The sequence below is a fragment of the Rhizobium sp. BK212 genome (genome assembly GCF_014197475.1).
GTDB classification, from domain to species: Bacteria; Pseudomonadota; Alphaproteobacteria; order Rhizobiales; family Rhizobiaceae; genus Rhizobium; species Rhizobium anhuiense.
The window spans coordinates 336,819-562,145 of sequence record NZ_JACIFS010000004.1 but is presented as its reverse complement, the minus strand read 5'-3'; the positions used below and the strand labels follow the sequence as shown (position 1 = coordinate 562,145).

The 225,327-nt window shown below is 61.2% G+C and carries 223 protein-coding genes, 4 tRNA genes, 2 pseudogenes and 1 riboswitch (2 of these 230 running past the window's edge); of the genes and pseudogenes, 112 read left to right on the top strand and 117 right to left on the bottom strand.

The window, feature by feature from the left end; all coding sequences use genetic code 11:
* The 4 genes from hisD to FHT79_RS17435 form a co-directional block, all read right to left on the bottom strand.
* Nucleotides 1–1,234: the 5' portion of a histidinol dehydrogenase gene (gene hisD, locus FHT79_RS17450; RefSeq protein WP_097544976.1), read on the bottom strand. The gene continues 65 nt to the left of window position 1, outside the view; the window shows 1,234 of its 1,299 coding nt (coding positions 1–1,234); its start codon is at nt 1,232–1,234; the stop codon falls past the left edge of the window.
* A gap of 118 nt (nt 1,235–1,352) precedes the next feature.
* The gene (locus tag FHT79_RS17445) at nt 1,353–1,784 is read right to left on the bottom strand and encodes a DUF2948 family protein (RefSeq protein ID WP_097544975.1); all 432 of its coding nucleotides are present in this window, start codon (nt 1,782–1,784) and stop codon (nt 1,353–1,355) included.
* Between the two features lie 95 nt (nt 1,785–1,879).
* Entirely contained in the window at nt 1,880–3,172 is a 1,293-nt protein-coding gene (gene murA, locus FHT79_RS17440; RefSeq protein ID WP_028757476.1) for a UDP-N-acetylglucosamine 1-carboxyvinyltransferase, read from the bottom strand.
* 107 nt (nt 3,173–3,279) lie between these two features.
* Nucleotides 3,280–3,474 (bottom strand): hypothetical protein, encoded by a 195-nt coding sequence (locus tag FHT79_RS17435; protein WP_183903787.1) that lies wholly within the window; start codon nt 3,472–3,474, stop codon nt 3,280–3,282.
* A 153-nt stretch (nt 3,475–3,627) separates the two neighbouring features.
* Between FHT79_RS17435 and FHT79_RS17430 the strand changes: the two genes are divergently transcribed.
* Nucleotides 3,628–3,702 (top strand) — tRNA-Thr (locus tag FHT79_RS17430).
* A 315-nt stretch (nt 3,703–4,017) separates the two neighbouring features.
* The gene (locus FHT79_RS17425; RefSeq protein WP_003545294.1) at nt 4,018–4,260 is read left to right on the top strand and encodes a DUF982 domain-containing protein; all 243 of its coding nucleotides are present in this window, start codon (nt 4,018–4,020) and stop codon (nt 4,258–4,260) included.
* Between the two features lie 293 nt (nt 4,261–4,553).
* Here the strand turns inward: FHT79_RS17425 and FHT79_RS17420 are convergent, their stop codons facing one another.
* Complete coding sequence (locus FHT79_RS17420; RefSeq protein WP_132573589.1) at nt 4,554–4,814, bottom strand: hypothetical protein; 261 nt, start codon at nt 4,812–4,814, stop codon at nt 4,554–4,556.
* 94 nt (nt 4,815–4,908) lie between these two features.
* Nucleotides 4,909–5,169 carry a BON domain-containing protein gene (locus FHT79_RS17415; RefSeq protein WP_183903786.1) on the bottom strand — a complete coding sequence of 87 codons (261 nt, stop codon included), beginning with the start codon at nt 5,167–5,169 and terminating at the stop codon, nt 4,909–4,911.
* Between the two features lie 149 nt (nt 5,170–5,318).
* On the opposite strand from FHT79_RS17415, the gene FHT79_RS17410 reads away from it, so the two are divergent.
* Together FHT79_RS17410 and FHT79_RS17405 are read left to right on the top strand one after the other, a co-directional pair.
* A complete protein-coding gene (locus FHT79_RS17410) occupies nt 5,319–5,570 on the top strand; it encodes a hypothetical protein (protein WP_183903792.1) in 252 nt (83 codons plus the stop codon).
* A 105-nt stretch (nt 5,571–5,675) separates the two neighbouring features.
* Nucleotides 5,676–7,736 (top strand): ATP-dependent helicase, encoded by a 2,061-nt coding sequence (locus FHT79_RS17405; RefSeq protein ID WP_183903785.1) that lies wholly within the window; start codon nt 5,676–5,678, stop codon nt 7,734–7,736.
* A gap of 12 nt (nt 7,737–7,748) precedes the next feature.
* Here the strand turns inward: FHT79_RS17405 and FHT79_RS17400 are convergent, their stop codons facing one another.
* The 5 genes from FHT79_RS17400 to mscL all read right to left on the bottom strand — a co-directional run bounded on the left by FHT79_RS17400 (nt 7,749) and on the right by mscL (nt 14,036).
* Nucleotides 7,749–8,801, bottom strand: a complete 1,053-nt coding sequence (locus FHT79_RS17400) for an enoyl-CoA hydratase/isomerase family protein (protein WP_183903784.1) — start codon at nt 8,799–8,801, stop codon at nt 7,749–7,751.
* Nucleotides 8,802–8,886: 85 nt separating this feature from the next.
* Nucleotides 8,887–10,848, bottom strand: a complete 1,962-nt coding sequence (locus tag FHT79_RS17395) for an EAL domain-containing protein (RefSeq protein ID WP_183903783.1) — start codon at nt 10,846–10,848, stop codon at nt 8,887–8,889.
* A gap of 207 nt (nt 10,849–11,055) precedes the next feature.
* On the bottom strand, nt 11,056–12,090 hold the full coding sequence (gene galE, locus FHT79_RS17390; protein WP_183903782.1) for a UDP-glucose 4-epimerase GalE: 1,035 nt from the start codon (nt 12,088–12,090) through the stop codon (nt 11,056–11,058).
* 221 nt (nt 12,091–12,311) lie between these two features.
* Nucleotides 12,312–13,478 carry a pyridoxal phosphate-dependent aminotransferase gene (locus FHT79_RS17385; RefSeq protein ID WP_183903781.1) on the bottom strand — a complete coding sequence of 389 codons (1,167 nt, stop codon included), beginning with the start codon at nt 13,476–13,478 and terminating at the stop codon, nt 12,312–12,314.
* Between the two features lie 120 nt (nt 13,479–13,598).
* On the bottom strand, nt 13,599–14,036 hold the full coding sequence (mscL, locus tag FHT79_RS17380) for a large conductance mechanosensitive channel protein MscL (protein ID WP_028756817.1): 438 nt from the start codon (nt 14,034–14,036) through the stop codon (nt 13,599–13,601).
* A 320-nt stretch (nt 14,037–14,356) separates the two neighbouring features.
* Between mscL and FHT79_RS17375 the strand changes: the two genes are divergently transcribed.
* Complete coding sequence (locus tag FHT79_RS17375) at nt 14,357–17,875, top strand: hybrid sensor histidine kinase/response regulator (RefSeq protein WP_183903780.1); 3,519 nt, start codon at nt 14,357–14,359, stop codon at nt 17,873–17,875.
* Between the two features lie 8 nt (nt 17,876–17,883).
* Here the strand turns inward: FHT79_RS17375 and FHT79_RS17370 are convergent, their stop codons facing one another.
* On the bottom strand, nt 17,884–18,441 hold the full coding sequence (locus FHT79_RS17370) for a TetR/AcrR family transcriptional regulator (RefSeq protein ID WP_097594915.1): 558 nt from the start codon (nt 18,439–18,441) through the stop codon (nt 17,884–17,886).
* Nucleotides 18,442–18,573: 132 nt separating this feature from the next.
* Here FHT79_RS17370 and FHT79_RS17365 point away from each other — a divergent pair, with 132 nt between their 5' ends.
* Complete coding sequence (locus FHT79_RS17365) at nt 18,574–19,776, top strand: MFS transporter (protein ID WP_183903779.1); 1,203 nt, start codon at nt 18,574–18,576, stop codon at nt 19,774–19,776.
* Nucleotides 19,777–19,785: 9 nt separating this feature from the next.
* Here the strand turns inward: FHT79_RS17365 and FHT79_RS17360 are convergent, their stop codons facing one another.
* Complete coding sequence (locus FHT79_RS17360) at nt 19,786–20,229, bottom strand: nuclear transport factor 2 family protein (protein WP_047617002.1); 444 nt, start codon at nt 20,227–20,229, stop codon at nt 19,786–19,788.
* Between the two features lie 118 nt (nt 20,230–20,347).
* Nucleotides 20,348–20,752: a GFA family protein gene (locus FHT79_RS17355; RefSeq protein ID WP_183903778.1), complete on the bottom strand. Its 405-nt coding sequence runs from the start codon at nt 20,750–20,752 to the stop codon at nt 20,348–20,350.
* A gap of 58 nt (nt 20,753–20,810) precedes the next feature.
* Between FHT79_RS17355 and FHT79_RS17350 the strand changes: the two genes are divergently transcribed.
* The gene (locus FHT79_RS17350) at nt 20,811–21,311 is read left to right on the top strand and encodes a MarR family winged helix-turn-helix transcriptional regulator (protein WP_132573611.1); all 501 of its coding nucleotides are present in this window, start codon (nt 20,811–20,813) and stop codon (nt 21,309–21,311) included.
* Between the two features lie 249 nt (nt 21,312–21,560).
* On the opposite strand, the gene FHT79_RS17345 is transcribed toward FHT79_RS17350, so the two are convergent.
* From FHT79_RS17345 to FHT79_RS17330, 4 genes are all read right to left on the bottom strand, one after another.
* Complete coding sequence (locus tag FHT79_RS17345; protein ID WP_003545273.1) at nt 21,561–21,770, bottom strand: cold-shock protein; 210 nt, start codon at nt 21,768–21,770, stop codon at nt 21,561–21,563.
* Nucleotides 21,771–22,042: 272 nt separating this feature from the next.
* Complete coding sequence (locus FHT79_RS17340) at nt 22,043–24,259, bottom strand: 3-hydroxyacyl-CoA dehydrogenase NAD-binding domain-containing protein (protein ID WP_183903777.1); 2,217 nt, start codon at nt 24,257–24,259, stop codon at nt 22,043–22,045.
* A 66-nt stretch (nt 24,260–24,325) separates the two neighbouring features.
* Nucleotides 24,326–25,534 carry an acetyl-CoA C-acetyltransferase gene (locus FHT79_RS17335; protein WP_183903776.1) on the bottom strand — a complete coding sequence of 403 codons (1,209 nt, stop codon included), beginning with the start codon at nt 25,532–25,534 and terminating at the stop codon, nt 24,326–24,328.
* 212 nt (nt 25,535–25,746) lie between these two features.
* Nucleotides 25,747–27,543, bottom strand: coding sequence for an acyl-CoA dehydrogenase C-terminal domain-containing protein (locus tag FHT79_RS17330; protein WP_097594918.1), 1,797 nt, complete (start codon nt 27,541–27,543; stop codon nt 25,747–25,749).
* Between the two features lie 252 nt (nt 27,544–27,795).
* On the opposite strand from FHT79_RS17330, the gene FHT79_RS17325 reads away from it, so the two are divergent.
* From FHT79_RS17325 to FHT79_RS17290, 8 genes are all read left to right on the top strand, one after another.
* The gene (locus FHT79_RS17325; RefSeq protein ID WP_183903775.1) at nt 27,796–28,479 is read left to right on the top strand and encodes a DNA-3-methyladenine glycosylase I; all 684 of its coding nucleotides are present in this window, start codon (nt 27,796–27,798) and stop codon (nt 28,477–28,479) included.
* A 73-nt stretch (nt 28,480–28,552) separates the two neighbouring features.
* Nucleotides 28,553–29,254 carry an SDR family NAD(P)-dependent oxidoreductase gene (locus FHT79_RS17320; RefSeq protein WP_183903774.1) on the top strand — a complete coding sequence of 234 codons (702 nt, stop codon included), beginning with the start codon at nt 28,553–28,555 and terminating at the stop codon, nt 29,252–29,254.
* 94 nt (nt 29,255–29,348) lie between these two features.
* Entirely contained in the window at nt 29,349–29,714 is a 366-nt protein-coding gene (locus tag FHT79_RS17315; protein ID WP_063473923.1) for a VOC family protein, read from the top strand.
* Nucleotides 29,715–30,044: 330 nt separating this feature from the next.
* A complete protein-coding gene (locus tag FHT79_RS17310; protein WP_183903773.1) occupies nt 30,045–33,818 on the top strand; it encodes a peptidoglycan-binding protein in 3,774 nt (1,257 codons plus the stop codon).
* Between the two features lie 297 nt (nt 33,819–34,115).
* Nucleotides 34,116–35,039, top strand: coding sequence for a sulfite exporter TauE/SafE family protein (locus tag FHT79_RS17305; RefSeq protein WP_025570683.1), 924 nt, complete (start codon nt 34,116–34,118; stop codon nt 35,037–35,039).
* Nucleotides 35,039–35,839 (top strand): TIGR02186 family protein, encoded by an 801-nt coding sequence (locus FHT79_RS17300; protein ID WP_047617015.1) that lies wholly within the window; start codon nt 35,039–35,041, stop codon nt 35,837–35,839. Before FHT79_RS17305 ends, FHT79_RS17300 begins: the two co-directional genes overlap by 1 nt.
* Before the next feature lie 193 nt (nt 35,840–36,032).
* Nucleotides 36,033–36,590, top strand: a complete 558-nt coding sequence (locus tag FHT79_RS17295) for a dihydrofolate reductase family protein (protein ID WP_183903772.1) — start codon at nt 36,033–36,035, stop codon at nt 36,588–36,590.
* 145 nt (nt 36,591–36,735) lie between these two features.
* Entirely contained in the window at nt 36,736–37,317 is a 582-nt protein-coding gene (locus FHT79_RS17290) for a transglycosylase SLT domain-containing protein (RefSeq protein WP_025570306.1), read from the top strand.
* Between the two features lie 44 nt (nt 37,318–37,361).
* On the opposite strand, the gene pdeM is transcribed toward FHT79_RS17290, so the two are convergent.
* From pdeM to FHT79_RS17275, 3 genes are read right to left on the bottom strand one after another with little or no spacing between them, the layout of a single operon-like run.
* Nucleotides 37,362–38,087, bottom strand: a complete 726-nt coding sequence (gene pdeM, locus FHT79_RS17285) for a ligase-associated DNA damage response endonuclease PdeM (protein ID WP_029875848.1) — start codon at nt 38,085–38,087, stop codon at nt 37,362–37,364.
* Between the two features lie 43 nt (nt 38,088–38,130).
* Nucleotides 38,131–40,641 (bottom strand): ligase-associated DNA damage response DEXH box helicase, encoded by a 2,511-nt coding sequence (locus FHT79_RS17280; protein ID WP_097631417.1) that lies wholly within the window; start codon nt 40,639–40,641, stop codon nt 38,131–38,133.
* A 47-nt stretch (nt 40,642–40,688) separates the two neighbouring features.
* Nucleotides 40,689–41,321, bottom strand: coding sequence for a YitT family protein (locus FHT79_RS17275; protein ID WP_025570301.1), 633 nt, complete (start codon nt 41,319–41,321; stop codon nt 40,689–40,691).
* A gap of 133 nt (nt 41,322–41,454) precedes the next feature.
* On the opposite strand from FHT79_RS17275, the gene FHT79_RS17270 reads away from it, so the two are divergent.
* Both FHT79_RS17270 and FHT79_RS17265 read left to right on the top strand, forming a co-directional pair.
* Nucleotides 41,455–41,955, top strand: coding sequence for an Rrf2 family transcriptional regulator (locus FHT79_RS17270; protein WP_028756098.1), 501 nt, complete (start codon nt 41,455–41,457; stop codon nt 41,953–41,955).
* A 23-nt stretch (nt 41,956–41,978) separates the two neighbouring features.
* The gene (locus FHT79_RS17265) at nt 41,979–42,440 is read left to right on the top strand and encodes a carboxymuconolactone decarboxylase family protein (protein WP_127430972.1); all 462 of its coding nucleotides are present in this window, start codon (nt 41,979–41,981) and stop codon (nt 42,438–42,440) included.
* Between the two features lie 67 nt (nt 42,441–42,507).
* On the opposite strand, the gene FHT79_RS17260 is transcribed toward FHT79_RS17265, so the two are convergent.
* The 3 genes from FHT79_RS17260 to FHT79_RS17250 all read right to left on the bottom strand — a co-directional run bounded on the left by FHT79_RS17260 (nt 42,508) and on the right by FHT79_RS17250 (nt 44,552).
* Nucleotides 42,508–42,675: a hypothetical protein gene (locus FHT79_RS17260; RefSeq protein ID WP_155295742.1), complete on the bottom strand. Its 168-nt coding sequence runs from the start codon at nt 42,673–42,675 to the stop codon at nt 42,508–42,510.
* Between the two features lie 97 nt (nt 42,676–42,772).
* Nucleotides 42,773–43,408 carry a YitT family protein gene (locus FHT79_RS17255; protein WP_047617264.1) on the bottom strand — a complete coding sequence of 212 codons (636 nt, stop codon included), beginning with the start codon at nt 43,406–43,408 and terminating at the stop codon, nt 42,773–42,775.
* 211 nt (nt 43,409–43,619) lie between these two features.
* Nucleotides 43,620–44,552 (bottom strand): methyltransferase domain-containing protein, encoded by a 933-nt coding sequence (locus tag FHT79_RS17250; protein ID WP_183903771.1) that lies wholly within the window; start codon nt 44,550–44,552, stop codon nt 43,620–43,622.
* A gap of 140 nt (nt 44,553–44,692) precedes the next feature.
* On the opposite strand from FHT79_RS17250, the gene FHT79_RS17245 reads away from it, so the two are divergent.
* From FHT79_RS17245 to FHT79_RS17235, 3 genes are all read left to right on the top strand, one after another.
* On the top strand, nt 44,693–44,959 hold the full coding sequence (locus FHT79_RS17245) for a DUF6460 domain-containing protein (protein ID WP_028756102.1): 267 nt from the start codon (nt 44,693–44,695) through the stop codon (nt 44,957–44,959).
* A gap of 1 nt (nt 44,960) precedes the next feature.
* Nucleotides 44,961–45,458: a CAP domain-containing protein gene (locus FHT79_RS17240; protein ID WP_047617023.1), complete on the top strand. Its 498-nt coding sequence runs from the start codon at nt 44,961–44,963 to the stop codon at nt 45,456–45,458.
* Nucleotides 45,459–45,545: 87 nt separating this feature from the next.
* Complete coding sequence (locus tag FHT79_RS17235) at nt 45,546–46,892, top strand: MATE family efflux transporter (RefSeq protein ID WP_028756104.1); 1,347 nt, start codon at nt 45,546–45,548, stop codon at nt 46,890–46,892.
* Here FHT79_RS17235 and FHT79_RS17230 read toward each other — a convergent pair.
* A complete protein-coding gene (locus tag FHT79_RS17230) occupies nt 46,868–47,956 on the bottom strand; it encodes a quinone-dependent dihydroorotate dehydrogenase (RefSeq protein WP_097594925.1) in 1,089 nt (362 codons plus the stop codon). The two genes, FHT79_RS17235 and FHT79_RS17230, sit on opposite strands and share 25 nt — an antisense overlap.
* Entirely contained in the window at nt 47,953–48,306 is a 354-nt protein-coding gene (locus FHT79_RS17225) for a DUF952 domain-containing protein (RefSeq protein WP_183903770.1), read from the bottom strand. Before FHT79_RS17225 ends, FHT79_RS17230 begins: the two co-directional genes overlap by 4 nt.
* Nucleotides 48,307–48,483: 177 nt before the next feature.
* Here FHT79_RS17225 and FHT79_RS17220 point away from each other — a divergent pair, with 177 nt between their 5' ends.
* From FHT79_RS17220 to FHT79_RS17200, 5 genes are all read left to right on the top strand, one after another.
* Nucleotides 48,484–48,882, top strand: coding sequence for a hypothetical protein (locus FHT79_RS17220; RefSeq protein WP_025570286.1), 399 nt, complete (start codon nt 48,484–48,486; stop codon nt 48,880–48,882).
* Nucleotides 48,883–48,974: 92 nt separating this feature from the next.
* Nucleotides 48,975–49,622 (top strand): response regulator transcription factor, encoded by a 648-nt coding sequence (locus FHT79_RS17215; RefSeq protein ID WP_097544954.1) that lies wholly within the window; start codon nt 48,975–48,977, stop codon nt 49,620–49,622.
* 123 nt (nt 49,623–49,745) lie between these two features.
* On the top strand, nt 49,746–50,420 hold the full coding sequence (locus tag FHT79_RS17210) for a helix-turn-helix transcriptional regulator (RefSeq protein ID WP_183903769.1): 675 nt from the start codon (nt 49,746–49,748) through the stop codon (nt 50,418–50,420).
* 11 nt (nt 50,421–50,431) lie between these two features.
* On the top strand, nt 50,432–51,139 hold the full coding sequence (locus tag FHT79_RS17205; RefSeq protein ID WP_183903768.1) for a thermonuclease family protein: 708 nt from the start codon (nt 50,432–50,434) through the stop codon (nt 51,137–51,139).
* A 100-nt stretch (nt 51,140–51,239) separates the two neighbouring features.
* Nucleotides 51,240–51,653 carry a tellurite resistance TerB family protein gene (locus FHT79_RS17200; RefSeq protein ID WP_025570278.1) on the top strand — a complete coding sequence of 138 codons (414 nt, stop codon included), beginning with the start codon at nt 51,240–51,242 and terminating at the stop codon, nt 51,651–51,653.
* A 24-nt stretch (nt 51,654–51,677) separates the two neighbouring features.
* Here FHT79_RS17200 and FHT79_RS17195 read toward each other — a convergent pair whose 3' ends face one another.
* The gene (locus FHT79_RS17195; protein WP_025570276.1) at nt 51,678–52,553 is read right to left on the bottom strand and encodes a transporter substrate-binding domain-containing protein; all 876 of its coding nucleotides are present in this window, start codon (nt 52,551–52,553) and stop codon (nt 51,678–51,680) included.
* Between the two features lie 437 nt (nt 52,554–52,990).
* Between FHT79_RS17195 and FHT79_RS17190 the strand changes: the two genes are divergently transcribed.
* Complete coding sequence (locus FHT79_RS17190) at nt 52,991–54,988, top strand: methyl-accepting chemotaxis protein (protein ID WP_025570274.1); 1,998 nt, start codon at nt 52,991–52,993, stop codon at nt 54,986–54,988.
* 60 nt (nt 54,989–55,048) lie between these two features.
* On the opposite strand, the gene FHT79_RS17185 is transcribed toward FHT79_RS17190, so the two are convergent.
* The gene (locus FHT79_RS17185) at nt 55,049–55,429 is read right to left on the bottom strand and encodes a VOC family protein (RefSeq protein WP_025570273.1); all 381 of its coding nucleotides are present in this window, start codon (nt 55,427–55,429) and stop codon (nt 55,049–55,051) included.
* Nucleotides 55,430–55,848: 419 nt separating this feature from the next.
* On the opposite strand from FHT79_RS17185, the gene FHT79_RS17180 reads away from it, so the two are divergent.
* Nucleotides 55,849–56,127: a hypothetical protein gene (locus tag FHT79_RS17180; protein ID WP_003556229.1), complete on the top strand. Its 279-nt coding sequence runs from the start codon at nt 55,849–55,851 to the stop codon at nt 56,125–56,127.
* 136 nt (nt 56,128–56,263) lie between these two features.
* Here the strand turns inward: FHT79_RS17180 and FHT79_RS17175 are convergent, their stop codons facing one another.
* Entirely contained in the window at nt 56,264–57,412 is a 1,149-nt protein-coding gene (locus tag FHT79_RS17175) for an AraC family transcriptional regulator (RefSeq protein ID WP_183903791.1), read from the bottom strand.
* A gap of 353 nt (nt 57,413–57,765) precedes the next feature.
* Here FHT79_RS17175 and FHT79_RS17170 point away from each other — a divergent pair, with 353 nt between their 5' ends.
* The 8 genes from FHT79_RS17170 to FHT79_RS17135 all read left to right on the top strand — a co-directional run bounded on the left by FHT79_RS17170 (nt 57,766) and on the right by FHT79_RS17135 (nt 65,484).
* Nucleotides 57,766–58,812 carry a UDP-glucuronic acid decarboxylase family protein gene (locus FHT79_RS17170; protein ID WP_183903767.1) on the top strand — a complete coding sequence of 349 codons (1,047 nt, stop codon included), beginning with the start codon at nt 57,766–57,768 and terminating at the stop codon, nt 58,810–58,812.
* Nucleotides 58,812–59,798 carry a UDP-glucose 4-epimerase GalE gene (gene galE, locus FHT79_RS17165; protein WP_047617040.1) on the top strand — a complete coding sequence of 329 codons (987 nt, stop codon included), beginning with the start codon at nt 58,812–58,814 and terminating at the stop codon, nt 59,796–59,798. The genes FHT79_RS17170 and galE (FHT79_RS17165) overlap by 1 nt, the downstream gene beginning before the upstream one ends.
* Nucleotides 59,795–61,702 (top strand): glycosyltransferase family 2 protein, encoded by a 1,908-nt coding sequence (locus FHT79_RS17160; RefSeq protein ID WP_183844907.1) that lies wholly within the window; start codon nt 59,795–59,797, stop codon nt 61,700–61,702. The genes galE (FHT79_RS17165) and FHT79_RS17160 overlap by 4 nt, the downstream gene beginning before the upstream one ends.
* A 19-nt stretch (nt 61,703–61,721) precedes the next feature.
* Nucleotides 61,722–62,660, top strand: a complete 939-nt coding sequence (locus FHT79_RS17155) for a glycosyl hydrolase (RefSeq protein WP_183844917.1) — start codon at nt 61,722–61,724, stop codon at nt 62,658–62,660.
* A gap of 17 nt (nt 62,661–62,677) precedes the next feature.
* Complete coding sequence (locus FHT79_RS17150) at nt 62,678–63,187, top strand: DUF995 domain-containing protein (RefSeq protein ID WP_183903766.1); 510 nt, start codon at nt 62,678–62,680, stop codon at nt 63,185–63,187.
* A 404-nt stretch (nt 63,188–63,591) separates the two neighbouring features.
* A complete protein-coding gene (locus FHT79_RS17145; RefSeq protein WP_183903765.1) occupies nt 63,592–64,287 on the top strand; it encodes a hypothetical protein in 696 nt (231 codons plus the stop codon).
* Between the two features lie 97 nt (nt 64,288–64,384).
* Nucleotides 64,385–64,606, top strand: coding sequence for an AlpA family phage regulatory protein (locus FHT79_RS17140; protein ID WP_183903764.1), 222 nt, complete (start codon nt 64,385–64,387; stop codon nt 64,604–64,606).
* 41 nt (nt 64,607–64,647) lie between these two features.
* On the top strand, nt 64,648–65,484 hold the full coding sequence (locus FHT79_RS17135) for a hypothetical protein (RefSeq protein ID WP_183903763.1): 837 nt from the start codon (nt 64,648–64,650) through the stop codon (nt 65,482–65,484).
* A 29-nt stretch (nt 65,485–65,513) separates the two neighbouring features.
* On the opposite strand, the gene FHT79_RS17130 is transcribed toward FHT79_RS17135, so the two are convergent.
* Entirely contained in the window at nt 65,514–66,080 is a 567-nt protein-coding gene (locus tag FHT79_RS17130; protein WP_183903762.1) for a hypothetical protein, read from the bottom strand.
* Nucleotides 66,081–66,634: 554 nt separating this feature from the next.
* On the opposite strand from FHT79_RS17130, the gene FHT79_RS17125 reads away from it, so the two are divergent.
* Together FHT79_RS17125 and FHT79_RS17120 are read left to right on the top strand one after the other, a co-directional pair.
* Nucleotides 66,635–67,213 (top strand): hypothetical protein, encoded by a 579-nt coding sequence (locus FHT79_RS17125; protein WP_183903761.1) that lies wholly within the window; start codon nt 66,635–66,637, stop codon nt 67,211–67,213.
* A gap of 24 nt (nt 67,214–67,237) precedes the next feature.
* Entirely contained in the window at nt 67,238–67,594 is a 357-nt protein-coding gene (locus FHT79_RS17120) for a DUF3768 domain-containing protein (RefSeq protein ID WP_245488186.1), read from the top strand.
* A 17-nt stretch (nt 67,595–67,611) separates the two neighbouring features.
* Here the strand turns inward: FHT79_RS17120 and FHT79_RS17115 are convergent, their stop codons facing one another.
* Complete coding sequence (locus FHT79_RS17115) at nt 67,612–67,875, bottom strand: helix-turn-helix transcriptional regulator (protein WP_130705460.1); 264 nt, start codon at nt 67,873–67,875, stop codon at nt 67,612–67,614.
* A gap of 95 nt (nt 67,876–67,970) precedes the next feature.
* On the opposite strand from FHT79_RS17115, the gene FHT79_RS17110 reads away from it, so the two are divergent.
* On the top strand, nt 67,971–68,321 hold the full coding sequence (locus FHT79_RS17110) for a hypothetical protein (protein ID WP_130705335.1): 351 nt from the start codon (nt 67,971–67,973) through the stop codon (nt 68,319–68,321).
* Entirely contained in the window at nt 68,308–69,390 is a 1,083-nt protein-coding gene (locus FHT79_RS17105; protein WP_130705334.1) for a hypothetical protein, read from the top strand. The genes FHT79_RS17110 and FHT79_RS17105 overlap by 14 nt, the downstream gene beginning before the upstream one ends.
* 36 nt (nt 69,391–69,426) lie before the next feature.
* Here the strand turns inward: FHT79_RS17105 and FHT79_RS17100 are convergent, their stop codons facing one another.
* Entirely contained in the window at nt 69,427–69,780 is a 354-nt protein-coding gene (locus FHT79_RS17100; protein WP_183903760.1) for a hypothetical protein, read from the bottom strand.
* A gap of 213 nt (nt 69,781–69,993) precedes the next feature.
* On the opposite strand from FHT79_RS17100, the gene FHT79_RS17095 reads away from it, so the two are divergent.
* Entirely contained in the window at nt 69,994–70,182 is a 189-nt protein-coding gene (locus FHT79_RS17095) for a hypothetical protein (protein ID WP_130705332.1), read from the top strand.
* 266 nt (nt 70,183–70,448) lie between these two features.
* Here the strand turns inward: FHT79_RS17095 and FHT79_RS17090 are convergent, their stop codons facing one another.
* The 6 genes from FHT79_RS17090 to FHT79_RS17065 form a co-directional block, all read right to left on the bottom strand.
* The gene (locus FHT79_RS17090; RefSeq protein ID WP_130705331.1) at nt 70,449–70,823 is read right to left on the bottom strand and encodes a thermonuclease family protein; all 375 of its coding nucleotides are present in this window, start codon (nt 70,821–70,823) and stop codon (nt 70,449–70,451) included.
* Complete coding sequence (locus tag FHT79_RS17085) at nt 70,820–71,002, bottom strand: hypothetical protein (protein ID WP_245488203.1); 183 nt, start codon at nt 71,000–71,002, stop codon at nt 70,820–70,822. The genes FHT79_RS17090 and FHT79_RS17085 overlap by 4 nt, the downstream gene beginning before the upstream one ends.
* 52 nt (nt 71,003–71,054) lie before the next feature.
* Nucleotides 71,055–72,083, bottom strand: a complete 1,029-nt coding sequence (locus FHT79_RS17080) for an SOS response-associated peptidase family protein (RefSeq protein ID WP_246714020.1) — start codon at nt 72,081–72,083, stop codon at nt 71,055–71,057.
* A gap of 58 nt (nt 72,084–72,141) precedes the next feature.
* Nucleotides 72,142–72,456: a hypothetical protein gene (locus FHT79_RS17075; RefSeq protein WP_130738383.1), complete on the bottom strand. Its 315-nt coding sequence runs from the start codon at nt 72,454–72,456 to the stop codon at nt 72,142–72,144.
* A gap of 50 nt (nt 72,457–72,506) precedes the next feature.
* Nucleotides 72,507–72,962, bottom strand: a complete 456-nt coding sequence (locus FHT79_RS17070; protein ID WP_183903758.1) for a hypothetical protein — start codon at nt 72,960–72,962, stop codon at nt 72,507–72,509.
* A 453-nt stretch (nt 72,963–73,415) separates the two neighbouring features.
* Complete coding sequence (locus FHT79_RS17065) at nt 73,416–73,574, bottom strand: hypothetical protein (protein WP_183903757.1); 159 nt, start codon at nt 73,572–73,574, stop codon at nt 73,416–73,418.
* A gap of 352 nt (nt 73,575–73,926) precedes the next feature.
* On the opposite strand from FHT79_RS17065, the gene FHT79_RS17060 reads away from it, so the two are divergent.
* Both FHT79_RS17060 and FHT79_RS17055 read left to right on the top strand, forming a co-directional pair.
* Nucleotides 73,927–74,283 (top strand): YidB family protein, encoded by a 357-nt coding sequence (locus FHT79_RS17060; RefSeq protein WP_183903756.1) that lies wholly within the window; start codon nt 73,927–73,929, stop codon nt 74,281–74,283.
* Nucleotides 74,284–74,338: 55 nt separating this feature from the next.
* Nucleotides 74,339–74,794, top strand: a complete 456-nt coding sequence (locus tag FHT79_RS17055; protein WP_183903755.1) for a hypothetical protein — start codon at nt 74,339–74,341, stop codon at nt 74,792–74,794.
* Between the two features lie 459 nt (nt 74,795–75,253).
* Here the strand turns inward: FHT79_RS17055 and FHT79_RS17050 are convergent, their stop codons facing one another.
* On the bottom strand, nt 75,254–76,087 hold the full coding sequence (locus tag FHT79_RS17050) for a hypothetical protein (protein ID WP_183903754.1): 834 nt from the start codon (nt 76,085–76,087) through the stop codon (nt 75,254–75,256).
* A 74-nt stretch (nt 76,088–76,161) separates the two neighbouring features.
* The gene (locus FHT79_RS17045; protein ID WP_183903753.1) at nt 76,162–76,905 is read right to left on the bottom strand and encodes a hypothetical protein; all 744 of its coding nucleotides are present in this window, start codon (nt 76,903–76,905) and stop codon (nt 76,162–76,164) included.
* Between the two features lie 421 nt (nt 76,906–77,326).
* Here FHT79_RS17045 and FHT79_RS17040 point away from each other — a divergent pair, with 421 nt between their 5' ends.
* On the top strand, nt 77,327–77,869 hold the full coding sequence (locus FHT79_RS17040) for a recombinase family protein (RefSeq protein ID WP_183903752.1): 543 nt from the start codon (nt 77,327–77,329) through the stop codon (nt 77,867–77,869).
* Between the two features lie 159 nt (nt 77,870–78,028).
* Nucleotides 78,029–79,786 carry an ABC transporter ATP-binding protein gene (locus FHT79_RS17035; RefSeq protein WP_183903751.1) on the top strand — a complete coding sequence of 586 codons (1,758 nt, stop codon included), beginning with the start codon at nt 78,029–78,031 and terminating at the stop codon, nt 79,784–79,786.
* A gap of 39 nt (nt 79,787–79,825) precedes the next feature.
* Here the strand turns inward: FHT79_RS17035 and FHT79_RS17030 are convergent, their stop codons facing one another.
* The 10 genes from FHT79_RS17030 to FHT79_RS16985 all read right to left on the bottom strand — a co-directional run bounded on the left by FHT79_RS17030 (nt 79,826) and on the right by FHT79_RS16985 (nt 90,617).
* Nucleotides 79,826–81,079 (bottom strand): hypothetical protein, encoded by a 1,254-nt coding sequence (locus FHT79_RS17030; RefSeq protein ID WP_183903750.1) that lies wholly within the window; start codon nt 81,077–81,079, stop codon nt 79,826–79,828.
* The gene (locus tag FHT79_RS17025; RefSeq protein WP_183903749.1) at nt 81,066–82,211 is read right to left on the bottom strand and encodes an AAA family ATPase; all 1,146 of its coding nucleotides are present in this window, start codon (nt 82,209–82,211) and stop codon (nt 81,066–81,068) included. Before FHT79_RS17025 ends, FHT79_RS17030 begins: the two co-directional genes overlap by 14 nt.
* A complete protein-coding gene (locus FHT79_RS17020; RefSeq protein WP_183903748.1) occupies nt 82,212–83,357 on the bottom strand; it encodes a hypothetical protein in 1,146 nt (381 codons plus the stop codon). It abuts the gene before it with no gap.
* Nucleotides 83,358–83,415: 58 nt separating this feature from the next.
* Entirely contained in the window at nt 83,416–84,753 is a 1,338-nt protein-coding gene (locus FHT79_RS17015) for a DNA methyltransferase (protein ID WP_183903747.1), read from the bottom strand.
* On the bottom strand, nt 84,750–86,120 hold the full coding sequence (locus FHT79_RS17010) for an SAM-dependent methyltransferase (RefSeq protein ID WP_183903746.1): 1,371 nt from the start codon (nt 86,118–86,120) through the stop codon (nt 84,750–84,752). Before FHT79_RS17010 ends, FHT79_RS17015 begins: the two co-directional genes overlap by 4 nt.
* Before the next feature lie 470 nt (nt 86,121–86,590).
* Entirely contained in the window at nt 86,591–87,349 is a 759-nt protein-coding gene (locus FHT79_RS17005; protein WP_183903745.1) for an HNH endonuclease, read from the bottom strand.
* A gap of 56 nt (nt 87,350–87,405) precedes the next feature.
* Nucleotides 87,406–87,873 (bottom strand): hypothetical protein, encoded by a 468-nt coding sequence (locus tag FHT79_RS17000; RefSeq protein WP_183903744.1) that lies wholly within the window; start codon nt 87,871–87,873, stop codon nt 87,406–87,408.
* 120 nt (nt 87,874–87,993) lie between these two features.
* Complete coding sequence (locus tag FHT79_RS16995; RefSeq protein WP_183903743.1) at nt 87,994–89,202, bottom strand: integrase arm-type DNA-binding domain-containing protein; 1,209 nt, start codon at nt 89,200–89,202, stop codon at nt 87,994–87,996.
* Between the two features lie 187 nt (nt 89,203–89,389).
* Nucleotides 89,390–89,463: transfer RNA gene (locus FHT79_RS16990), tRNA-Gly, on the bottom strand.
* Nucleotides 89,464–89,522: 59 nt separating this feature from the next.
* Nucleotides 89,523–90,617 carry a 2'-deoxycytidine 5'-triphosphate deaminase gene (locus tag FHT79_RS16985; RefSeq protein ID WP_028756225.1) on the bottom strand — a complete coding sequence of 365 codons (1,095 nt, stop codon included), beginning with the start codon at nt 90,615–90,617 and terminating at the stop codon, nt 89,523–89,525.
* A gap of 73 nt (nt 90,618–90,690) precedes the next feature.
* A riboswitch (SAM riboswitch) is annotated at nt 90,691–90,769 on the top strand.
* A gap of 42 nt (nt 90,770–90,811) precedes the next feature.
* Between FHT79_RS16985 and FHT79_RS16980 the strand changes: the two genes are divergently transcribed.
* Nucleotides 90,812–91,996: an O-succinylhomoserine sulfhydrylase gene (locus FHT79_RS16980; protein WP_183903742.1), complete on the top strand. Its 1,185-nt coding sequence runs from the start codon at nt 90,812–90,814 to the stop codon at nt 91,994–91,996.
* Nucleotides 91,997–92,261: 265 nt separating this feature from the next.
* A complete protein-coding gene (gene apaG, locus FHT79_RS16975) occupies nt 92,262–92,654 on the top strand; it encodes a Co2+/Mg2+ efflux protein ApaG (RefSeq protein WP_028756223.1) in 393 nt (130 codons plus the stop codon).
* 155 nt (nt 92,655–92,809) lie between these two features.
* Here apaG and FHT79_RS16970 read toward each other — a convergent pair whose 3' ends face one another.
* The 3 genes from FHT79_RS16970 to FHT79_RS16960 form a co-directional block, all read right to left on the bottom strand.
* On the bottom strand, nt 92,810–93,802 hold the full coding sequence (locus tag FHT79_RS16970) for an Hsp33 family molecular chaperone (protein ID WP_183903741.1): 993 nt from the start codon (nt 93,800–93,802) through the stop codon (nt 92,810–92,812).
* Nucleotides 93,803–93,890: 88 nt separating this feature from the next.
* Complete coding sequence (gene argF, locus FHT79_RS16965; RefSeq protein ID WP_183903740.1) at nt 93,891–94,805, bottom strand: ornithine carbamoyltransferase; 915 nt, start codon at nt 94,803–94,805, stop codon at nt 93,891–93,893.
* A 40-nt stretch (nt 94,806–94,845) separates the two neighbouring features.
* Nucleotides 94,846–96,045 carry an aspartate aminotransferase family protein gene (locus FHT79_RS16960; protein ID WP_183903739.1) on the bottom strand — a complete coding sequence of 400 codons (1,200 nt, stop codon included), beginning with the start codon at nt 96,043–96,045 and terminating at the stop codon, nt 94,846–94,848.
* Between the two features lie 423 nt (nt 96,046–96,468).
* Here FHT79_RS16960 and FHT79_RS16955 point away from each other — a divergent pair, with 423 nt between their 5' ends.
* Entirely contained in the window at nt 96,469–97,002 is a 534-nt protein-coding gene (locus tag FHT79_RS16955) for a GcrA family cell cycle regulator (protein ID WP_028756986.1), read from the top strand.
* A gap of 259 nt (nt 97,003–97,261) precedes the next feature.
* Here FHT79_RS16955 and phoB read toward each other — a convergent pair whose 3' ends face one another.
* The 7 genes from phoB to phoR all read right to left on the bottom strand — a co-directional run bounded on the left by phoB (nt 97,262) and on the right by phoR (nt 105,261).
* Nucleotides 97,262–97,945, bottom strand: coding sequence for a phosphate regulon transcriptional regulator PhoB (gene phoB / locus FHT79_RS16950; protein WP_003545181.1), 684 nt, complete (start codon nt 97,943–97,945; stop codon nt 97,262–97,264).
* Nucleotides 97,946–98,092: 147 nt separating this feature from the next.
* On the bottom strand, nt 98,093–98,806 hold the full coding sequence (gene phoU, locus FHT79_RS16945; RefSeq protein ID WP_028756987.1) for a phosphate signaling complex protein PhoU: 714 nt from the start codon (nt 98,804–98,806) through the stop codon (nt 98,093–98,095).
* Nucleotides 98,807–98,850: 44 nt separating this feature from the next.
* The gene (gene pstB / locus FHT79_RS16940) at nt 98,851–99,666 is read right to left on the bottom strand and encodes a phosphate ABC transporter ATP-binding protein PstB (RefSeq protein ID WP_003556197.1); all 816 of its coding nucleotides are present in this window, start codon (nt 99,664–99,666) and stop codon (nt 98,851–98,853) included.
* 15 nt (nt 99,667–99,681) lie between these two features.
* Nucleotides 99,682–101,001, bottom strand: coding sequence for a phosphate ABC transporter permease PstA (gene pstA / locus FHT79_RS16935; RefSeq protein WP_183903738.1), 1,320 nt, complete (start codon nt 100,999–101,001; stop codon nt 99,682–99,684).
* Nucleotides 100,998–102,479 carry a phosphate ABC transporter permease subunit PstC gene (pstC, locus tag FHT79_RS16930; protein ID WP_183903737.1) on the bottom strand — a complete coding sequence of 494 codons (1,482 nt, stop codon included), beginning with the start codon at nt 102,477–102,479 and terminating at the stop codon, nt 100,998–101,000. Before pstC ends, pstA begins: the two co-directional genes overlap by 4 nt.
* A gap of 162 nt (nt 102,480–102,641) precedes the next feature.
* Nucleotides 102,642–103,676: a substrate-binding domain-containing protein gene (locus FHT79_RS16925; protein WP_047617056.1), complete on the bottom strand. Its 1,035-nt coding sequence runs from the start codon at nt 103,674–103,676 to the stop codon at nt 102,642–102,644.
* Between the two features lie 361 nt (nt 103,677–104,037).
* The gene (gene phoR / locus FHT79_RS16920; RefSeq protein ID WP_028756991.1) at nt 104,038–105,261 is read right to left on the bottom strand and encodes a phosphate regulon sensor histidine kinase PhoR; all 1,224 of its coding nucleotides are present in this window, start codon (nt 105,259–105,261) and stop codon (nt 104,038–104,040) included.
* Between the two features lie 242 nt (nt 105,262–105,503).
* Between phoR and ppk2 the strand changes: the two genes are divergently transcribed.
* Nucleotides 105,504–106,385 carry a polyphosphate kinase 2 gene (gene ppk2, locus FHT79_RS16915; protein ID WP_028756992.1) on the top strand — a complete coding sequence of 294 codons (882 nt, stop codon included), beginning with the start codon at nt 105,504–105,506 and terminating at the stop codon, nt 106,383–106,385.
* An 18-nt stretch (nt 106,386–106,403) separates the two neighbouring features.
* Here ppk2 and FHT79_RS16910 read toward each other — a convergent pair whose 3' ends face one another.
* Nucleotides 106,404–107,591 (bottom strand): regulator, encoded by a 1,188-nt coding sequence (locus FHT79_RS16910; protein ID WP_168332434.1) that lies wholly within the window; start codon nt 107,589–107,591, stop codon nt 106,404–106,406.
* A 287-nt stretch (nt 107,592–107,878) separates the two neighbouring features.
* On the opposite strand from FHT79_RS16910, the gene FHT79_RS16905 reads away from it, so the two are divergent.
* The 4 genes from FHT79_RS16905 (at nt 107,879) to FHT79_RS16890 (ending at nt 111,567) form a co-directional block, all read left to right on the top strand.
* On the top strand, nt 107,879–108,838 hold the full coding sequence (locus FHT79_RS16905; protein ID WP_028757465.1) for a nitronate monooxygenase family protein: 960 nt from the start codon (nt 107,879–107,881) through the stop codon (nt 108,836–108,838).
* Between the two features lie 122 nt (nt 108,839–108,960).
* Nucleotides 108,961–109,036: transfer RNA gene (locus FHT79_RS16900), tRNA-Thr, on the top strand.
* Between the two features lie 180 nt (nt 109,037–109,216).
* Nucleotides 109,217–109,690: a hypothetical protein gene (locus tag FHT79_RS16895; protein WP_183903736.1), complete on the top strand. Its 474-nt coding sequence runs from the start codon at nt 109,217–109,219 to the stop codon at nt 109,688–109,690.
* Between the two features lie 386 nt (nt 109,691–110,076).
* Nucleotides 110,077–111,567, top strand: coding sequence for an MDR family MFS transporter (locus tag FHT79_RS16890; protein WP_183903735.1), 1,491 nt, complete (start codon nt 110,077–110,079; stop codon nt 111,565–111,567).
* Nucleotides 111,568–111,718: 151 nt separating this feature from the next.
* On the opposite strand, the gene FHT79_RS16885 is transcribed toward FHT79_RS16890, so the two are convergent.
* A complete protein-coding gene (locus FHT79_RS16885) occupies nt 111,719–112,096 on the bottom strand; it encodes a nuclear transport factor 2 family protein (protein ID WP_097543251.1) in 378 nt (125 codons plus the stop codon).
* Nucleotides 112,097–112,223: 127 nt separating this feature from the next.
* Between FHT79_RS16885 and FHT79_RS16880 the strand changes: the two genes are divergently transcribed.
* Entirely contained in the window at nt 112,224–112,685 is a 462-nt protein-coding gene (locus FHT79_RS16880) for a MarR family transcriptional regulator (protein WP_097543250.1), read from the top strand.
* 22 nt (nt 112,686–112,707) lie between these two features.
* Here FHT79_RS16880 and FHT79_RS16875 read toward each other — a convergent pair whose 3' ends face one another.
* Both FHT79_RS16875 and FHT79_RS16870 read right to left on the bottom strand, forming a co-directional pair.
* Nucleotides 112,708–114,705 (bottom strand): ABC transporter ATP-binding protein/permease, encoded by a 1,998-nt coding sequence (locus FHT79_RS16875; RefSeq protein ID WP_097594938.1) that lies wholly within the window; start codon nt 114,703–114,705, stop codon nt 112,708–112,710.
* A gap of 226 nt (nt 114,706–114,931) precedes the next feature.
* Nucleotides 114,932–115,831, bottom strand: coding sequence for a GntR family transcriptional regulator (locus FHT79_RS16870; protein ID WP_047617273.1), 900 nt, complete (start codon nt 115,829–115,831; stop codon nt 114,932–114,934).
* A 340-nt stretch (nt 115,832–116,171) separates the two neighbouring features.
* Here FHT79_RS16870 and FHT79_RS16865 point away from each other — a divergent pair, with 340 nt between their 5' ends.
* The 7 genes from FHT79_RS16865 to FHT79_RS16835 all read left to right on the top strand — a co-directional run bounded on the left by FHT79_RS16865 (nt 116,172) and on the right by FHT79_RS16835 (nt 124,185).
* Nucleotides 116,172–117,674 (top strand): altronate dehydratase family protein, encoded by a 1,503-nt coding sequence (locus tag FHT79_RS16865; protein WP_132573635.1) that lies wholly within the window; start codon nt 116,172–116,174, stop codon nt 117,672–117,674.
* A 94-nt stretch (nt 117,675–117,768) separates the two neighbouring features.
* The gene (locus tag FHT79_RS16860) at nt 117,769–118,788 is read left to right on the top strand and encodes an aldo/keto reductase (RefSeq protein ID WP_048338245.1); all 1,020 of its coding nucleotides are present in this window, start codon (nt 117,769–117,771) and stop codon (nt 118,786–118,788) included.
* A gap of 9 nt (nt 118,789–118,797) precedes the next feature.
* Entirely contained in the window at nt 118,798–119,244 is a 447-nt protein-coding gene (locus tag FHT79_RS16855) for an RbsD/FucU domain-containing protein (protein WP_048338244.1), read from the top strand.
* Between the two features lie 208 nt (nt 119,245–119,452).
* Nucleotides 119,453–120,442: an ABC transporter substrate-binding protein gene (locus FHT79_RS16850; RefSeq protein ID WP_048338243.1), complete on the top strand. Its 990-nt coding sequence runs from the start codon at nt 119,453–119,455 to the stop codon at nt 120,440–120,442.
* Between the two features lie 104 nt (nt 120,443–120,546).
* A complete protein-coding gene (locus FHT79_RS16845; protein ID WP_048338242.1) occupies nt 120,547–122,100 on the top strand; it encodes a sugar ABC transporter ATP-binding protein in 1,554 nt (517 codons plus the stop codon).
* Between the two features lie 27 nt (nt 122,101–122,127).
* Entirely contained in the window at nt 122,128–123,102 is a 975-nt protein-coding gene (locus FHT79_RS16840) for an ABC transporter permease (protein WP_028757718.1), read from the top strand.
* Nucleotides 123,103–123,165: 63 nt separating this feature from the next.
* Entirely contained in the window at nt 123,166–124,185 is a 1,020-nt protein-coding gene (locus FHT79_RS16835) for a zinc-binding alcohol dehydrogenase family protein (protein ID WP_183903734.1), read from the top strand.
* Between the two features lie 159 nt (nt 124,186–124,344).
* On the opposite strand, the pseudogene FHT79_RS32510 reads toward FHT79_RS16835, so the two are convergent.
* Nucleotides 124,345–124,422: pseudogene (locus FHT79_RS32510) on the bottom strand (copper homeostasis protein CutC); the annotation flags it as partial.
* A gap of 132 nt (nt 124,423–124,554) precedes the next feature.
* Here FHT79_RS32510 and FHT79_RS16830 point away from each other — a divergent pair.
* Entirely contained in the window at nt 124,555–124,932 is a 378-nt protein-coding gene (locus tag FHT79_RS16830; RefSeq protein ID WP_183903790.1) for a hypothetical protein, read from the top strand.
* 71 nt (nt 124,933–125,003) lie between these two features.
* On the opposite strand, the gene FHT79_RS16825 is transcribed toward FHT79_RS16830, so the two are convergent.
* Both FHT79_RS16825 and FHT79_RS16820 read right to left on the bottom strand, forming a co-directional pair.
* Nucleotides 125,004–125,729 (bottom strand): copper homeostasis protein CutC, encoded by a 726-nt coding sequence (locus FHT79_RS16825; protein ID WP_127430995.1) that lies wholly within the window; start codon nt 125,727–125,729, stop codon nt 125,004–125,006.
* Nucleotides 125,726–126,970, bottom strand: a complete 1,245-nt coding sequence (locus FHT79_RS16820; protein WP_047617085.1) for a LysR family transcriptional regulator — start codon at nt 126,968–126,970, stop codon at nt 125,726–125,728. The genes FHT79_RS16825 and FHT79_RS16820 overlap by 4 nt, the downstream gene beginning before the upstream one ends.
* Nucleotides 126,971–127,389: 419 nt before the next feature.
* On the opposite strand from FHT79_RS16820, the gene FHT79_RS16815 reads away from it, so the two are divergent.
* The 6 genes from FHT79_RS16815 (at nt 127,390) to FHT79_RS16790 (ending at nt 134,245) form a co-directional block, all read left to right on the top strand.
* Nucleotides 127,390–128,298, top strand: a complete 909-nt coding sequence (locus FHT79_RS16815; RefSeq protein ID WP_028756619.1) for an ABC transporter substrate-binding protein — start codon at nt 127,390–127,392, stop codon at nt 128,296–128,298.
* An 86-nt stretch (nt 128,299–128,384) separates the two neighbouring features.
* Nucleotides 128,385–129,551 carry an ABC transporter permease gene (locus FHT79_RS16810; RefSeq protein WP_183903733.1) on the top strand — a complete coding sequence of 389 codons (1,167 nt, stop codon included), beginning with the start codon at nt 128,385–128,387 and terminating at the stop codon, nt 129,549–129,551.
* Nucleotides 129,548–130,492, top strand: coding sequence for an ABC transporter ATP-binding protein (locus tag FHT79_RS16805; protein ID WP_183903732.1), 945 nt, complete (start codon nt 129,548–129,550; stop codon nt 130,490–130,492). The genes FHT79_RS16810 and FHT79_RS16805 overlap by 4 nt, the downstream gene beginning before the upstream one ends.
* The gene (locus FHT79_RS16800; RefSeq protein ID WP_183903731.1) at nt 130,489–131,238 is read left to right on the top strand and encodes an ABC transporter permease; all 750 of its coding nucleotides are present in this window, start codon (nt 130,489–130,491) and stop codon (nt 131,236–131,238) included. Before FHT79_RS16805 ends, FHT79_RS16800 begins: the two co-directional genes overlap by 4 nt.
* Before the next feature lie 79 nt (nt 131,239–131,317).
* On the top strand, nt 131,318–131,713 hold the full coding sequence (locus FHT79_RS16795) for a VOC family protein (RefSeq protein WP_063474759.1): 396 nt from the start codon (nt 131,318–131,320) through the stop codon (nt 131,711–131,713).
* Nucleotides 131,714–131,788: 75 nt separating this feature from the next.
* The gene (locus FHT79_RS16790; RefSeq protein ID WP_183903730.1) at nt 131,789–134,245 is read left to right on the top strand and encodes a glycoside hydrolase family 2 protein; all 2,457 of its coding nucleotides are present in this window, start codon (nt 131,789–131,791) and stop codon (nt 134,243–134,245) included.
* 200 nt (nt 134,246–134,445) lie between these two features.
* Here FHT79_RS16790 and FHT79_RS16785 read toward each other — a convergent pair whose 3' ends face one another.
* Nucleotides 134,446–134,838 carry a PRC-barrel domain-containing protein gene (locus FHT79_RS16785; protein ID WP_028756625.1) on the bottom strand — a complete coding sequence of 131 codons (393 nt, stop codon included), beginning with the start codon at nt 134,836–134,838 and terminating at the stop codon, nt 134,446–134,448.
* 256 nt (nt 134,839–135,094) lie between these two features.
* Between FHT79_RS16785 and FHT79_RS16780 the strand changes: the two genes are divergently transcribed.
* The 3 genes from FHT79_RS16780 (at nt 135,095) to otsA (ending at nt 140,526) form a co-directional block, all read left to right on the top strand.
* A complete protein-coding gene (locus tag FHT79_RS16780; RefSeq protein ID WP_097594945.1) occupies nt 135,095–136,795 on the top strand; it encodes a long-chain fatty acid--CoA ligase in 1,701 nt (566 codons plus the stop codon).
* A gap of 187 nt (nt 136,796–136,982) precedes the next feature.
* Nucleotides 136,983–138,608 (top strand): glucose-6-phosphate isomerase, encoded by a 1,626-nt coding sequence (gene pgi, locus FHT79_RS16775; protein WP_127431002.1) that lies wholly within the window; start codon nt 136,983–136,985, stop codon nt 138,606–138,608.
* A gap of 517 nt (nt 138,609–139,125) precedes the next feature.
* The gene (gene otsA, locus FHT79_RS16770; RefSeq protein ID WP_047617093.1) at nt 139,126–140,526 is read left to right on the top strand and encodes an alpha,alpha-trehalose-phosphate synthase (UDP-forming); all 1,401 of its coding nucleotides are present in this window, start codon (nt 139,126–139,128) and stop codon (nt 140,524–140,526) included.
* A 56-nt stretch (nt 140,527–140,582) separates the two neighbouring features.
* On the opposite strand, the gene FHT79_RS16765 is transcribed toward otsA, so the two are convergent.
* From FHT79_RS16765 to FHT79_RS16755, 3 genes are all read right to left on the bottom strand, one after another.
* Entirely contained in the window at nt 140,583–141,509 is a 927-nt protein-coding gene (locus FHT79_RS16765) for a carbohydrate kinase (protein WP_183903729.1), read from the bottom strand.
* A gap of 62 nt (nt 141,510–141,571) precedes the next feature.
* Nucleotides 141,572–142,261: an orotate phosphoribosyltransferase gene (locus FHT79_RS16760; RefSeq protein WP_183903728.1), complete on the bottom strand. Its 690-nt coding sequence runs from the start codon at nt 142,259–142,261 to the stop codon at nt 141,572–141,574.
* Between the two features lie 75 nt (nt 142,262–142,336).
* On the bottom strand, nt 142,337–142,990 hold the full coding sequence (locus FHT79_RS16755) for a TetR/AcrR family transcriptional regulator (RefSeq protein ID WP_183903727.1): 654 nt from the start codon (nt 142,988–142,990) through the stop codon (nt 142,337–142,339).
* Nucleotides 142,991–143,090: 100 nt separating this feature from the next.
* On the opposite strand from FHT79_RS16755, the gene FHT79_RS16750 reads away from it, so the two are divergent.
* Complete coding sequence (locus tag FHT79_RS16750; RefSeq protein ID WP_183903726.1) at nt 143,091–143,915, top strand: NmrA family NAD(P)-binding protein; 825 nt, start codon at nt 143,091–143,093, stop codon at nt 143,913–143,915.
* A 2-nt stretch (nt 143,916–143,917) separates the two neighbouring features.
* Entirely contained in the window at nt 143,918–144,400 is a 483-nt protein-coding gene (locus tag FHT79_RS16745; RefSeq protein ID WP_028756633.1) for an anthrone oxygenase family protein, read from the top strand.
* 235 nt (nt 144,401–144,635) lie between these two features.
* On the opposite strand, the gene FHT79_RS16740 is transcribed toward FHT79_RS16745, so the two are convergent.
* The 7 genes from FHT79_RS16740 to FHT79_RS16710 form a co-directional block, all read right to left on the bottom strand.
* Entirely contained in the window at nt 144,636–145,169 is a 534-nt protein-coding gene (locus tag FHT79_RS16740; protein WP_048338239.1) for a glyoxalase superfamily protein, read from the bottom strand.
* Nucleotides 145,170–145,373: 204 nt separating this feature from the next.
* Nucleotides 145,374–146,543, bottom strand: a complete 1,170-nt coding sequence (locus FHT79_RS16735) for a GGDEF domain-containing protein (protein ID WP_183903724.1) — start codon at nt 146,541–146,543, stop codon at nt 145,374–145,376.
* Between the two features lie 186 nt (nt 146,544–146,729).
* Complete coding sequence (gene pyrC, locus FHT79_RS16730) at nt 146,730–147,767, bottom strand: dihydroorotase (protein ID WP_183903723.1); 1,038 nt, start codon at nt 147,765–147,767, stop codon at nt 146,730–146,732.
* A gap of 211 nt (nt 147,768–147,978) precedes the next feature.
* Nucleotides 147,979–148,611: a nucleoside triphosphate hydrolase gene (locus tag FHT79_RS16725; RefSeq protein WP_028756638.1), complete on the bottom strand. Its 633-nt coding sequence runs from the start codon at nt 148,609–148,611 to the stop codon at nt 147,979–147,981.
* A complete protein-coding gene (locus FHT79_RS16720) occupies nt 148,608–149,390 on the bottom strand; it encodes an ATP-binding cassette domain-containing protein (RefSeq protein ID WP_028756639.1) in 783 nt (260 codons plus the stop codon). Before FHT79_RS16720 ends, FHT79_RS16725 begins: the two co-directional genes overlap by 4 nt.
* A gap of 2 nt (nt 149,391–149,392) precedes the next feature.
* Nucleotides 149,393–150,457: an ABC transporter permease gene (locus tag FHT79_RS16715; RefSeq protein ID WP_028756640.1), complete on the bottom strand. Its 1,065-nt coding sequence runs from the start codon at nt 150,455–150,457 to the stop codon at nt 149,393–149,395.
* Nucleotides 150,458–150,612: 155 nt separating this feature from the next.
* Nucleotides 150,613–151,632 carry a sugar ABC transporter substrate-binding protein gene (locus FHT79_RS16710; protein ID WP_028756641.1) on the bottom strand — a complete coding sequence of 340 codons (1,020 nt, stop codon included), beginning with the start codon at nt 151,630–151,632 and terminating at the stop codon, nt 150,613–150,615.
* 228 nt (nt 151,633–151,860) lie between these two features.
* Here FHT79_RS16710 and FHT79_RS16705 point away from each other — a divergent pair, with 228 nt between their 5' ends.
* From FHT79_RS16705 to FHT79_RS16695, 3 genes are all read left to right on the top strand, one after another.
* Nucleotides 151,861–153,108 (top strand): ROK family transcriptional regulator, encoded by a 1,248-nt coding sequence (locus FHT79_RS16705; RefSeq protein ID WP_028756642.1) that lies wholly within the window; start codon nt 151,861–151,863, stop codon nt 153,106–153,108.
* Entirely contained in the window at nt 153,092–153,568 is a 477-nt protein-coding gene (locus FHT79_RS16700) for an RbsD/FucU domain-containing protein (protein ID WP_132573645.1), read from the top strand. Before FHT79_RS16705 ends, FHT79_RS16700 begins: the two co-directional genes overlap by 17 nt.
* A 588-nt stretch (nt 153,569–154,156) precedes the next feature.
* Nucleotides 154,157–155,704 (top strand): EAL domain-containing protein, encoded by a 1,548-nt coding sequence (locus FHT79_RS16695; RefSeq protein ID WP_183903722.1) that lies wholly within the window; start codon nt 154,157–154,159, stop codon nt 155,702–155,704.
* A 14-nt stretch (nt 155,705–155,718) separates the two neighbouring features.
* Here FHT79_RS16695 and FHT79_RS16690 read toward each other — a convergent pair whose 3' ends face one another.
* On the bottom strand, nt 155,719–156,135 hold the full coding sequence (locus tag FHT79_RS16690) for a GFA family protein (RefSeq protein ID WP_183903721.1): 417 nt from the start codon (nt 156,133–156,135) through the stop codon (nt 155,719–155,721).
* Nucleotides 156,136–156,425: 290 nt separating this feature from the next.
* Nucleotides 156,426–157,166 carry an SDR family oxidoreductase gene (locus FHT79_RS16685; protein ID WP_028756132.1) on the bottom strand — a complete coding sequence of 247 codons (741 nt, stop codon included), beginning with the start codon at nt 157,164–157,166 and terminating at the stop codon, nt 156,426–156,428.
* Between the two features lie 81 nt (nt 157,167–157,247).
* On the opposite strand from FHT79_RS16685, the gene FHT79_RS16680 reads away from it, so the two are divergent.
* From FHT79_RS16680 to FHT79_RS16665, 4 genes are all read left to right on the top strand, one after another.
* Nucleotides 157,248–157,916 (top strand): TetR/AcrR family transcriptional regulator, encoded by a 669-nt coding sequence (locus FHT79_RS16680; RefSeq protein ID WP_028756131.1) that lies wholly within the window; start codon nt 157,248–157,250, stop codon nt 157,914–157,916.
* A gap of 389 nt (nt 157,917–158,305) precedes the next feature.
* Nucleotides 158,306–158,887, top strand: a complete 582-nt coding sequence (locus FHT79_RS16675) for a TetR/AcrR family transcriptional regulator (RefSeq protein ID WP_048338232.1) — start codon at nt 158,306–158,308, stop codon at nt 158,885–158,887.
* Complete coding sequence (locus tag FHT79_RS16670) at nt 158,884–159,246, top strand: nuclear transport factor 2 family protein (RefSeq protein ID WP_183903720.1); 363 nt, start codon at nt 158,884–158,886, stop codon at nt 159,244–159,246. The genes FHT79_RS16675 and FHT79_RS16670 overlap by 4 nt, the downstream gene beginning before the upstream one ends.
* Nucleotides 159,239–159,616, top strand: a complete 378-nt coding sequence (locus FHT79_RS16665) for a TfoX/Sxy family protein (RefSeq protein WP_183903719.1) — start codon at nt 159,239–159,241, stop codon at nt 159,614–159,616. The genes FHT79_RS16670 and FHT79_RS16665 overlap by 8 nt, the downstream gene beginning before the upstream one ends.
* Before the next feature lie 42 nt (nt 159,617–159,658).
* On the opposite strand, the gene FHT79_RS16660 is transcribed toward FHT79_RS16665, so the two are convergent.
* The 3 genes from FHT79_RS16660 to FHT79_RS16650 form a co-directional block, all read right to left on the bottom strand.
* Entirely contained in the window at nt 159,659–160,696 is a 1,038-nt protein-coding gene (locus FHT79_RS16660; RefSeq protein WP_183903718.1) for a 4-hydroxyproline epimerase, read from the bottom strand.
* Nucleotides 160,697–160,756: 60 nt separating this feature from the next.
* A complete protein-coding gene (locus FHT79_RS16655; RefSeq protein WP_183903717.1) occupies nt 160,757–162,007 on the bottom strand; it encodes an FAD-dependent oxidoreductase in 1,251 nt (416 codons plus the stop codon).
* A gap of 79 nt (nt 162,008–162,086) precedes the next feature.
* Nucleotides 162,087–163,364, bottom strand: coding sequence for an alpha/beta hydrolase (locus FHT79_RS16650; protein WP_028755436.1), 1,278 nt, complete (start codon nt 163,362–163,364; stop codon nt 162,087–162,089).
* A gap of 210 nt (nt 163,365–163,574) precedes the next feature.
* Here FHT79_RS16650 and FHT79_RS16645 point away from each other — a divergent pair, with 210 nt between their 5' ends.
* Nucleotides 163,575–163,958: a hypothetical protein gene (locus tag FHT79_RS16645; RefSeq protein ID WP_028755437.1), complete on the top strand. Its 384-nt coding sequence runs from the start codon at nt 163,575–163,577 to the stop codon at nt 163,956–163,958.
* A 503-nt stretch (nt 163,959–164,461) separates the two neighbouring features.
* Here the strand turns inward: FHT79_RS16645 and FHT79_RS16640 are convergent.
* From FHT79_RS16640 to FHT79_RS16620, 5 genes are all read right to left on the bottom strand, one after another.
* The gene (locus FHT79_RS16640) at nt 164,462–165,343 is read right to left on the bottom strand and encodes an aldo/keto reductase (protein WP_183903716.1); all 882 of its coding nucleotides are present in this window, start codon (nt 165,341–165,343) and stop codon (nt 164,462–164,464) included.
* Nucleotides 165,344–165,615: 272 nt separating this feature from the next.
* Entirely contained in the window at nt 165,616–166,251 is a 636-nt protein-coding gene (locus FHT79_RS16635) for a TetR family transcriptional regulator (protein ID WP_132573659.1), read from the bottom strand.
* Between the two features lie 19 nt (nt 166,252–166,270).
* Nucleotides 166,271–166,942, bottom strand: coding sequence for a methyltransferase domain-containing protein (locus FHT79_RS16630; protein WP_127431017.1), 672 nt, complete (start codon nt 166,940–166,942; stop codon nt 166,271–166,273).
* A 452-nt stretch (nt 166,943–167,394) separates the two neighbouring features.
* A complete protein-coding gene (locus FHT79_RS16625; protein ID WP_132573661.1) occupies nt 167,395–167,766 on the bottom strand; it encodes a cell surface protein in 372 nt (123 codons plus the stop codon).
* Nucleotides 167,767–167,957: 191 nt separating this feature from the next.
* Nucleotides 167,958–168,278, bottom strand: a complete 321-nt coding sequence (locus FHT79_RS16620; RefSeq protein ID WP_183903715.1) for a hypothetical protein — start codon at nt 168,276–168,278, stop codon at nt 167,958–167,960.
* 228 nt (nt 168,279–168,506) lie between these two features.
* On the opposite strand from FHT79_RS16620, the gene FHT79_RS16615 reads away from it, so the two are divergent.
* Nucleotides 168,507–169,208, top strand: coding sequence for a class I SAM-dependent methyltransferase (locus FHT79_RS16615; protein ID WP_183903714.1), 702 nt, complete (start codon nt 168,507–168,509; stop codon nt 169,206–169,208).
* An 86-nt stretch (nt 169,209–169,294) separates the two neighbouring features.
* Here FHT79_RS16615 and FHT79_RS16610 read toward each other — a convergent pair whose 3' ends face one another.
* Nucleotides 169,295–169,882, bottom strand: coding sequence for a hypothetical protein (locus tag FHT79_RS16610; protein WP_048338228.1), 588 nt, complete (start codon nt 169,880–169,882; stop codon nt 169,295–169,297).
* 280 nt (nt 169,883–170,162) lie between these two features.
* Between FHT79_RS16610 and FHT79_RS16605 the strand changes: the two genes are divergently transcribed.
* The gene (locus tag FHT79_RS16605) at nt 170,163–170,588 is read left to right on the top strand and encodes a hypothetical protein (protein WP_132573669.1); all 426 of its coding nucleotides are present in this window, start codon (nt 170,163–170,165) and stop codon (nt 170,586–170,588) included.
* Nucleotides 170,589–170,820: 232 nt separating this feature from the next.
* Nucleotides 170,821–172,305, top strand: a complete 1,485-nt coding sequence (locus FHT79_RS16600; protein WP_183903713.1) for a hypothetical protein — start codon at nt 170,821–170,823, stop codon at nt 172,303–172,305.
* 124 nt (nt 172,306–172,429) lie between these two features.
* Here the strand turns inward: FHT79_RS16600 and FHT79_RS16595 are convergent, their stop codons facing one another.
* Entirely contained in the window at nt 172,430–172,726 is a 297-nt protein-coding gene (locus FHT79_RS16595) for a hypothetical protein (protein ID WP_132573673.1), read from the bottom strand.
* Nucleotides 172,727–172,737: 11 nt separating this feature from the next.
* The gene (locus tag FHT79_RS16590; protein WP_047617130.1) at nt 172,738–172,920 is read right to left on the bottom strand and encodes a hypothetical protein; all 183 of its coding nucleotides are present in this window, start codon (nt 172,918–172,920) and stop codon (nt 172,738–172,740) included.
* 201 nt (nt 172,921–173,121) lie between these two features.
* Here FHT79_RS16590 and FHT79_RS16585 point away from each other — a divergent pair, with 201 nt between their 5' ends.
* Together FHT79_RS16585 and FHT79_RS32170 are read left to right on the top strand one after the other, a co-directional pair.
* Nucleotides 173,122–173,643, top strand: a complete 522-nt coding sequence (locus tag FHT79_RS16585) for a hypothetical protein (RefSeq protein WP_047617132.1) — start codon at nt 173,122–173,124, stop codon at nt 173,641–173,643.
* A gap of 112 nt (nt 173,644–173,755) precedes the next feature.
* Nucleotides 173,756–173,881 (top strand): annotated as a pseudogene (locus tag FHT79_RS32170) (DUF982 domain-containing protein); the annotation flags it as partial.
* Between the two features lie 93 nt (nt 173,882–173,974).
* Here the strand turns inward: FHT79_RS32170 and FHT79_RS16580 are convergent.
* The 3 genes from FHT79_RS16580 to FHT79_RS16570 form a co-directional block, all read right to left on the bottom strand.
* Nucleotides 173,975–174,051: transfer RNA gene (locus tag FHT79_RS16580), tRNA-Arg, on the bottom strand.
* Between the two features lie 122 nt (nt 174,052–174,173).
* On the bottom strand, nt 174,174–175,694 hold the full coding sequence (locus FHT79_RS16575; protein WP_183903712.1) for a HAMP domain-containing sensor histidine kinase: 1,521 nt from the start codon (nt 175,692–175,694) through the stop codon (nt 174,174–174,176).
* Between the two features lie 365 nt (nt 175,695–176,059).
* Nucleotides 176,060–178,057 (bottom strand): methyl-accepting chemotaxis protein, encoded by a 1,998-nt coding sequence (locus FHT79_RS16570; protein ID WP_028755456.1) that lies wholly within the window; start codon nt 178,055–178,057, stop codon nt 176,060–176,062.
* Nucleotides 178,058–178,474: 417 nt separating this feature from the next.
* Here FHT79_RS16570 and rpmH point away from each other — a divergent pair, with 417 nt between their 5' ends.
* From rpmH to FHT79_RS16530, 8 genes are all read left to right on the top strand, one after another.
* A complete protein-coding gene (rpmH, locus tag FHT79_RS16565; protein ID WP_008524438.1) occupies nt 178,475–178,609 on the top strand; it encodes a 50S ribosomal protein L34 in 135 nt (44 codons plus the stop codon).
* Between the two features lie 21 nt (nt 178,610–178,630).
* Nucleotides 178,631–179,032, top strand: a complete 402-nt coding sequence (rnpA, locus tag FHT79_RS16560) for a ribonuclease P protein component (protein WP_183903711.1) — start codon at nt 178,631–178,633, stop codon at nt 179,030–179,032.
* Entirely contained in the window at nt 179,032–180,825 is a 1,794-nt protein-coding gene (gene yidC, locus FHT79_RS16555) for a membrane protein insertase YidC (protein WP_132573679.1), read from the top strand. Before rnpA ends, yidC begins: the two co-directional genes overlap by 1 nt.
* Nucleotides 180,826–180,979: 154 nt before the next feature.
* The gene (yihA, locus tag FHT79_RS16550; protein WP_028755459.1) at nt 180,980–181,633 is read left to right on the top strand and encodes a ribosome biogenesis GTP-binding protein YihA/YsxC; all 654 of its coding nucleotides are present in this window, start codon (nt 180,980–180,982) and stop codon (nt 181,631–181,633) included.
* A gap of 267 nt (nt 181,634–181,900) precedes the next feature.
* Complete coding sequence (locus tag FHT79_RS16545) at nt 181,901–182,110, top strand: cold-shock protein (RefSeq protein ID WP_003545000.1); 210 nt, start codon at nt 181,901–181,903, stop codon at nt 182,108–182,110.
* A 133-nt stretch (nt 182,111–182,243) separates the two neighbouring features.
* The gene (locus FHT79_RS16540) at nt 182,244–182,468 is read left to right on the top strand and encodes a hypothetical protein (protein ID WP_003556111.1); all 225 of its coding nucleotides are present in this window, start codon (nt 182,244–182,246) and stop codon (nt 182,466–182,468) included.
* Between the two features lie 115 nt (nt 182,469–182,583).
* Entirely contained in the window at nt 182,584–182,859 is a 276-nt protein-coding gene (locus FHT79_RS16535) for a hypothetical protein (protein ID WP_132573681.1), read from the top strand.
* Nucleotides 182,860–182,980: 121 nt separating this feature from the next.
* The gene (locus FHT79_RS16530; protein WP_132573683.1) at nt 182,981–184,057 is read left to right on the top strand and encodes a sensor histidine kinase; all 1,077 of its coding nucleotides are present in this window, start codon (nt 182,981–182,983) and stop codon (nt 184,055–184,057) included.
* 63 nt (nt 184,058–184,120) lie between these two features.
* Here FHT79_RS16530 and FHT79_RS16525 read toward each other — a convergent pair whose 3' ends face one another.
* The 3 genes from FHT79_RS16525 to FHT79_RS16515 form a co-directional block, all read right to left on the bottom strand.
* Nucleotides 184,121–184,675 (bottom strand): fasciclin domain-containing protein, encoded by a 555-nt coding sequence (locus FHT79_RS16525; RefSeq protein ID WP_028755461.1) that lies wholly within the window; start codon nt 184,673–184,675, stop codon nt 184,121–184,123.
* Between the two features lie 127 nt (nt 184,676–184,802).
* Nucleotides 184,803–185,522 (bottom strand): anti-sigma factor, encoded by a 720-nt coding sequence (locus FHT79_RS16520; protein ID WP_028755462.1) that lies wholly within the window; start codon nt 185,520–185,522, stop codon nt 184,803–184,805.
* The gene (locus tag FHT79_RS16515) at nt 185,519–186,058 is read right to left on the bottom strand and encodes a sigma-70 family RNA polymerase sigma factor (protein WP_132573685.1); all 540 of its coding nucleotides are present in this window, start codon (nt 186,056–186,058) and stop codon (nt 185,519–185,521) included. Before FHT79_RS16515 ends, FHT79_RS16520 begins: the two co-directional genes overlap by 4 nt.
* 143 nt (nt 186,059–186,201) lie before the next feature.
* On the opposite strand from FHT79_RS16515, the gene argB reads away from it, so the two are divergent.
* Nucleotides 186,202–187,089, top strand: coding sequence for an acetylglutamate kinase (gene argB / locus FHT79_RS16510; RefSeq protein ID WP_025554810.1), 888 nt, complete (start codon nt 186,202–186,204; stop codon nt 187,087–187,089).
* A 71-nt stretch (nt 187,090–187,160) separates the two neighbouring features.
* Here argB and FHT79_RS16505 read toward each other — a convergent pair whose 3' ends face one another.
* Both FHT79_RS16505 and FHT79_RS16500 read right to left on the bottom strand, forming a co-directional pair.
* Nucleotides 187,161–187,931 (bottom strand): isocitrate lyase/phosphoenolpyruvate mutase family protein, encoded by a 771-nt coding sequence (locus tag FHT79_RS16505; protein WP_047617144.1) that lies wholly within the window; start codon nt 187,929–187,931, stop codon nt 187,161–187,163.
* A 21-nt stretch (nt 187,932–187,952) separates the two neighbouring features.
* Nucleotides 187,953–189,002 carry a trifunctional transcriptional activator/DNA repair protein Ada/methylated-DNA--[protein]-cysteine S-methyltransferase gene (locus tag FHT79_RS16500; protein WP_183903710.1) on the bottom strand — a complete coding sequence of 350 codons (1,050 nt, stop codon included), beginning with the start codon at nt 189,000–189,002 and terminating at the stop codon, nt 187,953–187,955.
* A 102-nt stretch (nt 189,003–189,104) separates the two neighbouring features.
* Between FHT79_RS16500 and FHT79_RS16495 the strand changes: the two genes are divergently transcribed.
* Both FHT79_RS16495 and FHT79_RS16490 read left to right on the top strand, forming a co-directional pair.
* Nucleotides 189,105–189,812, top strand: a complete 708-nt coding sequence (locus tag FHT79_RS16495; protein ID WP_028755463.1) for a pyrimidine 5'-nucleotidase — start codon at nt 189,105–189,107, stop codon at nt 189,810–189,812.
* Between the two features lie 169 nt (nt 189,813–189,981).
* Entirely contained in the window at nt 189,982–190,620 is a 639-nt protein-coding gene (locus FHT79_RS16490) for an EF-hand domain-containing protein (RefSeq protein ID WP_025554967.1), read from the top strand.
* 78 nt (nt 190,621–190,698) lie between these two features.
* Here FHT79_RS16490 and FHT79_RS16485 read toward each other — a convergent pair whose 3' ends face one another.
* Entirely contained in the window at nt 190,699–191,565 is an 867-nt protein-coding gene (locus FHT79_RS16485; RefSeq protein WP_025603433.1) for an LOG family protein, read from the bottom strand.
* 194 nt (nt 191,566–191,759) lie between these two features.
* On the opposite strand from FHT79_RS16485, the gene dapD reads away from it, so the two are divergent.
* From dapD to FHT79_RS16470, 3 genes are all read left to right on the top strand, one after another.
* Nucleotides 191,760–192,620, top strand: coding sequence for a 2,3,4,5-tetrahydropyridine-2,6-dicarboxylate N-succinyltransferase (gene dapD / locus FHT79_RS16480; protein WP_048338222.1), 861 nt, complete (start codon nt 191,760–191,762; stop codon nt 192,618–192,620).
* A gap of 101 nt (nt 192,621–192,721) precedes the next feature.
* A complete protein-coding gene (dapE, locus tag FHT79_RS16475) occupies nt 192,722–193,915 on the top strand; it encodes a succinyl-diaminopimelate desuccinylase (RefSeq protein ID WP_183903709.1) in 1,194 nt (397 codons plus the stop codon).
* Complete coding sequence (locus tag FHT79_RS16470) at nt 193,902–194,498, top strand: hypothetical protein (RefSeq protein ID WP_047617155.1); 597 nt, start codon at nt 193,902–193,904, stop codon at nt 194,496–194,498. The genes dapE and FHT79_RS16470 overlap by 14 nt, the downstream gene beginning before the upstream one ends.
* A 6-nt stretch (nt 194,499–194,504) precedes the next feature.
* Here the strand turns inward: FHT79_RS16470 and truA are convergent, their stop codons facing one another.
* The 6 genes from truA to FHT79_RS16440 all read right to left on the bottom strand — a co-directional run bounded on the left by truA (nt 194,505) and on the right by FHT79_RS16440 (nt 199,145).
* Nucleotides 194,505–195,311 carry a tRNA pseudouridine(38-40) synthase TruA gene (gene truA / locus FHT79_RS16465; protein WP_183903708.1) on the bottom strand — a complete coding sequence of 269 codons (807 nt, stop codon included), beginning with the start codon at nt 195,309–195,311 and terminating at the stop codon, nt 194,505–194,507.
* On the bottom strand, nt 195,311–196,246 hold the full coding sequence (gene fmt / locus FHT79_RS16460) for a methionyl-tRNA formyltransferase (RefSeq protein WP_183903707.1): 936 nt from the start codon (nt 196,244–196,246) through the stop codon (nt 195,311–195,313). Before fmt ends, truA begins: the two co-directional genes overlap by 1 nt.
* 20 nt (nt 196,247–196,266) lie before the next feature.
* Nucleotides 196,267–196,689: a type II toxin-antitoxin system VapC family toxin gene (locus tag FHT79_RS16455; RefSeq protein WP_183903706.1), complete on the bottom strand. Its 423-nt coding sequence runs from the start codon at nt 196,687–196,689 to the stop codon at nt 196,267–196,269.
* Nucleotides 196,686–196,970 (bottom strand): plasmid stabilization protein, encoded by a 285-nt coding sequence (locus FHT79_RS16450; RefSeq protein WP_183903705.1) that lies wholly within the window; start codon nt 196,968–196,970, stop codon nt 196,686–196,688. Before FHT79_RS16450 ends, FHT79_RS16455 begins: the two co-directional genes overlap by 4 nt.
* Nucleotides 196,971–197,035: 65 nt before the next feature.
* Nucleotides 197,036–197,551 carry a peptide deformylase gene (gene def / locus FHT79_RS16445; RefSeq protein ID WP_025554647.1) on the bottom strand — a complete coding sequence of 172 codons (516 nt, stop codon included), beginning with the start codon at nt 197,549–197,551 and terminating at the stop codon, nt 197,036–197,038.
* A gap of 97 nt (nt 197,552–197,648) precedes the next feature.
* Nucleotides 197,649–199,145: a globin-coupled sensor protein gene (locus tag FHT79_RS16440; protein WP_183903704.1), complete on the bottom strand. Its 1,497-nt coding sequence runs from the start codon at nt 199,143–199,145 to the stop codon at nt 197,649–197,651.
* Nucleotides 199,146–199,350: 205 nt separating this feature from the next.
* Between FHT79_RS16440 and FHT79_RS16435 the strand changes: the two genes are divergently transcribed.
* The 3 genes from FHT79_RS16435 to FHT79_RS16425 all read left to right on the top strand — a co-directional run bounded on the left by FHT79_RS16435 (nt 199,351) and on the right by FHT79_RS16425 (nt 204,171).
* Nucleotides 199,351–200,577, top strand: a complete 1,227-nt coding sequence (locus FHT79_RS16435) for a DNA recombination protein RmuC (RefSeq protein ID WP_183903703.1) — start codon at nt 199,351–199,353, stop codon at nt 200,575–200,577.
* A gap of 115 nt (nt 200,578–200,692) precedes the next feature.
* Complete coding sequence (locus FHT79_RS16430) at nt 200,693–201,592, top strand: ribokinase (RefSeq protein WP_025554389.1); 900 nt, start codon at nt 200,693–200,695, stop codon at nt 201,590–201,592.
* Between the two features lie 242 nt (nt 201,593–201,834).
* Nucleotides 201,835–204,171, top strand: coding sequence for a methyl-accepting chemotaxis protein (locus FHT79_RS16425; RefSeq protein ID WP_183903702.1), 2,337 nt, complete (start codon nt 201,835–201,837; stop codon nt 204,169–204,171).
* Between the two features lie 78 nt (nt 204,172–204,249).
* Here the strand turns inward: FHT79_RS16425 and ptsN are convergent, their stop codons facing one another.
* The 7 genes from ptsN to lptC form a co-directional block, all read right to left on the bottom strand.
* A complete protein-coding gene (gene ptsN / locus FHT79_RS16420; protein WP_003570770.1) occupies nt 204,250–204,714 on the bottom strand; it encodes a PTS IIA-like nitrogen regulatory protein PtsN in 465 nt (154 codons plus the stop codon).
* Between the two features lie 73 nt (nt 204,715–204,787).
* Entirely contained in the window at nt 204,788–205,363 is a 576-nt protein-coding gene (raiA, locus tag FHT79_RS16415) for a ribosome-associated translation inhibitor RaiA (protein ID WP_025554397.1), read from the bottom strand.
* Nucleotides 205,364–205,654: 291 nt separating this feature from the next.
* On the bottom strand, nt 205,655–206,578 hold the full coding sequence (locus FHT79_RS16410; RefSeq protein WP_127431037.1) for an EamA family transporter: 924 nt from the start codon (nt 206,576–206,578) through the stop codon (nt 205,655–205,657).
* Between the two features lie 78 nt (nt 206,579–206,656).
* Entirely contained in the window at nt 206,657–208,216 is a 1,560-nt protein-coding gene (gene rpoN, locus FHT79_RS16405; protein WP_047617170.1) for an RNA polymerase factor sigma-54, read from the bottom strand.
* A gap of 315 nt (nt 208,217–208,531) precedes the next feature.
* Entirely contained in the window at nt 208,532–209,332 is an 801-nt protein-coding gene (lptB, locus tag FHT79_RS16400; RefSeq protein WP_011650211.1) for an LPS export ABC transporter ATP-binding protein, read from the bottom strand.
* A gap of 16 nt (nt 209,333–209,348) precedes the next feature.
* On the bottom strand, nt 209,349–209,984 hold the full coding sequence (locus FHT79_RS16395; protein WP_047617172.1) for an LptA/OstA family protein: 636 nt from the start codon (nt 209,982–209,984) through the stop codon (nt 209,349–209,351).
* A gap of 14 nt (nt 209,985–209,998) precedes the next feature.
* Nucleotides 209,999–210,664: an LPS export ABC transporter periplasmic protein LptC gene (gene lptC, locus FHT79_RS16390; protein WP_025554407.1), complete on the bottom strand. Its 666-nt coding sequence runs from the start codon at nt 210,662–210,664 to the stop codon at nt 209,999–210,001.
* Nucleotides 210,665–210,888: 224 nt separating this feature from the next.
* On the opposite strand from lptC, the gene sppA reads away from it, so the two are divergent.
* The 3 genes from sppA to FHT79_RS16375 all read left to right on the top strand — a co-directional run bounded on the left by sppA (nt 210,889) and on the right by FHT79_RS16375 (nt 212,620).
* Nucleotides 210,889–211,839: a signal peptide peptidase SppA gene (sppA, locus tag FHT79_RS16385; protein ID WP_183903701.1), complete on the top strand. Its 951-nt coding sequence runs from the start codon at nt 210,889–210,891 to the stop codon at nt 211,837–211,839.
* 29 nt (nt 211,840–211,868) lie between these two features.
* Nucleotides 211,869–212,168, top strand: coding sequence for an integration host factor subunit beta (locus tag FHT79_RS16380; RefSeq protein WP_003544934.1), 300 nt, complete (start codon nt 211,869–211,871; stop codon nt 212,166–212,168).
* Nucleotides 212,169–212,287: 119 nt separating this feature from the next.
* A complete protein-coding gene (locus FHT79_RS16375; protein WP_048338216.1) occupies nt 212,288–212,620 on the top strand; it encodes a LapA family protein in 333 nt (110 codons plus the stop codon).
* A 33-nt stretch (nt 212,621–212,653) separates the two neighbouring features.
* On the opposite strand, the gene FHT79_RS16370 is transcribed toward FHT79_RS16375, so the two are convergent.
* The gene (locus FHT79_RS16370) at nt 212,654–213,088 is read right to left on the bottom strand and encodes a GNAT family N-acetyltransferase (RefSeq protein ID WP_183903700.1); all 435 of its coding nucleotides are present in this window, start codon (nt 213,086–213,088) and stop codon (nt 212,654–212,656) included.
* A gap of 37 nt (nt 213,089–213,125) precedes the next feature.
* Nucleotides 213,126–213,581, bottom strand: a complete 456-nt coding sequence (locus tag FHT79_RS16365; protein WP_048338214.1) for a carbon monoxide dehydrogenase subunit G — start codon at nt 213,579–213,581, stop codon at nt 213,126–213,128.
* Between the two features lie 106 nt (nt 213,582–213,687).
* Between FHT79_RS16365 and FHT79_RS16360 the strand changes: the two genes are divergently transcribed.
* From FHT79_RS16360 to FHT79_RS16335, 6 genes are all read left to right on the top strand, one after another.
* The gene (locus FHT79_RS16360) at nt 213,688–214,290 is read left to right on the top strand and encodes an NUDIX hydrolase (protein ID WP_183903699.1); all 603 of its coding nucleotides are present in this window, start codon (nt 213,688–213,690) and stop codon (nt 214,288–214,290) included.
* Nucleotides 214,291–214,411: 121 nt separating this feature from the next.
* On the top strand, nt 214,412–215,509 hold the full coding sequence (locus tag FHT79_RS16355) for a class I SAM-dependent methyltransferase (RefSeq protein ID WP_047617178.1): 1,098 nt from the start codon (nt 214,412–214,414) through the stop codon (nt 215,507–215,509).
* Nucleotides 215,506–216,366, top strand: coding sequence for an RNA methyltransferase (locus FHT79_RS16350; protein WP_028755471.1), 861 nt, complete (start codon nt 215,506–215,508; stop codon nt 216,364–216,366). Before FHT79_RS16355 ends, FHT79_RS16350 begins: the two co-directional genes overlap by 4 nt.
* Nucleotides 216,363–216,866, top strand: coding sequence for a signal peptidase II (gene lspA, locus FHT79_RS16345; RefSeq protein ID WP_047617180.1), 504 nt, complete (start codon nt 216,363–216,365; stop codon nt 216,864–216,866). Before FHT79_RS16350 ends, lspA begins: the two co-directional genes overlap by 4 nt.
* A 55-nt stretch (nt 216,867–216,921) precedes the next feature.
* Entirely contained in the window at nt 216,922–219,201 is a 2,280-nt protein-coding gene (locus FHT79_RS16340; RefSeq protein WP_132573709.1) for an ATP-binding protein, read from the top strand.
* Between the two features lie 109 nt (nt 219,202–219,310).
* Nucleotides 219,311–220,189 carry a GNAT family N-acetyltransferase gene (locus FHT79_RS16335; RefSeq protein WP_132573711.1) on the top strand — a complete coding sequence of 293 codons (879 nt, stop codon included), beginning with the start codon at nt 219,311–219,313 and terminating at the stop codon, nt 220,187–220,189.
* Between the two features lie 29 nt (nt 220,190–220,218).
* Here FHT79_RS16335 and FHT79_RS16330 read toward each other — a convergent pair whose 3' ends face one another.
* Both FHT79_RS16330 and FHT79_RS16325 read right to left on the bottom strand, forming a co-directional pair.
* Nucleotides 220,219–221,208, bottom strand: a complete 990-nt coding sequence (locus FHT79_RS16330) for a helix-turn-helix transcriptional regulator (RefSeq protein ID WP_048338211.1) — start codon at nt 221,206–221,208, stop codon at nt 220,219–220,221.
* A gap of 231 nt (nt 221,209–221,439) precedes the next feature.
* Nucleotides 221,440–223,725 (bottom strand): NADP-dependent malic enzyme, encoded by a 2,286-nt coding sequence (locus FHT79_RS16325; protein ID WP_028755476.1) that lies wholly within the window; start codon nt 223,723–223,725, stop codon nt 221,440–221,442.
* Between the two features lie 113 nt (nt 223,726–223,838).
* Here FHT79_RS16325 and mutS point away from each other — a divergent pair, with 113 nt between their 5' ends.
* Nucleotides 223,839–225,327, top strand: the 5' portion of a protein-coding gene (mutS, locus tag FHT79_RS16320) for a DNA mismatch repair protein MutS (protein ID WP_183903698.1). It continues 1,238 nt past the right edge of the window; 1,489 of the gene's 2,727 nt are visible here — the first part of the coding sequence; its start codon is at nt 223,839–223,841; the stop codon falls past the right edge of the window.

Sequence of the window (225,327 nt, the reverse complement as noted above, 5' to 3'; positions counted from 1 at the left end):
CAAGCGCGATCGCCGCCGGGCCGAGGCTGCGCAGCTGCTGCGGGCCGAGGCGCAGGATCGAGGTGCGCTTGACGAAATCGAGCACCGAAAGACCGGAAGAGAAGCGCGCCGAACGCGCCGTCGGCAGCACATGGTTCGAACCGCCGACATAATCGCCGATCACTTCCGGCGTATGGGCGCCGATGAAGATCGCGCCGGCATTGCGGATGCCATCGAGCAGCCGGTCCGGATCGGCGACGGCGAGCTCCAGATGCTCGGCGGCGATACGGTTGGCCAGCGGAATGGAATCCTTCAGATCGGCGACCAGGATGACCGCGCCGAAATCGCGCCAGCTCGCCGCCGCCGTCTCGGCGCGGTTCAGCGTCTTCAGCTGGCGTTCGACCGCCTGTTCCACCGCCTTGCCGAACGCGGCATCGTCGGTGATCAGGATCGCCTGGGCGCTGACGTCGTGTTCGGCCTGCGCCAGGAGGTCAGCAGCGATCCAATCCGGATTGTTGTCCTTGTCGGCAATGACCAGCACCTCGGAGGGGCCGGCGATCATATCGATGCCGACGGTGCCGAAGACATGGCGCTTGGCGGCAGCGACATAGGCATTGCCGGGGCCGGTGATCTTGGCGACCGGGGCGATCGTCTCGGTGCCATAGGCAAGAGCCGCGATCGCCTGGGCGCCGCCGACACGATAAATCTCGGTGACGCCGACGAGCTTGGCGGCGGCAAGCACAGCCGGATTGACGGCGCCGCCGGTGGCGGGAACGGCGATGACGATGCGATCGACGCCGGCGACCTTGGCCGGCACGGCGTTCATCAGCACCGAGCTCGGATAACTCGCCGTGCCGCCCGGAACATAGAGCCCGACCGCTTCGATCGCCGTCCAGCGCGAGCCGAGGCCGACGCCCATGTCGTCCTCGTAGATATCGTCCTTCGGCAGCTGCCGGCGATGATGGGATTCGATGCGCAGTGCCGCAAGCTTCAGCGCGCCCAGCACTTCCGAAGGCACCGCCTCGACGGCGGCGTCGATCTCCTCTGGTGTGACGCGCATCGGCACGGTGGCGAAATCGATGCCGTCGAATTTCAGCGAATATTCGGCGAGCGCCACGTCGCCGCGGGCCCTGACATCATCGATGATGGCGCGAACGACGGTGTTCACATCCTCGGAGATTTCACGCTTGGTCGTCAGAAAGGCGGCAAAATGCTGCTCGAAACCTTCCGATGCCTGATCCAGCCAGATTGCCAAGGCCGATATTCCCTCTCAACTCGAAACTGCGATATTCAAACTTCAGGCGTCAAGCACTGAAGCTCTTTTTATGCATGCCGTTATCCCGGAACCACTGCACACTTCCGGGCGACATGCACTAGCGGTGACGCGGCTTGGAAGAGGCCTCCCAGGCGCCGCCGATATCGGCCATCTGGACCTCGATGCATTCGACATCGAGCGCGATCGAGGCCGTGCCGGACAGCGACAGCTCGACCGTACCATCCGGCCCCTCGCCCTTCGGTTCGAAGCGCAGCGCCAGCAGTGAGAGCACCTCGTCGCGTTTGCCACGATCGATGCCGAGCGACCGGACGGCCAGCACGCGCTTGAAGACCAGGGCGGCACGGCGGCGCTCGAAACCGCGGCGCTTGCGCTCGGCACCTTCCCAGACGAAACGATTGACGGCAAGCGCGAACTGCGCGTCGCGCGGCGACCAGTCGATGTCTCCGACCTTGAAGACACTGTCCTGCATATGCGCGGAAACGACCGCAAGGTCTTCGTCATCGAGCGCAACAAGCTTCAGGTCGGTCATTCAGCCTCATCCCCAGCTGGCACCGCCGGAATGGCGATGCGTCAAAAGGGAAATAAGATGCGGCGACGGATTACGCAACCGGGATAAGGGCGCGTTTACTCGCTGATGCGCTCGACGATGGCGCCGCAGCGGGTCAGCTTCTCCTCGAGCCGCTCGAAACCGCGGTCGAGGTGGTAGACGCGCGACACCGTGGTTTCGCCCTCGGCGGCAAGGCCGGCGATGACGAGCGAAACCGAGGCACGCAGGTCGGTCGCCATGACGGGCGCGCCGCGCAGGCGCTGGACACCTTCGATCTTCGCCGTCTGGCCGGAGAGCGAAATCCTGGCGCCGAGGCGGGCAAGCTCCTGCACATGCATGAAGCGGTTTTCGAAGATGGTCTCGGTGACATGCGAGACGCCGGAAGAACGCGTCATCAGCGCCATGAACTGCGCCTGCAGATCGGTGGGGAAGCCGGGGAAGGGATCGGTGACGATATCGACCGGCTTGATGCCGGCGCCGTTGCGCTTGATGCGCATGCCGTTGTTGGTCGACGAGATCTCCGCGCCGGCCCGGCGCAGCGTTTCCACCGCGGTCTCGAGCAGCGCCACATCGGTATTTTCGAGCACGACGTCGCCGCCGGTCATGGCGACGGCCATGGCATAGGTGCCGGTCTCGATGCGGTCCGGCAGGACGCGGTGACGGGCGCCGGAGAGCGAGGTGACGCCTTCGATGGTGATCGTCGCAGTCCCCGCGCCCGTGATCTTGGCGCCCATGGCGTTCAGGCAGTTGGCGAGATCGGCCACTTCGGGCTCGCGGGCGGCATTGCCGATAACCGTCGTGCCGCGGGCAAGCGTTGCCGCCATCATCATCACATGGGTGGCGCCGACGGAGACCTTCGGGAAGGTGTAGCGCGCGCCGATCAGGCCGCCGGCCGGCGCCTTGGCGTTGATATAACCGGCATCGATGTCCATCGTCGCGCCGAGCGCCGTCAGACCCTCGATGAAGAGATCGACGGGGCGGGTGCCGATGGCGCAGCCGCCCGGCAGCGACACGCGGCAATGGCCTTCGCGCGCGAGCAGCGGGCCGATGACCCAGAAGGAGGCGCGCATCTTCGAGACCAGCTCATAAGAGGCTGTCGTATCGACGATGGTGCGGCAGGTGAAATGGATCGTGCGGGCGTAGGAATCTTCCTGGCGCTCGCGGCGGCCGTTGACGGCGACATCGACACCATGATTGCCGAGGATGCGCATCAAGAGTTCGACATCGGCCAGATGCGGCACGTTTTCGAGCGTCAGCGTATCGCTGGTCAGAAGCGAGGCGATCATCAGCGGCAGTGCGGCATTCTTGGCGCCGGAAATCGGAATGATGCCATTCAGCTCATTACCGCCGACGATTCTGATACGATCCATGTGCGCTTACGGGCAGCGCCCGCCTTTCCTGAAAGTTCTGCCTTGGAATAAGGAGTGGAGTGTTTAGGGGATTTCTGACGACGCTTCAATTCGTCCGGGACGGAACATTACGATTCGTCCATTTTTGCGGCGGGCAGTCCATCTGTTTCGTCGGCCTGGCCCGAACGGCGGGCCCGCACCTGCTGTTTGCGTCGCCCCAGATTTTCCCTGAGCTTTTCAGCGGCGCGCTCGCGACGCAGTTTCGCCTGTGCCTCGATTGCCTCTTTGCGGCTCTGCTGGCCGGTTTCGGTCTTGTCGTTCATGCCAAAAGGATTAGCCGAATTCGCGCCAATCCAAAAGGCCCTTGCACGGCAATCCACGCGAAGTTGGAATTTGCTGCTTGCGCTTGCCGTCAAGCTGTGGCAATAGCCGCCCCGTTCCCGCGATTGAGCCCCGGCTCGCGCGGATCTGGTCCTGCTGCCGTAGCTCAGTGGTAGAGCACACCCTTGGTAAGGGTGAGGTCGGTGGTTCAATCCCACTCGGCAGCACCAGTTTTCTTTCAGTATTAGGAATCATTTTGCTCACTCGGTGAGGCCAGCCCCTCGTCCGGCTGCCGCCACCTTCTCCCCGTAAACGGGGCGAAGGGACCCGGCCGCACGCTCTCCGTTTCACCAACCTCTCGCAGGGCAGCCATCTGACGAGAGCCGGGAAGGCCATGCAGGCTGACATTTCGTCTCATCAGCAATAATCGATTCACCATTGTTGACCGCAAAAATCGCGCTAGAATGCCTATCATGGCGGAGTTTCCCCGGAGGAACTGGGAGATGCTGCACGTCGTTTCTGTCGACAATCGTGGAGGAGTATCGATGGCAACTGAAAGATGGAACAGCCCGGTCAAGGTCGGTTTCGAAGGTGCCGATGCGCGAACGGTCAATGGTCCGTTCGATGCGTTGAAGTGCCTGGCGGATCTCTGGCCGAGTATGCGCGGGCTTCGTTACATCAAGGCCCGCAGCACTTGCCGGGCAGCGCTCGACGGGCGCAAGAGCGTGGAAGAGGCAAGAGCCGAGTTTCTGGCGGCAGCCGAAGAGGCGAAGCTGAAGCTGCATTGAACCGGCGCAAAATCCTTTTTGAAAATCGATTTCGATTTTCGGGGTTATGCGCTGCACTTCGCTCAGGATTTCCGGCCGTTCCCGGCGTTTCGGTAAACGGAACGTGCCGGAACGGAACAATGTTTTAATTTTGCTTAACCCTGCATCGAACTCGCGCCGGGTTTTGGTGCAACAGGCGTTGCGCCTGGTACAGGTGTCTTCATAGAAGATACCCAGCCATCATGATGATGGTTAGAGGCTCGTACCCTCTGCGGAGACGCAGGCGAGCCTCGTCCGAGCAAGTCCTCATGTTTTCAGCAGTCCGCGCCGCCCTCGTCCTCGACCTCGACATAACCGACGCCGATGATCGTGCCATCCGCCGCGCGGATGAAGGAAGGGAGATAGTGTGGCTCTGCCGGCTGGCAGGCGACGGCGCCGGTATATTCGTTGAGGGCGATCTGGTCCTTCGGCAAAGCGGAATAATTTGTGCCGGTTTCCAGCGAGGCATGGGCGGAGCCGGCAAGGACACCGCCTGTTATCACGGTCATTGCGGAGATGCGAAGAAGCGACTGCATGAGGTTCTCCAGCGTTTAGGTCCGGCCTTTCAACCCGCGGGAGGGCATTTTGGTTCCCTTCATGCGTCGCAAGACATGAGGGCGCGCGGGCCGGCTAGCGTCGCAGCAGGCGACCGCGCACATGGCCTCGGCCGACGATGCTCTCGGCGATCTCGACGGCCCGCTCGACATCACCGCGCCGGCGCACGAAACCTTCCAGGACGACATAGGCGCCCGATATAGTGACGATGATGTCCGCCGCTTCGATATCGCCGGCCGCATGAAGGGCGCTTTCCACCGAAGCGCGCGTCGCCGCATCGCTGTGGCCCTGCCGGCCGGACTCCTCATGGCCGGTGAATGCTGGAAATCCGAGCACCGTGACCGTCTCCTGATGTTGGTAGATATCAGTTAACGCCGCGGCGAGGCATTTCGTTGCGGCCGGGTGGCCAGCCCTTGGCGAAAGACGTGGCGATTTCCATATCTGGCCGCAGTCGAAGGAGGGATGAAGACGATGAAAGCGCTTCTATCAGCCTTGTTGATCGCGCCTTGCTTGCCGGCTGCTCCTCGGCCGATAGCCCGGCGCTGGAGCCCATTCCCGGCAGCATTACCTATGGCGGCCAGCCACGAACGAAGCTCACGAAATCGCCGGTCGGCAGCGCCGTCCATCACCAATTCTACAACGAGACGGGCCAGCGGGTGGAGGAAACCTATATTCTCCAGCCGGACCGCAGCCTGAAACTGGTGCGGCGTGTCGTCGGCCCGGATTTCCCCGACTGAGGCTGCCGTCACGCCACAACGCTTGACAGCGGGGGCAATCGCGAACATTCAAGGAACATCTAATCTTTCCCCAGTGATTCTGCGGGAGCCCGACCGGACGGCTGGATGTACCTCGAAAAGCTCAATCCGCAGCAGCGCATGGCCGTCGAGCACGGCACGCTCACCGACGGCAGCCATATTGCCGGGCCGCTGCTGGTCATTGCCGGCGCCGGCTCCGGCAAGACGAATACGCTGGCGCATCGGGTCGCCCATCTGATCGTCAAGGGCGCCGATCCCCGCCGCATCCTGCTGATGACCTTCTCGCGCCGGGCAGCCGCCGAGATGGCGCGGCGCGTCGAGCGCATCTGCCGCGATGTGCTTGGTGCCAATGCCGGCGTCATGGCCGACGCGCTTTCCTGGTCGGGTACCTTCCACGGCATCGGCGCGCGGCTGTTGCGCGATTACGCCCAGCAGATCGGCCTCGATCCGGATTTCACCATCCACGACCGCGAAGACAGTGCCGACCTGATGAACCTGATCCGGCACGACCTCGGCTTCTCCAAGACGGAAAGCCGCTTTCCCACGAAGGGCACCTGTCTTGCCATCTATTCCCGGGCGGTGAATTCGGAAACCGCGCTCGATCTCGTGCTGCGCGACGCCTTTCCCTGGTGCGCGGCGTGGGAGAAACAGCTGCGCGAACTTTTCGCCTGTTATGTCGAGTCCAAGCAGAGCCAGAACGTGCTCGACTACGACGACCTGCTGCTCTACTGGGCGCAGATGGTCGGCGAGACTGTCATTGCCGAGGATATCGGCAGCCGCTTCGACCATGTGCTGGTCGATGAATATCAGGACACCAACCGGCTGCAGGCCTCGATCCTCATGGCGCTGAAACCCGGTGGCCAGGGGCTGACCGTCGTCGGCGACGATGCGCAGTCGATCTATTCCTTCCGTGCCGCGACGGTGCGCAATATCCTCGATTTTCCAGCCGCCTTCAGCCCGGCCGCCGATATCGTCACGCTCGACCGCAACTACCGCTCGACGCAGCCGATCCTTGCGGCCGCCAACGCTGTCATCGATCTTGCCTCGGAGCGCTTTACCAAGAATCTCTGGACCGAGCGGCAATCGTCCGAGCGGCCGCGCCTGGTGACGGTGCGCGACGAGGCCGAGCAGGCGCGTTATGTCGCCGACATGGTGCTCGACAACCGCGAAGAAGGTCTCAAGCTCAAGCAGCAGGCCGTGCTGTTCCGCGCCTCGCATCACAGCGGGCCGCTTGAGGTCGAGTTGACCCGGCGCAACATTCCCTTCGTCAAGTTCGGAGGGCTGAAATTTCTCGACAGCGCGCATGTCAAGGACATGCTAGCTGCGCTGCGCTTCGCCCAGAACCCGCGCGACCGGGTGGCGGGCTTCCGGCTGATGCAGATCCTGCCGGGCGTCGGGCCGTCGACGGCGCAGAAGGCGCTCGACCTGATGGCCGAGGATGCCAGCCCGTTATCCGCGCTTGCCGCCATGCCGGCGCCGCCGCGCTCCGGCGAGGACTGGACTGATTTCGTTTCGATGCTGCAGGAGCTGAAGACCGGCAAGGCCGGCTGGCCGGCGGAAATCGGCTTGGCGCGGCAATGGTACGTGCCGCATCTGGAACGGCTGCATGAGGACGCCGCGACGCGCCAGGCCGATCTGCTGCAGCTCGAGCAGATCGCCAGCGGTTATGCCTCGCGCGAGCGTTTTCTCACCGAACTCACCCTCGATCCGCCGGATGCGACCAGCGACCAGGCGGGCGTGCCGCTCCTCGATGACGACTACCTCATCCTGTCGACCATCCACTCCGCCAAGGGCCAGGAATGGACGCGGGTCTTCATGCTGAACGTCGTCGACGGCTGCATTCCGAGCGATCTCGCCGTCGGCGCCACCGCCGAAATCGAGGAGGAGCGCCGGCTGCTCTATGTGGCGATGACGCGGGCGAGAGACGGCCTCGATCTGGTCGTGCCGCAACGCTTCTTCACCTATGGGCAGAATTCGCAGGGCGACCGGCATGTCTATGCCTCACGCAGCCGCTTCATTCCCGCGACACTGCTGCAGTTCTTCGAGGCCTGCAGCTGGCCGCAGGTGAAATCGCAGACCGCCGCTCAAGCGCAGGCGCGGCAGGTGCGCATCGATGTCGGCGCCCGCATGCGCGGCATGTGGCGATAGGCCCAGGACAGATCAGAGCGAAAGCGGCGGCTCGGCCGATTTCAGGAAATGCTCGATTGTTGCGGCCTGCACGGCCTCGACTGACGCGGGCGACCATTTCGGATTGCGGTCCTTGTCGATGACGGCGGCGCGGATGCCTTCGAAGAAGTCCGGATTATCCAGCATCTGCAGGCAGGCGCCGAGTTCGCGGCCGAGGCATTCGGCGAGCGAGGCGCTGCCACGACCGGCCCTGAGCAGCCGCAAAGCGAGCTTCAGGCTGGTCGGTGACCGCGTCAGCAGCACCCGACGCGTCTCGGCGGCGAAGTCGCCTTCCTCTCCGGCAAGTGCGGCCAGGATCTCCTCGACGCTGTTGAAACGGAAGGCGCGATCGATCGTCGCCGCGTTCTGCCTGAGCCGGCTTTCTCCCGGAGACTCGGAAAGCGCCTGCAAGACGGCATCGACATCGCCGGACGAACTGCCGCGCGGCAGGGTCGACAGAGCATCGATCACCGCGCCGAGCCGCGACGAGGCGATCTGCAGGTCGGCGAGGCGGGCATGGATCGCATCGGCGGCACCGATATCGAGGCCGGTCAGACCGAGCCATGTTCCGGCTTCGCCGGGGCTACGCGGCAGCAGCCAGGTGGCGCCGACATCGGGGACATAGCCGATGCCGGTTTCGGGCATGGCAAGCCGCGTGCGCTCGGTAACGATGCGGTGGCGGCCGTGCGACGACAGGCCGACGCCGCCGCCCATGGTGATGCCGTCCATCAGCGCGACATAGGGTTTGGGGTAGGAGGCGATCAGATGGTTGAGGCGGAATTCCTCGCGCCAGAAGCTTGCCGCCAGGCCATCGCCGGCGCGGGCGCTCTCATGCAGGGCGCGGATATCGCCGCCGGCGCAGAAGCCGCGTTCGCCCTCGCCCATGGCCACGACGCTTGCCACCTCGGAATCCCCGGCAAAAGCGTGCAACGCCTCGGTGATCGCGCGGATCATCGGCAGCGTCAGGCTGTTCAGCGCCCGCGGCCGGTTGAGCCGGATCACGCCTGCGGTGCCCCGCCGTTCAATGATGACTTCGCCGTCCTGCATGGTTCACCTCCTCAGTTACGACCATGAATAGACGACGATCCAGCTTCGCTCCAGTCGCTTTGCGACCGGTCGCGGATTTGATTGTTCAGGCAGACAGCGAATTGCGGGCGGAGGCCGCGGCATCGCACCTTGCGGCGTAGTCGATGGCAAGTTCCAGCGGCAGCGGCCGCGAGAAATGATAGCCCTGCGCCAGGCGAACGCCCATCGCCTTCAATCCTTCGGCGATCTCTTCGCTTTCGACGCCTTCGGCGACGGAGGCAATGCCGAGGTTCTGGCAGAGATTGGCGACCGAGCGGGTGATGTTCATGCAACGAGCGTCGCGATCGAAATTCATCACGAAGGCCTTGTCGATCTTCAGCTTGTCGAAGCCGAGACGGTGGATATGGCTGAGGCTCGAATAGCCGGTGCCGAAATCGTCGAGCGCGATCGAGATGCCGGCGGCGCGCAGCATTGATATCACCTGATCGGCGGTGTCGAAATCGGAGAGCAGTGCGGTCTCGGTGATCTCGAATTCGATACGCTTCGGATCGATGCCGGAGCGGGTGATCATGGCAAGCAGCGCCATCGAGGTCTCGTGGTCGCAGATATCGCGCGCCGAGAGATTGAAGGACAACCTGAGATGCCTGGGAATGATCGCCAGCGCTTCGAGCGCCTTGGCGAAGAGGATGCGGGTCATGCGGCCGATGACCGCTGTGCGCTCGGCAGCGGGAATGAAGGCTTCCGGACTGATGCGGCCGAAGCGGGCACTGTCCCAGCGGGCGAGCGCCTCGTAGCCGACGACGCGGCCGCTCCTCAATTCGACGATCGGCTGATAGTCCAGTTTCAATTCCTTGGCGAAGTCGTTCGCCTGCAGTTCGAGTTCGATCAGGTGGCGCTGCGTCAGGATCTTCTCGTGGTCGGGCGAGAAGAATTCGACGCCGCTGCTGCGCTTGCTCTTGACCTGGTAAAGAGCGAAGTCCGCTTTCTCGTAGAGATCCTCGGCCGTGTACTCGCCGATATCGGGATAGACGATGCCGCAGGAACCGAAGACGCGAACCGAGCCGTCGGGGATTTCGTAAGGTTCGCGGACGGCGGCGCAGAGCGCCTGGCCGAGATCGGCGATCGCCTGGCGCGTCATCGAACAGGGGAAGATGATGCCGAACTCATCGCCGCCGAGACGGGAGACGATGCCCTCTTCGCCGACCAGCGCGACGAAGCGGCGGGCCGTCTCCTTGAGCACGAGATCGCCCGCAGCATGGCCGAAGACGTCATTGACGGGCTTGAAGCCGTCGAGATCGAGAATGCCGAGGACGGGCGGCGCGAACGGGTCCTTCTGCAGCCGTTTCTCCAGCGAGAGAAAGAAGCTGCGGCGGTTGGCAAGGCCGGTCAGCTGGTCATGCAGCGCGTTGCGGCTGTTGACGAGGTTAAGTTCCTCGGCCTCCGCCTGCTTCTGCTTCAGCTCCTCGGTCAATTGCACGAGGCCGACGAAATTCTGGAAATAGCTGTTGATCACCCTGAGGAAGGGCAGGATCAGGAACAGGCCGCTGACGGCGGTGGCGACGAAAACGGGATTACCCGAGAACATGAAGGTCGCAATCATGGCCGAGAAGGTGATCACAGTGGTCAGTGCCGCCGCCATCGGCAGGTGCATCAGGCAAAAGATGCAGGAGATGCCGGTGACGACGAGGAAATAGGCGATCTGGCCCTGCTGGGAGGCGTCGCCATATTGATAAAGCGCGATCGCCCAACCGCCGAAGGCGAAAGTCAGGACGCCGGCCCCGACCATTGTCACCTTCATCAGCTTATAGGCCCGTTCGGCGGTGACGTTTTCCTTGCCCCGGATCTCCCACCAGCAGAGACGGAAGACGCAGAGGACACTCAGGGCGACGGGAATATAGAGCGAAAGCCAGAGGGGTGCGGATTTGAGGTGGGTGATCGCCACCGCAAGGGCGTTGATGATCAGGAGCACATAGAGAATGGGGATCTGTGACGACAGGGCCCGGAACTGCGCCGTCAGAAGCGTCGGATTGTCCTTTTGCAGCTGCAATGCGGCCAGAAATTTCTTCATCTTCTCTTTTCCGTTGGCCCGAGCCAGCCAGAGAAAGCCTGATTTTTCCTTATTCACGTAACGGCATGCGACCCCGCAGGCGGGGGATATAAACAGGCTATTGCATCACTCCTTCAATCGAGATCGATTGAAGGAGTGATGCAGCAGTTCAAAGTGCTACAGCCTCCTGCGCGTCTGATAAAGACGCGCGGCGCTGTCATGCGCCGCTCAGAACGACGCGGCGGCGAGTGCCCGGTGGATACTCTGCAGATCGTCGACACCCTTGTTCGACAGGAACAGTTCCCAATCGAGCGAGCTCTGGACGATGGTTTCCAGCGAATCGTATCTGGGCTTCCAATCGAGCACCTGCCTTGCGAGCGACGCGTCTGCGACGACGCTGGCGGAATCCCCGGCGCGCCGCGGCGCCATGTGGATCTTGAAGGAATGCCCGTGCAGGCGGGTGACCATGTTCAGCACGTCGAGTACGGAATAGCCGCTGCCATAACCGCAATTGGCGACGAGCGAGCCCTTGTCCTTGCGTAGATGCTGCAGCGCTTTCAGATGGGCATCCGTCAGATCGCTGACATGGATGTAGTCGCGTACGCCGGTGCCGTCATGCGTGGGATAGTCGATGCCGTAGACATGGACGCTGTCGCGCTTGCCGAGCGCTGCCTCGCAGGCGACCTTGATGAGATGCGTGGCGCCTGAGGTCGACTGGCCGGTGCGGTGTTGCGGATCGGCGCCGGCGACGTTGAAATAGCGAAGCGCGACATAGTTGAAATCATAGGCGGCGGCGGCATCGCGCAGCATGAATTCGGTCATCAGCTTCGACTGGCCGTAAGGATTTTCCGGATTGAGGGAGGCAGTCTCCTTCACCGGCAGGTCCGACTTTTGCTGACCGTAGACGGCCGCCGTCGAGGAGAAGACAAAATTGCGGATACCGGCCTTGACCGAAGCGCTCAGCAGCGCCCGGGTCTTGCCGGAATTGTTGTCGTAATAGGAAAGCGGATCGGCGACGGAGACCGGGACGACGGCGGAGCCGGCGAAATGGATGATCGCCTCGATGTCGTTTTCGATGAAGATCTTCTTCAATATGTCGGGATCGGCAATGTCGCCGAGATAGAAACGCGCCGCCGGCGCCACAGCCCAGCGAAAGCCCGTCGAGAGGCGGTCGAGCACGACCACATCCTCACCCGCATCGAGCAGCGCCCAAACCATGTGACTGCCGATATATCCGGCCCCGCCCGTCACCAAAACCGCCATGTCCCGCATCCCTGCTTTCGTTTTTATAAGCAGGGGCATCAGGCGCCGGTTTTTCTTTCCAATTTTCTTATCGAATGGCCGTTCGAGGCCCTTTGAACCGGTATGTTTGGAGTCGTGGTTAGAGGCCGATTTCGGGCATTGCTAGAGTTTTATCGATCCAGCGATTCCGGCACAAAATCAACTTGGCCGGCCACCAGATGGGGTCTCGTGGCCAGTGTTGGTCAGAGCTTGAGGATATAGTCGCAGAGACGCTCGGCGGCGACCGCCACCTGGGCGGGGTCACGCAGGAAACAGGCGCGCAGAAAGAGTTCGCCGCCGGGGCCGAAAGCGGTGCCGGGGGCGAGGCCGACGCCCGTCTTGTCGACGATATCGAGCGCAGCCCTGCGGCTGTCAGTGACGCCGTCGATCTTCAGGAAGGCGTAAAGCGCACCATCCGGCTTCAGCGTCTCGACGCGGTTGGTGGCAACAAGCGCATCGCAGAGAATGTCGCGGGAACGGGCCGCCTTGGCGATATTGGCGAGCACGAAATCGTCGCCCTCATTCAGGGCTGCGACCGCGCCCTTCTGCATGAACTGCGCGACGCCCGATGTCGAATACTGGATCAGGTTTTCGAGCACCTGGCCCATCTCTGGGGGTGCGACGATCCAGCCGACGCGCCAGCCGGTCATCGACCAGTTCTTCGAGAAGGAATTGACGAAGATGACCTTGTCATCAGGCGCCATCACGTCGAGGAAAGAGGGCGCACGACCGCCTGGATAATAATAGAGCGCATAGATCTCATCCGCCATGATCCAGAGGTCGTGCTTGCGGGCCAGCGCCAGGAGATCACCAAGGTCCTTCCTGGTTGCCGTCCAGCCTGTCGGGTTCGACGGCGTGTTGATGAACAGGCCCCTGGTCTTCGGCGTGATCGCGGCTTCGATGCGGTCAAGATCGACCGCCCATTTGCCGCCTTCGAACTGCAGTTGAACGCCGACCGAGCGTGCGCCCGCGATCTCGAGGGCGGCGGCGATATTCGGCCAGGCGGGGGTGAGGTAAATCATTTCGTCGCCCGGCGAGGTCAGAGCCTGCACGCTGATCTGGATCGCCTGCATGCCGGAGCCGGCGACATAGAAATGCTCGACCGGAAGCCGGATTCCGAAATGTCTGCTGTAATAATCCGAAAGCGCCTGGCGAAGCTCCGGAATGCCGCGCTGCCAGGTGTAGAAGGTCTCGCCTGCCGCCAGCGCGTCGATCGCCGCCTTGCTGATGAAATCCGGCGTCGGCAGGTCACCTTCCCCCACCCAGAGCGGCAGCAGGCCCTCACGGCCACGGGCATAATTGACGACTTCGACGATCCCGCTTTCGGGCGCCGCCACGGCGCGCGGGCTAAGGCTGCTCAAGATCGACATGCATATCTCCGGTTTTCGCCTTCATAGAGGATTTGCGTCGGCAAATCCCATGATATCCAGTGATGGCATATCGATTTTGGTGATGAATGAGCCCGGCCGGAACGGACGGGCTCCAGCCGATCAAGCCGTCGGGCGCTTGGCCAACAGATCGCGGATTTCGGTCAGCAGCTGCACGTCTGCGGGCGGCGGGGGCAACTCTTCCGGTGCGGCCTTTTCCTGGCGCTCGACCTGGGCACGCAGGATGTTCACGCCCTTGACCATCAGGAAGATGATCCAGGCGAGAATGAGGAAATTGATGAGGACGGTGAGGAAACTGCCATAGGCAAACACCGCTCCCTGCGCACGGGCGGCCGCAAGCGACGGCGCGTTGACGGCCGACGACAGCGGCAGGAAATAATTCGAAAAATCGAAGCCGCCGAAAATGGCGCCGACGATCGGCATGATAAGGTCGTCGACCAGCGATTTGACGATGCCGCCGAAGGCGCCGCCGATGATGACGCCGACGGCAAGATCCATGACATTGCCGCGGGCGATAAAGGCCTTGAACTCATTGAGCATCGGATCCGTCTCCCTTCGATGCATTTCAAAGATATGCAACTGTCTATTACAGCGTCACGCCTCTCTTCAGCCTCGTGAAGGAGGCTGCAACGCTTTGAATTGACGCACAATTTATTCTTAATCAATTTCGATTTGAGGAATTATGCAGTAGCTGCACCTTCATTGCAATTCATCAATCGGCAATCGCAATTATTCGCCGATACCCTTCGCGGCCTATGACTTAAGGCCTAGACGGCCGGGAATTTTCAAAGCGTCTGAAATAACTTAAGCTGACCAATGTTGCGGGAGGTCCCGGCGGGTTTTCCGCCGGCGGAGGGTCAATGCTTCCAGGCTGGGTCATATTCGCGTCTGCCTTCGGCTATCTGCTCCTGCTTTTTGCCGTGGCAAGCTATGGCGACCGCAAGAACCGCAGCCCGGGCATGCTCGGCCCGGGCACGCTGGAAGGCGGATGGCCGGTGGTCTATGCGCTGAGCCTTGCGATCTACTGCACCTCCTGGACCTATTTCGGCAGCGTCGGGCTTGCGGCGCAGCGGGGGCTGGAATTTGCCGGCATCTATATCGGCCCGATCCTGGTCTTCACGCTCGGCATGCCGCTGCTTCGCCGCATCATCGAGCTCGCCAAGGCGGAAAAGCTCACCTCCGTGGCCGACTTCGTCGCCGCGCGCTACGGCAAGAACCCGACGGTCGCCACGATCGTCGCGCTGATCTCGCTGATCGGCGCCATTCCCTATATCGCGCTGCAGCTGAAAGCGATTTCGAGCACCGTCAGCGCCATGGTCAATCCGTCCGATTACGGCATCGGCAGCGGCAATCTCTACTTCCTCGACCTGCCGCTCCTCGCGACGCTGGTGCTTGCCTGCTTCGCCATCATGTTCGGCACGCGGCATACGGATGCGACCGAACACCAGGACGGCTTGATCCTCGCCGTCTCGATGGAATCCGTCGTCAAGCTCGTCGCCTTCCTGACGGCCGGCGTCTGCGTCATCTGGTTTCTCTTCGACGGCCCGACCGATCTCTGGCAGAAGACCGTCGACAACGAACTGGTCATGTCGGCGCTCAGCTACCATACGCCGATCAGCCGCTGGATCACCCTGATCCTGTTGTCGGCCTTCGCGATCATCCTGCTGCCGCGGCAATTCCACGTGACGGTTGTCGAAAACCGGACGCCGAAACAGCTGAAACTCGCCGGCTTCCTGTTTCCTACCTATCTCATCGTCATCAATCTCTTCGTGCTGCCGGTGGCGATCGGCGGGCTCTTGACCTTCGGCGGCGCCGGCAATGCCGATTTCTACATGCTGTCGCTGCCGCTTGCCGGTCAGATGCCCGTCATTTCGCTGATCATCTTCATCGGCGGCTTTTCGGCCGCAACGGCGATGGTCATCGTCGATTCCGTGGCGCTGTCGATCATGGTGTCGAACGACATCATCATGCCGATCTTCCTCCGGCGCAAACTCGCCGGCCGCGCCAGCCTGCGCGACAATTTCGCCAAGACGCTGCTCAACATCCGCCGCAGCGCCATCTTCGCCGTGCTGTTATTCGGCTATGCCTATTACCGTTCGACCGACAGCACCGCCGGCCTTGCCTCGATCGGCCTGCTTTCCTTTGCCGCGATCGCGCAAATCGCCCCAGCGCTGTTCGGCGGGCTGATCTGGCGGCGGGCGAATGCGCGCGGCGCGATCCTGGGGCTTTCCTCCGGCTTCATCATCTGGGTGTACCTGTTGTTCCTGCCCTCGCTCGGCGGGCCTGATTATTCCTATGTGGCAAGCGCCGTGCTCGGCTTCATCTTTCCCGGGACCACCTTGTTCACCGCAGCCGATGCCGATCCGCTGGTCAATGCGACTGTCATGAGCCTGCTCGTCAACACCGCCTTCTTCATCGTCGGTTCGCTCACCCGCAATGCCAGGCCGCTGGAGCGCATTCAGGCCGGAATCTTCGTCAAGCGGCATTCGCGCTCGCAATTTGCCACGCGCGGCTGGAAGACCCGTATCAGCGTCGGCGACCTCAAAGCGGCGATTTCGCGCTATCTCGGCGAAGAGCGCATGCAGCGCTCGTTCACCACCTATGAACAAAGCTCCGGCCGCAAGCTGGAGGACGAACAGCCGGCCGATATGGCGCTCATCCATTTCAGCGAACAGCTGCTCGGCAGCGCCATCGGCTCGTCCTCGGCCCGGCTGGTGCTGTCCTTGATCCTGCAGAAGATCGAAGATGCCTCTTCCGATACCGCCTGGTTGCTCGACCAGGCGAGCGAGGCGCTGCAATATAACCAGGACATGCTGCAGACGGCGCTGTCGCAGATGGACCAGGGCATTGCGGTCTTCGACAGTTCCAACCGGCTGACGATCTGGAACCGGCGCTTCCGGCAATTGCTGGATCTGCCGGAAAGCGCCGGGCAGGTCGGCTTTCCCCTGTCCGAGATCGTCACCACGCTCAGCCAGCGCGGCGATATCGCGCCCGGCGATCTCAGCCAGACGGTGCGGCATTTCCTGACGCTCGACAAACCCTTTTCGCTGGTGCTTGACGGCGGCGAGCGGATCATCGAGGTGCGCTCCAACGCCATGCCGGACAAGGGCATCGTCGCCACCTTTACCGACATCACCCAGCGCGTCACTGCCGACCAGGCGCTGAAACAGGCGAACGAGACGCTGGAGCAGCGCGTCGCCGAACGCACGGCCGAGCTGACCCGCGTCAACCGCGAACTCGGCGAGGCACGCGCCGCCGCCGACGAGGCGAATATCGGCAAGACACGCTTTTTCGCGGCCGCCGGCCACGACATCCTGCAGCCACTGAATGCCGCCCGGCTTTATTCCTCGGCGCTGGTCGAGCGCATGGCGCAATCCGACAACAGCCCGATCGTGCGCAACATCGATTCGGCGCTGGAATCGGTCGAGACCATTCTCGGCGCGGTGCTCGATATTTCAAGGCTCGATACCGGCGCCATGCGGCCGCGGCTCGCCGCCGTCGCTCTCTCCGACCTGCTCAAGCGTATCGAGACCGATTTTGCGCCGATCGCGCGGGAAAAACAGCTGAAACTGGTGGTCATGCCGACGTCGCTGCGCGTCCGCTCCGACCCCAACCTCTTGCGCCGGCTGGTGCAGAACCTCGTCTCCAACGCCATCAAATACACGATCACCGGCAAGGTGCTGGTCGGCGCGCGGCGGCGCGGCAACCAGGTGATCATCCAAGTGATCGATTCCGGCATCGGCATTCCGCCATCGAAATTCCGCACGGTGTTCAAGGAATTCGCGCGGCTGGACGAAGGCGCCAAAACCGCCTCAGGCCTGGGGCTCGGCCTATCGATCGTCGACCGCATCGCCCGGGTGCTCAACCATCCGGTCGAACTGCAGTCGACCCATGGCAAGGGCACGGAATTCCGCATCGCCATGCCGCTCGACGTCTCGCGCCCGGCCGCGGCCGTAGCGGCAGTCACGCCCGCCGACCGTCCGGGGCAGCCGCTGAGCGGACTGAAGATCCTCTGCATCGACAACGAGCCGAAGATCCTCGAAGGCATGCGGCTGTTGATCAGCGGCTGGGGCTGCGAGGTGGAGGCGCTGGATTGCCTCGCCGACGTGATATCAAGCGACGGCCAGGGAGGACCGCCTGACATCGTCATCGCCGATTATCATCTCGGCGACGGCACCGGCATAGCCGCCATCCTGCATCTGCGCCGGCAGTTCGGCGCCGATATCCCTGCCCTGATGATCACCGCCGACCGGACGCCGGAGGTGCGCAGCGAGGCCGAGCGATTCGGCATCGCCGTTCAGCACAAACCCGTGCGGCCAGCGGCGCTGCGCGCCTATATCACCCAGATATCAGGCCTCAAGCGCGCCGCCGCTGAGTAAGAGACCGCTTACAGCGCCGCGCCCATGACACGGGCGACGAGATCGCGCACGCGTGCTGCATCCGGCACATCGCCGAACAGGATGCGGTACATGATCGGCGCCACCACCTGGTCCATGACCCGGTCGACATCCGGAAAGGCGTCGCCGCGAGCCTTCGCCCTCTCGGCGATGAGACCGATCTGCTGGCGGGTAAATTCAGCGCATTTACAGGCATTTGCGCCGGCCTGCGCCGCCAGCACGTCGCGGATCATCTCGCGGCCCGGCCCGGAGGACATTTCCTCGGCATATTGCTCGGCCCAGGCCTGAAGATCGGCTCTGCCGCTGCCGGCATCGACCGGCTGCATATCCGGCCGCAGCCGATCGACGGCGACATCGGCGAGAAGTTCCTGCAGGTCGCCCCAGCGGCGATAGATGGTCGACGGCGTCACCCCCGCCTTGCCGGCAATCAGCGGGATCGTCACATCGGCACGGCTCATCTCAGCCATCAACTCACGCACCGCCTTGTGCACCGACGCCTGGACCCTGGCGCTTCGGCCGCCCGGTCGGAGATTCTCTTTCACTGTCATGCGCGCAACTCTCCCCCTTTTACGCCGATGGTTCAAAATCTTTGACAGATCTATTAATGCAAATAATTTGCTTTTACAAAAAGCCGGCTCTACATAGGCTAAAGCAATGGTTTAGCTTTAAGGGGCTTATATATGGTCGCCGCCGCCAAATCCACAGAGAATTCGCCGCGCCCCTCGATCGGCTTTCATGCGCTGACGCTCGCCACCTTCTTCGGCGCCTCCGCGGCGCCGACGCCGCTCTACCGGATCTACCAGGAAAACTTCTCCGTCTCGCCGGTGCTGATCACGGTGATCTTCGCGGTCTACGCCTTCGCGCTGCTGGCGGCACTGCTGACTGCCGGTTCGATCTCGGATCATCTCGGCCGCAAGCCGGTGATCTTTTTCGCCCTGGTGCTCGAAATCATCGCCATGGTCCTCTTCGTCGTTGCCAGCGGCCCCGGCTGGCTGATTGCGGCGCGGATCGTCCAGGGGCTGGCGACCGGGATCGCCGGCGCTTCGCTCGGAGCGGCGCTCGTCGATGTCGACCGGGCCAAGGGCCAGATCGTCAACTCGATTGCGCCACTTTCCGGCATGGCGGTGGGCGCGGTCGGCACCAGCGCCCTGATCCAATACGGCCCCTTCCCGATGCATCTGGTCTATGCACTGCTGCTTGTCGCCTTCACGCTGCAGGCGGCCGCCATCTGGCTGACGCGCGAGAGCGGGGCCAAGCGACCCGGCGCGCTCGGCTCGCTGATCCCGCGGGTCACCGTTCCGCCGCAGGTGAAGCGGCCGCTCTCGCTGGTGACGCCAATCAACATCGCCAACTGGACGCTTGCCGGCTTCTATCTCTCCCTGGTGCCGTCGCTGGTCGCCACCACCACCGGCAGCCGGGCGCCGCTGACGGGCGGGGCCGTCGTCACCGCATTGATGGTGAGCGGGGCGGTCGCCGTCTATCTCAGGCGCGGCAAGACGGCCTCGGCCAATCTCGGTTTCGGCGTGTCGGCCAAGACGCTCGGCATCCTGACCGTCGTTGCCGGCGTGCATCTCGCCAATGTGCCGCTGCTGCTCGTCGGCACGATTTTTACCGGCGCCGGTTTCGGCACCAATTTCCTCGGCTCGATCGGCACGATCATGCCCCTCGCCAAACCGGACGAGCGGGCCGGGCTGCTGTCGGCCTTCTACGTCCAGAGCTACCTCGCCTTCAGCCTGCCGGCGATCCTTGCCGGGTTCCTGGCGAAATCGGCCGGTTACGCACTGACGACTGACATTTATGCGACGGCAATCCTGCTGCTGATGGGCGCCGGATTGTTGAGCATTCGCGCCGACCGGCGCAGGGGGGCGGAGAGCGCCGCCTGAGGACGCAGTTCAGGGCTTGAGATCGAGCAGCGCCCGGCCGCTGCCATCCATGGCGAAGGGCACCGAGGCGTGCTGGTGGGCGACCAGCCAGCGGCCATCCCGTTTGACGAGGCCCAGCGTCTGGCGAAACCAGAGATCGACCTCGGCGCCATCGGTCTTGGTTCCCGTCATGCGCATGAGGCCGCTCCAGAAAGCGACATCTTCGCCGGCCGTCAGCCTGGCATCGCGCACCTCGCCGCCGATCGGGCCTTCCCAGGTATCGAACCAGGCCTGCAGACCCGCCTCGTCCTGGCCGTAATAGGCAAGCGGCGGCGCCAGCGAAAACTCGACGGAATCCTCCGCCTCGTAAGAAAGCGCGTCCTTGGCATTCTTTTCGCCCAGCGCCTTGGCGCGCATCATCAGCATGGCGATGATCGCCTCTTCCTCGATCCTGGCACTCGCTTCGTCTTTCACGATCGTTCTCCTTCTCCGTTATGGACAGAGGACGAAGGGGAGGACGACGATCCGACAGGGATGGTTCTCGGTTTGCGTAACTCCGGCAAAACTGCTGCGCAGTCTTGCTGGAATTGCTTCAGAGATAACGCGTCACTTCAGGTTCGTTCCACCAGGCATCGTGCCTGCCGTCGTAATAACGGACCGGCAGTGCTGCCAGTTCCCCAGGGGAGATATCGTCGAGGCAGGCGATGTTGATCGAGACATAGGCGCCGCCGATCGCTTCGACATAACCGTCGCCAAAGGCTGACACACCGCAGGTGCGGCAGAAGCGGTGATGACCGCTCATGGTGTTGAACTGGTAATCGGTCGTTTCCACCGGATCGCACATCAGCCGGAAATCCTCCGGCTTGACGTTGGCGCCCCAATAGCGGCGCTTGGTGCAGATCGAGCAATTGCAGCGGCCGGTGCCTTCCTCAAGGTCGATGTCCACCTCGTAGTGCACTTTGCCGCAATGGCAGCTTCCTCTGTAGGTTTTCTTCATGGCGCTCTCCTCCCTCGGCGTTGCCTTTGCCATTCCAATATGACAATATGTTGTCACTATGGATGAGATACAAAATAGACAACATGTTGTCAAACAAAATCGACCGGAGCGAACGATGGAAGGGAACGCCTTTTCCGCTTTCGCGATCACCGCCCTTCGCCTCGCCGGCCATCTGACGGCGGCCGGCGACCAGCTGGCAAAGCCGGCGGGACAAACCAGCGCACGTTGGCAGGTGCTGGCCGCAGCACGGCGCGGCGACATGTCGGTGGCGCAGATCGCCCGCGCCCTCGGCCTCGCCCGCCAGGGCGTGCAACGGCTTGCCGATGTGCTGGAGGGCGAAGGGCTGATCGCCTATGCCGACAATCCGCAGCACCAGCGCGCCAAACTGGTGCGGCTGACGGCGGAAGGGGCCGCACGGCTCGGCGTCATCGAGATCGCGCAGGCCGGATGGGCGGACGGGCTGGGTGCCGCGTTTACGACAGCCGAACTCGATGCGGCGCGGGCGGTGATGGCGCGGGTGATGGAGATGCTGGAGGGTGGTGAGACGGGTGGAGGTTGAGTGGTTTAGCTGCCTTGCGAGGCTTGTTGTCGCTGGCGGCGAATTCAATTGGTGGTGCGAAAGATTCTTTGAGGTCGTGCCGTGGCCGCAGAGGGAGTGTCGCGGACGCATTTCTTAGGAAAGAGCACAGCATCTGCCAGCCAGAAACAAAAAAAGGCCGGGCTAACCCGACCTTCCCTGCTATCTCAACGAACCGTGCCAGTACATCCGTGGTCACGATCCGGAGATGATATTCAAAGCCTTAAAGGCTCAGGCCGCCTGGAGGCGGTCTGCCGACATCTTGCCGGACTTGTTGTCGCGGACGAGCTCGTAAGACAGCTTCTGGCCATCCTTGAGATCGCGCATGCCAGCACGTTCAACGGCGGAGATGTGGACGAAAACGTCGGCTGCGCCGTCATCCGGCTGAATGAAGCCGAAGCCCTTGGTTGCGTTGAACCACTTTACGGTACCAGTGCTCATGACGATATCCTTTTCGAATCGTTCATAGAAGAATGCAGCCCGGACAGATGCCCAAGCGGCGATGAAAACCGATTTTGGAGGAAGTTCGCCAGGAACGACGCTAGCGCCGTTTCAAAGTTCATCTAGCAAGATCGATGCGTGAACGTTTAATCGGGAATTGTGTCCGTGGCAAGGCCGCAACAAGGAAAAGTCGAGTTCAGCGGGTCAAGCGTTCTTTAACGTTGTGCCGCGGCAGGCCAGAGCGGGCGCCGCGGCACGAGGGCAAAGGCGGCCTAAGCCGCCTGCCCCACCTTCGCATAGGGATCGAACCGCCCGTAGAAGGTCTCGCCCTTGGCGGCCATGTCCTTCAACAGCGGCGTCGGTTGGAAGTGATTTCCGTAAGCACCAGCTAACTTTTCAGCCAGTTCCACGAAGGTCTTCGCGCCCATGCCGTCGATATAGCTCAGCGCCCCGCCGGTATAGGGCGCGAAGCCGAAGCCGAGGATCGAACCGACATCCGCCTCGCGCGGATCGGTGACGATGCCTTCCTCGACGGTGCGGGCGGCTTCCAGCGCGATGGTGACGAGGAAGCGCTGCATCAGGACGTTGACGTCAACCTCATCCGCCGGCTTCTGCGGGTAGAGCGTCTTGAGATCAGGCCAGAGCGACTTCTTCGCCGGCTTCGGCGGATAATCATAGAAGCCCTTGGAATTCTTGCGGCCGAAGCGGCCCTCCTTCTCCACCATGCGGGAGATGAGGTCCATATGCCTGGGGTCGATGGCCCTTTCACCGAGATCGGCGACCGTCGCCTTGAGGATCTTCAGCGAGAGGTCGATGGCGACCTCGTCGTTCAGCGCCAAGGGACCGACCGGCATGCCGGCCATCTTGGCGGCGTTTTCGATCATCACAGGCGGCACGCCCTCGATCAGCATGTCGTAGCTTTCCGACATGTAGCGCAGCACGCAGCGATTGACGAAGAAGCCGCGGGTGTCGTTGACGACGATCGGCGTCTTCTTGATGGCGGCGACATAATCCAAAGCAACGGCCAGCGCCTTGTCGCCGGTTTCGCTTCCGAGGATGACCTCCGTCAGCATCATCTTTTCGACAGGCGAGAAGAAGTGGATGCCGATGAAATCGGTAGGCCGTTTCGAATTCTTCGCAAGACCCGAGATCGGCAGGGTCGAGGTATTGGAGGCGAAAATCGCGCCCTCCGGCAGCACGGCTTCCACGGCCTCGATGACGGCTTTCTTGACTTCGCGATCCTCGAACACCGCCTCGATGACGAGATCTGCATTGGCGAGGTCGGCATAATCGGCCGACGGCGTGATGCGGGAGAGCAGTGCGGCTGCCTCGTCTTGCGTAAGACGTCCCTTACCGACAGAATCCTTGACCAGGCCTTCGGAGACGGTCTTGCCCTTGGTCGCCGCTTCGATGTCGCGGTCGATCAGCGTCACGGGAATGCCGGCGGCGGCAGTGACGTAAGCGATCGAGGCGCCCATGAAGCCGGCGCCGACGACGCCGACATGTTTCAGCTCGGTCTTCGGGATGCCTGTCGGGCGGCGGGCGCCCTTGCCGAGCTCCTGCATGGAGATGAACAGCGAACGGATCATCGAGAAGGCTTCGCGGGTCTGCAGCACCTCGGTGAAATAACGCTGCTCGATCTTCAGGCCCGTGTCGAACGGCACCTGCAGGCCTTCATAGACGCATTTCAGGATGGCAAGCGCTGCCGGATAATTGCCCGATGTTTCCCGGCGCAGGATCGCCGGCGCCGCCGGCCAGAGCTGGGCGGAGGCTGGCGTCCAGATGCCGCCGCCGGGCGCCTTGAAGCCCTTCTCGTCCCAGGGGGCAACCGGCTTCAGGCCATCCTTGATCATCTGCTTGGCGGCCGGGATGAGCTGATCCGGCTCGACCACCTGATGCACGAGGTTCATCGCCTTGGCGCGGGAGCCGGTCAGCGACTGGCCCGTCGTCATCATCTGCAGCGCATCCTGGGCGTTCGCCAGCCGCGGCACACGCTGGGTGCCGCCGGCGCCGGGGAAGATGCCGACCTTCACTTCGGGCAGCGCGATCTTGACGCTCTTGGCATTGGAGGCGACGCGGCCGTGGCAGGCGAGCGACAATTCAAAGGCGCCGCCCATGCAGGTGCCGTTGATGGCGGACACCCAGGGCTTGCCCGATGTTTCGAGCTTGCGGAACAGGCCGCTCATGCGGCCGACGAGGCCGAAGAGGTTCTGCACCGCCGTTTGCGGGCTCTTTGCCTTCTCCTCCTGATAGGAACTGAACATCGACTTGATCATCGAGAGGTCAGCACCGCCGGAGAAGGAGGATTTGCCCGAGGTGAAGACGACACCCTTGACGGCGGCATCGGCGGTCGTGGCGTCGATGATGGCGTCGAGTTCGGCCATCACCTCGGCGGTGAACACGTTCATCGATTTGCCGGGCATGTCCCAGGTGACGAGAGCGATGCCGTCGGCGTCGGTTTCGAGCGTGAAATTGGTGTAGGTGCTCATCTTGGGAATTCCTCTCCCTGAATTCTTTTGCCGTGGAGCCCTCCCCTTGTGGAGAGGGCTATCCCATCAAACGCGTTCGATGACCGTTGCCGTGCCCATGCCGGCGCCGATGCAGAGCGTCACCAGCGCGGTGTTGAGGTCGCGGCGCTCGAGCTCGTCCAGCACGGTGCCGAGGATCATTGCGCCGGTGGCGCCGAGCGGATGGCCCATGGCGATGGCGCCGCCATTGACGTTGATCCTGTCGTGGTCGATGTCGAAGGCCTGCATGTAGCGCAGCACCACGGCGGCGAAGGCCTCGTTCAGTTCGAAAAGGTCGATGTCGGCAAGGCTCATGCCTGTCCGCTTCAGCAGCTTCTCGGTGACGTCGACGGGTCCGGTCAGCATCAGCGCCGGATCGGAGCCGATATTGGCGAAAGCCTTGATGCGGGCGCGCGGCTTGATCCCCATGCTTTCACCGCCGGCCTTGGAGCCGAGCAGCACGACGCCGGCGCCATCGACGATGCCGGAGGAATTGCCGGCATGATGGACATAATTGATGCGCTCGATCTCCGGATGGGCCTGGATGCCGACCGCCTCGAAGCCGCCCATCTCGCCGGGCATCTGGAAGGACGGATTGAGGGAGGCGAGCGCCTGCATGTCGGTGCCGGGGCGCATATGCTCGTCCTTATCAAGGATCGTCAGTCCGTTCTGGTCCTTGACCGGAACGACCGACTTGTCGAACCAGCCCTTTTCCCAGGCATGGGCGGCGCGCTTCTGGCTCTCGACCGCATAGGCGTCGACATCGGTCCTGTTGAAACCGTATTTGGTGGCGATGAGATCGGCCGAGACGCCCTGCGGCATGAAATAGGCCGGGAAATTCACCGAAGGGTCCATGAACCAGGCGCCACCGGACATGCCGAGGCCGACGCGCGACATGCTTTCGACGCCGCCGGCGATAACGATGTCATCGGCCCCTTGCGCGATCTTGCCGGCACCGAAATTGACGGCATCGAGGCCGGAAGCGCAGAAGCGGGAGATCTGCATGCCGGGCGCCTTGGTGGAATAACCGGCTTCGAAGGCGGCGGCCTTGGGGATGACGGCGCCGGCATCCATGACCGGATCGACGCAGCCCATGATGATGTCGTCGACCGTCGATGTATCCAGCCCGTTGCGGTCGCGGATTGCTTCCAGCGTCTTTGCCGCGAGGCGGACGGATGGCACCTCATGCAGGGCGCCGTCCTTCTTGCCGCGGCCGCGCGGCGTACGCACGTGGTCGTAAATGAAAACCTCGGTCATATCTCATCTCCCTGACGGCGCGGCGGCGCCGGTGAATTCGTGTCTTTTCTCTTCTCCCCGGCGGAAGAAGGTAGCCTCGAAGAGGTCGGATGTGAGGGCCAGAGCGACAAACTCGAGCTTGCTTGCGCGCGGCTGCTCGCTCCTTTGTCGCTCACCCCCTCATCTGCCCTACCGGGCATCTTCTCCCCGCTGGGGAGAAGAGGGAATTCGTCTTAAAACGCTTCGGCGGCCAGTTCCATCATCGTGTCGGCGCCGGCTTCGATGCGGGCCTTGCGAAGGGCGGTTTCCGGCATCAGGCGTTCCATGAAGAAACGGGCGGTGACCAGCTTGTTCTTCAGGAAATCCTCGCGGGCGGCATCGCCCGATGCAAGGCCATCCTCGGCGGCTTTCGCCATCTTCGCCCACATATAGCCGAGAACGACCAGGCCGAAGAGGTGCATGTAGTCGGTCGAACCGGCGCCGGCATTGTCGGGCTTGGCCATGGCGTTCTGCATGAACCACATGGTCGCGCCCTGGACGTCGTTCAAGCCCTTCTTCAGATGCTTGGTGAAGAAGGAGAGCTTTTCGTTGCCGCGGTTCTCCTCGCAGAAATCGCCGATCTCCTTGAAGAGGGCCATGGCGGCGCGGCCGCCGTTCAAGGCGAGCTTGCGGCCGACGAGATCGAGCGCCTGGATGCCGTTGGCGCCCTCATAGATCATGGCGATGCGGGCATCGCGCACATACTGGCTCATGCCGTGTTCTTCGATATAGCCGTGGCCGCCGAAGACCTGCTGGGCCATGACGGCATGATCGAAGCCCTTGTCGGTCATCACGCCCTTGAGGATCGGGGTGACGAGGCCGAGAATATCGTCGGCCGTCTGGCGCTCCTTCTCATCGGTGGCGCGGTGGGCGATATCGGACTTCAGCGCCGTCCAGAGCAGGAAGGCGCGGCCGGCCTCGTTGAAGGCGCGGATGGTCATCAGCGTCCGGCGAATATCCGGATGGACGATGATCGGGTCGGCCTTCTTATCCGGCGCCTTGGGGCCGGACAGCGAGCGGCCCTGGATGCGGTCGCGGGCGTAGCTGGCGGCATTCTGATAGGCGATCTCGGAAATGGCGATGCCCTGCAGGCCGACCATCAGGCGGGCCTCGTTCATCATCACGAACATGGCGTTGAGGCCGCGGTTTTCGGCGCCGATCAGGAAGCCGGTCGCCTCGTCGTAATTCATCACGCAGGTGGCGTTGGCGTGAATGCCCATCTTGTGCTCGATCGCGCCGCAGGAGACGGCGTTGCGGGCGCCCGGCGCGCCGTCCTTGCCGACGAGGAATTTCGGAACGATGAAGAGCGAGATGCCCTTGGTACCCTCCGGCGCACCCTCGATGCGGGCCAGCACCAGATGGACGATATTGTCGGTCAGGTCGTGCTCGCCGGCAGAGATGAAGATTTTCTGGCCGGATATTTTGTAGCTGCCGTCAGCCTGCGGCACCGCCTTGGTGCGCAGCATGCCGAGATCGGTGCCGCAATGCGGCTCGGTGAGGTTCATGGTGCCGGACCAGGAGCCGTCCACCATCTTCGGCAGATAGGTGGCCTTCTGCTCGTCGCTGCCGTGGACGAGGATCGCGGCGATCGCGCCCTGCGTCAGGCCGGGATACATCATCAACGACATGTTGGCGGCGGAGGTATATTCGCCGACGGCGGTATGCAGCGTATAGGGAAGTCCCTGCCCGCCGAATTCCTCCGGCACCGCAAGGCCGATCCAGCCGCCCTCGCGATAGGCTTTATAGGCTTCCTTGAAACCCTTCGGCGTCGAGACGCTGGCATCGTCGTGGCGCGTGCAGCCTTCCTGATCGCCGGAATAATTCAGCGGGAAGAGCGCTTCCTCGGCAACCCTTCCGGCCTCGCCGAGGATCGCCTCGATCATATCGGGGGTCGCGTCGGCAAAACCCGGCAGATTGTTGTAGCGTTCGAGGCCCAGCACGTCGTTCAGGACGAAGAGCGTATCGTTCACCGGGGCCTTGTAGACTGGCATCTCTCGAATTCCTCCCATTCGGCTGACCGGATCGCCCCGGCCTCGGGCACTGTCTTACAAAATATTGACGTTTGCGTAAACGTCAAATTTTGCACCTTGGCCGTCTTTTCATGAAAAAATTCGAGAGCGCCAATCCGCGGGCCATGACGTGCGCGGAGGAGACGCCATCTCATCTTCCTTGTCCATCTGGGAATGGCGTATAAGCGGAGGCGTCGTTCAAGCCGCAATCCGGCAATGTTTCGGGAGGGCCGCATGATCAGTTTCGAGGCGATAAGGCAGCGTGCGGAGGAACGAAAGGGCGGAGCGGCCGCGTTGCAGGCCCTGCTGCAGAATCACCGGCCGGATCACGAGCGGCTGCGCGCCATACCCGACGATCGCATCCTGGCGGATATGACCCGGCGGGTCTTCTACAGCGGTTTCGTCCAGAAGGTGATCGATGCGAAGTGGCCGGGTTTCGAGGCGGCATTTTCCGGTTTCGATCCGGCGACGCTGAATATCGCACCCGACGATTATTGGCATGCCCTGACCTCGGATGAGCGGATCATCCGCAACGGCGCCAAGATCATGTCGGTTCGCGCCAATGCCGCCTTCGTCAGGGAGTTGGCGAAGGAATATGGCAGCGCCGGCGTCTTCTTCGCCGACTGGCCACGGGATGACCAGATCGGCCTTCTCGACCTCTTGAGTAAACGCGGCAGCCGGCTCGGCGGCATGACCGGACAATATTTCCTGCGCGGCATCGGCCGCGACAGCTTCATTACCACGATCGACGTGCTCGCTTGCCTCCGATCCGCCGGGGTTCCGCTCTCCTCCTCCGGCACGACGAAGAAGGACCAGCAACTGATCCAGCAGACCTTCAACGACTGGGCCGGGGAAACCGGTCTTTCCCTCATCCATCTCTCACGCATCAGCGCCTATTCGATCGATTCGGCGCACTGAAACTCCGGTCGAGCGGTGGCGCCGGCCGTTCGAACTTCCTACGTGATTGCGACGATCCATCGAGGACAACATCATGACCGATCTTCCCTATGAGAATGCCCTCATCGTCGGCGCGGGCTCCGGCATCAGCGCCTCGCTCGCCCGGCAATTGTCGGCGCAGGGCGTCAAGGTCGGGCTCGCCGCCCGCAATGTCGAAAAGCTGCAAGGGCTCATCGAGGAGACCGGCGCCAGCGCCTTTAGCGCCGACGTCTCGCAGCCGGCGAGCGTCGCAGCCCTGTTCGACGAGGCCGCCGCCGCCATCGGCGGGCCCGACGTGGTGATTTTCAATGCCAGCGCCCGCCTGCGCGGGCCGCTCGCCGAACTCGATCCCGCCGAAGTCGAGAAGGCGATCACGACCACCGCTTTCGGCGGTTTCCTGGTGGTGCAGCAGGCAGCACAGCGAATGATCCCGCGCGGCCGCGGCGCCATCCTCATCACCGGCGCCTCGGCAAGCGTGAAGGGCTTTGCGCAATCGGCGCCCTTCGCGATGGGCAAGTTCGCGCTGCGCGGCCTTGCCCAGAGTGCTGCCCGCGAACTGGGGCCGATGGGCATCCATGTCGCGCATTTCGTCATCGACGGCGCAGTGCGCTCGCAGATCCGGCCGGATCGGGCGGAGAAGCCCGACGGCACGTTGCTGCCGGAGGCGATCGCCCAGACCTATATCGACGTGCTTCGCCAGCACCGCAGCGCGTGGTCGCTGGAGGTGGAAGTCCGGCCGTGGACCGAGAGCTTCTGAGCTAGATCAGCGGTGCCGCCGCCGGAGAAGGCAACTTTCGCGGCGGCATCAAACGGACTATGTTTCGTCCTCTGAGCTGGCTGGGAGGAGACCGATGCCGCGCCTGGACCACGTCACCATCGAAACCCGCGATGCGCCTGTCATGATCAGTTTTCTCGAAACCTTGCTCGGTGTCAGGGAAGGCTATCGGCCGCCCTTCGCCTCGCCCGGCCATTGGCTCTATCTGGACGAACGCCCGGTCATCCATCTCAGCCTGACATCGCGCAGCACCGATTTTCCGCCCGGCATCTTCAACCATGTCGCCTTCAGCCTTTACGAATTCGGGCCGGCGCTGGAACGCATCAAGGCGAGCGGCTATCGCTACGAATATTACGATATTCCCGACACCGATCTCGGTCAGGTCTTCGTCTACGGCCCCGAGGGCGTGAAGATCGAGCTGCAATATCCGCGTCCGGCCTGATCGTGGCGGCGCCATCCGATCTGACGAATTGAACGGCAATTGCCGTCAAAAACGGCGTTTGGGCCGCAAACGTTAAAAAATTCTCAGCGACATTAACGGCTTGTTTACCACGTTTCGTGAAAGGTGCGGATTGAGCAGTAGCGATCCGCATTCCTTGCCCCAGTCTCGCGTTCCTTAAGGATGCCGCTACATCGTTCAGCTTGAGGAAAGTCTAATTGACTAACTTCTTATGAATGGTGCGCTCCGGTTCGCGCAAAGGCGCGGGCAGCAGACGGAAAAGCCAAAGATCGAGCTCTGACGAGGGGTCGAGCAGTCGAAGCGAGCAAGAAGATGAACGGATCGCGATCAAATCCTTCCCGACAGTCCGACAGGACCTCGCTCGATGCGCTGAACCGCACGATCGAAGGGCTGGAGGCGCGCATCGAGGGGCTGATGGGCAGCACCGGGCGCGAACAGCGGCCGCGCACGGCAACGCCCGAGCGCGATCCCTATGCCGGCTCCTATGCTCCGCGGCCCGCAAAGGCCCCGCCCGAGCCGCGGCCAGATCCGCTCGCCGAAATCCGCCAGCGCCAGCGCGCCCTCGAAGCCGGCCGCGAGCGGCCCTACACACGCGAGCAGGCCCCGCTCTCACGTGAACCCGCCCCACGCGCCGCCCCAGTGCCGGCGCCCGCCTTCCGCGCCGGTGACGACACGATGACGGAGATCGCCCAGGCGCTCGTCAATCTGCGGCAGGACCTGAAGCGCGACATTTCCGAGGGTGTCACCCGCGAGATGAATACGCTGCGCGCCGAGCTGCGCGAGATCAAGGAAAATGCCGGGGACAGCCGTTTCGCCGACGACATGCGCGCCGATATGGGCCGCCTTGCCCAGAGCATCACCCAGCTGACCGGCCGCTCGAGCGGCCCGGAGGCCGCCGGCCTGCGCGAGGATTTCGAGGAGCTGCGCTCGCTGATGGACGGGCTGGCGCGCGAGGATTCGCTGCGCCATATGGAAAACCGCTGGGACGGCGTCGAGAGCCGGCTTGCGGCACTCGATACCGAGGGGCTGCAGGAAGAGCTGGTTTCGCTGGCCTACCGGCTCGACGACATCAAGCGCCACATCGGCGGCATGGGCGAAAGCCCGGCCGTGCGGGCGCTGGAAGACAAGCTCATCTCCATCGCCACGGCGATGGAGCATTTCGGCAACATGATCCAGCCGCACGACCGGGTCATGTCCGAACAGTTCGCTGCCATGGACATGCGGCTCGACGAGATCAGCCGGGCGATCGCGGCCAGCGGACGCGCGGCTGCCGCGAACGATCCGGCGCTGATGCAGCGGCTGGAAAGCCGGCTTTCGGCGCTCGCCGATCAGATCGACCTGATGAGCCATGATGCGGCCAGCCGTGCAACGCCGGCCGACGAGCTGGCGATGCGGCTGGAGGCGCTGACCGGACGCGTCGAGGAGTTGGCGAATGCGGAAGCGACGTCGCGGCTCGACGAACGGCTGGAACATCTTTCCTATCTGCTGGAGCGCACGCAGAAGGCTGCGCCCCAGCCCGACCTCACCGGCACGCTGTCGGACATTTCCCGCAAGATCGACGCGCTTGAGAACGGCGCCGTCAACGATGTGCTGGCGCAGCGGCTCGACTATCTCGCCCGGCGTATCGACGAGATGGCGCATCAGCAGCAAGTGCCGGTGCCGGCCGCTGCGGTCGACGACGGCGCCTTCCGGCGCCTCGAAGGACGACTGAGCGACATCGCCGCCCGGCTGGAAGAGAGCACATCCGCAGCGCCGACCGATCCGCGGGCGCTGAAGAACCTCGAAGACCAGATCGCCCATCTTTCAGCGCTGATGAGCGAGCCGCGCGAAAGCGCTGCGATGCCCGCCGAATTCGACCGTCGCATGGGCGCGATCGAAGACTATATGGCGACGAGCGACGAATATATCATCGAAGCCGCACGCCAGGCGGCCGAAGCCGTCGTCGAAGCCTATTCGCGCCATGGCGGCCCGCAGGGCGCCGTGGCACCCGCCGACATGTCGGCGCTGACGGCACTTGCCGAAGATCTGCGCCACCTCGAAGATCTCAGCCGCGACAGCGAGGAGCGCACGCACAAGACTTTCAAGGCTTTGCACGAGACGCTGGTCCATATCGCCGACCGCCTCGACGGCATGGAAGAGCGCGGGCGGCCGCTCGCCCAGATGCCGGTGGCCGAGGTCGATTTCGATGTCGATCCCTACGCGCTGATGGTGGCCGAAGCGGAGATGAACAGGGCGGCGGAGACAGCCGCAACGCTGAAGGCCTCTCCGGTGATCCGTACGGCCGAGGTCGCAGCCGAACCTGCCGCCCCGGCTCAAACCAGCGCCATGAGCGGAACGAGCGTGATCGCCATCGAAGCCGCGACCCGGACGACGGAGGCTGCGGCAGCGGCTCCGGCGCCGTCAAAGGTCAGCCTGCTCGCCAGCCTCGGCAAGCGGCTGCTGCCGGCCAAGAAAACCGAGAGCCGGGCGAGCGAACGCCCGATGATCGACCCCGCGCCGTCGATCGACCCCGCCGACGTGGTGCCGACGGATGCGGCAAACGAACTGCTCGAGCCGGGCTCGGGCACACCTGACGTGAAGAAGATCCTGGAACGGGTTCGCGCCAGCCAGAGTGCGGCGCGCGGCAAACCTGCCGGCGAAACCGACCGAGCCGATTATATCGCCGCCGCCCGCCGTGCGGCGCAGGCGGCCGCGATGGAGGTGGACGCCAATCCGAAGCAGGCCGCCGTCAAGCCCGAGAAGAAAGGCGCGACCGCCGGCAAGGCTGGCAAGACGGCTGACAAGACGGGCAAGACCAGCGCCTTTTCGCGCTACCGGCGGCCGATCCTGCTGGCGGTCGGCGCGGTGCTGCTCGCTATCATGGCCTTTCCGCTTGCCCGGACGCTGACGAGCGGCGAGAACGCACCGCAGGCGCCAGCCGAAGTCTCGGCGCTGAGCGGGGCTACGGAAAACCCGTCGCCTGCTGTGCCGGAAGCGATACCCGCCCAGCCGGACGCCGCAGCCATCGGAACGACCGCGCCGGCAGCGGAGGCTACGCCTCCCGCTGGCGAACAGGCGCAGCCGGAAGCGGCCCCGCCGGTTGCCGGCGAGCATCTGACCGACGCAGCACCGCTCGACGGCGAAGGGGCTGCGACGTTTGCCCCCCCTGCTCCATCCGGCGCGGCACAGGAGACATCGGGCTTCGTTCCCGCACCTGCACCGCAGGCCGCCATCACCATTCCCGACACCGTCCAGCCGAAATCGCTGGCCGATGCGGCAAGCGGCGGCGATGCGCTGGCGCTGTTCGAGATCGGCGCGCGTTATTCGGACGGCCGCAACGGCATGACGGTCGATCAGAAGCAGGCGGCAAGCTGGTATCAGCTTTCGGCCGACAAGGGCTTTGCGCCTGCTGAGTACCGGCTCGGCAGCATGTACGAGAAGGGCAACGGCGTCGAGCGCGACATCGCCAAGGCGAAGGGCTTCTACGAGCAGGCGGCAAACCAGGGCAATGCCAGCGCCATGCACAATCTCGCCGTCCTCTACGCCTCCGGCGCACTCGGCCAGCAGGATTATGCGACGGCCGCCTCGTGGTTCACCAAGGCTGCGAATCTCGGCATCACCGACAGCCAGTTCAACCTGGCGATCCTCTGCGCCAGGGGCAACGGGGTGCCGGCGGATCTCGAAGAATCCTACAAGTGGTTTGCGATTGCCGCCAAGGCCGGCGACAAGGATGCGGCGCAGAAGCGCGACGAAGTGGCCAACGCCATGAAGCCCGATCAGCTCGAACGGGCGCGCGCCAAGGCCGATCTGTGGAAGCCGGAGCCGCTCGACCACCGCACCAACGCCATCGACATCCCCGACGAATGGGCCGGCACCGGCGCCAAGACGGCGACCGTCGACATGAAGAAGGCAATCCGCAACATCCAGGCGATCCTCAACAATAACGGCTTCGACGCCGGCGCGCCGGACGGCGAAATGGGCGCGAAGACCGTGACCGCGATCAAGAACTTCCAGAAGTCGGTCGGCCAGGAGCCGGACGGCAAGGTGACCGACGCAACCGTGAAGGCGCTGCTCGAACGCAACAAGCAGGGCAGCAAGGCAATCTAAGCGCGTCGCATCGACGCGGGATCGTCTCATATCTCAGCTTTGGGCAATCTGAAGGGCCTGGCGGACTATGCCGCAAGGCTTCTTCCAATTTTTCCGCCGCCTGTCACAAAACCTGAAAAAAGCCGGATTATGCCCGGACATATCGATCCGCGCATCCGGCGAATCCTCTGCCGCCGATCTCTTCGCCAATCAGGCCCGATCGAAAGCCTCTGGCAACGATTTCACAGTATGGTGCGCATTCGAACGGGGACGTGACAGAAACCGCCCGGCAGGAGCGGTCATCATTCGGGGTCAGCTGTGACAATCTATCTGCCCATCGCAGAATTGTCGGTGAACATCTTCATCATTCTCGGCATGGGGGCGGCCGTCGGATTCCTGTCTGGAATGTTCGGCGTCGGCGGCGGCTTTCTCATCACGCCGCTGCTGATCTTCTACAACATTCCCCCTGTCGTCGCGGTCGCGACCGGCGCCAACCAGGTGGTGGCGTCGTCGATCTCGGGCGCGATCACCCATTTCCGGCGCGGCACGCTCGACGTCAAGCTCGGCACGGTGCTGCTGCTGGGCGGCCTATCGGGCGCCACGGTCGGCATCTGGATCTTCTCGCTTTTGCGCCGGGTCGGTCAGCTCGATCTCATCATCTCGCTGATGTACGTCATCTTCCTCGGCACCGTCGGCGGACTGATGCTGCTCGAAAGCATCAATGCGATGCGGCGGGCAGCGCGCAACGAGCCGCCGGCGCCGCGCAAACCCGGCCACCAGCACTGGGTGCACAAACTGCCGCTCAAGGTTCGTTTCAAGAAATCGAAGATCTATCTGAGCGTCATTCCGGTCGTCACGCTCGGCTTTGCGATCGGCATCCTCACCTCGATCATGGGTGTCGGCGGCGGCTTCATCATGGTGCCGGCGATGATCTACCTGCTGCGCATCCCGACCAATGTCGTCGTCGGCACCTCGCTGTTCCAGATCATCTTCGTCACCGCCTATACGACGATCGTGCAGGCGGCGACGAACTTCTCCGTCGACATCGTGCTCGCCTTCATCCTGATGGTGGCGGGTGTCATCGGCGCGCAATACGGCGTGCGGGTCGGCCAGAAGCTGCGCGGCGAACAGCTGCGCGCCCTGCTCGGACTGCTGGTGCTCGCCGTCGGCCTGCGTCTGGCGGTCGCGCTGGTGGTGACGCCGGCCGACGTCTATTCGGTGGTCATGGGAGCGGGCAACTGATGCGCCTGCTGGCTTTCATCATCGCACTGTTTTGCCTGCTGCCGGCGACTGCCGGAGCGCAATGGCTGCCGGGCCAGGCGACGGAAGCGGTGCGTGAAGGGTTGGAAATCGGCACCTCAACCAGCGAAATCGCCATCACTTCGGATTTCCACGGCGCCGACCTGACAATCTTCGGGGCGCTCTCGAACACCGACCAGCTGCTGCTCGCCATCGGCCAGTATGACGTGGTCGTGGTGCTGGAAGGCCCGCGCGAGGATGCGACGGTGCGCAGGAAGGAACGGGTCTTCGGCATCTGGGTGAATACACGCTCGATGACCTTCGAGGCAGTGCCGCATTCCTATTCGATGTCGAGCTCGCGCATGACCGACGATCTGACGACGCCGCTCGAGCTGACCGATCAAGGGATCGGCATCGATCATATTCCGCTGACGCCGGTCGGCTTCGTCGGCGACGGCAGCAATCTCGGCGAATTCCGCGACGCCTTCCGGCGGCTGCAACAGGGCGGCGGCCTCTATGACCGGAACACCAGCGGCGTGCGGTTCGTTTCCTCCAACCTCTTCAAGGCGAGCCTGCGCCTGCCGGCCAACATTCCGAACGGGGTGCACACGGTGCGCGCCTATCTGTTCAAGAGCGGCCTTTTCGTGACCGACAAATCGCTGCCGCTCAGGGTCATCAAGACCGGTATCGAACAGACGATCACAGATGCGGCGCACAATCAGCCGATCCTTTACGGCTGCGCGGCCGTGGCTCTCGCCGTCATCACCGGCTGGGGCGCCAGCCTGATCTTCCGTAAGGACTGATCCGCCGCAGGGCGTTCAAGATTTCTCCCCGAAAACAGGCTCGGCAAAGCGCCGAGCACGACGGCCTGCGGGCAGCAGCAGCCTGCCCGGATATTCCATTCCAAAAACCGCTTGCATTTCGCTATCAGTCATCTTAGTTTTCAACCAGTTGTCAAACGCAACTGGTTTTGAGCAATCCAGAAGGAGGATGGAAATGAGAAAGCTTGTTGTCTGGAACCTGATGACGCTCGACGGTTATTTCGAAGGCACGAAGCCTTGGGATATCGACTTCCACAATCTCGCCTGGGGACCTGAGCTGCAGCGCTATGCCGAACAGTTCGGCAGGGAGGGCGATCTGCTGGTCTTTGGCCGCAAGACCTATGAGGGCATGGCTTCCTACTGGCCGACCGCCGAGGGCGAAGGTGAGATCAAAGCCTATATGAACGGTATCGCCAAAATCGCCGTATCGCGGACGATGACCGAGCCCGGCTGGAACAATGCCCGCATCGTCAGCGACCCAATCCCGGAATTGACGAAGCTGAAGCAGGAGGACGGCAAGACGATCTTCATCTTCGGCAGCGCCGAGCTTGCCGACAGCCTGCTGAAAGCCGGCCTCATCGATGAAATCAGGGTCTGCGTCGTGCCTGTTATCCTCGGCAGCGGCAACCCGCTTTTCAAATCTGCGGAAGGCCAGGTGCCGCTGAAGCTGATCGAATCCTCGACGACGGAAGGCGGCGCGGTGATCCTGCGCTACGAGCCCGTCAAAGCGTAGCGGGCGCCTGTCCTTAGGCCTCCCGGCGATCAGGCCAGCATCCCCCTGGCCGCCCGGGAAAGCATCCGGGAAACTTCGTATTCGACTAAAAACCGGTCTTTAACATTTACGAGTTAGTAATCTCTCGGAAACGAGAGGTTTTGTTATGCGTACTCGTATCGTTCTGACAGCCGTCGGGCTGGCGCTGCTTGCCGGCTGCGCGACGGCGCCCAAACAGACGCGGAACATCTGCGCCGTCTTCGACGAGCGCGACGGGCTCTTCACCAGCTGGCAGCGTGCCGCCGAGCGGACGGAAAAGAAATACGGCGTGCCGGTGCCGATCCTGATGGCGACGATGTATACCGAATCCGGCTTCCAACCCTATGCGCGGCCGCCGCGCACCAAGCTATTCGGCTTCATTCCCTGGACCCGGCCGTCGACGGCCTACGGTTATTCGCAGGCGTTGGACGGGACCTGGGATCACTATCAGTCGCAGACGGGGAACTGGGCCGCGCGCCGGACAAACTTTTCCGACGCGATCGATTTCATCGGCTGGTATCACTACCAGAACAGCGTGGAGACCGGCATTCCGCTGAACGATGCCTATAATCTCTATCTCGCCTATTATTCCGGTCCGACCGGATATAAGCGCGGCGACTGGCGCTCGAACGGGCAATTACAGCAGACGGCGCAGAGGTTCGCGCGGATGGCGGGGACGTATCAGCAGCAGCTGCGGGAGTGTGATTGATTTAAGGGTGTGCAGAGGGGTACGCGGCACATCGGGTCGTAGCGCTACCCCCGCAAATTTCCATACCGCACCGAGTAGATCCGGTCCCTGCCGAGCAGATGCGCGATCAGCGATCCCCTGTCGAAAAGACCGTGCATCGCCTGATGGCCGAGGTCGAGGCCGCCGCTCATGACGCCGAAGGCCGGCATGAGGAGGCGGGCGCCGTCGGTGGCAAAGCAGGGGCGGCGGACGGATTTGTCGCGGCGGCGGACCGTGGCCGACGGGTGCAGGTGGCCCGATATTTCGCCCTTCTGCAAGCCGTTCCTCGGCTCGTGGCGGAAGGTCAGGCCGGCATAATGCATCTCGTCGGTGGAAGCGCCCGGCAGATCGACGATACCGTCCGGATCATGGTTGCCGTTGATCCAGATCCATTCGCGGCCGCGCGCCATTTCGACGATCAGCGCCCGGAAATTCTCCGGCAGATGCTTTGAGCCGATACGGTCGTGGAAATTATCGCCGAGCGAGACGACGAGCTTCGGATCGTAACGCGAGATGACGGCGGCAAGGACGGTCAGCGTCGCCAGCGTATCATAAGGCGGCAGCATCATGCCGCGGCGGGCAAAGGCCGCACCCTTTTCCAGATGCAGGTCGGAGACGACGAGCAGGCCGGCATCCGGCAGATAGAGAGCGCCGAGCGGATCGCAGACGGCGGCAATGCCATGGACCGACGTCTCGACGCCCGGCACCGTGGCCAATCCCGATATGTCGCGCGCCAGCGCCAGGCGGTTCATCACTTCTGTTATTCCCAAATACCGTCGTCAGGCTCAAGCCTCGTCAAGCAAGCGCTTCGGCGATCAGATCGTCCGCCGCTTCGGCGAGCAGCACATCATGGGCCTCGCCCGGCACCGCCTCGCGTCCGATTTCCAGCATCACCGGCACGGCGAGCGGGGAAATATGGTCGAGGGCGCGGTGGGTGATGTGGCCCCTGATTCGCCTCAGCATATCGCCAAGACGGCCAATATCCAAAAGTCCCGTCGCCGCATCCTGCCGCGTCGCCTGCAAGAGGATGTGATCCGGCTCGTGGCTGCGCAGCACGTCATAGATCAGATCGGCGGAGACGGTGATCTGGCGGCCGCTCTTTTCCTTGCCCGGATGGCGGCGTTCGATCAAGCCCGCAATCACGGCGCAATTGCGGAAGGTGCGTTTCAACAGGAAGGATTCGTCGAGCCAGGCTTCGAGATCGTCGCCGAGCATATCTTCATCGAAGAGGTCGGAGAGGCTGAGCCGGCCATTGCCGATCATCAGTCCCATATCCTCGAGCCCCCAGATCGCCAGCGAATAATCGGTGGCGACGAAGCCGAGCGGCTTGGCGCCGGCCCGCTCCAGCCGGCGGGTGAGCAGCATGCCGAGCGTCTGGTGGGCGAGACGGCCTTCGAAGGGATAAGCGACCATGTAGCCGCGGCTGCCGCGCGGGAAGGTTTCAATCAGGAACTCGTCGCGCTTCGGCAGCATCGACTTGTCGTTCTGTAAGGACAGCCAGTCGCGCACCTGATCCGGCAGGCGCTGCCATCGGTCGGGATCGGCGATCATCGCCCGCACCTGCTCGGCGAGATAGGTCGACAGCGGAAACTTGCCACCATTGTAGGAGGGGATCTTCGGATCGAGCGAAAAGGCCTGCGACGCCAGGCACTCGTTTTCACGGATGCCCTCGAATCGCAGCACCTTGCCGGAGAAGACGAACGTATCGCCCGGCGACATCTGCTCGAGGAAATATTCCTCGACCTTGCCCAGCGTGGCGCCGCCACGGCCGATCCTGCCGCCCTCGCCGCGCTTGACCATGCGGATATTCAGCATCGGGCTCTCGACGATGGTGCCGAGGTTGAGGCGGTATTGCTGGGCGACCGCAGGATTGGAGACGCGCCAGCGGCCCTCCTTGGTCTTGCGGATGCGGGCATAACGCTCGTAGGTCCGGAGCGCATAACCGCCGGTCGCGACGAAATCGACGATGCGCTCGAAGGTCTCCCAGCTGAGATCGGCATAGGGCGAGGCGCTGGTGACCTCGTCGTAGAGTTCCAGCATGTCGAAGGGTTCGGCGCAGGCCATGCCGAGCACGTGCTGGGCGAGCACGTCGAGCGCGCCGCGGCCGACGGGCGGGGTGTCCTGGGCGCCGATATAATTGGCGTCGAGGGCGGCCTGGCACTCCATGACCTCGAACCGGTTGGCCGGCACCAGGATCGCCTTCGAGGGTTCGTCCATGCGGTGATTGGCGCGGCCGATGCGCTGGGCAAGACGTGAGGCGCCCTTCGGCGCGCCGACATGGATGACCAGATCGACATCGCCCCAGTCAATGCCGAGATCGAGGGTGGAGGTGGCAACGACGGCGCGCAGCCGGTTTTCGGCCATCGCCGCCTCGACCTTGCGGCGCTGGCCGACATCGAGCGAGCCGTGATGGAGCGCGATCGGCAGGTTGTCGTCATTGATCGTCCAGAGCGCCTGAAACAGCATTTCGGCCTGGCTGCGGGTGTTGACGAAAAGCAGCGTCGTCTTGTGTTCGAGGAGCTTGTTGTAGACGTCGGGAATGGCATACCGGGCGGAATGGCCGGCCCAGGGAATGCGCTCCTCGGTCGACAGGATCGCGATATCGGGCTTGGCGCCGCCTTCGACGACGACGAGGCCGGCATGATGCTCCCTGCCCTCCTCCTGGCCGACCAGCCATTTCTGCAGGTCCATGGGCTCGGCGACGGTGGCCGAGAGGCCGATGGTCTTGAGGTCGGGGGCAAGGCGGCGGAGACGAGCCAGGCCGAGCGAGAGCATATGGCCGCGCTTGGAGGTAACGAGCGAATGCAACTCGTCGAGGATGATATATTTCAGGTCCTTGAAGAAGCGTTCGGCCTCGCGGTTGGCCAGCAGCAGGGCGACCTGTTCCGGCGTGGTCAGCAGAATATCCGGCGGGTTGAGTTTCTGGCGCTGGCGCTTTGCGTTCGGCGTGTCGCCGGTGCGGTTTTCTATCGTGACCGGCAGGCCCATCTCCGCGACCGGCTTCATCAGGTTGCGCTCGATATCGATGGCGAGCGCCTTCAGCGGCGAGACATAGAGCGTGTGGATGCCGGTGAAGGCGGAGCCGGGCGGGATCTTGCCGCGGCGGGTGAGATCGGTGAGCGAGGGCAGAAAACCGGCGAGCGTCTTGCCGGCGCCGGTCGGCGCAATCAGCAGCGTGCTTTCACCGGCCTCGGCGCGGGCGAGCAATTCCAGCTGATGGGCGCGCGGTCGCCAGCCCTTTTCCGCAAACCAGCGGGTAAAGGCGGCAGGCAGCAGGGCACGGGCTTCGGAATCGATCTGGTCCACGCCTGGAAGGTAGTGAAATGCCTGGGAAAAAGAAGAGCCGCAGGCCTTCACATGGCGATATAGCGGTCCTTGCGGTGGTTGATGGCAATCGTGAGGTTGAGAACGATCGCACCAAGCACGGAGCAGGCGATGATGAAGGGGGTGGCGACGAAGAAGGAAAGCGCCAGGATGATGCCGTCGAAGCCGAGCTGGACGAAGCCGGCGCGCCAGCCGAAGCGATCCTGGAGATAGAGAGCGAGAATGCCGATGCCGCCGAGGCTGGCGCGGTGGCGGAAGAGCGCCAGCATGCCGGCGCCGATGACGAGGCCGCCGAACAGCGCGCCGGCTATCGGATCGACATGGGCAATGGTGATGAAGCCCGAGACGAATTCGGACAGGACCGAGGTCAGCGCGATGGCGGCAAAGGTCTTGATGGTGAAGGCGAGACCCAAACGGCGGAAGGCAAGATAATAGAAGGGCAGGTTCACGACAAAGAAGCAGAGCCCGAAGCTGAAGCCGGTCGCATAATGGGCGAGGAAGGCCATGCCCGCCGTGCCGCCCGCAAGCAGCCCGGCGCCGGAGAGAAGCGTTACGCCGAGCACGGCAAGCATGCTGCCGGCGACGATGCCCTGGGCGTCGTCGAAGAGCGAATGACGATCGGCGCTGGAATTCAGAAGGCCTGCGAAAGCGTTGGATGCCATGTTGTTCCCCTGTCGGCTTTTCCGTCTTCTATCCGGGGTCAGGATAAAGGCAAGTGGCAAGCAGCAAGCGCGCCTCTTGACATCCGATATAATCGTGGATATTTTTTATCCACGAATTGAGGAGGCATCCTGCATGAAGATGAGCGACGGGGTCGAGCAGGCCATTCACAGCGTGGCGATGCTTTCCGGCCTCTCCGAAGGCGGCGTGCTTTCGGCGGCCGCGTTGGCGGAATTCCACGGCGTCTCGACGAGTTATCTGTTGAAGCATCTGCAGGCGCTGTCGGGCGCTGGCATCCTCGATACCGTGCCGGGGCCGAAAGGCGGATACAGGCTGGCAAAGGCGGCGAAAGAGATTTCGCTGCTCGACATCCTGCTTGCCGTCGAAGGACCGGCGCCGGCCTTCCGCTGCGCCGAAATCCGCCAGCGCGGACCGAACCCGGTCTCCGATCGGTTCTTTGCCCAACCCTGCACCATCAGTGCGGCGATGCTCAGAGCCGAACGGGTCTATCGGGCCGAACTTGCCAAGACCAGCATTGCCGATCTCGGCATCGAACTGAATGCCCTCGACGACGGATCGATCGCAGCCAGAGGCTGCGCTTTCCTCGAAATCCATGAACGCAAGACGGCTCGCTGAGCCACTCACACAGGAGAAAGACCATGCAACCACGTTTCAACTTCGCCAAAGCCGCTCCCGACGCCTACAAGGCGGTCGCCGCTCTCGAGCAATATGTCCAGTCCTCCGGGCTGGAGCGCCGCTTCATCCACCTGATCAAGCTGCGCGCCTCGCAGATCAACGGCTGCGCCTATTGCGTCGACATGCATGTGAAGGAAGCCCGCCATGACGGGCTCTCCGAACAATGGATCAATCTGATGTGCGTCTGGCGGGAATCCCCGGTCTATGACGCCCGCGAACGGGCGCTGCTCGGCTGGGTGGATTCCGTCACCAACATCGCCAAAACTGGCGCCCCGGATGGCGACTACGAGACGCTGAAGGCGCATTTCTCCGAGAAGGAGATGACTGAGATTACGGTGGCGATCGGCGCGATCAACATCTGGAACCGGCTTGCCGTCGGCTTCCGCTCGCAGCATCCGATTGATGCGGCAACGAAGGCTGCCTGAGATATTTGATGGAGGGGAAACATCCTCTGGCAACCGACCCGAAAACTCGGGTCGGTCGAATATCGGGTCACTCGTGATCCCGGGTGGCCCGTACGGCAACGGCGTCAAACCGATTGTCCGAGAGGTCGATGCTGTTGAACAGGTCTCGGACGACTTTCGCAATTTCCTCTGCGGAAGTGCCCTTGGCGTATTCTTCCTGCATACGGCGTCTCACAAGCTTTTCCAAATCTGACATAGTTCACCTCATCAAATCCGGCGCGGGAGGAGTGTTGCGCCGGGGCCGATCTGAGGCAAGTTACGATTTGTTTAGAATGGCTTACCGTTTTGTAAGGTTAGAGCGCGATGTAGCGATCGGCGCGGTGATTGATGGCGACGAAGAGGTTGAGGACGACGGCGCCGAGCACCGAATAGAAGACGACCGGCGGGGTGGTGACGAAGAAGGCAGCGGCGAGCACGCACATGTCGATGGCGAGCTGGACGAGGCCGGCGCGGATGCCGAAACGCTCCTGCAGATAGATGCCGAGAATGCCGACGCCGCCGAGACTGGCGCGGTGGCGATAAAGCGCCAGCAGGCCGAAGCCGAGCAGCAGGCCGCCGAGCAGGGCGGCCCAGGCCGGATGAATGCTCGAAATCGAAAAGAAGCGCGACTGCACATCGGCAATCACCGAGGTCAGGCCGATGGCGACGAAGGTCTTGATGGTGAAGGCCATGCCGAGGCGCTTCCACGAGAGATAGAAGAACGGCAGGTTGAGCAGGAAGAAGGCGAGGCCGAAATTGACGTCGAAGGCATAGTGCAGAAGGAAGGCCACACCGGCGGTGCTGCCGGTGAGAAGGCCGGCGCTGGCAAGCACGTAGAGGCCGAGCGCGGCAACCAGGCTGCCGGAGAATATGCCCTGCACATCCTCGATCGGGGTGTGGCGCGTCGCGCTCGTGTTCCAGACGCCAAGAGCATTGATGAGCTGTGTCATGTCGCCAATCTCCACGGCAGACGATGTTAAAAAACGCGCTGGGGAGACCCGGGCGCGACGGAATTTTGCATAATGAAAGAAGCCGGAGCGCCTCGGCGATAATTGCCGGGCATCTCTGATGATGCAGCGCAGTATCGGGTTTTTCGGTCTTTTGATCAAGCAGAATAGGTAAGCAATGCTGACCTATTAAAAAATCGCAAGAAATGTTCGCTCACGCTGGTTTGCGCGTAAGGAACAGAATGCCGGATAGCGGTTTTCCGCCATCTTTGCGAATGACCGACTTGACGGTCGCAAGGATTTGCAAGCCGTGACGGGCAAGAAGCGCCCTGACATAGCTTTCCGAATGGGCGTAACGCAGCGACGGAGCGAGATGGAAGCCCTCGCCGTCTCCCGCATCCTCGACGGAAAAGGCGATATCGGCGCCTGATGCCGCGAGTTCTCCGATGATGGCAAAGACGCTTTCGAGATTGCCGAGATACATCAGCACATCGGCCGCCGTCACCAGATCGGCGCGATGGCGGGCGGCATCGGCAAAGAGACCGGAGAGATCGGGTGCGAGCGAGAGGTCGGCCTGGGCGAGACTGTCATACACCTGTTTCTCGGCCGCCTTCACCAGCATGTTCTGCGAGAGGTCGAAGCCTTCCAGGCGGTCGACACGGCCACGGATCTCCGGGCCGAGCAGGCCGGTGCCGCAGCCGAGATCGACGGCGCGTTCGTAACGCCTGCCGGTGGAGGCGATCAGCGCTGCGAGCTTCTGCGGGACGCTGTAGTCGAGTTTTTCAACAAGGGCTGATTCGAAACGATCGGCATAGTCGTCGAAAAGGCGCTCGACATAGCGGCTTGGCGGCCGGTCGGGCGTGGCTACGTCGCCGAGAAGGGCGAGCTTCAGGGTTGCGCCGAAAATATCGTCGGGATCGAAGGCAAGCGTCCTGCGGTAGGCCTCGATCGCGGCATCCGCCCTGCCCGCCTTTTCCAGATAGGTGGCGAGGCGATACCAGCCGGCGGCCCAGGCCGGCACGAGTTCGAGCGCCTGTTCCATCAGTTCGGCCGCCGCGTCCGGCTCACCGCCTTCTTCGAGCATCCTGGCATAGTCGGCGCGGCGGTCGGCGATGACATCGCCGGAGGAAAGCTGGTGGTGCATCAACGGACCTATTGGTTGGCCCGCATTTGGCGGCGGCCACAAAAAAACTCAAGTCCTATTTCAGAGGCGAAGCGGCCAATTCCGGAAAGGGCTTGCGGGCTGAAGGCCGCGACCTTATTCCAAGGGCAAACAGGAGATGGCTTATGTCCGATCAGGCGAACAGGTTCCTCGGCGATTCAATCGGCCGCACAGTGATAAAGCTTATCGTGGTGTCGCTGATCGTCGGTTTCGTCATGACCGTCTTCGGCCTGACGCCGTGGAGCATCATCGACGGCGTGCGCGACTTCATCCTGGAAGTCTGGCACCGGGGCTTTTCGGCACTCGGGCGCGTCGGCGACTATCTGATCCTCGGCGCGACGATCGTCATCCCGCTCTTCGTCATCCTTCGTCTTTTCAGCTACCGCCGCTAACATGACATCCATCGATCTTTCCCGGCGCGGCCTGCTGCGCCTTTCCGGACTTGCGCTCGCCGCCGGCATCGCCGGCTGCACCACGACCCCGCGGATCGCCGGGACGCCGTCCGACGGCGAGGACGAGACGGCGCGGGTGCTGCCGCTCGTCAACCAGCTCAGGGCCAAAAACGGCCTGCCGCCGCTGGCCGTCGACCCGGCAGCGAGTACGGCTGCTCTCTTCCAGGCGAAGCGCATGGCGAGCGCCGGCAAGATGGCGCACCTCATGGGCATGACCGACAGTTTTGGCGCACGTGTGAAAGCCAGTGGTGTCCGGCTGCCGGCGGCAGAGAATATCGCCTCCGGCCAGCAGAGCGTCGATGCCGTGGTGACGGCCTGGATCAACTCGCCGCATCATCTGGAAAACATGCTTGGGCGTTATGACGGCCTCGGTGTCGCCGTCGCCCATAATCCCTCTTCCCGGAACCTGCCCTATTGGGCCATGGTGCTTTCCAGCTGAGGCGATTCCGCCTGCAGCAATTCAGGATGTTACAGCGTCCCTAGCGCCTCTCACCAGGACGCGCGGCGCTGTCGCGGCGAGGCAGGCATGGATAGCAGGATCGACGACAACAGGCTCGCTTTCGACGTGACCCACCGGCTGGTGCTGTCGATCGCCCTTCCGATGACGCTCGGCTTCATGACGACGCCGCTGCTCGGGCTGACCAACACCGCCGTGGTCGGCCGCATGGGCAATGCGGAGGCGCTGGCGGGGCTGGCGATCGGCGCGATGCTCTTCGATCTGATCCTCGGCAGCTTCAACTTCCTGCGCGCTTCGACAACAGGGCTGACGGCGCAGGCCTATGGCCGCCGGGATCAGCACGAACAGCAGGCGGTTTTCTCCAGGGCGATGATCTCGGCGCTCGGCTGCGGGCTGGCGCTGCTCTGTCTTTCGCCGCTGCTGATGGCGGCGGGCTTGACGCTGATGGGCGCGGAGGGGGCGATCGCCGAGGCGACCAGCACCTATTTCTCCATCCGCATGCTGGCGGCACCGGCGGCGCTGGCGAATTACGCCATCCTCGGCTTCGTGCTCGGACGCGGACAGGGCAATATCGGACTGCTGCTGCAGGCGATCATCAACGGCATCAACATCCTGCTTTCCATCTATCTCGGCCTGACCCTCGATTGGGGCGTGACGGGGGTCGCCTGGGGAACGATGGCGGGCGAAACCGTCGGCGCGCTTGCCGGGCTTGTCATCGTGCTGCGCGGCTTTAACAAGGCAGAGCGGCCGGCATGGGCGGAGATCGTTTCGCGGCATCGGCTGGCCGAGCTTTTCGCGCTCAACCGCGACATCCTGATCCGCACCTTCGTGCTGATCGGCGCCTTCACCATCATGACGCGGATCGGCACCAGCTTCGGCGCGGTGACGCTTGCCGCCAACGCCGTGGTGATGAATTTCTTCCTGCTGTCTGGCTACTATCTCGACGGGCTTGCCAATGCCGCCGAACAGATTATCGGCCGGGCGATCGGCGCGCGTTACCGGCCGGCCTTCGACCGCGGGCTGAGGCTGACGATCTTGTGGTCCTTCGGGCTGGCGGCGATCGGCTCCGCCTTCTTCTTCCTCGCCGGACCCTGGCTGATCTCGGTGCTGACGACTTCACCCGAGGTCCGGCAGGCCGCCGAAACCTATCTGCCCTGGGCGGCGGTGACGGGGCTGACCGGCGCGCTCGCCTTCCTGATGGACGGGGTCTTCATCGGCGCGACATGGTCGGCCGAGATGCGCAACCGGATGCTGATGTCCTTTGCCGGCTATCTGCTGATGCTGGCGGTCTTCGTGCCGCTCTTCGGCAATCATGGCCTGTGGCTGGCGATGAACGCCTTCCTGCTCTTCCGCGGCGTCTTCCTGGCGATGCTGGTCAAGCGGCGCGCCGATCAGACCTTCCGCGCCGCCCAATAATCCAGCCTGGTATCGCGCAGGTCGCGGATCGAGCCGGCCTTTTCGCGGTCCAGGAGTTTCGACAGGCCGCGGACGATATCGCCGGCGAGGCCCGGGCCTTCATAGACCATGCAGGAATAGAGCTGGACGAGATCGGCGCCGGCCCTGATCTTTTCCAGCGCGGTTTCGGCCGAGGAGACGCCGCCGACGCCGATGATCGGCAGATCAGGGCCGACGCGCTTGCGCATCCTGGCGAGCACCGCCGTCGACTTTTCGAACAGCGGCACGCCGGAAAGGCCGCCCGCCTCCTTCGCCTGGCGCTGATCCTTGAGCCCGTCGCGCGACAGCGTGGTGTTGGAAACGATCAGGCCATCCAGCGCATGCGAGAGTGCTTCGGCGGCGATATCATCCATGCCTTCCTCGGTCAGATCGGGGGCGATCTTCAGAAAGACCGGGATCTTCCGGCCTGTTGTCGCCGCCATCTCGTCGCGTGCCGCAAGCACGGATGACAGCAGCACCGCCAGGCTTTCGCGCCCCTGCAGGTCGCGCAGGCCGGGCGTGTTCGGCGAGGAGATGTTGGCGGTGAAATAGCGGGCGACGGAATAGAAGCGGCGGATGCCGGCGACATAATCGGCGACGCGATCCTCGCTGTCCTTGTTGGCGCCGATATTGACGCCGATCATGCCACCGCCCGTTAGCGCGGCGAGGCGCCCGAAGGCGGCATCATGGCCTTCATTGTTGAAACCGAGACGGTTGATGACGCCTTCATCCTCCACCAGGCGGAAGATGCGCGGCCGCGGATTGCCGGATTGCGGCTTCGGCGTCACCGTACCGATCTCGGTAAAGCCGAAGCCGAGCTTCAGCAGCGCCTCCGGGACCTCGGCATTCTTGTCGTAACCCGCGGCCATGCCGAGCGGGTTGTCGAAGGTAAGGCCTGCGACGGTCTGGCGCAGGCGCGGATCGGGCTTGAGCTGGCAGGCGGGCACGAGGCCGGATTTCAGCGCGGCGATCGACATGCCGTGTGCCGTTTCCGGATCGAACAGGAAGAGACCCTTTCGGGCGAGACGCTTGAAAGGATCGATCATGGCCTAAGCTCCGGGAAAATATGGGCGCCGGCTTCGTCGAGCGGCAGCGGCGCCTCCCAGAGCACGGCCGCCAGCGGCAGATCGGTGAAAAGATGCGGGAAGAGATCACCGCCGCGCGAAGGCTCGAAGACCAGCTTGTCACCGAAGCCGCTGCCATCGACCGCAATCAGCAGCAAGCCGGACTGGCCAGCGAAATGCAGGGCGGCGGTCTGCTTCACCTGGGCTGCCGTCGAGAAATGGATGAAGCCATCCGTGAGATCGATGCCGGCGCCATGAAAAGTGCCGGTTTGTCTGGCTTGCTGCCAGAGCGTTTCCGTCACGATCTTGTAAAGGGTCGGTGTCAGGGTCATCATGGCCTCGCGACTGCTGGTCCTTGGTCACGAGGCTTTGCCGGAAAGAGGCGGCGATGTCCACGCCCCGGCGCGAAAAACGGGACCGCTGGAACAGAATTAGAGCATGATGTCGTCCGAAAACCGCGCACACTTTTCGGCATCATGCTCCAGTAGCAAAATCCGGAGGATGAGACGATGAAGGTTTTGGTTCTGACACTTGGCGTTTTTCTCCTGCCGTTGGCGGCCTCGGCGGCTGAAACCGATGCCGGCCGCTTCCAGCTGGAGAAGAGCGGCGATCATTTTGTCCGTCTCGACCGGCAGACCGGCGCCATGTCGATTTGCCAGGACAAGGACGGCGCCCTCGTCTGCCGGATGGCGGCCGACGAGCGGGCGGCCTATGAGGACGAACTCGACAGGCTGGCAAAGCGGGTGACGGCGCTCGAACAGGGCAATGTCGCCCAGCGCGCGCTGCCGAGCGACGCCGAGGTCGAGCGTTCGATCAGCATCATGGAGCGGATGATGAAGAGTTTCATGGGGATGGTGAAGGAGTTCCAGGCTGAGGAAAACACCAATCCCCTTCCGCAGAAGACCTGATCTGATATAGTCATATACCAGCAAGCCAGCATGCAACGCGGAGGGACGGCGTCGCATGGGGGCATGATCGGGCTCTTGGGAGGGAGTTTTCGATGCAGGAACAAACCATCATCATTGCCGACGATCATCCGCTTTTCCGCGACGCACTGCGCCAGGCGGTGATCGGCATGGAAGGCCGGCAGGCGATCGTCGAGGCCGGCGATTTCGCGGCCGCACGCCGGGCCGCCGGCGCCCATGCGGATGCCGACCTGATGCTGCTCGACCTCGCCATGCCCGGCGTCAGCGGCTTTTCCGGGCTGATGGCATTGCGCTCGGAATTCGCCAGCCTGCCGATCGTCATCGTCTCGGCCACCGACGATGCGACGACGATCCGCCGGGCGCTGGAGCTCGGGGCTTCCGGCTTCATTTCGAAATCCTCCGGCATCGACGATATCCGCCGCAGCATCCAGACGGTGCTTGCCGGCGACATCGCCACGCCGGAAAGCTACCGTGACGGGCAGGAGCAGGATCCCGATGTCGCCGACCTGATCCACCGTCTGCATACGCTGACGCCGCAGCAGAGCCGGGTGCTGACCATGCTCGGCGAAGGGCTGCTGAACAAGCAGATCGCCTATGAACTCGGCGTCTCCGAGGCGACGATCAAGGCGCATGTCTCGGCGATCCTGCTGAAACTCGATGTCGACAGCCGGACGCAGGCCGTGATTCAGCTCGGCAAGATCAATATGGCGATGGTTGCCTGAACGTGGCACGCCTGATGTGACAGGATTTTATTCCTCCTGATCTTTACTCGGGCCGGCCGGTCGGTTAACATTCCGCCCGGTTGAAGCGCGCCGCTGAATCAGCCGCGCAGGGATCGGGCGCATATGCTGTCACACGACCAGATTTGGGAAGCGATCGACAGGCTTGCCGAACGGCGCGAGCTGACGCCATCCGGTCTTGCGCGCCGCGCCGGGCTCGACCCGACCTCGTTCAACAAGTCGAAACGGCTTTCCGCCGACGGGCGCTTGCGCTGGCCTTCGACGGAATCGATCGCCAAGGTGCTCGACGCGACAGGGGCGAGCATGGAGGAGTTTCTTGCCTTCATGCGACCGGACGGCGGGCCGAGACATCCGGCCGGACAGTCTGACGGCGCGTTTCCGCAGCAAGGCAGCTCCATTCCACTGCTCGGCTTCGCGCAGGCCGGCGCCGGCGGCTTCTTCGACGACGGCGGTTTTCCGGCCGGCCAGGGCTGGGACGTGGTGGAATTTCCGGCAGCCCCGGCACAGAAGGCGGGCGTCTATGCGCTGGAGGTGCAGGGCGAGAGCATGATGCCCCTTTACCGCGACGGCGACGTGCTGATCGTCGAGCCGGGCGCCCAGGTGCGCCGCAACGACCGCGTCGTCGTGCGCACAAACGAGGGCGAGGTGATGGCCAAGGTGCTGCTGCGGCAGAGCCCGCGGTCGATCGAACTGATGTCACTCAATCCCGAACATCCCAACCGCACCCTCGAGCTTTCCGACGTCGATTGGATCGCCCGCATCATCTGGGCCAGCCAATAGGAAGATATTCCATGCGCCCTGCCGCCATCTTCACAGGTCTCACAGGGATGGTGGTGGTGGCCGGCCTGCTGATGGCGGGCGAAGCAAGACTCCGCGGCGGCGCAGTCGGGGAAGAGACGACGTCCGCAGAGGAAACGGCAACCGCGGCGGAGGCTGCCCCCGCAGCCGGCAAAGCCGCTGCGATTTCGGACGATCAAGCCGAAATGATCGCCCGGTCAGCGGAACCGGCGGTTCCGCCCGCTCCGGATCCAGGCGGCGATGTCGCACCCAAACCCGCCAATATAGCGCAAAAAGCGGAGACGACGGCCGGGCAGGCGGCCGGCCCGGCCGCGAAAAAACCGATGGAGCTGGCGCGGCCGATGGTCGAAAATGCCGGCATGCTTTCCTTTGGCGAGCGGAAACTTCAGCTTACCGGCATCGTGCCGACGCCGGCCGACAGAATATGCGGGCCGGCGGGCCGGCAATGGCCCTGCGGCATGATGGCGAAGACGGCGCTGCGTCAGCTGCTGCGCAACCGCAGCGTCACTTGCGATCTCGAGACAGCGGAATGGAAGGAAACGGTGACGGCCGCCTGCCGGCTCGGCACCCAGGATCTCGGCTCATGGCTTGCCGAAAATGGCTGGGCGGAAGCGGCGGCGGGGTCGCCGCTTGCGGGGATCGCCGAGACGGCCAAGCAGGCGGGAAAAGGCGTCTATGGCGCCGATCCGCGCCGCAAATGACCGGCCGCCATGACAAGCGCGAACAGCCGCGGATATGGCCGATCTCTTGTAATGACGGCAACCAATTCCTAATCTGGGCAGATCGAAAAAGGAATCAGAGATGAACAAGCCGCTTTCCGCCCATGATGCGCTGATCTACGTGATGGTGATGGCATCCGCCGTCGACAGCACGATGAACGACAGGGAGATGACAAGGATCGGCCAGTTGATCGGGTTCCTGCCGGTTTTCCGGGATTTCGACGACGACAAGCTGATTTCGGTGGCGCGCGACTGCGCCGCGCTGCTGGCCGGGCCGGAAGGCCTCGACGTCGTGCTCGAAACCGTGCGCGACACCCTGCCGGTAAAGCTTTACGACACGGCCTATGCGCTGGCCGTCGAAGTGGCCTCCGCCGATCTTTCGGTCAAGGCGGAAGAATTGCGGCTGCTCAGCCTGCTGCGCGACCGGCTCGGTCTCGACAAGCTCACCTGCGCGGCGATCGAGCGCAGCGCGATTGCGCGCTTCCGCAAGGGCTGAGCGCGCGCAGTTCGGACCGCGGCGTCAATAGAGCCCGTAGGGGAAATACCGCAGATAGATTTCCTGAAGACGGCCGTTGCGCGACAGCGTGGCGAGCGCGTGGTCGATGGCCGCCGTCAGCACGCCATCCTTCTGCCGCAGCATGATCGTCATGCCCTCGCCGAGGAAATGTTCGGAGAGATAGGGACCGTCGAAAAGCGCGCAGCATTTGGCCGAAGCCGGCGAAGAAACCCAGAAGGAAAGCTGCAGCGCATCGGCGAAAGCGGCATCGACCTTGCGGTCCTTGAGCGCCGCCAGCAGGGCGTCCTTGGTGTCGAAGGCTTGCGCCTTGATCGCCGGGAAGAAGGCGGCCAGCATCGCCTCATGCACCGTCCCCCGGACGACACCGACCGGATGGCTGGAAAGGGCGGCAGCCGTCTTGCCGTCGAGCGGCACGGCGAGATTGCGCACGAAGCGCGCCGGCAGCATCAGATAGGGTCGGGAGAAGACGAATTGCCGGCGCAGCTCCGGCGTCACGGCAAGGCCGGCAATGACGGCATCGCCCTGCGAGGCGGCAAGCGCATCCTTGAGGTCGGCGAAGGGGATCGCCTGGATCTGGCACTTGTCCGAGATCTCCAGCTCGCTGCAGATTTCGCGGGCGAGGTCGACATTGAAGCCGGAGAGCTTGCCGTTCTGATCGGTGAAATTGAAGGGCGGGAAATCGACCGATGTCAGGAAGCGCAGGCGCACCAGCGAGGAGAGATCCGGTCTCGCAAGACGTTCGCGCGCATCGAAAAGCAGCGGCAGCGAGGGCGACGCCTGCTGGGCGGATGCGGCAAGGCTCGAAAAGAGCGCTGACAAGAACAGGCCGAACGCGAAGAAAACCTTCAGAGTCAGGGATGCCAGCTTGGATTGCGTCATCGTGATCTTGATCTCGGGGCTCAGTGGGAAGCGTTGCGGCGAGATGTATCAGAGTCATGCGTGGCGGGGAATATGTGTGGGAGTGGGGGAGCAGAATGACAGTCGTGTCGGCACACCCGCCTCGCCCTTCGAGGCCGGCGGAGCACCTCAGAATGAGGCTCTGTTGCATGCCGGTTCCGAGGCTTGATCCTGGATGCGATGGCGCGCAGCTTTTGCCCCTAAAAATTGCGGGCATCCGCGCCGCCGTGTTAGCGCGGAATTAAAGAATATCGCCTTTTATTTGTTGCGACGACATCGGACCCCGCCAGCCGATCGCATGATGCACGCGTCAGTCCAAACCTATCCTTGAACCGCGATATTGAAGCAGTCCTTTCTGCAGCAATTGATTTCAAAAGCACCGGGCGCGCGACACGCCCCGTCAATCGGGTGACATTTCCATGCTGAAGCATCTGAAAATCCGCACAAAAATCATCTCGGTCGTGGCGCTGCTCGGGCTGATCACGATGGCCGGGCTGATCTACGTCATCTCCGAGTTCCGCCGTGCGGACGCCGCCTACAGCGCCTTCATCGATCATGAAGCGCAGGCCTCGATGCTGAGCGCGCGCGCCAGCGCATCGGCGGTGGCCTCGGTGCTGCAGGTAACCCTGATTGCCGACATGAAGCCCGATACGCCGGCATTCCAGACGGCGCTCGCCACGCCGAGCAAGCTGCCGCAGGCGCGTGACCGGATGAAGCAGGCGCTGGCGCTGGTGCCCAGCCGCAAGGCGGCGATCGATGAGATCCAGGCCGGCATCGACGAAATCGAAATCCTGGCAAACAAGATCATCGAACAGAGCAAGGCCAAGGACAGCGCCGGCGCGCTTTCGAATGTTGCGCTGATCAATGCCAAGCTCGATGCCCTGACGCCGAAAATGATCGCCAACAATGATGCGATGATGGCGATGCTCAACGACGGCGGCGATGCGCTTTCGGCTTCCGTCAACGGGCGGATCGTCCTCTGCCTCGTGCTGATCGGCATCGCCGTTCTCATTGCCGTCGGCGTCAGCGTGGTCGTCGCCCAGATGGGCATCGCCGGCCCGATGACGCAGCTGCGCCAGCGCATGACGCGGCTTGCCGAAGGCGATACGACAAGCGAAGTCAGCGGCCTCGACCGCCGCGACGAAGTCGGCCAGATGGCAAAGGCCGTCTCGATCTTCCGCGACAACGCGATCGAACGGGCGGAGATCGAGGCGCGCGCCGAAACCGACCGTAATGTCAGCGATGGCGAGCGGCGCGAACGCGAGGCGCAGAAGGCCCGCGAAGCATCCGAACTCGAACGCGCCGTTGCCGCACTCGGCGACGGCCTGCGCCGCCTTGCCGCCGGCGATCTCGCCTCGCATATCGACGAGCCCTTCGTCGCGCATCTCGATGCGCTGCGTGAGGATTTCAACAATTCGGTCGAGAAGCTCAACGAAACCATGCACACGGTTGGCGCCAATGCCCGGGCGATCAGCGCCGGCGCCAACGAGATCCGCTCGTCCGCCGACGAGCTTTCCCACCGGACGGAACAGCAGTCGGCCTCGGTCGAAGAGACGGCAGCGGCGCTCGAAGAGATCACCACGACGGTGCGCGACGCCGCCAAGCGTGCCGAGGAGGCGAGCCAGCTCGTCGCCCGCACCCGCCTCGGCGCCGAGAAATCCGGCGAGGTCGTCCGCAAGGCGGTTTCCGCCATGCAGCAGATCGAGAAATCCTCGGGTGAAATCTCCAACATCATCGGCGTCATCGATGACATCGCCTTCCAGACCAACCTGCTGGCCCTGAACGCCGGCGTCGAAGCGGCGCGCGCCGGCGAAGCCGGCAAGGGCTTTGCCGTCGTCGCCCAGGAAGTGCGTGAACTCGCCCAGCGCTCGGCCAATGCCGCCAAGGAGATCAAGGGGCTGATCACCAATTCCGGCACACATGTGCAGACCGGCGTCTCGCTGGTCGGCGAGACCGGCAAGGCGCTCGATGCGATCGTTGCCGAAGTGCAGGAAATCAACCAGCATGTCCACGCGATCGCCGAAGCCTCCCGCGAACAATCGATCGGGTTGCAGGAGATCAACACCGCCGTCAACACCATGGATCAGGGCACGCAGCAGAATGCGGCGATGGTCGAGGAATCCACCGCCGCCAGCCACAGCCTCGCCACGGAAGCGGCGGCGCTGAACAACCTGCTCGGCCAGTTCAGGCTGACCGGCACAGGCGGCTTCACCGCCAGCGCGCCGATCCCGGCCGCAGCACCGCGCGTGGCCCCGCGCCCGGCAGTCAGGGCAGCCCCGATCCGCGTCGCCAAAGAAGGCACCGCCCGTCCGGCCGCCTCGCCGGCCCGCGCGCTCGGCCAGAAAATCGCCAACGCCTTCGGCGCCGGCAGCAGCACACCATCGTCAAGCCCAGATGCCGACTGGACGGAATTCTGAGCCGGTCAAAACAGGCATTGGCAAGGGCGGCTGCGGCCGCCCTTTCCTTTTAGGTATCGTCTAACCCGGCCGCCAGCCGATCTCGACGAGGATGTTTCCGGGCGCCGTGCAGTAAAACAGCCAGCCGCCGCGCATGGCGGCCGGCGGGCCGGACAGATCAGCACCGGCAGCCGCAAGCCCGGTATGGACCGCATCGACATCCGCCCTCTCGGGCAGAATGAAGCCGATGTGATAGGTCTGGCGCCCCATTTCCACCTGATCGGCGGTGCCGAATTTTGCGATTGCGTGGCTGAGGACGATTTCGAGGCCGGTATCGTCTTCCAGGATCGCCAGGCCGTTCTGACCGCGCATATCCTTAAGCTTCAGACCGAAATGGCGGATGAAGAAATCCGCCGTGGCAGCGACATCGGGAACGTGGAAATCGAGATGGTTCAAGCGCATGACAGTCTCCGTTCGAAAAAAACCCGGGACTGCCTTTTTGCCGTCTCCGCACGCCGCCGGGATCCCGCATCTTGATGCGGATCACGTCGCGGGTTCTCGTGCCATGGCACGGAGCAGAGCTTCCCCAGAGCGTTTAACGCGCCAACGGAAGGGACCGGGCTTACCTCAACCGATCCTGCCTTTTTCGACGATGCCGATCTAGCAGACAGCACCGGTTTCGGCAATGGATGGGTCGGCGCGTCTGGAGGAACGGGATTCTCACCCTATTATCCATAGGTGGACGTCGCGTCCGGCCGCTCGATCACGACGTCCCCCGGGGTGCTTCCCAAAGGATTGAAGAGCGGCATGGGCATTCGTGTCGGGAACTCTCTCCGGCAAGGGGTAGAGTGACACTATTCACGGCATTGGGAGGGATGGACATGAAACCTGCAATCATCGGCCTTGTTGGCACGCTCGTTCTGGCGGGATGCAACACGGTCAGCTACAGCGGACCGGGCCTCGAACCCATCCCCGGAAGCATCACCTATAGCGGCCAGCCGCGCACCAAACTCACCAAATCGCCGGTTGGTTCCGCCTTTCCGCATGATTTCATCGACCAGTACGGCCGGCAGGTGGAGGAAACCTACATCATCCAGCCCGACCGGAGCCTGATCATCGCGCACCGGCAATATAAGCCGATCCGCTTTTTCGGGGATTAGGCTTGGTCGGCGTGGTCTAGATACATCGCCCAGACGGTTTAGAGGCCATGGGTCTGGATCAAGTCCGGGGTGTCTTCGGCAAGCGCGCCGACCGCCGCTTGACGGACTTCGAGTCTGGATTTCAGTCCGAGCCGGATCAACCCGTCAGGGCCAGCCAATCACCGATCGTTTTTCCGTAACGCCGCGTGGAGCGGATGGCCGGAGCCGGCCGCTGTTGGGTTGCCACCGTCCTTCGGATTTCACGCGGGCTCAGCTTGAATTCGTGGATGAAGGCGCGCGTAAAATTGGCGGCGACCTCGAAACCGGCGGCTTCCGCGATTTCTGAAATCGGCCTGTGGTCGGCCGGATTGCTGAGATCCGCATAGGCCTGCAGCAATCGCCGCTTGCGAATATAATTGAGCACGCCTCCGTTCGCCTCAAACAGCTGGTAAAGCCGCGTACGCGATATCCCCAGCGCGCGGCACATCATGTCCGGTGTCAAGTTTTCCGAATGGAGATTGACGTGAATGTAGCGGTGCGCCCGCTCCATCAGTCCCATGTTGGCCTGGTTTTGACCGGTATCAGTCCTTGTGGACGATGCGGCGCCCGCAACGACCATATCGCCGATGGTTTGGATGATCCGGGGCACTTCCTCTATCGTCAGATTGCCGAGGTTCGTTTCGAGGCCCGTGAGATAGCCCGTGAGCAACTCGGCGTGGCTGCCCGAAAAAACCGTGTTGCCGGCGCTCTGGAGAAGGCCCGCATCGCGAGCCAGCAACTCATACGGCAGGAACACGAGCAAAGCTTCGGTATCGGTCATCCGTCCGCGATAGGGGCTGCCGAGAGACATGAAAAAAATCTCGCCAGCACCGGTCTCGGTGACACGACGGTTGACCTCGGTCCAGGCTTGGCCGCTGCGCTGCAGGCCGACGTTCCAATGGTCGATGGGGCTCGATCGAAGCATGGCCTGATCGCGGATATATCTGTGGGCATGCGCACGCTGCTGGACGACGAGGATATCGCCGAGATGCCAGCCGATCTGCTCCGCGAGGAACCCGTCTTCCGGTGATTTTCCCTCCGGCAGATGAACATCCACGAGCGGCGCCATATGTGCCCGCCAGGCCTCGAATTGTTCTGCCGGCGGCAGGTCCTGCGTCGAGAATCGCAGCGGCACGAGTGCAGGGGAGGCATGGAGTGGGCGTTCCTTGCGCATGGCCGGTTCACGCGGCCAGCGCCGCCGCTCCATATGCGCCGGCCGTTCCTGTTCGGCGGCAGCATCATCGTCGGTTTCAGACCCTGTAGCCATCCAATTCCTCCAGCGCATAACCCGACCCGAGCCATGGAAATTGAGAAAAGCAATTGTTTTTGCGGCTGAAATCTCCGCAGAACTACGTCTGAAAAAGCGGAAGTGCTCGAAAAGTATCCTCCATAAGTTGTTTACCATATTCCTTTTCGCTCTGAAATGTACGGAGCGATAATTTCCAGGACGCGAGGATAACGACAATTGCCTCCCTTAGCTGTATCTAAATAAACATCGGTTCTCTCCAGAAGAAAAACCGGATGAATAAAATATTCGCATGATCGAACGACTTAATGTCGCGGTATGTCGAAGTAAAAATCGAAGATTTCACAGCAAAATCTGAAACACGGGAGGTGGTCGTGAACTATCTTGGTAAGATTCGTGCGCGCCCTGTTCTAACTTCGGCTCGTGACGCAAATGATCCATGCGGAACATCTCGTACTCCCAAGAGAATTCTTGTCACCGGTGGCGCAGGTTTCCTCGGATCCCATCTGTGCGAGACGCTTTTGGCGGCCGGACACCAGGTGATCTGCCTCGACAACTTTTCCACCGGCATGCGGCGCAATATCGCCCATCTGAAGGGGGTCGATCGCTTCAACGTCATTGCCCACGATATCGTCCACCCGCTCGATCTGGAAGTCGACGAGATCTATAACCTCGCCTGCCCGGCATCGCCGCCGCATTATCAGGCCGATCCGATCCATACGACAAAGACCTGCGTGCTGGGCTCCCTCAACCTTCTGGAGCTGGCCGCGCGCACCGGCGCACGCATCCTTCAGGCATCCACCTCCGAAGTCTACGGCGACCCGAACGTCCACCCGCAAGTCGAAAGCTACTGGGGCAACGTCAATTCGTTCGGGCCGCGCTCCTGCTATGACGAGGGCAAGCGGTGCGCCGAGACGCTGTTCTTCGACTTCCACAACACGCACGGCGTCGAGATCAAGATCATCCGCATCTTCAACACCTACGGCCCGCGGATGCGTCCGGACGACGGCCGCGTCGTCTCGAATTTCATCGTTCAGGCCCTGACGGGGCAAGACATCACGATCTATGGCGACGGTTCGCAGACCCGCTCGTTCTGTTTCGTCGATGATCTCATCGGCGGCATGGTCCGCATGATGGCCTCGCCGTCGTCGCTGACGGGGCCTGTCAATCTCGGCAATCCGTGCGAATTCACGATCCGGGAGCTGGCCGAGCAGGTGATCGGATTGACCGGCTCGCGGTCGCAAATCATCCATCGCGCTCTGCCGGTTGACGATCCGCGTCAGCGTCGCCCCGATATTTCGCTTGCCATGCAGGAACTCGACTGGCGGCCGAAGATCGAGCTGTCGAGCGGCCTGCGTCAGACGATCGACTATTTCGATGGCCTTCTCACCCGTCCGGCACGCGAACTGGAGGCGGTCTGATGGATGCGCCCCGGGTCCTTGTCACGGGCGGTGCCGGCTATATCGGCAGCCACACCGCCAAGCTCCTCCGCTCGGAGGGGATTGAGCCTGTCGTCTACGACAATCTCACGACCGGAAACCGTTCCTCCGTGCGCTGGGGGCCTTTTGTCGAAGGTGACGTCCTCGACTCGTCATGCCTGATCGAGGTCATCGAGAAATATGCTCCCGATGCCGTCATCCACTTTGCCGCCTCGGCCTACGTGGGCGAGTCCGTGCAAAACCCAGCGAAATATTACAACAACAATGTCGGCGGTGCGTTGTCGCTTATCGATGCCTGCCGGCAGACCGGGCTTCGGAACGTCATCTTCTCATCGAGTTGTGCCGTCTACGGCGTCCCCTCGGTGCTGCCGATCGATGAGACGTTGCCGAAGGCTCCGATCAATCCCTACGGCAAGACCAAGCTTATCGGCGAGCATATGCTCGCCGATTATGCGGCGGCCTACGGCCTGCGGTATGTTGCCCTGCGTTACTTCAATGCCTGTGGCGCCGATCCGGACGGCGATCTTGGCGAATGGCACGTTCCGGAAACTCATCTCATTCCGCGGGCGCTGCTGGCCGCGGCCGGCCGGATTCCGCATCTTGAGATATTCGGCGATGATTACGATACTCCCGACGGGACCTGCATAAGGGACTATATTCACGTCGCAGATCTCGCGCGCGCCCACGTTCAGGCCTTCACCCATCTCGCCAAAGGCGGAGCAAACCTCGCTGTCAACCTCGGCACCGGGCGGGGTTTTTCCATCAGGGAAGTCCTGCGCGTGATCCAGGAAACGACCGGATGCGCAGTCCCGGTCGTCATCCATCCACGCCGGCCGGGCGATCCACCCAGCCTCTACGCCGACGCCAGCCTGGCCCGCGAGACGCTCCGCTTCCAGCCTCGTTATTCCGACCTCCAAACCATCGTGCGGACGGCGGCTCCGTTCTTCGGACTGGAGGCGCGCGCGTGACCGAACTTGCGATTACCCAAGCGACGCATGCTCCGGAACTCTCCCACGAGCCGCTTCTTGTCCCGGTTCTGAGCGGACATCGGCGGGCCGAATATCTGTTCTCGGCGGCCGTATGGCTCTGCGCCTTCGCCTATTTCTGGATCTGGTGGCTGGAGCCGCGCCATCACGTCGATGCTTTCGGGACAATTACGGTGAGCGTCGTTCTTGCCTGGGTGACCGCGCTGCCGGCCTATTTCATCGTCGTGTTCTATCGGGCGGCAAGACCGAACGGCCCCTTGCGCCTGCCGGCGGGCAGCCGCGTGGCCATGGTCGTGACCAAGGCGCCAGCGGAACCCTTCTCGGTCGTCAGTGAAACCCTGCTGGCAATGCTTGCCCAGGAAGTGGAACACGACACCTGGCTTGCCGACGAAGACCCTTCCCCCGAGACTCTCGACTGGTGCTCCAGGCACGGGGTCTTCGTCTCGACCCGCAAGGGGCGATCCGATTATCATCGGACGTCGTGGCCCCGACGCACGCGGTGCAAGGAGGGCAACCTCGCCTTCTTCTACGACCACTACGGCTACAGCCGCTACGATTTCGTGGCGCAACTCGATGCGGATCATGTTCCCGCGCCCGACTATCTCTTCCACATGCTGCGTCCGTTCGCCGATCCAAAAGTCGGCTATGTCTCGGCCCCCAGCATTTGCGACAAGAACGCTTCCGAAAGCTGGTCGGCACGTGGAAGGCTCTATGCCGAGGCCAGCATGCATGGCTCGCTCCAAGCCGGTTACAATGGCGGCCTGGCGCCGCTGTGCATAGGCTCGCACTACGCGGTGCGTACCGTCGCCCTCAAACAGATCGGCGGCCTCGGTCCGGAGTTGGCTGAAGACCATTCGACGACATTGATGATGAATGCCGGCGGCTGGCGGGGTGTGCATGCGCTGGATGCCATCGCCCATGGTGACGGCCCCAGAACCTTCAGCGATCTCGTGACGCAGGAATTCCAGTGGTCGCGCAGCCTGGTCATGGTGCTGTTGCGGTACTCGCCGAGCCTGGTCGGCCGGCTGCCGCGGCGGCTCCAGTTCCAGTTCCTCTTTTCGCAACTCTGGTATCCGCTTTTTGCGTTCTTCATGTTGCTCATGTTTGCGCTGCCGATCATCGCGCTCGTGCGCGGCCAGAACTTCGTGACGGTGACCTACCCCGATTTCCTGGCGCATTTCGCACCGCTTTCCATCGCTCTGGTGGTGATGGCTTATCGCTGGCGCGCCAGCAACTCGTTCCGCCCCTACGACGCCAAGATCCTGAGCTGGGAATGCATGCTCTTTCTCTTCGCGCGCTGGCCCTGGGCGCTCGCCGGCACGCTGGCTGCGGTGCACGATTTTGTGACAGGCTCCTTCGTCGATTTCCGCGTCACGCCGAAAGGGCGGTCCGAAGTCGATCTGCTGCCGGTGCGTGTCCTGGCGCCCTACGCTTTGCTGGCGCTCATGGCGGTATTGCCCGCCCTGGCAATCGACGATGCCGGCGCCTCCAAGGGGGGTTACTTCTTCACCGTCCTGAACGCGGCAATCTACTGCGCGCTGCTGTTGGTCATCGTCGGGCGCCATTCGAAGGAAAATACGGTTGCGGCGGCCCCGCGTTTCTATCGTCCGGCGATGGCGACCGCGCTTGTTGCGCTCGTCGCGCTGCCGGGAGCTGCCACCATCATGCGCGGAAAGGATGCGACCGAGGCACTCGCCTGGGGCAGCGGCCGCCTTCAGCTGTTCGAAGAGCGCTATGCCGTCTCCGGTGCAGGCCGGGGCGGGACCGCGCTGCGCACGATCTTTTTCAAACCACGATGGATTTCCGATCCGGAGGAGATCCAACTGAGAACCGATGCCGCTCACCCGGACGTGCGGCCGAGCGTGGAGGAACTACACAATGCATAGCCCATCCAAAATAGCCCTGTTGTCGTTAACCGGCCTGTTGCTATCGGGAGTCGCGGTGCTGCCGACCGCTCTGGGCAGTTCTGCCGAAGGGCAGTCGCTTGCCATGACGACATCGTCCATCGCGCCGCCGACCAAAATGCCGGTCGTCACGAAGGAGTCGATCACGTTCGGCGCCTATGATCCGCACGGAGATTTGGGCGCCTCGCCCGATTCGAAGATCGAACACCTCTTCCTGCCCTGGGAAGATGTCGATCTGCGCACGCTCGTCCTCGCCGACAATTATGCGCAAGCGCGTGGCCGCACCCTGCTGATCTCGGTCGAGCCCTGGACCTGGTCACGCGATTGGCGCCAGACCTCGCAGGAACTGCTGCACAGCATCCTGGACGGTTCGCGCGATGCGAACATGGCCGCCGTCTGCTCGACCGCTGCCACGCTGAAAAGTCCGGTCATCATTCGCTGGGGACAGGAAATGGACGAAACCGACAGCCAGTTCTCCTGGTCGCATTGGCAGGGCGCCGATTATGCCAAGGCCTATCGCCGGATGGTGGAGGTCTGCAAGGTCCACCTGAAGACGGCCAAATACATGTGGTCACCGAAGGGCAATGAGGGGCTTCAGGCCTTTTATCCCGGCAGTGATGTCGTCGATATCATCGGCCTCTCGGTCTTTGGCCTGGAGCAATACGACAGGGACAAGACTGGCCGTGACCAGACGTTTGCCGAGCACCTTGCGCCCGGATACGCCCGTGTCGCGGGTTACGGCAAGCCCATCATGGTTGCCGAACTCGGCTACGAAGGCGACGATTCCTTCGTGCGAAACTGGGCCGAGAGCGTAACGAAACGCTATCCGCAGTTCCCGGCCCTCAGCGCCGTCATCTACTTCAACGACCGTGAAGTCTATCCGTGGCCGGACGGTTATGGCCGCCCCGACTGGCGGCTCGTCCGCGAAAGCATCAATTGAACAGAAGGAACCTGAACATGTCCATGCTTCAAAAAATGTTCCTGGCCGTCGCCCTGACCAGCGGTATCGCTACGGCTGCGTCCGCTGCCGCAACCAATGAGCCTGCGGGGATCGAGACGGCAAAGCCGATGAGCAGCGCGGAAATCTATCAGCTCTACAACCAGAATTCCTGGATGTGGAAAGCCGGCGCCGGCTACTTCTCCGCGAAGGCGCGTCGCTTTACCGCCTGGTCGCGGGAAAATGGCTCGCCATCCTTCGGCATGGGCCGCTGGTTCGTCACGGAGTCGGGCAAACTCTGCTTCAACGCCGACTGGCACGCCAAGACCGGAACGGCGACGGCAATCACCTGCTTCAGCCACCGCAAGAAGGGCGGCCTGATCTATCAGAAACGCGAACCGGACGGTCAATGGTACGTGTTCAAGAGCAGACAGCCACAAGCCACCGACGAATTCGCAAAGCTTCGCCACGGCGACTACGTGAGGTCTCAATTGGGGAGAATTGAGACGAGCGTCAGTAAGACCAAATAAAGGCGAAGCTAGGGGTTGCGCGCGGCCGAGGCGCCATCTGTTTCCTTGTAGGAGCCGGTGCCTGCGCGCAACCCTTTTCATAAAAGATCGCAAAGCGCCTTCAAAAGGCGGCGAACGGCCTGAGGGTGAGTGGAGCGGGTGAAGGGAATCACAACACCAAATTATCATATTGAAATCACGAGATTTTATGTTTTGTAGATTCATAATACCGTTAATTATACCGAAACGCAGCAACCCTTGCCAAATCTCATTTCAAGCGATTGATTATCGTGGCTCTTTGATAGCGAATACTTAGTGAGGAATCCTCACGTCCTGTAATCAAAGTAACATAGGTTCGCCGTTGCGATACAAGTGCCTCACCTTTGCAAAGCGGCCGACCAGACAATAGGGGCAGCGATCGAGACATGACAAATGAACGTAGTCCAGGTGAGTTGTACTGGGAAGCACACGTTGGGCGGAGCACCGCCGAAACACTCTCACTGATGGAAGCGGCAGCTATCGACATCCTAAAAAGAGAACATGCACGCGCAGAACCAGATGTCCACAAGTTCCTTTTCGATGACAAGAAGATGGAGCATTTCCGCTATCTCATCTGGGGATGCTTCGATCGATACATTAATGAAAAATATCGAAAATCTATAAAAGTAAAAACCAACAAATTTAAGACACGTAATAAATTCTCAAGGATCATCTCAACCCTCAGAGCTCTAGATGACAAAGATATAAAGGCACTAAATAATGAATATATAGACAAAGATCCAAATTTCTACAAAAACAGGATAATTTCACCCCTGAAAGATGCCGAAAATTTCTTCAATACTCGGGCAAGATCACGCCCGGGCAGACGCCCCCACACTGAGCTTGAAATTCCTCTCGATGTCTTGATGACCGCGCTTGAGTACGCGCTTGGGAGGAAGTTTCGTAGAAATTATAAGATAGCAAAGGGCAAAAACGATTTCGTCCATTCCGATGCGAAGCTTCTCGCAGTCACCTTGAAAAAAATGGACCCCGGAATAACAACCGAAATGGTCAAGACTGTGCTGAAGAACTACCCTGCTCGGAACCCCCGAAACGCGAAAATACCCAGAACCGCTCGCTGAAAATCGGGGCGAATTTCGGGGATCTATTCTGGTCGCTTTCGGAACGAAAATGCACACTATCGGTGATGTCTTTTAACCCGAAAGGAGACATCATTAAATGAAACCTCAATCAACACCGGTGGCGATGTTGCCCGAAGTCGGCTTGCTGCGCTTGTCCGAAGTGCTCCGATACATCCCAGTATCACGCTCCACGATTTACTCGAAAATTAAGGCGGGCACGTGGCCCGCACCAGTTCGCGTTTCAGAACGCGTAGTCGCATGGAAATCGAGCGACATCCGCGACCTTCTCGAGCGCTTCGAAAAGGGGGACGCGTTGTGAAAAAGCGAACGCATGCTAACAAGCACATGCCGAAGAAACCCGTGGGCAAACTCGTGGTTGGTGGCTTCAAGAAAGGCAAAAGCGCTCAAGCGCTCCCCAGTGCCATCCGACCAATAAATTCGTCTAATCCGAAAATTTTGCGGATACTCGATGCCCGTGTTCACCTTCAGAAGGAAAAGCGCGCCCATCGCAAATTCATCTGGAAAACAATCGCGGAGGCCTGCACCCTCGGCAACGAGCTGAAGAAGGACGAAGAAGCTTGGCGCGAATTCTGCGCTTTGGATTGGGGCAAGCTGAAGGGACCCAAAGTTCATCAACACGATCAGGCGATCCGTTTCGCGATGAAGTTCATTTTTGCGAAAGGCAAGAAGGGCGAAAAGCGAGCCAGTTTCTACTATAACGCCGTGGTGGGGCTCGTCGAAAAGGGTCTTCATGGCAAGTATCTGGTCAAGGCAATCGAGAAGGCTGGAGGGCTGAGGAAGCTGCAAAGCCAGAAGCCGGCTAAAAACGAGGCTCCAACGAAGCCTCTAGGCGTCTACGACGATAACGCAATCGCTAACCCTGTCGATGAACGTCCTGCCGGCGCCAATAGCAATCATGATTTGTCTGAAGACGAGGACGACGACGATATGAGCAACCGGTTCCGGGAGCTAGTCGACGAAGGGGAAGGCCACGATAACGACGAGGACACGGCGTGGCATAAGCAGGCCGATTCTTCGGTTGATATGCCATTTAACCTCATATTTCCGAAGCGTCCATCAGACCTGACGAGCGCCAAGTTGCCAGTCAGAGTGATTATCAAAGGGCGCGTAGTGAGCTTCGGCAAGTCTTCTATTTTCAAGGTCGATCGTTATAAGGTGAAGAAGCCGACAATCTGACGCCAGCTACCTTCATACGACTTGAAAAGTTATGCCCGGCCGGAACGGCTGGGCATTTCGCCATGCGTCTTCGGCATTATTGCTATTGCATCGTTGCCAATCCTCCGTCGATCGAGCTGCTTGAAGGCGTATCCGATAGCCTTGCGCTCGGTTGTCTCAATAGCAACTGCATGAACGCGCATGATCGGTTTTGACTTTCCGGCATATTTGCCCTGCTTTTCCGCAATATATTTGTCGAGTGATGTCCACATGCGAGAGCGTGGCGGCATAAGAAATATCCCGTGCCAGTGCTTTCCTGCATTCAGGACGCTCTCTTCTAGGGTCATTTTCAAATGACTACGCACAGGCCAATCCGGCGCGGCGATCAATCTCGGGTACTCCGTGTAGATATCGGCTTTGCGCGGATCTCTCACGATACGTGTCAAAAGCTTGCTGAAGACATCCTCTATCAGATTGATCATCCGAGCTGTTGTCCGCCCTTCAGTTCCTTGCATCTGGTTGAACATAAACGTCAGCAAATATGGTTCGTATCCAGCGTTTATCGCTGTCATGGTCCATTCTATCCAAGCGTCTAGGTATTCGCCCTTGGTTGGCATAGGCTGCTCCTCAGTGGTGTGTGGATCTAGCTGTCAGCGTGTCTGTTCGATCTGCTTCATTGACCTTGTCGTCCCACTTGCGGGGCTATGCAGGCATGGCTCGCCCATATGCCTTGCCGTCATCCGACAAGGACATTCCAAGACTCGAAGCTCGTGTTTGGGTCCGGTGGCCATTCCTACCTTGCCCCTCATCACGATATGCCTGCACAACTAATTCGCATCGACGGCGAGCGTTTTGATACCGAGCAAAGTCGGTCTTGCTCTGCACGACTGCTCGGATCTGCTGACGAGTTCGCAGATTAATTGGCATCGCCAACTTAGTGCTTTACCGACATCCACGTTCGTCCTGACCGCCCTCAAAACCGGCTCCGCGTCAGGGACGTTTTCAACGCTCGGAGTAATCCCTCCTCAGCGCGGCAAAAACGGTCCACAGTTGACATTTCGACATTTTATCTTTATAAATCAATACGTTGAATGTTGACGCACAGCCGCTCGGCTTGCACCCCACCTCACCTAAACGCCCCTTGAGGGTACTGTCATTTTTGGAGAACCAGATGAATATGTCTGCGTCGACTGCTACCGCTCGCGCGTCGCTAGCTTATCCTGTCATCATCCTCGGCCGTGACGACAGCGGTAAAGCCCACGCCTCATTCTTCCCGGCCACAGACGCCCAGCCGGCCTCGCGTGCAGCAAGCCTGATGGGCATGTTTTCGCTCAGGGCTGACAATGATGCTGTGCGCTCCCTGTTGCCGAAACTGCCGAAGGGAAAGCTGTTTGACAGCGGGAAGGCCTTCGTGCCCTTCGTGAAGCAGGACCTCTACAAGCAGATTGCCGCCCATTTGCCTGAGGCCGACCGCGTTAAGGCAGAAATAGTCCGAGCGGCACCTGCTGACGTTTCACAACAGGGGCACGCAGCAACGCCGAGCAACGTGCCGGACGACTGGTCGAAGATCCTCGTCGGCAGTTTGGTGCTCGCCACCGACGATCCGCTCGAAGGCTGGTTTGAAGCGACCGTCATTGAGCTGAAGCCGGACAATGTCTTGCGCCTGCAGTGGAGACATTACCTCGACCTGCCCCCTTTTAACCGCAAGATCGAAGACGTGGCGCTGCTGCATCCCAGCATGAAGCTGTGAGGCGGATAGATGCGGAGCCTCGCCATGACCTTGGCAAATCATCAACAGGAGGCCGTCGACAAGGCGGCCACCATCCGAACCCTCAACGACGCCTTCAGGCGCAATCCGACCGCCGGTAGGGTTGTCATCACCCGCGGGGTGAGCGCTCTACCCCATGACCAACGATTGGCCCTGCTGATGACCGTCGTCGGCTTTGACGACTTCAACGCCGGCAACGATCCTTACAACGAACACGACTTCGGCGCGATTGAACAGGATGGAGTCAGCTATTTCTGGAAGATCGACTATTACGACCAGGATTTCGATATGGGGTCACCGGACCCCGCCAATCCGCATGTCACGCGTCGCGTTCTCACCATCATGCGGGCGGACGAATACTGATGGCCGATCTCGCTATATCATCGACCGGGCTTTCGCCCGGCAGGCAGCGTACTCGGCGGCGCTTCACCCTCATTTGGGGTCGCAAAGAGCTCGGCGATATCGATGGCCAGTGCTGCCGCGATGCGATCGAGGAGATCGATCGACGCGTTGAAGTCACCTCGCTCGATTCCGCTGATGGTCGTGCGGTCGACCCCTGCGTCTACGGCAAGGTTTTCCTGCGTCACCTTTTTGTCGGCGCGCACCTTCCGAAGATTCCAGGCAAGTCGTTGACGAGTATCCATGATCGCATGGCGACCATCTTGAAGGCTTGTAATCCATCGGATATATCCAACATATTTCAATTCATGCGCGAGCTTCGCGCTGCTGGGGGCAATCAATGAAAATAGCAGTCGGAATTATTGGCCTGTTCTTGGGCCTGCTGGTGCTGATGCAATCATGCGCCGTGACAGCGGGCAGCGGTCTGCTGCAGGACAAAGCGACCGGAGGCGCCGGCGCCATCGGTATGCTGGTTGGCTTGCTGTTCTTCATCGCAGGGGCGTTCTCGTTCGCCTTGCCGCTCGTCGGCGCGATCATGTTCGCACTCGCCGCTGCCTTTGCGTTTATCGCATCGACGTCGGGCAGCTTTTCCGACATTACGATCTGGGGCTTTATTGCCTTGGTGCTGGCCGTGATGAGTTTTTTCACGTGGCGTTCGTCAAAACGGAAGAAGCTCGATGCGTCTGTTTGATCACCTAAAGCCTTTTGCCATCAGCCTATCGGCTTTCCTTGCCGTGACAGGCGGCGCGGCAGCGAGCGATACGAGCTACTATAGCGGCAAGCCTTGGGAGATCGTTTTGCATGTGCCCGACGCACAAAACGAACGCCCCTATTGCGCATTTCGAACATCGTTGTGGGAGACGAGGTCAATTTCCATCGAAAAGATGATTGGAGCCGGCGATGAGGTAGCCATTGCTCTTCGTATCCGAAAAGACACTTGGCAACTTCCAGACAATCAAACAACGACAGTCGCCGCCGACACCTTGATGGGAATGGTCGAGGTTCCAATGAAGGCGATCGGCAAGCAAGAACTCTATTCGGGCGTGCCCACTGTGCCTGTTCTTCTATATAATGCTGTAATCGGCGCGATGCTCGATTCCGTGTTGGCGGCGCGGCAACCTCAGCCGCTACCCATCAAATTCAGTGGTAACGAACCGCTATGGACCGTCCCAGCGCTGGACCGGTTCCAGGCTTTCGAAATGAATGACGCGTTCAAACGTTGTGACCTCGACCTCCGGGGTTTGCAATCCAAAACCGAACAGGACGGCAGCAGCCAGGAAGTCACCTCACCTTTCGGTGCTGCCTCACCAGCGGGCCAGCCTCCGGCTCAACCTTCCGCCGGCTCTCAGCCTCTGGCTGCCCCCTCGGATTGGGAGTTCTATACCCGTGACGAGGATTGGGGTCCCACCTGCTTTGCCCAAACCCATCGTGGAATTGTGATGGTGGGCTTTATGGGCTCGCCGGGCAAGGATGATCTCGTCGGTTTTGTCAGCAGCTTGTTCAGCGGCGATACCAGAGCGACATGGCATGTAGACGACAAGCCTGCCTATGTCTCAGACGGAGGCGAGAGCGATTATTTCGGCTGGCACGAATTTGGTCAGTTGCCGATGGAGTTGCTGGATCAAATGTCGCAAGGCAAGGAAATGTCCGTGACTGGCGCAAAAGGTGAGCGGGTTGTTATGGACCTTTCAGGGGCTGCCGAGGCGATGTCGAAATTCAAGGCATGCTTCAACAAGTTTGGGGCCGCTTCCGCTCGTTGATCAACTGCAATCGTTGCTAGCGTTGCTGCGTAGCGTCTAGGAACATTTCATTGTACCGTTCGGCGGATTGGCCTTAATACCAACGAAAACCATGTCGCCATAGGGCGTTTTATTGGCCCACTCAACGAATTCAGCGCTGTGGTACGTCGTTCTCGACGCCGCGATCATCAGGTTTGATGCGTCAATAAGATTCCTAACGGTCACCTTATACTTGCATTGCCAATAGATATGGTCGCGGATCCCACTTAAATAGCTGACTACCTGAAGCTGCTCACTGGAGTTTTTCGCTCCAAAAGCGTGAAGATAGTAACCGACGGTCATGATTGGCATGTCGTCATCGGCGTTCACGGCGCTGGCGCTCATAAAGAGCGCAAGTATCAGTCCTGACAACCTCATCCCCGTTCCCCTCTTGCCGCACATACCTTGAGCTACGCTTTTAATCGGAGCAAGTGAATTGACGACGGGCGGCAGGCCAGCGACTTGACCACGGGGTGGTGGAGGTAGCGCTAAATAAAATCCGCGATCCGGTTATCGATTCGCCTTCTGAGGACTATAATAAAGGCCTCATTCTTTTTGAGGCACCAATCCTTGAAAGGAAGTCGAATGTTGAAATCAATCAGTATCGAGCGAAACGGCAAAACTCTCACGCGCACCATTGTCGACGTTGCCGATGATGAGGCTGAATACAAAAAGGCCATAGGGGAAGCGGTGGTCGATTTCATTAAAAAGTACCCCCACGTGCCCGTCTTTGAGTTGCACGCAACAATATCTGAGGAGAGATGGTCGGACTGACACGTCGCAAGGGGCCGGAAGGTGCGCGAGCCCTATTCGTGTCCGTCATGCGAGAGCCTGAGCCCCTTGCCGCCGTGAGACCGTCGCCGTCGCTCAAGACGCGATAGTTCACGGCAAGCGGTGGGTACGCCACCCGGCAGTGAGTGCGAGGCGGGCTCTCGCATTCACTGTGGGTGGTGCTACTGAACATCGAAATGTACCACAATGTCGGATCACAGCAGGGCGCCTCTCCTCTCGACAGAACACCCCCTGTGGCAGCGCGACGGTCAATCGCACCAGTCGTTTCGCTGCTTCGGTGTCCATGTCCTGGCGAAGCCCTCCTGCAGCAGCTTGTTGCCGATTTCTTCACCGTTCATCCGGTAGATGTTGATGAGCGGCCGGTGTGTTGGTGTCTTGTCCACCGCTCCGCTGAACATCACCTTTAAGCCTCTTTCAGCCAGCAGCTCTTTCAGCCGCCCTTTGGCGATCAACGCCAGCTTCCGTTCCTTGCTGCACTTCGCGTGCGATCCGATCTCCGGCGTATCGATGCCCGAGACGAACGGGACACCTTCCCCCAGCAACCGCATGTTCTGCCCGTCGCATTTCACCGTGTCGCCGTCGACTACGGTCAGCGATGCGCAGATAATCAGTCCAGCGATCATTGAATGGCACTTCCATACTCGTCCGCCTCGAGCTTCCGCTTGAGCGCCTGTTCCTGCTCGTATGACTTATGCGGGAAATGCTCGAAGCACCACCAGCGGGTCGCCACAGCCGGGGATGGACTGTTGCCCCAGCCTCCCCACTCTGTGCATCCCTCTTCCTCGCAATAGTGGACATACATTTGCGGCGCGTTCGTCAGCGCCGGTTTGTCGGTATCGCTCATTTTTCTCTCATCATAGCGGTAGCATTGGCTCGGCATTGGCATCAGCCGGTACTTGCGCCGTCGGCAGAATGATAAGCTGATCATTGCGCAGCGGTCGCTGCAACTTGCTTGCCTCCTCCCATGGCGCCGTGAGCCATGTCTCAATCTCGTCCTGATTGGTGAGGATCGACGGCATTGCCTTCTGATGGATCGGCGCCACGACGGCGTTTGGCTCCGTCGTTAGGAACCCAAATAGGTCTGCCGTAATTAGGCCCTCCTTGATCTTGCGCACGCTCTGCCATTGCGGCACCCAAATCCCTGCGAAAAACATCAGCGGGCAGCTCGAAGCGCCGGCGAACCATGCATTCGGCGTTCGTCCGCCCTCGGGTTTGCTTGCGGGGTCGGGCTCGGCGAAACTTGTGAAAGGCACGACGCAGCGAAACTCGGTTCCGTGCCAGCGCTTCCAATGCTTGCTCGCGACATTGCCGACATTGGTTGTCCCGCCGTCCGGCTCCATCTTCAGCAGGTCTTGAAAGTCGAACTGCTTGCCCTTTTTTCGCAGTGCATCAGCACGCTTCGTTGCGGCCTGAAAGAGCGCCTGAGAAGAACTTGGCAGACCCCAGCGCACCTGTGCCAACTCACGGCCGGCCGGCGTGTTGCGCACGATCGGCGCCATCCGGTCCGGCCAGATCTCTGCCGTCGGTTCCATGTTGCCGGTGCTGTCAATCATCGCCCGCGTAATTCCGCGGATAGCCTCCTGGTTACTGAGCATGCTGTAGAGATTGCACACATCGCCCTCCCTTGGCGTCCACGCGTCTTTTCGGCTGACTTCGTCCGTGTCGATGAATTGGCCGTTCCAACGGTCCCTGAAATGGCGGGCAGCTTCGCGGCTGCTGAAGCAAAAGACAAGATATTGATCCCATTTGATGGAAGCAAAATAGGACTTCGAAGCTTGGTCAAGTGCAAGCGCAGAGGTGAGGACGTCACCCCTTTCACGGTAGCTGTCAGCAGATTCGCCGTTCTGATAGTTGCCCCACCAGACGATGACATGGTGCGGCAATTCCCGATCCAGCCTCCATCGGGCAAGCGGGTTATCTCGTCTCGATGCCATTTTAAGCCTACATCGTTTCATCGCGCCATATCGGCATCTTGACGTCGCGCATGCCGACCAGACGTCGAACCGGCAGCTTTCCAATATCGCTGCTTGATGGGGAGTAGACACTCACGTGGATATAGTCGCGCTTACCGCACTCCTGGCAGCGAAAACGGACACGATCAACGGACTTATTCTTCTGGAATTTCAGAATGTCGTCGGGCAGATATCGCCTTGTAATCCTGCAATACTGGCATTGAACGACGAGAATATGCCCGACGGCGCTCGCATCGGCCAAAGACCAACGCGCGAGCTTCTTGGATTGGTTCATTTCCGGCATGGCAAGCCCGTCGACTTTTGAGCGCCGCCTTCAGTTCAAGCCATTGCTGCTCAGTGAATCTGTCCATTTCCCTCTGCCTCAGCGCGGTCGATCGCATGATGAGTGAAGGCGTCAAGGTTTTCGAAGAATTTCATGTCGGTCAGGAATTTGTGGACTTTGACGACCACATCCTCCGGATCTTTGTATTGGTACCAAAGGGGCGGCGTGGCGAGGTCGTGTATCTCGCCGGTCGACGGTTCCAACATAATGGAGCGGTACATCCCGCACCCGTCGCCTGAACTGGCATCTACCGCGACATCGTACCGGCCGCACTTGGCGCCGGACTTTCGGTCGTACACTGTGGCTGTCATCAGCTCGGCACCGGCGCGCCCTTCGATAGACTTCAACAATTCATCGTGCGCGTCTTTTGCTTCGAAGGGAGCGAGAGGGCCCCAACAAATGCCAGTGAGGGAAGTGACGCGCGCTTCAATGCGCACAGCTTTGCCATCGGTCAAATGCGTTCGCATCGTCGTTCTCCTAGTTGAACTTGTCGGATTGGCGTTTGTCGTCGCCGATGTTCTTATTATGTTCTCATGGGAAGCGGAGTCAAGACGGCATTTCAGCGAATTGAAAAATGCACTCGTGTCCCGGTAGCCAGCGGCTCAAGAAAATGTACGAAGCGAGGCAACAAAGCAGAATTGCGAAATGTGAGAGGAGAACGCTTCGGACCACCGCAGAACGCAAAACGTTTAAAGTTTTTGCCGGCCACGTCGTTTTGCGAAAGCCCTGGAACATCGTCGGTGTAACGAAAGAATCCATCGACAGGTTCGTATGTGCATCCTCGAACTCTTTGGATGCCAAAAAAATCTGAATCTCCACGTTGCGGTCAATAAGCCGGAGTTGGATCGATTTCCAAACTCCGTCCATAAGCCAAAGCAGCAGCACCGGGACTATGGCTATAAGCATTCCTTGAGGGTTCTTTAAGGCGATGCTGCCGCCCAGAAAAGCCGAGAATATCGTCGCGCTCCACTGCCGAATGCTAAAGGAAATGGTGTCAAATCGCGCGATGTGCGTTTGAAGATATCCCACTCCTTCATAAGAATTGTTACCTTGCGATCGAAGAAATCCTTGTCGCTCATCGCGCTCTCCCGGATGTCCTAGCCTGCAAGACACTACGCCACGACTGCAATCAAAAGTCGATCTAGGTGAAATATTTTGGAGCTACGACCTCAACCGCAACGGGTCGCTGAATGATCCGTTGAGTCGCGTGTTCCCGTGAGGTCCGCAATGAGTAAGCGCAGGCGGCAAGAAAGTTGTTCTTGTCAATGTCTGGGGCGACGTCACGCGTTGACCATCGCAGCATTCGCTTTGTTCGTTGGCAACCGTGCTCCCCTAAGGATGACCCTTCGCCACACCGAACGGCCGTTCATCGCAGGTTCATTGAGCAGGTGTAACCGTCTGCCTCGTGGCGAGTGGACCAAGGGGAGTGTCATGGGACTTTTCGATGGTTTGGGCAGTGTCGTCAGCGACGTCTTGAACGGCAGGCCAGTCAATCTTCTGGCGGTTGCCGAAGATGTTTTCCAGAATGTCGGCGGACTCGATGGCGTTCTCACGCAACTCAATCAAAGCGGGCTTGGCCATCACGTAGCTTCCTGGATAGGCACAGGCGATAATATCCCGATCACCGCGGACCAAATTCGCGCAGCGCTCTCGTCAGAGCAGCTTCAGGGCCTTGCCTCCAAACTCGGCATCGATATCAGCAAGGTACCCGAGCTTCTCGCGGAGCACCTTCCGACGGCCGTAGATCAGGCAAGCCCCAATGGAACCCTCCCGTCGTCAGCGTCTTAACGCCGAGGCGGAAGCGAAGACTGAAACGTCAACATCATCGACGGAGGCCAATCATATGTCACACAAACTGCTTCTCTCCGCTGCCGGCTCGCTGGTTGCTGCTTTCATCATGTCGTCGCCGGCGCATGCGTTGACGATGAAGGAGTGCAGCACAAAGTATCAGGCCGCCAAGGCCGACGGTTCCGCCAAGGACGTGAAGTGGAACGATTTCCGCGCAAAGTTCTGTGGCGCCGACGCTGCTGCTGCCGACAAGGCTGACGAGGCGGACGTTACCGCCACGAGCGAGAATGAACCGGCAAAGCCGACGACCGCAGCGCCGAAGAGCGTCAAGTTCCCGAAGGCGATCGACAAGAAGTATTCGAGTGAGACGCCCGGTAAGGCCCGCCTGCACACCTGCGTCGACTCCTACCATGCCGCCAAGGATGCCGGCGTGCTCGGCGACCTGAAGTGGATCCAGAAGGGCGGCGGCTATTGGAGCCTCTGCAACACGAGCATCAAGGCCGCTGGCTGAACGAAACTTTCACTGATCCATAAACACGAAAGGTCGCCCGCGGAGGCGGCCTTTTTCTTTCGACAAACCGAGGTGCGAGGGATCACCGCGAGACACAGCCGATGACGATGTCGGCGCCGCGATGACCGCATTTGCATTTCAGTCGTGGGCCTATTGCCGATAGCTTCGTATCTTTGCCAGCCGCTTCTGAAGCGCCCACCGATCAAGTGGCTGTTTCCCAATAGTGCAGCGATCAGCGCCGGGAAATTTCCAGAGAACTACATTGAATACAATGTACGCAGACACTAAAATCACACCACGCTAGCGCACTTGGGTGAGGGATATCTGGAATGTCGATCTTACTGAGAAGTTTGTCGCTGTTGGTTGAATAACAATGGCGGCGCCTGCCTCTGGTAATTGCTTGAGCGCTAAAGAAACCAAACAGGGCGTGCTGCTTACCAGTGCGTGTAAAAGGCACTATTACTTTACCAGTCCCTGAAAAATTCGATCCAGCTCGTCTATCATTTGCTGGTCCTTCCGCAGCGCAGGATGCAACGTAAGCATAATGTCTGTATCTCCAGGATTGGTTCCCGCCTTCGGTTGGGCGAGCTTCTTGACCTTGTCAGCAACCCAGAGCACCCCTCCCAGGATCGGCACCGCCTTTTTCAGGTATTCAGCGAGCAGATCTTGAACCAGTTTCCGGAACCGCTCAAAAACTTCTTCTCTGGGAATGCTGAGTAACATCCCTCGCAGACGACGGATCAGCTCCTCCCTGCTCACCTCTAGGTTGTCATTGCGAAATCCCTTCAGTACTTCGCATCGCATGTTGCAAACAGCCGCCGCCAACGTCGTGATGCTGACGACCGACTCGCCTACCTTGGCCACTTTCATCTTTTGTTCGTCAAGCCGGGCTTGCAGAACGGTTGCCGATGGCGCGGGAGACGAACTATTCAAATCCGCTAACCGTTTTGCTATCTCGTCAAGAAAACCCGAGGCATCAGCAAGGATCTCACCCATGCTGTCGACAGCGGCGCCCGACGCGACCATATTGCCTGTGAGAAGGGCGGTTTGGACTTTATAGGCAAGATCGCTGGTCCTGCTTCTAAACTTTTCAATTTCTTCCTCCGTCTCCTTCGCAATGTCGACGGCAATTTTTGCGCGGTCCTGATTGTCGTCCTTGAACTTGCGGAGATACGTCTTCACGATAAAAGTGCCATCCGAGCGGCCTTCGGTGTCGTAACGCTCAATCGCCCGTTGAAAGTCCTGCCGCGACTTGTTCAATCTATGCTGCAGATCCTCAAGATTTACTTCCATCTTAGTCTTCCAAGTTGAAGGGCGCCGAAGTGGAGTTAACCCATATCCCGACGAGCGCAACGTTCACATCTTTGCTACTGCGCAGGTTGGATGGCCGCCCGTGCGGTCTTTAGAGCGGAGCCCAGCGTTTCAATCGCGGGGAATGCCGGCGCCAATGCTTCAATCGATTGGCTCGCTCGCAAACTACAGGTTTTGGAGTCGCTATAATTAGATTGTGCAGCTTTTGCTGAGTTCATAGCGTTCACTAAACTCGGGCTTATAGTGGCAAGAGCGTTATTAGCAGAATTTATATTCTGTTCTATCAACCGAATATTATTCTCCGTCATACCCTGCTGCCCTGTTGCTTTTTCCAGAGCCGATCTAAGCTGGTTTAATTCCTGATCTTTTTGTTTTATCAGGTCTTCTTTGCCCTTCACATCTATTTTCGCCAACTCGATATCGTGAAGTTTCTGTTCAAGTACGCGGTTATCCTTAAGCATCTCCTTAGCAAACGGGACAGTCTGCCAAAGACAGACAGCGAAGATAGCCGCTGTCCCCCCTGCTTTAAGCCATCCCTCAAGCCCCACTTCAGCAGAGAATGGCAGAAAGGCAAATACAATCGAACATGAAAGCGAAAGCGAAATCAAAAACATCAGGTTATACTGTAAGTCGTCGCGCCAATACCCTGCACCAAGGATTGCAATGAGCACGATTACCGCGAATAAAAACATAACGTTGTTATTAATTACGAGCGGTTTAACTTCTAGCATAGTACCATCCGCCGGTATTGTTTTTTGGTGGCCGTCACTCGCCTTTGCATCTATGATATTATCCCCCATCCCACCCTCCGACAGCATGACCAGACGAGGACGCTAACATATTTAGCGCATCTAATACATGATTTGTATTTAAAAATCGCGCGCAACTGGCGGCAAGGAGCAGGTATATGACCTGCGATTGCGCAAGCAATTGCAGATTCTTATGACGCTTGCCACAGATCTTTTGCTCTTCACGGCATGAAAGGTATGCGAAACAAATCGAATGCTTTCCGGGTCCCTAGCGGGAGAACAGCGGTTATACGCCGCCCACATACCCACTTACTCGGGAGATGGATCGGCCGCTGATGCCGGGACTTGTGAATGAAACGTCGAGGTATAGGCAGTTGCGACAGTTCGCATGTGACGCAACGGCCCGTCACATCGATCTTGACGTCGACTATTTGTGACAGGGTAGCCTCGGGCCTAAAGCTTGAGGTGACACATGACAAAAATCGGCTACGCACGCGTCAGTACAATCGATCAGGATTTCGAAATTCAGTGGCAACGTCTGCAGTCAGAGGGGTGCGTAATTGTACGCGCGGAGAAGGTTTCAGGCGCCAGCCGCGAGGGGCGAACAGAGCTTGCGACCATCATCGAGTTTTTGCGCGAAGGTGATGAGTTAGTCGTCACGCGGCTGGATCGTCTGGGGCGCGACACGCGCGACGTCCTCAACATCGTGCATGAGTGCGAGCAGCGAGGTGCTTTCGTAACGATCCTTGATCCGCACGTGTCGACGCGCGGCGAAATGGGACACGTCATACTCACGGTCCTCGGCATGGTCGCGCAAATGGAACGCCGCTTCATCAAAGAGCGCCAACGAGAAGGTATCGGAAAGGCAAAAGCAAACGGTGCTTATAAGGGTGGCAAGCCGCGGATTGATCACATGCTAATACGGAAGCTTCATGGGGAAGGAGCCGCAATCTCTGCCATTGCAAAAGCCGCAAGCTGCTCGCGAATGCAAGTATATCGGATTCTAAAAAAATAGATATCGCCTCCGGTTCTGGCCATCTCGTGATTGAGCGACATCGGTCGATTGGCTGCAGCAAGACGGCTATCGGCTTCGCCTTTGAGCCATGTGTGTTGACAGCCATCTTGATATTAGAACAATACGATCATGGGTTGAGTCGCGGGGGCGTCTATAGTCGTGCCAAAGATTAAGCAAATTACGCAGGTGGAAATTAGACATGTACGGGGAATTTCCGACAGAGCGTTCCCAGTTCAGATATTTCCCAACAAACCAAATTTGTTGGTCGCGCCCAACGGTTTCGGCAAGAGTTCCATTGCCGCTGCATTTGCATCTTTGAGATCGGGCAAGCTCGACATTGCAGACGATCAAAAGCACGGATTGGAAGCCAATCCTCAACCACACCTATCGATAACCTACCTGAGTGAAGATGGAACCACTGTCGTAAAGACGGCCGATGGAGCCAAGAACGAAGTCAAAGAGCAATTCGCTGTATGGGTCATCAACAGTAGATTGAGATCAAAAACCCGGACGTTTCCCGTTGGGGGAGGGCGGAGCGTTTCCACTTCGTCAATCGAAATCGACGAAATCGTACTTGTCGATAAGACCGTGGCAAAGGAGCGCGTTTCATACAACTGCACGGCGATGCGGGCGGCATTTGGAAAAAACGGAAAAATACTGCCCAATATCGGGGATTCCTTTGGCGACCTCAAACTGATGTCACAAATTACGGCAGTCGATTTTTCGAAAGAAGATGGTGTAAAGAACTGCGCCGCGATCGCGGCATTCAAAGAGTATGTAAATGATCTCGCGGGTACCGCTGATGAGATCCAAGCTGCTATCGAAAATTCGCAGCTGGCCAAACTTGCAGCTGTCCCTCATGTTGAAGCCATAAAGCAAATATTGGCAGCCTCGCCGCTGGACTTTAAAAACGATGCCGAGCTGTACTGTGCAGCCCTGCAGTTTGCAGAGCTTCATAAGGCGGGTAAAGACCAGTTCAAAAAAGTTCGTAAATTCACTGCATACGCGATTGAAAAAGAGGCATGCATTGCGGCCCTTAAACCATTTAAGGCGACATGGAAAGAGATTGCTCCTCAAGAAATAAAAGGTCGTCTGGTGCTCAAATTTCCAAGTGCGCATCAGATCTCAAATGGCGAAAGAGATACACTCTGTCTGGTGGGAGCTCTTTTAACGGCAGGACGGAAACTACAGGGCGACTGCGCAATTCTTATTATCGATGAGGTTTTTGACTACCTTGACGACGCGAACCTCATCGCATGCCAGTACTACGTCACCGAAATGATCGAGCAGTGGAGACTAGCTGGTCGTCAGCTTATTCCTGTGATCCTCACCCATCTCGACCCGAATTACTTTAAGAATTTCACATTTAAAGATCAAAAAGTAAGCTATCTTGCCCGTAGCACTCGAATGCCCGACAAGAAAGTACATCTTGTAATCCAGAAGCGGTCTCACCCATCGATAGAGTCAGGTCTTTCAACGTACTTCCTCCATCATCACCCCAACGAAGCTGATCTAACGACTGAATTTGCGGCTCTTGGACTGGACAACACCATTGCAACTTCAAGCTCGTTTAAGGCCTACCTTGAAAGCCAGCTAGAACGGTACGTTTCTGATAAGTTAAAGTATGATCCAGTTTCTGTTTGTTGCGCCGTGAGAAATCTGATCGAAAAAAAGACGTATGAAATGCTCGGTAGCGACGACGACAGGACAAAATTTGTTGAGACGCATAAGACGGCAGATAAATTAGACTTCGCACTTGAAAGAGGACTGGAACTTCCAAGCCAGTTTTTCTTACTATCAGTGATCTTCAATGAAGCAGCACACGTGAAGCCTTACACGGATTTCCTGACGCCACTCTTCTCTAAACTGGACAACCTCACTATCAAACGTATGATCCGAGAGATTTGCGACACCTAGTAGTGATGCAGCAGATAAGTTCTGTCTCAACTGGCGCTGCTATGGACGTGACATGTTTTTATTGCGGTCGCTTGTGTCCAATACAGAGCGAAGAATTCGCCGCAAAACCAGCTCTCCCCTATCAAGCGGCAAATAAACGAGACCTACCGAATTCCCGTCGTCATCGTCTACGCGATGGAAGGCTGCCTTCTCATAAGTTGGTGCTAGAGCCAACGCCGCAAAAGGTTTGAGCCTCAGGTTTTCCTTATAACCGAGCATCTTATAGATAATCTCCGACCGTGAGCTCTGGGGTCTGTTCTTGGCGTCCAATATGACTGTCATACCATTGCCGCCCAAAATCGATTCAGCGACATAGTCAGGTATCGCTCGAAGCCGCTGACGCGAGCCACGCCAATGATAGTGTGTTTCACTAGCGTAATGACGCTGATAACTTAAAGACCAACAGCGCTCGCCTTTACAAAACGTGGCGATCGGACCCCTAGCTGATAGAAAATTCTCCTCGTGTACTTTGAACGAGGGAAAGACGTTTCGAGCTGCTGACACTAACCATCCAAGACAAATCAGCTCGAACATTCGATCCTGATAGCGCGGATCATTGGATATAAAGAAGGCAATATCTCCTGCCGCTTCAGAGACTGCATCACCTTCAGCGTCTACGATCTTTAGCAGACGGTCAATGATCCCGCCTTTCTTGCTCCACCCGGCCGCCAAACGGCTTCGCACAATGCCGACCAACTCAGGAAGTGAGGGACGCGGCTTTGTTCGCAACTCGTCCCACGGCGCCTGATTTTCCAGAGCGTTAAAGAACTTTAAGGTCGAACCAGCAAGCCGACCTTCACTTCCGCCATTTTTCTTCCACCATCGACAAACTCGAGTCGAGGACTGAATTAGCTCAGATATGAAAAGGGCCTCTGGCGTATCTGAATTTTTGACCGTTCGAAGCACCGGAATTGTGTCCAAGCGGCCGGCCGCACGCTCACGAATAAGGCGAGGCAGTATTATCGCCCCTTCAACGCGTCGCCGCCCGTAGTATACCTCGTGCCTAAAAGCAGACAATTCCGAATAGTTGATTTTACTTAATTCAGATGACAGAATTACACTTCTACTTAGCTCTATACGACTTCGGATAAACTTAGAGAAATTTTCTTCTAAGTGCAGCGGCCTATCCGACAGATAAAAGTCGTTCATATCATATTTGTCGGGTGCGAGGTATGAAGAGATAAACCCGAGGCTTGACCGGATCGCCGCTTGCCAAAGCTCAAACGTGCTGGCGCCGTTTTTAATCTGAACCATTGATGAATGCCGTAATGCGCTCCGATGTAGAGACGAGGAACGGGAACCTTTGGAGTAGCGCGGCTGGAAATGTTTCACTTAGCCTCATTCTCGTACTGTCACTTTCGAGCGATGGAACGAGGCGAGCCGTGAGCGCACGGTCCAATGTTTTCTCGAATTGAGCATCAAGAGCGCTGCCTGTAACTGTCGCGTATGATGCCATGTAGCTTACGACATCAATGATCACTGCCGTGCCTACCGGGACGCCGCCTTCGCTCCCGCTTTTTCGAAAAAACCCGAAAACGGATCGAATTTTTTCTTTCCGCTCCTGATCCAAGAGGTCAACTTTGGAAACAGCTTCCCCGAAATTTCGACCGAGATTTAGCTTTGATTTGCTGATGGCATTGTCGAGTTCTCCTGCCGGAATCCCGCCATCATCAGCGTTCGGAGGCGGCAGAACCAAAACTTTAGCGAATCGCCTACGCAATGCCGCCGACATAGATTGGACAAAGCGGGCATCATACTCGTTGACGGTAGCAATTATGCGAAAGTTTTCCGGAATCGCGAGGGTGGGTCTCCCATCCACATAGTCTAGGACCATGTGTGACGCGGCTCCACCGGCGAGAGCAGTAAAAAGCGGGCCGAAAGCCCGATCGATTTCCGCCCGGTTCATTTCATCTATCAGAAGCCAGTGCGTCTGATTTCCTTCTCCAGTATCAGCATGTGATACGATCGAATTTGCGCATTTCAAGATAGCAGCCGTAACGATTCCATGCTGGCCCTTTACGCCGCCCTTGTCGTTCAGCGTTTGAGTTCCGACGGTATCGAATACCGACCACTCCGGATTAGCCGTTTCTACCTGTAAGCCTGCGTTGAAAGCTGCCGCGAGAGCCTGCGCGAGACTTGTTTTCCCCGTTCCGGGTGGGCCAGCAAGTATCACGTGTCCTAATACAATGGATGTTAGAAGTTCGTCGATTGTGGTCTCTGCATAGTAGCCGCTCTGCATCAAGCTTTGACGAGCGGTTGACAGATCGGGCAGATCGAGCGGTGTGTTTGCGATCTCAGCTACGCGATCAGGTGCGTCGTCGAATCGGTCCGGCGGAACAATTCCGCCTTTACCGAGCGAAGTCAGAGATCCGGCACTACCGCTCACTTAAGCTTCTCCTTTACTAAATATCAAATCAGGGCGGACTATAGGCCGTCCCCTACCGAGGCCAAGCTCTATGCGTCCATCCTTCAATCTGTTTTTGGTATCCAACCTAAGTAGGTACTCCCTATGAAGGCTGTGTATGCAGGGGGTCAGAATGGGAAGATTGCAAAGTTCTGGACCGCCAACGACTTCGGCGGTTCTACCGGAGATGCGCAACTCGTAAGACGAGAGGTCTGTGACAGCAGTGCCCGCCACGTTAATGATTTTGGGCTCGGGAGTTTCCATAAACGGCGGGCACGTGACACCTGCAATAGATGAATAGTATTCCTCGATGCTCCCCCAATTAAGCGCCGAGAAAAGCTCTTCCTTGGAATTTCCACAGCTTCGGCCGAATCGCATCAAGCCTGTCAATAAACTCCTATAGTCCTTATTTAGTCTTAATATGGTTTCAGCCTGCCCTTCCTCTTCAATAAGTAAAGTATTGGCGACCGTTAAATGTGATTTCCAATAAATAAAGAAGTTGTCTGATAGAGCCACATCTCTTTGGAAGGGTTTTCCTGTATCTCTTGCCTTGTTGATTTTTGCAATCGCATCGTCGTATTGGCTCGGGTCCGAAATCCTGCAGAGAACGGCGCCGAATTCGTCCATGGTTAGGAAACCGTCGAGATCTAAAACCGCTTGCCAAGCTAGGGCATACGGGCGCACGCGACATGCATCCAAATCATTCTTTGGCTGTTTTGGACTGCCGCGCGACTGCGGCCGGTAAATCTGACTGCGCGAGAGTGCAAATGCGAGAATTGCGGTGGCGCGACGCTTGAAGTCCTCGGTATAAGGTTTCTGCTGCTCTGAAATCAACTTGTAGAGCTGCATTCCGACGTCGGTGATTGTTATTTTGTCCGATTTTGAAGCGACATAAGCCAAGCCGATTTCTTCATACAGGGATTTCCGTGTTTCGTACTGGTTCTTCTTCGTCGGATCTTCGGGCTTCGATGCGGAATAGCCTATTTTCGCAAGTGAGGATCGGACGAATTCGCAGAAATTGTCACTTTGAGCCCGAGGTTTTTCTCCACCGCAAGGATGGAGCATTCCAACGTGGGAGGTCGGCCAAACAAGCAATTGAATAGTCCTCAGCTTCAACGGCTGGAACATATCTGATTCGATAGGACAGTCTCATACTAAGTGTGACGACTATGCTGGACGCCAAAGCTTAATGGGCTACAGCATCTGGGGAGATAAGTATCTCTGGCATTGGAAGGCGACGAAGGGGAGTTGGTCCGTGGCCTTCGTTTTTCAATATGATGACCCAGTCCATGAGGATAATTCCGCCCCGCCCCTTCCGGGGAAATTTCATATAGTGGCGGCGTATACGATAGCCAAAGGCGTGCTGGAGTGAAAAACCATGAGTCGAGGCCATCGAGACCAATGCATCATGAACGGGCAATTGGCCCTTTTCTGTTTGGCTATTACCGATTACCAGCACATATTGCCTGCCGGTCTTCAGCACGCGAGCCGCCTCGCGAAAGTGCTCGTCCATGCTTGAGAAATAAGACGCCGCAGCCGCTTTTCGATAGTCTGGGAGTTCGTTAAAATCGATCAACTCTGACACGCAAGAAGGGGGCGGAAGGCTGATCTGACTTTTCTTGCCACCTACTGAAAGTTTTCGCGCCGCGTTGAAATCTTTACGGTGAGGAATTCCTAGCACGTCACCAAGCCAGAAATATTCGACCATCATGTTATACATGTAATCAACAGAGTCGAGATATGGCGGACTGGTCACGATCAGGTCGATCGATTGATCAGCGATTGGCATCGCGGTGGCTGACGCGCGGTGGATATGAGCGTGCGTCTCTGAGGCTCTTACACCGAAAGAATCCAATGAATTGATAGCCCTCTCTAAAGCTCGGAAAAACGTAGGACGAGCTGCGGGCGGGTTCTTCCTTAAGGTACCGGAAACATAGGTTTTTTGCGTTTGATCATCGGCATTCGAGACACGGCGCAGTATAGAACTGAATACGCATAGTAAAAAGGCCCGCGACTCCTCTGAGCAGTCCAATGTCAGGATCTTATTTCTTATATTCTGTAGCGTTCCCCATGTCGCTCGGGAGAACCAGTGCTCAAAATTCTTGACGCCCGCCATCGGAACGATCAAATTGTCTTCTTCCCTTAGAACTGAGCTAGCAAGCTGTTCCTGGAGATGCCTAAGTTCCAGACGATTAGCTTGCGCTGTTTTCGCTTGAGCGATGAGACAAGCTAGTGGGTCGAGGTCGATTCCATGAGCCACGCGGTCCGCGAGAAGGGATTCGACTATAGTAGTCCCTGATCCCATGAATGGATCGAGCACGACTTCACCGGGCCGCGACAACTCTTTTATAGCCCACCTTGGGATCTGAGGAATGAACTTTGCGGGATACCTATGCAGCCCATGGGTAAACGGGCTTGTGTGGCTAGAGAGGTCTATCCCGACGATCTCCCCAAAACCTATTTCGGTCTGGGAAGGCAAATCGTCGAAGCTCCGATAATCGGGTGGTGTTACTCGTTCGTTCATGGCGAAAGCACTACAATGGATTCCCGCATATATCGCTCCAGGCCCTCTAGCCTGCTGCGCTGTTGAGGAGCCACCGTCAGGTGCCGAGTAATCCAAATTTCAGCATGAGTAAATCCGGCCTTCTTCCCGGCTATCGCCGTCAAGACATCTGATGGAATAATCGTTCCCGCAAAAGCGGAATTGCCCACGACAACATGGCAAGCGCCGTTGGCAAGTTTTTTCCTGCACTGCTTCAATACCTCGATGATATCTGAGAAATAACCACGAAGTAACTCAGGTACGCCCATGCGCCAGCTACTGGCTGTGCGATCCATTGTGCTAAGAAGCCCCTCCAGTTCTTCAAACGATGTTTTGTCTCTGCTCATATCCGCCCCAAGATGCGACCGCAGAGATTCCTTTCGAAGCCGCTTAAGCTCATCATAGGAGTTAACAAACCCACCAAACCAAAGTTCTACTTTCATGGATTCAAAGTAATCAAACCGGTTGGCGTAGGGCGGGCTGAATATGACTCCATCAAACATCCCATCGGCAAGATGAATTAGATCTAGCGCGTTTCCGTTGAAGACTTCGGATTGTCCATCCATTGAGACCCAAAGCTTCGCATCAGTTAACATCAATCGAACGTGCCTCTCATAACAACCAAGCACATAACCAGCTTGATCTGAGCCGAACCGCGCGTTCTGCCAAACGCCCGGCTCCCTCTCGACATAGCGGCCGGGTCGACGCTGCATCTTTCTATATTTGATACCGTTACCTTCTTTGAAGTAGCTGCCGACGGTTTCAAGTATTCCGAGCCACCCGAGCAGGAGGAAATTGCGCGCATTTTGAGAGACAGGCGCGGCTGCAATCTGAGCCCTGAGCTTCATCAGCGTTTGGACGACTGTAGGTTCGAAAACTTTTGCGGCGATCGATAGGTCTGGAAGGCTGATTTTATCCGGCTCTGATGGCCCTGCCTCGCTGAGCTGCGAAAGGAAGCCGTGAATAGACGCTAGTTCGTCATCAGATAAACCTGTGACTTTTACCTTCGAAACAAAGCTAGCTAGCGGATTGAGATCAATGCCTACAGCTGACCTATTCGTTTGCATGGCTCCAATCAACGTGGAGCCACAACCGCAAAACGGATCGAGAATGCGCTTGCCGAGATTAAGTTGTGGGATGAGTTCAGGCGAAAAAGCCTCTCGGTATCGAAACCAGCGATGAAACGGCGCGTCTTTTCCAGCAGACCAGTTGACCAGTCGAGCCAAATCAGACCGGTCACGAAAAATGAAATTTCGATCTAATTGTTCAAGTAACACCTCCAACGCATTTCGACTCTTGCAGGCACCACGATGGCTTGCACCGGAGAACTCCATATCGGCAAAAGTCATCAGCGCCCCCGTTTGATTCGCCGGTTCAGTGTACCTCGTTTTTTGCGTGGACCGTCGCTCGAAAGCAAGCCTCGCGATTTTTGAAGTTTAGGAATACGCCGATCAAACTTGTTTGACTTCGCTCACCAGAGTGCGGGACGGCACGAGAGCTTCGCTGCTCGTCCAACTTGTCGGCCCACCATTGCATCAACCGCACACGCTCAATCAGGCCGAAAGTGTTGCCAGCTGCCGCTCGTCCAGCCAGTTGCTCCCGCTTTTTGCCGGTCATGGATCTAATGCTTCGATAACTTTTGATTTGCTTCATCGCGTCGGCTAGGCATTTAACGAGCCCACGTCAGCATAAGAGCCCAGCGTCAGCGGCTCATCTTCAGAAATAGACGTAGTCGAGGCAGGACACCGGATTGTTGGTCTCCATGCCCCTGCCTTGCATGGCGTACTTGCCCGTGCTCTCCGATAGAGCGTTGCGTAGCTTATTTCTGGCTCTGCCCGGCAAGCATCGCCCTGACGTCATCGACGCTCAGCGGATCAGCCCGACGATGGATCATGGCATGACAGTTCGCACAGACTGGGATGAGATCCCTGATCGGGTCAACCTTGTATGCTCCCCCACATTGGTGAATCGGCTTGATGTGGTGCACGTGAATGTAGCCTTGCCCCAGAGCTCCATACTTCTCACCGAAATCGATATCGCAGGCTCGACAGCGAAAGCCGAAGTGCTTGAGACACTTCTGGCGGGCCTCCGCGTTGCGTTCGTAGGCATTTACCTGGATGCGGAACGCAGCGCCCTCCCAGAACTCCACTTCTTCGTTTCCTGCGACGATCTCGGCGATCGTCTCAAAATGGTCATCGGCGTGCGAGGCGTACCAACCGTCCGGCAACTCGATCAAACGCGCTTCGTTGAGTTCAGGTGTGAATTCGGTAATTTTTGAAGCGGAAAGCTCGCCCTCCTCAGGATTGCGTGGTTCACCGATCATTGGGAATGTCTTGAGTCGGTAATCCTCTTCTTTAATCAGTCGAATATGTTCGATTGCCTGCCTATACCCATTGTTCTTGCGGCCTTTGGCGCTGATTTCCCAACCCCTATGCAGGATCAGCCCAACCTTCTTCGTTCCAGCGTCCTGCCACATTCCGAAGATGATGAAGCGTTCCGCTTCATTGACGAATGACCAACTCCAGTTCCAATTCTTGCACTCGGCTCCATGACTCTGAATGAAGGCTTTTCGGTTCATGATTTCTCTCGTGGCGTTTCAGGGGACGAACTCAGGGAGAAACACTGGTGTCCAAATCAATCCTGCTTTTTAGCGTCAATCACCTTGTAGGACGCTTCGGAAGACGGCTCGTCAGCTCCCTTCGTCAATTCGTCATATAACACCTTCAAAAACATCGAGCCTCCGCCAAAAACCATCCACAACGGCACGCCTACGGCACCACCGAGTGCAGCTATGCCGGCATTCGCTCCGGGGAACATTGCAAAGGCTCCCACCGCGGCCGCGATGCCCAAGCGCTGGGTTGACGTTCGATTGTCCCAACTATGTTTCTTTGCTCGAGCGCTGATAATTCTCATCGCTGGCAGTAAAACGCTGCTGGATGCGGTGAGCGAAATCGCTTTTCTTGCCCTTGCTACGGTCGAGATATCCTCTTCTATCAACTTGATCAGCTGCCTTGCCCAGTCGCGCAACGCTTCTGCCTCACTTCTTGTCGCTGATTTTGCGATAGCAATTGCCAGCTGCTTCTGGCTGTCGCTGTCTTCCATCCTTGTGCTTTCCAGTCGAATGAGATGCCGTGGCTTGTTTGCAATCGATACGCGAAGGAGACTCTTGTCAATGCCGCAAATCGCGGCGGATCAGCGGCGTCGAATGCTCCGTGGCCGGCTTTAAAACTGCCTGCTTCCATCGCCTCTCTTTCGTTCGTCGTCGAGCATGTCGGCCCACCACTGCATCATCCGCACGCGCTCATCCCAGTAGGTCGCGCGATTATAGATTCGGCGCACCTCCCGTGAATCTAAATGAGCCAGCTGGGCCTCGATTGCGTCGGCGCTAAATGCGCCGGATTCGTTCAAGATACTACTCGCTGACGAGCGAAAGCCGTGCGCTGTGTGCTCCTCGTCCCCTACTCCCATACGGCGCAGAGCTGAATTCATTGAGTTTTCAGACAGCAACGCCTTGCCAGACATCATCGACGGAAAAACGTTTGGTTTGTCGCCGAACAGGTCCTCCATGTGTCTAATTACCTCAATGGCTTGACGAGAGAGTGGCACATGATGCTCGCGGCGCATTTTTGTCTTCGCGGCGGGTATCGTCCAGATCGCGTTTTCGAGGTCGAGTTCTGACCATTCCATTGAGCGGGTTTCCCCCGGACGAGCAAAACAGAGAGCTTGAATTTTCAATGCTGCGACAAGAGACGGCCAGCCATTATATCCATAAATTGCCCTCATCAGGCCACCAAGCGCCTTGCGATTGGTGAGCGCCGGGTGACTTACCGGAACATGGCGCTGGAGGGCACCTCGCAATGCCGAGGTGGGATCGTTCTCTGCTCTTGCTGTTGCGATGGCAAACCGGAAGACACGTCCTATGGCTGAGCGTGTGGCGAGGGCACTCTCTACCCGCCCGCTTTTCTCGATGACATTGAGAACGTCCAAAACGTCTTTGGCCGAAATTTGAGTTATCGGATAGGGCGACAGTTTCCTCGCGAGGACCTTCAGCATCCACGTGTTCTTATCTATGGTCGGCTCCGCGCGCTTGTCGCGACGTAGCTTCGCGATGAACTCATCAGCGATCAGTCCGAACGTGTTTCCGGCCGCGGCCTTGGCGGACAACTGCTCGCGCTTCTTCGCCAGCGAGGGATCCAAGCCTTCTGACAGCTTTTTCTTTGCTTCATCTCGCCGGCTACGGGCTTCGGCCAGCCCAATCGCAGGATAGGCACCGAGCGTCAGCGTCTTTCTTTTTCCAAAGTATGCATAGTCAAGCCTCCACGACTTGCCGCCGGCCGTCGAAACATACAGATAAAGGCCCTTCCCATCTGGCAGCTTGTACGGTTTTTCGGATTTTTTGGCATTTCGAATTTGAACGTCTGTCAGCGCCATTTACGGTATCAGCCCTACATCCCGCAGCTTTATACCGTGGTTTTGTACCGAAAATTTTGCTGGATGTCACTGCACCCCGTTGCCCTTCGTTACGCGCGCGCGAGGCCAAAGCTTATCTTATGTGACTGATTTCTATAGCGATATTGGACGTCGCTGGACGAACATTTCCGAAACGGCTGTGGGGCTGTGGAGCGGGTGAAGGGAATCGAACCCTCGTATTCAGCTTGGGAAGCTGCTGCTCTACCATTGAGCTACACCCGCGATGCGCTGAGATTTCCAACAGATGGGGGCGGCTGTCAAGTCGCGCCTGGTGTAACGCCTCAGATGCGGAAGTGTTTCGAGAGTTTGAGGCCCTGGGCCTGGTAGTTGGAGCCGAGGCCGGAGCCGTAGAGGCTTGCCGGCTTTTCCTGCATGTGTTCGTAGACGAGGCGACCGACGATCTGGCCGTCTTCGAGGATGAAGGGCACCTCGTGGCTGCGCACTTCGAGCACGGCGCGGCTGCCGCGCCCGCCGGCAGGGGCATGGCCGAAACCCGGGTCGAAGAAACCGGCATAATGGACGCGGAATTCGCCGACCAGCGGATCGAAGGGGGTCATCTCGGCGGCATAATCCGGCGGCACGTGCACGGCCTCGCGCGAGACGAGGATATAGAACTCGTCCGGATCAAGGATCAGCTCGTTGCGGCCGCGGCTATAAAGCGGTTCCCAGAAATCATAGATGTCGTGCTGGGCCTTCTTGTCGACATCGACAACGGCGGTGTGATGTTTGCCGCGATAGCCGATCAGGCCGTCCTTGTCGCCGGCCAGATCGATCGACAGCGCGATGCCGCCGCCCGAAACATTCGGCTGCTTGCTGGCGACCAGCGTCTCGCTTTCATGCAGCTTCAAGAGTTCCGGCTCGCCGAGCAGGGAATGGCCAACGCGGAAGCGGATCTGCGACAGGCGCGAGCCGCGGCGCACCACGATCGGGAAGGTGCGCGGGCTGATTTCGAGATAGAGCGGGCCGGAATAACCGGCCGGGATCTTGTCGAATTCCTGGGCGTAATCGGTGATGACGCGGGTGAAGATATCGAGCCTGCCGGTCGAGCTCTTCGGGTTGGCCGAGGCCGACATGTCGGCCGGCAGCGCCAGGCTCTCCATCAGCGGCACGATGTAGACGCAGCCGGTCTCGAGCACCGCGCCCTCGGAAAGGTCGATCACATGCAGGCTCAGCCGGTCGAGCTTGTCCGACACCAGATGCGAGGGGCCGGGCATGAAGCTGGCGCGAACGCGAAAGGCCTTGCTTCCTAAGCGCAGGTCGAGACTTGCCGGCTGGATCTGGTCGCGGTCCAGCTCCCGTTCGGAGATCAGACGCTCCGTTTCGAACAGCGCGGAGATCGCGCGATCCGCCAGAATTCCCGTTTCACGAGCCATCATGCCTCATCCATCATTTGCCGCCGACAAAACCAAACTCGGGGAATTGACGCAAGCAGCTAACAGCAGTATTGCAGAATTATCCCGTGGTGATTTGGCCGGTCGGCTTGCAGCCACGTTAAACAAGTGGCTAAAAAGACCGGGTTGAAACCGGTCTGCTTTTGCGACCGGTTTTTTTGTTATGTGAAGGTGATGGCATGAGCAAGTCCTGGCGCCCCGCAACCCAACTCGTTCACGGCGGCACGCTGCGTTCGCAATATGGCGAAACGTCCGAGGCAATCTATCTCACGCAGGGTTTCGTCTATGAGACCTCGGAAGCGGCCGAAGCCCGCTTCAAGGGCGAGACGGAGGGCTTCATCTACGCCCGCTACGGCAGCCCCACCAACGACATGTTCGAAAAGCGCATGTGCATGCTCGAAGGCGCGGAGGATGCCCGCGCCACCGCTTCCGGCATGGCGGCCGTCACCGCGGCGATCCTCTGCCAGCTGAAGGCCGGCGATCATATCGTCGCCGCGCGCGCCCTGTTCGGCTCCTGCCGCTGGGTGGTCGAGACGCTGGCGCCGAAATACGGCATCGACTGCACGCTGATCGACGGCCGGGATCTGGCCAACTGGGAAAAGGCGATCACGCCGAAGACCAAGGTGTTCTTCCTGGAAAGCCCGACCAACCCGACGCTCGAAGTGATCGATATCGCAGGCGTCGCCAAGCTCGCCAACCAGATCGGCGCCAAGGTCGTCGTCGACAATGTCTTCGCCACGCCGCTGTTCCAGAAGCCGTTGGAACTCGGCGCCCATATCGTCGTCTATTCCGCCACCAAGCATATTGACGGCCAGGGCCGCTGCCTCGGCGGCGTCGTGCTTGCCGACAAGGAATGGATCGACGAGAACCTGCACGACTATTTCCGCCATACCGGCCCGGCCATGTCGCCGTTCAATGCCTGGACGCTGCTGAAGGGCATCGAGACGCTGCCGCTGCGCGTGCGCCAGCAGACGCAGAATGCGGCAAAGATCGCCGATTTCCTCGCCGAGCAGGGCAAGATCGCCAAGGTGATCTATCCCGGCCGCAAGGACCATCCGCAGGCCGATATCATCGCCAAGCAGATGACCGGCGGCTCGACGCTGGTCGCCTTCGAGCTCAAGGGCGGCAAGGAAGCGGCCTTTGCCCTGCAGAACGCGTTGGAGATCGTCAAGATCTCCAACAATCTCGGCGACAGCAAGAGCCTGATCACCCATCCGGCAACGACGACGCACAAGAACCTGACGGAGGAGGCGCGCGCCGAACTCGGCATTTCTCCGGGCACGGTGCGGCTTTCGACCGGCATCGAGGATACCGACGATCTGATCGAGGATTTCGCGCGGGCGCTTGCCAAGGTTTCGGCCTGATCGACGACAATGGGAGCCGGACCTCACTCGGGGTTCGGCTCGCCTGATCTCACTGGGGTTCGGCTCGCCGGACCTCACCACGGTTCGGCCGGGGGAACAACTACGGTCGTGCCGGCGTTCCGATCTGGAATTAACACTGACAATTAGGCTTAACGATCGAAAACCCTTCGATCATCATAGTTTCAGTGACGATCAACGTTCCGTTTCTTGACGGACAGGGCCTCTTATAAGATACGGGTAACATATCTTGACTAAGGTGCAAGGCATGTATCGCGCCCTCACAAGAGAGATCGAAGTTGTGGTCGAACCATTCTATCTGGAGGAGCAATCCGATCCGGAAGACGACCGCTATGTTTGGGGTTACCGGATTGTCATCAGCAACAATTCCGGCATAGCCGTTCGCCTGGTCAACCGTTACTGGAATATCACCGACCAGAACGGACTGGTGGACGAAGTGACGGGCCCGGGCGTCGTCGGCGAACAGCCACGGCTCAGCCCCGGCGACACCTACGAATATTCCTCCGGCTGCCCGCTCGACACCCCCTCAGGGCTGATGTTCGGCCATTACCAGATGGAAACGGACGAAGGTGAGATGTTCGATGTCGAGATCCCCGCCTTCTCGCTGGATTCACCGGGACTGCTGCGGGTGCTTAACTGACGTGTAACGATGTCCCGCCCTTGGGAGATTGCCGAGGCCTGCCCCTCATCCGCCTGCCGGCACCAACCGGGGTCGAGACGAGTGGTTCGACCCCGGTAAGGTTAGGATGAGGGGCAGCTATCCGCGCAAGCGGGACAGCCTTGGCAAACACTCTACTATTCAGCTGGCTGAAGCTCGGCCGGCTCGAAGCGGTAGGTGGTCGAGCAGAATTCGCAGGTCACGGCGATCTCGCCGTTTTCCTGGCTGGCTTCGATCTCCTCGGCCGAAAAGCCCTTCAGCACGCCCTTGATCTTCTCCCGCGAGCAGCTGCAGCGGTCGAAGACGGCGCGCGGTTCGTAGACGCGCACGCCACGCTCATGGAACAGGCGGAACAGCAGCCGTTCGGTCCCGACCAGCGGATCCGTCAGTTCGTCGGCGTCGATGGTCTCGACCAGCGAACGGGCTTCGACCCAGGCATCGTCCTCGCCATGCAGGCGGTTGCCGGTGTCGCCGTCGCCGCCGTGGAGATCCGGCTGGCGCATGCGCTCCGGCGCCTCCGGCAGGAACTGGGCGACAAGGCCGCCTGCCCGCCAGCGATGGCGCGGCTTGCCCGCCTCGTCACGATCGAAGAGTTCGGCCGCGGCCAGGCGCACGCGCGTCGGGATCTGTTCCGACTGGCGGAAATAGACGCCGGCTATCTCCTCCAGCGAGGTGCCGTCGAGCGCGACGATGCCCTGATAGGGCTGGCCGAACTTGCCCTGGTCGATGGTGAAGGCGAGCACGCCCTTGCCGAGCAATTGCTCCGGCTCGGTTTCACCTGCTTCAATCGCCTTGTTGAGCAGCGCCTTATCGAAACGGGCATAGGCGCGGACATTTTCCGGCGTCGAGAAATCGGCGACGAGAAGATCGACCGGGCCATCGCCCTTGGTCTGCACCGTGAACTTGCCGTCGAATTTCAGCGAGGTGCCGAGCAGCACCGTCAGCACGACGACTTCGGCAAGCAGCCGGGCGACGGGGGCGGGGTAATGATGGCGCTCGAGGATCGCATCGAGCATCGGGCCGAGCTGGACGGCACGGCCGCGCACATCCAGACCCTCCACCTGAAAAGGGACGACATGGTCATCGCCGGCGAAATCAAACTGGCCGAGGGCGGCTGCAGCTTCTGCCATGGCTTTCACTCCTAGTTTTCAAGCGACAGCCCAGCGTGGCTTCGCTCGCGCGGTCGCGAGTTTGTGACTCGCGACACCAGATTATGGTTCAGATCGCGCCCAGGCACCAAGCAAGAATCGACTTCTGCGCATGAAGGCGGTTTTCCGCCTCATCGAAGACTACGGATTGCGGACCGTCGATCACTTCGTCCGTCACTTCCTCACCGCGATGAGCAGGCAGGCAATGCATGAACAATGCATCATTGCCGGCCTTCGCCATCAAAGCCGCGTTGACCTGATAAGGCTGGAAGACATTGTGACCCCGGGCCCGATGTTCCTGATTCATGGAGACCCAGGTATCGGTCACCACGCAATCGACGCCGGCGACCGCACGGTCGGCATCATGGCAGAGCATGATTTCGGCGCCCTCATTGCGGGCCCAGTTCAGATAGTGATCCTTGGGCTCCGAGCCAAGGGGCACGGCCATGTTCATGCGATAGCCGAAGCGCGCAGCCCCTTCAACCAGCGAATGCAGCACATTGTTACCGTCGCCGGTCCAGGCGATGGTCTTGCCCTTGATCGGGCCGCGATGCTCTTCGAAGGTCATGATATCGGCCATGATCTGGCAGGGATGGGTGTCATCCGTCAGCGCATTGATCACGGGCACGGTCGCATGCTCGGCAAGCTCCAGCAGCCTGGAATGCTCGGTGGTGCGGATCATGATCGCATCGACATAACGCGATAGCACCTTGGCGGTGTCGCCGATCGTCTCGGCGCGGCCGAGCTGCATCTCGGTGCCGGACAGGAACAGCGTTTCGCCGCCGAGCTGGCGCATGCCGACATCGAAGGAGACGCGGGTGCGCGTCGACGGCTTCTCGAAGATCATCGCCAGCATCTTGCCGGCGAGCGGCTTGTCGCCCTTGCCGGCCTTGAAGGCCTGCTTGCGGGCGAGCGCATCGTTCATGATGGTTCTGAGATCGGCTGACGTGACCGCCGAAAGATCGAGGAAATGTTTAGGAGCCATAGTCTTGTTACCTGTGCTGCGCCCGCAGGCGGCAATCCCTTCAAGCCGTCTTCTTGACCTTGGAGGCGCGAATGCTCTCGGCAGCGCGCTCGATGCGGGCAAGGCCCTCGCGGGCTTCCTCGGCGGTGACCACGAGGGGCGGAAGAAGGCGGATGACATTGTCGCCGGCGGGCACGCCGAGCAGATGGGCGGCGCGGATCGCCTGCAGCAGTTCGGCCGAGGGAATGGCGGCCTTGACGCCGAGCAAAAGCCCCTCGCCTCTGATATCCTCGATCACATCGGGATAACGGTCCTTCAGCGAAGCCAGGCCCTGGCGGAAGACAAGTGCGACGTCGCGCACCTGCTGGAGGAAGCCATCGGCGAGAATGATGTCGAGCACGGCGCTGCCGACGGCCATGGCGAGCGGATTGCCGCCATAGGTCGAGCCGTGCGTGCCGGCCTTCATGCCGGAGGCAGCCTCTGCAGTGGCAAGGCAGGCGCCGAGCGGGAAACCGCCGCCGATGCCCTTGGCGACCGCCATGATGTCGGGGGTGACGCCCGACCATTCATGGGCGAAGAGCTTGCCGGTACGCCCGACCCCGGTCTGGACCTCGTCGAGGATCAGCAGCAGGCCATTCTCGTCGCAGATCTGGCGAAGCGCCTTCATGAATTCGGGGGTGGCCGGACGCACGCCGCCCTCGCCCTGCACCGGCTCGATGAGAATTCCGGCCGTGGCATCGGTGATCGCGGCGCGCACCGCTTCGATGTCGCCGAACGCCACCTGATCGAAACCGGGCGCCTTGGGGCCGAAGCCCTCAAGATATTTCTCCTGGCCGCCGGCGGCGATCGTCGCCAGTGTCCGGCCGTGAAAGGCGCCTTCGAAGGTGATGATATGGAAGCGCTCGGGATGACCCTTGGAATACTGATAACGGCGCGCCGTCTTGATCGCGCATTCGAGCGCCTCGGCGCCCGAATTGGTGAAGAACACCTTGTCGGCAAAGGTGGCGTCGGTCAGCCGTTTGGCCAGACGCTCCTGGCCGGGGATCTCATAGATGTTGGAGAGATGCCAGACCTTGTCGGCCTGCTCCTTCAGCGCGCCGACCACATGCGGATTGCTGTGGCCGACCGAAGTGACGGCGACGCCGGCGCCGAAATCGAGATATCGCTCGCCGCTTTCGGTGATCAGCCACACGCCCTCGCCTCGCTCGAACCGCAACGGGGCACGAGAATAGGTGTCATAAAGCGGCGCGGCTTCAGCCATAGCGCGATCTCCCATCGATGTTATCAAGCTCCGGACTCCGGCTAAGAAAACCAGGCCCGAAAAATCAAAAATGCCGCCTTGCGGCGGCGACTGGCACTATTTCCTTTTCGCGCTGCAATGTCAACAAAACTGCGCCCTTAGCGCATGCAGCAAGCTTGTACAGCAGCATTATCCGTCCTCAACAGGCATTATTGCAGAAATGCCACGCCGGGGCAGCAAGTTGGGGAAAACTTGAAATTCGATTCATCCGGATTCATGCGACTCTTGTCACGGAGTCAGCCTCACACTAGGTTAAAGTTCAATTACTAGACTGCATGCGGCGGAACTAGTCACCAAAATTGATCAAGCGTTTCTTGTTTCGGAGCCTTCCGGGACAACGGTGAGGGATTCTGCCATCACCAACGCAAAAGGTGGAGACAGGGCATGAACTGGACAGACGAGCGGGTCGAGAAACTCAAGAAGCTCTGGGCCGAAGGACTGAGCGCCAGCCAGATCGCGGCACAACTTGGTGGCGTCAGCAGAAACGCGGTCATCGGCAAGGTGCATCGGCTGAGCCTTCCCGGCCGTGCCAAGGCCGGCGGTACCGCCAACGCCGCCCGAACGCCGAAACGCAATACTTCTGCGCCGCGCGCGCCGAACTACGCCTCACGGGTCGCCACTCGCACCGTTACCCGCCAGCAGGGCGCGACGATGCTGAAGGAAGAGATCGAGATCGAAACGATCGAGGAAATGGAATACGTGCCGAGAGGCAACGTGGTCGTTCCGATTTCCCGACGCCTCGGCCTGACGGAACTGACCGAACGCACCTGCAAGTGGCCGGTCGGCGATCCGCTGAAGGACGACTTCCACTTCTGCGGCTGCGAATCCCCCGACAATTCGCCCTATTGCAGCTATCACCAGAAGCTTGCCTACCAGCCGGTCAACGAACGCCGCCGGGCAGCAGCGCGGGCCAGCTGAGCGGGTAACATCGCCGCACATGAGAAACGGGCCGACTGGCCCGTTTTTTTGTAGTTATTGGTTCGCGCGGATGGCTGCCCCTCATCCGCCTGCCGGCACCTTCTCCCCGCTTGCAGGGCGAAGGGGATATGCCCGACCTCTCCGTTCCCCGCTGACCTCTCGCAGGGCACGTGCCCTCGCCCCGTTTTACGGGGAGAGGGTTAGGGTGAGGGGCAGACGCTAGCTCGAGCGACGTTGTCAGCAATCAGAATGGAGGCCCTCAGGCTTCCATCGAATAACCGGCGCCGCGGACGGTGCGGATGACGTCCTGCATGTTGGAGAAATTCAGCGCCTTGCGCAGGCGGCCGACATGGACGTCGACGGTGCGTTCGTCGACATAGATATCGTGGCCCCAGACACCGTCGAGAAGCTGCGAGCGGGAGAAGACCCGGCCCGGCGACGACATCAGGAATTCCAGCAGGCGGAATTCGGTTGGGCCGAGGCGGACTTCGCGGGTCTTGCGATGGACCCGGTGGGTTTCGCGGTCGAGTTCGATATCGCCGCATTTCAGCACCGTCGACAGCACCTCGGGACGGGCGCGGCGCAGCATCGCCTTGACGCGGGCGACGAGCTCGGGGGTCGAGAAGGGCTTGACGACATAATCGTCGGCCCCCGTCGAAAGCCCGCGGACGCGCTCGCTCTCTTCGCCGCGCGCCGTCAGCATGATGATCGGCAGGCGCTCGGTTTCCGGCCGCATGCGCAGGCGCCGGCAGAGTTCGATGCCGGAGACGCCAGGCAGCATCCAATCGAGGATGAGCAGATCGGGCGTGCGCTCCTGAAGCCGCATTTCGGCTTCGTCGCCACGAAGGATGGTATCGACCTCGAAGCCTTCCGCTTCGAGATTGTAGCGAAGAAGCACGCTCAGGGCTTCCTCGTCTTCAACAACTGCAACTCTCGGGATCATGCGTGTCGGTCTCCTCGCGCATGATCCTTGAACCGGGGATGGTTCAAGCAATGCACCCTGCGCAAATTCAGAATTGGCTGCGACCTCTTTGCGCGCCCCGGATGGGCGCGCACGCAAGCTTCTAGCCCGGCCGTCCGGCCCGGGCGGTTATTCGGTTACCGCGCCGACGGTGTTGGCGCTGTCATCTTTCGGACGATCGCCTTCCGGCTGCGCACCTGTCGCCATGTAAAAGATCGTCTCGGCGATGTTGGTGGCGTGGTCGCCGATGCGCTCGATGTTCTTGGCGCAGAAGAGAAGATGCGTGCAGCTGGTGATGTTGCGCGGATCTTCCATCATGTAGGTCAGGAGCTCGCGAAACAGCGAGGTGTACATCGCGTCGATCTCGTTGTCGCGTTCGCGGATCGCGTTCGCCTTGTCGGCGGAGCGATTGGTGTAGACGTCGAGCACTTCCTTGAGCTGGACGAGCGCCAGCTCGGAGAGATGCTCGAGACCGCGGGCGAGCTTGCGGGGAACGCCGGTGCTTTGGACGGCGATGACGCGTTTGGCGGTGTTCTTGCCGAGGTCGCCGACGCGTTCGAGATCGGCGGCGATGCGGATCGAACCCATGATTTCGCGCAGGTCCGCGGCCATCGGCTGACGGCGGGCGATGGTGACGATCGCCTTGTCGCCGATTTCGCGTTCGGCGTGATCGAGGATCACATCGTCGGAGATGACCTTCTGCGCCAGCGCGGTATCGCCGTTGACCAGCGCCCGCACGGCTTCGGCGACCATCTGCTCGGCCAGGCCGCCCATTTCGGAAATCCGCCTGGACAGGAACTTCAGATCATCATCATAGGCAGAATAAATATGTGTCGATGCCATGGGGCTTTATCCTCGAATAACGGAAAGGCTTGGTGACGCCAGGATCAGCCGAAGCGACCCATGATGTAGTCCTGGGTGCGCGGATCGTCGGGATTGGTGAACATCTTGTCGGTGTCGTTCTCCTCGACGAGATTGCCGAGGTGGAACATGGCGGTGCGCTGCGAGACGCGCGCGGCCTGCTGCATGGAGTGGGTGACGATGACGATCGTGTAGTTCTCGCGCAGCTCGTGGATCAGTTCCTCGACCTTGGCGGTGGCGATCGGGTCGAGCGCCGAGCAGGGCTCGTCCATCAGGATGACCTCAGGGCTGACGGCGACGGCACGGGCAATGCAGAGGCGCTGCTGCTGACCGCCGGACAGGCCGGTGCCGGATTCATGCACGCGGTCCTTGACCTCGTTCCAGAGGCCGGCGCGCTGCAGGCTGGTCTCGACGATCTGGTCGAGATCGGCCTTCGACTTGGCCAGGCCGTGGATGCGCGGGCCGTAGGAGACGTTTTCGTAGATCGTCTTCGGGAATGGGTTCGGCTTCTGGAAGACCATGCCGACGCGGGCGCGAAGTTCGACGACGTCGATATCCGGATCATAGATATCGTCGGTGTCGAGCGTGATCTTGCCGGTGACGCGGCAGCCGTCGATCGTGTCGTTCATGCGGTTGAGGCTCCGCAGGAAGGTCGACTTGCCGCAGCCGGACGGGCCGATCAGGGCGGTTACGGTGTTTTCGCGGATGTTCAGGTTCACATCGAAAAGCGCGCGCTTTTCGCCGTAGTAAACCGAGACATCCTTTCCGATCATCTTATACGGGACGTTGCTCATCTTGTGATCCAGCGCCTTTTCAACTGCAGCTTCCGTCAACATGTTCATGATGTTTAACTCCGTTTACCAGCGGCGCTCGAAGCGACGACGCAAGAGGATGGCGCCCATGTTCATGACGATCAGGAACAGGAGCAGGACGATGATGGCACCCGAAGTACGCTCGACGAAGGCACGTTCGGCCTCGTTGGCCCACATATAGACCTGTACGGGCAGAGCCGTCGAGGGATCGAGCGGCGTCGTCGGCGCGTTGGCGACGAAGGCGACCATGCCGATCAGGAGCAGCGGCGCGGTTTCGCCGAGCGCATGCGCCAGGCCGATGATCGTGCCGGTGAGGATGCCGGGCATGGCGAGCGGCAGAACGTGGTGGAACACCATCTGCATCTTCGAAGCGCCGAGGCCGAGGGCTGCGGCGCGGATCGACGGCGGCACGGCGCGAAGAGCGGCACGCGTGGCGATGATGATCGTCGGCAGGGTCATCAGCGTCAGCACCAGGCCGCCGACCAGCGATGCCGAGCGCGGCAGGCCGATGAAGTTGATGAAGACGGACAGACCGAGCAGACCGTAGACGATCGAGGGAACCGCGGCGAGGTTGTTGATGTTGACCTCGATCAGGTCCGTCAGCTTGTTCTTCGGTGCAAACTCCTCGAGATAGATCGAGGCGGCGACGCCGATCGGCAGCGACAGCACCAGCACGATCAGCATCAGGTAGAGCGAGCCGATGAGGGCGACGCCAAGGCCTGCGGCCTCCGGACGGCTGGAGTTGCCGTTGACGAAGAGGCCGGTGTTGAACTGCTTGTGAAGAGCGCCGCTCGCCTTCAGCTCGCTCATCCAGCCAACCTGCTTGTCGTTGACCTTGCGGTTCTTCTCATCGACCGAAAGATCGATCTGGCCCTTGTTGGCGCTGTCGACATTGGCGTCGGCAAGCACCGTGACATTGACCGTCTTGCCGATGATCGACGGGTCTGACATGACCATGTCGCGCAGCTGGATCGGGGCGCTCTTCGACAGCATGGCCGAGGCATCGCGCACATCAGGGCGGCTTGCGGCATTGATGTTCAGCTGCTTGACGATCGCGTCGCGCAGGAGAACCGGATAGTTGGCGGCGATCAGCACCGAAGGGTCGGTCGCACGCTTGTTGTTCGGGTCGATCGTCTTCTCCGAGAATTCGATCGGCAGGGTGATCGCCGTCTGCTGGAAGGCGGTGTAGCCCTTGCCGATCACCGTCCACAGCAGGATGAAGAGGAAGACGAGACCGAAGGTGATGGCGGCGATGCCATAGGCCTGGAACCGGCGCTCGGCGGCATAGCGGCGCTTGATGCCGATATCGCGGCGCGGTGGCGCCTTGGAAACGGTGACGCCGGCGGGAGAAACAATATCCGTCATTCGTACTGCTCCCGGTATTTGCGCACGATGTAGAGCGCATAGATGTTGAGGCAAAGCGTGATGCAGAACAGCGTGATGCCAAGGGCAAAGGCAACCAGGGTCTGCGGCGAGGTGAACTCGAGGTCGCCGGTCAGCTGGTTGACGATCTTGACGGTCACCGTCGTCATCGGCTCGAAGGGGTTGATCTGGATGCGGGCAGCAACACCGGCGGCCAGCACGACGATCATGGTTTCGCCGATGGCGCGCGAGGCGGTCATCAGCAATGCGCCGACGATGCCGGGAAGGGCTGCGGGCAAGACGACTTTCTTGATGGTTTCGGAGCGGGTGGCGCCAAGACCGAGCGAACCGTCACGCAGGGCCCGCGGCACGGCGGTGATGATGTCGTCCGACAGCGAGGAGACGTAGGGGATCAGCATGATGCCCATGACGATGCCGGCCGTCAGAACGCTCTGCGCCTGGATGAAATTCGAATAGCTGCCGGACAAAAGACCGCTGATCTGGGCGGAGAAATCGCGCAGGAACGGGCCGACGGTGACGAGCGCGAAGAAGCCGTAGACGATCGTCGGAATGCCGGCGAGCACTTCGAGAAGCGGCTTGGCGACCCCGCGCACCTTCGGCGAGGCGTATTCGGCCATGTAGATGGCGGCAAAGAGGCCGACCGGCACGGCGACCAGCATGGCGACCAGGCCGATGTAAACCGTGCCGAGCAGCAGCGGGATCAGGCCGAACTGACCGAAGGAGGAGCTGCCGGCGCCGGCAAAGCGCGGATCCCAGACGGTGCCGAAGAAGAAGTCGGCGGCGGGAACCACGGCAAAGAAGCGGGCGGCTTCCGACAGCATCGAAAGCACGATGCCGATCGTCGTCAGGATGGCGATCGAGGAGGCGAGCAGCAGGCCCCAGAGCATGACGCGCTCGACCCGGTTGCGGGCGCGGAAGCGCGGGGCGATGGAACGCAGCGCATAGAAGGCCCCAGCTACAGCCAGAATGAAGACGATCGCGGTCATGGCGAGGCGGCTCGTCATGCTCTTGGCGTTCAGCGTCTTGGCGGCATCGACCATGTAAGGCTGCGGCTGGCCGGCGAGCGGCACGCCCTTTTCGAGGAGCTTGGCCTGCAGGGCGGCCGGATCGTTGGCGACTGCCGCGGCTTCATCCGAAGTCAGCATCGTCAGGCCGCGGGCGACCGTCGCCACCATCGAATAACCAAGATCCTGCTCGACCGAGGCCTGAGCCTTGACGTCAGCAGGGAAGGCGCTGCGAACGGAGGACTGGATGATGCCGGGGCTGACGGAGAGCCAGACGCAGAGGACGATGAGGGCGGGAAGAACAGCCCAGATCGCGGCATAGGCGCCGTAATAGGCCGGCCGTGAATGCAATGCGGAGGATCTGCCTCCGGCAAGCGCCGTGGCCCGGCTTCGCGCGACCAGATAGGCGGCGGCACCGATCACCACAAGGCACAAAAGTATGATGGATGTGCTCATTCGTTACGTCCCCAAGCCCGTGGCCCCAAAGCCCGGCAGCTTCACAGCCTGCCTTCAGCTTCCAATCATGCGGAATGAATTCAACCCTGCGGCCCGGAAATACCGGCGCGAGGGATAAGGCAATGCCGGCGCGGGTTTGAAGTCACCGCGCCGGCAAAGTGATTACATGGACTTGCCGGCTTCGACGTCCTTGCGGATCGCTTCGCGCTCGGCATCCGGAGCGGCAACCAGGCCGTATTCGACGAGCGGGCCGTCAGGGCCGATCATCTGGTCGGATACGAAGAAGTTGACGTATTCCTTCAGGCCCGGAACGGCGCCGAGATGTGCCTTCTTGACGTAGAAGAACAGCGGGCGGGAAACCGGGTAGGTGCCGTTCGCGATCGTTTCCGTGGAGGGAACGATGCCGTTTACGCTGGCAACCTTGAGCTTGTCGGCGTTGTTTTCATAGAAGGAAAGGCCGAATACGCCGACGCCGGTCTTGTTGGCGGCGATGCGTGCCAGGGTTTCCGGATAGTCGCCGTCGATGTCGACAGCAACGCCGTCCTTGCGGACTGCGACGCAGGCCTTGCCCTGGGCAGCCTTGTCGGAGATTTCCTTGGCGATGACGTCGGTAGCGCCAGAGGCCTTGCAGCCGGCGGCGAGAACGTTCTGTTCGAAGACTTCGCGCGTGCCGTGCTTTTCGCCCGGGATATAGGCAGCGATATCAACAGCGGGAAGCTTCGGGTTGACTTCCGACCACTTCTTGTAGGGGTTGGCGACGAGCTTGCCGTCGACGACGACCTGGGCTGCGAGGGCCTTGTAGATGTCGGCAGGAACGTAGGCAACGTCAGGGTTGGAAGCGTCGGTTGCGAAGACGATGCCGTCGTAGCCGATCCTGACTTCCTGGATATCCGTCACGCCGGCAGCCTTGCAGGCTTCGGCTTCGTTCTTGTTGATCGGACGCGAGGCGTTTGCAATGTCGATGGTGTCTTCGCCAACGCCCTTGCAGAACTCCTTCAGGCCAGCGCCCGTGCCGCCGGATTCAACGACCGGCGTCTTGAAGTTGGTGAAGGTTTCGCCGAAGGACTCGGCAACGATCTTTGCGTAAGGCAGGACGGTGGACGAACCAGCAACCTGAATCTGGTCGCGGGCGACGGCAGCGCCAGCGAAAGCAGCAGTTGCAGCGAGCGCGGCAACGGTGAGCTTGAAGGTGTTCATGTAAATCTCCCGGCATTGGGCTTGTGTGAGTGCGGCCTGTAGAGAGGCCCTCGCAGTGCCTTTTTTCATCGGCGAGACTCTCTTAGCGGTTTAAGCACCGTCCTTTTATGTCAAAGCGATGAAACATTTGTGACAGCTTAAGCTGCTGATTTATAACGGATAATTTTGAGCACGCCGATCAATCGTGTCGGCGGACGGCAAAGTCCGGCGACCAATCCACCTTACGTTGTAGAAATCGGCTTCATATCCTGATGGGGAGACGGCGGCTTTCCGCACTACATCCTTTCACCAAGGTTGTTCCGTGTGATTTGCCCCTCACCCTAACCCTCTCCCCTTAAACGTGGCGAGGGGACATGCCCTGTCAAAAGCGCACGGTGAAATCGGTGCCCTTGCCGACTTCGGATTTGACGATCAGCCGTGCGCGGTGGCGGGTGAGGATGTGTTTGACGATGGCCAGGCCGAGGCCGGTGCCCTTCTTCGAGCGGCTATCCTCGATGCTGACGCGATAGAAGCGCTCGGTCAGGCGCGGCACATGCTCGGCCGGAATGCCCGGACCCTTGTCGACGATACTGACCTCGACCGGCTGGCCGGTGCCGTTCTTCAACCAGACGTCGACGATCTCGCCCTCCTGGCCGTATTTGCAGGCGTTTTCCATCAGGTTCTCGAAGACTTGGACAAGCTCGTCGCGGTCTCCCAGCACCTCGACCTTGCCCTCGGGCAGATGCAGGTTGATGTCGACGCCGACATCCCTTGCCAGCGGCGCCAGGGAATCCCTGACATGGCCGAGCAGCGGCACCAGGTCGATCTTCTCGTCCGGCGCGATGTGCGATTTCAGCTCCAGGCGGGAGAGCGACAGCAGGTCGTCGACCAGCCTGCTCATCCGCGTCGCCTGGTCGAGCATGATGTTGAGGAAGCGCGCCTGCGCCTTCAGATCGTTCTTCGCCGGCCCCTGGATGGTCTCGATGAAGCCGCGCAGCGAGGCAAGCGGCGTGCGCAGCTCATGGCTGGCATTGGCGACGAAATCCGAGCGCATGCGGTCGATGCGGCGGACCTCGGAAATATCGCGGAAGGAGAGGATGAAATAGCGCTCATGCGGCCCGTCCCCGGCCGCAAATTCAATGGGCGCGCTGCGGACGATATAGACACGCTCGGAGGGCAGCCGCTCGGAATGCTCGATCTGGTTCGGCGCGTTGGTGGCGATCGTCTCACGCACCATGTCGAGCACGCCGGGCGAGCGCAGGCGGGCCGATATATGGGCTCCGAGCGCCACCTCGCCGAAGGCCTTTTCGGCGGCGCGGTTCTGGAAGAGCACCGAGGCATCGTCCGACAGCAGCATGACGGGGAAATCGAGGCCGGAGAGCGTGGCGGAAACCTCCGGCAGGCGGCTTGGCGGCAGCTCCGGCTTCATCTCCACCGGCGGGGCGGGTTCGGCCTCGATGATGGGCGCCTCGTTGAAAAGCGCGGTGAGGATCATCACCAGCAGAAGGACAAGCACAACCCACTTGTTCATGCCGGCGGCAAGCGCGATCAGCGCGCTGAGGATCGCCGCAAGCAGCACCGGCCGTTCGCGCCTTATGCGCGCCAACAGGCTTTTTCTCCATGGAGTTTCGTCTGGCAAGTGCCCTCGCGGCGTCGATTCGTTTTTCTTTATATTGGAACTCTGCCTGATAGCGGCAATTCATGACAGAAGTTTTCGGGCTGCCGCCCCGAAGCGAAAGGCCGCCACCGAAACCGACGAAAAAGTGCCGGCCATCCGCGAAAGATTTGATTTTCAACGGCAACTATGTTCGCCTGCGGGAAGAGAACAATCAGGCTAAGGAGGAGCTTATGGACGAGGACGTCGAAAACAGAGCCGTGGAGCTGGAGATCCGCGGAAAGAAACGCATCTTCGATGTCGACGATCCCGTCCTGCCGGACTGGGTGGAGGAAAACGCACTGGAATCCGGCGATTTTCCCTACAAGAAGAAGCTCAAGGAAGAGGACTATCTGGAGCAGCTGGAAAAGCTGCAGATCGAACTGGTCAAGGTGCAGTTCTGGCTGCAGGCGACCGGCAAGCGGGTGATGGCGCTGTTCGAGGGACGCGATGCTGCCGGCAAGGGCGGTGCGATCTCGGCCTCTTCGGCGCATATGAATCCGCGCCTTGCGCGCGTCGTGGCGCTGACCAAGCCCACCGAGCGCGAGCAGGGGCAATGGTATTTCCAGCGTTATGTCGCGCAGTTTCCGACGGCTGGCGAATTCGTGCTGTTCGACCGCTCCTGGTACAACCGGGCCGGCGTCGAGCCGGTCATGGGTTTCTGCACGCCGCAGCAATATGAGGATTTTCTCAAGCAGACGCCGCAGCTCGAAAAGATCATCGCCCATGAGGGCATCTTCTTCTTCAAATTTTATCTCGATATCGGCCGCGAGATGCAGCTCAAGCGCTTCCACGACCGCCGCCATGATCCGCTGAAAGTCTGGAAACTGTCGTCGATGGACATCGCGGCGCTGACCAAATGGGGCGATTACAGCGATAAGCGCAACCGGATGCTGAAGGAAACCCATACGGATTTTGCGCCCTGGACGGTGATCCGCGCCAACGACAAGCGGCGCGCCCGCCTCGAACTGATCCGCCACATGCTGAACGCGATGGATTATGACGGCAAGGATAAAAAGGCGCTCGGCACGGTCGACGAAGAGATCATCGGCTCGGGGTCCGGGTTTCTGAAATAAGGCTTTCCGAAATAGGCTTCACTGCCCCGGCAGGATGCGGATGGCAAAGAGGTTGATGCCGCGCGCCTTGCCGTCGAGATCGCTGTTGATCGTCAGCGTGCCCGGCGCATTCGGCGCCAGCGAGCGGTCGAACTTCACCTGCAGCAGCGCATCCGACTTTTCCCGGGTGACGTTGAAGCGATGGCGGGCGCAATTGCCGAGCGACTGGAAATTGCATTCGACGGTGACCTGGGTCGGCTCGTCGGTGGTCGATTGCAGCGTCAGCGCGATCGTCGAGGATTTGCCGGCAAGCTGCTGCAGCACCGATGACGGCACGCTGATCGAGATATTGCCATCGGCTGCACCGCTCTCGGAAATCAGGCGGATGGCGGGGCCGTCGTTCTCGGTGATCTTTTCGGTGCGCGCTTTTGGACCGCTCTGGATCTTGTCGGCGTCCTCGGGCTTGAACAGCGGGATCCAATCGGCCGAAAAACTGTTCTGCGGATCGATGGTCACCGGCTGGTCGGTGGGAGAGGCCGTATTGCCGGCGCTGTCGTCATTGCCGGTGAAATCCTCGGGCTGGGTGCTTGCCGGCGGATTGGCAACGCTGGTGTCGCGCTCGGCTGCGGTCAACAGCAGGCCCGAGGTGTGCGCCCACCAGGCGCCGATGCCGATAAAGGCCAGCAGCACGCACCAGACGAGCAGCCGCGAAAAGAATTTGCGCGGCTTGCGGCGGCCGGCCGCCCGCTCCGGGCGGAAATCCATGTTGGTGGCGCGCTGGCCGCGGGCAAGGCGCTCCTCGCCGACCGGCGCGGCGGCCAGATGATCGCCACTGCCGGCATGCACGTCGTCGAGGCTCGCTTCATCGCGGCGGCCGAAGCTCACTTCGGGGGCGCGGGTCTCGCCCGACACGGCGGGACTGTCGATATCATCCACCTCGTCGCGGTGGACCGGCGGTGCCGGCATTTCCACGACCGGCGGCACGGGCACCTCAGGCGGCCTCTGGCGGGGGTGCAGGCGGTCACGCTCCTCGCTTTCGATGGCGTGAATGGTGCTTTCCAGGCGATGGCGATGATGGGCAACGACCTCGGTGTCGGTGATATCCTGCTTGCGCAGACCGGCTTCGAGCGCCTGGCGGGCCGACTGGTAGATCCTCGCTCGAACCTCCGGATTGTCGCGATCGGAGTTTTCGAGCGCTGTTCTGATGGCCGTTTCTAATCCGCTCACATCCAGTCCTTCACCATGAACTCGGCATCGGACTGCAATCCCCGCCGTTCTCTCTCAAAATTCGGTAGCGTCAAGTGCGGCAAACCGCAAGCCTTGCAGGCCTGGCCGCGGTTGATCGGCGAGGATAATCGGCAGCTTTCAGCACATGCGGACCTTATTCTATCAGCCTTCTCAGACCTATATATTCGGGGTGAAATCGACGAAGGCATGGCAGCCGCTCTTTTATCGCCTTTTCATCTCTGTTATGAGATTGACGTTTTCGTAAACGTCAATGGAAGTGATGAACCATGGCCCTGCCCGCGATCCTGAGGGATAAACTGAGACTGCCGGTCATCGGCTCGCCGCTGTTCATCATCTCGCATCCGGCGCTGACGCTGGCGCAATGCAAGGCGGGCGTCGTCGGCGCCTTTCCGGCGCTGAACGCCCGGCCGGAAAGCCAGCTCGACGAATGGCTGGCCGAGATCACCGAGGAGCTTGCCCGCCACGACGCCGCCCATCCGGAGCGGCCGGCCGCCCCCTTTGCCGTCAACCAGATCGTCCACATGTCGAACAAGCGGCTGGAGCATGACCTTTCGCTCTGCGTCAAATACAAGGTGCCGATCGTCATCTCCTCGCTCGGCGCCGTGCCCGAGGTCAACGCCGCCGTCCATTCCTATGGCGGCATCGTGCTGCACGACATCATCAACAACCGCCACGCCCATTCGGCAATCCGCAAGGGGGCCGACGGGCTGATTGCGGTGGCGGCCGGCGCCGGCGGCCATGCCGGCACGCTGTCGCCCTTTGCGCTGATCCAGGAAATCCGCGAATGGTTCGACGGGCCGCTGCTGCTCGCCGGCGCGATTTCCACCGGCGGCGCCATCCTCGCCGCAGAGGCGATGGGCGCCGACATGGCCTATATCGGCTCGCCCTTCATCGCCACGCAAGAGGCGCGCGCCGCGGACGCCTACAAGCAGGCGATCGTCGAAGGCGCCGCTGGGGATATCGTCTATTCCAACTATTTCACCGGTATACACGGCAACTATCTCAAGCCCTCGATCGTGGCGGCCGGCATGGACCCCGACAACCTGCCGCTGGCCGATCCCTCGAAGATGGATTTCGAGCAGGCGACCGGCGGCGCCAAGGCCTGGAAGGACATCTGGGGCAGCGGCCAGGGCATCAGCGCCATCAAGGCCGTCGAGCCGGTGGCAAACCTCGTCGACCGGCTGGAGGCCGAATACAAGGCGGCGCGCGCCCGGCTGGCGCTCTGAACCGCGCCTTCTCGGCCCCTCCCCTCTTTTTTGCCAAAGCCATGACAGGGCGCTTGAAATCTTCCGACAATGGCTGTATCAGCGCCATGCAAATCGCGGGCCGCATGCTTCGGCCGTGAAATGCCGCTTTAGCTCAGGTGGTAGAGCACATCATTCGTAATGATGGGGTCGCAGGTTCGAGTCCTGCAAGCGGCACCAGCTTTCCTTATAAGCCTCTCTCAAAATCCTGCGTCTACCTTTAGCTGCCTTTTTGGCCGCTCGGCAGGCAAAATTTCAGCAATTAGAGCCTCTTCACTCATGGCGGCTGGGCTGCCATTCATCTAAATATACGCGACCGATATCGATCGAACGAGAGCAGGCTGGCGATTAGGAGTATCCATGAGGACATCGCTTTTAAGCGTCGCGCTTTTCACATTTGGTTTGTCCGCTGCGCAGGCAAAAGACTTCCCGCTCGCCTCATGTGCTGGATGGAACGGAACGCTCGTCAGCAAGACCGGCATCGATTCAAGCACAGCAGTGATGGAAGGCAAGCTCACTCGGGCCGACTTCCAGGAATATTGCAAGCGAGACCCAGGATGGGAGACAACAGCCCATGGCGGCAAACTGACCGTCAAGCAGTGCGTAGCGATGTACACAAAAGAGAATGGGAAAGACACTTTCCGTTCCACCGCCAATTGTAGCGAAGGCACCCTGTCCTTCGAACCTTCTGCCGGAACACCGCAGAGTGTCACTTTCCCACTACCAGAGAATTCAGACATATCGTGCGCTTCGGGGATGCCGCCGCTGATCGAGCAGTTCAGCCTTCTCTGCCCTCAGGCGGCGCGGGAGTTTCATTTGATGGATGACGAATGACAGGAGGGCTGTTTCAACCGCCAACAGACTGGTCAGCTATCGGGCGGGCCAAAATCCGGACAGCCGACGCCGGGTTGCCCCGCCGGTTCCGCGGAGAGCGGGACGACCGGCGAGGCCTGCCCGCAATGAAGATCGGGCCGATTGCCGCCTGACTGCCTGATGGAATGAAGGGCTCCGGGCGAGGTGGCACTCCGATCGAAGTGGCACCGGGGCCTTCGCTTCGGCCGCTCCCGCATCGGACGAAAATAACAGCTGCCGCGGGAACGGCTTTACGACTCGCGACTGCGGACGTAAAACTACCCGTCACTCCGCACTTGGCACATCGCCCCACACCCAGCCAGCCCGCCGACATTCCCGGCCATGCGGAGCACCCGAAGAGGATCGTCATGTCGAATGCAGCGCAACGCTCGAACCGCGTGCTAATCGTCGCCACCATCATGCTCGCGACCTTCATGGTGGCGATCGAGGCGACGATCGTGGCGACGGCGATGCCGCGCATCGTCGGGCAGTTGGGCGGTTTTTCCTATTACAGCTGGGTGTTTTCGGCCTTCCTGCTGGCGCAGTCGACGACGACCGTCATCTACGGCAAGCTTTCCGACATTTTCGGGCGCAAGCCGGTGCTGATCGGCGGCATCCTGATCTTCCTCGTCGGCTCGCTGCTCTGCGGGCTTGCCTGGTCGATGATGTCGCTGGTGCTGTTCCGGCTGCTGCAGGGGCTCGGCGCCGGCGCCATCCAGCCGGTGACGATGACCATCATCGGCGATCTCTTCAAGCTCGAGGAACGCGGCCGGGTGCAAGGCGCGATGGCGACCGTCTGGGCGACCTCGGCCGTCGTCGGGCCGCTGGCCGGCGGCATCATCGTCGACAACATCTCCTGGGCCTGGATCTTCTGGATCAACCTGCCGATCGGCATCATCTCGATCATCGCCTTCATGATCTTCCTGAAGGAGGACGTGGCGCACAAGCAGGCAAAAATCGACTACCTCGGATCGGTGCTGTTTTCGATCTCGATCGTCGCACTGCTCGTCATGCTGACGGAAACCGATGCCAGCGCCTGGATTCTGATTTCGCTTTTTTCCGTCTTCGTGGTTACGGGCCTTCTCTTTCTCGCCCAGGAGAAGCGGGCGCCGGAGCCGATCATTTCGATCCCGCTCTGGAGCCGCCGGCTGATCGCGACCAGCAATGCGGCGACGCTGCTCGCCGGCATGGCGCTGATCGGGCTTTCGACAATCCTGCCGATCTATGTACAGGGCGTGCTCGGCCGCTCGCCGATCGTGGCAGGCTTCACACTCACCATGCTGGTCGTCGGCTGGCCCCTGTCGGTGATGCTCTCCAGCCGCTTCTACAAGGCCTTCGGCATCCGCCGCACCTTGCGCGTCGGCAGCCTGCTGTTTCCCTTCGGCGCCTGTTTTCTTCTGTTCCTGACACCGGAGAGTTCGCCTGTTATTGCCGGCGCCGGTTCCTTCTTCATGGGCTTCGGCATGGGCCTCATCAGCCTCACCAGCATCGTGCTGGTGCAGGACAGCGTCGAATGGGCGATGCGCGGCAGCGCCACCGCCTCGATCATCTTTGCCCGCAGCCTCGGCAATACGCTCGGCGCCACCGTGCTCGGTGCCATCCTCAATGCCGGCATCAATCACTATGCGAGCGGCGAGGCGGCGGCGGGCCTGCATGAGGCGCTGAACCAGCCGACCGGGCTTTCGGCGCTCGCCGCCGATCCTGCCATCCGCTCGGTCTTCAATGCGGCCCTGCACTGGAGCTTCTGGGGCGTGGTCGTCGTCGCGGTACTGACCTTCTTCACCACCTGGCTGATCCCGGTCGGGGCCGGCCGGAAGCGCGAGGGGGCGGCCGTCGCAAGCGAGGCGGCTTCGCATTGAGCGGTTCGGCTTACGGACGCGCTCCGGGCAAACCGCTTCGCACGTCTCCTGAATCTCGTTGTCGACGAGATTGTCTCGAAATGCAGAGGTGATTTTCCGGACATGTCGGCAGCAACGCGCCCGGAGCGGTCACCACCTCCGGCATATTTCCTTACAGGGCATCCCGGATATCGAAGCGGACGATCTTGTCGCCTTCGATGCGGAAGATATGCGTGACGGTCTTGTCCTTCAGGCCATGGCTTTGCCCTTCCAGCGGCCGGCCATCGAGGTCAAAGACCGACTGGATCACCTCGACAGCCACAGTGCCATCGTCCGTTTCCGCAAAGGCGACCGGCTCGACATGTGGACTGATGACAGCCCATTGGCGTGTCCAATAGTCGCGCACGGCCTCACGACCATGAACATGGCCGCCATCCATGCCGTTGGCCCAGGCGACATCGTCGGAAAGGACGGCGAGGACAGCGTCGATGTCCCTGGCGTTGAAGCCGGCATAGACGCGCTTGAGCATTTCGACGTCATTGTTGGACATGTCATTTCCTCAATGGAGATTGAAAGATCAGCTCGGCGGCATCAAACGATATTGCCGAATGCCGCGCATCAATATACATACGTACATATATATCTTATGGTCAAGCGCAGGCAAGAGGTCAAGCGGAATGGATGAAGACGTGCTTTCGACGCCGGGGCATCTCATCAGTCTTGCGGCGCGCGGATTTGCGCGCTTGAGCGAAACACGCCTCAAACCGCTCGGCTTCGGTGTCGGCCAATTGCCTGTGCTGGTGGCGCTGCAAGATGGCAAGGCAAGCACGCAGCGCGATCTCGCGCGCTTTGCCAGGGTCGAGCAACCGCCGATGGCGCAGATGCTCGCCCGCATGGAGCGGGATGGCTTGATCGAGCGGACACGCGACCCGGCTGATGGCCGCAGCAGCCGCATCGTGCTGGCCAAGGCTGCCCGGGACGGCATGCCGGAGGCGATTGCGGCCTTGTTCCAGGGGAATGAAGAGGCATTGGCCGGGTTCACGGATGCGGAAGCAGCACAACTTGTCGGTCTGCTCAAGCGGCTGATCGACAATCTGGATCAGATTGCCAACGCGGAGTCGGCGTCAAGCGATTGCTGAGTTTTGGCCAGGCGGAGAATTTCTATTCTGGGACGGTGCTGTCCTTATTCGAACTCGTGCCGTCTTTCAGCACGGAGGGGTTCTTCAAAACCCGCACAAGCAGATTCGGTTTTCGCCTGCGCGGGATGAGATCGATATCGCTGACAAGCTTTGCGCCGCCCTTGCGCCGCTCGAGCGTGATCTTGCGGCTATGGAAGGCTTCCAGCTCAGCCCGATGCGCGACGCTGATGATGGTCACGTCGGGCAATTCATCGATCACCATATGCATCATCTTATCCTGGCTCTTCTCATCGAGTGCCGAGGTTGCTTCATCCAGCACGATGATATCGGGATGGTGGAGCAGCAGGCGCGCAAAGGCGAGACGCTGCTTTTCGCCGCCCGACAGCGTCTGGTCCCAGGGCGCCTCTTCCTCGATCTTGTCGTTGAGATAATCGAGCCCGACCTTTTCGAGGGCAGCCTTGACCTGATCCAGCGTCCAGCTGTCGGCGGCGCCGGGATAGGCGACGGCGCGGCGAAGCGTGCCGGACGGGATATAGGGTCGTTGCGGCAGCATGAACAATCGTCTGTCGGCGTGGAAATTGACGCTGCCGCTTCCCCACGGCCAGAGACCTGAGATCGCCCGCACCAGCGTGCTCTTGCCGGACCCGGATTCGCCGGCCACAAGCACCCGTTCGCCGGGCTCGATCTCGACGCGCGTTTCCGTGACCACGGCGGTGCCATCGTCAAGCGATACGGAGAGATCGTTGAGGCTGAGCATCGCCTCGCCTTCGGTTTCACCATGCTTGATGCGCCCGAGCGAGTCGCTCTGCTCGGCGCGCTCCAGCCCGTCGAGCGACATCATCAGCGAGGCGATGCGCCGTGCACAGGCGTTCCAATCGGCAAGACGCGGATAGTTATCAACAAGCCAGCCGAACGCCCCCTGAACGATGGCGAAGGCAGAGGCAGCCTGCATGACCTGTCCGAGCGTCATGCTGCCTTCGAGAAATTTTGGCGCGCACAGCAGGACCGGGACGACTGGCGCAATCAGCATGGATCCATGCGACACAAGCGTCGTGCGCATGTGCTGGCGGGCAAGGAGCGCCCATTGCCTGAGCACATTGGCGAAGGTCTTATCGAGGTCATTACGCTCCTCCTCTTCGCCGCCGAGCAAGGCGATGCTCTCGCCGTTTTCCCGCACATGGGTCAGCGTGTAGCGAAACTCGGCTTCTGCTTGATTTTTCGCCTCGGAGACGTGGACGAAATAGCGGCCGATGACCGCCATCGAGCTGGAGGTGATCGCGGCGTAAAGGACCGCAGTGATGACGAGAAAGCCGGGAATGGTGACGGTCCAACCTGCGATCGGCAGAGTGAGAGCCCCGCCGATCGTCCAGAGCACGACGATGAAGGTCGAGGCCGCCAGAAATGCGGAAATGACACCGGCGATGAAATCGACGGGTGCTTCGGTGGCAATCCGCAAATCCTCGGAAATGCGCGCTTCGGGGTTCTTGTGGTCGCCGCCGATGAGATTCAACTGATAGTAACGGCCGTTTGCGAGCCAGCGCGCGATGACTGCGCTTGTCAGCCAGGAACGCCACCGACGCTGGATCATCATGCGAACGGCGACTTGTACAGTGACAATAGCCACAGTTCCAAGCACGAGCGGCACGAATACAGCGCTCAGGAAATAGACGGTGCCCGCATCGTGCCGCTCTATGGCGTCGAATATCCCGCGGTTCCACAGATTGATTCCGTACTGGAAGCCGACATTCATGCCGATCAGGGCCAATAGCCCGATCGAGAAGGGCCAAGCGAACTTGTCGCCATCGCGGCTCCAGTAACGGCGCGCGCTGATCCAGAAACGTTTCAGCAAATAGCGCTTGCGCGCCTGCTCGGTCTCTTCAGGCGTTAGCTCCGGATCGGGTTGGATGGCATCTGGCGGCAGCGCAACTTCGACAGTCGATGCCTTCTCCTGGCGCGACTTCTCGGCACCGTCCGGCTCGGTGCCGTCGACCGATTTCGGTTTCAATTTAGCGTCGGTCATGTCAGCGATAACGGCTTACAAATCAAAAGGTTTCATAGGACCCATGGCTGTCCGGTTTGCAGCGATGGCTGCCCCTAACCCTAACCTACCGGGGTCGAAGGAACGCGGCATGTCCGAAATGTGGGTGGGAAACGGAGAGGACGCGGCATGTCCTCTTCTCCCCTCGGGGAGAAGAGGGAATCGAGACGTTGCAGAACCCAGACTTCCCGAAATTATGCTCCCCACCTCACGCAGTTTCACTGGCAATCTGCGGCAGGGATTGCAGCAGGGTCTGGCGGGCGGAGTGCAGATGCGCGCGGCAGGCGGTTTCGATTGCCGCCTGGTCGCCGGATTCCAGGGCTGCGATATAATCCAGATGTTCGTGGATGGCGCGTTCGTTGCGCTGGCGGGCGGCGGTCTTGTTCCACTGGTAGTGATAGTGGAAAACGATGGCGATGGCGTCGTAGAAATCGGCGATGAAGCGGTTTTTCGAGGCGCGATGGATCAACAGGTGGAAGCGCTCGTCGAGGACGGAGAAGTCCTTGAAGCGCTGGTTGATGTCGGCAAGCATGGCGTGATGTTCGTCGCGCATGGCGGCGAGATCGATCCAGGCCTGGTGGTCGCGCGGAAGCCGGCCGAATTCGGCGGCGGAGTGCAGCTCGAACATCTCGCGCACATCGGCGAGCTCGAGGGCGAATTCGCGGGTGAAGCCCTTGAGCGTCCAATGGCTGTTCGGCCGTTTCTCGATGAGGCCGAAGCGGGAGAAGCGGATCAGGAATTCGCGCACGCTTGTTGTGCCGGTGCCGATCTCGCGGGCTAGCTCCAATTCGTTGATCTGCATGCCGGGGGCTGCATCATCGGCAAGGATGCGCTGCATGAAGCTGCGCTCGATGATGTCGTGCAGAGAGTCGGTTTCTTCCGAGGGAAAGAGGTCGCGGTCCGTCGGCTGGCGCAGCACGATCTTCTGGCGCTTGTTCCAGCGGATGATGCCTTCTTCGCTGAGCCGCGTCAGGATGGCGCGCGCCGTCGAGCGGCTGACGCCGAGCTGGGCGGCGATCTCCGGCTCCGAGGGCAGTGCGGTATCCGTGCGCAAGGCTGCAGCATACCTGTTGTAGGCTTCCTTGAAGACCGTATTCTGCCGTGCCACCAGACCCCGCTTTCCGCCCTCGTGAGCGCCTTCCCGCTTCACAGCAGGACAGAGCGGACCGGGGCTTGTTCAAACGACCTTTAGCTTATTTCCGGTCGCCTGCGGCTCATTGCCTCCCTCGTCCACAGGATCAATATTCCCGTTGACTTGAAAATGTTTATTGTAGATAAAAAACAAAATCAATGCGCATTCGCCGATGCAGCGAGTGTTTCCTTAGAACAGGATGATTTTAGGCCGGGTCGGCCAAAAATCTGAATCCTATTCTAAATTAAAGAGTTAGAGCATGATGTCGTCCGAAAACCGCTCACAGTTTTCGGCATCATGCTCTGGGGAGAAGAAATTGGACAAACTGCCTTGGATCATCCTTTCGGCCGGAGACAATGTCGCGGTCGCAACGGCGGCAATCGCGCCGGGTTCGACGGTTGCCGGCATCGAAGCCCGTCAGAAGATCGACCCCGGTCACAAGGTGGCGATAGCGGATATTCCGCTCGGGTCGCCGGTGGTGAAATACGGACAGGCGATCGGCCGCACCACTGAAGAGGTCAAGGCCGGCGACCATGTGCACAGCCACAACCTGCATTTCGAAAACGACCGGCTGGCGGCGACCGCCAATTCGGCGCCGGAGACGGCGACGGCCGACGACAAGGCGCGCACCTTCATGGGTTACCGCCGCGCCGACGGGCGGGCGGCGACCCGCAACTATATCGGCATCATCGCCAGCGTGAACTGTTCCACCACGGTCTGCCGGGCGATCGCCGACGAGGCGAACCGGACGATCTTGCCGCATTATGAGGGCATCGACGGTTTCGTGCCGATCGTGCATGACCAGGGCTGCGGCATGAGTTCGACCGGCGACGGCATGAATGTGCTGCACCGGACGCTCGCCGGCTATACCAGGCATGTGAATTTCGGCGGCGTGCTGATGATCGGCCTCGGCTGCGAGGTCAACCAGCTGACGCTGTACGGCCAGAGCGGTGCGGGCGCTTCGAAGCGGCATTTCAACATTCAGGATGCCGGCGGTTCCCGCCGCGCGGTCGAGCGGGCCATGGGCATGCTGCGCGAGATCGCTGCCGATGTCGGCAAGGAAAAGCGCGTGCCGATGTCGGTGAGCGAGATCATCATCGGCCTGCAATGCGGCGGCTCGGACGGCTTTTCCGGCATCACCGCCAATCCGGCGCTCGGTGTCGCCGCCGACCTTCTGGCGGCGGCCGGCGGCACGGCGATCCTGTCGGAGACTTCGGAAATCTATGGTGCGGAGCACCTTTTGCGCAGCCGCGCCGTCAGCGACGAGGTGGCAAAGAAGCTGGACGAGAAAATCGCCTGGTGGGAGGATTATGTCGCTCTGCACGGCGCCTCGCTCGACAACAACCCGTCGCCCGGCAACAAGCGCGGCGGGTTGACCACCATTCTGGAGAAGTCACTCGGCGCGGTTGCCAAGGGTGGGCGCTCGCCGCTGACGGCGGTCTATGGTTATGCCGAGCGGGTCACGGCCCCCGGGCTCGTCTTCATGGACACCCCCGGCTACGACCCGGTCTCGGCGACCGGCCAGGTGGCCGGCGGGGCGAATATGATCGCCTTTACCACGGGCCGCGGCAGCTGCTTCGGCTGCCGGCCGGCACCGTCCCTGAAGCTTTCCAGCAATTCGGCGCTCTACGCCTCGATGGAAGAGGACATGGACATCGATTGCGGCACCATCGCCACCGGCGACGCGACGATCAGCGGCAAGGGCCGCGAAATCTTCGACCTCATCGTCGATACGGCTTCGGGCAAGAAGACCAAGAGCGAGCTCTTCGGCTACGGCGATAACGAATTCGTGCCCTGGCATCTGGGCGCAACGCTCTAGCTTTTTGTTTTACGCAAGCCCTTGGAAAACCGCTTCACACTTTTCCCGGGATTGCTCCGGATAGACAGTTTCAGCTTCTTCGCGAGGAGGAATGATGAAGACGAGAAAGATCGGCAAGACCAAGCTGGAGGTGACCGAAATCAGTTTCGGCGCGGCAGCTCTCGGCGGTCTCTACCGTGCCTGCCCGCGCGAGCAGGCGATGGACACGCTGCAGGCGGCCTGGGATAGCGGCATCCGCTATTTCGACGTCGCGCCCTGGTATGGGCTGGGTCTCGCCGAACGGCGGGTCGGCGATTTCCTGCGCGACCAGCCGGATGGCAGCTACGTGCTTTCCACCAAGGTCGGCCGGCTGCTGCGGCCGGTGCCGACCGGCACCGTGCCCGATTACAGCTATGTCGATCCGCTCTCCTTCGACGCCGATTACGACTATTCCTATGACGGCATCATGCGCTCGGTCGAATTCAGCTATGCGCGCCTCGGCCTCAACCGCATCGACATTCTCTATGTGCACGATATCGGCGTCTATACGCATGGTGCGGCGAAGAATGCGGTCCACCAGAAGCAGTTTCTCGATTCCGGCGTGAAGGCGCTGGAGGAACTCAAATCCTCGGGCGCGATCTCCGCCTTCGGCCTCGGCGTCAACGAAGTGCCCGTCTGCCTCGACGTCATGCGCCATTCCGATCTCGACTGCATCCTGCTTGCCGGCCGTTATACGCTGCTCGACCGTTCGGCCGTTGCCGAACTCCTGCCGCTCTGCCGGCAGAAGGGCACGTCGCTCGTCGTCGGCGGCGTCTTCAATTCCGGCATTCTCGCCACCGGCCCGGTGCCGGGCTCGCATTTCGATTATATGCCGGCAACCGACGATGTGCTTGCCAAGGTCGGCGCCATGGAGGCGATCGCCAAAAGCCATGGGGTGCCGCTCGCGGCTCCCGCCCTGCAGTTTCCGCTACGCGATCCGGTCGTCGCTTCGGTGCTGATCGGCACGGCCAAGCCTTCGAGCCTGACGCGCAACATGGAGATCGTCGAGCCGCGGCTTGCCGACGAGATCTACGGGGAATTCGAGCCCTATACGCTGGTCGCGCCGCCGCTCGGCGCCGAAGCGGTGCGGGTCTGAGGAGACATTATGCTCAAGGGTATTCATCCATTGCTCGGCCCCGACCTGCTTCACGCGCTGAAGACGATGGGACATGGTGACGACATCGTCATAGCGGACGCCAATTTTCCCTCGGGCTCGATGGGCCCGCCCGTCATTCGCGCCGACGGCGTCAGCGCCACTGATATGGCCGAGGCGATCCTCACCCATATGCCGCTCGACACTTTCGTGCCGGAAACGGCGTGGCGGATGGAAGTGGTGGGCGATCCCGATGCGATGCCCGAAGTCTGCGCCGAGTTCCAGCAGATCGTGTCCAGGCGCGCCGGCGATTTCCGCATCGTGCCGGTGGAGCGCTTTGCCTTCTACGCGATGGCCCGCAAGGCCACCTATATCGTCGCGACGACGGAATTCCGGCTGTACGGTAACCTGATTTTGAAAAAGGGTGTCGTCCATCCGCATGAGGTTGATCTGGCCTGAACCCTATTTTAGGGTATCGTACTATTGGAATAAAATCAGTTGCTTGGGCGGAGTTTAGCAAAGCAAAAAAGCCAGATTGACGCACTTGCAATTTGATTGCGCCTCGGCTAGCTTCTCCCTGCAAATGTTTTTTATCGATAAAAATCGTCCGCCTGCGTTCAGCGGCCGATTTATTCGGAGGAGAACGCACCCTGAGAGGAGAACCCTTATGAGTATCGTGAAATCCCTTCTGTCCCGTCGCGCCTTTACGGCGCTTGCGGGTGCCGCGGTCATCGCCACGGCGATGCCGGCAACGTCGTTTGCCGCCGACGTGACGATCCCGATCATCGTCAAGGACACGACGTCCTTCTACTGGCAGATCGTTCTGGCCGGCGCGCGCAAGGCTGGCAAGGATCTCGGCGTCAACGTGCCGGAACTCGGCGCACAGGCCGAATCCGACGTCAACGGCCAGATCAGCATTCTGGAGAATGCTGTTGCCGGCAAGCCGGCCGCCGTCGTCATTTCGCCGACCGAATTCAAGGCGCTCGGCAAGCCGATCGATGAAGCCGCCAAGTCGGTTCCGATCATCGGCATTGACTCCGCTGCCGACTCCAAGGCGTTCAAGTCGTTCCTGACGACCGACAACGTTCAGGGCGGCCGCATCGCCGCCGACGGTCTTGCCGCCGCCATCAAGGGCGCCACCGGCAAGGAAGAGGGCGAAATCGTCATCCTCACCAATCTTCCGGGCGTCGGCTCGCTGGAACAGCGCCGCGAAGGCTTCCTGGATCAGGTGAAGACCAAGTATCCCGGCCTGAAGGTGATTGCCGACAAGTACGGCGATGGCCAGGCAACGACCGGCCTCAACATGATGACCGACCTGATCACGGCAAACCCGAACCTCGTCGGCATCTTCGCCTCGAACCTGATCATGGCGCAGGGCGTCGGCCAGGCGATCGCTGAAAACAAGCTCGGCGACAAGATCAAGGTCATCGGCTTCGACAGCGACGACAAGACGGTCGGCTTCCTCAAGGATGGTGCGATTGCCGGCCTCGTCGTTCAGGACCCCTACCGCATGGGTTATGACGGCGTGAAGACCGCTCTTGCCGTCTCCAAGGGCGAGAAGGTCGAAGCCAATGTCGACACCGGCGCAAACCTCGTCACCAAGGCGAATATGGCCGATCCGAAGATCGACGCACTGCTGAACCCGAAGATCAAGTAACAAAGACAGACAGGCCGCGCCGGCTTCAAAAACCGGCGCGGCCTTTTCCATCCATGGTATGGTTACCGGGGGTGGAGCAGACGTGACACAAGGAGGAGAGGTCCATGATCGGACTGGAAGAGGTCAGTCATCGCCATGATGACAGCGCGACGCTGAAAGAAGCCAATCGAATTCCCGCCGGATCGCCTATCCTCGAACTCAAGGGCCTGCAGAAGAATTACGGTCATGTGCAGGCGCTGAAGCCAGCGACGCTGACCTTCCTCGCCGGCGAAATCCACGCCATCGTCGGCGAAAACGGCGCCGGCAAATCCACCCTGATCAAATTACTGACCGGCGTCATCACCCGCACGGCCGGCGAAGTGCTGTGGTGCGGCCAGCCGGTGGGGCTGTCGACGCCGAACGAGGCGATCGCCCGCGGCATCAATGCCGTCCACCAGGAAGTCGTGCTCTGCCGGCACCTGACGGTCGCCGCCAATCTCTTCCTCGGCGACGAGGTCAACCGCTACGGCCTGATGCGCAAGAAGCAGATGGAGAAGATGGCGCAGGCCGTGCTCGACGATCTCGGCTTCGGCCTGCCGGCCGGTGCGCTGTTGAGCTCGCTGACGATCGGCCAGCAGCAGCTGGTGGCAACGGCACGCGCGGCAATGCGCGGCACGCAGTTCCTGATCTTCGACGAACCCACCGCCTATCTCACCCGCCAGGAATCGGCGCAGCTCTTCAAGCTGATCCGCCGCCTGCAGGGCGAAGGCGTCACCATCGTCTATATCAGCCACCGCATGGAGGAAGTCTTCGAACTTGCCGACCGTGTCTCGGTGCTGCGCGACGGCACGCATGTCGGCACGCGCCTGATCGGCGAGACCAACGATGCCGAGCTGATCGCGCTGATGATCAACCGCTCGATCGAACAGATCTACCACAAGGAAGAGATTGCGATCGGCGAGACGATCCTTGCCGTCAACGGCCTTTCCGGTCCGGGCTTCGAAGATGTGTCGCTCAGCGTCAAGGCGGGCCAGATTGTCGGGCTCTACGGCCTGATCGGCGCCGGGCGCAGCGAATTCGCGCTCGGGCTCTATGGACGCCAGCCGACGACATCAGGCGACATCCAGTGGATGGGCAAGCGCGTCGACATCAAGAACGAACGCACCGCCATGGAGCTCGGCATTGCGCTGGCGCCGGAAAGCCGGCGCGACCAAGGGCTTTGCCTCAACCTGCCGATCGGCCTCAACATCAATCTGCCGGTGTTCGGACGGCTGAGCCACGGACCTGTGATCAACCATGCGCGCGAGTCGGCCAATGCCGACAAGCAGATTCGCGATCTCAGCATCAAGACGCCGAGCCGCCGCGTTCCGGCCTCCAGCATGTCGGGCGGCAACCAGCAGAAGATCGTCATCGGCAAATGGCTGAGCCATGGCGCCCGGCTCTTCATCTTCGACGAACCGACTGTCGGCGTCGACGTCGGCACCAAGGCGGAAATCTACCGGCTCTTCGCCAAGCTTCTGAAGGACGGCGCGGGCATCATCCTGATCTCCTCCTACCTGCCCGAAGTCTACGAACTGGCCGACCGGCTGCACGTCTTCCGCGCCGGCAAGATCGTCGCCAGCCATGATTTCCACGCGGCGACGCATGAAGAAGTGCTCAGCGAAGCGATCGGCGTCTGAGCCAAAAGAATAAGAGGGAGAAAATTCATGACTGCCACCCCCACTGAGATCGTCGCACCGCCGCCGCGCCGGAAAATGAACATCCTGTTCGGCCTGACGCTGATCGGCCTGCTGATCTTCCTCTGGATCGTGCTCGGCGTCGTCACCCCGAGCTTCTGGACGCCGCTCAACATTTCGAACCTGCTGCGTCAGGGCGCGATGACGGCGATCCTCGCACTCGGACAGACCTTCGTCATCATCACCGCCGGCATCGACCTTTCCGTCGGCGCCATCGTCGGCTTCTGCACCGTCATCATCGCCTGGCTGCTGCAGGCCGGCGTGCCGCTCTGGGGGGCGATCGCGCTGACGCTCGCCATCGGCGTGGCGATCGGCGCCTTCCATGGCTTCGGCATCGTCCATATGGGCCTGCCGCCGTTCATCATCACGCTGGCAACCCTGACATCGCTGCGCGGCATCGGCCTGCTGATCACCAACGGTTCGACGATCAACATCACCAATGAGGGCTTCAGCAATTTCGCCCGCGCCGATCTGCTCAGCATTCCGAGCCTGTTCTGGATGGTCATCCTGGTGGCGGTCCCCTCCTTCATCTTCCTGCATCTGAGCCGTTGGGGCCGCTATCTCTTCGCGGTCGGTTCGAACGCCGAGGCGGCGCGCCTTTCCGGCGTCAACGTCAAGGGCATGATCTATCTTGCCTATATCCTCTCGGCCTCCTTCGCCGCCTTCGTCGGCGTGCTGCTCGCCTCGCGCATCGCCATCGGCAATGCAACGCAGGCCGACGGCTGGGAACTGCAGGCGATTGCCTCGTCCGTCATCGGCGGCACCAGCCTGTTCGGCGCGGTCGGCTCGGTGCACGGCCCGCTGATCGGCGCCTTCATTCTCGCCACCATCAACAACGGCGCGAACCTTCTGAACGTCAACTCCTTCTGGCAGCGCATCATCACGGGTCTGCTGATTATCGTGATCGTGTTCTTCGACCAGCTGCGCCGCCGCCGGAGCAATTGAGCGACATGAGACAGCCGGCTTGAACGAGCCGGCTTCTTCCATTCAAGGAATGCGAGACCCGTCATGAAAGCAGTTCTTTGCCGGGAGCCCGGCGTGCTCGATATCGTCGAGCGTCCTTCACCAGCGGCTCCCGCCGCCGGCTGGGTGCGGCTTGCCGTCAGCCATGTCGGCATCTGCGGCACCGACTACCATATTTTCGAGGGCAAACATCCCTTCCTCGAATATCCCCGGGTGATGGGGCATGAGATCTCGGCGACGGTGCTGGAAGCCGGCGACGGCGTGGCGATCGCGGTCGGCACGCCCGTCATCGTCAATCCCTATCTCTCCTGCGGGCAATGTATCGCCTGCCGTCAGGGCAAGCCAAATTGCTGCACCAACATCAAAGTGCTCGGAGTCCATACCGACGGCGCCTTCTGCGAGGAGATTTCGGTTCCATCGGGCAATCTCTATCCCGCCAAGGGCCTGAGCCTCGAGGCGGCGGCAACGACCGAGTTCCTGGCAATCGGCGCCCATGCGGTGCGCCGTTCGATGACCGGCCCCGGTGCGCGGGCGCTCGTCATCGGCGCCGGGCCGATCGGGCTCGGGGCGGCGATCTTCTCGCGCATCGCAGGACATGAGGTGACGCTGCTCGATACCAGCACCGAGCGGCTGCAGATGGCCTCGGAGCGCTTCGGCTTCACCTCCGGCATCGTTGCCAACGAGGCGGCAGCGGAGAGCGTTCGCGCCAAAACCAACGGCGACGGTTTCGACGTGGTCTTCGATGCGACGGGTTACGGCCCTTCGATGGAAAAGGCCTTCTCCTTCGTCGCTCATGGCGGCGCGCTGGTGCTGGTCAGCGTCGTCAAGGACGATATCCGCTTCTCCGATCCCGAATTCCACAAGCGCGAGATGATGGTGATCGGCAGCCGCAACGCCACCCGCGTCGATTTCGAGCATGTCGCGGATTCGATCGCCAAAGGCCTGGTGCCGGTGGAGAAACTCATCACCCACCGCACGACGCTTGCCGACGCGCCGCGCGATCTCGCCCGCTGGGCGCATGAGAAGAATGGGTTGATCAAGGCGGTGATCAGTATCGGGGGTTAGGCAGCGTCGGAAAAGTCCTGCAGAATTAGGCGATTATTTTGTCATGTTCGCCGTACTTGCTGCTTAGGTTCCCCCCACACTCGTCATCCTCGGCCTTGAGCGGAGGATGACGAAACGGGGTGCAATCGACAAAATGGGGGCCCCTGTCCCCATGCGCCGTTATCCCGCGGCCGCCTCGATCGCCCTGCGCATCTCCCTCACAACGGCGACATCCGTTTTGTTGGTACTCTTCGCCTCCAACCGGCGCGCAAGATGTCGCGCAACATTTCTCAATCAAAAAGCACACAGACGAATACGGAAGTGTCCATAAGTGGGGCCGCCGGATAGCCGGCAGATCTTCGTCGATTGAGTGATGGAAAGGGTCGAGCGATGAAAATGCGAATTGCTTCCTTGACAATGGCTGCGGCGCTGACAATGCCACTTACGGTGCCGGCCCGCGCGCAGGTGGTCATCCAGGAAGGCCAAGGATCGGAGTTCTATTCCGATCCCGACGATAACCAGACGGAAACGGATTTTCTGCAGCGATGGAATCGCCACCACGACCAGCGAAGCGGATGGCGCTCGGGTCGGGACAATTTCGGGCCGGACGATGCGGTTCGCCTCCTTGAGAGACGTGGTTACCGCGTCAGAGATGTGAAGGACGTGGGTGAACGATATCTGATCCGAGCATGGCGAGACGGGGACGATCTCCTGGTGAGCGTCTCCCGCAGGGGCGATATCATGGGCGTCGTGCACGATCGCGAGTGATGGGCCGTCTTTGCTGTCCCTCACGCCGATGGGATGAAGGGCTGTCTCGATGCTGGCGCGGGCTACAAATTCTAACCTACCGCCTCGATCGCCCTGCGCATCTCCCTCACAACCGCGACATCCGTCTTGTTCGTGCTTTTCGCCTCAAACCCGAAGGCCACCGCGCGCGGATCGGCGCTTTCGACCGGTGAACTGCAGGAGCCGTGGACCTCGCGGGCGCCGGTCGCCTGCAGGATCTCCCCGACATTTGCCGGGCGGATGCCGCTGCCGGGCATGATCGAGATGCGGCCGGCAGCCTTGGCCGAAATGCGCTTCAGCGTCTCGAGGCCGTCGGTGGCCTTCAGCGCGCAGCCGGAGGTCAGGATGCGTTCGCAGCCGAGTTCGACCGCCTGCTCCAACGCCTGATCGGCATCCGGCACCAGATCGAAAGCGCGGTGCAGCGTCGAGCCGAGGCCGGCCGCATGTGCCTTCAAGCGGTGGATCAGCGGCATGTCGAGCGTCCCGTCCGGCCGGTTGGCGCCGATGACGACGCCGGCGAGGCCCGCTGTGCGCACCGCATCGATATCGATCATCATCGCTTCTTCGTCCGCCTTGTCGAAGATGAAGGGACCGGCATGCGGGCGGATCATCGCATAGACCGGAATGGGCGCGCGGGCGGCGATCCGCATCAGGCTCGGCAGCGGCGTCAGCCCGCCGAGCTCCAGCGCCGAGCAGAGTTCGATGCGGCCGGCGCCGCCTTCGATCGCGCTGGCAAGGCCTTCGGCGCTGTCGACGCACACTTCGAGCAAGATGGTCACGCTACAGTCTCCCTGGCTCCGGCGTCCGCCTGCCTTTTGGTTTGCGCGACGGTTTCCGACGTAATTCTCGCCGCCGCCTCGATGATGACGGTGCAGGCATCGGCGGCGGCTTTGCGATGGTTGAAAGCGACGTGATAGGACATCGGCAGGTGCACGTCGAGATCGACGATGCGCACCTTGTCGGCGATCGGCAGGGCGCTGACCCGGCCGAGGAAGGAGACATAGCCGTGGTTGGCGACGAGGTCGACGATCACAGGCAGCGAATCCGCCGCGGTAATATCCTGGCCGCGCAGGCGCCGGTTGGGCGCGCGCTCGTAGCTGAAGGCCATGGCCGCATGGCCGAGACCGGTGCGTGGGCTCGGCATGCAGATCGCATGGCCGGCGACGAGATCGGCGACGCTCATCTCGGTGCTGTCAGGTGGCGCGATCACCACCATGTCGGTCTGCAGCAATTCGCGATGCCGGAAACTTTCGAGGCCGAAGACCGAGTCCAGGATCGCCACGTCGATGCGACCGTTCTTCAGCGCCTCGCGCAGATCGTCGGCGGTCATCGACACCAGCGAGATCGTATTGTTGTTGCGACGGGCATTCCATTCGGAGACCAGCACGCCCAGGCAGCGCGCCACCCAGCTTTCCGAGCCGGTCGGGATGATCGAGCCGATGCGCAGCGATCGGGCTGTGCGTCGGTAACGCTCGTCGGCGGACGATTTCAGGTCGTTCCATGCCTGGCTGATCGCCATGAAAATCTGATAGGCGCGCCTGCCCTCTTCCGTCAGCACCGAGCCCTGCGCCTGCCGCTCGAACAGCCGAGCACCCAGAAATTTCTCAAGATTGGCAAGCTGCAGCGAAAGCTGCGGCTGACCCAAGCGAAGCCGGCGGGCGGCCCGGTTGATGCTGCCCTGGTCGGCCACTTCCAAAAAACGCTCCATGGTGACGATCTTGACGGGGATGCGGGATGCCCAGGTCTCGCAGGCCTCGGCGGCGCCGTCATGGCCGGTCAGTTGGCCGAGCTCGGCAATCGCAGCCATGATCGGCTCCAGCCCTTCCAGCACCCTGCCGCTCGCAATCAGCGTCACCAGCTCGCCAGAGGCGCGCTCGGTCAGTTTTATCGCCAGTTCGGTCTCGAGATTATGGATTGCGGTGGAGACAGTGGAGGGTGACAGCTGGAAGCGGCGCGCGGTCTCGCGCACCGAGCCGGATGTCAGGACATGGCTTGCAATGAACAGGGCACCAAGATGCAATGGCCACCTCCGGAAAGCGCTGGAAAAACCGGACGATATGATGTGTTCATGAAAAAAGATATCCCTGCCTCAGAATAGGCGGGCTATCGTTTCCGTCATAAAAAACCCGGGCGCCGGGAAACCGTGAAAGAGCACCGGAGCATCGTGGAAACACGCAAGGGGACAAAAACAAATCGCGCCGGCCTTGGAAAAGGGAATGCGTTTCCGCGCGTGGAGGTGCATTCGCCGCCATAATCGTGCCGCGACCGCAAATACTGGAGGGGCTTGCATCGATTTTTCGGGTGGGCACGCTATTTCCATGACGCACGCAATTCCGGCATGATGGCGGCCTTGTCGCCCTCGCCGGCGGATTTTCTGCGCACAAGCCTTCCGCCAAGGGCTTGAGCCCCATTCAACGGTGTTAACACAGGGGATATTCCATGCTGAAGAAACTCGCACTTGCCGTCTCGCTCTCCGCCTTCGCGGTGGGTGCGGCCCAGGCCGCCGACGTCGTCGTCTCGTCGAAGATCGACACCGAAGGCACGCTGCTCGGTAACGTCATCGCGCTCGCGCTCGAAGCCAACGGCATCAAGACGCAGGACCGCATCGCGCTCGGCGCGACACCGGTCGTGCGCAAGGCGATCACCGCCGGCGAAATCGACATCTATCCGGAATATACCGGCAATGCCGGCTTCTTCTTCAACAAGGCGGATGACGCCGCCTGGAAGAACATCGACCAGGGCTATGAGCTGGCGAAGAAGCTCGATTACGACGCCAACAAGATCGTCTGGCTGACGCCGTCGCCTGCCAACAATACCTGGGCGCTCGCCGTGCGCAATGATGTCGCCCAACCGAACAAGCTGAAGAGCCTGACGGACTTCGGCAAATGGGTTGCCGGCGGCGGTGCCGCCAAACTTGCCGCCTCCGCCGAATTCGTCAATTCGGCCGGTGCGCTTCCCGCCTTCCAGACGACCTACGGCTTCCAGCTGAAGCCCGACCAAACGGTCGTTCTCTCCGGCGGCGATACGGCGGCGACGATCAAGGCGGCCGCCGACCAGACGAACGGCGTCAACACCGCCATGGTCTACGGCACCGACGGCGCGATCGAAGCGGCCGAACTCACCGTTCTCGAAGACGACAAGAACGTGCAGCAGGTCTATGCGCCGACGCCGATCATCCGCGAAGAGGTGCTGAAGGCCAATCCGAAGATCGAAGAGGTGCTTTCGCCGATCTTCAAGAGCCTGACCGCCGACGAATTGCGCAAGCTCAACGCCAAGATCCAGGTCGACGGCGAGCCGGCAAAGTCCGTCGCCGAAGCCTATCTGAAGGAAAAAGGCTTCCTGAAATAGTCATCGCTCGCTCCGCCCGACTTTCGGGCGGAGCCTCCCTTTGCTGATAGGATTGAGCGGACAGGTTGGCAGACAGGGTTGAATTGATGGAAGAAACCTCAGCGGTCCGCAGGCTGGACCGGCTCGGCGTGGTTCTGGTGGCCGGCGGCATTGCGGCGACGGCCCTGATGCCCTTCATCTATGTGAAGGCCAACCGTATCGCCGCCGGCAAGCCGATGCTGCTCACGCAGCTTCTTCCCCAGCCTTCCGTCATCATCCTGACCGTGCTTCTCCTTCTCACCGCTTTCGCCGCGCTGCTGCTCACCAACGCGCTTGCCCGGCTTATGGTCGCGACGCTCTGCCTTGCGGCGCTGATCGTTGCGATCGGCCTCGTCTCGGCGGCGGCGACGCCGCCCGGCAGCACGGTGGCGCGGATGACGCCCGGCGGCGGTTTCTGGGTGCTGTTTGCCGTGATCGGGCTCGTGATATCAGATGCGCTTGTCAAAATCCGGCTGGCGCCGTGGATGCGGGTCGCAGCCCTTGCGGCCTATACGGCGCTGCTGTTCCTCTCGCTCACGTCAGGCCTGCTCGACAGCCTTTCGATCATGAAGGAATTTTCCACACGGGCTGCGCAATTCGAGACCGAGGCGATTTCGCATCTGCTGCTGGCCTTCGGCTCGCTCGCCATCGCCATCATTCTCGGCCTGCCGCTCGGCATCCTCTGCTTCTGGGTGCCGAAGCTGCGGGCCATCGTGCTGCAGGGGCTGAGCCTCATCCAGACGATCCCGAGTCTGGCACTCTTCGGCCTGCTGATGCTGCCGCTCGGCTATCTCGCCACCCATGTGCCGCTGGCCGCTGCCATCGGCATCCGCGGCATCGGCACGGCGCCGGCATTGATCGCACTGGTGCTCTATTCGCTGCTGCCGATCGTCGCCAACACCGTCGTCGGCCTACAGGGCGTCGACCCCGCGGTGCGCGACGCGGCCGCCGGCATGGGACTGACGCGCTTGCAGATCCTGACCCGCATCGACATGCCGCTCGCCTTCCCCGTCATCCTCACCGGCATCCGCATCGTGCTGGTGCAGGCGATCGGCATGGTGACGATCGCCGCACTGATCGGCGGCGGCGGCTTCGGCATCTTCATCTTCCAGGGGCTCGGCCAGACGGCCATGGACCTCGTCCTGCTCGGCGCCGTGCCGACCGTCTTTTTCGCCTTCTCATCGGCCGTCATCCTCGATGCGGTCATCGACAGCATCCGGGGATCCGCCGCATGAGCATGATCGAGATCAGGAACGTCACCAAGCGCTACGGCACGGCCACCGTCGTCGACGACGTCTCGATGAGCGTCGAGAAGGGTGAGATCACCGTCATCGTCGGCACCTCGGGCTCGGGCAAATCGACGCTGATGCGGATGATCAACCGGTTGGTGCCGATCACCGAAGGTCAGATCTTCGTCGGCGGGCAGAATGTCATCGACGTTGAGGTGACCGAGCTGCGCCGCAAGATCGGCTATGCCATCCAGGGCCACGGCCTGTTTCCGCACCGCACCGTGGCGCAGAATATCGCCACCGTCCCGCAGCTCCTCGATTGGGATTCCGCCCGCATCGCCAAACGGGTCGAGGAACTGCTCGGGCTTTTCAACCTCGATCCGGCGACCTTTGCCGACAAATACCCGCACCAGCTTTCCGGCGGCCAGCAGCAGCGTGTGGGCGTCGCCCGGGCGCTGGCGGCCGAGCCGGAACTGCTGTTGATGGACGAACCCTTCGGGGCGCTCGACCCAGTCATCCGCGGCAAGGCGCAGGACGATCTGCTGGCGATCCAGAAGCAGTTCGGCACGACGATCATTCTCGTCACCCACGACATGGACGAGGCCTTCCATCTCGGCAACCAGATCGCTGTCATGAGTCAGGGCCGACTGCTGCAATGCTCAACGCCGGAAAAGATCCTCACCGAACCGGCCGATCCCTTCGTGCAGCAATTGACCGGCACCTCCGACCGGGCGCTGAAGCTGATGTCGCTGCTGCCGCTGAAGGAAAGCATGGCGCCGGCGAAAAGCGGTCTCGCCTATGCCCTGCCGCAGTCGCTCAGCCTGCGCGATGCGCTGGCCGAAATGATCTGGCAGGGGGTCGACGAGGCGGCCGTTGAAAACGGCGAGAAGGCGGCTGTCGGGTCGATCTCGATGAGCCGGCTTCTCGAACTGGGCCGCAAGGCATGAAACTCCTCGTCGCCAATCTCTTCCGCCTGGCGGCGCTCGCCCTGCTGTTGATCCTGCTGTTCAGGACGGAGTGGCTTTCCTTCCTGCTCACGCCGTTGACCAACAACAATGCGCCCGCCGTCTATACGCAGAACAGCCTTGCCTCGCTGGCCGTCGGCCATCTGCAACTGGTGATCGGCTCGATTGTCTGCAGCGCCGTGCTTGCCGTTGTCGGCGGCATTTTCGTGACGCGGGAAAGCGGGGCTGACTTCCTGCCGCTGTCGCGCGCCATCGCCAATGCGGGGCAGACCTTTCCGCCGGTCGCGGTGCTGGCGCTCGCCGTTCCCGCCACCGGCTTCGGCGCCATGCCGACGCTGATCGCGCTCTTTCTCTACGGCCTGCTGCCGATCTTCGAAAACACCGTCGCCGGCTTGAAACAGGTTTCGCCGCAGGTGCTCGATGCCGCCGACGGCATGGGCATGAACGGCACGCAGCGGCTGTTTCGCGTCGAGCTGCCGCTTGCCCTGCCGCTGATCCTCGAAGGGCTGAAGGTGGCGACCGTCATCAATATCGGCACGGCGACGATCGGCTCGACGGTTGCGGCAAAGGGTCTCGGCGAGGTAATCATCGCCGGGCTGATTTCCGACAATACCGCCTTCATTCTGCAGGGCGGCCTGATCGTCGGCCTGATGGCGGTGCTGATCTATGACGCCATGGGCCTGGCCGAAGCGGCGATCACCCGAAGAATCGGCTTGCGCCCGGCGTAAAAGGACGGGTACCAAGTGCCACAGCGTCCTTTGCGCGTCTGAAAAGACGCGCGGCGCTGTCGTGGAATGGGAGGCAGAATTGGCGAAGATGATCCACTCGATGATCCGCGTTCTCGACGAGGCGCGCTCCGTCGACTTCTACAGCAAGGCCTTCGGCCTTTCGGTCGCCGACCGCGTCGATTTCGAAACCTTCACGCTGATCTATCTGAGCAATGCCGAGACCGGCTTCGAGCTGGAGCTGACCGTCAACAAGGGCCGGACCGCGCCTTACGAGCTCGGCAATGCCTATGGTCATCTCGCCGTCTCGGTCGAAGAGGTGTCGGTCGAACGCAAGCGGCTGTCGAAGCTCGGGCTTCATCCCGGCGAACTGGTGGAGCTCAACCGCGACGGCAAGCTCTTCGGCCTGTTCTTCTTCATCAGCGATCCCGACGGCTACAAGATCGAAGTGCTGCAGCGCCACGGCCGGTTTCTCTGACGCTTCTTGCGGCGACATAGTTCTACTCCACACCTAATCCCACAGCTTCGAGCGGCATGAATCAGGAGCCCGCCCATGATCGAGAAGACCGCGCTCAATTCCGGCTGGACGCTTACCTGTAACGATACAGGAAGATCCGGCCTGCCGGCCGCGATACCCGCAACGGTGCCGGGCTGCGTGCATCTCGACCTGCTCGCCAACCGGCTGATCCCCGATCCCTATATCGACGTCAACGAGATCACCAATGACTGGATCGGCAAAACCGACTGGACCTATCGCTGCAGCTTCGAGGCAATGCCTGATGATGGCAGGGTATGGGAACTCGTCTTCGACGGGCTCGATACGGTCGCGGTGATATCCCTCAACGGCCAAGAGATCGGCCGCACCTTCAACATGCACCGCACCTATCGCTTCGATGTGTCGGAGCTGCTGAAGGCCGGGAGCAACGAACTCACGGTCACCTACCGCTCGGCCTATTCCTATGGCGCGCAGATGGAGAGGCATTACGGCTACCGCCCCAACAACTATCCGGGACCGGGCAATCTGATGCGCAAGATGGCCTGCAATTTCGGCTGGGACTGGGGACCGACGCTGGTGACGGCAGGTCTCTGGAAGCCGGTGCGGCTGGAAAGCTGGGATCGGGCGCGGCTTGCCGAAACGCGCGTATCCGCAACGCTTGCCGGCGGCGATGGGTTGGTCAAGGTCCATGCGAAGCTGGCGCGGCATGGCGACAAGGCGCCGTGCAAGCTCGTCGCCGCAATCGGCGGCGTGAGCCAGACGGTGGCGATCGATGCTGACGAAGACGAGAGCGCCTTCGAGCTTGCCCTCCCCTCGCCGCAGCTGTGGTGGCCGCACCATCTCGGCGCGCAACCGCTCTATCCGATGACGCTGAGGCTGGTCGACGAGGCCAGCGGCGATCTGCTCGAAAGCTTTGAACGCGAACTCGGCTTCCGCTCGCTGCGGCTCGACACCGCGGCCGACGAACACGGCTCGGCCTTCACCTTCGTCATCAACGACGTGCCGCTGTTCATCTGCGGGGCGAACTGGATTCCGGACGATTGTTTCCCCGCGCGGGTGACGGCCGAGCGTTATGCCGCGCGGATCGAGGAGGCAAAGGCCGCCAACATCCATCTGCTGCGCGTCTGGGGCGGCGGCATTTTCGAGGCCGACGAATTCTATCAGGCCTGCGACCGTGAAGGCATGCTGGTCTGGCAGGATTTCCTCTTTGCCTGCGCCGCCTATCCGGAGGAGGAACCGCTCAGAAGCGAGATCGAGGCGGAGGTGCGCGACAATGTCGTGCGGCTGATGCCGCATGCCTCGCTGGTCCTCTGGAACGGCAATAACGAGAACATCTGGGGCTTCGACGAATGGGGCTGGCGGCCGATCATCAAGGGGGGCGAGAGCTGGGGGCTCGGCTATTATCTCGACCTGCTGCCCAAACTCTGCGGCGAACTCGATCCCGATCGGCCCTATTATCCCGGCAGCCCCTATTCCGGCTCGATGGAGATCGAACCCAATGCCGACGGCCATGGCTGCAAACACATCTGGGACGTGTGGAACGATGTCGGCTACGAGGTCTACCGCAATTACATCCCGCGTTTCTGCTCCGAATTCGGCTGGCAGGCGCCGGCGGCTTGGGCGACGATCGAAGAGAGCGTGCACGACCAGCCGCTGACGCCGCAATCGAACGGCGTCTTCCACCATCAGAAGGCGACCGAGGGTAATGACAAGCTGATCCGCGGCCTTGCCGGCCATCTGCCGGAGCCGCAGACGATGGACGACTGGCATTTCGCCACCCAGCTCAACCAGGCGCGCGCCATCCGCTTCGGCGTCGAGCACATGCGCTCGCACCGGAATGTCTGCAAGGGTGCGGTGGTCTGGCAGTTCAACGATTGCTGGCCGGTGACCTCATGGGCGGCGCTCGATTCGGCCGGCCGCCGCAAGCCGCTCTGGTATGCGCTGAAGGCAGCCTATGATCCGCGCCTGCTGACGATCCAGCCGCGCGGCGACGGGCTTGCGGCGGTGGCGGTCAACGAACGCACCCTGTTCTGGCGGGCGAAGATCAGCGGCAAACGCCTGAAGCTCGATGGCACCGTGCTTGCCGAATTCGAATTCTGGCGGCTGCTCTGCGACCGCTTCGAGGCCAAGGAATTTCCGTTGCCCAAGGATATCGTCACTCCCGGCTTAGCGAAGGACGAGCTCATCGTCGTGCAGATGCTGGACAGGCGGGCCTTCCATTATTTCGTCGAGGATATCGAGCTTGCCTTGCCGGCACCGCGGCTGGCGGTCGATGTCACCAGCATTGAGGGGGGGTATCAGGTCAAGGTGACGGCGCAAAATTTCCTCAAGGATCTCTGCCTGATGGCGGATCGGCTGGATCCGGATGCCGTCGTCGATTCGATGCTGGTGACGCTGTTGCCGGGCGAGAGCCATGTCTTTGCGGTCAAGACGGCGAAGGCGATCAGGGCAGAGGATATTGTCATCGGCACCGTGCTGCGATCGGCCAATGATCTTGTTGTCGGTTCGCGCTAGCTGCCCCTCACCCTAACCCTCTGCCCGTAAACGGGTAGAGGGACGAGCCGAGAGCGGTCGCGTACATCCCCTTCGCCCCGTTTACGGGGAGAAGGTAGCGGCAGCCGGATGAGGGGCTGCCGAGCCACGACATTTGTCACCAAACACCAAAAAGGCCCCGCATGCCGCGGGGCCCTTCCAGCTCGGCCTATCGGACGACGTTACATCCAGTAGGGCGGCACGCCGTAGTAATCATAGACCCGGCGGCCATTATCGTTGTACCAGGTGTCGTCATCGTCCGAATAGCTCGGGGCGCCTTCGATCTGCTCCTTGGTCAGGTCGATGCGATAGCCGTCCAGCTGGGTGTCGTAGTTCAGCTTTTCCCAGGGAAGCGGATAGTGATCGTGGCCGATGCCCAGGAAGCCGCCGAAGCTCAGCACGGCATAGGCGACGCGGCCGTCGAGTTTTCCGATGATCAGGCGTTCGATCGAGCCGATATGCCTGCCATCCGAACCATAAACACGGGTGCCTTCGACACGGTCGCTGGCGATCATCGCATGCGTGCCCTCGACGTTCGGGTCGCGGCGGGTGGCGTCAGTATCCTGGTTCAACATTGTGCACCTCCTTTTGGTGTTTCCTCATAGTGAGTCTGCAGGATCAACGTCATGGCCGACTCAAAGTTCCCCAGCCTTCCCACGATCCGGCGATGGCCGAATGTTGACGTTTACGTCAAGGTTAGTATAGCTTCATTCGGCTTGAACCGTTCAGGCAATGGCATAAGCTGCCGGACTGGAAGACGGAGGATCTTTCCGGTCAATATGGGCCAGACCATTGCTGGCTCAACGGCGGCCGCAAGGGAGAGAGGATACGATGAACAGCATTTCCGTCCATCCGAACGGAGCCAAACCCGGCAAGCCCTGGCTTGCCAGCTATCCCGATGTCGTTCCGGCCGAACTCCCACCTCTGGAATATGCCTCGCTTGCCGAAATGCTGGAAAAATCCTGCGCCCGTTACGCCGACCGGACGGTGTTTTCCAGCATGGGCAAGGCGATGCGCTATCGTGAACTGGAGAGCAAGACGCGCAAACTCGCCGCCTGGCTGCAGAGCATCGGCCTCGAGAAGGGCGATCGCGTCGCCGTGATGATGCCGAACGTGCTGCAGAACCCGATCGCCACCTATGCCATCCTGCGCGCCGGCCTCGTCGTGGTGAACGTCAACCCGCTCTATACGCCGCGCGAACTCGAACATCAGCTGCGGGATTCCGGCGCCAAGGCGATCTTCGTGCTGGAGAATTTCGCCCGGACGGTGGAGCAGGTGCTCAACAAGACGGATCTGCGCCATGTCGTCGTCACCTCGCTCGGCGAAATGCTGGGACCCAAAGGGCTGATCGTCAATTTCGTCGTGCGCAAGGTGAAGAAACTCGTTCCCTCCTGGTCGATCCCGCAGCACAAGAGCTTCGGCCAGGTGCTGCGCGAAGGGGCGGGAAAGACGCTTGCGCCGGTGACGCTTGCCGGCGGCGATATCGCCTTCCTGCAATATACCGGCGGCACGACGGGCGTTGCCAAGGGCGCGGTGCTGACGCATGCGAACCTGCTCGCCAACAAGCAGCAGCTGTCGCTCTGGCTCCGCTCGGCCTTCGAGCGCAAGAAGCAGCCCGAGGTGCTGAATTTCCTCTGCGCCCTGCCGCTCTACCACATCTTCGCGCTAACGGTGAATTCGCTGATGGGCATGTCGCTTGGCGCCCACAATATCCTGATCGCCAATCCGCGCGACATTCCCGGTCTCGTCAAGGAATTCGGCAAGTCCGACGTGCATATCTTCCCCGGCCTCAACACGCTGTTCAATGCGCTGATGAACAATGCCGATTTCGCCAAGCTCGACTTCTCACCGCTGATCATGTCGCTCGGCGGCGGCATGGCCGTCCAGCGGCCGGTCGCCGACCGCTGGCTCAAGATGACGGGCACGCCGGTGACGGAGGGCTACGGCCTTTCCGAAACCTCGCCTGTCGCCACCGCCAACCGTTTCGATTCGGCCGAGTTCACCGGTACGATCGGCCTGCCGCTACCCTCCACCGACCTCGATATTCGCGACGAGGAAGGCAATTCGTTACCGCTCGGCCAGGTCGGCGAGATCTGCATCCGCGGGCCGCAGGTGATGGCCGGCTACTGGCAGAAGCCGGAGGAAACGGCGCGGGTGATGACCGATGACGGCTATTTCCGCTCGGGCGACATGGGTTTCATGGACGAGCGCGGCTATACCAAGATCGTCGACCGCAAGAAGGACATGATCCTGGTCTCCGGCTTCAATGTCTATCCGAACGAGATCGAGGAGGTCGCCGCCATGCATGCCGGCATTCTCGAGGCCGCGGCCATCGGCGTGCCGGACGGACATTCGGGCGAGGCGGTCAAACTCTTCGTCGTCAGGAAGGATCCGAACTTGACGGAGGCGGAGGTGAAAGCCCATTGCATCGCCAATCTCACCAACTACAAACGGCCGCGCTTCATCGAGTTCCGCACCGAACTGCCGAAGTCGCCGGTTGGCAAGATCCTGCGCAAGGACCTGCGCGGCTGAATTTGACGAATTCAAAGTGTTACAGCGTCCTTTGCATGTCTTTGGGACGCGCGGCGCTCTAATGAAATTGAGGGCCATCCGCTCGCCGCGGGTGGCTTTTTTCTATTTCGGCAGGTGGCTGAACTTGATTTGCGAGTGATAAAGCGAATAGTTTCCGCAACCCTTTCCGCCTCCAAAGGAGCCTCCCATGAACGCCATCGTCGAACAGCTGAAAAGCACCGCCGACGCCACCAAGGCGACCGATATTCGTGCCGCCTTCGCCGCCGATCAGCAGCGCTTTTCGCGTTTTTCCGTTTCGCTTGACGACCTGCTGATGGATTTTTCCAAGACGGCGGTGAATGACGATATCCTCAAGCTGCTGGTGAAGCTTGCCGAAGACGGCGGCGTCGAAAAGAAGCGCGAGGAAATGTTCTCGGGCAAGGCGATCAATTTCACCGAGGACCGCGCCGTTCTGCACACCGCGCTGCGCAACCGCTCCAACACGCCGGTTCTGGTCGACGGCAAGGACGTCATGCCCGACGTCAATGCCGTGCTTGCCGCCATGGGCAAGTTCGCCGACGAGATCCGCTCCGGCGCGCTGAAGGGCGCCACCGGCAAGGCGATCACCGACGTCGTCAATATCGGTATCGGCGGCTCGGATCTCGGCCCTGTGATGGCGACGCTGGCGCTTGCCCCCTTTCATGACGGCCCGCGCGCGCATTTCGTCTCCAACATCGACGGCGCCCATATCGCCGATATCCTGAAGCTGGTGCAGCCGGAAACGACGCTGTTCATCGTCGCTTCGAAGACCTTCACCACCGTCGAGACGATGACCAATGCGCAGACGGCGCGCAATTTCATCGCCAAGGCGCTCGGCGAAGCGGCCGTGCAGCACCATTTCGCCGCCGTCTCGACGGCGCTCGACAAGGTCGCTGCCTTCGGCATCGACAGCGCCCGCGTCTTCGGCTTCTGGGACTGGGTCGGCGGCCGCTACTCCATCTGGTCGGCGATCGGCCTGCCGCTGATGATCGCCGTCGGGCCGGAGAATTTCGGCAAATTCCTCGATGGCGCTCATGCCGTCGACAATCACTTCCGTAAGGCGCCGATTACCGAAAACCTGCCGATGCTGCTCGGCCTGATCGGCTTCTACCACCGCAATGTGCTGGGCTACCCCACCCGCGCCATCCTGCCCTACGACCAGCGCCTGTCGCGCTTCCCGGCCTATCTGCAGCAGCTCGACATGGAATCGAACGGCAAGGGCGTCACCATCGACGGCACGCCGGTCGAGGGCAATTCCGGCCCGGTCGTCTGGGGCGAACCCGGCACCAACGGCCAGCACGCCTTCTACCAGCTCATCCACCAGGGCACGAGCATCATCCCGGCCGAATTCATGATCGCCGCCAATGCCTTCGAGCCGGAGCTGCGTCACCAGCACCAGCTGCTCATCTCCAACGTTCTCGCCCAGTCGGAAGCCCTGATGAAGGGCCGCACCTTCGCGGAGGCCAAGAAGCAGCTGACCGACAAGGGTATGGACGACAAGAAGGCCGACTTCATCGCCCCGCACCGCGTCTTTAACGGCAACCGCCCATCGATCACCTTTGTCTACGACAAGCTGACCCCCTACGCCCTCGGCCGCCTGATCGCGCTTTACGAACACCGCGTCTTCGTCGAAGGCGTGCTTTTCCGCATCAACTCCTTCGACCAGTGGGGCGTCGAGCTCGGCAAGGAACTGGCAACCGGCCTGCTGCCGGTCGTCGAAGGCAAGGAAAGTGCAGCAGGCCATGATTCCTCGACGCAGGGCCTGGTTGCGGCGCTGGCGAAGCTGGCGAAGTAAGCGGGCGAGATTGCCCCTCACCCTGACCCTCTCCCCGTTCTGACGGGGCGAGGGGACGTGCCAAACGCAGCGTCAATGGGGATGGGGAGGTGGCCGCAGCCGGATGAGGGGCGAAGCGGGCTTTAACCTTACATACCAATCTCATGGACCCAGAGCGGATTGGCGCCAGCATGGTCATTGCGGCCCGCAAATGGTGAATTGATGACGGCCTGCCTGAAGCATCCCTGTCGATGAGGCCCGTGGCGCAAAACCGGATTGAACTTTCTTCTAATAGAAAATTTTAGAAAGAATTCTTTCAATCTGCCGCCATCGCCCTAGATTCAAGCAAAATATGTGCGCAGGGTACTTCCGACGACATGGCCTACAAGCCGGGGGCGATGCCCCGTTTCATTGTTTCCGCTGGCGTATGCGCCGGGCCACTCGCGTCCGGATCGGCTCTTTCGCGCCCAGTTCGGGAGATTGCCCGAGACGCTCACCATAGAGCGTTTTCACGATCCATCTTCACCAAAGGAAATTCATGAGCCGTCTTATCGTCGTTTCCAATCGTGTTCCCATGCCGGCCAAGGATGGGAGCGCCGCGGCCGGCGGCCTGGCGGTCGCGCTGCAGGCAGCCCTGCAGGCGCGCGGCGGCATCTGGATGGGATGGTCGGGAGAGTCGAGCGGAGACAGGGAGCCTGGCCCGCTGTCGCAACTGCAGAAGGGTAACATCACCTATGCGCTGACCGATCTCACCGACACCGACGTCGAGGAATATTATCGCGGATTTGCAAACCGTGTTCTCTGGCCCATCTGTCACTACCGCCTCGACCTCGCCGAATATGGCCGAAAGGAAATGGCCGGCTATTTCCGCGTCAACCGGTTTTTCGCGCACCGGCTGGCGCCGATGATCGAGCCGGACGACATCATCTGGGTTCATGACTACCACCTCATTCCGCTGGCCGCCGAACTGCGCCAAATGGGGCTGAAGAACCGGATCGGCTTCTTCCTGCACATTCCCTGGCCGCCGGCCGACATTCTCGTCACGATGCCGGTCCATGAAGAAATCATGCGCGGGCTCTCGCATTACGATCTCGTCGGCTTCCAGACGGACTACGACCTCCAGAACTTCGCCGGATATCTCAGAAGGGAAGGCATTGGCGACGACCTCGGAAATGGATCGTTCGATTCACATGGGCGGATATTCAAGGCGGGCGCCTATCCGATCGGGATCGAAACCGCGGGCTTCGCCGACTTCGCCGAGAGCGCCGCAGACAATGTCATGGTGCAGAAGACCCGGCGCAGCATCGAGGGCCGCGACATGATCATCGGGGTCGATCGGCTCGATTATTCCAAGGGCATTATTCAGCGGCTGGAAGCGTTCGAACGCTTCCTCACCGGCAATCCCGCCTATCAGAACAAGGTCACCTATCTGCAGATCACGCCGAAGTCGCGATCGGAAGTTCCCGAATACGAGCATATGCAGAAGATGGTCGCCGAGCAGGCCGGCCGCGTCAACGGCGCCATCGGGACGGTCGACTGGGTGCCGATCCGCTATGTCAACCGTTCGATCAACCGCACCGTGCTCGCCGGCCTCTATCGCCTGGCGACGATCGGGCTGGTCACGCCGTTGCGCGACGGCATGAATCTCGTCGCCAAGGAATATGTCGCCGCCCAGAACCCGGATCGCCCGGGCGTCCTGGTGTTATCGCGCTTCGCCGGCGCGGCTCGGGAGCTGAAGGGTGCGCTGCTGGTCAATCCCTACGATGTCGAAGGCACCGCCAATGCGATTGCCAAGGGCCTTGCCATGTCGCTTGGGGAGCGCCGCGAACGCTGGAGCATGATGATGGAGCATCTGCTCTCTCACGATGTCTCGCTTTGGTGCGAAAACTTCTTGCGGGACCTGGTGACCGCTCCCGAACTTCCCCGGACAATCGCCTGATCGATCAGCGTCCAGCCGTCATCGCAAAAAGCCTCGCACCGTCCCCGGCGCGAGGGTTAAAGCCCGATCTCATGCGCCCAGGGCGGATTGGCGCCGGCGCGGGAGACGGTGACGGCGGCGGCTTTGGCGCCGAGGGCCAGGGCGTTGTGGAGTGCCTTTTCGTCGAGCGAGGCGACCTGAGGCTTGGTCAGCAGACCATCCATCTTCAAGGAAGCCAGGATGCCGGCATCGAAGGTGTCGCCGGCGCCGACGGTGTCGACGACGGTGACGCGTTGGCTCGGGACCGTGACTTTACGCTCCTTGGTATAACCGGAAGCACCTTCCGCACCCTTGGTGATGACGACGAGCTTGGCGCCGTGGGCAAGCCAGTGGGCGGCGAGCGTATCGTGGTCGCCTTCCAAGCCGAACCATTCGAGGTCCTCGTCGGAGAATTTGACGATGTCTGATTTGGCGGCCATGCGCTTGATGCGGGCCATATGCGACGGCTTGTCCTTGATGAAACCGGGACGGATATTCGGATCGAGCGAGATGACGCGGCTTGCGGCTTCGCGGTCGAGAAGCGCCTCGTAGGTTTCGCCGCAGGGGCTGGGGATCAAGCTGATGGCGCCGAAATGCAAGGCTTCGCAATCATCGCCCAGAACAGGCAGGTCGGCCGTGGTGATCATCCGGCCGGCCGTGCCCTCGTCGTAAAAGGCATAGGTCGCCTGGCCATTGACCAGCTTGACGAAGGCGATGGTCGAGGGACGCGGCGTGATGGCGCACGGGCTGTAATCGACATTGCTCGCCTTCAGCGTCTCGAGCAGGATTTCGCCCATCATGTCATCGGCAATGCCGGTGAAGAAGGCGGTGGGGATGCCGAGGCGGCCGAGCGCGATCGCGGTGTTGAAAATCGCGCCGCCGGCATAGGGCGCAAAGCCCTTTTCGCCGAGCGTCGTGTCCCTCGGCAGCATGTCGATCAAGGCTTCGCCGCAGCACAAAATCATCGTATTCCTCCCAACAGCACTGATATGTCCATCAATCGATTAAGTGAGCTTTTGTCAACTGGCTAGAGCGAAAGCTCACTAACCCCACCATTCCTGCCCGACCAGGCCAGCGGCGCATCAAGGAAGGCCTCGACCTCTGTCAGCGTCTTGTCGTCGAAGAGCTTCTGCGCCTTGGCGACGGCCAGAACATTGCGCCAGGTGGCGATGTGATGCAGCCGGACCTTGCCGTCGGTAAAGCGCTGTTCGCCGAAGATACCGTAGAAGAACAGCGCAATGCCATGATCGACTATGCCGCCGGCGGCACGAACCGCGTCGATGAACTTGAACATGCTGCCGCCGGCTGTCGTCAGGTCTTCGATGACGAGAACGCGCGAGCCTTCCGGCATGTTGCCTTCGATCTGGGCATTGCGGCCATGGCCCTTCGGCTGCTTGCGGACATAGATCATCGGCAGGCCGAGGCGGTCAGCCAGCAGCGCGGCAAAGGGGATGCCGGCGGTCTCGCCGCCGGCGATACAATCGAACTGCTCGAAGCCGGCATCGCGCAGCAGGGTGCTGGCGGCGAAATCCATCACCGTCGAGCGGATGCGCGGGAAGGAAAGCAGCTTGCGGCAATCGATATAAACCGGGCTCGCCATGCCGGAGGAGAGTTTGTAAGGCTGGGCGGCATTGAAATGCACCGCCTTGATTTCCCAGAGCATCTTGGCCACCAGTTCGGCCATCACGGCGCGGTCGGGAAATGTGGTCTGGATCATGCGGCTCTCCTTCGGCTTGGCTCCTTGCGGGAATAGCAGCAAGAGCCCGACGTTTCCAGACGAAAGGCGAGCCAATCACCGCATCAGACGACCGATATCGGCGATCTGCATCTTCTTGAACAGGGCGATCGCCTGGGCGCCCTCCTCCGCATCGAGCGAAACCGCATATCGCACGCCGGCGGCAAGCAGCTGCATCGTCAGCCGGGCGATCGCCAGCAGTTCCTTGCGGTCGCGATCCGGCCATAGGCGGACGAGCACGGCGAGAAATGCCTGAGCATGAAATTCCATGTCCTCGGCATCGACCTGCTGCAGCAGCTTGTCGGTATGGGTCGCATGCCAGATGTCGCGCATGACGGGCTCGCGGCGGAAGAAGCCGTAATATTCGTCAACGATCGTGGCGAGCGCGCCTTGCAGCCCGGCAGCATCGGTGACCTTCGCCAACTCCGCCTCGACGCATCGCCTGCCCTCTTCGTTGAAACGCTCGGCCAAGGTCCGGATGATCGAGCTCTTGTCGGGGAAATATTGGTAGAGGGCGCCGAAGGAAAGGCCGGCCTTTTCGACGATCTCGCTCATTTTCAAGCCGTCGCTGCCATGGCTTTCGATCAGCTCGGAGGCGACGGCGAGGATCTTTTCGAAGCGCTCACGGCCGCGCTGCTGGCTGGGGATCCGGCGCAGCTGGCCGCTGTGCTCCTGCTGGCGCCTGCGCGTTGCGACCGGCTGCTCCGACATCGTCTGCTCCTTTTCCAAGTTGACAAAGAAAATAAGAGAGTTTATCTCATGTTGCAAATGAGAGAGTTTCTCTTGTTTTGATCAAGGAAGGAGCTTCGACATGCAGAATTCCGAAATCGTCCTCGTCGGTGGATCGGGAAAGACCGGCGGCCGCATCATCAAGCGCCTGGAAGCGCGCGGGCTCAACGTTCGCGCGGCGTCACGCTCCAGCGCCCGTCCCTTCGATTGGGAGGACAGGTCGACCTGGCGCGGCGCGCTTGAGGGCGCATCGAGCGCCTATGTCGCCTTCCAGCCGGATCTTTCCGTCGCCTGGGCGGCAGAGGCGATCGGCGCCCTCGCCAAGGTCGCGGTCGACTGTGGCCTTGCGCATATCGTGCTGCTTTCCGGCCGCGGCGAAGAGGGCGCGCAACGCAGCGAGGCAGCGCTGAAGGCGTCCGGCCTTGACACCACCATCCTGCGCGCCTCCTGGTTCTGCCAGAACTTCAGTGAGGGCGCCTTTGTCGAGCAGATCATCGGCAGCCGGCTGCAATTGCCGGCAGGCGAGATCAGCGAACCGTTCATCGATGCCGACGACATCGCCGATGCCGCCGTCGCCGCCTTGACCGATCCCCGCCATCGCAACAAGGTTTACGAACTGACCGGCCCGCGGGCACTGACCTTCCGACAGGCGGTCGCCGAGATCGCCGCGGCCACTGGGCAGCCGATCGAATATAAGCAGGTGTCGATGGCGGATTTCACCGGCGGGCTTGCGGCAGCCGGCCTGCCCCAAGGCCTGATCGATCTTCTGGAGGAACTGTTCGGCCAGGTGCTCGACGGGCGCAATTCCAAGGTGATGGGCGGTGTCGCCGAGATCCTCGGCCGCCCTGCCACCGATTTCAGCCAATATGCCCGCCGAGCGGCGACAAGCGGAATATGGAGCGCCTGACCATGCAGATCGTTCTCACCCTCTCCCTCGCCGCCGCGGCAATCGGCAGCGGCCTCGTCGCCGGCATCTTCTTCGCCTTCTCCACCTTCATCATGACCGCCTTCTCGCGCATCCCGGCGGAACAGGGCATCGCGGCGATGAACTCGATCAACGCCACGATCGTCCGCTCGCCCTTCATGGGCCTTTTCGTGCCGACGGCAATCCTCTGCATCGTCATCGCGGTGCTGGCGGTGATCGACTGGCGCGGCGGGGCATCCGTGTTGATGCTCGCAGGTGCGACCCTCTATGTCGTCGCCTCATTCCTCTCGACCATCATCTTCAACGTGCCGATGAACGATGCGCTTGATAAGGTCGGCGGCAGCGGGGCGGAGGCGGTTCAGCTCTGGACCACCTATCTCAGGGACTGGACATGGTGGAACCATGTGCGGACGATCGCCTCGCTGCTCGCCTCGGTGGCATTCGTGCGGGCGCTGATGATTGTCTAGGCGGCGCGTCTGCCACACGTCCCTTCTCCCGGGCGGGGGTCCGAAGGACGGGTCGAGACCCGCGGCTCGACCCCGGTCGGTGCCGGCAGGCGGTTGAGGGGGTGAGCGGCAAGGCCGCGAATGCACGGAGCGTAAGCGAAGGGCAACATATAGGGTGTGCCGTGCGCCCCCTCATCCGACCCTTCCGGCCACCTTCTCACCGCTGGGGAGAGGAGGGAGCCAAGCCGCCCCTCGTCTACTTCTGCTCGCAAAAGGCAATGCGGTTGCTGAAAGGATCGATGACCGTCATCTCCAATCCCCACGGCGCTTCCTCGACGCCGGGCTTCATGTAGCGGTAGTCCTTGCCCGAGAGTTCGGCGTGGTAGGCCCGGATATTGGCGACACGGACGAAGGCTTTGGCGCCGGGGCTGGCGTCGCCGGAATGTTCGCTCAAATGCAGCGCCATGCCGTCGCGCGAGACCTGGCAATAGAGCGGGAAGTTCTCGCCGAAACGGTGCTCCCAATCGAGATGAAAGCCGAGGAATCCGCAATAGAATTCCATGGCTTTCTCGACCGAGAAGATCCGGAAGATCGGCATCGGCGGCTCGATGCCGATGGCCGAGGAAGCGCCCGCCGCATCGATCTTGGCCGAGAGGATGTTCCATTGGTCGAGCCCGAACTGGCGGGCGACGATTTCGAGAGTCTCGCTGTGGGTCAGCGAAATGTCGCGGTCGGCGAGAGCCTGCCGCAATGTTTTTGCCATGAGCTTGGCATCGCGAAAATCGCGCATGATGTCATCCTTCCGTTGGCGGCAAACAGGAAGATCAGTGCCCGCGTCTGCTGACCCGTTCGCCATCGATCGCCAAACGGCAAGGGATGTGAAGGATGTTTTCTGGATGCATTCACCATAACGCCAAAGTGTCAAACGTCGAGCGTCGCGGGGCGGCTGGCCGCATCCGGCCGAGGTCGATGTTATGAAAGCACCGGTCAGGAATCAAGACGCGGTGAGCGAGGGAATCGCCTGCAGGTGGCCGGCAAGCTCAACCCTGTTGCGGCCGCCGCGCTTGGCGACGTAGAGCGCCTTGTCGGCGGCACTCAGCATGGCGTCGAAATCCAGGCTGTTCGAGCGGCCGGGCGCGACGCCGACGCTGACCGTGCATGTCAGCACTTCGTTGTCGATCTGGATCTCGCGCGCTTCGAAGGCCCGGCGGATGCGCTCGGCGGCCAATTCCGCCCGGCCGGGCATGATCTCCTTCAACACCAGCGCGAATTCCTCGCCGCCGAGCCGGGCGGCGATATCTCCGGCGCGGCAATGGGCGGCGAGTTCGGCGGCGAAGGCCCTGATCACGCTGTCGCCCACGGCATGGCCGAAGCGGTCGTTGACGGATTTGAAATGATCGATATCGAAGACGATGACGGCGGTGGTGTTGCCCATCGGGCGCGTACCGTACTCGTCGAACAGGGCGCGGCGGTTGAGCAGGCCGGTCAGCGGATCGGTGATCGCCTCGAGGCGATGGCGAGCGGCGAGCCGCCACTGATGCAGCGCCAGCGACAGCGCGCCGATCCCGGTCATGCCGGCGATGCAGACGGCGAGACTCAGATCTTCGGCCCAGTTGCTGGGTGCCTTGCCGAGCACCAGCCTTCCGTCGGAGATCAGCACGGCGGCGCAGAGGACGAAGGAGATTGCGGTCAGCGTATAAAGCGCGGTGATGCCGAGGAGCGGGGCCGGCGCCTCGGCGCGGGCGAGCCAATATTGCCGGGCGGTGGCAAAGAGCAAAAGAGCAATGGCGATATTGTCGGCAATGAAGGCGAGGCCGTCATAACCCAACAGCATCGGCACGACGGAGAAGACCATCGCCGCAAGGGCGCGGATCGCGATGGCCGGAACGGACGGACGGCCAGTGAGGAACTGCCGGCCGGCCCCCCAGATGGTAGCAAAACCGGCATGAAACAGCACGAAGTTGGCGACGCCCAACCATGTCTCCGGCGTATTGACATAGGCGCTGTAGACAAAAATGCCGCTGACGACCAGGACCAGGCCGACGGTGGCGGTGAGCAGCACCGTTTCCGCCCGGCGGACAATCCAGCTGCCCATCAGTGTCACGGCAAGGCATGCCGCGGAGACGCCGAGCGCTAGCAAAAGGGAGTTGTAGTCAAGCATCATGCTCTTCAGTCTCCGCAGCTATTCCAGTGCCGGATGTTGGCAGCTTCTGGGGTTCGCAGCGAGGAATGTCTTATGCATCCGTTAACAAATGATGCACTGCACAATGCAAATGTTACGCGTTTAACGTCACGCCGAAACTTAAGATGAATATTCCATTTAAAATTGAATTCTGAAAACCTATACCTGCTACACCACCTGCCAATGCAGGGGAAACATCGGATCGAACACCGTCACCGGACCGGCGCCGGTTTCAATCTTCGCGGGAAAGACGACCGGCTCGGCCTGCCGTGAGAGCGTGATGCGCTCTTCGTTCGGCGGAAGCCCGTACCAGGCCGGCCCGTTCAGCGAGGTGAAGGCTTCGAGCCGCTCCAGCGCGCCCTCCTGCTCGAAGACATGGGCAAGGCAGCTCATCGTATTGACCGAGGTGTAAATGCCGGCGCAGCCGCAGGCGCATTCCTTCAGCGGATCGACATGCGGGGCGGAATCGGTGCCGAGGAAGAAGCGGCCGTCACCGCTTGCGGCGGCCGCACGCAGGGCCAGCCGGTGGTTCTCGCGCTTGGCGACCGGCAGGCAGTAATAATGCGGGCGGATGCCGCCAACCAGGATGGCGTTGCGGTTGATGATCAGGTGATGGGTGGTGATCGAGCCGGCGAGATTTGATTTGGCGGCCTTGATGTAATCGACGCCATCTGCTGTCGTGACATGCTCCATCGTCACCTTCAGTTCCGGCAGACGCTTCCGCAGCGGATCGAGCACGGTGTCGATGAAGACGGCCTCACGATCGAAGATATCGACCTCAGGCGTCGTCACCTCGCCATGGACGCAGAGCGGCAGGCCGATCTTCGCCATGCGTTCCAGCACCGGCATCGCCTTTTCCATATCGCGCACGCCGCCATGCGAATTGGTCGTGGCGCCGGCGGGATAAAGCTTGACGGCAGTGATGAGGCCGCTCGCAGCCCCCTCCTCCACGTCATCGGGGCTGGTATGCTCGGTGAGGTAAAGCGTCATCAGCGGCTGGAAGCGATGGCCGTCCGGCAGCGCCTTGAGGATACGCTCGCGATAGGCCCTGGCGTCAGTGGTGGTGACAACGGGCGGCACGAGATTGGGCATGATGATGGCGCGGGCGAAGGTGCGGCTCGTATCGGCGATCACGCCTTCCAGCATGGCGCCATCGCGCAGATGCAGGTGCCAGTCGTCAGGACGGCGGATGGTGATCGATTGCATGGCGGGCCTCCGAAGCGATGCGTCTGCGGCCTCGATAGCACTAAAGCGCGTCGCATTGAAATTGATTCATGCGACGCGCTTTCGCTCTTTTTTCAAGCATGTCGTTACCCCGGAACCGCAGCACACTTCCGGGCGACATGCATTAGCGCCTCGCATTGAAATTGATTCATGCGATGCGCTTTCGCTCTTTTTCCATGCATGCCGCACGGGATCACGCCAGCGCGATCTCCAGCGTCACATCGGCCGGGCGGCGGTTTTCGAGGATCAGCCGGCCGTTCGGCAGGTCGTTGCCGTAGACCTTGGCGCTGGCGGCTTCCTCGGTCAGCTTATAACCGCGCCAGCGATCCCAAAGGCGCTCTTCCAGCACCTCGATCGGAGGGGCGAGCATGATCGTGTAGTCGAAGATGCCGTCGAGTTCAGCCCATTTGCCCTGCGTGAAGAGCAGATAATTGCCCTCGATGATGATGAAACGATCCTCGGGAGAGATCGGGCGGGCAGAGGCAATCGCAAGCTCGCGCGAGCGATCGAAGACCGGGACGAGGACTTCCTGATCTGCGGGGCGAACCGCGCGGACGATATCCAGGAAGCCGCGCACATCGAAGGTTTCCGGAATGCCCTTGCGGGCAAGCAGGCCGCGTTCGATGAGAATGGCATTGTCCATGTGGAAACCATCCATGGGCAGCACCGCGACACGCTCGCCTTTCGCCTTTAGGGCGTTGGCCAGATTGTCGGCCATGGTCGATTTGCCGGCACCCGGCGGCCCGGCGATAGCGACCAGGAAACGCCTGGAGTTGCCGGCGCGGTCAAGAACTGCGCCGGCGATTTCGTCGATGCGTGCCGTCATGCCGCGACGGTCTCCGTCGGCACCGCCTTGGCGCCGGTCATGAAGGCGACGGCGTCGGACATGGTGTATTCCTTCGGATCGATCACCGTGAGACGCCGGCCGAGGCGGTGGATATGGATCCGGTCGGCCACCTCGAACACATGCGGCATGTTGTGGGAGATCAGCACGATCGGCAGGCCGCGGGCTCTGACGTCGAGGATCAGTTCCAGCACGCGGCGGCTTTCCTTGACGCCAAGGGCTGCCGTCGGTTCGTCCATGATGATGACCTTCGAGCCGAAGGCGGCGGCGCGGGCGACCGCGACACCCTGGCGCTGGCCGCCGGAGAGCGTTTCCACCGCCTGGTTGATGTTCTGGATGGTCATCAGGCCGAGTTCGGACAGCTTGTTGCGCGCGAGCTTCTCCATGGCCGGCCGGTCGAGCATGCGGAACATGGAGCCGAGCATGCCCGGTTTGCGGATCTCGCGGCCGAGGAACATGTTGTCGGCGATCGACAGCGCCGGCGACAGAGCAAGGTTCTGATAGACGGTCTCGATGCCGGCCTCGCGCGCTTCCATCGGCGAGCGGAACTGCACCTGCCGGCCTTCCAGCGTGATCACCCCCTCGTCCGGGGTGACGGCGCCCGAGATCGCCTTGATCAGCGAGGACTTGCCGGCGCCGTTATCGCCGATGACGGCGAGGATTTCACCCGGATAGAGGTCGAAATCGGCATTGTCGAGGGCGGTCACGCGGCCGTAGCGCTTGACGAGACCGCGGGCGGTGAGAAGGGGTTCGCGAGCCATGATTACACCGAAACCTTTCTGATCCACTGATCGATAGCGACGGCGGCGATGATCAGCACGCCCGTCAGGAGGACTTTCCATTGCGGGTCGGCACCGAGCATGTTGAGGCCCATCGACACGACGCCGACGATCATCGCGCCGAACAGCGTGCCGAGAATGGAGCCGCGGCCGCCGAAGAGCGAGATGCCGCCGATCACGGTCGCGGTGATCGCCTGGAGGTTATAGTCGGTGACCGCCGAGGACGGCGAGATCGAGCCGTTGCGGCCGATCGAGACCCAGGCGGCGAAGGCGGCGATGACGCCCGAAATCGTATAGACGGTAAGCAGCACCTTCTTGGTCTGGATGCCGGAGAGCTTGGCCGCTTCCGGATCGTCGCCGACCGCATAGACATGCCGGCCCCAGGCGGTGTGATTGAGCACATACCAGAGCAGCAGGACGAGCAGCACCATGGCGATGACGCCGAGGGTCAGCACGGCTGTGCCGGCTTTGAAGCTCATGGCGAAAAGATGCAGCAGCGGCGCCTGTTCGTCGACGTCGGTGTCGCGGATCGTCTCATTGGCGGAATAGATGAAATTCGTCGCCATGACGATATTCCAGGTGCCGAGCGTGACGATGAACGGCGGCAGTTTCATGTAGGCGACGAGGAAGCCGTTCAGCAATCCGCACAGGCCGCCGACAAGCATGCCGGCTGCGACCGCGATCGGTGTCGGTATGCCGTAGGTGATGGCGACATTGCCCATGATGACGGCCGAGATCACCATGATGACGCCGATCGAAAGATCGATACCGGCCGTCAGGATCACCAGCGTCTGGGCGGCGCCCAGAATACCGACGATGGCGATCTGCTGCAGGATCAGCGTCAGCGTATAGGACGAAAAGAACCGTCCGCCGATGGCGATGCCGAATATGATGATTGCCAGCACCAGCACGATCAGCGGCACGGCGGCCGGCGTCGAGTGCAGAAAATGCTGGGCGCGCTTGATCAGCGAGACATCCTGGTGCTCGAAGGAGGCAACGCTCTTGTCGCTGCCGTCGAGAACGCGTTCGAATTCCTGTGTTCCGGTCATGGTTCCTCCTCCGCATCCGCGCGCCGAACTCGCGCGGGGGCCGTCACCGATATCCTTCCGGTCTTTGCTTAGCCGGTTCGCGAGGCGACGGCACATCGTCCGTCGAAAACGGCCGGGGATCAAGCCCCGGCCGGTCTGCTTTTAATAAAGTGGGCTCAGCCCCAGCACTTGTCGGTGCCTTCCTTGGTGTCGATCGACTTGACGCCGGAGACCGGCTTGTCGGTGACGAGCGAAACGCCGGTGTCGAAGAAGGACTTGCCTTCGGTCGGCTTCGGCTTTTCACCGCTATCGGCGAACTTCTTGATCGCCTCGATACCGAGCGACGCCATCAGCAGCGGATATTGCTGCGAGGTGGCGCCGATGACGCCTTCCTTGACCGACTTCACACCCGGGCAACCGCCGTCGACGGAGACGATCAGCACGTTCTTTTCCATGCCGACAGCCTTCAGCGCCTGATAGGCGCCGACAGCGGCCGGTTCGTTGATCGTGTGGATGACGTTGATGCCAGGATCCTTCTGGAGAAGGTTTTCCATGGCCTTGCGGCCGCCTTCTTCATTGCCGTTGGTCACGTCATGGCCGACGATGCGCTTGTCGTCTTCGTCGCCGATCTTGTCCGGGTTCTTCGGGTCGATGCCGAAGCCGATCATGAAGCCCTGGTCGCGCAGAACGTCGACCGTCGGCTGCGACGGGGTCAGGTCGAGGAAGCCGACCTTGGCGTCCTTGGCCTTGTCGCCCAGCGTTTCCTTGGCCCACTGGCCGATCAGCTTGCCGGCGAGCAGGTTGTCGGTGGCGAAGGTGGCGTCGGCGGCATCGGCCGGCTCGAGCGGCGTGTCGAGAGCGATGACCAGCAGGCCGGCATCACGCGCCTTCTTGACCGACGAGACGATGCCCTTGGTGTCGGAAGCGGTGAGCAGGATGCCCTTGGCGCCGTCGGCGATGCAGCTTTCGATGGCGGCGACCTGGCTTTCGCTGTCACCGTCGATCTTGCCGGCATAGGACTTCAGCGAAACGCCGAGTTCCTTGGCCTTGGCCGTCGCACCTTCCTTCATCTTGACGAAGAAGGGGTTGGTGTCGGTCTTGGTGATCAGGCAGGCAGCAACGTCAGCCGCCATGACAGGAGCGGAAAAAGTGACACCAAGCGCGAGCGCGCCGAAAGCGAGAACAGATTTCTTCATGGAACTCCTCCCAGAGTTTGCCGGCGCCGCCCCTGCGGGGCCGGAATCTTAAGATATGACACTTCGCCGTGGATCGCTAATGCCTCCCAGCGGTCCCGTGCCCTTGACGACGGCAATTAAGAGCGAAAAGAAATCGGCTTGTCAATAAATAAATCCAATTGAATTATTAATTCGATGTGGCATGCTCAATCGAATTAGGGCATAGGCCAACAATCGGGAGGAGCGGCCATGTCGTCCTTGGATGGACCGGCGAATATACCGGTCCCGCCACCAATTCTGAATCCGGCCGGAGGTGCGAACCAGGTCAGGGTACGGGCCTATAACGAACGGCTCGTGCTGTCGCTGGTGCGTCTCTACGGCGCGCTGTCGAAGGCCGATATCGCACGCCGCAGCGGCCTGTCGGCGCAGACCGTCTCCGTCATCATGCGGGTCCTGGAGAAGGAAGGGCTGCTTTCGCGCGGGGAACCGGTGCGCGGCCGTGTCGGCCAGCCGTCGATCCCGATGCATCTCAATCCCGACGCCGTCTATTCCTTCGGCCTGAAGATGGGCCGGCGCAGCGCCGATCTGGTGCTGATGGATTTCGTCGGCCGCATTCGCATGCAGTTGCATAGGACCTATGCCTATCCGCTGCCGCATGAAATCCTCGCCTTCGTCACATCGGGCATCCGCGAACTCGAAGACCGGCTCGACGACAAGCAGCGCGGCCGCATTGCCGGCCTCGGCATCGCCGCGCCTTTCGAGCTCTGGAACTGGGCCGAAGAGGTGGGGGCGCCGCCGGGTGCCATGGAGGTCTGGCGGGATATCGACCTGCAGGCCGACATCGCCGAACGCGTCGCCCACCCTGTCTTCATGCAGAACGATGCGACCAGCGCCTGCGGCGCCGAACTCGTCTTCGGCGTCGGGCCGTCCTATCCCGATTTCGTCTATTTCTTCATCGGCTCCTTCATCGGCGGCGGCATCGTCCTGAACTCGGCGATCTTTTCCGGCCGCACCGGCACGGCGGGCGCGATCGGGCCGCTGCCCGTGCGCGGCAAGAATGGCGAGACCAAGCAGTTGCTCGAGATCGCCTCGATCTTCGTGCTCGAAAACATGCTGCGCGAGCGCGGCATCGATCCCGAGCCGCTCTGGTATTCGGCCGACGACTGGGTGGATTTCGGCGAGCCGATGGAAAGCTGGATCCAGGATAGCGCCAAGGCGCTGGCGCAGGCGATCGTCGCGGCCGCCTCGATCCTCGATTTCAGCGCGGCCGTCATCGACGGCGGCTTTCCCGGCTGGGTGCGCAGCCGCGTGGTGCAGGCCACCATCGACGAAGCCGCCAAGCTCGACCTGCAGGGCGTCGTCATGCCCGAAATCATCGAGGGCGCGGTCGGCGCCCAGGCGCGCGCCATCGGCGGCGCCAGCCTGCCGATCTTCGCGCGTTACCTCACCGACCAGAACGTACTCTTCAAGGAGGTAGACCATGCTGAAAGGACTTGATCCACTGTTGAGCCCGGAGCTGCTTTTTACGCTTCGCGCCATGGGTCACGGCGACGAGATCGCCATCGTCGACGGCAATTATCCGGGCGTCGAACATGCGCGCCGGCTGATCCGGCTCGACGGCCACCACCTCATCCCGGTGCTCAACGCCGTGCTCAGCGTGCTGCCGATCGACGATTTCGTTCCCGAGGCGATCTTCCGCTCGACCGTCAAGGCCGAGCGCGACAAGCTCGACCCGGTGCATGAGGAGATGATCGACTGCTGCGCCCACCACGAGCCGCACCGGCAGGTGGTGCCGCTGATCGGCCAGGATTTCTACGGTCGGGTGAAAACCGCCCATGCGGTGATCCAGACCGGCGAGCCGAGGCTCTATGCCAATATCATCCTGCGCAAGGGGGTGATCTATCCAAAGGACGCAGATGCCAAGGCGGCGGCCGGGGTCGATCCGTTCGTGTACTAGAATGGTATGATGTCAGGTGGGGTCGGCATTCAGATTCATCCTGAGGCGCCCCGCAGGGCCTCGAAGGACGAGGCGGGCATGCCGGGTACTGTGCAGGGAGCAGCGCTGCGGCGTGTCCTTCGAGGCTTCGGCCTATGGCCTACACGCCTCAGGATACGATCCGCTGCAGGGTGCCGCGGTTTGGTTCCCTCTTCTCCAGGCCCCTGATCTTTGCCAATACAGGGTGTCAATCGACATCGAGCGCCTGCAGCCTCATCCGATTTGCGGGAGAAATATCCGTTTCACGCATCGAAACGCCCGCCCCTTCTTCAATGCAACCCGCCATTAACCTTCAAGGGTCACAAACGACTTACGGACCTGTGCGGCTTTATCAACGACGGTATTGCCCGACTTTCTTAATTCCGCCCGAATGAGTTGTGGCGGTCTTCAATCACGGACAGGACGCCGATGCCGTGAAGTTGCCCATTGGTCGCCGGTATCCGGTGACACGAGCAGCAGCCGTGCCGGCTGTTGATTGAAACATGTCGGAGACGATGCGGTTCTCCAAACTGGCCATGAGGGCTCTTCGCACAACAGGAGCCTGTTCATATGCCTCGCGTCCAACCGACCAGACCCCAGGTGGAGATCCTTGTCTGGCTCGCGGTCTTCCTGCTTCTCTTCTGCCTGTCGTGGTTCTTCCACTGGCATGAGGGGCTGGATGCGTTCATCGAGAAGCATCATGACTATCCGCTGGACCACGCGCTCCTTGCCCTGAATATCTCCGGGTTTCTCGGGCTGATCTATTCCGCACTGCGGATCCGTGATCTCTCGAGGGAGGTTCATCGCAGGCTGCAGGCCGAAAAGAACGTGGACTGGATTGCCTGTCACGACACGCTGACCGAACTGCCGAACCGCAGATTTCTGGAATCCGTCTGCGCGCAGTCGATGAGCGATCAGAGGGGCCAAGAGGCCTATGCCGTGTTCAGCATCGATCTCGACGGCTTCAAGAAGATCAATGACCTCTTGGGGCACGATCACGGTGATGCGGTGCTGAAGGCCGTTGCGCAACGGCTCTCCTCCCTCTTTCCGCGTGAGCATGTCTTCCGCCTTGGTGGAGACGAGTTTGTCGTTCTGGCGCGACGCGCGGGAAATCCCGATCTGGCCGCCTTGGGGAACCGCATCGTGAGCGTGATCGGCAAGCCCTTCACCTTCAATGGCGTCGCCGTCGACCTCGGCGCCAGTGTCGGCTTCGCGCTTTATCCGGAGAACGGTGGTGACCTCAGCCAGGTCATCCGACATTCGGACTGCGCGATGTATGTCGCCAAGAAGCAGGGGCGCGATCTGGTGAAGCCCTTCGTGCCTTCGATGCAGGAAGAGTTGGCGAAACGGATTCGGGTGGAAGCCGATCTGAGAGCCGCCATCAGGAAGGCTGAGATCGTTCCCTACTATCAACCGCTCGTGGACCTGAAGACGAACAAGATTATCGGCTTCGAGGCACTGGCACGCTGGAAGACCGCTTCCGGCGAATTCATCCCGCCGAACGAATTCATTCCCGTGGCGGAGGAAGCCGGGCTGATCGTCGAATTGACCGACCAACTGCTTCGCCACGCCTGCACCGATGCGCTTTCCTGGCCAAGTGAGCTCGTCCTGTCATTCAACCTTTCCCCGATCCAGTTGAGCGACCGGTTGCTGAGCCTCAGAATTCTCAAGATATTGGGCGATGTCGGTCTGCCCGCGCACAGGGTCGAGCTCGAAGTGACCGAAAGCGCCATCATCCAGGACGCCGTCACGGCACGTATCGTGCTCGACGATCTGGTGAACGCCGGTGTCAGGATTGCCCTCGACGACTTTGGAACGGGCTATTCCAGCCTCTCGCAGCTCTCCAACTACCGGTTCGACAAGATCAAGATCGACAGGAGTTTCGTCGCTTCATTCGAAACCAACGACAAGCAGGACAAGGTGATCAAGGCCATCATCGCTCTCGGCGCCGGACTTGGCGTGACGATCACGGCCGAAGGCATCGAAGAGGAGAGCCAGCTTCAGCGGCTTCAGGATTTGGGCTGCGACATCGGCCAGGGTTATCTGCTCGGCAGGCCAGCCCCGGCCGAGATGCTCGCCGCAGACCATGTCAGCGCCAGACTTTCGCAACGGCGCTGACGGTTCGACGGGTCTTACTTGGAATTCTTTGTCGCGCTGCTTTGTTGGAAATGCTCAGCGGCGCCGTCGATATGAAGCCAGTGATGTTTTGATTGTTCAAAGATGGACAGGGCAGGAGCCGGAGATCGCGGGTCTGCCAACGCACCGATGGCAACACCGGTAAAACCTGGCAGGTTGTCGGCCCTCCAATAGACCGTAGACCCGCAGTTCGGGCAAAAATAATTGCGGATCTTCCCACCGCTTGCGGCTGTCCGGTTAAATTCACGCTGGCTTCCCGAAACGGCGACGGAGTCCGAGGGATAAAACGCACCGACGCCGAATGGACTGCCAGTTCTGCGCTGGCAATCGAAACAATGACATGCAACGACCAATCTTGCCTGCTGCGAGAGTGTAACGGTGAGTCCACCGCAACTACATTGCGCACGGGTCATTCGGAAATCTCCGGATATTTTGGGATAATCGGCAAAGCTTGGCACCAGAACAATACGCCTGGCAGTGCTGCAGTCGCCACTGATGTGGCCGATCAATACAGCAAGCTTTGCTCAAACAGGTTATGACAAGCCCTGGGAGTTTTCAAGCGCGTGCCTATTCTTGGCGGATGCGAGGTCGGGCATTCCGTCGTTGAATCTATGCAAGGAGCGGTGTTGCGCCGTGTCCTTCGAGGCTTCGCCCTGCGGGCTGCGCGCCGCAGGATGAAGACAATTGGAGTGCCGCGACAAGGTCAGGTGTTCAAGCCGCCGTCCACCGTGAGAATGGTTCCCGTGATGTGCCTTGCAGCCGGGCTCGCGAGGAAAGCCACAGCCGCCGCCACATCTTGCGGCTTGCCGTAGCGACCAAGTGGGATCAGCGCACGCTGGAAGTCGGCGAAGTCGCCATCGGCGGGATTCATATCGGTGTCGGTCGAGCCCGGCTGGACCAGGTTTACGGTGATATCGCGAGATCCGAGTTCCCGAGCGAGGCCGCGGGTAAACGAGTGAAGCGCGGATTTTGTCATGAAATAGACCGTGCCGGTGTCACCGACGATGCGTTCGGCACCGGCCGAGCCGATCGTGATGACTCGGCCTCCCGCCTGCAGATAGGGAATGGCGGCCTGCGAAGCGAGCAAAGGCGATCGCACATTGACATCCAGCAGCGCATCGATGTGCTCGACGCTGACGTCGGCAATCGCACCGTAAAGCGCGATTGCGGCATTGTTGACGAGAATGTCGAGACCGCCAAGCGCCTGGGCGGCCTCGTCGACCGAACGCTTCACGGCCGCCGGATCGGCACTGTCGGCCTGGATGGCAAGCGCCTTGCGGCCCTTGTGCTCGATCGCCCGGACGACTTCGGCGGCGCGATCGGCCGAACGCTCATAGGTGATGGCGACATCAGCGCCTTTGTCGGCAAGCGCCAATGCGATGGCGGCGCCGATCCCACGCGAACCACCAGTGACGAGGGCACGCTTACCAGCCAGTTCTGTCATGATCTTCTCTTTCTGTAATGATCGATACATAAATAGCTAGGCGCATTGCCGCGAGGTGTCAACGGGTTTATATAATGATCGATGCAGAAATCGGATGAGAACCGGAAAGTCGATGACAGCCCTGCCCGCAGCCGCGGACGGCCGCGGGCGTTCGATCGGGAAGCAGCCCTCGCCCAGGCGACCCGGCTGTTCTGGATCAAGGGCTTCGAGGCGACCTCAATCGCCGACCTCACCGAGGCGATGGGGATCGGATCGCCGAGTCTCTACGCCGCATTCGGCTCGAAGGAGGCGCTCTATGCCGAAGCGTTGCGCCACTATCGCGAGGACAACGAGGCGCTGGTCTGGGCAGGCTTCTTTTCGGCGGGCACGGCCCGCGAAGCGGTCAAGTCGCTTCTGATGGATTCGGCCGCTGTCCTGACCGGCTGTGTCGTGGATATTCCCCGCGGCTGCATGGTGACGCTGTCTTCGGTCGGCAGTGAGGGCTATGTGGAACTCGGCGAACTCGTGCGAGCCGCCCGCACCGTGACGCTCGACCGCCTGAAGCTGCGCCTGAACCAGGCGATATCAGAAGGCGAAATTCCGGTCTCGACCGACGTCCATGCGCTCGCCCGCTTCATCCAGACCGTTCAGAACGGCATGTCGATCCTGGCCCGTGACGGAGCGAGCCGTAGCGAACTGGAGGCAGTCGCCGAGTTGGCCATGCTGGGTTGGGACACTCGAACCGCGGATGCCGAACGCGGGCAAGGCTGATCGCGTTTCAAATATCGCTGCGTGGATGCTCATGTGTCACCTTGGTCAATCGTCTCGGAAGCTTCGGGCGACCACTTCATCAGCGCTAGAGCGGTTCACCTTCTCATGGAAACGCCGAACCGCTCTAACTTTTTGTTTTTACACAATTCCGGACGGAAAGCCGCTTCGCACTTTTCCCGGAATTGCTCTAGGCTGAGACGAGGCAGTCTCTTCTCACGCCAAATTTCGTACGAAGTCCTGAGCCGCTCCCCGGCACATTCCAATCCCGCGGAATCGCCTGGCTCGACCGAGGTCGATCTGGCGGGATTTTCCGGAAAGTCACGGGAGGCGGTTGCTTTTGCATTCTTTATCAGCCATTCTAGAATGAGCGATAAAGAATCGGAGCGACTATGGGCCGGACGCGGGAATTCGATGAGGAGGCGGTGCTGACGGGGGCGATGCACATCTTTCGCAAGCAAGGCTATCAAGGCGCATCAATCCGGGACCTCGAGGAGGCGACGGGCCTCAAAGGCGGCAGCATCTATCACTCCTTCGGCGACAAGGCCGGCCTCTTCGACGCAGCGTTCGGACATTACCACCGAATTGTCCTGGAAGGGCGGATCGCGCGATATGCGCCGCCAGGGAGCGGACTTCAAGGCTTGCGCGAACTGTTCCTTTCACTCCTGCATGAGCCCGACGATGGCTCGCTCGGCTGCCTGATTACCAACACGGCGGTGGAATTCGGCGGTGGTGTCCAACCGCATCCCCGTGTCGAAGCCGCGCTCGGTCTCCTCCGCACCACATTCGGCTCGAGGCTTACCGAGGCGTCGACCTTCGCTCGGGATGCCGATGGCGCCAAGGCGACGAGGACAGCCATCCGCCTTCTTGCCCTCTATCAGGGCCTCCTCGTGCTCATTCGCGGCGGCGAAGACAAGACCGGCCTGCGGCAGGCAATAGAAGACGAATTCAATCAACTGGAGACGCTGTCATGACACCTGAGGCGCTATGGAATCGATATGCAGCCATCTGGTCGCTGGATGCTGCCGCTCGCGAGCCGGAAATGTTGGCTTGCCTCGCTGACGATGTGACCTATTGCGATCCGAATGGAGCGATCGCGGGACGAACCGGTCTCTCGGCTTACATGGCCGGATTTCAGGAGAGCGTACCGGGAGGCCGGTTCAAGATATTGAGCGTTCTCCATCATAATGAACGTTCGCTGGCACGCTGGGCACTGCGCCGGGAAGACGACATGGTCTTGCAGACGGGGACCAGTTTCGGAGTGATCTCCGATGGCCGGCTCGGCGCGATCACCGGCTTCTTCGACCCTCTGGCGCAACAGCCGCATGAGTAGCGAGGCGACACGCAGGCTGGCGCTCGACTTTGCGGGCCAGATCGCTCCAGCCGGCTCCATCGATGTCCGACGCTTCTTCGGCGGATCCGCTCTGGTCCGAAACGGCGCGCAATTCGGATTCGTCATGAAGGGCATGTTGTATCTCCGCGTCGACGATGCGATGCGCGCGGAGTTCGAGGCCGATGGTTCCGAACCGTTCAGCTACCGAGCGGCCGGCAGGAAGGTGACGGTTCGCCGCTACGCAGTCCCGGCCCATGTGATCGATGATCCCGCATTGCTGCACGCGTACTCGCAGCGGGCATTGCACGCTACGCCCACGGCCGGCCACAAACTCTCCGACACGATGCTCGCTTTCAACCCATCTGACTAATGCCGATGCCAGGCCCGGCCTTCGCGGGATCGAGCCTGAGCGTCAAATCTCTCCCGCCGAGGGTCCCCAGACATCCGTCAGGGCGAAGCCGTTCGGATGCGGGTCGAAGGGGTCGAGGGCCACCTGGGTCAGGCCGAAGGTGAAGCCGCGGCCGGTGATGGTGGGGATGACGGCCGGGCGGCCGGCCACCTCGGTCACCGCCTGTAGCCCGACCTCGAATTCCGAGCCGATGATCGATTTCGAGGTGAAGGTGTCGCCGACCTTGGCCTTGCCGCGGGCATAAAGGGTGGCAAGATTGGCGGAATTGCCGGTGCCGCAAGGCGAACGGTCGGCCCGGCCGGGCCACATGGTGGTGCAGGTGCGCACCGTGCCGTCGGCTTCGGTATCGCGGAACATGACATAGGCGACGCCTGATATCGCCGGGATCTCGGGATGGACGACCTTGATGTCGCGGTTGATCAGCTCCTTGAGGATCATGCCGGCCTGGACGAGGCCGGCGGCATTGGCCTTTTCGATCGTCAGGCCGATCTGGCCGACATCAACAAGCGCATAGAAGATGCCGCCATAACAGATATCGGCCTTGATCCTTCCCCAATGCGGCGTGTCGACGCCGACATCGAGCTCATGCACGAAGGAGGGCACCATGGTGAGCTTGACCTTCTCGCAGCGCCCGTCGCGGCAGGTTGCCGTCGCCTTGACGAGGCCGGCGGCGGTTTCGAGCGTGACGATCGTTTCCGGCTCCTGCATCTCGACGATGCCGGATTCGAGCAGGGCGGTGGTGACGCAGATCGAATTCGAGCCGGAGCTCGCATGCGCCTGGTCGGGCTGCAGGATGACGAAGGCGGCATCCGCGTCAGGATGCCGCGCCGGCAGCAGCAGATTGACCGAGCCGATCGGCGCGCCGCGCGGCTCCAGGCAGAGGAAGCGGCGAAGCTCGTTGCCCTTCGGATCGGTGTTCAGCCAATGCAGCTGGGCGGCGATGGTCTCGCCGGGGATCTTCGGCACGCCGCCGATCGCCACACGGCCGATTTCGCCTTCGGCATGAACATCCAGCAGCTGGATCGTGCGCTTCCATCTCATATCGAAAACTCCAGTTCGGACGTGACGGGTGACGCCGCCATCGATGCGGATCGTTCCAAGTTAATACCGGTCTATGCGGAACGGGGTCAAATCGACGGATGGTTTCACCCCGGTCACCATATCGGCGATAACAAGCGCTGTCGTTGCGGCATAGGTCAGGCCGAGATGGCCGTGGCCGGTTGCATAAAAAACACCGGGCATCTTCGAGGACGGCGAAATAATCGGGATCGTATCGGGCAGCGCCGGGCGATGCCCCATCCATTCCGTCGCCTCCTCGACCTTCAGGCCGGGCAGCGCCCGCTGGGCATGGCGCACCAGCACCCGCGGGCGCCGGAAATCCGGAGCCGCATCGAGACCGGCGAGTTCGACATTGCCGCCGACCCGGATGCCGCCCGCCGTCGGCGTCACCATGAAGGCGCGATGCGGCCAGATCACCGAATAGCGCATGGAGATGCCGGGCTTCATGATCTGGGTGTGATAGCCGCGTTCGGTTTCGAGCGGGATCGGCTCGCCGAGCTTTGCGGCGAGGAAACGGGTGTGGACGCCGGCGGCAAGCACAACCGAACCGGCTTCGATGCGCCTGCCATCCTCGAGGAGAATGACTGATGTGCCATCGCGCTTGCGCTCGATATTCCTCACCCCGCCGGAAACGAAGGCCGCACCGGCGGCCAGGGCGGCGTCGGTCAGTTTGACCACCAGCCTGTAGGGATCGCGGATCGACTTATTGTCGGGGAGCAGCACGGCTTTGGCGATCGCCGGTGATAGTGCGGGTTCGTAATATTGGATGGCGCCGTTGCTCAACACCTCGAATTCGAGACCGTAGCGCTGCATCATGGCGAGATGCGCGCGATCGGCGGTAAATTCCGCCTCGGTCTCGTAGATCGCCAGGCAGCCCTCTTCGGTCATCAGCTCGGGCGCGCCGATCGCCGACAGCATTTCCTTGAAATCGCCGAGCGCCCGGTGCGACAGGCTCATGCCGGCATCCTCGATCGCTCGGAGCCGCGACGGCCGGCCGGCGGCGAGGAAGCGTAGGAACCAGGGCAGCATTTTTGCCGCATAGGAGGGCCGCAGCCAGACCGGGCCTTCCGGATCGAGCAGCCAGCCGGGGATCTTCTTCCAGGTCGAGGGGCCGGAACCGGCGGCAAAATCCAGCGCGATGCTCGCCATATTGCCGAAAGAGGTGCCGCGTCCCGGCTCGCCCTTGTCGATCAGCGTCACCTGCAAACCACGCCGCTGCAGCTCGAAGGCGATCGAGGCGCCGATCACGCCCGCGCCGACGACAACCACGCTCTTCTTCGTCTCATCCGCCATGAATCAACCCATCGCACGGCAGACAGGATTGCCGTCGCGACTCTGATATATCAGATCTTCGATGATGCCTATGGAATTTTTACTGGCTTTCGGGGAGACCCGCACCGACGCTGTCGCCGACCGAACCGACGGTATTGTTCATCGACTGGCCGAGACGTTTCAGCTGGGCGTCGTAGTTGCGCCGGGTGCGCGGGTCGAAGATGGCGATCGGCGTGCTGACGGCGACGCTGACGGCACTTCCGGCGGTCTGGGCAGCGCCCATCGCCACCGCGCCGACGGCTTCGCCGAGCCCGACATTGGAATCGGTGATCGTCTGGCCGGCAATCAGCCGGTCGCCGATCAGCTTCACCACTTCGGGGCTTTCGGCGAACTTGCCGTGGTTCAGCCGGTCGCCGCCCTTGAGCTTGGTGAGATCGAGCACGGTGATGCCGGCCGCCTCGAGCTTGCTGCGATAGGGCTCGGCGGAGGGATCGATCTGGCCGAGGCGATCGACATTGCCGGAGATGCGCCGCGACAGCGCCAGAGCCCTGTCGTCCTGCGAGACGAAGATGGTGAAGTGCGGCTTGTCCTTGCCGAGGCTTGCGAACTGGCGGCCGAAGACGTCGACATCGAGATCGGGCGAAGCGAGGATGACATTGTTGATCTTCGAAGCGACGTGACCGTTGCGGATCGCCATCTGCCGCAGCGCCTCGACGGTGAGCCACGTGCCCATCGAATGGGCCATGATGGTGACGTCGCTGACAGCGGGATTGGCGGCGGTGCGGGTCAGCAGCTCCTCCAGCGCGTCGCGGGAATAATTGGTGCTTTCCTTGTCGTAATTATAATCGAAGATGCTGGCGCGTGACGGCCAGGTGAAGACGACCGGCGCGACGTCGGCATGCGAATCATGGACGATCTGTGCGAAGCGGTAGACGGCGTCCTCATAACGATTGTTGAAGCCGTGGACGAAGACCAGCACCCGCCGGCTCTTCGGCATGTGGCTCTTCAGCCAGGTCTCGCCTGCCCGCTCGCCTTCCAGCGGATCGACGGAAACGGTGACGAAATCGCGCAGCGGATCGGCCGGCAGCCGATTTGGCCATTGCACCTGGCCGACCTTGCGATTGGCGTCCGGCGGAATGGAGACGTCGACGGCATTGACGGCGAGCCCGGTGCCGCGTTCGCCGGAGAACAGCACGGCGGGATTGTCATCGGCAGCCCGCGTCGTCGCGACGAGCAGATCGACCTTCGAGGTGCCCGGCGGCACGCTGCCGGCTGCCTGCATGACACCGACCGGCCTGCCGCCGCAGCCGGAAAGCGCCATGATTGCCACCAGAAGACCTGTCAGAGCCGCACGCGAGCCGCGCCTTTTGCCGATCATGACCAAACTCCAATCGGTTCACGCACCGGACAGGCGGCGCCCGTTCAAATAGTCCGACGAGGCTTGCCGAGTCAAACCGCGCGGGCTGGAAGCCTTTTGTTTCGCGCAATCCCGGACCCGGAACCGCGGCGCAGTTTTGCGGGATTGCTCTTGAACTTTCTGCCATCCACGGCGTTTTTCCCGATCGCATTCAATCGATGGATCACGGTGATGAAATTGCTCGGGATCACATGCTTATCGACGTTGGTGCTGATGCCGTCTCTCGGCTCGACCGAGACGCTCGGCGAGGCCGAGATCCGCCGCGATATCATCGGCAGGACGGTCTACCTCTCCACCCCGCTCGGCGGCGAACTGCCGCTGATCTTCCGCTCCTCCGGCAAGGTCGACGGCAACGGTAAGGCGATCGGTCTCGGCCGCTATTTCAAGCCCAGCGATAGCGGCAGATGGTGGATCGACGCCAACCGCCTCTGCCAGAAATTCCAGAGCTGGAACAAGGGCAGGCCGATGTGCTTCGCACTCGAACGCACTGGCGCCAACAAGGTCAAATGGACCCGGGATAACGGCAGGACCGGCGTGGCACGGATCGGCAATTGATCGATTTCGATGGGGAAACGAAAAAAGCCCGACGCGGGAGGAGGTGCGTCGGGCTCTTGATCCTGACTGACAACTGGGAGGAGGAGTGTTGTCAGTCCGATGTAAGAGCGCTGGGAGGAGGAGTGCGCTGCTTACGAAGATAGTAATACCCAATTCTTTTGATCGGGAATAGCGAAAATACCGCAATGCAGCAATGCAATCAGCGCATGGCTTGCCTCTAAAATAACAGGCCAGCGCCTCATTTTACGGCATGTTTGACCAGGTGGTCAAAATTCTGCCGAAAATTGCGGCCTGGGAGATCGGCGAGGCTGGACCCTCATCCGCCTGCCGGCACCGACCGGGGTCGAGCCACTGGTCTCGACCAGTCCTTCGGCCCCCCGCAAACGGGGCGAAGGGGATATGCCGCGACCTCTCCATTCCCACCTCGGCTCTCGCATGGCACGTCCCCTCGCCCCGTCTTTACGGGGAGAGGGTTAGGGTGAGGGGCAGCCACCGGGTGCAAATCAAGCCGCCTTGAACACCCTCCGACCCTCGGCGTCGAGAGCCGAGAATTCCTCGTCCGACAGCGTGATATCAACCGCCGCAACGTTTTCCTCGAGATGCTTGACCTTTGAGGTGCCGGGGATCGGCAGCATGACCGGGCTGCGCTTCAGCACCCAGGCGAGCGCGATCTGGCTGGGGGCGGCATTGTGCTTTCTGGCGATCGTATCGAGCAGCGAACCCGGCTTGGCGAGATCGCCGGCGGCGAGCGGATACCAGGGGATGAAACCGATATTGTGCTTGGCGCAATAATCGAGCACGTCCTCGCTGATGCGGTCGACGAGATTGTAGCGGTTCTGCACGGTCGCGACCTTGAAGTGCTTCGACGCCGCTTCGATGTCGGCAACCGACACTTCGCTCAGCCCCGCATGGCGGATGAGGCCGGCATCGAGCAGCGATTTGATCGCGTCGAACTGTTCCTTGGCCGGCACTTTCGGATCGATGCGGTGCAACTGCCAGAGATCGATCTGCTCGACACCGAGATTACGCAGGCTCTTATGCGCCTGCTGGATCAGATATTCCGGACGTCCGACGGGCAGCCAGATGTTCGGGCCGTGGCGGGTGAGCCCGCCCTTGGTGGCGACGACGGACTTGGCGGCATAGGGATGCAGTGCCTCCTTGATCAGCCATTCGGAAATATCGGGGCCGTAGGAATCGGCCGTATCGATGAAGTTGACGCCAAGCTCCGGCAGCCGCTTCAGCGTGCGGATAGATTCGGCATGATCGGCGGGCTCGCCCCAAATTCCGTCACCGGTCACGCGCATGGCGCCGTATCCGAGACGGTTGACCTCGATCTCGCCGCCGATCTTGAAGGTGCCTGACTTGGCTGCGTTGTAACTGGACATGGTCTTTCCTCTCTTGGGTCAATAGATCACTGAAAGTCGATGAAACGGTCGGAGATGCCTGGGCTTTGGGGATGCCTTCGAGCGCGAATGCGCCCTGATCGAAAGGAATGCCGGCATGGTGATGACCCGCCCATCGAGATGATGAATGAGAATGTGGTCGCTGCGACGCTTGCACATATAGGATGGCACTGCAGGGATAACAGTGACGGCGATGAAAACATTGCCGTCGGACGGACGCGCAGCGCGTACAGGCGACTGCGAGGCGCCCTACGTCAAAGCCTGGTCTTCGCCTGGTCGCCGAACTCCGCCAGCATTTTCCAAAGCTCGGCGAAGATCTCATGCGCGAAATCCTGCGGCGAGGCGCCTGCCGGGCGCTGCTGCCAGAGTTCGCCGCCGACGCGCAGCGCGCCGATGACGATCGCCGCCAGGACGCGCATCCGCGAGCGCTGCTCCGGATCGTTTCCCCTGCGCAGCAGCAGCGCCTCGGCGAGCTTCTGTTCGAGCTTGGCGTATTTCAGCTGGTCGCGGGCTTTCAGCGCCGGCGTGCAACGGATGAGTTCGCCGAGCGCCAGGCCACGCTCGTCGACGGAAGCGATGACGGTTGTGGTGATCGCGGCCTCGACCGCCTCGACGGAGGATTCCTCTGCAGGCCTTGCGGCGATTTCCGCTATCAGCCGATCGGCAAAGCTATCCTGCCAGGCGAAAACCACCTCTTCCTTGGAGGGGAAATAGTCGAAGAAACTGCGCTTGGAGACATCGGCCGCCTCGGTGATGTCTTCGATCGTCGTGGCGTCGAAGCCGCGCTGGAGAAAGAGGGCCATCGCCGCGTTTTCGATGCGCTCGCGCGTCTGCCGCCGCTTGCGTTCCCGCCGGCCCTCCCCCGTCTCCGTCCGCTTGCTCTCAGCCATTCCTGCCCGGCATCACAGTTCAGCCGCCGGTTTCGTTGGAAAAAGCGGCGACATCGTCGATTTCGGTCTCGCTGTTGCGATAGCTGAAGCGCTCGCGCGACAGTTCCAGCGGCTTACGGCGCGAAATCCTGTAAACGGAGGCCGGGGGCAGGTTGCGCACCGTGCCGCCGATGCGCACCGCCTTCAGGCCGAGACGGTCGAGGATCGGCCGCGGCACCGGGCAGCGCGGACCGTAGGTAAATTGATAGACCGCCCCGCCCGGCCGCATATAGGCGAAGGCGCCGGCCATGATCGAGGCGATCTTGCGCGGCGACATGGAGAGCAGCGGCAGGCCGCTGACGACAGCGCCAACCGGTTCGCCGTCGAAAATATCGGCATGAGCGAGCTGGGCCGCGTCCATCTGCAACACACGCGCCGTGGGGAAACGCGCCTGCAGAGAGTTTATGAACTCCGGACCGTATTCGATCAGCGTCAGATCCGCCTCACTGACGCCGCGCGCCAAAAGCGCGCGGGTGAAGACGCCGGTGCCCGGGCCGAGCTCGATGATCGGCCCGTCAAGTGCGGCAATTTCACTGGTCATGATCCTGGCCAGAGAATCGCCTGACGGCGCGATGGCCGCGACGCGAAGCGGGTTGCTGATCCATGAGCGGAAAAAATGCAGGAAATCGGAGCATGCGGCCTTTGCGGTCATGACTATCCCACCTGTCTGAAATTCGATTGATTATGAAAAGCGACCATCGCGGCGAGCATGGCAATTCCAAGGCAGACAGGTCAATCGCTCTTCGATGCGGCTTATTGCAGCGCCGGCATCCAATATTGTTTGATTCTGTACTTATTGCATTTTTGCATTTGATGCAAGATATGGGCGTGACCGTTGGGGAAGGCCATGTCGTGGGCTGGGATCCGGCCCCTCATCCGCCTGCCGGCACCGACCGGGGTCGACCCACGGGTCTCGACCCGTCCTTCGGACCCCCGCAAATGGGGCGAAGGGACCATGCCGCGACCTCTCCGTTCCCACTAACCTTTCGCGGGGCACGTCCCCTCGCCCCGCGAGCGGCGACGCCGAAACAGAGGTCACGGATATGTGAGCGGCACGCCGAGCAAGAAAAAGGCGGCTCGTCGCCGCCTCTTTCCTGTGCCGGCTCAATAGCCGTTATCACACGGCATGCTGCCGGGGCCGATCGATCCCGAAAACGTAGGGTTGCACATTTCCGGTGCTGCCGGCCTGTTCACCGGCTCGCGTATAATGGAGCCCGTGGTGCCGGCTTCGACGCCGAAGGCGGCCAGCGGATACCAATAGCCATCGGAATGGCGGCGGGTGCCGGGGCGTTCGGTGCGGAAGCCCTGATAACCATGCCAGGATCCGGCATGTGGTTTATATTGCACCGTTTTTACCTCCGAAATACCGGGCGGGAAAGCCGTCTTGACGGGAGCCGCCTGCACTGATGCAATCGAGGCGACGGCGAGAAGGGTGGCGAGCGCGGCGGTGGAAGGGGCAAGTCTGAGCATCTTCATGATAAACCCTCCTTACTGGATTTATCTCGGGAGAATGCCTTCCCCACCGGCGGAGTTCCGTGGCTCACATGCAATTCCAAAACTCGTGATTGCAGGCGATCCGGCGTGACTAAATCGCCGAAAAACTTGAAAAGTCTCGATCAGAAGAGGAGCTCAAAGAGCAGCCGGGCTGCAACGTGAATTCTCTGTTTTCAATTCGCGTATAATGTCCGGTAGCCCTGGCCGGAGAGGCAGGCGACATATTGACGATGGGCGGCGGCGCGCGCCGTGGTTTCCGCCTCCAGCTCGTCGGCCCCGGCATAACCGGTCAGCTGGGCGCGCAGCTGATACTGCTTCCGCGCCTCGTCATACATGGCGTTGCCGTCGGTCATGCAAATGCCGTGCGCAACAGAAGGCGGATTGACCGGCAGGCCGACTGCCAGGAGCACGGGATCATTGGCATGGTCGACACAGCCGGCAAGCGCCGTCATCATCGCCAGGGCAGCCAGAGCCCGAAAAATTCCCACCATCATGCATTCCTCCGGCCGAAGCGCCTCTGAAATCATCAGAGCTGCGGATACATCAGGAAGGTTGCGCGAAACTAGGCAAATCACCCTTTCAGACAAAAGCCGCCGCTTGTCTATTTCGGGCACGCGGGCCAAGAGTGGCGGGCGCCCCGAATATGTTTAAAATATTGCTAAATTATTACATTGATGCTTACTTACAATAGTAGACACTAATCTCTCCGGGGGAGGAAGATTATGGCTTCGCCGTGGGTAAACGACGCGCTGTCGCATGCACAATCAGCGTTTTCCAGCAAGATCAACACGGATATCCTTGAGGTTGGAGGCGGCTCTCGCACGCATATCCCATTGAAAGGCGCGCGATATACGGTCCTCGACATTTCTAAGGAGCAGCTCGAGAAGAACAAGGACGCCGCGGAAAGAATCCTCGGCGATGCTCAAACCATTGACTATGGAGATCGCCACTTCGACGCCTGCGTCTTCTGGGACGTTCTCGAACATCTGGAGAGCCCGCGCTCCGCCTTGTTGAGGGCCCATGATACCCTGTCTCCCGGCGGCCTGGTGTTCGTCAAAGGTCCGATCCTCAGTTCCGCCAAGGGGATCTTCACCGATCTCACACCCTGGTGGAGCCATGTCCTGTTCTATCGCTACGTGCTGCGGCAGAAAAACGCGGGGAAGCCGGGCTATGCGCCGTTTCGCGTCGAGCACGCCGCCGAGGCATCCCATTCGGAGATTGCCCAGACATTGAAGGAACTCGGCATGGATATCGTCTTCGTCGGCGAATATGTGTCGACCCAGGTGCATGCGCTCAAAGACAGAATTCCCCCGCTTTATTGGCTCTATGAGGCTTTCGGCCTTCTGCTGCGCACAGTGTCGGCCGGAAGGATCGGGGGACGGGAGACGGAGTTCCTGATCGTCGCCAAGTGCCTTCGACAGTAACTCCCCACCAAAATCTATATAGCAGTTCGGAATCCCGAAATTGGCTGCGCTATTGAAATCATTCCATATTTCCTGATGCCGACAGCTCACGAAGCGCGGCGAATTTCGGATTCCCGAAGCGGGGGAATTTCGGGATCCCGAAGTGGCGTTTTTTTCTTCCTGCCGACGCGACCGCGTTTGTCAGCGGCAATCTTGCGGTCGGTCTCGGACCATTTCCGGCATCTTTCGGCCGTGCATCGCTTCCACTCGTCGGTGGGCGGCGCGCCTTCATGATCACCGACAAAGGTGAGCGTGAACCGGTTGGGATGCGCGACCCCGCTGCCTGCCCGGCCGCGGCGAACTTTTATCAGCCCCTTATATTCGAGCTCGTCGAGCGCATCGGCCACATATTCGCCGGTCACGCCGTAGGAAACGAACTGCGGATGCGTCACGACAAGCTTGCCGTTTTCCAAGGCGGCGTGCGACGTGTGCTCGATGACGATGCGGAAGAAGGCGCGGCAGGCATTCGCACTCAGTGTCGTGAAGGCCGCAGATTCCAGCAACTGAATGGTGAACCATTGCCAGCGAAGGCACCCGTCATCCGTGCCGCTCGGCGGAGCGGTATGCTTGCGCACCATCGCCCGCGTCTTTCCCTGACTGGTTCGGCTTTTGTCGCGAGGGTTGAATTCCGCCATCAGCCCCTCGCCCGTGTTGCCGGCCGATCCTTCGGCAATCTACTCACCCTGCGAGACCGGGAATTCTGTTCATAAAGCGGGCGGCGGCCCGGCTCGTCCCGGCGACCAACTCGCCGATAAGGAAAAATTTGCTCGACATCCGGCATTCCATGGTTGCAATTGCGGGCAACCTAGCGCAAGAACAATCCATGAACTAGGAAAATATTCTTAGTGTGGATCTTACATTGTTCGGTTGTGTCTGCTAGGATCAATGCACTGAATCTCGAGGGGTAGGAGCGCGATGCGAATGATCGGCATGGGGGAAAAGAGCGTGGTGGTTTGCGGCAAGCGATTGCTGGTCTTGTTTTCGATCTTGCTGGCAAGCGCCGTCCAGGCCTTTCCCTGCGATCAGCCGGTCGTGATCTCGAATTGGTCGTTCTGTGCGACCGGCAATGTGAGCGCTGAGGGCGGCGCCGCTGATTGGAAAATCGTTCCCGCATGGACTCACCAGGACGCCATAAGCGCGTATTTCGGAAACGATCCGCGGCTCCTGGCAAACCACGGGCTTTGCAACGCCAAATTCCGTCGCGTCGTCCTCTGCCAGCCGGGATGGCAAACGGGCAACCCGGATGAGTGCTCATACCTGGTTTGCAGCGGCTATTACTCATCCTTGTTCGGGAAGGAAGAAAGGGAAGCCTATATGAAAGACCATCCGGACGAGCAATAGTTTTTCGCTTCGCTGTCTTGAGGCTTTTCGCTTCGCTGTCTTGGGGCAGAGACCGGAGCGGCCGCTGAGAAGTTAACCTTAATCTCCCGATCTCGATGTTGAAAACCTGAAGCGGCTTCGCGCAAAACGATTATTGCGACAGGGGTACTACCCATCCTCTTCATCGGCAAATATGCTCGCTACCGGCAGCCGGAAGATGCCGCAACCTTCAATGTTCAGAGGCCTTGCCAGCATGACGTCATTGTACAGGAAGAGTTTTGTCTGGTTTTTCCTGTGCCTCACACTCTCCCATCCAGCATGGTCCGCCGACGGCATCGAGATCCCGGGCTACGCGCCGGCGACGGGCGTCGAGCGCAGCTACCGCGTTCAAAAAGCAACTGAGACCGATATGTCGTTCTGGTTCGACAAGCCAGGCGCCTCGGCCATGACGATGCGCGGCGCGTTTCGCCAGCGTATGACGATGCTGTCGCGGGATGAAGACGGCATGCGGGTCCGCTGGTCCCTCAGCGCCGATTTGCCGGAAGGCACCGCTGGCCTTGCCGATAGTTATCAGATGAACCTGCTCTATCGGACTTCCCTCACAGCCTATGGCACCGCCACGCTCGAATTCGAAACCGACCTGAACGGCAACCCGCGCACTCTCTCCGATGCCGATCAGATCGTGGCGCATATGCGGGAGATGGCCGCCGGCGGCGCTCCCGCAGCCGGCGGCTCCGCGGCACGGGAAAGCGGGGGCTATGACATCATCAACAAGATAGAGGCGAACCCTCTGCTGATTGTTGCCGCCCTGGTGCCGGAGGCGCAACTGCTTGCCACAGGGCAATCCTATCAGGCGGAGACGATGGAAATGGGACGGGCCTCAGTGGTATCCCGAGACGAGGACTATGGCGGCATCAACGTCCCGGTGACCTCGACCTGGACCCTGAAATCCACAGACGCAACCGCAGGCACGGCAACCCTTTCCCTCTCGGAGGAAGCCGACGCCGCAGCGCTCAGCCAATCGCAGCAGCCGGTGATCGCAAATTTGATGAGCAGCTTTGCCGAGCGGGCAAAGAGCCTGACCGCCGATCAACTGGCTTCCGTAAAACGCGCCAGCAAGAACCGAAGCGTCGAGTTCGTGGTGTCCCTGAACGATGGCTCGACGCTCGAAGCATCGGAGATCGTGACCGTTACGACAGGAGGAGCAACGTTTCGCACATATACCCATATCCAACGCGAGGACATGCCGGCCAAGCTGCCGCTGCCTGCCGTGCTCACGGCAAAAGACTTGCAGACGCCTGATTTGGGCATCGAGCCGCTGCCATCGGCCAAGACCGGGCCGGGCATCCTGGATGAACTTTCGACACCTCCTGCCCCGCCAACGGCATCACAAGATACGACCGTTGCCGCAGATGATGACGGGGCCAAGGCGATTGCGCCTGTCTCGCTTGAGGTGAAAAGCGCAGAGGTAACCCTGTCCCCCGGGTCCTACGACCACGGACTGAATATCGAGCTCACCCCGGAAGGCGCTGCCGAATTCCGAGATTTCACCCAGGCGGCATTGGGGCGACAAACGCAGATGCTGATCAACGACAAGGTCGTCATGGAACCCTGGATGAGGGAGCCGATCATGGATGGCCGCATTGTTCTGACAGGAACGGATAGGAAAGATTTGGAAGCGCTGGCGGAGCAGTTGAAGGTTCCCGGGGCCAAGATTCTTGTCCGGGCACGCCCATGAGGGTGCCACCTGTGTCGTCCGCCTTCCCAGCGGCATCATCGGCCGCGCCGTGATCAGCTGCCCTTCATCTCAGCCGCTGGGCCGGTCGCTAACGGCAAAGAAACGGGGGAACCGGCGAGGGACTTCAATCCTGTGCTTCGGGGATCAGGCGTATCAGAGTCCCATCCCTCGCCGCGGCATTGATTGCCGTTGCGATCAACCGGAGCGGTCCACTGGCGATGAACATATCTAGCGCAGGACGTTTTCCGGGACCCGGATCGATAAAGGCTGAACACCGGTGATCCGAGTCGAGCATCGCCATGAATGATGTGGCGACGATTGCTTCGCCGCAGGCGGCGCATCGAAGAATGTACGAACCGCCATGGACGATCGATTCGGTTTTATCCGATCCGCAGGACGGGCAGGCCAACATATCGTTCATTGCGGATGAGCCTATGAGGCGGCGGCCAGAATGATGGCGATGGCAAGCAGCAGGGGACCCATCCACTTGAAGTGGCGGACCACTGGCGGCCGGCTGGCCGGATTGCCGGGAAAGGGCAGATAACCAAAGCCGACGGACGCCATCCACAGGCCGGCGCAAAACATGATGATTTCATCGATATAGGCTGCGATCATTGCCTCTCTTGCCTCTGGATCGGCGCTGCGATTTCCGTCTCCACGCCCGATGCCACTCATCCTACCCATGCGAACGGCCAGACGGAAGAGAAGAGTGGAGCCCAGAGATTAAACTTGGGGTAGCATAGTTGCTTCGAATCCCCTAGGCATTCGAACTCGCAACACACGAATCCGCTACAGCCACTTTCTCGGGAATGATCCATGCACAACGCCAAATTTATTCGCCACGCTGGCTTCTCCGCATGCGTCGCTTTTGCGGCATTCCACGCCGGGGAGGCTCTGGCCGAGTCGGCCAATGACAAGTTCTTTGACGCAGCCCTTTGCAATCCACCCTATACGATGACATCGGCAATGAAGATCTATGATGTCGTGGAAGCTTTGGCCAAGCCGGACACGTCGTCTCTGGGTGCGGCGATCTACAAACTCCCGAACCAGATAGTCCGCGACGGCTTTAAGTCGACCGAGGTTTTCTTTGCAAGCAACGCGGTTGGAATATTGGTCGAAGGTGAACGCGCCGACGATCTGGCCGCAAAATACGGCTTGAAGCGCGAGACCTCGGACCTGCTGGGGACATCCACCAAGGGCTATTCGCGCGAGCTGCCGGCAGATCTGCAGCCGGAACCGGGAATGGCCGGACCCGGAAAGGTCTCCATCATTGCCCGCCAAGGCAACGCCCTGCCAGGCAAAACCTTGCTGGCGTGTGAATTCGTTCAGGAATTTTAAGAAGCGCATAAGCGCGTAAAACAGCGGCACCAACCCCCTTTCGAAATGCACATACCAACAGTTCGCTGATCGAGAACAGCATCTCGGCCATGCCGCACGCCACGCCGGATGAATCGCCCTTGAGGGCCCGGATCAGTGGGTGGTTATTCAGGCGACCCAGGCCGCAACATGAGCGTTGGTCAAAGACTGGCCGACCGGGGCGCGGCAGGCGTTCATCGACGCTGCGATCGAAGCCGGAGGAATGAAGCCAAGGGTTCTGGCACATGATGCCGCCCGTGTGCACCCAGTCATACTGGGTGCCTGCGGCTCTGGGCTAAGTAATTGGGAAGAATGGCGCACCCGAAGAGATTCGAACTCCTGACCCCCAGATTCGTAGTCTGGTGCTCTATCCAGCTGAGCTACGGGTGCGTGCAAAATGCGGCGGTGCCGCTTGCGTGGCGATCCTCTAAAACGTCCTTCGGGACAATGCAAGAGCATTTCTGAAAAAATCGCGTCTTTACCTGTTCGCGGCTGTGCCTTGCCGGGCGAGGTCACTTTTCCAAGTGCGTCCGGCTGCGGTAATCCTCCAGCGAAACCGGGCGATCGGGGATCTCGATGCGGAACTGGGTGCCGACCGTCGGCTTTTCCACCAGCGCGATCGTGCCGCCATGGGCCAGCACCAGCTCGCGGGCGATGGTGAGGCCGAGGCCGGTGCCGCCGGAGCGGGCGGAACCGCGGAAGGCGGCAAAGAGGTTCTGGCGGGCCTTCAGCGGCATGCCCGGGCCGGTATCGTCGACCGTGATGCTGACGACGCTGCCGACGCGCTGGGCGGCGACGGTGATGCGCCTCAAGGTACCCGGGGCGCCCTCGCTCGGCGCGGTCAGCGCCTGCAGCGCGTTGCGGCAGAGATTGTGGATGACGCGGAAGAGCTGTTCACCATCGGCATCGACCTTGAGCTCGGCGCCGATCTGCTCGACGAATTCGATGCCGCTCTGCGGATCGATCGCCAGTATGTCCTTGACCTCCTGGGTCAGTTCCAAAAGCAGGATATGGCGGCGGCGCGGCGCCGATTCGCTCGCCTTGCCGTAAGACAGCACCTCGGTGGTATAGCCGACGGCGCGGTCGATGGTGCGCAGCAGCTTCGGGGCGAAGCTCTTGACCATCGGATCGTCGACATCGACGAGACGGTCCGACATAAGCTGCGCCGACGCCAGGATATTGCGCATGTCGTGATTGATCTTGGAGACGGCAAGGCCGAGAGCGGCAAGGTTCTTCTGCTGCTTCAGCGTCTTCTGCAGCTCCATCTGCATCGAGGTAAGGTTGCGGCCGGCGACCGCCAGTTCGTCGCGGGCGCCGTCGCCGATATAGATGTGGGCCGGGTTTTCCGGATCGGAGGAGAATTGCTGCATGCTGCCGGTCAGCCGGCGGATCGGGCCGATCAGGATGCGGTTGATCGCAAAGAAGATCAGCGTCGCAGTGAAGACGGAGATTAGCACCGACAGAAGGAGGACGTTGCGGGAATAGGCGAACATCGCCGTGCGCAACTGCCTGTCCCTCATCACCACCTCGACGCCGGTGTTGGTGTCGCCGACGGGGCCATAGACGCGGATCATCCTGCTGCCGCCGAAGATCAGCGTGTCGAGCGCATCGCGTATCGCCGTCATTGGCGGCACGTCGGTGAGATCATAGGCTTCATCGACGGAGGTCGGCATATCGGTGGTCGCCAGCAGCCGCGAGGTGCCGTCCTTGCGCAGCACGATCGCCTTGGTGCCGGTTGCCTCCAGCGTTTCCTTCTGCAGTGCCCGCGGCAGCTCGACCGGCTGCAGCCCGTCGATGACGATGGCGGCGGCGGCGGCCGTGTTCAGCCTGTCTTCCAGCCAGCGTATGCGCATGCTGGCAACCGAGGGGAAGAAGATCAGGATTTCGGCGAGCATGATGAAGAAGACGGTGAGCCAGAGCAGCTTGCCGGAGAGCCCGCCGAACATGCGGGCAGACGGGCACGGCGCCCTCGCAGCCTCGCCGGCCGCCGGGGTCTCCGCCGAAGGATTGTCACCCTGGTCTTTCATCGGCATTCGTGTCTCGCCCGATCGGCAGCATTTGCGCCGCCCTTACCGCTGGAGCTTTATATTAGACCAAGATGCTCCGCTTTCAAATCTTTGCGAGCAGCGTCACGTCGTCACAAAGAAGCATCCAGCTTGGAGAAGGAAGGCCCCTCCCCAACCCTTCCCCACAAGAGGGAGGGACTAATTTGCGGCGCCCGCGCGGCAAATATCAGCCTTTCCGCGGGTGAAACGACGAAGTGGGAAGCGCGGTGCGACAGGTTAAGCCCCCCCCTTGTGGGGACGGGTTTGGGGCGGGGTCTTTGCCCGGCGCGGGCCGGGCAGAAAAAACCAACGCCGCCCGGAGGCGGCGTTGAAAGGCGCGTGATCAGTAAAGCTTAGAACTCTTCCCAGCTCTGTTCGGCGGGCGCTGCATTGCCGCCGAAAGCGCGGGCGACCTTGGCGATCGCCCGGCGGGCAGGCGAGGCGACGGGCCGGTGCGGCTCGTTGCGGACGAGCGCCACAGGCGCCGGCGCACCGTCCGACAGTTTGAAGCGGGCAATGAGGCTCACCAGCCCATTGGCTTCGGCCGACAGCCTGTGCGTGGCGGCGGAGGTCTCTTCGACCATCGCGGCATTCTGCTGGGTTACCTGGTCCATCTGGTTGACGGCGGTATTGACTTCCTTGAGGCCGGTCGACTGTTCGGTCGCGGCTGTCGCAATCGAATGGATATGGTCGTTGATGGCGATGACGCGGGTGCCGATTTCGGCGAGCGCCTCGCCGGTCGCCTGCACCAGCTTGACGCCGACCTGCACCTCGTCGCCCGACTTGGTGATCAGCGCCTTGATGTCCTTGGCGGCCGTTGCCGAACGCTGGGCGAGTTCACGCACTTCCTGGGCGACCACCGCGAAGCCCTTTCCGGCCTCGCCGGCGCGGGCGGCCTCGACGCCGGCATTCAGCGCCAGCAGGTTGGTCTGGAAGGCGATCTCGTCGATGACGTTGATGATCTGGCTGATTTCGCGCGACGCCTGCTCGATGCGGCCCATGGCCTCGACGGCATTGCGCACGACGACGCCGGAGCGGCCGGCATTCTCCTTGGCTTCGGACACCATGATGGTTGCTTCATGCGCCCGCTCGGTGGAATTCTGGACGACAGCGGTGATCTCATCGAGGGCGGCCGAAGTCTGTTCGAGGGCGGCTGCCTGCTGCTCGGTGCGCTTCGACAGGTCGTCGCTGGCATTGCGAAGCTCGGCGGTGTTGCCGTTCATCGCTTCCGTCGTCTCGCGCACTTCGCGCATCGTCGCCTGCAGGGTGACGAAAGTATTGTTGACGTTCTGCTGCAATTCGGCGAAGGCGCCCTGGAAGCTGCCGCGCATCGTCTGGGTGAGGTCGCCTTCGGCAAGGCTTGCGATGACGCGGCGGGTCTCGCCGATGCCGGCATCGACGCTCGCCAGCAGCGTGTTGATGTTGCCGGCGAACTGGTTGAGGTTCTCGTCCTCGTAGTCCTTATCGATGCGGTGGCCGAAATCGCCGGCCGCGGCCGCAGCCACGACGACGGACATGCTCGACTGGAGGTCGTCGCTCTTGGCGCGCATCGCCGCCTCCTGAGCGTTCAGGCGCTTGATGGCAAGGCCGTTCGCCTTGAAGACGGCGACCGCTGCGGCCATCTCGCCGATTTCATCCTGGCGTCCGGCGAAAGGAACCTCGGCCTCGAAATTGCCGTCGGCAACCTCCTTGATCGCATGGGTGACGCGCTTGATCGGGCGGCTCAGATGGCTGGTGCCGATGTAGAAGCCCATGCCTATGCCGGCCGAAATGCCGATGCCGGTGATGCTGAGGACGAGCATCAGCACCCAGGAGCGGAAGCTTTCGATCTCGGCGTTGACGGTCTGCAGCGCGGCCTTGTCGATGGCGACGACCGCGTCGATTTCCGCCTGGAACGCCTTGCGGTTGGCGCGGTTGGCCTCATTGTTGCCCTGTTGGCTGGCGGCCTCGGGGCCGACCTCGGTACCGAGGCGGGCCGTTTCCGCGCGGAAGGTGCGGAATTCCGCAGCGCGGGCGACAAGCTTGGCAAAACTGTCCTTCTCATCCTCGGGAACGAGCGGCGCCCAGCCCGCGATGACCTTGTCGATCTCGTCGAGGCCGGCCAGCAGGCCCTTGGCAAAATTCGGCGTATCCTTGATCGTCTTGGCGGCATAAATGCCGCGCGATTCCATCACCACGGCCGTCACGAAACGGTTGAGACGTTCGCCGGCATAGGCGCGGGTGGCGGCCTGTTCGTAAGCCGTCAGGTTGCGACTGTATTCGTGCATCGCGGACAATGCCGTTGCGCCGATCAGAAGCGCGACCGCGCCCATCACGCACACCAGCAGATTAATTTTGCCACGGATCTTCAATGCAATGCCCTCCTAGCTACGCCACTGCCTGGAAAGCAAATTCCAGCCCATGCGCTGAATATCGGCGACATTTATTAAAGTTAGATTTCCAATATTTACGATTATGCCGAGGGAAAATTATCCCTGTTGGACGCGGTCGCGGGACGTAACCCCCTGCAAACCAGGCTTATCGATCGCTTGCGGCACCAAATTACAACCGCTCGGAGCAAGCGGAAATTCTTAACACCAGAGTGCGAAAATTACTTCGGGCCGACGGCGCAAAGTGAAATTATCGGGTATAATTGACTTTCTGAGGCTTCATCCGTATAAGCCGCCGCACGTCCGGTCACTCAGCCTTTTTGGCTCGCCCGTTCGAAAAACAACGCTCCTTGCATTATGCAAATTCAAGAAGGGCCGCACTCCGCGGTATTCAAATAAATGAAGCGTACCTACCAACCATCCAAGCTTGTTCGCAAGCGTCGCCACGGCTTCCGTGCGCGCATGTCCACGAAGGGTGGCCGCAAGGTCATCGCTGCCCGCCGCGCGCAGGGCCGCAAGCGTCTTTCGGCTTAAGGCCGGATTGCCCGGTAAGAGATGGCGGGCGAATTGACGACCAGTGAGAAGAAACACACTGTTGGGCGGCTGAAGAGCCGCCCGCAGTTTCTTGCCGCGCGCGAGGGCGAAAAACGCCGGGGCGGCCTCTTCCTTCTCGAAGTCCTCGACCGGAAGGAACCCGACAGCCAAGCCCGTGTCGGTTTTACAGTCACCAAAAAACATGGCAACGCGGTCGAACGGAACCGTATGCGCCGCCGCCTGAAAGAGGCGGTGCGGCTTCATGCGGGGTTTGCAATGCAGCCCGGACACGACTATGTGGTTGTCGCGCGCAGGGACGTGCTTCAGGCGTCCTTCAAAGAATTGGCCGCGGAACTGAAATCCCGCGTGGAAAACAGGCCGAAACACCGGCGCTCCGGAGACGGACGCCCCAGGAACGTATGATGGAAAACAACCGCAATTACTTCATTGCGATCGCTCTCTCGGTGCTGATCGTCCTCGGCTGGCAGTTTCTCTATATGAATCCGCGCATCGAGACCCAGCGCAAGGCGCAGGAAGCCCAGAAGGCGCAGCAGCAGACCGAGCAGGCGCAGCAGCCCGCAGCAAGCGGTCAGGCGCCGGCCCAGCCGAGCGGTGCGGCCCCTTCCAGCCAGGCGGCCGCGACGGCGACGCTCGAGCAAGCGCTGCAGAAGTCGCCGCGCATTGTCATCGATACCCCGGCACTTTCCGGCTCGATCAACCTTGCCGGCGCCCGCCTCGACGATCTGAAGCTCAAGGGCTATCACGAGACCGTCGACGACTCGAGCCCGATCATCACGCTGTTCAGCCCGGCCGAAACCAAGGACGGCTATTTCACCGAACTCGGCTATATCGGCAGCGATGCGACGGGCAGCGTTCCCGGTCCCTCGACGCTCTGGACCGCACCTGAGGGCGCCAAGCTCACCGAAAAGACGCCGGTGACGCTGACCTATACGAACGACAAGGGCCTGACCTTCACCCGCACCATCTCCGTCGACGAACGCTACATGTTCACCGTCGCCGACAAGATCCAGAATGCCGGCCAGGCGCCCGCCTCGCTCAATTCCTACGGCCGCGTCACGCGCTACAACAAGCCGACGACGCCGTCGGTCTACGTCCTGCATGAAGGCTTCATCGGCGTCATCGGCGACGACGGCCTGGTGGAAACCAAATATACCGCCGCCGAGAAGGAAGCCGTGAAGCCGGCCAAATCCACCGGCGGCTGGCTCGGCATCACCGACAAATACTGGGCCGCGACGATCGTTCCGCCGCAGACCAGCCCCTATGAGGCAAGCTTCTCGCATTTTCCCGACGGTCAGCCGCGCTATCAGGCCGACTACAAGGAAGATGCCTTCACCGTTGCGCCGGGCCAATCGATCGAGCTGAAGAACCTCGTCTTTGCCGGTGCCAAGGAAGTGCCCGTCATCGACGGCTATGAGGCGAGCTACTCGATCCCGAAGTTTGACCGTCTGATCGACTGGGGCTGGTTCTATTTCATCACCAAGCCGATGTTCAAGCTGATGGACTTCTTCTTCCGCTACTTCGGCAATTTCGGCGTGGCGATCCTGTGCACCACCATCGTCGTCAAGCTCCTGTTCTTCCCGCTCGCCAGCAAGCAATATGCTTCGATGGCCAACATGAAGCGCATGCAGCCGAAGATGGAGGAGTTGAAGGCGAAATTCGCCGACGACCGCATGGGGCTGCAGCAGGCGACGATGCAGCTCTACAAGGACGAGAAGATCAATCCGATCGCCGGCTGCTGGCCGGTGGCGCTGCAGATCCCGATCTTCTTCTCGCTCTACAAGGTGATCTACATCACCATCGAGATGCGGCATGCGCCCTTCTTCGGCTGGATCAAGGATCTTTCGGCGCCCGATCCGACGACGATCGTCAATCTGTTCGGCCTGCTGCCCTTCGAGGCCCCGACCTTGCTGCATCTCGGCGTCTGGCCGCTGATCATGGGCATCACCATGTTCGTGCAGATGCGCATGAATCCGACCCCGCCCGATCCGACCCAGGCGATGATCTTCAACTGGATGCCGCTGGTGTTCATGTTCATGCTGGCAAGCTTCCCGGCCGGCCTCGTCATCTACTGGGCCTGGAACAACACGCTCTCGGTGCTGCAGCAGTCGGTGATCATGAGGCGCCACGGCGTCAAGGTCGAGCTCTTCGACAATCTGAAGGGTCTGTTCCGACGAAAAGAAGCGCCGTCGAAATGACGCCTGCCAAGCCCCGCTCCGGCGGGGCTTTTCTTTTCCGGGCGTCGGTGGACGGGCGCAGGTAAGACCCTGCAAGCCGCCTCTAAAGCTTGACATCTGCCCGCAAAACCATGAAGCCCGGTAAGACACCCAACCCAGAGATTGCAGAGCCCGCATGCCCGACACCGAAAAGCCGCTCTTCGGCCACCCATGGATCTTCATCCGCGGCGTGCCGTCCCTGAACTTCCTGCCGCCGGAAGGGCCGCTGGAGGTAGCCTTCGCCGGGCGCTCGAATGTCGGCAAATCCTCGCTGATCAACGCACTGGTCGGCCAGAAGGGCCTGGCGCGCACCTCGAACACGCCGGGACGCACGCAGGAACTCAACTATTTCGTTCCCGACGGCTATTCCGGCGAAGGCGGCGACCTGCCGCCGATGGCGATCGTCGACATGCCGGGCTATGGTTATGCGCAGGCGCCGAAGGAGCAGGTCGACAAGTGGACCAAGCTGGTTTTCGATTATCTGCGCGGCCGCGCGACGCTGAAGCGCGTCTACGTGCTGATCGACAGCCGCCACGGCATCAAGAAGAACGACGACGACGTGCTCGACCTGCTCGACAAGGCTGCCGTCTCCTACCAGATCGTGCTGACCAAGACCGACAAGATCAAGGCGGCCGGCGTGCCGAAGCTGCTGGCCGAAACAGCCGACAAGATCCGCAAGCGCCCGGCCGCCTATCCCGGCGTGCTCTCCACCTCCTCGGAAAAGGGCGATGGGTTGGACGATCTGCGCCAGGCGATTGGCGAAACCGTCGGCATCGCCCGCTGGAAGTAGAAGGCGCACGCGCCCCGGACGCGGAGCCCTGTTTGGTGTAAAGGTCTCCGCGGCACCCATAAGTTGAAGACAGCGCAATCGGAAAACTAACGGTTGACGACGCAAGCGTGATGAGCTAGATAGCGAGCATCGAATTTTGCTTGCTGGCTTGGTTATCGCGCGATTGGCACCGCGCTCTGAACGAACTTCCTTTCAAAAATCGCTATCATCATCCGCATCGCCTTGGCGTTGCGGTTCTTCAATATTGCTATGAAAGGGTTCATCATCATGGCCACTGGCACAGTTAAATGGTTCAACTCCACCAAAGGCTTCGGCTTCATTCAGCCTGACAATGGCGGCGATGACGCCTTCGTTCACATCTCCGCCGTCGAGCGCGCCGGAATGCGCGAACTCGTCGAAGGCCAGAAGATCGGCTTCGATCTCGAGCGAGACAACAAGTCGGGCAAGATGTCCGCCTGCAATCTCCAGAACGCTTAAATCGGTATCTGCTTCCCTGTGACCACGGATGTACTGGCACTGCCGGAAGCACGTTATCAATCCAAGGCCAGGCGATTTGCCTGGCCTTTTTTGTTTTCGCTCGCGCGTCGAGCCCTCCAATATCGGAGCCAACATGACTGAGACATACAGCAAATCTCGCCAGCGGGCGGAGATTGCCTTCGGCAACGTCCAGACCCAATTCTTCGCGAAGAACCAGGCGGCCGAAGAGCTTGAATCCGACGCCCAATCGCAACAGGCGAAGACGTTGCGGCTTCGGGAAGCCCGGCTTGCGAGGGAACAGAGTGACCGGGTGTCGGCAACCTCGGCCCTCATTGCCAAACGCGCCAGGGCCCGCTGAGATCACAACCCGATCGACAAGGCTCGCGATTGCGTCTGAAATGACGGGCTTGCAGATCGCGCGCTGCAGCATGGCCGAAGGCGTGCTGGCATTCACTCGCACCAAGGAAGCGTCAATGGCAGAGACTGCGAACGAACTTCAATCGATCAATACCGCCTGGCAGATCGCCATTCAGGAGATCCTGCGCATGGTGATCAGAGACATGTATCACGGCGGCGGCGAAGCGTCGTTCAGGACCCATATCAAGCGTATCGAAGAAGCGGCTGTCGACAGCATCTACACGGATTTGCGGCTGCGCGGGACAGATGAATGGACGGAAGTGCTGGTCAAGGAAAGGGCGAGCAATTTCGTCACGACCCTGCTGACGTCATTTACCTATGACCGGGGTTAAATCACCCTGTGGCCGGCAATCGGCGGACGTGCCGCCGATCAACGCTTGCGTCCCCGCAGGTTTTAAAGCAACCCTAGTTCTCCTGTTGTGCGGGAGCAGCCGCGTCCAAGAGTAAGATTTGATGACCGATAGCAAAGACCAGCCGATTTCGCCGGAAGGCGTCGGCAACTTGCCCCATCTTGCCGAAGCCCTTGATGACGACCGGTTTCGACACTTTCTCGATCACGTGCCATTCGCCGTGGCTGTCTCAGAACTCACTGGCGACGAGCCGCTGATTTACGTCAACCTCGAATTCGAACGGCTGACGGCGCTTGAGGCAATCGAGGTCCAGGGAAAACCTTGGCCGGAAATCAAACTGAATTCCACCGCTGTCTCCGGAGAGGCGTCGCTTACGGCCGCTGTGACAACTGCGGAGGATTATATTGGCGCCTTCTCGCTGGTGGCCGAACCCGAGAGTACCGTCATTGTCGATGTCTGGTCGAATACGATCGTCGACGATGATGACACGCCACTCTTCCGATTGGTGGCCTTTGCTGCCCGCAATGAGGCGACGGCCGCTGAGAGCTTCAGCGAACTGCTGACGGAGAAAGATGTCCTTCTGCGGGAACTTCAGCATCGCGTGAAGAACAATCTTCAAATGATCACGGCGCTCATCCGAATGGAGGCGCGCAATGCTCAACAGAATGAGGAAAGCGAGAGGTTTGCGCGGCTTGCCGGGCGGATTGAAGCCTTGGCCCTGCTCTATCGCTCGCTGTCAGACGAAGAGAAAGGCGCCACTGTCGATCTTGGCACCTATGTCAGCCAGATTGCCGCCTCGGTGATGGCGGCCCACGCGGTGGAGGGGATCCGGCTGGACATGAAGGTCGATACCTGGCCGGTTTCGGTCGATGTCGCCATGCCGGCCGGCCTCGTCATCAACGAACTCCTCACCAATACGCTGAAGCATGCCTTCCTGGGGCGTGATGGCGGCGAAATCACGCTCCGCTGTGTCGTCAGCGATACCGGGTGCAGGATCACCGTTGCTGATGACGGGGTCGGCCTTCCCCAAGATGTGACCTGGCCGCAGCCGGGAAAACTGAGCGCGATGATCGTACAGTCGCTGAAACAGAATGCCCGCGCCGAGGTTGAAGTAAGCTCGTCCCCTGGCACCGGCATGAGTGTCTCCCTCGTCTTCCCGAGAGCGAAAGCGGCCCAATAGCCACCTCGTCAATTTGCGTTAGGGGCGCCTCAACAGCGCCCCATGCCTTCGCCGATACGAGACTTACATCTTCGGCAGCAGCACCTTGTCGACGACGTGGATGACGCCGTTCGACTGTTTGACATCGGCGATGGTCACATGGGAAACGCCGCCGTTTTCATCGGTCAGCGTGATCTTGCCCTTGCTTTCGCGGGCTTTCAGCACGCAGCCGCCGACGGTCTTGATGTCGTGCTCGCCGCCGTCATCCTTGATCATCTTGGCAACGGTCTTGGCCATCGCATCGGCGGCAACGACGTGGCAGGTCAGAACCTTGGTGAGCGTCGCCTTGTTTTCCGGCTTCAGCAGCGTTTCGACGGTACCCTTCGGCAGGGCGGCGAAAGCTTCGTTGGTCGGCGCGAAGACGGTGAAGGGACCCTTGCCCTCGAGCGTGCCGACGAGGCCGGCGGCCTTGACGGCTGCGACCAGCGTCGTGTGATCCTTGGAATTCACGGCGTTCTCGATGATGTTCTTGCTGTCGAACATTGCAGCACCGCCGACCATCGGGTTCTTGGCGGCAGCAAAGGCGACAGCCGACATGGCGGTGGCGAGCGCGAAGCCGCGCAATACGGACTTGATCATGATTTTCTCCTCACCGGACCCCATCCGCCGGCTTTATGCCTGAGCGTCGTCCGGACATTTCGAACTACGACGGTCCGCGCCGAAGAGTTTCAGACAGGAGAAAATGATTTTTACGGCCGGCGTGATTTTACGGCCGGTGCAGGGGTCCGCTTGCGATCACCGGGCCGGTCGCCTGGCCGGTCGGCGAGCCGCCGAAGGGTTCGAGGCTGACGGCGAGCGTTGCACCATCGGCGATATGGCTGCGCAGATCGGCGGGAATGACCAGTTCGCCGCTTTCGCCCGGCTGGAAGACGCCGAGCGATTTCGGCAGGCCGCTGCCCGGCACCAGCCAGAGTTCCAGCGACTTCTCTTCCGGCTTGCCGGCGGCGACCGGCACGATCTTCAGCCGGCCGCTCTGCAGCTCATAGGAGGCAAGAAGATTGATGGTGCTGTTCTGGCCCGAAAGCGACGCCACCAAAGGCGCCGGCCCCTGCGGCTGCGGCACCACGCCGGAGGCGAAGATGACGGCACTGACGGCGACGATGACGCAAGCAAAGCTCAGCGAGCGCCAGAAAACGGCGGAATTCCAGAGCCCATGCGAAAAGGATGCGGCCTTTTGGCTATCGCCGAAAAGCCGCGCCTCGATCTGCTTGAAGGTTTCCCGGTTCGGAGCAACACCTTCATACTCGTCATTGAAGGCGGAAAGATTGGTTTCCCAGCGGCTGACGATCGCCGCGAAGGGCCGATCGTGGCGCATGCGCTCTTCCACCACCCGGCGGTCCTGCAGCGACAGGACGCCAAGCACATATTCGCCGGCGAGAACCTCGTCGCGGGAGCGGTCTCCCTTGCTTTTGTCGGGCGATGTCATCGTTCCATGCACTCTCTCAGTTTCAAGAGGCTGCGCCTGAGCCAGGTCCGCATCGTGTTCAGCGGGACACCAAACTGATCGGCCAGTTCCTGATAGCTCAGCCCTTCGACATAAGCCCGTTTCACCGCGACCGCACGATCAGCTTCCAACTCTTCCATGCAGGTGTCAATCCGCCTTCCTTCATCCTTCATCACCGTCTGCATTTCCGGGTCGGGTCCGGCATCGGCAAGATCGTAGGCACTGTCGAGTTCGTCGGCGACAGGCTTGCGCGCCCGCATCGCATCGATCGACCGGTTGCGGGCGATTGCGGCCAGCCACGCCGACGACGAACCCGTGGCTGGCTGGAAGCTCCGAGCGCGTTGCCAGATGCTGATATAGACTTCCTGCAGGGCTTCTTCGGCTTCCGTGCGATCCTTCAAGATACGCAGGCAGACCGCAAAAAGTTTCGGTCCGGTCTGGTTGTAGAGGGCCACGAAAGCCCTGCGGTCGCCGAGTGCGACGCGGCCGATCAGGTCTGCGATCTCATCGCCTTGCATGGCGTTCCTCATATCAAGCTTGCGTGCGCCGGGCGGCGAAGTGCTCCGGCTCCGCGCCAGATACGAAAAACTATTACCCTCTGGATTATTCCCTCTGTCAGAAACTTGCGATAAAAGGCCGCGATCAATTCTGCGGGGTTCCCATGAACGAAACCGAAAGCGAACTGCAGGCACGGCTTCTGGCCAAGGCGCTGCCCTTCATGCAGCGTTACGAGAACAAGACGATCGTCGTGAAATATGGCGGCCACGCCATGGGCAATCCCGAGCTCGGCAAGGCCTTTGCCAGCGACATCGCGCTGTTGAAGCAATCGGGCGTCAACCCGATCGTCGTTCACGGCGGCGGCCCGCAGATCGGCGCCATGCTGAACAAGATGGGCATCGAATCGAAATTCGAAGGCGGGCTTCGCGTCACCGACCAGAAGACGGTCGAGATCGTCGAGATGGTGCTCGCCGGCTCGATCAACAAGGAAATCGTCGCGCTGATCAACCAGACCGGCGAATGGGCGATCGGCCTTTGCGGCAAGGACGGCAACATGGTCTTCGCCGAAAAGGCACGCAAGACCGTGAAGGATCCGGATTCGAACATCGAGCGCGTGCTCGATCTCGGCTTCGTCGGCGAAGTGGTCGAGGTCGACCGCACACTGCTCGATCTGCTCGCCCGCTCCGAGATGATCCCGGTCATCGCGCCGGTGGCGCCCGGCCGTGACGGCGCGACCTACAATATCAATGCCGATACCTTCGCCGGCGCCATCGCTGGCGCGCTGAACGCCACCCGGCTGCTTTTCCTGACCGATGTGCCCGGCGTGCTCGACAAGAACGGCCAGCTCATCAAGGAGCTTTCCGTCGCCGAGGCGCATGCGCTGATCGCCGACGGCACGATTTCAGGCGGCATGATCCCGAAGGTCGAGACCTGCATCGATGCGATCAAGGCCGGCGTCCAGGGCGTCGTCATCCTGAACGGCAAGACCGCGCATTCCGTGCTGCTTGAAATCTTCACGGAGCACGGCATCGGAACGCTGATCGTTCCCTGATCGAGGCTTGCGCCCTTCGCTGCGAAGGGCGCATCGTCCTGATCTCGCGACTATCGCCAGGGATATCGGCGTCAAAGCTGGCTATAAATCGCCGCCGCTTCTTGCTTCAGCTTGTCCATCATCGACCGGTAGGGCCCCGGACCATAGCTGATGCGGCCGACGCCGAGCCCAGCCAACGTTTTCACGTCAGGGGCGCCCGTCCTCATCATGACGTTGACCGGCAGCGGCGATGCCGCGCAGATCTTGTCGATCAAGGCGGGATCGATCAGGCCCGGCACGAAGAAGCCGCTGCCGCCGGCCGCCGCATAGGCCCTGCCGCGCTCGATCGCCTCATCCACCAGACCGGCATGTTTGGCAAGATCGCTCTCGGCGAGGAAGAGGTCGGTGCGGGCGTTGATGAAGAAAGCGATGCCTTTGGCTTCGGCCATGGCGCGAATGGCGCGGATGCGGGCCGCCTGCCTGTCGATGGGATAGAGCCCGCTGCCGGCGACCACCTGATCCTCGAAATTGATGCCGACCGCACCGACCTCCACCAGTTTTGCCACATTGGCCGCAGCCCCCTCAGGCTCGGCCGAATAGGCGCCCTCGAAATCGACCGAAAGCGGCAGGTCGATGACCGAGGTGATGGATTTCGCGGTCTCGACCAGCACCGACATCGGCAACTTCTCGCCATCGGCATAACCATGGGCAGCGGCGACCGACCAGCTTCCCGTCGCCAGCGCCTTGGCGCCGGCATCGGCAACGGCCTTGGCCGTCCCGGCATCCCAGATATTGTAGAGAACGACCGGGTCGCCCTTCCGATGCAATGCGCCGAATGCCTTGGCCTTTTCGTTCTGGTTCATGCTGTCTCCTCCATCTCACGCTTATACTCTGATCTTCTCTTCATGCCGCAGAAGCCATTGCTTGCGCCATAGTCCGCCGCCATATCCCGTCAGCGATCCGTCCGCGCCGAGGATGCGATGGCATGGCACGATGATGGCGAGCTGGTTGGCGCCATTGGCACGGCCGACGGCGCGCACCACTTCCGGCCGTTCCATCTCTCTTGCGAGATCGCCATAGGCGCGCGTCTGGCCGGCAGGGATATCGATGAGCTTTGCCCAGACATGTTTTTCGAAGGCCGTGCCGCCAAGCGCCAACGGCGTTTCGAAGACCGTCAGCCGCCCCTCGAAATAGTCCCTGATCTCAGCCTCGATCTGGTCGATAACAGGCGTGCGGCCGATTGCGACCGAGGAGCGGACGCGCTTTTGCAACGCCTCGAGCTCGGTCGGCAGCGCCTTACGGTCATGAAATTCGAGGAGATGCAGGTGCGTCTTGTCGGCAACCGCGATCATCGGGCCGAGCGGCGTGTCGAACCAGTCGGCAAAAAGCAGTTCGCGGTTCTGCGACAGCGCCGGCGCCTTGCCGATGAGCCGCTGAAAAGCCGCTCGAAAACCACTTGGGGATTGATATCCCGCATCGAGCTGCGCATCGATGACACGCGCGCCGTCGGCCAGTTGCCGCGCCGCCTCGCCGAGCCTGATATAGCGGACGATATCGTGGAAGGTCATGCCGAGCGCCCGTTTGAAGGCGCGGCGCACGGTCGAGGGATCGTGACCCCGGCGCACGAGTTCATCCTCGCTCCAGCGCAGTTGCGGCGCGCGATCGAGCTCTGCCAGCAGTGCGTCGACGATCGGCTCCCTGCCCGGCTGCTCCAGCGGCCTGCAACGACGGCAGGGGCGGAAGCCGGAATGCATGCAGGCGGCGATCGTGTCGAAAAAGATGGTATTTTCCCGCTTCGGCTTGCGTGCCGGGCAGGTCAGCCGGCAGAAGATGCCCGTCGTCTTCACGCAGACATAGGCCTGGCCCTCATAATCGGCGCTGCGCGCGATCAGGGCGTCATAAAGCGTATCGTCATCGGGGCGTTCGAAAAGCATGCCGGCTTTCTAGCATCCTCGGCCGCGGCCGTCCGCCGAAAATCGGGCGTCTATTTCTTCTTGTCGATTTCCTTGGGCGAACAGCCGTGCCATAAGACCGCCATGACAAAGATCGACCGCAAACCTGATAAAGCCGATTTCGCGCACGTCACAGATTGGGTCTTCGACCTCGACAACACGCTCTATCCGCATCATGTCAATCTGTTCGCGCAGATCGACAAGAACATGACGGCCTATGTCGCGGCGCTCCTGCAGATGGAGCGGGAAGAGGCGCGCAAGCTGCAGAAGCAATATTATCTCGACCACGGCACGACGCTGCAGGGCCTGATGATCCATCACGGCATCGACCCGAACGACTTCCTCGAAAAGGCGCATGCGATCGACTATTCGGCGCTGACGCCGCAGCCGGAACTCGGCGAGGCGATCAAGGCGCTGCCGGGGCGCAAGTTCATCTTCACCAATGGCAGCGTCAGGCATGCCGAAATGACGGCGGAGGCGCTCGGCATTCTCGAGCATTTCGACGATATCTTCGACATCGTCGCCGCCGACTACGTGCCGAAGCCGGCGCAGGCGACCTACGACAAGTTCACGGCGTTGAAGCGCGTCGAAACCGGCAAGGCGGCCATGTTCGAGGATCTGCCGCGCAACCTGACGGTGCCCAAAGCGCTCGGCATGCAGACCGTGCTGCTGGTGCCGCGCAATCTCGAAGAGACGGTCGTCGAATGGTGGGAAAAGACCAGCGGCGAAGAGGATCATATCGATTTCGTCACCGACGACCTCGCCGCCTTCCTCAGCAAGATTACCGGCTGACAGCCAGTCTTTATTTGATGCATGTCGTTGTCCCAAAACCGCTGCACAGTTTTGGGCGACATGCATTGATTACGAAGTTTTCACTTAGCTTACCGATGTTTAACTGGGTCTTTCGGGGCTGCTGCCGTAGCTTCTTTCGTGAGGGGACACCTTACGAAAGGCAAACACGATGTACCGCAACAAGCTGATACTGGCAGCGCTTTCCTCCACCCTCATCTTCGGCGCGGCCGCCGGAGCAGGCTATGCCGCACCCGGTGACGGGCCGCGTCAGCATCCCGGCAGGCACGGTCCCATGCACGGTGGGGGACCTGCCGCCTTCCGCGAAATCACCTATGTCCGCATGCTCAAGCAGTTCGACACCAACAAGGACGGACAGATCTCCAAGGACGAGGCGACCGCCGGCATCGACAAGGTCTTCGCTGCGATCGACACCAATAATGACGGCTCGCTGACCCCGGGCGAAATCCAAGCGTACCAGAAAGCGCAGATGCAGGCGATGAGAGATCAGCGCAAGCAGGAGGCTGGGGAAAACAAGGATGCGAACGCCGCAGCCGAGACGGCGGACAATGACGACCAGGGACGGCCGCCTCGCGAAGGCCACGAGGGTCGCGACGGACATCGCTGGATGCGCCATGGCGGCAACATCATGCGTGCCTCGATCATGATGCACCGGGTCGACACCGATCAGAACGGCCAGATCTCCAAACAGGAAGCCGAAGCCGCCATCGACAAGCTGTTCACCCGGATGGACCGCAACAAGGACGGCGTCATCTCGATCGACGACATGCCGGACCGGCCGCTTCTGTAAGGCCGGACAAACCGATATCTTTCCCCGCTCCGGCGGGGAAAGAGTGGGAGGTTCGGCGAAACGCCGCGTTTCTTGTCCTTATTCGCGGTGTTCGTAGAAATCCTGGATGATCTTCCATGCGGCTTCGGCCGTATCGACGAAGCTGATCAGCTTGACGTCGTCGGGCGCGATCGTGCCGAATTCGGCCAAAGCATCGAAATTGATGATGCTTCGCCAGAAGGTCTCGCCGAAGAGGATCAGCGGCAGGCGCTCCATGCGGCCGGTCTGGATCAGTGTCAGGCATTCGAAGAATTCGTCGAGCGTGCCGAAGCCGCCGGGAAAGACCGCGATCGCCTTGGCGCGCACCATGAAATGCATCTTGCGGATGGCGAAATAGTGGAAGTTGAAGCTGAGCTCCGGCGTCACATAGACGTTCGGCGCCTGCTCGTGCGGCAGCACGATGTTGAGGCCGATCGACGGGGCGCCTTCGTCGGCGGCGCCGCGATTGCCGGCCTCCATCACGCCGGGGCCGCCGCCGGTGACGATGACATATTCGTGGAAATTCAAGGTGGCAGAATATTTCGAGCAGAGCCGGGCGAATTTGCGCGCCTCGTCATAATAGACGGAGGCCGCCTCCAGGTTGACGCGCTGGATGTCGTTGCGGGCTGCCCAGGCGCTCTGGCCGGGGGCGGGAATGCGGGCGCCGCCGAACATGACGACGGTCGACTTGATGCCGCGTTCGGTCAGCATCATCTCCGTCTTCAGCAGCTCCAGCTGCAGGCGGATCGGCCGCAATTCCTCGCGGCAAAGGAAATCCTCGTCGACATAGGCAAGGCGGTAGGCCGGCGACATCGTCTGCGGCGTCTTCGGCACGGCTTCGGCACGCTGCCTGTCGGTCGAGCTGCTCTTCAGCGGGTCCCATACGCCATCCTTGCGCCGCGAACCGCCGTTTCGTCCCTTCGCCATATCGTAATGCCTTTCAGTATTGCCGGCCAAGAAGCCGGATATGTCGCTATAACGCCTTGAATCCAGATATGATCTTGTCGGAAAAATCATTCCGTTCTACGGGTTCATGCTGTAGAGCAGGATTGACCCCCGCCAACCGCAATTCCGGAGACTTCGCCGTCTCCACGATAAAGATCGAAGTTTAAGGAATTCTCATGAGCGCCACCGACCTCGCATCCCTCGAAAAGACCATCGAAGCCGCCTTCGACAATCGCGACAATGTGAACATGTCGACGAAGGGCGAGGTTCGCGATGCGGTCGAGACAGCACTCAATCTGCTCGATGCCGGCACGGTCCGTGTCGCGACGCGCGGTGCCGACGGCGCCTGGACGGTCAATCAGTGGCTGAAGAAGGCCGTGCTCTTGTCCTTCCGCCTCAACGACATGGAAGTGGTCAAGGGCGGCTCGGGCAATTCCACCTGGTGGGACAAGGTTCCTTCGAAATTCGAAGGCTGGGGCGAGAATCATTTCCGCGCCGCCGGCTTCCGCGCCGTGCCGAACTGCGTCGTGCGCCGCTCGGCCTATATCGCCCCGAATGCGATCCTGATGCCCTCCTTCGTCAATCTCGGCGCCTATGTCGGCGAAGGCACGATGGTCGACACCTGGGCGACGGTCGGTTCCTGCGCGCAGATCGGCAAGCATGTGCATCTCTCCGGCGGCGTCGGCATCGGCGGCGTCCTGGAACCGATGCAGGCCGGCCCGACGATCATCGAGGACAATTGCTTCATCGGCGCCCGTTCGGAAGTGGTCGAAGGCTGCATCATCCGCGAAGGCTCGGTGCTCGGCATGGGTGTCTATATCGGCAAGTCGACCAAGATCGTCGATCGCGCCACTGGCGAGGTGACCTACGGCGAAGTGCCGCCCTATTCCGTCGTCGTCGCCGGCTCGATGCCGTCAGGCAATGCGACGATGGGCAACGGCAAGCCGGCGCCGCATCTCTACTGCGCCGTCATCGTCAAGCGCGTCGATGAACAGACCCGCTCGAAGACCGGCATCAACGAGCTGCTCAGAGATTGATGACACCGGGACATTGATCCGGTAAACAGACGGCGTCTTTTTACGCGAGGCAGCCCTGCCTTGCCATGTCTTTGCCATTCCCGCCGGATAGTTCGACCGCCATGACCGCTACCGATCCCGTCGCCAATCTCCAGACGCTGATTCGCTGCCCTTCCGTGACGCCCGCCGAAGGCGGCGCGCTCACGGCGCTGGAGGCTATGCTTGCGCCGCTCGGCTTTGCCGTCGACAAGGTGAAGGCGAGCGAAGAGGGAACAGCCGATATCGAAAACCTCTATGCCCGCCTCGGCAAGGACGGCCCGCATCTGATGTTTGCCGGCCATACCGATGTCGTGCCGGTCGGCGACGAAGCCGCCTGGACGCATCCGCCCTTTGCCGCCGAGATTTCGAAAGGCGAGCTTTTCGGCCGCGGCGCCGTCGACATGAAGGGCGGCATCGCCTGTTTCGTCGCCGCCGTCGCCCGTCATATCGAGAAAAACGGGCCGCCGGCCGGCTCGATCTCCTTCCTGATCACCGGCGACGAAGAAGGGCCGGCGATCAACGGCACGGTCAAGCTGCTGCAATGGGCCGCCGAACGCGGCGAGCGCTGGGATGCCTGCCTGGTCGGCGAGCCGACCAATCCGGACAGGCTCGGCGACATGATCAAGATCGGCCGGCGCGGCTCGCTGTCGGGCAAGATCACCGTGCATGGCGTCCAGGGCCATGCCGCCTATCCGCATCTTGCCGACAATCCGGTGCGCGGCATGCTGCAGCTGACGCAGGCACTGATGGATCCGGCCTTCGATGGCGGCACCGACGACTTCCAGCCGTCGAACCTCGAGGTGACCACGGTCGATGTCGGCAATCCGGCGACCAACGTCATTCCCGCCAAGGCGTCGGCGAGCTTCAATATCCGCTTCAACGACAGCTGGACGGTCGAGACGCTGCGGGCCGAAATCCTGCGCCGGCTGGAAGCCGCCGCCGGGGACGGGGCGCTGCGACCGGGCCGCCAACCGGTGAAATACGACATCGTCTGGGCCGACCGGCCGAGCCATGTCTTCCTGACGCGCAACAATGCGCTGATCGCCTCGCTGTCCTCGGCCGTCGAAAGCGTTGCCTGCCAGTCGCCGAAGCTTTCGACCACCGGCGGCACATCGGATGCGCGCTTCATCAAGGATTATTGCCCGGTCGTCGAATTCGGCCTCGTCGGCCAGACGATGCACATGGTCGACGAGCGCGTCGCGGTCGCCGATCTGGAGATGCTGACGGCGATCTACGAGACCTTCATCGCCCGCTGGTTCGCCAATGCCGGGCTTTAGAGAAGTTCAATATTATCTGGCCGGCCTCTGGTTGCTGATCCGGCTGGATCCGCGCGGCTTCCGCTACCTCGACATGTCCGAGCGCGGCGTCAACCGCTCGTTCTGGGCAATAGCCTGGTGCCTGCCGCCGATGGGGATTTCCTGGCTCTGGTGGCGGCAGGCCTTCCTGCGGTCGATGCCGCCGGAAACCGATGTCGATGTTGCCTTCTATCTCAGGCTCGGCCTCGTCGAGATCGCCAACTGGTTCGTGCCATTGGTCTTTGCCGGGCTGCTCTTGCTTGCTTTCCGCATGGGCGAGCGTTTTGCCCCCGTCGTCGTCAGCGTCAACTGGCTCGGCGTGCCGCTCTCCTACATCAACGGGCTGCTGCTGGCGATGGTGGTCTTCCTGCCCGGCTCCGTCGGCCTCGTCTCGCTGCTGCTGCTGGCCTTCATGCTGGCGCAGGTCTTCGCACTGGCGCGCATTCTGCGGATGATCTGCCACGGTCACGCGCTGATGGTCGGGGCGATGACGCTGGTGCTGCTGGTGCCATCGATGATCCTTTCGGAATATCTTCAGCACTTCCTCGGCATCTATCCCGCCTGATCAGGCCTACGAAAGATCGGCATCATCATCGGTATCGCTGACCTGCCGGCGGCGGTCGATGATGACGTCGGGATAATCCACCTGCATGAAATAGAGCCCGTCGGGCGGCGCCACCGGGCCGCAGGCCTTGCGATCACGCGCCTGAAGCGCCGCCTCGACATCGTCGGGCGTCCATTTGCCTTCGCCGGCAAGCTTCAGCGTGCCGGCGAAGGAACGGATCTGGTTGTGGAGGAAACTCTGCGCCGTGGCGCGGATCTCGATCAATTCGCCATTGCGGGTCACATCCAGCCGGTCGAGCGTGCGCACCGGGCTGTTTGCCTGGCAATGGGCCGAGCGGAAGGTGGAGAAATCGTGCCGGCCGACCAGCCTCTGAGCGGCGGTATGCATGACCTCGTGGTCGAGCCCCTTCGGCACCCACCAGGCCTTGCCGGCGTCGAGCGCCAGCGGCGCCCGGCGGCTGACGATGCGGTAGAGATAATGGCGCCGCAGCGCCGAGAACCGAGCATCGAAGAATTCGGGAACCGCCTCGACGTCGAGAATGGAGACGCGCTCGCCGGCCAGCCGCAGATGCGCGTTCAAGGCATTCTGCAGCTTGTAGGGCGACCAGTCCTTCGAAAGATCGGCATGGATGACCTGGCCCATCGCATGGACGCCGGAATCGGTGCGGCCGGCGCCGCGCACCGACACCGTCTCGCCGGTCAGCGACAGCACCGCCGCTTCGATCGCGCCCTGCACCGAGGGACCATTTTCCTGGCGTTGCCAGCCGACATAGGGGCCGCCGTCATATTCGACGGTCATGCGGAAACGCGGCATCAGCTAAGCCTCGTGCCGGCCGCAAGCGGCGTGCCTCTCAAGAAATCGGCCGCGGCCAGCGGCTTGCCGCCGGCCTTCTGCAGCCTGGTCAGCCGCACCGCGCCCGAACCGCAGGCGACGACGAGATCGTCCGTCAGCAATTCGCCTGATGCGCCTTGCCCTTCGGCCAGCTCGGAGGCCAGCACCTTCACCCGCTCCGGCTTGCCGCCGATCGCAAGCTCGAACCAGGCGCCCGGAAACGGCGCCAGGCCGCGGATATGATTGTGCACGTCCCTGGCGTTTCTGGCGAAATCGATGCGGGTCTCGGCCTTGTCGATCTTGGCGGCATAGAGCACGCCCTCTTCCGGCTGCGGCGTCAGCGGCAGTTCGTTCATCTCGAGTTTCACCATGGCTTCCGCCATCGCCTTGGCGCCCACGAGCATCAGCCGGTCGTGCAGCTCGCCAGCCGTCATGTTCGGGCCGATCTCGACTTCGCGGGTCAGCGCCACGGCGCCGGTATCGAGACCCTTGTCCATCTTCATCACCATCATGCCGGTCTTTGCATCGCCCGCCATGATCGCCCGCTGGATGGGTGCAGCCCCTCGCCAGCGCGGCAGCAGCGAGGCATGGCCGTTGTAGCAGCCATCCCTCGTGCCGTTCAGAATCGCCTCCGGCAGCAACAATCCGTAGGCAACGACGACGCCGACATCGGCATTGAGGGCGCGAAACCTCTCGCGCTCCTCGGGGTCCTTGAAATTGACCGGGATGAAAACCGGCAGACCGAGCAATTCGGCTGCCTGATGCACCGGCGATTTCTGCAGATCGAGCCCGCGCCGCCCGCCCGGCCGCGGCGGCTGGGTATAGACCGCAACGATCCGGTGGCCGGCATCGACGAGCAGGCGCAGGGTCGGAACCGAGAACTCGGGGGTTCCCATGAAGATGATGCGAAGAGACATTCTATCTCGCCAATTGAGGATCAGCCGTCTTCAAACGGGTTTACGAGCTTGAGATCAAGCCCCTCGAAATCTTTGACATTGCGGGTGGCGAGCGTCGCACCGTTGGCAAGGCAGATAGCGGCGATCATGGCGTCCTGGACCGAAATCGGCCGCCCGATGCTTTCGCGTTTCGCCCGCAAGCGACCAGTCACTATAGCCGTTTCCAAATCCCAGCCAACGATGCGGTCACGAAATTGGCCTTTTACCAAATTCTGGATAGCCCGGAAGAAGCGGTCCGATCCGGTCTTCAAGAAAACCCTTTCGGCTCCATAAATCTGCTCCATCAAGCCGACCGTGCAAAACCAGATTCGCGAGCTATCCTGCCGGAATATCCAAGCCTTCACCTTTTCACTTGGATATGGCCTGGCGAACTCGGAAACCACATTGGTATCGAGAACGATCATTCGAAATCCTCGAACGGCCGGCCGAAATCCTTTTTCCGCGCGGCCTCGATTTCGTCCATGATTGCAGCAAATTCATCGCACACTGCGTTTTCGCTGACAAAAGCGGCGCGTATTGCTTCATAGGCCGACAAAGTCTCGGGCTTTGCTTCGTTTTTCCTTTTCAGCGCTTCCCGCAAAAGTTCCTTGGCCTCGTCAGAAAGGCTGTTTCCGCTCCGCTGCGCCGATTCCGCAATGTCTCGCTTCATCGCATCGGAAATATTCCTGATCAGAAAATCACCCATGCGGCGCCTCCATCATGATATCACTGATATCATAGTGCTTTGCCGATAAGTTTTCAACGTGCTGCTCAGAGCGCCTTGGACTTCGCCGCCTTGGTGAACTTCTTGATGACCATCTCCCGCTTCAGCCGCGAGATGTGATCGATGAAGAGCACGCCGTTCAGGTGGTCGATCTCGTGCTGCAGGCAGGTGGCGAGCAGGCCATCGGCTTCGACCGTCTGTTCCTTGCCGTTGCGGTCGAGATATTTGACCGAGACAACGGCCGGGCGCTCGACCTCGGCATAATAATCCGGAATCGACAGGCAGCCTTCCTCATAGACGGAGCGCTCGTCGGACGATGTGACGATCTCCGGATTGATGAAGACCTGCGGCTGCTTTTCCTCGCCCTCGCGCGAGACGTCGATGACGAGCATGCGGCGCGGCACGCCGATCTGGACTGCGGCAAGGCCGATGCCCGGTGCGTCATACATGGTTTCCAGCATGTCGTCGGCGAGACGCTGCAGGTCGGCATCCACCCGCTCGATCGGCTTGGACAGCTGGCGGAGAATAGGATCGGGAAGAATGATGAGTGGCTTGATGGTCATGGCGTTCCCATAACCCATCTTTTCCGACTATGGAATTATCCGGCAGGCGGGGAATACGCTTTTTTCCATCCCCGCCTGGAATTTTGCCATATTCTCCTCAGGCCGCCCGGCGGGCAGCGAGGGCGGAATGCCCCTCCGGCCGGGCGCGGAAGCGCCGCAGCAGCTCGATCAGCTTCTCCACCTCGTCCTTGAGGCGGCGGGTTTCGGCTGAGGAGTGCTCGACCATGTCCGAATTCTGCTGGGTGATCGCCCCCATGTTGCGGACCGCCACGCTGACCTCGTTGACGCCGGTCGCCTGATCGCGGGCGGCGGCGGCGATATCGGCGACGAAACGGTTGATGATGTCGATACGACTGATCATGTCGTTCAGCGCCTCGCCGGTGCTGGAGACGATGCCGACGCCCTGATTGACCTGGGTCGAGCTCTGCGAGATCAGGTTCTTGACCTCCTTGGCCGCATCCGCCGTGCGCTGGGCGAGCTGGCGGACCTCCTGGGCGACGACGGCAAAACCCTTGCCGGCATCACCGGCACGGGCTGCCTCGACACCGGCGTTCAGCGCCAAGAGGTTGGTCTGGAAGGCGATCTCGTCGATGACGCCGATGATCTTGGAGATCCCGGTCGAGGATTTCTCGATGCCGGCCATCGCCGAAACGGCGCTGGTGACGAGCTCACCGGAATTCTTCGCCTTCTCTTGCGTCTCGCGTACGGCGGCCGAAGCCTTCTCGGCATTGGCGGCCGTCTGGCCGACGCTGACGGAAAGCTGCTGCAGCGCCGCCGAGCTCTCCTCGACACCGGCCGCCTGCTGGGCGGTGCGCAGCGCCAGATCGTTGGTCGCATCGGCAATGACGTCGGCGCCGCTCATGATATGGCCGGAGGTCTCGCGCACGGAGGCGAAGGACTGGCTTAGCGCCCTGACGGCGCGGTTGTAATCCTCGGCCATCTGCCTGAAATTGCCCGGCAGGTCGGACGGCAGGGTGGCTTCGAGATCGCCGCGCGACAGCGCTTCCAAGCCGCGGCGCAGCTGTTCCAGCGCGACTGCCTGGTCGGATTCGGCCCGGGTGCGCTCCTCTTCCAGGGCCCGGCGCTTGGCTTCGAGCGTCTCGAGATAGACCGAGATGGAATAATCCATGTCGAGCATGCCGGCCTTGATGACGGCCGACAGCTTCTCGGCCAGCTGCTTGCCTTGCCGGCGCGCGAAGACCGACGGCCACTGTTTCTCCATGATGCCCTTGACGAGTTCGGACATGACGATGGCGTAACCGCCAATATACCAGCGCGGCTCCAGCCCGATGCGGGCATGCGTCCGCCCGACCGCCGTGACCCCGTCGACATAGCTCTCGTCGAATGCACCGCCGGCAAGATTGGCCCAATGATCCTGCTGGCGCTTCTTGGCATGGCCGACGTGGTTCTTATCGGCGAAAAAGCCTGCGACCGCAGGGGTCCTGGCGATCTTGGCGTAGAATTTATCGAGGGCGCCGCCGATCAGTTCCGATATGACGGGGCGCAGATCCCGCATCGACCTGCGCGCCGCCTCATCCAGTTCGATGAAATCGAGGCGCTGCCTGAGGGCACTGTCGGTCTGCTGGGATGTCATGGAGGGTCTCTGTACTTGGCGCAAGGCGCGGGAAGGAATTTCTGCGCCACAGGTTTTGGCGAATATGGTTGAGCAATCGTTAAATCGGCCGGCGATTTCTTCTTCATCAGCTGGGAAGAGCAGCAGCCTGTGAAGATCGTAAGGGCCGGCAATTCTGTTCACGTTTTGATCTATATATTGCCGTGTCTTCTGTTATGCTCGCGGTATGACCGTCCATTCCGAATCGCTCGCCCTTTCCCTTGCCTCGATCAGTCCGGCCATGCTGGCGCTTGGCGGCGGGGTTCTCGCCGCCCTCGTCCTGCTGGTGATCGTGCTTCTGCTGCGCGGCGCCAACCTTCGCCGCGAACAGGCCGAGGAGGCGAGCTTCCGCGCCGGGGAAACCGAAGCGCGCATGGCCGAGCTTTTGAAGATCCAGGCGGAGATGCAGGGCCGCATCGCGGCGATGACCGAGGTCTTCGGCGCGCGGCAGAGCGAACTCAACCAGACGATCAGCCAACGCCTCGACGGCATGTCGCAGCGCGTCAGCTCGACGATCACCGAACAGACGAAATCGACGCATGAGAACCTGCGGCGGCTGCAGGAGCGGCTGGCGGTCATCGATGCGGCGCAGAACAATATCCAGAGCCTCGCCAAGGATGTCGTCGGGCTGCAGGCCATTCTGTCCAACAAGCAGACGCGCGGCGCCTTCGGGCAGTCGAGGATGGAAACGATCGTCGCCGACGGCCTGCCGATGGGCGCCTACACCTTCCAGCAGACGCTCTCCAACGGCTCACGGCCGGACTGCACGATCCGCATGCCGAACGACGCGCCGCCGCTTGTCATCGACGCGAAATTTCCGCTCGAAGCCTGGAACGCGATCCGCGACGCCGGCAGCCCCGAGGCCGGCAAGATCGCCGGCCAGCAGTTCCGCCGCGACATGGAGATCCATATCCGGGACATTTCCGAGAAATATCTGATCCAGGGCGAAACCCAGGATACGGCCTTTCTCTTCGTGCCGTCGGAATCGATCTTCGCCGAGATCCACGAGCACTTCGAGGCCGTGGTGCAGAAGGCGCACCGGGCGCGCATCGTCATTGTCTCGCCGTCGCTGCTGATGCTGTCGATCCAGGTCATCCAGGCCGTTCTCAAGGACCAGCGCATGCGGGCGCAGGCGCATCTGATCCAGGGCGAGGTGGCGATACTGATGGACGATCTCGGCCGGCTCGACGAGCGGGTGCGCAAGCTGCAGGGCCATTTCGCCATGGCGCAGAAGGATATCGACATGGTGGTCACGTCAGCCGACAAGCTCACCAAGCGCGGCGCCAGGATCGAAGCGCTGGAATTCGAGGCGGGCGGCGGCGAGGCAAAGCCTGCCCGCGACAGCGAAGCCGCGGCCAAATCGGTGGAAAGCCGCACCGGTCTTCTGAAGCTCCGGGTGGTTGACGAGGAGTGACCGCTTCGGGCAGTGTCTCGCCCGCATGAAACAGCAGGAGCATGACGCCGTCCGAAAACCGCGCCTAGTTTTCGCCATGACGTCACTTGCAGGCTCCAAAAGACGGGACACCCTGATGATCACAGTTTTCGGGTCCATCAACATGGATCTCATCGCCACGACCGAGCGCCTGCCGAAGCCCGGCGAGACGGTGGCCGGCAACGGCTTTGCCACGGCCGCCGGCGGCAAGGGCGCCAACCAGGCGCTGGCAGCGCGCCGCGCCGGCCGCTATGTGCACATGGCCGGCGCAGTCGGCAAGGATGGCTTCGCCGCGGATGCGCTGGCCCTGCTCGATGATGCCGGCACCGACCTTTCTCTCGTCAAGCATGTCGACGGCCCCACGGGCACGGCGCTGATCCTTGTCGGCGGCGACGGCGAAAACATGATTGCCGTCGTTCCCGGCGCCAACGGCCTGGTCACGCCTGCCGATGCCGAGAAAGCGGTCGGCCGCATGAACGAAGGCGATCTCCTGATGCTGCAGCTCGAAGTGCCGGCGGCCGCCGTCGAACGCGCGCTGTCGGCAGCCCGCGCCAAGGGCGTCACCAGCATCCTCAACCTTGCGCCGCTCATCCCCGATGCGGCCCAACTCGGCCGGCTCGCCGATATCGTCATTGCCAACGAGACCGAGTTCGAGCGGCTGGCCGGCCAGGAGGGCATGGACGCTGAAGCGCGCGAGGCCGCCCTTACCCGCCTGCATGCGGAGACGGGCCAGACGCTGATCGTGACGCTCGGCGGCGATGGCGTCATCGCCATTCGCGACGGGGCAATTTCACGGGCACAGGGCCTCAAGATCGAACCCGTCGATACTGTCGGCGCGGGAGATACCTTCTGCGGCTATTTCACTGCCAGCCTCGACGACGGCCTCGATTTTGCCTCGGCGCTGCGCCGTGCGGCCGTCGCCGGTTCGCTCGCGTGCCTGAAGGCCGGCGCGCAACCTTCGATCCCCTGGAGCGAGGAAGTCGCAGACAGAATATAGGAAGCGTCCCTTTGCGAAGCCGCCGGCAAAACCCCCGGTAATTCAGGGTGTTCCGGCGGTTTTCCTTGCCTTGATCAAGCAAGTTTCATTCAAATTTAAGAGATCTCTGGCGATGTTGCCCGCGGTCGCAGGTTCCTCGCGCTTTCAGGAATCGGCAACCACGCGGCGGCTCCATGACGGGGCGATGCCTTCGCTCCTGCGCCGGAGAATGCCCGTTCGGCGCATCCTTGTCCGAGGACCTCATGTTCATTTTTCGAATGAAATCGCTTGCGGCGAAACTCATCGTCATCACCGGCATCGCCATCGCGCTTGTTCTCATCGTTTCGAATTTTTTCCTCATCGGTCAGACCCGGGATCGGGTCCAGATCCTGACGATGGATCAGGCCAACCTCGAGGCAAAATCGATCGCCAATGAAATCGCCGCCAATGTCGGCGAACTCGCCAGCGCCGCGCGCACCATGTCGGGCGTCGTCGGCCGCGGCCATGAAGGCAAGTCGCTCGATCGCAAGGGCATGATCAACGTGCTGAAGGCCAATCTCGAACAGAACGCCTTCGCCTTCGGCAGCTGGTTCTGCGAGCAGCTCGGCGCGCTGGATGGCAAGACCACCGAGATCGCCAACAATAATGACGAAGGCACGAACAAGAACGGCGCCTTCACGCCCTACTGGTCGAAGACCAAGGATGGCGGCATCCAGTATTCGACCTTCGACAATGACTATACCGCCGAATGGTGGAAGCTCGCCGCCGACAGCGGCAAGGGCGCGATCACGACGCCCTATATGGCCGAAGGAACGGATGTTCCGACGCTGCTGACCTCGATCGCCTATCCGGTCATGTCGGGTGGCAAGATGATCGGCGTCGCCGGCGTCGACATTTCGCTGAAGTCGCTCACCGACAAGCTGCAGGCGCTGCATCCTTTCGGCTCGGGCCGCGTCACGCTGCTGTCGCAGGCCGGCAACTGGATCGTCGCGCCGATCCCCGACCTGATGACCAAGGAATATAGCGGCGAAGGCGCCGACATCGTCAAGACGGCGCTGTCGAGCAAGCAGCCCGGCCTCGTCAGCAACCTCACCTATGACGGCCTCGCTCCCTTCGACCGCGTCGTCTATCCCTTCGCGGTTCCCGGCGTTAACGCCACCTGGGTCGTGCTCGTCGACGTCCCGCACACGGCGATCAACGCCCCGGTGAAGGACCAGACCTACATGATGATCGTCAATGGCCTGATCGTGCTCGGCGCGGTCATGCTGGCGCTCTATTTCGCCGTCCGCTCTTTCGTGCAGCGGCCGCTCGGCGGTCTCGTCGCCAGCGTCAAGGCGCTCAGCGACGGCCAATATGCCGAACCGGTCGCCGCCCAGGAGCGCAGCGACGAAATCGGCTCGGTCGCCAAGGCGCTCGAAGGTTTCCGCTTCAAGCTCGCCGACAGCCGGCGCCTTGAGGACGAGGCGGCCCGAGAGCGTCAGGCTGCGGAAGCCGAGCGCGGCCGCTCGGAATCGGAACGCCAGGAATCGTTATCGCTGCAGCGCCATATCGTTTCGATCGTCGGCGCCGGCCTTTCCGAGCTGTCGCAGGGCAATCTCGCTCACCGCATCACCGACGACTTCCCCGGCGAATACGGCAAGCTGAAACAGGATTTCAACGCCGCCCTGGCAAGCCTGGAAGAGACCATCAACACGATGAACCTCAGCGTCGCCAATATCGGCTCCGGCACCGGTGAGATCAGCAGCAGCGCTTCCGACCTCGCCAAGCGCACCGAACAGCAGGCGGCAAGCCTGGAAGAGACGGCGGCCGCGCTCAACGAGCTCACCGCGCAGGTCGATTCCAGCGCCGAGAATGCGCGCACGGCTGCCGACAACGTCAACCTCGCCTGCCAGGATGCGGAAAAATCCGGCGAAGTGGTGCAGAAGGCGATTGCCTCGATGCAAGGGATCGAACAGTCTTCGACGGAGGTTTCGCGGATCATCGGCGTCATCGACGAGATCGCCTTCCAGACCAACCTCCTGGCACTCAATGCCGGCGTCGAGGCCGCGCGTGCCGGAGAGGCCGGCAAGGGTTTTGCCGTCGTCGCCCAGGAGGTGCGCGAGCTCGCGCAACGGTCGGCCAATGCCGCCAAGGAAATCAAGACGCTGATCAACACCTCGGCCGTCCAGGTCAAGGAAGGCGTCGATCTCGTCGGGCGCGCCGGCGGCACGCTGCACAAGATCGCCGAACAGGTGATGGGCATCAACGACCTCATCCGGCAAATCTCGGCATCGGCCAGCGAACAGGCTGTCGGCCTGAAGGAAATCAACCAGGCCATGAACCAGATGGACCAGGTGACGCAGCAGAATGCGGCCATGGTGGAGGAAGCGACCGCCGCCAGCATGGTCCTCAATGACGAAGCGCAGACGCTGAAGACGCTCGCCACCCGCTTCAGCGTCTCGGGGGGTAACTCCGCCGCACTCGCCTCCGTCGCGCAAAGGATGCGTGCCCCTGTTGCCGCGGCCTCTTCGCATCGGGTGGCCGCGCCTGCGGTTCGCCACGCAGCCGCCCCGTCGCGCGGTTCGGCGGCCGTCGCCCAGGACAGCTGGGAAGAATTCTGATCGTTTCAGCCGCTCATCCTGAAAAAGGCGCCTGGGGAACCCGGCGCCTTTTCACATGTCAGCGAGCATCGATACGGCTTAGGCAGCGTTCGACGTCTGCTCTTCGTTGAGGAAGGCATAGATCGCCGAGGCGGAATCGGTTGCGCGGAGCTTGGCGACCAGATCGTGATCACGCAGGACGCGGGCGATACGCGACAGAGCCTTGAGATGGTCGGCGCCCGCGCCCTCCGGCGCCAGCAGCAGGAATACGAGATCGACAGGCTGGTCATCCAGCGCCTCGAAATCGACCGGCTGCTCCAGCCGGGCGAAGATGCCGACGATCGAATGGATGTTGACCAGCTTGCCGTGGGGAATGGCGATACCGTTGCCGACGCCGGTGGAGCCCAGGCGTTCGCGCTGCAGGATGACGTCGAAGATCTCCCGCTCGGAAAGCCCGGTGATCCTGGCGGCTCTTGCAGCCAATTCCTGAAGCAACTGTTTCTTGGAATTTACTCTGAGGGCGGGAATGATCGCATCCTGATGGAGCAAATCTGCCAATGCCATTTCTTTTTCCTTCTGTCGCCGGGATCAGATGATGCAAGGAGCGGCGGCAACACCGCCGCTCATCACCCTGATCTCAGCCTTTGATATTGGCTGAATCGATCCAGCCAATATTTCCGTCGTGCCGACGGTAAACGATGTTCAGATGTTCCTTGCCGGGGCTGCGGAACAGGAGAAGCGGCTCATCGGTCATGTCGAGCGCCATTACGGCGGTGGCGACCGACATGGTCTTCAGCTGCTTCGTGCTTTCAGCGACGATCGCCGGAGCGAAATCGTCGGCAATTTCATCTTCGTGATCAGGAACAGAATCCATGACCGTGTAGGCGACTTCTGCAAAACCATTCAGGTGGTTTCCGGCGTGATGGTCCTTCAGTTTGCGCTTGTAGCGGCGCAGGCGCTTTTCGATGCGCTCCGAAGCGGCGTCGAAAGCAAGCTGCGGATCGGTCGCCTCGCCGGCTGCATGCAGCACCACCCCGCTGTCGAGATGAAGCTTGCAGTCTGCGGAGAAACGAGAACTCGCTTTTTCCACGGTCACTTGGCCGGAATACCCCCCGTCGAAGTATTTCGTGATGGCCATACCAATTTGGTCCTCGATCTTTTGACGGAAGGATTCACCAATTTCCATATGTTTCCCGGATACACGCACACTCATGGAGTTTCCCTTCTTATGGTCGTTTGCGGGTATCAGTTTACGCCAAGCCTCAGGTTCATCCAAGCACTTCGCGCAATCTCAAGCAAGATCGGCTTAGGCCTGCGGGTCCTTGGTGCCTTGGGGATGATGGGGATAACTCCAGACGCCGTTCACGGCATCGATTGCGGCGCGCTTCTAGCCAGAGGTTACCAAAAAGTCAATAGGGTGGAAATTCCCCATAAACGATGCTCGATAAACGTGCATGGAAGGCGCGGTGAGGCAAGTCCATCGCAAATCGCCATCTGATCGGCTTTAAGCACTTCGCGCTTTCGTTGTGCCCGCCTTTGCGGGGACCGTCATGGCGGCCACACCGGACATGACGCAGACGAGGCCGATCCAGGCTGTCGGGCTGAGGCTTTCGCCGAGGAAGACCAGGCCGATCGCAACACCGATCGGAACTCTGAGATAGGCTTGCGAGGTGGTGCCAACCGAACCCAGCGTCTGGACGAGGCGGAAATAGATCACAAAAGCCAGCGCCGTCGAAAAGGCGGAGAGGCCAAGCAGCGCCAGCATCGATGCCGCCGACGGATCGAGTTCCCACGGCCGGTCGACGACGAGGCTGACGGGCAAGAGGATGACCGCGCCTGAGATCAACGAGCCGGCGGCCGGCACGGCGGGATCGAGCCCCTTGAAGTTTCTGCCGAATATCGCGGCACCTGCATAACAAATGGTCGCCAGGATGATGGCAAGCTGCGCCATCAGGTTTTCGCCGAGACCGCCGAGCGCTTCGATGCCGATGACCAGGCAGATGCCGGCGAGCCCGGCCATGACCCCGCAAAGTTTTCGCGACGTCACCTGCTCATGGCGGGTAATCAGCACGGTCAACAGGAAGGTGAAGATCGGCGTTGCCGAATTCAGGATCACCGCCAATCCGGCATCGACGGATTGTTCCGCCCAGGCGATCAGCGTGAAGGGGACGACGCTGTTCAGGCAGGCCTGAAGCAGGAACCGGCGCCATGTCGCGTGATCGCGCGGCAGGCGGACACGCCGGTAGCGGAGGACGGCCAGCAGAAGACCGCCGGCAATCAGCGTGCGTGCGGCGATCAACGTCACGGGCGGAATCGTCTCGACGCCGATCTTGATGAAGGTATAGGAGGAACCCCAGAGGGTCGCCAGCACCAGCAGCAGGACAAGCTCTCTGGCAAAGCTGGAATTTTGCGGCTGCATGGTCGGCATTCGATGTTGGTTCAAGACATCAGCGTAATAGTGGGGATTTGGAGATGGATGCTTCGATCAAGCTCGAAGTATGCCGCCTCAGAAGCCAGCGACCTTGGCGAGCGCCCGCTTCTCGCGGCGACGCTGGACCGAGGAGGCGATGTTCATCGCTTCCCGGTATTTGGCAACCGTGCGGCGGGCGAGATCGACGCCGCCCTTCTTCAGCATGTCGACGATATCGTCGTCGGAAAGCACCGCGTCCGGGCTCTCCTGCATGATCAGCGCGCGGATCTTGTGGCGGACGGCCTCGGCCGAATGGCTGTCGCCGCCCTCGACGGCGCTGATCGAGACGGTGAAGAAATATTTGAGTTCGAAGAGGCCGCGCGGCGTCAGCATATATTTGTTCGATGTGACGCGGCTGACGGTGGATTCATGCATCTTGATCGCCTCGGCGACCGTCTTCAGGTTCAGCGGCCGCAGGTGGTCGACGCCGTGCAGCAGGAAGGCGTCCTGCTGGCGAACGATTTCGCTTGCCACCTTCATGATGGTTTTTGCCCGCTGGTCGAGGCTGCGCGTCAGCCAATTGGCGCTCTGCAGGCAATCGGCGAGAAAGGCGTGATCCTCGCCGTTCTTTGTCACGCGGGAAAAATAGGACTGGTTGACCAGAACGCGCGGCAGCGTATCCGGATTGAGCTCGACCAGCCAGCCGCCCTCCGAGGAGGACCTGACGACCACATCCGGCATGATCGCTTCGGAAACACCCGCCTCGAAACCGCTGCCGGGCTTGGGATTGAGCTGGCGGATCTCGCCGAGCATGTCGAGAAGATCTTCCTCGTCGACGCCGCATATCCGCTTCAGCGTGGCGAAATCGCGCCGCGCCAGAAGTTCGAGGTTTTCGACCAGCGCCTGCATGGCGGGATCGTACCGGTCCTTCTGTCTGAGCTGGATCGCCAGGCATTCGGCAAGGCTGCGGGCGAAAACACCCGGCGGATCGAGTGTCTGCAGGGCGGCAAGCACGCGCTCGGCCTGCGTGACGCTGGTACCGAGCCTCTCGCCCGCCTCGACGATATCGGCGTGCAGGTAACCGGCGTCGTCGAGCTGGTCGACGAAATTCTGCGCGATCAGCCGGTCGGCCATGTCAGGCAGGACAAAGGGGATCTGCTGGCCGAGATGATCGCGCAGCGACACCTGGCCGGCGACGAAATCGTCGAGATCGTAATCGGCGCCCTCGCCGCTGCCCGGCATCGATTTCCACTGGCTGACGAGCTCCGGCGCATCGAGGCGCTGCGGGGCACCGTCATCGGGAAAGACATTGGTGTAGTTGGCGTCGAGTTCGTCGTTCAGCCGGCTGGTGCTGGCGCTGCCGCCATTGTCGTACCAGTCGCTGGAGAGCGCGTCGGTGCGGTTGTCGTAGCCGTCGTCGGAACCGGCATCCTCCGGCTGATGAGCATACTGCTCGTCTTCGCTTTCGCCGCGTTCGCCGCCCGCCTCGCCGTCATTCGACGGGAATTCGAGCAGCGGATTCTTCTCCACTTCCTGGGCAATGAACTGGTTGAGTTCAAAATGCGTCATCTGCAGCAACTGGATGGATTGCATCAGTTGCGGTGTCATCACCAGGGACTGGGTCTGGCGCAGGAAAAGATTGGCGGACAGTGCCATGACGGACGCGAAACTCCCCTCAATTCCTCCGGGAAACCGTGTCTGATCAAGGCCTCAGGCCACGGAAATCCAAGTTGGCCCAAAAATTGCTTTTTTATTCTATTTGGTCAAGCGGAACTATGCCAACAAGGTGAATTTCTGCGGCTGGAGGCTTTGCTGGTCAGATTGAAGCAATCTGTTGGCTCAAACGGAGTCGCATGGACGAGCGGCCGGGGCGTGTGAGCCGTTTTCGAACGACATCATACTCTCATTCCTGGATTTCGATCCAGATTCAGATTTCAAGCCGATCTGGCCTAAAATCATGCGGATCTGGCGTCAGAGGCTGAAATTGTCGCCGAGGTAAAGCCGGCGCACTTCCGGATTGTTGACGATGTCGTTGGCCCGGCCGTGGGTCAGCACCTCACCGGCATGGATGATATAGGCCCGGTCGATGAGGCCCAGCGTCTCACGCACATTGTGGTCGGTGATGAGAACGCCGATGCCGCGCGCCGTCAGGTGGTGAACGAGGTTCTGGATGTCGGCGACAGAGATCGGGTCGACGCCGGCGAAAGGTTCGTCGAGCAGCATGAAGGTCGGATCGGTCGCAAGCGCACGCGCGATTTCAAGGCGGCGGCGCTCACCCCCCGACAGGGCGACGGCGGCACTCTTGCGCAGCTTCTGGATATGGAATTCCTCCAGAAGCTCGTTCAGCTTCTGCTCGCGCTCGGCCTTGTCCTTCACATGCACTTCGAGGACGGCGCGGATATTCTCCTCCACCGTCAGGCCGCGGAAGATCGAGGCTTCCTGCGGCAGGTAACCGACGCCGAGGCGCGAGCGGCGATACATCGGCATGGTCGTGACATCGTTGCCGTCGATCTCGATCGTGCCTTCATCCACCGGCACTAGGCCGGTGATCATGTAAAAACAGGTGGTCTTGCCGGCGCCGTTCGGGCCGAGCAGGCCGACGGCCTCGCCGCGGCGCACCACCAGCGAGACGCCGTTGACGACGCGTCGCGTCGCATAGGTCTTCGTCAGACCGCGCGCGATCAGCGTTCCTTGATAGCGGCTCTTGTCGGCGGCACCCGCAGCTTGTGGCCCGGGCTTGCCGAACATGGTGGATAGCGATGATAATTTCACGTGGGAGGCCGGCTTCTCAGTTCTGCTTCTGCTGCGTACTCGGCTGCGACTTCGGATCGAGCTGAATCTGGACACGCCCGCCGCAGCTTTCAAGCTCCGCCTGGCCGGTTTGCATGTGAACCGTGAGTTTGCAGCCGGTAAAGACGTTCGGCCCGTCCGACAGAATGACCTTATTCCCCTCATCCGCGGTGAGGATGAAGGTCTGCGAGGCCATGTCGAAATTGCCGTCATCGGCAGTCGCCGTCTGCGTGCCCGAGGTCAGGAGGACCTTGTCGGTCACCAGGATCTTGTCGATATCAGCACTTCCCGATGCAAGCGAGCCCGACTGCTGCGGCTGGGCCGCAGGTTGCGCCCCGTCAGCGGCCGGCTTTGCCGCCTTGTCCTTGTAATAGACGGTCATCTTGCCGGACTGCATCGTCGTCGTGCCCTGGACGACCTTGACCTTGCCGGTGAAGAGCGCGGTGTGCTCCTGGTCGTGGATCTCCAGCTTGTCGCTTTCGATCTGGATCGGCTGGTCGTTGGAAAGCTTCATGCCCGACATCGTGGCCGCCTGCTGCGCGGGCGCGCCCGAAGCCGTCAGGATAAGGGCAAATGCGCCGGCAATGAATGCCATGCCAGTCTTGCAAGTGGATATGCGACAATCTTTTGTCATGGTGACCCGGCTGGTTAAGTGCCCTGTTTATGGATGGTGGATGGATCGACATTCATGCGAACATTCCCCTCGAATGTGATCACCCGCCCCTTATCGGTTATCTCCATCGTCCGCGCAACAATGGAGGCATTGTCCTTGGTGATGGTGACGGGATCGTCGCTCCGCATGTTTCCGCCCTTGATGTCGAGCCGGGCGGACTGGAACTGCGCATTGAGGCCACTGCTCAGCACGAGGGTGAAGGGGGCCGTCATATGCAGATTGTCGGTGGCGCGATTGTAATCGGCGGTCGAGGCGACGACGCGCGCGATCAGCCCGTCATTCATCGGCACGGCGGCCTTGATGGTCTCGAGCGTGATTAGATCGGGATTGCGGATATCCTGCAGCGCCCTTTCGGCCAACATCGAATAGTTGATGCCGTCTGAATTGCGTCCTGATATCGCCGGCTTCTCCATCACGACCTTGCCGTTTTCGATCTTGGCGCCTTCCATCTTGATGTTCTCGGGCAGATAGATGCTGATCAACGCCACCGCGGTGAGGCCTGCCGCGACGATGAGGGCGGCCACCGGCAGCAATATCTTCAGCCGGCGCACGCGGGCAGAATGGAACAACGCGTCGCCATAGGCGCTTCTGCCGGACCCTGTAAAGGCGGCATTTCCGTTGTTCTTCAGGGTGTCGAGCATAGGCCTCGTCCATGTGCGGTGATCGCCGCGCCTCTCTAACAAAGCCGGCCGCCAATCACAGTTCGTTTCGCATTATTACATTGGCTTGCCAATATGGAATTTTTTCTGCAACAAGCAACAAAACGGAAAAACATCAAAAAGTGGCATTCGTACGCGCCGCGGCCGCCCTATTTTACCGGACCTCTCGGCGGCATGCCGAAGCCGGGCCAGCGCTGGAGGTTTCTATGGACAGTTCGATCATCGCGGATCGCCGGCGGTTGCGCCGCAAGCTCGGCTTCTGGCGCCTCATTGCCGTTGCCCTCATCGTGGCGCTTGGTTTCGCCTTCTATCACTTCGCCGTCGGCGATGCCGGGACGCAGCACCCACATATTGCCCATGTGACGATATCGGGACTGATCGTCGACGACGACGAGCTTCTGGAGCGGCTGAAGAAGGTCGAGACCAGCGACCAGGTGAAGGCGGCGGTGATTTCGATCTCCTCGCCCGGCGGCACGACCTATGGCGGCGAAAAAATCTTCAACGCCATCCGGGCAATATCAGCCAAGAAGCCTGTGGTCTCCGACGTGCGCACGCTTGCCGCCTCCGCCGGCTACATGATCGCCACCGCCGGCGATACGATCATTGCCGGCGACAGCTCGATCACCGGCTCGATCGGCGTCATCTTCCAGTATCCGCAGATCCAGCCGCTGCTCGACAAGATCGGCGTCTCGCTGCAGGAGATCAAGTCCTCGCCGCTGAAGGCCGAGCCCTCGCCCTTCCATGAGGCGAGCGAGGAGGCCAAGGCGATGATCCGCAACATGGTGGTCGACAGCTATAACTGGTTCGTCGACCTGGTCGCCGACCGGCGCAAGCTGCCGCGCGACGAGGTGCTGAAACTCGCCGACGGCACGATCTATACCGGCCGCCAGGCGCTGAAGGTAAAACTCGTCGATACGATCGGCGGCGAGCCCGAAATCCGCGCCTATCTCAAATCGCGCGGCGTCGATGCCGACCTGCCGATGGTCGACTGGGACAAGAAGAGCAATACGCCCTTTCTGCTCGCTGGGGCTGTTTCGCGGTTGATTACGATCTTCGGTTATGATGATCTCGTGAAAGGCCAGGATATTAATGGAATCCTGCCCCCAAAGTTGCTTCTTGACGGGCTGCTTTCAGTTTGGCAGGTTGGCCGCGATTGATAAGAAATCAATAATTTAAGGGGGCGACTGTGATCAAGTCCGAATTGGTGCAGATAGTTGCGGCACGCAACCCGCATCTCTATCATCGCGATGTCGAGAATATCGTCAACGCGGTTCTCGACGAGATCACCGATGCACTGGCTGCGGGTAACCGAGTCGAATTGCGCGGCTTTGGGGCCTTTTCGGTCAAGAATCGCCCGTCCCGCTCCGGCCGCAACCCGCGGACCGGCGATACCGTGTTCGTCGAGGAGAAGTGGGTTCCCTTCTTCAAGACCGGCAAGGAGTTGCGCGAACGGCTCAACCCCGGCCAGGCCGACGAAGAGGATTGAGCAGCGGCAACCGCCTGCGGCGAAACCGCACTTGAATTCGAGAGCCGTTTTCCTATCCTGCCAAGCATCAAACGCGCCCTTTAAAAAAACCGGCGCAATATGCCGCATGGAGACCTCAAATGGCCAAGAAGATCGTCAACCTGCTGATTCTGCTGCCGCTCGGCGTCATCCTCATCGTCTTCTGCGTCGCCAACCGGCAGAGCGTCACGCTCGCCTTCAATCCGTTCCGGCCGGAGGACCAGGTGCTTGCGGTTTCCGCGCCCTTCTTCGTCTTCCTGTTCATCGCGCTGATATCAGGCATGCTGATCGGCTCGGCCGCGACCTGGTTCAGCCAGGGCAAACACCGCAGGCGCGCCCGCACCGAGGCCAAGGAAGCCATCCGCTGGCAGGGTGAGGCCGACCGCCACAAGAACCGCGCCGAAGAAATTGCCGGGCAGCTGCCGTCGCGGTAAAATCGGCCCGATTTCAACGGCTTTGGGTCGCCGTCAAACAGGAAAAAAGCTCAGTTCCTCATAGTCGCCTTCCGGCGAGGCGCCGTTGCCGGTCACCCGGAAACCGTGGGAGAGGTAGAACGCCTTCGCCCGCCGGTTCTTCACCAGGCATTTCAGCCGGTACCGGTGCTGCGGCCATTCCGGCAGCGCCTGCAGCAGGGCCGTGCCGGCGCCCTGCCCCTGGAATTCCGGTCTCAAGTAGAGCATGTGGATGAAATCGTCCTCCGGCCAGAGCGACAGGAAGCCGGCGACACTGCCATCCGCATGCTCGCAGACGAGGACCGTCTCGCCGTTGGTATGAGCGGCGAAATCCTCGCGATGGAACTTGCCGGGATCGACCCAGACGAATGTTTGGCGGCGCACGGAAAGATAGATCTCCGCAAGCATTTCCTGGTCTTCCGCCCGCGGCGGCCTGATGGTCCACGTCATGATGTCGATTTAAACAAACCCTGTGCCCGCGCCAAGCCTACCCCGCCGCCATCTTCGCGACGACCGCGGCGTTGAAATCCGAAAAGAACCCTTCGGCGAGCTTCTGCGAGGTCGAATCGAGCAGGCGGGCGCCGAACTGGGCAAGCCTTCCGCCGAGCTCGGCCCTCGCCCGATAGTGCAGGATGGTCTCGACGCCGCTTTGCTCGAGCACGACATCGGCGCTGCCCCTGGCGAAACCGGCAAGACCGCCCTTGCCTTCGGCCGACAGCGTATAGCTCCTCGGCGCATCGACATTGGAAAGCGTCAGCAAGCCGTGGAAGGTGGCCGACAGCAGGCTGAACTTGACCTTGATCGTCGCCTCGAAGACATCAGGCGACAGCCGCTCGATGCCCTGGCAGCCTGGAATGCAGCCGCGCATGATCTCGGGATCGTTGAGCGCTGCCCAGACGACGTCCCGCGGTGCGGCGATGCGTTCTTCGCCGGTGAAATCCATTCGGCAGCCCCATCTTCGATTCGCTCAACTTATCCAGCGGGAAAGCGCTTTGCCAAGGCGGAGGGGAATGTTATCTGCGTGACCATACCGAGCGAGGAATTGGCCGATGAACGAACTGAAGCCCTGGAGCGTGACGGCAAGCCGCATCACCTATGAGGACCGCTGGATCCGGGTGCGGAGCGACGATTGTGTCACCGCCGACGGAATCGTCATCGCGCCATTCCATGTGCTCGATTATCCCGACTGGATCAACGTCATCCCTGTTATGCCCGACGGGCGGGTGCTGCTGACGCGGGAATACCGGCACGGCCGCGGCGAGATCGTGCTCGGCCTCGTCGCCGGCGGCGTCGAACCAGACGATGGCAAGACTGGCCACGGCGAGACCGGCGACGCGGCGTTGGCGGCGGCACAGCGCGAACTGCGGGAAGAGACCGGCTATGAAGCCTCGACCTTCGTCAAGCTGCTCACCTCCTATCCGAATGCGGCCAGCCACAGCAACGCGGTGACGAGCTGGCTGGCGCTCGGTCTGAACCGGGCCGGCGAACCGCGTTTCGACCCTGGCGAGAAGGTCGAGCTGCTGTTTGCCGATCTTGCCGCCATCCTCAGCGACCTGCAATCCGGCGCCGTCATCATGCAGTCGATGCATGTCGCTGCACTTTATGCGGCGGAAAGCTGGCTTCGAAGAGAGGCGTCCGAGGGCTTGAAATAGGCGCTGTGCCCGCAGAACCCGCCCTCTCGCGGGGGCCGGCCAGCGCGCAGTTGATCCGGCACGGTCTTCTGGGCTACTGCATAGCCTATAAGACACCCCGACAGAGACGCGGAAGAGCACGTTGAAACAAAGAGAACGCCGGCCGGGCCAGAAGAAGACATCCGGTCCCTCCGGTGAAAGCCGCAGGGACGATCGGGCCGGCCGGCCGGCAAAGCCGGTCGCGCGGCCACCGGCGACCCGCGAGACTGTGCGCGAGGCTGCCGCGCAGGCTGCCGTCATGCGCCCCCTGATGACGCGCAGCGGCGAGCGTCCGGCTGAGCGCGTGCCTGTCATCCTCGAATCGCTCGGCGCCGGCGATTTTCACCTGATCGACAGCGGAAATGGCGAAAAGCTGGAGCAATACGGCCCTTACCGCATCATCCGTCCCGAGGCCCAAGCGCTGTGGCGGCCATCGTTGCCGGCCCATGTCTGGGAAAAGGTCGATGCCGTCTTCACCGGCGATACCGACGAGGAAGGCACCGGCCGCTGGCGCTTCCCGAAAGAAGCGCTCGGCGAGACCTGGCCGCTCAATCTGCTCGGCGTCGATTTTCTCGGCCGCTTCACCTCTTTCCGTCATGTCGGCGTCTTCCCCGAGCAGATCGTGCACTGGAGCTGGATGAAGGAGCAGGTCGAAAAGGCCGGCCGGCCGCTGAAGGTGCTGAATCTCTTCGGTTATACCGGCGTCGCCTCGCTGGTTGCCGCCGCCGCCGGCGCCGAGGTCACCCATGTCGACGCCTCGAAGAAGGCGATCGGCTGGGCGCGCGAAAACCAGGCACTCGGGCGGATGGAGAAGCTGCCGATCCGCTGGATCTGCGAGGATGCGATGAAATTCATCCTGCGCGAGGAACGCCGCGGCAGCCAATACGACATCATCCTCACCGATCCGCCGAAATTCGGCCGCGGCCCCAATGGCGAGGTCTGGCATCTGTTCGAGCATCTGCCATTGATGCTCGACATCTGCCGCGAGATCCTGTCGCCGAAGGCGGTGGGCCTGGTGCTGACGGCCTATTCGATCCGCGCCAGCTTCTATTCGATCCACGAGCTGATGCGCGAGACGATGCGCGGCGCCGGCGGCGTGGTCGAATCCGGCGAGCTGGTGATTCGCGAAGCCGGCACTGACGGCAAGACTGAGGGCCGCGCCCTTTCCACTTCCCTCTTTTCCCGCTGGGTGCCGAAATGAGCAAGGACTTCCACGATCAGGGACCGCGCAGGGTCGGACAGGTGAAGGAAGTCACCTCGCTCGCCAATCCGATCATCAAGGACATCAAGGCGCTGACGAACAAGAAGTCGCGCGAGGAAAGCGGTACTTTCCTCGCCGAAGGACTGAAGCTCGTCATCGATGCGATCGAACTCGGCTGGACGATCCGCACGCTGGTCTATGCCAAGGCCGCCAAGGGCAAGCCGCTGGTCGAGCAGATGGCGGCCAGGACCGTCGCCTCGGGCGGGCTGGTGCTCGAAGTCAGCGAAAAGGTGATCGCCTCGATCACCCGCCGCGACAATCCGCAGATGGTCGTCGGCATTTTCGAGCAGCGCTGGAAGCCGCTGCGGGATATTCGGCCAAGGGATGGCGAGACCTGGGTGGCGCTCGACCGGGTGCGCGACCCCGGCAACCTCGGCACGATCATCCGGACAGCGGATGCGGCCGGCGCTTCCGGCATCATTCTGCTGGGAGAAACGACCGATCCCTTCTCGCTCGAAACGGTGCGGGCCACCATGGGCTCGGTCTTTGCCGTTCCGGTGGCGCGGGCGACCCCCGAGGAATTCATCGCCTGGCGGAAATCGGCCGGCGTTTCCATCGTCGCGACGCATCTGGCCGGCGCGGTCGATTACCGCACGATCGACTACCGGAAAAAGCCCGTCGTGCTCCTGATGGGCAATGAACAATCCGGCCTGCCGGACCAGCTGGCGAGGGAAGCCGATGCGCTTGCCCGCATTCCGCAGCAGGGCCGCGCCGATTCCCTGAACCTCGCCGTCGCCACAGCCGTCATGCTTTTCGAGGCGCGCCGCCATCTCCTCTCACTTGCCGAGGGCAAATGACCGAACAGACGCTTGCACGCCCCGCGCTGTTTTCGCGCCCGGCGCCGATTCTTTTCTTCATCGTCGTCGCCGTTCTTATCGACCAGATCGTCAAGATCGCCGTCGATCACACCCTGCCGCTGCAGGAGGTCGTGCCGGTCGTTCCGATGCTGGCGCTCTACCGCACCTACAATCTCGGCGTCGCCTTTTCGATGCTGTCGGGCATGGACGGCTGGTTCATCGTCGGCATGCGGCTCGTCATCGTCGCCTTCGTTATCTGGCTGTGGTATCGCACGGCGAAGGACCGCTGGCTCGCCCATCTCGGTTATGCGCTGATCATCGCCGGGGCGATCGGCAATCTCGTCGACCGCTTCGCCTATGGGCATGTGATCGATTACATTCTTTTTTACACCGAAAGCTGGTCCTTCGCGGTGTTCAATCTCGCCGACAGTTTCATCACCATCGGCGCCGGTTGTGTCATTCTCGATGAGTTGCTGCTGCCGAAAAAGACCGGCCGCTAAAATCTTATCGAATTCCTGAAGGCATTCGGAAGAGGCCTCATGTTATCCAGGTACCATGCACAACCTGGGACAGTTGCACGAAAGATTGTCCGCCGCCTTCGGTGGACCCGCCGCCAAGCCGCATGAAGAGCGGATCGGGGCCATCTTTTCACGACCGAAGGCATCGGCACCCCGGGGAACCGAAGACCGCCAGAACGGGCCTGCCGCGACGCGGCGCCTGCTGTTCTACTGGCTGGGCGGCGCCGGCCTGCTTGCCGCAACGATCCTGATGCTGCTTGCCCATGCCGGCGATCCGCTGCTGCTTTCGGGCGGTCTCGTCGTTCTTGGCCTTGCCGTCATCGCCAGTTACGCCCTGCTGATGGTACGGTCGCGCAGGGCCGGGCAGCGCAACGGCAAATCCACGGATTGGAACGATGGCGCAAAGCTGTTTGCCGACGTGCACGACGTGCTCGGCGACATCACCCTCGGCCGCACCATGGACCGGCGCATCATCTCCGCCAACGACACGTTTCGCCGCCTGACCGGGCGGCTGCGTCCGGAAGGCAAAACCTGCGAGGAGATCGGGCTTGCCTTCCGCCCCGGCCCGATCCCGCACTGCTACGACGTCGAGATCTCGACGCCGGAGGGCCAACGCATCTTCCTGTGGCGCGACGTCGTCACCCGTGACCCGGCAAACGGTCGCCTGCTGCTGCAGAGCGTTGCCCGCGACGTCACCGATGAGCGGCTGATCGCACAGGGCCGCGAGGAGGCCCGGCAGAAGGCCGAATATAACAGCGCCGCCAAATCCAGGCTGCTTGCCACCGTCAGCCACGAGGTGCGCACCCCGCTTTCCGGCATTCTCGGCATGACGCATCTGATCGCCGAGACGCGGCTGACGCAGGAGCAGCAGGACTATCTGGCGAACATCCGCCAGTCTGGCCACGCGCTGACCCAGCTGGTCGAGGACCTGCTCGATTTCTCCACCATCGAAGTCGGCCGCTTCGCGCTGCACCCGCGCTCGGAATCGCTGCGCAAGCTTCTGGAAAGCGTCGTCGAGATGCTCGCCCACCGGGCGCATGAAAAGGGTATCGAGATCGGCGCCACCGTATCGTCCGACGTGCCGGAGAATATGAGCTTCGATCCGGCGCGGCTGCGCCAGGTTCTCTTCAACGTCATCGGCAATGCCGTGAAATTCACCCAGGTCGGCGGCGTTTTCATCCGCGTGTCGCTCGACGCCGGCGATCTGCTGATCACCGTGACCGACAGCGGTCCCGGCATGACGGCCGAGGAACAGGCGCGCGTCTTCGGCGAATTCGAGCAGGGCGGGACCTTTGCCGACAAGAGCAACGGCACCGGGCTCGGCCTTGCCATCTCCGCTCGCATCATGCGCGAATTCAACGGCGCGCTGACGGTTGCCAGCGAAAAGGGCAGAGGCAGCGAATTCACCATCCGCTTCCCCGTCGACATCGGCAGCGAGCGCCCCGACCGGCGAAACACGCTGCTTGCCGGCAACAGCGTCGTGCTGCTGGCGCCGGCAGGTGCGGCCCGCACCGCCATTGCCGAGACGATCAGCACACTCGGCGGCTTCTGCCATCTCGTCGGCGACGGCGAAACGGCGCGGGCAACGCTGCTCGGCTTGGCAAAGAGCGGAAAGCGGCCGACGGATATCATCATCGACCACCGGATGTCGGCGGAATTTTCCGCCCATCTTGCCGACCGCGCCGACATCGCCGCTCTTGGCCTGCGCAAGGTCCTGCTCGTCAATCCGGAAGAGCGCAGCGCCCATCCGCTCGACCTCTTCGACGCCTGGCTGATCCGGCCGCTGCGCGAGCAGTCGCTGATCGACGTGCTGCGCGGGCGCATGCGCGGCATGGAGAAACGCGACGCGCTGAACGACAACCAGCCGGGCTTCGGCCTTTCGGTGACGGAGACGCTGGTTGCCGCGAGCGGGCTCAGCATCCTGCTCGGCGAGGATGATCCGATCAATGCCATGCTGGTGCGCGTCGTCCTGGAAAAGGGCGGGCACAAGGTGCGCCATGTCGAGGATTTCGAGTCGCTGCTCGACTATGCGCTCTGCGAAGCGAATGCCCGGCCCGACATCATCATCAGCGACCTGTCGATGCCGGGCGGGAACGGCATCGACATGCTGGGGCGCCTGCGCGGCCATGAAAGACGGCTCGATCTTGCTCCGGTGCCGGTGATCGTTCTCACCGCCGACAAGAGCGACGAATCACGCCGGCAGGTCTTGCTCAACGGCGCCAACCGCGTCATGGTTAAGCCGGTCGACCCGGTGCGGCTGCTGACCGAAGTTCAGGCTGTCGCCGCACTTTCCGCCCGCCGTGCTGAGGCGCGGTAAGGCGCGTCGAAACCGGTACGCTCCTTGCGTTTGGGAAATTCAAAATGTCACTTTCCTGTCGTATAGAAGTGTTTTATGGCGTCGATAAGCCGGCAACGGGAGAATCGCCATGTCCGCCATCGACATCCTGAATCGTGACACCACGGCGGAGGCTGCGCGGCCTTCGACGGCTGTTGCACAGAAGGACGGCGACATTCTCGGCCGCATCGGCAATCTGGAGACTCGCCTGGCCCGCACGGCACGCGAGATCGATGCCGCCCAGGCTGTGCGCTACCGCGTCTTCGTCGACGAAATGAAGGCGCAACTGCCGCTGGAGGCCATGCGCCGCCAGCGCGACGTCGACGCCTATGACGCTTTCTGCGACCATCTTCTCGTTCTCGACCGTGCAATCGAGGGCGATCCGGAAGACCAGATCGTCGGCACCTACCGGCTGTTGCGCCAGGATGTCGCCATCGCCAATGGCGGTTTTTACTCGGCTTCCGAATTCGAGATCGAGGGCCTCATTGCCAAACATCCGGATAAGCGCTTCATGGAACTCGGCCGTTCCTGCGTGCTGCCGGAATACCGCACCAAGCGAACCGTCGAACTTCTGTGGCAGGGCAACTGGGCCTATGCGCTGAAGCACGGCGTGAGCGCCATGTTCGGCTGCGCTTCCTTCCCCGGCGTCTATCTGGAAAGCCATGCGTTGGCACTGTCCTTCCTCTACCACAATGTGCTGGCGAAGAACGAATGGGCCGTCGGCGCCCTACCGGACCTCGCCCGCAACATGGACCTGATGCCGGTCGAAGCCATCAACCCGAAGCGGGCGCTGATGTCCCTGCCGCCGCTGATCAAGGGCTATCTGCGCCTCGGCGCCATGGTCGGCTCCAGCGCGGTCATCGACCATGCCTTCAACACGACCGACGTGCTGATCGTGCTGCCGATCGCCAGCATTTCCGACCGCTACCTGAATTATTACGGCGCCGACGCCGGCCGCTTCGCGAGCTAACTTGGTCTACTTCGAGTGACGATCGTCCGTCACAGATCGGCTCGCCTTCTGGTGTCCGACGGGTTCTCTCCGTAGGCCGCCCGATAGGTTGCCGCAAAGCGGCCAAAGTGAAAGAATCCCCACTTCAAGCAGATGTCCCGCAATGGCTGCCGGTTTGAAGGATCGCGCAGATCCTCTCGCACCGCCTGCAAGCGGATCGTCCTGAGGTAGGCGGCCGGTGTGGTTCCCTTGAAGGTACGAAAACCGCTTTCAAGCGCGCGAATGGAAATGCCGGCCGCCTCCGCGACGCTCTGCATCGTCAACGGCTGTGCGATGTTCGCATGCATGAATTCAACTGCCCGACGGACATGCCGGGGTGCGATCAGGTGGATTTTCCTGTCGAGAAGGTGCGAGAGCCGATGAGGAACCAAGCGCACCAGCAGATCGGCAAACCCCTGGGTCAGGTTCAACATGGCGATTGGCGAGTGAAGGAGCGGCCCGTTGTTGCTCATGCCGATGATGATCGTTTGGGCGAGGCTGCCGATCAACTGTCCGGCTGCGGTGGAAAGATCGACGAGCGGCGCCAGGTCCATTGGCCCGGTCAGGGGTGTCTCCAGTATGGAGGCGACGGTTTGAGCGATGATCGTCCAGTTCAGGCTCAGTGTATCCGACCGGTGAGGCGCTGCCCGTACGGAAACCCGTTCCGGCTCGAGATTGTTCATCAACAAGAGCCGCCCAGGTGTCCCTTGGATCACGTTCCGACCCAGCGTTACATCGAGAGCGCCCCTCCGCGGCATGATGATTGCCAGAGTTTCCGGTGTTCCATGGGCCGTTCTCGCACCCCAGCCGCCGGAATCCTGGTTGCTGACCAACGACAATCTTTCATCACCCCAGAAGCCAACCTTCCAGTCGAGCGGTTTTTCCCGACCATTGCGCCATGCATCGAACGAACCGAACCCCCTGGTCAGAGCCTCGACCATATCGTCGAAGGTTGCCCCCTGAAATCGGGCGATGAAATTGGCGGATGCGTTTTCTGGCATGGGACACCAACCGGCTGATATCAAACAACTGAGCTGCAAAACCGCATCGATTGCCCGCGGTCTTTCAATATCGCTGTGGGCAAATTATGCCGCCCCCTACAGGTCTATTGTATCAAAAGTATGACTTATCGGAAGAGCAGCCTTCATCACAGATGCCACGAAAACTTGTGCCCGGCCGACGGGCAGTCGGCCGGGCACGGAATGCCGTCTCATATGTCGCAAGAGGCGCGTTTACGAACCCGCCCCATAGGCAGCGATCGCCGCCATGTTGACGATGTCGGAATCCTTGGCGCCCATCGCGGTGATCTGCACCGGCTTGTCGACGCCGACGAGGATCGGGCCGATCACCGTGGAGCCGCCAAGTTCCTGCAGCATCTTGGTCGAGATCGAGGCCGAGTGGAAAGCCGGCATGACGAGCACGTTGGCCGGGCCGGACAGGCGGCAGAAAGGATATTGCTCCATCACCTTGCGGTTCAGAGCGACGTCGGCCGCCATCTCGCCGTCATATTCGAAATCGACGCGACGCTTGTCGAGGATCTTCACCGCCTCGCGCACCCGCTCGGAGCGTTCGCCCGAGGGATGGCCGAAGGTGGAATAGGCAAGCAGGGCGACGCGTGGCGAATAACCCATGCGCCGCGCCAGGCCCGCGGCCTCCTCGGCAATATCGGCAAGCTGCTCGGCCGTCGGCATGTCGTGCACCGCCGTATCGGCCACGAAGACCGTACGGCCGCGGCAGAGCGCCAGCGACACGCCGATGATGCGGTGGCCGGGCTTCTCGTCGATGCAGCGGCGCACATCCTCGAGCGCCGTCGAATAATTGCGGGTGATGCCCGTCACCATGCCGTCGGCGTCGCCGAGCGCCACCATGGTGGCGGCGAAGTGGTTGCGGTCGTTGTGGATCAGCCGCTGGGCATCGCGATAGAGATAACCGTGCCGCTGCAGCCTCGCATAGAGATAATCGACATAGGCCTCAATGCGGGTGGAGATACGGGCATTGACGATCTCGAGGCCGGGCCGGTTGAGATCGATGCCGGCGCGTTCCGCCGTCGCCCGGATCAGGTCCTCGCGGCCGAGCAGGATGGCGGTGCCGAGCTGCTGGTTGGCATAGGAAAGGGCTGCGCGCAGGACCTGTTCTTCCTCGGCCTCGGCAAAGACGATCCGCTTCGGGCGGCGGCGGACACGCTCGTAGAGGCTGGCGAGCGTCGAGGCGATCGGATCGCGGCGTGCCGACAGCTCGCGGGCATAACCCGCCATGTCGGTGATGACCTTGCGGGCGACGCCGCTTTCGATCGCAGCCTGCGCGACTGCCACCGGGATCGCCGAGATCAGGCGGGGATCGAAGGGAACGGGAATGATGTATTGCGACCCGAAACGCGGCCGGTTGCCCTGATAGGCGGCGACAACGTCATCGGGCACGTCCTCGCGGGCCAGGTTTGCCAGCGCATTGACAGCGGCGATCTTCATCGCATCGTTGATTGTCGAGGCACGGACATCGAGAGCGCCGCGGAAGATATAGGGAAAGCCGAGGACGTTGTTGACCTGGTTCGGATAGTCCGAACGGCCGGTCGCCATGATGGCGTCGTCGCGGATGCGGGCGACCTCTTCCGGCGTGATCTCGGGATCGGGATTGGCCATGGCGAAGATGATCGGCCGCTCGGCCATCGAGCGGATCATCTCGGCCGAAAACGCACCTTTCTGCGACAGGCCGAAAACGACGTCCGCGCCCTGCATCGCCTCTTCCAGCGTGCGTGCGTCGGTCTTTGCCGCATGCGCCGATTTCCACTGGTTCATACCCTCGGTGCGGCCCTGGTAGATGACGCCCTTGGTGTCGCAGAGGATGACATTGTCAGGGGCAAACCCCATCGCCTTGATGAGTTCGACGCAGGCGATCGCCGCAGCACCGGCACCATTGCAGACGAGCTTGGTCGTCTTCAGGTCGCGGCCGGTCAGCTCCAGCGCGTTGATCAGGCCGGCAGCGGCGATGATGGCCGTTCCATGCTGGTCGTCATGGAAGACGGGAATGTCCATCAGCTCGCGCAGCCGGCTTTCGATGACGAAACAATCCGGTGCCTTGATATCCTCGAGGTTGATGCCGCCGAAGGATGGACCGAGAAAGCGCACGCAGTTGATGAACTCGTCGACATTTTCCGTATCGATCTCGAGGTCGATGGAATCGACATCGGCGAAGCGCTTGAAGAGCACCGCCTTGCCTTCCATGACAGGCTTGGAAGCCAGCGCGCCGAGATTGCCGAGACCGAGGATCGCCGTGCCGTTGGATATGACGGCGACCATATTGCCGCGCGCCGTGTAGTCATAGGCCGTCTGCGGATCGGCGGCGATCGCCTTCACCGGCACGGCAACACCCGGCGAATAGGCCAGCGAGAGATCGCGTTGCGTCGCCATCGGCTTGGTCGGGTTGATCTCCAGCTTGCCGGGCCGGCCCATGGCGTGAAATTCGAGCGCCTCCTGGTCGGTAACAGAGGTCACCGGCCGGTCCTTCTTATCGATATCGGGCATAAATCCTCCAACGTCCTGTGGGCGACGCTTTGCTCTTCCTCAAATGCTGTTGTCATCTATAGCGGCGGGCGGATAGGGTTGGCACCTGTTTTTTTGGGAAAAACTCCACCTCCGTGAACGCACGAATAGACACAGGGAATGAAGCCTTTTCGGCTGCCGAGCTCGCCACGGCGGAAAGCCGTGCCTCCGCGACGCCGATGATGGAGCAATATATCGAGATCAAGGCGAACAATCCGGGTTCGCTGCTCTTCTACCGCATGGGCGATTTCTACGAGCTGTTCTTCGAGGACGCGCTGGAAGCGTCGCGCGCGCTCGGCATCACGCTGACGAAGCGCGGCCAGCACATGGGCCAGGATATCCCGATGTGCGGCGTTCCGGTGCATGCGGCCGACGATTATCTGCAAAAGCTGATCTCGCTCGGCTTCCGCGTCGCCGTCTGCGAGCAGATCGAGGATCCGGCCGAAGCGAAAAAACGCGGCGCGAAATCCGTCGTCAAGCGCGACGTCATCCGCCTCGTCACCCCCGGCACGATCACCGAGGAAAAGCTGCTTTCGCCCTCGGAGTCCAACTATCTGATGGCGCTGACCCGCATTCGCGGCGGGGCCGAGCCGTTGCTGGCGCTTGCCTGGATCGATATTTCCACGGGCGTCTTCCGGCTTGCCGAAACCGAAGCCTCGCGGCTGCTGGCCGATATCCTGCGCATCGATCCGCGCGAACTCATCCTGCCCGACACGATCTTCCACGATCCCGAGCTCAAGCCGGTCTTCGACGTGCTCGGCCGGACAGCCGTACCGCAGCCTTCCGTGCTCTTCGACAGCGCCAGCGCCGAGGGCCGGATTGCCCGTTATTTCGGCGTCGCGACGCTCGACGGCTTCGGCACCTTCTCGCGCGCCGAACTCGCGGCAGCGGCGGCGGCCGTCGCCTATGTCGAGAAGACGCAGATCGCCGAGCGCCCGCCGCTTGGAAAACCGGAGCGGGAAAGTGCGGCTTCGACGCTGTTCATCGACCCCGCCACCCGCGCCAATCTGGAACTTGCCCGCACGCTTTCGGGCGATCGCAACGGTTCGCTCTTGAAAGCGACCGACCGCACCGTCACCGGCGGCGGCGCCAGGCTTCTCGCCGAGCGGCTGATGTCGCCGCTGACCGACCCTGCCCGTATCAATGCGCGGCTCGATTCGATCGGTTTCCTGATCGACGAACCCCTGCTCTGCGGCAACCTGCGCGACACGCTGAAACATGTGCCCGACATGCCGCGTGCGCTGTCACGCCTCGCACTCGACCGCGGCGGCCCGCGCGATCTCTGGGCGATCCGCCAGGGCCTGGAAGCGGCGGCGGGACTTGCAGGCCTGCTCGACAAGGCGATGCTGCCCGAAGAGCTCGGCCAGGCATTGTCCGGGCTGCAGGCGTTTCCCGCAGCCTTGGAAAAGCTGCTTGCCGAAACGCTTGCCGACGAATTGCCGCTGTTGAAACGCGACGGCGGTTTTCTGCGCGACGGCGCCAGCGCCGAACTCGACGAGGTCCGGGCGCTGCGCGACCAGTCGCGCCGGGTCATCGCCGGCCTGCAACTGCAATATGCCGAGGAAACCGGCATCCGGTCGCTGA

Coding starts and splice junctions, on each gene's coding strand:
- FHT79_RS17445 (WP_097544975.1), bottom strand. CDS start 1,784: ATGACCGACCTGAAGCTTGTTGCGCTCGATGACGAAGACCTTGCGGTC.
- murA (WP_028757476.1), bottom strand. CDS start 3,172: ATGGATCGTATCAGAATCGTCGGCGGTAATGAGCTGAATGGCATCATT.
- FHT79_RS17435 (WP_183903787.1), bottom strand. CDS start 3,474: ATGAACGACAAGACCGAAACCGGCCAGCAGAGCCGCAAAGAGGCAATC.
- FHT79_RS17425 (WP_003545294.1), top strand. CDS start 4,018: ATGGCAACTGAAAGATGGAACAGCCCGGTCAAGGTCGGTTTCGAAGGT.
- FHT79_RS17420 (WP_132573589.1), bottom strand. CDS start 4,814: ATGCAGTCGCTTCTTCGCATCTCCGCAATGACCGTGATAACAGGCGGT.
- FHT79_RS17405 (WP_183903785.1), top strand. CDS start 5,676: ATGTACCTCGAAAAGCTCAATCCGCAGCAGCGCATGGCCGTCGAGCAC.
- FHT79_RS17400 (WP_183903784.1), bottom strand. CDS start 8,801: ATGCAGGACGGCGAAGTCATCATTGAACGGCGGGGCACCGCAGGCGTG.
- FHT79_RS17395 (WP_183903783.1), bottom strand. CDS start 10,848: ATGAAGAAATTTCTGGCCGCATTGCAGCTGCAAAAGGACAATCCGACG.
- galE (WP_183903782.1), bottom strand. CDS start 12,090: ATGGCGGTTTTGGTGACGGGCGGGGCCGGATATATCGGCAGTCACATG.
- FHT79_RS17385 (WP_183903781.1), bottom strand. CDS start 13,478: ATGTCGATCTTGAGCAGCCTTAGCCCGCGCGCCGTGGCGGCGCCCGAA.
- mscL (WP_028756817.1), bottom strand. CDS start 14,036: ATGCTCAATGAGTTCAAGGCCTTTATCGCCCGCGGCAATGTCATGGAT.
- FHT79_RS17375 (WP_183903780.1), top strand. CDS start 14,357: ATGCTTCCAGGCTGGGTCATATTCGCGTCTGCCTTCGGCTATCTGCTC.
- FHT79_RS17370 (WP_097594915.1), bottom strand. CDS start 18,441: ATGACAGTGAAAGAGAATCTCCGACCGGGCGGCCGAAGCGCCAGGGTC.
- FHT79_RS17365 (WP_183903779.1), top strand. CDS start 18,574: ATGGTCGCCGCCGCCAAATCCACAGAGAATTCGCCGCGCCCCTCGATC.
- FHT79_RS17355 (WP_183903778.1), bottom strand. CDS start 20,752: ATGAAGAAAACCTACAGAGGAAGCTGCCATTGCGGCAAAGTGCACTAC.
- FHT79_RS17350 (WP_132573611.1), top strand. CDS start 20,811: ATGGATGAGATACAAAATAGACAACATGTTGTCAAACAAAATCGACCG.
- FHT79_RS17345 (WP_003545273.1), bottom strand. CDS start 21,770: ATGAGCACTGGTACCGTAAAGTGGTTCAACGCAACCAAGGGCTTCGGC.
- FHT79_RS17340 (WP_183903777.1), bottom strand. CDS start 24,259: ATGAGCACCTACACCAATTTCACGCTCGAAACCGACGCCGACGGCATC.
- FHT79_RS17335 (WP_183903776.1), bottom strand. CDS start 25,534: ATGACCGAGGTTTTCATTTACGACCACGTGCGTACGCCGCGCGGCCGC.
- FHT79_RS17330 (WP_097594918.1), bottom strand. CDS start 27,543: ATGCCAGTCTACAAGGCCCCGGTGAACGATACGCTCTTCGTCCTGAAC.
- FHT79_RS17325 (WP_183903775.1), top strand. CDS start 27,796: ATGATCAGTTTCGAGGCGATAAGGCAGCGTGCGGAGGAACGAAAGGGC.
- FHT79_RS17320 (WP_183903774.1), top strand. CDS start 28,553: ATGACCGATCTTCCCTATGAGAATGCCCTCATCGTCGGCGCGGGCTCC.
- FHT79_RS17315 (WP_063473923.1), top strand. CDS start 29,349: ATGCCGCGCCTGGACCACGTCACCATCGAAACCCGCGATGCGCCTGTC.
- FHT79_RS17310 (WP_183903773.1), top strand. CDS start 30,045: ATGAACGGATCGCGATCAAATCCTTCCCGACAGTCCGACAGGACCTCG.
- FHT79_RS17300 (WP_047617015.1), top strand. CDS start 35,039: ATGCGCCTGCTGGCTTTCATCATCGCACTGTTTTGCCTGCTGCCGGCG.
- FHT79_RS17295 (WP_183903772.1), top strand. CDS start 36,033: ATGAGAAAGCTTGTTGTCTGGAACCTGATGACGCTCGACGGTTATTTC.
- FHT79_RS17290 (WP_025570306.1), top strand. CDS start 36,736: ATGCGTACTCGTATCGTTCTGACAGCCGTCGGGCTGGCGCTGCTTGCC.
- pdeM (WP_029875848.1), bottom strand. CDS start 38,087: ATGAACCGCCTGGCGCTGGCGCGCGACATATCGGGATTGGCCACGGTG.
- FHT79_RS17275 (WP_025570301.1), bottom strand. CDS start 41,321: ATGGCATCCAACGCTTTCGCAGGCCTTCTGAATTCCAGCGCCGATCGT.
- FHT79_RS17270 (WP_028756098.1), top strand. CDS start 41,455: ATGAAGATGAGCGACGGGGTCGAGCAGGCCATTCACAGCGTGGCGATG.
- FHT79_RS17265 (WP_127430972.1), top strand. CDS start 41,979: ATGCAACCACGTTTCAACTTCGCCAAAGCCGCTCCCGACGCCTACAAG.
- FHT79_RS17260 (WP_155295742.1), bottom strand. CDS start 42,675: ATGTCAGATTTGGAAAAGCTTGTGAGACGCCGTATGCAGGAAGAATAC.
- FHT79_RS17255 (WP_047617264.1), bottom strand. CDS start 43,408: ATGACACAGCTCATCAATGCTCTTGGCGTCTGGAACACGAGCGCGACG.
- FHT79_RS17245 (WP_028756102.1), top strand. CDS start 44,693: ATGTCCGATCAGGCGAACAGGTTCCTCGGCGATTCAATCGGCCGCACA.
- FHT79_RS17240 (WP_047617023.1), top strand. CDS start 44,961: ATGACATCCATCGATCTTTCCCGGCGCGGCCTGCTGCGCCTTTCCGGA.
- FHT79_RS17235 (WP_028756104.1), top strand. CDS start 45,546: ATGGATAGCAGGATCGACGACAACAGGCTCGCTTTCGACGTGACCCAC.
- FHT79_RS17230 (WP_097594925.1), bottom strand. CDS start 47,956: ATGATCGATCCTTTCAAGCGTCTCGCCCGAAAGGGTCTCTTCCTGTTC.
- FHT79_RS17225 (WP_183903770.1), bottom strand. CDS start 48,306: ATGACCCTGACACCGACCCTTTACAAGATCGTGACGGAAACGCTCTGG.
- FHT79_RS17220 (WP_025570286.1), top strand. CDS start 48,484: ATGAAGGTTTTGGTTCTGACACTTGGCGTTTTTCTCCTGCCGTTGGCG.
- FHT79_RS17215 (WP_097544954.1), top strand. CDS start 48,975: ATGCAGGAACAAACCATCATCATTGCCGACGATCATCCGCTTTTCCGC.
- FHT79_RS17210 (WP_183903769.1), top strand. CDS start 49,746: ATGCTGTCACACGACCAGATTTGGGAAGCGATCGACAGGCTTGCCGAA.
- FHT79_RS17205 (WP_183903768.1), top strand. CDS start 50,432: ATGCGCCCTGCCGCCATCTTCACAGGTCTCACAGGGATGGTGGTGGTG.
- FHT79_RS17200 (WP_025570278.1), top strand. CDS start 51,240: ATGAACAAGCCGCTTTCCGCCCATGATGCGCTGATCTACGTGATGGTG.
- FHT79_RS17195 (WP_025570276.1), bottom strand. CDS start 52,553: ATGACGCAATCCAAGCTGGCATCCCTGACTCTGAAGGTTTTCTTCGCG.
- FHT79_RS17190 (WP_025570274.1), top strand. CDS start 52,991: ATGCTGAAGCATCTGAAAATCCGCACAAAAATCATCTCGGTCGTGGCG.
- FHT79_RS17185 (WP_025570273.1), bottom strand. CDS start 55,429: ATGCGCTTGAACCATCTCGATTTCCACGTTCCCGATGTCGCTGCCACG.
- FHT79_RS17180 (WP_003556229.1), top strand. CDS start 55,849: ATGAAACCTGCAATCATCGGCCTTGTTGGCACGCTCGTTCTGGCGGGA.
- FHT79_RS17175 (WP_183903791.1), bottom strand. CDS start 57,412: ATGGCTACAGGGTCTGAAACCGACGATGATGCTGCCGCCGAACAGGAA.
- galE (WP_047617040.1), top strand. CDS start 58,812: ATGGATGCGCCCCGGGTCCTTGTCACGGGCGGTGCCGGCTATATCGGC.
- FHT79_RS17150 (WP_183903766.1), top strand. CDS start 62,678: ATGTCCATGCTTCAAAAAATGTTCCTGGCCGTCGCCCTGACCAGCGGT.
- FHT79_RS17145 (WP_183903765.1), top strand. CDS start 63,592: ATGACAAATGAACGTAGTCCAGGTGAGTTGTACTGGGAAGCACACGTT.
- FHT79_RS17140 (WP_183903764.1), top strand. CDS start 64,385: ATGAAACCTCAATCAACACCGGTGGCGATGTTGCCCGAAGTCGGCTTG.
- FHT79_RS17130 (WP_183903762.1), bottom strand. CDS start 66,080: ATGCCAACCAAGGGCGAATACCTAGACGCTTGGATAGAATGGACCATG.
- FHT79_RS17125 (WP_183903761.1), top strand. CDS start 66,635: ATGAATATGTCTGCGTCGACTGCTACCGCTCGCGCGTCGCTAGCTTAT.
- FHT79_RS17120 (WP_245488186.1), top strand. CDS start 67,238: ATGACCTTGGCAAATCATCAACAGGAGGCCGTCGACAAGGCGGCCACC.
- FHT79_RS17115 (WP_130705460.1), bottom strand. CDS start 67,875: ATGGATACTCGTCAACGACTTGCCTGGAATCTTCGGAAGGTGCGCGCC.
- FHT79_RS17110 (WP_130705335.1), top strand. CDS start 67,971: ATGAAAATAGCAGTCGGAATTATTGGCCTGTTCTTGGGCCTGCTGGTG.
- FHT79_RS17105 (WP_130705334.1), top strand. CDS start 68,308: ATGCGTCTGTTTGATCACCTAAAGCCTTTTGCCATCAGCCTATCGGCT.
- FHT79_RS17095 (WP_130705332.1), top strand. CDS start 69,994: ATGTTGAAATCAATCAGTATCGAGCGAAACGGCAAAACTCTCACGCGC.
- FHT79_RS17090 (WP_130705331.1), bottom strand. CDS start 70,823: ATGATCGCTGGACTGATTATCTGCGCATCGCTGACCGTAGTCGACGGC.
- FHT79_RS17085 (WP_245488203.1), bottom strand. CDS start 71,002: ATGTATGTCCACTATTGCGAGGAAGAGGGATGCACAGAGTGGGGAGGC.
- FHT79_RS17075 (WP_130738383.1), bottom strand. CDS start 72,456: ATGCCGGAAATGAACCAATCCAAGAAGCTCGCGCGTTGGTCTTTGGCC.
- FHT79_RS17070 (WP_183903758.1), bottom strand. CDS start 72,962: ATGCGAACGCATTTGACCGATGGCAAAGCTGTGCGCATTGAAGCGCGC.
- FHT79_RS17065 (WP_183903757.1), bottom strand. CDS start 73,574: ATGAGCGACAAGGATTTCTTCGATCGCAAGGTAACAATTCTTATGAAG.
- FHT79_RS17060 (WP_183903756.1), top strand. CDS start 73,927: ATGGGACTTTTCGATGGTTTGGGCAGTGTCGTCAGCGACGTCTTGAAC.
- FHT79_RS17055 (WP_183903755.1), top strand. CDS start 74,339: ATGTCACACAAACTGCTTCTCTCCGCTGCCGGCTCGCTGGTTGCTGCT.
- FHT79_RS17050 (WP_183903754.1), bottom strand. CDS start 76,087: ATGGAAGTAAATCTTGAGGATCTGCAGCATAGATTGAACAAGTCGCGG.
- FHT79_RS17045 (WP_183903753.1), bottom strand. CDS start 76,905: ATGGGGGATAATATCATAGATGCAAAGGCGAGTGACGGCCACCAAAAA.
- FHT79_RS17040 (WP_183903752.1), top strand. CDS start 77,327: ATGACAAAAATCGGCTACGCACGCGTCAGTACAATCGATCAGGATTTC.
- FHT79_RS17030 (WP_183903750.1), bottom strand. CDS start 81,079: ATGGTTCAGATTAAAAACGGCGCCAGCACGTTTGAGCTTTGGCAAGCG.
- FHT79_RS17020 (WP_183903748.1), bottom strand. CDS start 83,357: ATGTTCCAGCCGTTGAAGCTGAGGACTATTCAATTGCTTGTTTGGCCG.
- FHT79_RS17015 (WP_183903747.1), bottom strand. CDS start 84,753: ATGAACGAACGAGTAACACCACCCGATTATCGGAGCTTCGACGATTTG.
- FHT79_RS17010 (WP_183903746.1), bottom strand. CDS start 86,120: ATGACTTTTGCCGATATGGAGTTCTCCGGTGCAAGCCATCGTGGTGCC.
- FHT79_RS17005 (WP_183903745.1), bottom strand. CDS start 87,349: ATGAACCGAAAAGCCTTCATTCAGAGTCATGGAGCCGAGTGCAAGAAT.
- FHT79_RS17000 (WP_183903744.1), bottom strand. CDS start 87,873: ATGGAAGACAGCGACAGCCAGAAGCAGCTGGCAATTGCTATCGCAAAA.
- FHT79_RS16995 (WP_183903743.1), bottom strand. CDS start 89,202: ATGGCGCTGACAGACGTTCAAATTCGAAATGCCAAAAAATCCGAAAAA.
- FHT79_RS16985 (WP_028756225.1), bottom strand. CDS start 90,617: ATGATGGCTCGTGAAACGGGAATTCTGGCGGATCGCGCGATCTCCGCG.
- FHT79_RS16980 (WP_183903742.1), top strand. CDS start 90,812: ATGAGCAAGTCCTGGCGCCCCGCAACCCAACTCGTTCACGGCGGCACG.
- apaG (WP_028756223.1), top strand. CDS start 92,262: ATGTATCGCGCCCTCACAAGAGAGATCGAAGTTGTGGTCGAACCATTC.
- FHT79_RS16970 (WP_183903741.1), bottom strand. CDS start 93,802: ATGGCAGAAGCTGCAGCCGCCCTCGGCCAGTTTGATTTCGCCGGCGAT.
- argF (WP_183903740.1), bottom strand. CDS start 94,805: ATGGCTCCTAAACATTTCCTCGATCTTTCGGCGGTCACGTCAGCCGAT.
- FHT79_RS16960 (WP_183903739.1), bottom strand. CDS start 96,045: ATGGCTGAAGCCGCGCCGCTTTATGACACCTATTCTCGTGCCCCGTTG.
- FHT79_RS16955 (WP_028756986.1), top strand. CDS start 96,469: ATGAACTGGACAGACGAGCGGGTCGAGAAACTCAAGAAGCTCTGGGCC.
- phoB (WP_003545181.1), bottom strand. CDS start 97,945: ATGATCCCGAGAGTTGCAGTTGTTGAAGACGAGGAAGCCCTGAGCGTG.
- phoU (WP_028756987.1), bottom strand. CDS start 98,806: ATGGCATCGACACATATTTATTCTGCCTATGATGATGATCTGAAGTTC.
- pstB (WP_003556197.1), bottom strand. CDS start 99,666: ATGAACATGTTGACGGAAGCTGCAGTTGAAAAGGCGCTGGATCACAAG.
- pstA (WP_183903738.1), bottom strand. CDS start 101,001: ATGACGGATATTGTTTCTCCCGCCGGCGTCACCGTTTCCAAGGCGCCA.
- pstC (WP_183903737.1), bottom strand. CDS start 102,479: ATGAGCACATCCATCATACTTTTGTGCCTTGTGGTGATCGGTGCCGCC.
- FHT79_RS16925 (WP_047617056.1), bottom strand. CDS start 103,676: ATGAACACCTTCAAGCTCACCGTTGCCGCGCTCGCTGCAACTGCTGCT.
- ppk2 (WP_028756992.1), top strand. CDS start 105,504: ATGGACGAGGACGTCGAAAACAGAGCCGTGGAGCTGGAGATCCGCGGA.
- FHT79_RS16905 (WP_028757465.1), top strand. CDS start 107,879: ATGGCCCTGCCCGCGATCCTGAGGGATAAACTGAGACTGCCGGTCATC.
- FHT79_RS16895 (WP_183903736.1), top strand. CDS start 109,217: ATGAGGACATCGCTTTTAAGCGTCGCGCTTTTCACATTTGGTTTGTCC.
- FHT79_RS16890 (WP_183903735.1), top strand. CDS start 110,077: ATGTCGAATGCAGCGCAACGCTCGAACCGCGTGCTAATCGTCGCCACC.
- FHT79_RS16885 (WP_097543251.1), bottom strand. CDS start 112,096: ATGTCCAACAATGACGTCGAAATGCTCAAGCGCGTCTATGCCGGCTTC.
- FHT79_RS16880 (WP_097543250.1), top strand. CDS start 112,224: ATGGATGAAGACGTGCTTTCGACGCCGGGGCATCTCATCAGTCTTGCG.
- FHT79_RS16875 (WP_097594938.1), bottom strand. CDS start 114,705: ATGACCGACGCTAAATTGAAACCGAAATCGGTCGACGGCACCGAGCCG.
- FHT79_RS16860 (WP_048338245.1), top strand. CDS start 117,769: ATGAAGACGAGAAAGATCGGCAAGACCAAGCTGGAGGTGACCGAAATC.
- FHT79_RS16855 (WP_048338244.1), top strand. CDS start 118,798: ATGCTCAAGGGTATTCATCCATTGCTCGGCCCCGACCTGCTTCACGCG.
- FHT79_RS16850 (WP_048338243.1), top strand. CDS start 119,453: ATGAGTATCGTGAAATCCCTTCTGTCCCGTCGCGCCTTTACGGCGCTT.
- FHT79_RS16845 (WP_048338242.1), top strand. CDS start 120,547: ATGATCGGACTGGAAGAGGTCAGTCATCGCCATGATGACAGCGCGACG.
- FHT79_RS16840 (WP_028757718.1), top strand. CDS start 122,128: ATGACTGCCACCCCCACTGAGATCGTCGCACCGCCGCCGCGCCGGAAA.
- FHT79_RS16835 (WP_183903734.1), top strand. CDS start 123,166: ATGAAAGCAGTTCTTTGCCGGGAGCCCGGCGTGCTCGATATCGTCGAG.
- FHT79_RS16830 (WP_183903790.1), top strand. CDS start 124,555: ATGAAAATGCGAATTGCTTCCTTGACAATGGCTGCGGCGCTGACAATG.
- FHT79_RS16815 (WP_028756619.1), top strand. CDS start 127,390: ATGCTGAAGAAACTCGCACTTGCCGTCTCGCTCTCCGCCTTCGCGGTG.
- FHT79_RS16810 (WP_183903733.1), top strand. CDS start 128,385: ATGGAAGAAACCTCAGCGGTCCGCAGGCTGGACCGGCTCGGCGTGGTT.
- FHT79_RS16805 (WP_183903732.1), top strand. CDS start 129,548: ATGAGCATGATCGAGATCAGGAACGTCACCAAGCGCTACGGCACGGCC.
- FHT79_RS16800 (WP_183903731.1), top strand. CDS start 130,489: ATGAAACTCCTCGTCGCCAATCTCTTCCGCCTGGCGGCGCTCGCCCTG.
- FHT79_RS16790 (WP_183903730.1), top strand. CDS start 131,789: ATGATCGAGAAGACCGCGCTCAATTCCGGCTGGACGCTTACCTGTAAC.
- FHT79_RS16785 (WP_028756625.1), bottom strand. CDS start 134,838: ATGTTGAACCAGGATACTGACGCCACCCGCCGCGACCCGAACGTCGAG.
- FHT79_RS16780 (WP_097594945.1), top strand. CDS start 135,095: ATGAACAGCATTTCCGTCCATCCGAACGGAGCCAAACCCGGCAAGCCC.
- pgi (WP_127431002.1), top strand. CDS start 136,983: ATGAACGCCATCGTCGAACAGCTGAAAAGCACCGCCGACGCCACCAAG.
- otsA (WP_047617093.1), top strand. CDS start 139,126: ATGAGCCGTCTTATCGTCGTTTCCAATCGTGTTCCCATGCCGGCCAAG.
- FHT79_RS16765 (WP_183903729.1), bottom strand. CDS start 141,509: ATGATTTTGTGCTGCGGCGAAGCCTTGATCGACATGCTGCCGAGGGAC.
- FHT79_RS16760 (WP_183903728.1), bottom strand. CDS start 142,261: ATGATCCAGACCACATTTCCCGACCGCGCCGTGATGGCCGAACTGGTG.
- FHT79_RS16755 (WP_183903727.1), bottom strand. CDS start 142,990: ATGTCGGAGCAGCCGGTCGCAACGCGCAGGCGCCAGCAGGAGCACAGC.
- FHT79_RS16750 (WP_183903726.1), top strand. CDS start 143,091: ATGCAGAATTCCGAAATCGTCCTCGTCGGTGGATCGGGAAAGACCGGC.
- FHT79_RS16745 (WP_028756633.1), top strand. CDS start 143,918: ATGCAGATCGTTCTCACCCTCTCCCTCGCCGCCGCGGCAATCGGCAGC.
- FHT79_RS16740 (WP_048338239.1), bottom strand. CDS start 145,169: ATGCGCGATTTTCGCGATGCCAAGCTCATGGCAAAAACATTGCGGCAG.
- FHT79_RS16735 (WP_183903724.1), bottom strand. CDS start 146,543: ATGATGCTTGACTACAACTCCCTTTTGCTAGCGCTCGGCGTCTCCGCG.
- pyrC (WP_183903723.1), bottom strand. CDS start 147,767: ATGCAATCGATCACCATCCGCCGTCCTGACGACTGGCACCTGCATCTG.
- FHT79_RS16725 (WP_028756638.1), bottom strand. CDS start 148,611: ATGACGGCACGCATCGACGAAATCGCCGGCGCAGTTCTTGACCGCGCC.
- FHT79_RS16720 (WP_028756639.1), bottom strand. CDS start 149,390: ATGGCTCGCGAACCCCTTCTCACCGCCCGCGGTCTCGTCAAGCGCTAC.
- FHT79_RS16715 (WP_028756640.1), bottom strand. CDS start 150,457: ATGACCGGAACACAGGAATTCGAACGCGTTCTCGACGGCAGCGACAAG.
- FHT79_RS16710 (WP_028756641.1), bottom strand. CDS start 151,632: ATGAAGAAATCTGTTCTCGCTTTCGGCGCGCTCGCGCTTGGTGTCACT.
- FHT79_RS16705 (WP_028756642.1), top strand. CDS start 151,861: ATGTCGTCCTTGGATGGACCGGCGAATATACCGGTCCCGCCACCAATT.
- FHT79_RS16700 (WP_132573645.1), top strand. CDS start 153,092: ATGCTGAAAGGACTTGATCCACTGTTGAGCCCGGAGCTGCTTTTTACG.
- FHT79_RS16695 (WP_183903722.1), top strand. CDS start 154,157: ATGCCTCGCGTCCAACCGACCAGACCCCAGGTGGAGATCCTTGTCTGG.
- FHT79_RS16690 (WP_183903721.1), bottom strand. CDS start 156,135: ATGACCCGTGCGCAATGTAGTTGCGGTGGACTCACCGTTACACTCTCG.
- FHT79_RS16685 (WP_028756132.1), bottom strand. CDS start 157,166: ATGACAGAACTGGCTGGTAAGCGTGCCCTCGTCACTGGTGGTTCGCGT.
- FHT79_RS16680 (WP_028756131.1), top strand. CDS start 157,248: ATGCAGAAATCGGATGAGAACCGGAAAGTCGATGACAGCCCTGCCCGC.
- FHT79_RS16675 (WP_048338232.1), top strand. CDS start 158,306: ATGGGCCGGACGCGGGAATTCGATGAGGAGGCGGTGCTGACGGGGGCG.
- FHT79_RS16670 (WP_183903720.1), top strand. CDS start 158,884: ATGACACCTGAGGCGCTATGGAATCGATATGCAGCCATCTGGTCGCTG.
- FHT79_RS16665 (WP_183903719.1), top strand. CDS start 159,239: ATGAGTAGCGAGGCGACACGCAGGCTGGCGCTCGACTTTGCGGGCCAG.
- FHT79_RS16660 (WP_183903718.1), bottom strand. CDS start 160,696: ATGAGATGGAAGCGCACGATCCAGCTGCTGGATGTTCATGCCGAAGGC.
- FHT79_RS16655 (WP_183903717.1), bottom strand. CDS start 162,007: ATGGCGGATGAGACGAAGAAGAGCGTGGTTGTCGTCGGCGCGGGCGTG.
- FHT79_RS16650 (WP_028755436.1), bottom strand. CDS start 163,364: ATGATCGGCAAAAGGCGCGGCTCGCGTGCGGCTCTGACAGGTCTTCTG.
- FHT79_RS16645 (WP_028755437.1), top strand. CDS start 163,575: ATGAAATTGCTCGGGATCACATGCTTATCGACGTTGGTGCTGATGCCG.
- FHT79_RS16640 (WP_183903716.1), bottom strand. CDS start 165,343: ATGTCCAGTTACAACGCAGCCAAGTCAGGCACCTTCAAGATCGGCGGC.
- FHT79_RS16635 (WP_132573659.1), bottom strand. CDS start 166,251: ATGGCTGAGAGCAAGCGGACGGAGACGGGGGAGGGCCGGCGGGAACGC.
- FHT79_RS16630 (WP_127431017.1), bottom strand. CDS start 166,942: ATGACCGCAAAGGCCGCATGCTCCGATTTCCTGCATTTTTTCCGCTCA.
- FHT79_RS16625 (WP_132573661.1), bottom strand. CDS start 167,766: ATGAAGATGCTCAGACTTGCCCCTTCCACCGCCGCGCTCGCCACCCTT.
- FHT79_RS16620 (WP_183903715.1), bottom strand. CDS start 168,278: ATGATGGTGGGAATTTTTCGGGCTCTGGCTGCCCTGGCGATGATGACG.
- FHT79_RS16615 (WP_183903714.1), top strand. CDS start 168,507: ATGGCTTCGCCGTGGGTAAACGACGCGCTGTCGCATGCACAATCAGCG.
- FHT79_RS16610 (WP_048338228.1), bottom strand. CDS start 169,882: ATGGCGGAATTCAACCCTCGCGACAAAAGCCGAACCAGTCAGGGAAAG.
- FHT79_RS16605 (WP_132573669.1), top strand. CDS start 170,163: ATGCGAATGATCGGCATGGGGGAAAAGAGCGTGGTGGTTTGCGGCAAG.
- FHT79_RS16600 (WP_183903713.1), top strand. CDS start 170,821: ATGACGTCATTGTACAGGAAGAGTTTTGTCTGGTTTTTCCTGTGCCTC.
- FHT79_RS16595 (WP_132573673.1), bottom strand. CDS start 172,726: ATGAACGATATGTTGGCCTGCCCGTCCTGCGGATCGGATAAAACCGAA.
- FHT79_RS16590 (WP_047617130.1), bottom strand. CDS start 172,920: ATGATCGCAGCCTATATCGATGAAATCATCATGTTTTGCGCCGGCCTG.
- FHT79_RS16585 (WP_047617132.1), top strand. CDS start 173,122: ATGCACAACGCCAAATTTATTCGCCACGCTGGCTTCTCCGCATGCGTC.
- FHT79_RS16575 (WP_183903712.1), bottom strand. CDS start 175,694: ATGCCGATGAAAGACCAGGGTGACAATCCTTCGGCGGAGACCCCGGCG.
- rpmH (WP_008524438.1), top strand. CDS start 178,475: ATGAAGCGTACCTACCAACCATCCAAGCTTGTTCGCAAGCGTCGCCAC.
- rnpA (WP_183903711.1), top strand. CDS start 178,631: ATGGCGGGCGAATTGACGACCAGTGAGAAGAAACACACTGTTGGGCGG.
- yidC (WP_132573679.1), top strand. CDS start 179,032: ATGGAAAACAACCGCAATTACTTCATTGCGATCGCTCTCTCGGTGCTG.
- yihA (WP_028755459.1), top strand. CDS start 180,980: ATGCCCGACACCGAAAAGCCGCTCTTCGGCCACCCATGGATCTTCATC.
- FHT79_RS16545 (WP_003545000.1), top strand. CDS start 181,901: ATGGCCACTGGCACAGTTAAATGGTTCAACTCCACCAAAGGCTTCGGC.
- FHT79_RS16540 (WP_003556111.1), top strand. CDS start 182,244: ATGACTGAGACATACAGCAAATCTCGCCAGCGGGCGGAGATTGCCTTC.
- FHT79_RS16535 (WP_132573681.1), top strand. CDS start 182,584: ATGGCAGAGACTGCGAACGAACTTCAATCGATCAATACCGCCTGGCAG.
- FHT79_RS16530 (WP_132573683.1), top strand. CDS start 182,981: ATGACCGATAGCAAAGACCAGCCGATTTCGCCGGAAGGCGTCGGCAAC.
- FHT79_RS16525 (WP_028755461.1), bottom strand. CDS start 184,675: ATGATCAAGTCCGTATTGCGCGGCTTCGCGCTCGCCACCGCCATGTCG.
- FHT79_RS16520 (WP_028755462.1), bottom strand. CDS start 185,522: ATGACATCGCCCGACAAAAGCAAGGGAGACCGCTCCCGCGACGAGGTT.
- FHT79_RS16515 (WP_132573685.1), bottom strand. CDS start 186,058: ATGCAAGGCGATGAGATCGCAGACCTGATCGGCCGCGTCGCACTCGGC.
- argB (WP_025554810.1), top strand. CDS start 186,202: ATGAACGAAACCGAAAGCGAACTGCAGGCACGGCTTCTGGCCAAGGCG.
- FHT79_RS16505 (WP_047617144.1), bottom strand. CDS start 187,931: ATGAACCAGAACGAAAAGGCCAAGGCATTCGGCGCATTGCATCGGAAG.
- FHT79_RS16500 (WP_183903710.1), bottom strand. CDS start 189,002: ATGCTTTTCGAACGCCCCGATGACGATACGCTTTATGACGCCCTGATC.
- FHT79_RS16495 (WP_028755463.1), top strand. CDS start 189,105: ATGACAAAGATCGACCGCAAACCTGATAAAGCCGATTTCGCGCACGTC.
- FHT79_RS16490 (WP_025554967.1), top strand. CDS start 189,982: ATGTACCGCAACAAGCTGATACTGGCAGCGCTTTCCTCCACCCTCATC.
- FHT79_RS16485 (WP_025603433.1), bottom strand. CDS start 191,565: ATGGCGAAGGGACGAAACGGCGGTTCGCGGCGCAAGGATGGCGTATGG.
- dapD (WP_048338222.1), top strand. CDS start 191,760: ATGAGCGCCACCGACCTCGCATCCCTCGAAAAGACCATCGAAGCCGCC.
- dapE (WP_183903709.1), top strand. CDS start 192,722: ATGACCGCTACCGATCCCGTCGCCAATCTCCAGACGCTGATTCGCTGC.
- FHT79_RS16470 (WP_047617155.1), top strand. CDS start 193,902: ATGCCGGGCTTTAGAGAAGTTCAATATTATCTGGCCGGCCTCTGGTTG.
- truA (WP_183903708.1), bottom strand. CDS start 195,311: ATGCCGCGTTTCCGCATGACCGTCGAATATGACGGCGGCCCCTATGTC.
- fmt (WP_183903707.1), bottom strand. CDS start 196,246: ATGTCTCTTCGCATCATCTTCATGGGAACCCCCGAGTTCTCGGTTCCG.
- FHT79_RS16455 (WP_183903706.1), bottom strand. CDS start 196,689: ATGATCGTTCTCGATACCAATGTGGTTTCCGAGTTCGCCAGGCCATAT.
- FHT79_RS16450 (WP_183903705.1), bottom strand. CDS start 196,970: ATGGGTGATTTTCTGATCAGGAATATTTCCGATGCGATGAAGCGAGAC.
- def (WP_025554647.1), bottom strand. CDS start 197,551: ATGACCATCAAGCCACTCATCATTCTTCCCGATCCTATTCTCCGCCAG.
- FHT79_RS16440 (WP_183903704.1), bottom strand. CDS start 199,145: ATGACATCCCAGCAGACCGACAGTGCCCTCAGGCAGCGCCTCGATTTC.
- FHT79_RS16435 (WP_183903703.1), top strand. CDS start 199,351: ATGACCGTCCATTCCGAATCGCTCGCCCTTTCCCTTGCCTCGATCAGT.
- FHT79_RS16430 (WP_025554389.1), top strand. CDS start 200,693: ATGATCACAGTTTTCGGGTCCATCAACATGGATCTCATCGCCACGACC.
- FHT79_RS16425 (WP_183903702.1), top strand. CDS start 201,835: ATGTTCATTTTTCGAATGAAATCGCTTGCGGCGAAACTCATCGTCATC.
- ptsN (WP_003570770.1), bottom strand. CDS start 204,714: ATGGCATTGGCAGATTTGCTCCATCAGGATGCGATCATTCCCGCCCTC.
- raiA (WP_025554397.1), bottom strand. CDS start 205,363: ATGAGTGTGCGTGTATCCGGGAAACATATGGAAATTGGTGAATCCTTC.
- FHT79_RS16410 (WP_127431037.1), bottom strand. CDS start 206,578: ATGCCGACCATGCAGCCGCAAAATTCCAGCTTTGCCAGAGAGCTTGTC.
- rpoN (WP_047617170.1), bottom strand. CDS start 208,216: ATGGCACTGTCCGCCAATCTTTTCCTGCGCCAGACCCAGTCCCTGGTG.
- FHT79_RS16395 (WP_047617172.1), bottom strand. CDS start 209,984: ATGACAAAAGATTGTCGCATATCCACTTGCAAGACTGGCATGGCATTC.
- lptC (WP_025554407.1), bottom strand. CDS start 210,664: ATGCTCGACACCCTGAAGAACAACGGAAATGCCGCCTTTACAGGGTCC.
- sppA (WP_183903701.1), top strand. CDS start 210,889: ATGGACAGTTCGATCATCGCGGATCGCCGGCGGTTGCGCCGCAAGCTC.
- FHT79_RS16375 (WP_048338216.1), top strand. CDS start 212,288: ATGGCCAAGAAGATCGTCAACCTGCTGATTCTGCTGCCGCTCGGCGTC.
- FHT79_RS16370 (WP_183903700.1), bottom strand. CDS start 213,088: ATGACGTGGACCATCAGGCCGCCGCGGGCGGAAGACCAGGAAATGCTT.
- FHT79_RS16365 (WP_048338214.1), bottom strand. CDS start 213,581: ATGGATTTCACCGGCGAAGAACGCATCGCCGCACCGCGGGACGTCGTC.
- FHT79_RS16360 (WP_183903699.1), top strand. CDS start 213,688: ATGAACGAACTGAAGCCCTGGAGCGTGACGGCAAGCCGCATCACCTAT.
- FHT79_RS16350 (WP_028755471.1), top strand. CDS start 215,506: ATGAGCAAGGACTTCCACGATCAGGGACCGCGCAGGGTCGGACAGGTG.
- lspA (WP_047617180.1), top strand. CDS start 216,363: ATGACCGAACAGACGCTTGCACGCCCCGCGCTGTTTTCGCGCCCGGCG.
- FHT79_RS16340 (WP_132573709.1), top strand. CDS start 216,922: ATGCACAACCTGGGACAGTTGCACGAAAGATTGTCCGCCGCCTTCGGT.
- FHT79_RS16335 (WP_132573711.1), top strand. CDS start 219,311: ATGTCCGCCATCGACATCCTGAATCGTGACACCACGGCGGAGGCTGCG.
- FHT79_RS16330 (WP_048338211.1), bottom strand. CDS start 221,208: ATGCCAGAAAACGCATCCGCCAATTTCATCGCCCGATTTCAGGGGGCA.
- FHT79_RS16325 (WP_028755476.1), bottom strand. CDS start 223,725: ATGCCCGATATCGATAAGAAGGACCGGCCGGTGACCTCTGTTACCGAC.